Here is a 230,686-nt window from a genome sequence, read left to right as displayed (position 1 = left end):
TCTCAAATTTATAAGGCAGGAGGGATAATATGAGCCAGAAAACATCAAGCTGCGTGCGTGAAGCTGTAGAAAATATTGAAGACCTGCAACACGCTGTTGAAGAGGATTGCCCGACAAGCTGCCATTCAAAGCTTTTGTCGCCAACTCATTCGCTGGGCGACACGGTGCCTTTTGCAATATTTACATCAAAATCAAAGCCTTTAGTCGCCTTCGGTAATGTCGGCGAACTCGATAACGGCCCTTGCTTTAATACAGTATTTTTCAGAGTGGAAAAAGTTCATGACAGCTGCGCAACACTGTCATTATTAATCGCATTTGACGAACACAAACACATTTTGGACTTCACCGATACAGATACGGTTTGTGAAGTGTTCCGACTTGAAAAAACGAACTACTGCATTGAAGTGGACTTAGACTGCTTCTGCGCAATCAACTGCTTAAATCCTCGATTAATCAATCGCACGCATCATCATCATCATTAATGATAATGCTGAAAAGCTTGCAGGCCTGCAGGCTTTTCTCTATGTAAAAAAGCTGTCCGGGAAGATCTGCCGGGCAGCTTTTTTCATTTCATTAAAAACCGAGCGGATGCAAAGAGGTGATTTCATCAATCGACAGCTCAGTCGGCGCGCCGTTTCCAGTCGTTCGAAGCAGGACGGAATCATTTCTTCTTCCGACAATCACACCCCTGTACGTTCTTCCATTGGCTTCAATCAGACAGAGTGCTCTCGGCATGTTATGAGGCAGCTTTGTTAAAAAATCAATTTTTTCATGGATTGTCATCTTGCTCATTGGCTTTTTCACTTTTCTTGCAGGCGGTGCTTTTTCCTCCGCTTTGGCAGCATTATGGACAGCTTCCGGTTCTTTTTCAGGCTTCCGGGCCTCAAGTTCAGGTGCAGGCTCTTCCTTTTTTTCTGCTTTCGGAGGCTCGTGTTCGACGGTTTCTTCAACAGCCTGCGGCTCTGCTTTCTGTTCCTGCTGGTTCTTTGTGTTCTTTGTGTTCTCTGGCTCTCTGACCTCTTGTGTTTGCTGACTCACTGGCTCAGCTTCAGGCTTTTGCTCTGCTTGCTGGACATCCTTTGCCACAACTTCCTCCGGCTGTTTCTCCTGGTAGGCCGGCTTTTCCTCTGCTTTTGGCGGAGCGGGTTTGCTGGCCTTTTTTTTGATGACAATCTCCTGCATGGATGACCTTGTTGTTTCTGCATAATCCGGCTGAACAATATACATGAGCGGTTTTTTATCCGCGTTTCTTTTCTTATTAGACATCTTCATCCCTCCGATTGTGTCATATTCTATCTATATGACAGAAAGCTGAAAATCAGAAGAAATAAAAAAGCAATCCCTGTTCGGGATTGCTTGACATAGATCCTGCTTAGCGGGCAGTGATATGGAAACCTGAATCAACGTGAAGATTTTCACCTGTAATGCCTCGGGACATATCACTGAATAAGAACGCAGCTGTATCGCCCACTTCTTCAGGTGTTGTCGTGCGGCGAAGCGGCGCACGCTCTTCGATGTCTTTTAAGATAGAGTTGAAATCACTGATGCCTTTAGCAGATAATGTTCTGATCGGCCCTGCAGAAATGCTGTTAACGCGGATATTTTCTTTTCCTAAGTCAGCAGCTAAGTATTTCACACTTGCATCAAGAGAAGCTTTCGCTACACCCATGACGTTGTAGTTTGGCATCACAAGCTCGCCGCCAAGGTAAGTCAAAGTGACAATGCTTCCGCCTTCAGTCATCATCGGACGTGCCGCTTTGACAACAGCTGTCAGAGAGTATGAGCTGATGTTATGAGCCAAAAGGAAACCGTCACGATTTGTGTTTAAGTATTCACCGACAAGTTCTTCTTTATTGGCAAACGCGATACAATGCGCGATACCGTGGATCACACCGACCTGCTCCTTAATGCTTGCGAAGCAAGTTTCGATTTCCGCGTCGTTTGTTACGTCGCAAGGAAGGATAATGGAATCATTGCGTTCTAACGTTCCCGCAAGCTCGTGAACAGATTTCTCAAGGCGTTCTCCTGCGTATGTGAAAATCAAACGTGCGCCTGCTTCATGTAAAGAGCGCGCAATTCCCCACGCGATACTGCGTTTATTGGCTACTCCCATCACAACAATGTTGCGGCCTTCGAGTGAAAAATTCATATGTATAAAGCCTCCTATATTTAATAAAGACATAGTATTAGTACCTGATCTTAAATTCCTATCCTATCATATCATAACCTTGTCCAGATGAAAAGCGCTACCATAAACAAACGTGAAAGAGACCACCATCAGCTGGTGATCTCATCGGCTAGTTTTTAAGCTGTTTCGTTTAAAGGCGAAATGGTTTGTTGGCCCGTGGCCCGATCCGATGCCGAGCGTATTTTCCACTGCTTCGCGGACAAAGTTGGCCGCAACCTCGAATGCCTGATGGATGCTGTCTCCCTTAGCAGTTTGAGCTGTCAAAGCCGCAGCAAAGGTACAGCCTGTGCCATGCGTATGCTTCGTATCGATATAAGGATGGCTGATTTGCATAAACATGTTTCCATCAAAAAGAAGGTCAGTAATGTGATTGTCCTCAGGCTGGTGCCCGCCTTTGATAATCACATGCTGCGCACCCATCTTTACGAGCTGCTCCGCAGCTTTTTTTCGGTCATCCAGCGAACGGATTGTCATTCCTGTCAGCGTTTCTGCTTCCGGAACATTCGGCGTAATCGCGTAACTTCTCGGAATGAGCAGCTCCTTTAAGGTAGCAACTGATTCGTCGTGCAGCAAGGATGCACCGCCCTTTGCGATCATAACCGGATCAACAATCACACGGTTAAACCCGTACTCGTCAATTTTTCTCGCCACTTCTTCAATCATTTCAGCATTCCAGAGCATTCCCGTTTTTACGGCGTCCGGCCTCAAATCCTCAGCAACAGCATCAATTTGCTGTCTCAGCGCCTCTACAGTCAGCGGATGCACCCCATGGACGCCAAGCGTATTTTGGGCGGTTACCGCCGTAATCGCAGACATTCCGAAAACATCAAGCTCCTGAAAGGTTTTAATATCGGCCTGTATCCCTGCGCCGCCGCCTGAATCAGAGCCGGCGATTGTCAATGCTTTATCTATACTCATTACATTACACTCCTTTTATTACCCGATCCATTTATGATAAATGGATTTTGCCCGGGCAATATCATTCGTTCCATGGATCAATGCTCTGCCATCCCTGAACAGCACCATTTTCATATCATCCGAGCGGCAGGAAATTAAATACGGATTCGCGGCTACTTCAAGCCCGGCCTGTCTCAGCTGGCCGGCTAGCACTTCAAGGTTCGCTTCTTTTGTAAGGGATGATCTGATTTGCACCGTATTCCTGCCGCACAATACAGCCGCTTTTGTTTGGTTCTCATATGACAAAAACGGAAAATCTTTCGTGCCGCAGCTTGGGCATGCGTCATGTTTGAGACCCGCCGCTCTCACCTCTGACCGTTCGTTTTTCCACAAGTCAAAGGAGCGCAGCACTGGCTCGCACTCCTCTCCCGTCAGCAGCTTCAGCGCGTCTGTCACCTGAAAGACCGCTACCTGCAAAACAGCCGGACTGATAATGCCGGCTGTGTCACATGTCGCTCCGCCAATCGGAAGTGTATCAAGCAAGCAATGCAAGCAGGGGGTCAATCCCGGCACTACGGTAAAGGTGAGGCCATAGCTCCCTACACAGGCACCGTAAAGAAAAGGAATCCCTTCTTTGACCGCAGCATCGTTTACGATTAGGCGGGTTTCAAAATTATCAGCCGCATCCACAATGATCGAAGCGCCCTTAATCAACTCGAAGATATTTTCCGCTGTCACATCCATGACAAGGCCAGTCACATCGACCTCGCTGTTAATCGAACGGAGACGATGCTCAGCAGCGGCCGCTTTTGGCATTTCTTTTTTGACATCATCTTCTGTATACAGCTGCTGGCGCTGCAGGTTGCTCCATTCAACGTAATCTCTGTCGGCAATTTTCACAGAGCCGACTCCCGCCCTGACCAGCATTTCAGCACTCGCTGTTCCAAGCGCGCCGGCGCCGATGATCACGGCGCGCGCTTCTTTCAATTTCTTCTGGCCGGCTGGGCCGATCGGAGCAAACAGCTCCTGTCTGGAGTACCTGTCCGTCATACCGGAAGACCTTCTCCCGGACTGCTTGCCGTTCCGTATTGCTTAAGCGGAATGCGGCCCGCCTCAAAAGAGAGGCGCCCTGCTTCCACCGCGAGCTTCATGGCATGCGCCATTTTCACAGGATCATTCGCGCCTGATACAGCTGTATTGAGGAGTACGCCATCCGCTCCAAGCTCCATTGCGTATGCTGCATCTTTAGGCGATCCGATTCCGGCGTCCACGATGACAGGCACCTTCGCCTGTTCAATAATAAATGACAGATTCAACGGGTTTAAGATTCCTTGTCCCGATCCAATCGGGGAGGCACCCGGCATGATGGCATGAACGCCAAGCTCCTCCAGTTTTCTCGCAAGCACAACATCATCCGACGTGTACGGGAGCACAATAAATCCTTCTTCAAGAAGCTGTTCAGACGCTTTTAATGTCTCAACGGGATCAGGCAGCAAGGAACGGCTGCATCCGATGACTTCGACTTTAATCATGTCACAAAGTCCTGACGCTTTCGCCAGCTTTGCAATCCGGACCGCTTCTTCAGCGGTGCTGGCGCCCGCTGTATTCGGCAAAAGCGTATATTTGGATAAATCAAGCTGTTCCAGAAAATTCGGCTGAGACGCTTCAAAGATGTTCATTCTCCGCACAGCAAATGTTAAAATATCAGACTCGGAAACGGCCACCGCTTCCTTTTGGATGTCAAACGATGGGTATTTCCCCGTACCCAGCAGCAATCTTGATTGAAATGATTTCCCGCCAATTGTTAACATGCTCATCCGCCTCCTACAAAATGGACAATTTCAATGATATCGCGATCACAAAGCTCAACCTCGTGATAATGTTCTTTGCCGATAATTTCTTTATTTCTTTCAACGATAACGATTTTATTTTCAAGCTGATAAGACGCCAGCAGGTCTTGAATTGTACCTGTATCTTTTTCCCACTTCACGTCTTTACCGTTCAGCTGTAGCATCATATCTGAACCGCCTCCTTGCGATCAATTCGGAATGCGTGCAGCCAGTCTTGATTGACCTCTTTATTCATCATGATATCACTGATCAAAGCGCCCGTTGCCGGAGCAAGCAGAATCCCATTTCTGAAATGGCCCGCCGCAAATAAAATACGGCTGTCCTCAGGGTGTCTGCCGATGTACGGCTTCCCATCCTTTGTTCCCGGCCGCAGTCCTGCCCAAAAACGATCCACCTTCATATTCTGAATGGCCGGCAGCATCGTTTTTGCTTTTCTCATAACAGATTCCAATCCGCCAAGATCCGGTGTTTCACTCCAGTCACCCGGCTTCATTGTCGCGCCGACAACCAGTCTGCCGCTTTTTCTCGGGACGATATAGCAATGGTCATGGTAAAGTGTTTTTGTCAGCGGTATATCATCATTCCAAACAGAAAGGCACTCCCCTTTTACAGGGAAAAATGAATTGTTCAGCCCGAGCTGTTTAAAAAACATTCCGCTCCACACTCCGCTGGCAACCGCGACATGATCCGCCCACACATTACCATTCGGCGTCTCGATGGACAGCGCTTCCCCGTCACGTTCGACATGCAGGACAGGAGTATGCTCAAAAATCTCCGCCCCAAGCGCTTTCGCTGCTTTCGCATATGCCTTGCAAACGAAATAAGGCTCAACATGCACATCATCCTGGATAAAGGCTGCCCCGAAAATGTCACCAGACGTATATGGCTCTGTATCTAAAACTTCTTCTTTTGTATGCCAGCTGACAGAATCCAAGTCATCCATCTTCCTCAGCCGCAGCACATCTTCTTCAGAAAACGCAAGCTTAAACATACCGCCGTTATGCTGCCTGATATCGATACCGGATAATGTGTAAAGCTCTTCCCGAAGACCTTTGTACAGACGCTGGCTGTGCATGGCAAAGTCAAAAAACGCGTCACGTTCCTCGCACTCGGCATGGGCGCCCAGCATTCCGGCAGCGGCATTTGTTGTTCTGCCACCCATTGTTCCACTTTCAAACAATGCGACGTTTTTGTTTTCCTTTGCTAAATGATAAGCAATCGCGGAACCGATAATTCCGCCTCCAATGACAACTGCATCATAATGCCTTTTCATAGCGCATCTCCTTTAGCTTACGGGAATATCGTCTGGCAGCTTCCAAAGGGTCAGCGGAAGAAAAAATCCCCGACATGACTGCAATGCCATCTGCTCCTGCTTGTTTTACGGCTCTTAATCTGTCCGGCGTCATTCCTCCGATTGCAATAACCGGGACAGAAATCCGCTGTGCGATATCTGACAGCAATGACACACCTCTGCCTTCAAGACCCTTTTTACAATCCGTTTCAAACACATGGCCGAACAGCACGTAGTCTGCGTCTTCCTTTTCTGCTTGAACCGCTTCCTCCAGTGAGTGCACCGACCGCCCGATATGCAGGTGAGGAAATCTGGCTCTGACCTGCTTCGGCGAAAAGCTGCTGCTTGGCAGCTGCACGCGATGAATTGTAGAAAAAAGCGCAATATCCACCCGTCCGTTCATGACCAGTTTTCGTTTATCAACACCGCCTTCAGAAATAAGCTCAAGCAGTTTCAAAATATCTGCCGCCGATTTTGAGCGTTCCCGAATGTGAATAAAATCAACTTCATTCTGAATAGCTATAATTGCTCTCGCTAACTCTTCAAGCGGCTTGCAGTCATCAGTTATGGCGTGAAGCTCCACATTCCTCCACCTCTTTTATGCCGCTGTCAGACCAGCCTTCTTTTCGATAGGCCATTCCCCAAAATTGATACTCATAGAAGCTGGAGATGACAAAATTCTCTTTCATCTTGGCGCGCACTTCCTCCGTGCTGTTTTCCGCCAGCTCATCAAACCGGTTGATTTGCTCTTCGACCTGCTGTCTGAACCAGTCACCGCCGTATGTGCCAATCCACTTTTGATAAATCGGATGTCCCGGGTCACAATGCAGCAATTTCTCACCAACCTCGTAATAAAGCCAGTAGCATGGAAGCAGAGCCGCTAAAATCTCAGCAAAATTTCCGCTCAAAACTGAACGATACATATGGGATGTATAAGAATACGCCGTAGGAGACGGCTTAAACGCCTTACGTTCTTCCTCACTGATTTCCAACAGCTCCGTAAATTCGCGATGAAGCGCCATTTCCGCCTCATATGTACCTTGGGCGTGGCTTGCCATCCGTCCCGTTGTATAAAGGTCCTTCGCATAAGCGGCGCCAAACGATTGCACCTTCGCAAAATGCGTTAAATAATAAGAATCCTGAAGCACGTAGTATTTAAAACGGTCAATCGGAAGCGTTCCGTCACCGATTCCCTGAACGAATGGATGGACAAAGCTCCCCTCCCACCATTCTGCTGCTGCACTGCGACATTCTTCTGAAAACTTCACACGTCATTCCCCCTGTCTGATAAATAAAAAAACCACTTTCCCGCAAGGAAAAGTGGTTTGGAATTGGCATAGTAAAATAACACAAATACCGCTCCACTTCCCTACGCAGGTCTGAACCTGTTCAAGTTATGAGGGTCTAAAAGTCACACTTTTATCTCAGCCCTTTTAAAGGACACCCCTAGTGGTTATACGAATACATATTGAATTGTTCTGCACCTCTATATTAACACGAATCCCTATTTGGTCAAGATTTATCCTTCCAATGTTTTCTTAAGTTCCGTTACGTACCCCCGAGATCCGGTAACAATTAGGCGGTCTCCCAGTTTCATCCTTGTATCCCCATGAGGAACGATGCTGTCCACACCTCTGAAAATCCTGACAAAGATGACGTCCCCTGTTATAGGGAATTCCCGTAAAATCACACCGTCGTATATGCTGTTTTCCATATTAATTTGATACAGCGAAGACTCCTGGTTCGTGAGCAGCCTCATGACTCCAGGCGCTTCTATTAGTGCGCGAAGCAGTGTTTTTGTTGACAGCAGAATAGAAAAGATGCTGATTCCCTGCTCCTTCAGAGCTGCTTCATTCTCCGGTGATCCGACGCTGGCAATGACTCTTTCTGTGCCTTTTTCCTTTGCAAGTAACGCAATGTCCGCATTCATGTCTTCATTCCCAGTTGCAACAACGAGAATATCCGTATCAAAAATGCCGAGTGATTCAAGCGTCTCGTGTTCATAGTCAGAGATCGTTTCGACGGTAAATACTGATTCTGACAGTTTTTCCTCTGCATTCTCTTGATAGACGTGTACAACACGCACATCATACTCTTCCTCCGGCAGTTCAAGAGTAACAGGCAATGTCATTTGGTTTGCACCGATAAACGTAATCGTCTTTTTCTCCTCCGGCTGCTCCTCCCGTTTATACAATTTTTTAAAGAAGACCGGCGAAAAAATACTTGCAATGACGGCTACTAACGTCAGCGCTCCTGACATATTTGCGCTGATCACGTGAAGCTGCTGGCCGATTGTCGCAGCGGCAATCACAAGCGAAAGCGTTGATGTCAGCAGGAAACCAGACGCCAAAACGGTTCGGTTATCATACCACTTCTTCAAGTACAGGACAGGAATGATTTTGCTCACTAACAGCGCCAGAAGCAGGAGCGGAATCATGATCAAAATTTTCGGATCTTGGAAAAGGGTCCAAATATCCAGCTTCACACCGACCATTACAAAGAAAATTGGAATTAAGAAGCCGTAGCCAAATGAATCCAGCTGTTGAACAAGTTCTTTGTTTGGCGAAAGAAGGGAAACGAGAACCCCCGCTAAGAAAGCGCCGAGAATATTTTCTGCCCCAAGTGATTCAGACAGGGCAACGAGTACAATAATTAACGTAAAAATCGCACGTGTTCCGATCTGGATCGTCCCTTTTGACATGGATTGAACAAAAGAACGGTGTTTGAAGACCCTGCCGAAAAAGTAAAGCACCACTCCGGCTGCAAACAGGATCATAAGGAGCCACATGTTTCCGCTGTCCTCTCCGTATAAAGAAGAAAAAACAGCAAGAAGAATCATCGTAGCCAAATCGGCAATAACAGCTATGAGCAAAATAATCTGCCCGATATTTGAATTCATGATCCGTTCCTCTTTTAACGTTGGAACGACAACGCCTAATGAAATTGTTGAGATAATAAGCGTCATTAAAAATGCATTTGTGATAAATCCTGCCAAGACGAACCCATAAGACAGCAGCAATGATAAAATAAAAATACCGCCAAAGATAATAGATGCTGCAGCAAACGTATTAGGCGCTTCTTTGCCGTTCGGCATAAGCAGCTTTTTCTTTCCTTTCTCAAACGATGAAAAATCAATTTCAAGCCCGCTTAAAAACATTAAAAAGATAAATCCGAGCATAGAAAGCGTCTGAAGCCATGTGTCACCCTCCACAACTAAATTAAGACCGCTTTTTCCTATAATCAATCCCATAATGATTTCAGCAACGACAACCGGGATGCTGAGTTTAAACCGATGCAAAAGGATGGGTGTCAAAAATGCAACGATAAGTACTACAACTAAAGATGCGACAGATGTATGCGCCATAATCAAAACCTCCTTTTTAGATCAGGGTTATGAAAGTTCTTAATCAAAGAACAAAACCTCATTTTTAAAAAACATAACGCGATTTTAACAAGGGTGATGATGAAAAATAAAGTAATAAGGTCTTAATCCTGTTTAGAAAATGATTCTTCTATAATTTGCACATAAAAGCTTGTGATGACTCACAGCACTTTGCATCATAATAAATAAAATCATTGGTAAGGAGGATTCCGCATGGCTTACGACATAATCAGCGATATTCATGGCTGCTATGACGAAATGACTGCATTAATCCAAAAGCTTGGCTATACGATCAAAAATGGAGTACCTGTCCACGAGGAAGGCAGGGTGCTTGTTTTTGCCGGAGATTTAACTGACAGAGGACCCAAATCGATAGAGGTCATCCGCTTTGTAGCGGGCGCTTACGAAAAAGGCGCTGTACGATATGTTCCGGGAAATCATTGCAATAAGCTGTACCGCTACTTAAAAGGAAATCCGGTAAAAGTGATGCATGGTCTCGAAACAACAGCGGCAGAGCTTGACGAACTTTCTAAAGAAGAAAGAAAAGCAGTTAGCGAACAGTTTATGAAGCTGTACGAAACGGCACCGCTTTACGACATCTTACATAACGGGGAATTAGTTGTCGCCCATGCTGGCATAAAGGCTGACGATATCGGCAAACATACCCGCAGGGTGAAAGACTTTGTGCTTTACGGTGATGTGACGGGTGAAACGTATCCGGACGGCAGACCCGTCAGACGTGATTGGGCGGCAGCCTATAACGGCAAGGCTTGGGTGGTATACGGCCACACACCTGTGAAAGAGCCACGGAAGGTCAACCGCACCATCAACATTGATACAGGCTGCGTGTTCGGAAATAAATTGACAGGCTTTCGCTTTCCAGAAATAGAAACCGTCTCCGTCCCAAGCTCTCTGCCTTATGACGAATCAAGATTTCGTCCCATATAAAAAAGGAGAGAATCAATGATTCTCTCCTTTTATCAGTTCTTTCATATCTTGAGGAATTGAAGCGTGAAACGTCATGTTCTCCTGTGTTAGCGGATGGATAAATGAAAGCTGCTCGCTGTGCAGGGCCTGGCGGCCAATTTCCCGTCTCGTTCCGCCGTACAGTGTATCGCCGCACAGCGGATGCCCGAGATAGCTCATATGAACACGAATTTGGTGGGTCCGTCCAGTCTCAAGATGCAATGTCACCGAGGTCTTGTCGTCATTTGCGCATGTGACATAAAAATGAGTAACCGCCTTCTGGCCGTCCGATGTTACCGTCCGTTCAATAATACTGTCAGGATGTCTGCCAATCGGGGCATCGACTGTTCCCTTCTCCCGTGTCATCCGCCCGTGGACCACTGCCGCATACCGGCGTTTCACAAGCCCGTTTTTTTGCGCTGACGATAAAATGGAGTGGGCAAAGCGATGCTTGGCAACAAGCATGACACCTGATGTATCCCGGTCAAGTCGGGTGACAAGATGAACTGTCGCCCGCACTCCGTTTTTTTGATAGTGATGGATAATTCCATTGGCAATGCTGCCGGATGGGTGTTCTCTCGAAGGGATAGATGACACATACGGCTGCTTGTTTATTACAAGCACATGTTCATCCTCATACAGGATATCGAGAGGAACAGGCTCTGCCAATAACGTCTCGCTCACCTGTTCCTCAGGAAACTTGACGACAAGAAGATCTCCCTCTCTCAAAACGTATTTGACCGTCACATGCTCACCGTTGATAAGCAGGTCTCCACCGCCAAACTTGATATCGGTCAGCAGACGTTTTGAAATTCCCAGTTCACCGGCATATTCTTTTAGTGTCATCCCGTCTTCAGCGGAAGTAATGTTCTTTCTGATAAAAAAATGCTCCACGATACGTCCTCTTTCTATTCACCTTTGCCGATAAACGAATCTTGGACTCTTTTCCAAAATGGAAACGGACGGAATCTCGCAAACCTCACATTTTCGGATGCAACTTGGCAGCGGATCGACTTTACATCCTTATGAAGAAGGGTTAAATGGTCAATTGTCACTTGAAAGTCAACTTCGTTTCTCGGCTTAATCATGCAATCATGATGGGAAGGGAGAAGCAGCGGCGATCCAACCGTCCGAAATACGCGGTTATTAATAGAAGCCATTTCCGCAAGCTGGATCGCTCTGATAGACGGATGGATAATCGCTCCGCCCAGCGCCTTATTGTAGGCTGTGCTGCCAGATGGCGTTGACAGGCAGAGGCCGTCACCCCGGAAGGTTTCAAAGAGCTGTCCCTTGATTTCCACATCAGCTACAAGGCTTCCTTCTATGCTTTTAATCGTGCATTCATTCAATGCTAAATATCTTTCTTCACGCTCGTTTTCGTGATAGGTCACAATCACTTCGAGAAGCGGATATTCGACTGTATGATACGGCGTTTTCGCAATCGCGAGAACAAGTTTTTCAATTTCATGAGGAACCCAGTCGGCATAAAACCCCAGATGACCCGTGTGAACGCCGACAAAAGCTGTTTTGTCTAAGCGGTCGCTGTATCTGTGAAAAGCGTACAAAAGCGTTCCGTCGCCTCCGACTGAAATGACGATTTCCGGTTCATTTTCATCCAGTTCCATATCAAAATCCAATAAATACGCCTGTATTTTGCTTTTCAGCGTATCAGAAACTTGATCTCCTTTTGATGATACGGCAAATTTCATGCTTTTCTTCCCCTTTACCTATTGTTGCTCGCTTCCTTTTTTCTTTCTTGAAAAGGCAGCTTGAGCTTCTTGTACTTCACCCCTGATCTCCGACATCTCTTCATCAAGCCGGGAAGCCGCTTCAGAAGCACGCTGAAGCCTTAATTTTACTTTTTCAGGAATGTTTCCGCTGTATTTATAATTCAATGAATGCTCAATGGTCGCCCAAAAATTCATCGCCAGTGTACGGATCTGTATTTCGACAAGAACATGCTTTTCTCCGGATACCGTCTGTAAGGGATACAGCACGACAAGATGATATGACCGGTACCCGCTCTCTTTATGTTCCGCAATATAATCCCTCTGATCCACAACGGTGAAATCTTTTCTGGCAAACAGCATGTCTTTTACGATTTGGATGTCATCGACAAATTGGCACATGATTCTAAGGCCTGCGATATCCTGTATGGTTTCGATCTCATGTAACGGTATGCTTTTCCGTCTCGCTTTTTCTAGTATGCTCGCCACAGGTTTGACGCGCCCGGTCACAAATTCGATCGGAGAATGGTCATCCTCATATTCATATAGTGTGCGGATCCCCTTGAGCTTCACTTTCAACTCTTCGACAGCCTGGCGGTACGGCACTAAAAAACGCTCCCATTGTTTGTCATCCATCATACATCCCCCAATTCCGAACCAGTTTCTATAAAAACACGCGTTTCACTTTTTCTTCCATTTCTCCGTAGTTTGCATTATCTTTAATATTTTCTAACAGATACTCCAGTTCCTCATGCAGGCCTGCCAGTTCAATGGTTTCGCCCCCGGCCTCTAAAACAACCGGGACTCTTTGTTCATGGGCCTGCTTCAGTTCCGGCCATACATGTTCCTTTATAATGACATATTCAAAAGAATCAGCTAATTCAAGTATGTATACAAAAGCAAAGTGGTCAGAATCAACAAGCATTTGACCTGACGGCTTGCGTTCCGCTTCGTTTCCTTCTGTCTCACAGGCAAGGCGAAGCTGATCATCCGATAATGTTGCGTTCAAAATTTCGATTCTGTTTTGCATAATGCTCTCCTTTTTAAACAAAGTACAGATTCATTTTATCATATCAAGCTGGATATTGATAAACCTAACATCTAAAGAGATAATAGTAAAAATAAGATTTACAGGGCGGAAAGGAAGAGCATCATGACACAAGAAATTGAAATAGAGTTTAAAAACATGCTGACCAAACAAGAATTTGAAACGATAACAGCCACACTCCAGCTGACAGAAAAAGATTTTACAGATCAAAAGAATCATTATTTTGACACAGATAGCTTTGCGCTGAAACAAAAACACGCTGCGCTTCGAATCCGCAGAAAAAACGGAGAGTATGTCTTGACGCTAAAAGAACCGGCAGATGTAGGGCTTCTGGAAACGCATCAACAGCTTTCAGAGGTATCAGACCTTGCCAGCTTTTCAGTTCCCGAAGGCCCTGTGAAGGACCAGCTGCACAAGCTTCAAATCGATACAGACGCCATTCAATACTTTGGATCTCTAGCAACAAACCGCGCGGAAAAAGAAACAGAAAAAGGCTTAATAGTTTTAGACCACAGCCGATATTTAAATAAAGAGGACTATGAAATTGAATTTGAGGCGGCAGACTGGCATGAGGGCAAACAAGCCTTTGAGAAGCTGCTTCAGCAATTCAGCATTCCTCAGCGTGAAACCAAAAATAAAATTCTGCGTTTTTATGAAGAAAAACGAAAGTCTATATAAGGTGGAATGACATCGTGAATGTAACGAATTGGGCAGCTTTACTTCAGCTTCAAGCATTACAGTCTATATCTAATGCACGCAGCACAGGCACTCAAAATGATGCGGAAAGCCCGCTCTCAAGCTTCAGCTCTTTGCTCAGCCAATATACAAACGGTCTGACGACTCAGCAACCAACAGCATCTTCTGTAACATCAAGCCCGCTCAGCCTGCTGAACGGCGCTTCTTCAACAGCGCCGTCACTGCTTTCAGCTAATGGGCTTAACTCATATACGAATAGCAATTCAGGTTATATCACAAAAGCGGCAGAAAGCACCGAAACAGCTGCTGCAGATTCACCTTCAAACAAACATGAAGCAAAACAGATCAGCTCGGGAGACTTCTCCATTGACAGTGCTATAAAAAAGGCAGCTGACAAGTATGGCGTCGATGAAAAACTAATCCGTGCCGTCATCAAACAGGAATCAGGTTTTAATGCAAAAGCGGTCAGCGGGGCAGGTGCGATGGGCCTCATGCAGCTCATGCCGTCAACAGCAAGCTCACTTGGCGTTTCTAATCCACTGGATCCGCAGCAAAATGTGGAGGGCGGAACGAAGTATTTAAAACAAATGCTGAACAAATACGACGGCAATGTGTCTATGGCATTAGCGGCTTACAACGCCGGACCGGGAAATGTTGACCGATACGGAGGTATTCCCCCTTTCCAAGAAACGCAAAACTATGTAAAAAAAATAACTTCAGCTTATTACGCGTAACCAGAGCGGCTTCTGCCCTCTGGTTTTTTTGCGAAGTGAAATCTTACGCATTCCTGATTTTTATGTGATATGATATGAAATACAAACCCTGGCTTACAGCCGAATCTTTTGATCAAACGCATAAAAGGCAGTTTGTTTGTAGAAATGATGCCTTGTTGCTAAAATAAATCTAGATGAAATATTGAAATACAGAAAATTACTTTTTGCAATAGGATTTATGATTCCTATTAGCCATATTTAAAGGAGTAGTCAACATGGGACAATCGTTTAACGCACCTTATGAAGCGATTGGAGAGGAACTTCTATCGCAACTTGTTGATACTTTTTATGAGCGTGTCGCGTCTCATCCTTTGCTGAAGCCAATTTTTCCGAGCGATTTAACAGAAACCGCCAGGAAACAGAAGCAATTTTTGACTCAGTATTTAGGCGGGCCTCCGCTTTATACTGAGGAACACGGCCACCCCATGCTCAGAGCAAGGCATCTTCCCTTTCCAATTACAAACGAGAGAGCTGATGCGTGGCTCAGCTGTATGAAGGACGCAATGGACCATGTAGGGCTGGAGGGCGATATTCGCGAGTTTTTGTTTGGCCGGCTGGAATTGACAGCAAGGCATATGGTGAATCAAACGGAAGCGGAGGATCGATCATCTTGACAAACTATCAGCATGAGCAATACTTCGCCCATTGCCACGGCCATCCAAAAAAACCGCTTGAAATCTACATGTTTGTAGACCCTTTATGTCCTGAATGCTGGTCCTTAGAGCCCGTCATTAAAAAGCTGAAAATCAGATACGGACGCTTTTTCACCTTACGCATTATCGCTTCCGCAAGCCTTACCGCGTTAAATAAGAAACGGAAAAAGCACCTTCTCGCAGAAGCATGGGAAAAGATCGCGAGCCGTTCCGGCATGTCGTGTGACGGCAATGTCTGGTTCGAGCAAGATCAGCCGCTTTCATCGCCTTATATGGCTGCTCTCGCTTTTAAAGCAGCCGAACTGCAAGGAAGAAAAGCCGGCATGGAATTTCTCAGAAATATGCAGGAGAGTCTGTTTGTTTCAAAGAAAAATATTACGGATGAAAACGTGCTTTTGGAAATCGCGGAACAAACGAGTCTCGATCTTGAAGAATTCAAAAACGATCTTCATTCTCAAAGCGCGGTCAAGGCGCTTCAATGTGACATGAGAATTGCCGCTGAGATGGATGTTTCCGTCAATCCGACGCTGACGTTTTTCAATACACAGCATGAGGACGAAGGACTTAAAGTACCCGGCAGCTATTCATATGATGTATATGAAGAAATCTTATTTGAGATGCTTGGCGACGAACCGAAGCCGTCGGAAACACCGCCTCTGGAATGTTTTATTGAATATTTCCGCTTCGTTGCCTCCAAGGAAATAGCTCTTGTTTATGACCTGAGCCTTGAAGAGGTAGAAAAGGAAATGAAAAAATTGGCGTTTGCTAAAAAGGTTGCCAAAGTGGAAGCCAAACACGGAATGTTTTGGAAGTCTCTCAGCACTTATTCTGATGAATATCAATCATGCGAAAAATAGCCGCAGGCGTGTATATGCTTGAGGCTGTTTTTTTACGCCGGAATCAAACATACGTTCTGTTCATAACACTAAAGAAACCGCGCCGGGATAAGCGCGGTTTCATATGTCTTAACGACAACAAAGGGGATGGGAGAAATTTTTCACGGTCAAACAAAGGGGTAATGTTTGTTTGTGATCAATTTCACATCCTTATGATAACAAAAGATGTCGACTGTTGACAAGCTCTATGCTTAATGTTCATATTTTTGTCACAAAACATAACGAAGTATATTTACTCATATCCTAATAAGGAAAAAGGACGAGGGGGACCGCCATGATGTATACTGTGATCTCAATTGTGTGCATTGCCGTTTTTTTCTGTTTGAATATATTAGGCATGATGCATATGCTGCCGCTTTATATTACCTCTCCTCTGCTGTTTTTGTCTATTTTGTTTACCCTCTACCGCCTGAACCATCGGAAAACCTTTAAAGGGTTTTAAAAAAGCCTGTGCGTCATTTTTGCACAGGCTTTTTTTTTTAAGACTGCTTGACTTTCATCAGCAGCTCTTCCATTTCATCAAGTTTTTCTTCAAACATTTTGCACGCAGCTTCGATCGGCTCTGGAGATGTCATATCAACGCCCGCTTTTTTCAGGACATCAATCGGGTATTGTGAGCTTCCCGCTTTCAGGAAGTCAATATAACGGTCAACCGCCGGCTTTCCTTCTTTCAAAATCTGGCTGCTTAACGCCTGGGCAGCGCTGTACCCTGTCGCATACTGATACACATAGTAATTGTAATAGAAATGCGGAATCCGTGACCATTCAAGGCCGATTTCCTTATCAATCACCATGCCGTCTCCGAAATACTTTTTATTCAGATCGTAATAGACATTTGTCAAAAGCTCAGGTGTAAGCGGCTCCCCTTCTTGCGCCTTTGTATGGATCAGATGTTCAAATTCAGCAAACATCGTTTGTCTAAAGACCGTACCTCTAAAGCCTTCAAGCATATGGTTGAGAATATATAAGCGCTGTTTTTCATCATCTAAATTGTTTAGCAGGTATTCTCCAAGAAGCGCTTCGTTTGTCGTAGACGCAACTTCCGCGACAAAGATACTGTAATTGCCGTATGGGTATGGCTGATGCTTTCTCGTATAGTAGCTGTGTACGGAATGTCCAAACTCGTGCACGAGCGTAAAGAGATTATTGACGTTATCATGCCAGTTCATCAAGATATACGGATTCGTGCCGTAAGCTCCTGATGAATAAGCGCCATTGCGTTTTCCTTTATTTTCATAAACGTCGACCCAGCGGTTTTCCAGCCCTTCCTTCAAGATGGAAGCGTATTCTTCCCCTAAAGGTGCTAGACCTTTCAGCATGTAATCTTTGGCTTCCTCGTACGTGACCTTCATCCCCGCATCCTTCACAAGCGGTGTATACAGATCATAGATATGCACTTCGTCAAGCTCAAGCACTTTCTTTCTCAGCGCGATATAGCGGTGCAGGAGCGGCAAATGCTTATTAATCGTTTTGACGAGGTTGTCGTACACTTCCTCAGGAATACTGTTGTTAGAAAGCGCAGCTTCACGCGCTGACTTGTATTTTTTCACTCTCGCGTAGAAGTTGTCCTTTTTCACAGTGCCGCTTAGCGTCGTGGCCATTGTATTTTTATATTGACCATATGTTTTATATACTGCGTCAAAGGCATTTTTGCGGACTTCACGGTTTTCACTTTCTAAGAAATTTATAAAGTTGCCGTGCGTGATCTGTTTTTCATTCCCCTCTTCATCTTTAATGGACGGGAATGTAATCTCGGCGTTATTTAACACGCTGAACGTATTGGAAGATGAGCCGAGCACATCAGAAGCTTCAGCAAGCAGCGCCTCTTCCTTTTCGCTCAGTACATGCGGGCGTTCCTTTGTAATCTCCTCAATTGCATGGGAGTACAGTTTCAGTTCTTCCTTTTCAAGAATAAACTGCTGCAGTTTATCTTCTTCTATGGATAAAATTTCCGGAACCAAATAAGCTGTCGCGCTTGCGGCTTGTGTATACAGGTTCCCCGCCTTGTCATTCAGCCCCTGGTAAAAAGAGTTCCCGGTATCTTGGTCAGAGCGCATATGCGCATATGTGTACAGCCTGCCCAGCCGCTCCATCACTTTATCTTGGAACGTAAGAGCCTCGTATAAATGATCGGCTGAATCTGCCAGCTTTCCTTTATACTTAGATAAATTCGGAATTAATTCTTTTACAGCTTGAAATTCTTTATTCCAGGCCTCATCATTAGGAAAAATATCCTCAAGTCTCCATGTGTCTTCTGCCTTTACCTCACTTCTGTCAGGCAGTTGGTTTGCTTTTTTTTCCTCAGCCATGGTGATCCCCCTCGTTTTCTTTGATTCAAGCCAATTGAAAAAACCGCTGTTTCTCAATAAACTTGTGTTGTGAATATCTTCCGGTTTTTCACTGCCTTTTGTCAAATCATATGCAGTAATGAAGAGAACGAATGTCAAAAAAGCAGTAAAAACGCGAAAAACCTTTCCTTTTGTGCCTTTCACAGCCAGCCCACCACCTTTGTCTTAGGGTGAGCAAAATGAGACAAACTCATTCTATAAAACAGCTGCGGTCTCTTTCTATGAGATCCTGTAAAGAGCGTAAGCCTTCTGCAGGCTGGTTCAGCACATATACTTCTTTCTGAGTCTCCCTTAAAAATCCCTTCTTGCACAAAAAATCAATGTACTGTTTCACCACATCAGAAAGACAATCTTTGCTGCATTCGTACCTGAGCGAAATGTTCTTTTTATGAATGTGCAGTTTGCATTGCTGTAAAACGGCTGAAAAGCGAATTGGCACGCGTTTATATCCTAGATCCGTAATAAACAGATATAGAAACCCCTGCCACACAAAAACCGGGCTTTTAAAAACAGCTCCTTTTATAACAGGAACAAACACTTCCGTCGGAAGAAAAGAAAGGGGTGTCTGCCGCTTTTCATAAAACAGCAGCCTGAGGCGGTTTGTTTCCTTGGAGATAAACCGATGGGGTTTATGGCGAAAACGGTGAATCGCTTTCGTCCAGCTGGAATATCGAAATGAAGGTGTCGGTTCAGTGAAAAAAAGATCGTACGCAGCAGCCCGATGGATAGGGATCGTTTGAACGGAGGAATACGAATGGTTTGTGTAAAATGGAATGATGTGGCTGAGCCGGCAGAAAGAACGTGTTTCCGGGCAATAACATATTAGTTCCCTGGATGGACTTGCATTGATAAACTGCCAATGAAATGCAGAAAGCTGATAAAAGGATGGGGCCGCGCGTTGTATGCGGCTGTATCCCACAATCCACTGCGGGATGATTCCTGCTTGTTTGAAGCCTTCCGTCCGCTTTTGAAAAACATCTGAAGAAAGAGTGGCACATTGATACTCAACAGCAAGCATGCGTCCCTTGATCTTTGCCATGATATCCGGTCTTTGATTGATGTTCTTGATATACGGTTCTAATATCGGCGAAGCCTGTTGCGTTTTCAGCCATACGTACAGCTGTCTTTTTCCCTCTAAGTGGTAGGCGCTTTCCGGTTCTATGTCTATCGAGCAAGACTTGTTCTGTTTATGGGCGAAATGCGGCGCCTTTTGGAGTCCGAGCTTCACATCAAGCTCTCCTCCGCATACCGGGCAGAAGAATCGTCTCCACTTTAATTTCTGGCTTTGCCGAGCGCCTAGAAGGTGAAACATTTGGCCGTCTTCAGTCACAGCACTAAACAATTGTCATCTCTCCTTTCCAGATAAGATATATTTTCTGGAAAAGATGATCAACTCCTGTTCGCTGTATTTTCCGCATGTATGTATGTTTTTGATTTCGCGTCTCAAAAATGGCATTTCATCGCATAAAAAAAACCGATTTCCGGAAAGAAATCGGTTTGCTATGATGCAAAGTGTTTTTTTATCGTTTCTAGAGCATGCTCTGAAATAATCAGCTTGCCGTACTCTTCAAGACGGTGTATGCTGATTGAGGATTCATTTGCGTACTCTAACAGGATGCTTAGCTGATTTTCAACCTCTTCATCAGTCATATTGCAAAAATCTACATATAAATAATATCGGTTCTCAAACGAATATAAAGTCGTTTTGCTTCCGTTAACGTTCAATTTAGATAGAGAAATAACATCCTCAAAATCGCCAAACCGCAAGACAAATTGAAGCTTTTGCTCCTTCTCTTCCTGATTGACGGCTTGCTCTTCTTTCTGGAAATCATCCAGCAAGGCGTCAAGATCCTCAGATGCTGGTTCTTGCTTTTTATCCTCAGGAATCGGCAGTTCGAGCTTTTGTCCGTCTTTGGAAAGCTGGGCTTTTGTGACGATGATTTCTAATCCTTTGTCCAGTGCCTGAACTTGAATCCAAAGAGGGCCTTCCACAGCAAATTCCTCTTCCTCATGAACTTCATCCATGACTTCCCAGAAAAGTTCTTCACTTCGCTCACGGTTATACCAAATTTCTTCTCTGTCAAAACCGCGATCTTCAATATCTCCGTAAGACATATAAAATTTTACTGTATGCTCGTTAATTCTTTCAATTTCCATTTGCCAACCTTCCCTTCTATATAAGATGTTGAAGGGACATCTAAGCTCCCGATTAATAGTACTTTACTACACTTTACCCATTCCGTCCACATCTTAACCTTGATGCAAGGCCAGTGTGAATTCCTTTGTATTTCTATTTTATGATAAAACAGTCACAAAAGAAATAAAAATGCACCTTCACCTAAAAAACGGCATATCTGCGGCTCATATCATAAAATACGACCTGTCTCATATAGTAGTAGTACAAGCAATGGAACGAAAGCGAGGTGCCGATTCATGGAGCATGACTATCTGATTTCTCTGCTTGTTATTGTTGGGATCGACCTGATCCTTGGCGGAGATAATGCGGTCGTTATTGCCATGGCCAGCAGAAATTTACCGGACAAGCAAAGACAGCAAGCCATTATTCTCGGAACATTTATCGCCGTTGCCATGAGAATCGGATTAACAAGCGCAGCGGTATACCTTTTGAACATTCCGTTCTTGCAGTGCGCTGGCGGAATTTTCCTGCTGTATTTAGGATATCAGCTGCTGATTGAGAAAAAAGACACGCAGCATATCAAAAGCAGCACCTCCCTGTGGAGGGCGATACGGACGATTGTGCTTGCAGATCTCTTTATGTCGCTGGACAACGTTATAGCAGTTGCGGGAGCGTCACACGGTGAGTTTTCTCTCGTGGTCATAGGTTTGTGTGTATCGGTGCCGGTTATTATTTGGGGCAGCAAACTCATCCACATCGCACTTGAGAAAATACCGCTTCTGATTTACGCGGGAAGCGGTCTGCTTGCTTATACTGGCGGAGAAATGATTGTCAGGGACAAAAAGCTGTCTTTTTTTATGGCGCAGCACGGTGCGGTCGAAACGCTCCTCCCCATTTTAACGGTTGCATTTGTCATCCTTGCGAGTATTTACTATCAGCAGGTTGAAAAATAAAAGAAGGCTGATGATCAGCCTTCTTTCAGCGTGTAGACAAACCTTCGCATTCGTTGTCAGGCCTGCGCGTCGGTGCTCACGAATAAACATATTCGTTGTGCTCCAATGCTCGGCCTTCCTAGACTTCAAAGGTTTTCAATCACGCTTCCTGAAAAGATGACAAAATCCTAAAACATAAAACCGTTTTAGGATTTTGTCAACACTCTAAAAAAGAAGGCTGATGACTCAGCCTTCTTTTGATGATACGATCTATTAGTTTGCCAAACGCTGTGCTTCTCTTAATTGGAAAGAGCGGACTTTTCTTGGCAAGAAACGTCTGATTTCGTCTTCGTTGTATCCGACCTGCAAACGTTTTTCGTCGATGATGATCGGACGGCGAAGCAAACCTGGGTGCTCGTTGATCAAGCGGTACAAATCTTGCAGCGGCATAGATTCAACGTTCACATTTAGTTTTTGGAATACTTTTGAACGGGTTGAGATGATTTCATCTGTTCCGTCCTCAGTCATTCGAAGAATTTGTTTTATTTCATCAATTGATAAAGGTTCAGAGAAAATGTTTCTTTCTTCAAATGGGATATCGTGCTCCTCAAGCCACGCTCTCGCCTTTCTGCATGAAGTACAGCTTGGTGATGTGTATAGTGTAACCATTCATCTTCACTCCTCTAATTAGTAGGATGAACATCTATTTTATTCTTAAATTGAAATTACTCTAAAAAAGGAATCTTTATAGGTATTATACTATAAAAAAGTAAGTGTGAACAGTATCCTAAGAAAAAAATGTGTCAATCCAGCAAATTTTTAATTTTAATGATATGTTCTAATTCTCAATTAGCTTAACTGATCGAAAATATTTTTTTGTTTTTCTTCATCAATGAGTTTCAGGACCTCGTCTGTTTTTTCGTACGATTCCCCGTACCATTTCTCCTCTTTATAAGTATGAATGTTTTCATATGTCTGTTTCATGGCTTCAAGAATTTCTTCTTCTGATTCTGTTTTTGGTGACCAGTACAGAATCTCCATCTTGTTTACTTCATTCGTAGCCAATGACCGGCGCCGGTACCCAATTGACTGAGCATGTTTGAAATGCTCTCTTTGATAAAACCTCAGGCGTTTTTCTGTATCAGTATCATCTTCATCCACAGGCTCCACCTCGAGCAATATAGGCTTATTTTTCTTTTTCAGCTTCGCGATCAATTTGCCGCCAAGCCCCTGCCCTCTTGCATCCTTAGACACATACAGATAATCAACGAAGATAAAAGAATCGAATTCCGCAAACATTAAGATGTGATGTTTGCCTTCATCTTTATGATAAATATCGCTCCGCTCTTTTAGAAGAGCTTCCATATGCGCTTTTGATTTCATTTCTTCAATTGGAAAGTACTCGCTAAGCTTTTCATACCAGTTCATTGATTTGCTCCTTATGAGTTCATTGTCTTCATACTTTTAGATATACCCCATTTCTTCTTGTTTAAACAGCCTTACATCTATAAAGACGTACGAACTTCCGCCATGGTTTCATTTTTTTTCAGCAAAAAACGGAGCCAGATGCTCCGTTCATATTTTGAAGTGTTTGTAAAAAGCTCTCATTAAGCACGGCTTTCCTGCTTGTAATGAAGCAGACGGGGCTGCGCTAGTGCAATAAAAAACGTCATGATATACAATACAGCTGACGCGATAAAAGCTGTTTGCGCACCAGCCGCATCAGCCACGAGCCCCATAATGGAGTAGGTGACGCCTGACCAAGGAGCCAAAATCGCATTTTTGGCAGCTATGATCCCGATACGCTTCTGCTCGGGAATGACCTCCTGCAGCATGGTTTCCTGGCAAATATCACGCACCTGATAAAAAGGCCCCATTACAGCACAAGCAAGAGCGCATAAAAACGGAATTGGGGAAAATGAGAACAAAAGGGTCAGCACCGACATCACAAGTGAGCAGAAAATAATCGAATAGCCCATGTTCCGCTCAAAAAAAGCAGAAAAACGAATGGCAACCACACTGCCGACAATGGCACCTATAAAATAAGAAGCGTTAAACATCCCCCACCACACCTCTGTTTCATGCAATACAGCCGCAGTAAATGCGAGAAGAATCGCGGACGACCAAACAGAACCTGCCAGAGCTTCTATCATGTCCATTAGAGTAATGTCTCTTACAATAGGGATGATCATTAAATCCTTCCATATACTTCTGGCAGATGCTCCTTCAGCTGTTCCTTCAGCCGCTTCTTCATTTATATGAAGCACACTGATGGAAGCACCTGAAAGAACAAACAAGCAAATGGCTGCACCGACAACGAGTTCAAAAGGTACGGCATACGTCAAAAGACCTCCAAGGCCCCAGCCTGCTGTTAGAAACAATTGATTCGAGAGGGAGATCACACCATTCGCTTTCACATATTGCTCTTTTGGAACGATAATCGGCAGCAGCGCAAATCTTGCCGGCTGAAAAAAGGCGCCCGCAAATGAAAAACAGAACACAAACAGCAGCGTTACCCAAAAGAAAACCTGTCCGTTACGACTAACGCTAAAAGCCATCAGTAATGTAAAGACCGCTCTCAGCAGATTTGCACCCGCAAGCACCTTTTTAAATCCGAGATCGCGAAGCACTGGGGAGATGCAAAAGCTTGCTGCTATACTTGCAAACGACATGAACGATAAAACAAGACCTGCCAAAAAGACGGAGTCGGTCATTTGATAGACCCTTACCATTAAAACGATTGTGACAAGGACTCCTGCTAAAGATTGAAGAGATTGAGACAGCAGCAGCGCAAAGACATTTTGTTATGCAAAAATTGAATCGTATTTCGCCTCCGCTTTTTCCTTCAATTGTAAATGTTATCACTCTCACTTTCTATGATTACGAAAAAAATCCTTCAAGAGAAATCTCTTAAAGGATTTATGATTCATGAATAAGCTTTAAATTCTGCCTCCGTGCACATCACAAAATGTCCAGGTTTGACTTCACGGAATTCCATCGTCTCCCCATCTTTTAACTGATGGATGGACGGATCGTATTTTTGGCGGACGCGATTTCTCTCATAGTCCGGATCAGGAAGCGGAATCGCTGAAAGCAATGACTTTGTATATGGGTGAAGCGGATTTTCATAAAGCTCATCTGCCGGCGCAAGCTCAACCAGTTTCCCGAAATACATGACTCCAATGCGGTCGCTGATGTATTTGACCATCGATAAATCGTGGGCAATAAACAGGTATGTGAGCCCTTTTTCTTTTTGCAGTTCTTTCATTAAATTTACGACCTGCGCTTGAATGGATACATCCAAAGCGGAAATTGGCTCATCCGCGATAATGAATTCCGGATCAACAGCAAGAGCTCTGGCAATCCCGATTCTTTGACGCTGGCCGCCGGAAAACTCATGCGGATAGCGGTTCGCGTGTTCCTTGTTTAAACCGACTGTTTCCAAGAGCTCATGGACCCGCTGCATCCGCTCTTTTTTCGTTTTTGCCAGCTTATGAATATCGAGGCCCTCGGCAATAATATCAGCAACTGTCATTCTTGGATTCAGGGATGCATAAGGATCTTGGAAAATCATCTGCATTTTGCGGTTGAATTCCAGCAGCTTTTTCCGCGATTTTTTCCCATGCACATTTTCGCCGTTGAACAGCACCTCACCATCGGTCGCTTCGTACAGCCGAATAATGCTTCGGCCAGTTGTCGATTTACCGCAGCCAGACTCACCAACCAGCCCTAATGTTTCACCTTTATAGATATCAAATGACAAATCGTCTACAGCCTTAACCGTTCCTTTTGGCGTGATAAAGTGCTGTTTTAAATGTTTGATTTCTAATAGTTTCTCAGTCATTTCATTCACCTTCTCTCACTAAGACAGGTTTTTCATACGTATTTGCCAGTTTACGCATTTTCGCTTTTACCGCTTCAGGCGGCTCTACCTTTGGCGCGTCAGGATGAAGCAGCCATGATTTGACATAATGAGTATCGGACACTTTAAACATTGGCGGCTCCTGTTCAAAATCGATTTTCATCGCATAAGAGCTCCGCAGCGCAAAAGCATCTCCTTTTGGCGGGTTTGTCAAATCAGGCGGCGTGCCAGGGATTGCAGTCAGCTGTTCCTCTCCTGAACTTTCCAGTGTCGGCATAGATGCAAGAAGCCCCCACGTATACGGGTGTCTCGGATCGTAGAAAATCTCGTCTACTGTACCGGTTTCTACAATCTGTCCAGCGTACATGACAGCGACCCGGTCAGCAACGTTAGCCACGACACCAAGATCGTGTGTGATAAAGATGATGGACGTATCAATTTTCTTTTGCAGATCCTTCATCAATTCCAGAATTTGCGCTTGAATCGTTACATCAAGAGCAGTGGTCGGCTCATCGGCGATCAGAAGCTTCGGATTCGCCGCAAGCGCCATAGCAATGACAACCCGTTGTCTCATTCCGCCTGAAAATTCGTGCGGAAATTGGTTGACCCGCTTTTCCGGCATCGGGATACCGACTAACTCCAACAGTTCAACCGCGCGTTTTTTCGCCGCTTCCTTTGAGATTTTCTCGTGTTTAAAAAGCACTTCCGTAATTTGTTTGCCGACCTTCATCGTCGGATTTAAAGAAGTCATCGGATCCTGGAATATCATCCCGATCTCTTTTCCCCGGACATTTTGCATTTCTTTTTCGGACAGCGGCACCAGATCCTTTCCTTCAAACAAGATCTCACCGCGTTTGAAATAACCCGGAGGCATTGGAATCAGCTTCATGATCGCTTGAGAGGTCACACTTTTTCCGGAACCTGATTCTCCGACGATGGCCAGCGTTTCCCCTTTATCCAGATGGAAATTCACTCCGCGGATCGCCTGAACCTCTCCGCCATATGTTTTAAATGAAATCGCTAAATCTTTTACTTCTAATAGGCGTGTCACCCGTATCACTCCCTTATTTACGTAACTTAGGATCCAATGCGTCTCTTAATCCGTCGCCGACAACGTTAAAGCCAAACATCGTAATGCAGATGAAACCGGCAGGGAAGAATAAACGCCACGGATAATAGGTCAATGCAGGCAATCCGTCAGAAGCCATCGTTCCCCAGCTTGCCAGCGGAGCCGGAACACCAAGTCCCAAATAGCTTAAAAAGGCTTCTGTGAAAATTGCAGTCGGAACTGTCAATGTCATCGTGACCAAAATGGAACCCATTGCGTTTGGCACGATATGTTTAAACAGCAGACGAGATGTTTTCGCACCAAGTGTCTGTGAAGCAAGCACATACTCCTGATTCTTCAGCTGCAGCACTTGTCCACGCACGATTCTGGCCATGTTAATCCAGCCCGTAATCGTCATGGCAATAATAATCGTAAATAGCCCTTTCGGAAGAACAACCATCAGTAAGATGACCATTAATAATGAAGGAACTGCCCAAAGGATATCAGCGATACGCATCATAACTTCATCCGTTCTGCCTCCGCGGAAGCCTGAAATGCTTCCCCAAATGACGCCGATCAGCAAATCAAGAACAGCGGCTGCAACACCGATAAAGATTGAGATTCGCGCACCTACCCATGTACGGACGAAAATATCCCGTCCAAGATCATCTGTACCGAACCAGTGATCTTTTGAAGGCGGCTTATCCGCATTTAAGAGATTAGTAGTTGAATAATCGTACCTTGAGAACATCGGCGCAAAAATGGCCATAAGGATAATGAGCACAATAATGATAAGCCCGACCATTGCAAGCTTATTGCTGCGGAAGCGAAGCATCGCATCTTTCCAGAGGGAAAGGCTCTTTTTACTTATTTTTTCTGCATCGCCGGAATTCGCTGCGGCTGGTTCAAACAGGTTTTTTGGAATGTTCTGCATGGCCTAGGCTCCTTTCTTTGCTTTGGAGAGCTTGATTCTTGGATCAATAATGCCGTATAGCACGTCTACAATTAATACACACAATAGCAAGATGACACTGAAGAATACCGTTACACCCATAATGACTGTATAATCACGGTTTGTAATACTGTTTACGAAGTGTGCACCAAGTCCCGGGATCCCAAAAATCGTTTCAATGATAAAGCTTCCCGTTAAGACCTGCGCGGCCATCGGGCCCATGTATGTAACGACTGGCAAAAGCGCGTTTCGGATGGCGTGCCGCACTGTAACTGCTGGACGGGACAGCCCTTTTGCTTTCGCTGTGCGAATATAATCACTGTTTAACACTTCGATCATGCTTGAACGGGAAAGTCTGGCAATAAACGCCATCGGCATGGAAGCAAGTGCGATTGAAGGCAAAAAGGTGTATGCCCAGGACTCCCACCCCGCGACTGGAAACAGCCCAAGCTTCATGGAGAACACATATTGCAGAACAGCTGCCATGATAAAGCTCGGAACCGAAATGCCAAATATTGTTAAAATCGCGACGGTATAATCCTGCCACTTATTATGGTAAAGGGCTGCAATGACCCCAAACAATACACCTAACGCTAAAGCGAGGAGAATAGCTTCTGCTCCAAGAGTGAATGAAACGGGGAAACCTGAACTGATCAGGTCGTTAACACTCTGACCTTTATATTTAAATGACGGTCCGAAATCCCACATTGCAACTGATTTTAAATAACTGACGTATTGTACAAACAGCGGCTTGTCCAAGCCGTAATGTGCATTTAAGTTTGCTTCAATTTCAGGCGGAAGCTTTTTCTCACCTGAAAATGGCCCGCCCGGTGCTGCTTGCATTAAGAAGAATGTCACAGTAACAATCACAAATAATGTGATAACCATATAGACTAAGCGTCTTCCGATATATTTTAGCAAGGGGGAACACCTCCATGTTTTTTACATTTTTATACTCCATCAGTAAGAAAGGTATATGGGGCTTTTTTCCCCATATACCTTGAGGTCTTTTATTTTCAGACGAAGCCTTATTTAAAATATGCGTTTCTGAAATAAACCTCACCAGTACCTGGCATGATAACACCTTTTAGGTTTTCATCCTGTACCCAAGTATCAGTATAGAAATAGATTGGGGCAACTGGCATTTCATCAATGAAAATACCTTCTGCTTTTTTCAGCAGCTCTGCACGTTTTGTTTTATCTGTTTCGGTTTGTGACTGGTTCAGAAGCTTTTTGAATTCTGGATTTTCCCAGCCAGTATCGTTATTTCCTCCGTCTTTATCACGGAACAATTCAAGGAAGTTGATAGGATCGTTGAAGTCGCCCAGCCAGCCCATACGGCCGATTTGATAATCTTGGCTATGGAGCTTATCAATATATACATTCCATTCTGAGTTATCAAGCTCTACATTCACGCCTAAATTTTTCTTCCACATTTCTTGTACGGCTTGAGCGATTTTCGCATGTGCATCATCAGTGTTATAAGACAATTTGATTTTCGGCAGGTCAGATGCCTTGCTTAAGCCCATTTCTTTCAGGCCTTTTTCAAGGTATTCTTTTGCCGTTTTGATATCGTTGTCTTTGAAGTAGCCTTCTTTGTTATCCTCAAATCCCTTCATTGTCGGCGGGACCGCAGCCATTGCCGGGATTTGCTCTCCTTGTGTAACGTTTTTAACAATCGATTGACGGTCAATAGAATATGTTAAAGCCTTACGGATATTTACGTTGTCTAACGGCTTAGCTTCAGTGTTGAATTTGTACCAATACACACCTGCGATCGGCTCAACATGTAAAGAACCGTCTTTTTTCAGGGTAGGCAGAGATTCTGTCGGAAGCTGTCCGAGCGGCATACCGGCCCAATCAAGTTCGCCAGCTTGGAATTTTTTCAGTTCTGTATTGTTATTGTTGATCATAACCATATCGATTTTCTTTAGTTTGACTTTGTCTCTATCCCAATACTGGTCATTTTTTTCGAGAGTAATAGAACCGCTGTGTTTCCATGCTGTCATTTTGAACGGCCCGTTTGATACATAATCATCTCCGGCATTTGTGTTCCACTTTTTATTTTTTTCTGCAATTTTCTTGTTGATTGGCATATACGTATAGAACGCAGTTAATTCGGTGAAATATGGAGTCGGGTTATTTAATTCAACCTTTAGCGTTTTGTCATTTACAGCTTTTACTGCCACATCATCAAGGCTGCCTTTGCCGGTATTCGCCGCTTCAGCACCTTTTATGTAGTAGAGCTGGTAAGCGTATTGTGATTCGTTATTAGGATCAAGTGCCCATTTCCAAGCATATTCAAAATCTTGTGCTGTTACAGGGTCACCATTAGACCATTTCACGCCATCACGAATTGTAAATGTATATGTCTTTCCGTCTTTGCTCGTTTCAATTTTAGAAGCCATGCCTTCTTCAGGCTCACCATCTGCATTGATGCGTGTCAATCCTTCAAAAGTCTGACGGATGACACCGCCTGATACTGAATCATTTGCCAATCCCGGATGTAAGGAGAACGGCTCAGTTTTAATATTAATGTTAAGTGTCGTCTTTCCTTTACTGTCCTTTTTCCCTTCACCGTTTGATCCGCTGCCGCCAAAGCCGCATGCGCTCAGCACGAGAGTGAAAATGAGCATCAACGTGACAATCGACCAACGCTTTTTCATTATCGCAAACCCCCTAATAATAATTTTTTCAGCTCCTTACGGCTAAATCCTCAGAAATATCAGACAAATGAACCTGAGTTTCCATAACTTTTATTCTGTTCCGTCTTTTCTGATTATTTTTGTAAAAAAGCTGTAACAATAGAGTGAACAAGTTCATTATAATGAAACAAATAATTTATTGCAATATTATTTTATCAATTTAAAATATTTGAACTTCGTTAGTTTTTCTTCCACGAACATAATATCCTTCTACCATTTAAAGCATAAATTGATTAAAAACTATTTTATAAGTTTTCTCTCCATATTGCTTTTTACATATAATATCTAGCTGTTTTCACGGTGATAACAGTTATCATTTAGGGGTTTTACAGCATCAGTGGTGTTTATATCTTTTACAATGTTGCTGGAAAAAAGAATGTTTTTTTATGATGACAATTGGTTATAATTGATTTATAATGAAGCAATCAAAAGAAAAGCGTGCTATGAAAAAGAGTAGTACACATTTCTCCCGTTTGAAGAGAGTCTGCGGTGCTGGGAGCAGATAACGGGCAATGTGGAATGGACTTTGGAGCAGCTGACCGAAACCGAAAAAGTAGGCTCAGCCGGAGCAGTCTCCGTTACAAACGTCAGAGTGATTCCATTTTAATGGAATAATCAGGGTGGTACCACGGTTCATTCGTCCCTTTTTTATAGGGGAAGAATGAGCCTTTTTTATTATGTTTTAAGAAATGAGGTTGATGTTTTCATGAAACAAACGATTTTTTCAGGCATTCAGCCAAGCGGCTCCGTTACGCTTGGCAACTATATCGGTGCAATGAAGCAGTTTGTCGAACTGCAGCATGATTATAACAGCTATTTTTGCATTGTGGATCAGCATGCAATAACCGTGCCTCAAGACCGGCTTCAGCTAAGAAAGAATATCCGCAGTCTGGCGGCGCTTTACTTAGCTGTCGGTCTTGATCCAGAAAAAGCAACATTGTTTATTCAGTCAGAGGTTCCCGCGCATGCACAGGCCGGTTGGATGATGCAGTGTGTAGCATATATCGGCGAGCTTGAGCGGATGACACAATTTAAAGACAAGTCCAAAGGCAATGAAGCTGTCGTCTCCGGCCTGTTAACATACCCGCCGTTGATGGCCGCTGATATTCTGCTGTATGGAACGGATCTTGTGCCTGTCGGCGAGGATCAAAAGCAGCACCTTGAGCTGACGCGGAATCTCGCAGAACGCTTCAACAAAAAATATAACGACATCTTTACGGTTCCGGAAGTGAAAATTCCAAAAGTCGGGGCACGCATCATGTCTCTGAATGATCCGCTGAAGAAAATGAGCAAATCCGATCCGAACCAAAAAGCTTTTATTACATTGCTGGATGAACCGAAGCTTCTTGAAAAGAAAATCAAAAGCGCTGTGACAGATTCTGAAGGCATTGTAAAATTTGACAAAGAAAACAAACCGGGCGTTTCCAACCTTCTTACGATTTATTCAATCCTCGGCAATACAACAATTGAAGAGCTTGAAGCAAAGTACGAAGGGAAAGGCTACGGCGAATTTAAAGGTGATTTGGCAGAAGTCGTGGTTAACGCATTAAAACCGATCCAGGACCGCTATCATGAACTGATTGAATCTGATGAATTAGACCGGATTCTTGATGAAGGTGCGGAACGGGCGAACCGGACGGCAAACAAAATGCTGAAAAAAATGGAGAACGCCATGGGTCTGGGCCGAAAAAGACGCTAATCAAAAAACCGCTCTATGCAAAGAGCGGTTTTTTTCAGTTTACCTTTGATTCATTTTCCATTTCCCATAGCTTTTCGAAAAAAGGCTGTCCTTTTATCAGGTTTTCGCAAAATGCCAGATGCTTGTCCGACCAGCCTTCAATGGTTTCGTTATACAGCATGTCCCAAATCTCTTCAAAGCTCATCCGTTTGATTTGTTCATACATATGCGGGTTCCACTCTGTGTACCAGTAGCCGATTTCAGCGCGGTTTTTCAGCCCTTTTAATTGGTCTAGCGCCATAAACATCAGCTGCTTGATTTGCCGTTCTTTTCTTGTCAGCCCTCTGACGTGTTCCGGTGCTAATGATAAAATGTGATATTCTTTAGAGGATTCCAGCTTCTTTGGCTCAAATTCATATGTTTCAGGCTCTACATCTTTTACCATTTCATAAACGAGCTGCTCCTGCCGCGGGATCAGACGGCTTTTTCTGACAGGGATCGTATAGCCGATCGTATCGACAGCCAAAATGCCGATTCCGTCTGTTACAACAAAACAATACTCAAGCTTTGTCCGCTCATGATTTTTCCGAATGTACGATTTCTGATGTACGTCTTCAAGCAAACCTTTCGGAAGCTCAGACAAATCGTTTTCTATGTAATGAAACAGTACTGACGGCACCCTTAACAGCGGCACCTGATCCAAAAGCTCAACCGTATCTTCCTTGCGCCATTCGTGAAAGTGGCATACATTGTAGCCATTTTCTTCCCCTTCAAACCAATTGACCCACACATCATGAAGAAATAACATCTCTAACCCCTCACTTTTATAAAAACTGTTGTCCACAGTATAGGCAAGGGACAGAGAAATTATTCCAAAGAGATTGAGGAAATCTGGAATCGCTGGGTTTATGTAAAAATCACAAAAAGCAGATCTCTTTGTATATTTTCTGACAAAAGGAGATCTGCTTTTCTTCTGTTTTCGTTATATTTCATAGCGAATATTAATCTCATTTTTATTTAATATTTTTTGGATCCAGCGCATCCCGCAGGCCATCACCGACAAAGTTGAAACATAAAACGGTGATTAATATTAATAGCCCGGGAAATAACGGGTACCACCATGCTTGAATCATCACTGTGAAATTCTGTGCGTCTTGAAGCATGTTTCCCCAGCTTGCAATTGGCGGCTGGATTCCGAACCCCAAGTAGCTTAATGCTGATTCAGCGAGAATGACAGATCCTACTTTCAGCGTCGCCGAGACGATAATCGGCCCTAATGCATTTGGCAGGATATGAGAAAAAATAATTTTGTTCGTCTTTGTCCCAATTGTTTTAGCGGCGAGAACATATTCTCTTGAACGAAGCGACAAGAATTCTCCTCTTACTAACCGTGCCGTCGTGGTCCAGCCTGTAAGACAGAAAATTAAAATCAGTTTGTCCACACCTGGCTTGAAGATGGTGACCAGTGTGATCAGTAAGAAAATATCAGGTATGGATAATACAATGTCGACCAGACGCATAATGATTGCATCGACTATTCCTCTGAAATATCCAGCTAACGCCCCTAAAACTGTTCCGATCAAAATCGAACCGACTACAGATGCAAAACCAACCAATAAAGAGACACGTGCTCCATACAAGATCCGGCTGAAAATATCACGGCCGAATTTATCCGTTCCCATCAGATGTTCAAGGCCCGGTGCCTTATATTTATCAAGCAGGCTTTGTTGCTCTTGGGGATAAGGCGCAATAAAAGGAGCAAAAACAGCTGACATAATAATAATTAAAAGAATAACTGCACCTAGAATGGCCAGTTTGTTTTTCGAGAATTTTTCCCAGAATATCTTGGTCATCGTCTCTGGTTTTTTCGAAATATTTTCTTTCAGCCTGATCTCCGGCGAGGGAGTTGTTTGCAGCTCTGACATCTCTGTTTCCCCCCTTTTAATATTCGATCCGCGGATCAACAATCGCGTAAAGGATGTCTGCAATGAGGTTTCCGACAACGACAAGAACTGCCGAGATCACAGTCATTGCCATGATAACCGGATAATCGCGCTGGAATGCTGAATCGACAAACAGCTTTCCTAACCCCGGCCAAGTGAAAATCTGCTCTACGACAACCGCTCCGCCGATAAAGGAGGGAATCATTAAACCGAAAATCGTAATAACAGGCAATAATGCATTCCGCAAGCCGTGCTTAAACAATACTCGATTCTCTTTGAAACCTTTTGATCTGGCAGTCCGAATATAATCTTGGTTTAAAACATCAAGCATATTGGATCTTGTATATCTCGTTAAGCCTGCCATATCAGCTGTCGCCAGTACAAAAGCGGGTAAAAGCAAATGATGAATCCGGTCTAAATAACTAAAATCCGCGTTAAGCGTTGCGACGCCCCCGGTCGGGAACCAGCCTAGATTCACGGCAAACACCATGATTAAAATCAGTCCGAACCAAAAATTCGGGATCGCCAAACCGATAAATGAAGTAAATGTAATGCCGTAGTCCAGTTTGGAATAAGGTTTTTTTGCAGAAATCACTCCGAATGGGATGGAGATAATCAGCGCCAAAATCGTTGACACCAGCATCAAGAGGAGTGTGTTAGGCAGCCGCGCTAAAATTAGTTCTGAAACAGGCGTCCCTTTTCTGATGATGGACGTGCCGAAATCACCTTGAACCATATTGCCGAGCCATTTTAAATATTGAACGTACTCAGGATCGTTAAGGCCATATTTTTCAATAAATTGCGCCCTATCTGCCTGGCTGATCGTAGGGTCCATCATAAGCGTCATCGGATCACCTGGAGCGGCTTTCATAATAACGAAAGACAAAATTGTAATTCCCAATAGAATAGGAATCGAAGATAGCGTTCTTCGAATGATATATGTAACCATATTCTTGTCCCCTTCGTTGTTCTATTTCAAAATCAAAGGGGAAGGAAACGCGCTCCCTCCCCTGCAAGGGAGATTATTGGGCAAGCCACCATTTTTCAATTTGGTACAGCTCGCGTTTCGGATGATACACATACCCTTCTAAATTAGCCGGCATCGCCATATGGTTGTTCGGATAATAAAGGAAGGTATACGGCTGATCTTCAGCAAGCTTTTGGTAGATCTTTTCATAGGCTTTAGAGTATTCCTTGCGGTCACTGATTGATTTTGCATCCTTCAAAAGCTTATCAACCTCTGGATTTTTGTACCACATGTTATTTAAACCTTTTTCAGACTGGCTTGAATGGAAGATATCGTAATGATCCGGGAATGTGGACAGACTCCAGCCTAACACCATTGCGTCATAGTCCCAATTAGGGGCACTTGTCTGCTCAACTAACGCACTCCATTCAACGATTTGCGGCGTTACTTTAATACCGACTTTTTTGAGCTGCTCTTGAACAACAACAGCAATATCCTCACGCACTTTATTTCCTTGGTTTGTTTTCAGTGTAAACTCAAACTTTTTACCGTCTTTATCTAAGATGCCGTCACCATCAGTATCTTCCCAGCCGGCTTCTTTCAACATCTTCTTCGCTTTTTTCACGTTGTATTTAAATTTAGGCACTTCTACGTTTTTCGGATAGTTCCAAGAAGCCGGGCTTTCAGGGATGTAAGCGACCTCTGCGTCTCCGTCCAATACGGTTTGCACCATTGTTTCACGGTCTAAAGCTGTCGTAAGCGCCTGACGTACTTTTTTATCTTTAAAGAGCTCGTTTTTCTCATTCCAGCCGATATATGAGTAGCTCAGCGCCAAGTCTGTTACCACCTTGACATTATTAAACGATTCAGCTGTCTTATAGTCAGTTGACGGCACGTTAAAGAAATCGATATCGCCCGCTTGAAGCTGGGCAACCGCTGCATTGGCGTCAGGAATGATTTTATACGTGACACTGTCTAAATACGGACGGCCGTCATAATAGTCATCATTGGCAACAAGCTTCACGTATTGGCCATCTTTCCATTCTTTAAATTTGAAAGGCCCGGAGCCAATTGGATTTTTCCTGTTAAATTCATTATCCTCAAGCTCTGCAACCGGTACATCTTTTAAAATGTGCTCCGGCAGAATGCCGTAGCTGTCTAGCGTATTGTTATAGAAGTTAGGGTCTTTGTATTTGAGGGTAAATAGAACCTCGTAGTCTCCCTTTTTCTCTACCGATTTCAGCATTTCAAAGTTAGAGCCGCGCTCTCCTTTGTAATCCTTGTTCAATGGAATGTTGTACGTAAAGACCACATCATCGGCAGTAAGCTCTTCTCCGTCATGGAACTTAACGCCTTTTTTGATTTTCACGTCATATTTCAGACCGCCATCCAGCTCTTTCACACTTTCTGCCAGTGACATTTTGACATTTAAGTTTTCATCTGTTTTCGTTAAAAAGCTGTAAATCATTTGTTCAATATCTGTACTCGATTCATCAGTTGAATATAACGAGTTGAAAAGGGTTGGCGCTCCGATTGAACCCACAACCAAATCCCCGCCTTGCTGAGGTTTTCCGTTTGATTTTTTCTCGCTGCTGCTGCTTGATTTCGATCCAGAGCAGGCCGATAAAAAGATGGCCAGAACCATCAATACACTTAGCATCATTAGTGCGGTTTTCCGTCTTTTCATTAGATATTCCCCCTTTTGAAATGTTCGTTCCTCTAGGCTGTTGTTTATGTAGTGTGCATACCCCCTCTCAAAGCTGTGCGTTCAACATTAGCTATAAAGGTGACAAGCCACAAAATGGCTGGGAGCAGCTTCTTTGAATTCTGGTATTTGTTCCTTGCATATTGGCTTTGCAACAGGACATCTTGTGTGGAAAACGCAGCCTTTTGGCGGATTGGCCGGACTCGGCAGTTCTCCCTTCAGGACGATGCGTTCACGTTTGACAGATCCTTTTCTTCTTGTAACCGGAACGGATGATAAAAGAGCTTGAGTGTATGGGTGAAGCGGATTGTCGTAAAGCTCATGCTTTCCGGTCAATTCCATCATTTTGCCAAGATACATCACTCCTACTCTGTCGCTGATATGGCGGACGACACTTAGATCATGAGAGATAAATAGATAAGTCAGGTTGAATTCTTCCTGCAATTCTTCCATTAAGTTGATAACTTGAGCCTGAATGGATACATCAAGTGCGGAAACCGGCTCATCTGCAATGATCAGCTCTGGATTCAAAGTAAGCGCTCTGGCGATGCCGATCCGCTGACGCTGGCCGCCGGAAAATTCATGCGGATAACGGCCGGCAAACGACGGGTGAAGGCCTACTCTCGCAAGCAGTTCTTCGACTTTTTCGTTCCGTTCACGCATCGTATACATGTGGTGCGTGTTAAACGGCTCCTTAATGATAGAACGCAGCGTCTTCCTTGGATTCAAAGAGGCAAATGGATCTTGGAAGACCATTTGAATATTTTTACGGACACTTTTCCGCAGCTTCTCCTCTGACAGATTGGATATATCCTGCCCCTTAAAAAGGATTTGACCTTCTGTCGGTTTGTACAGCCTGATCATCGTCCTGCCGGCAGTCGATTTTCCGCAGCCCGACTCTCCAACGATTCCGAGTGTTTCTCCTTTTTTTAATGTAAATGAAACACCGTCCACCGCTTTAACATCACCGACTTTTCTTTGAAAAAAGCCTGAGCGGATCGGGAAGTATTTTTTTACGTTACGAAGCTCTAAAATTGTTTCTTGATTGTCTGCTGTCATGATTGTTCGGCACCCTCTTCCTCATATAAAAAGCATCTCACCGTTCTTCCGCTTTTGTGTGTCAAAAGCGAAGGCTGATTTGCCCAGCATTTATCCATGGCTTTCGGACACCTTGGGGCAAAACGGCACCCCGGCGGCAGATTATCTGGAGTCGGCACACTGCCTTTAATGGCATTTAATTTATCAATCTCTCCATCTATGACGGGAATCGACGTAAGCAGGCCTTCTGTATAAGGATGAAGCGGCTCTAAAAATAAGTCGTCAACGGTGGCGTTTTCTACGACTTGTCCGCAGTACATGACAATCACTCTATCAGCTGCTTCCGACACGACACCTAAATCGTGTGTGATGAGAAGAATCGACGTGTTGAACTTCTGGCAGAGATCTTTCATGAGCTCCAAAACTTGGGCTTGTATTGTCACATCCAGTGCTGTCGTCGGTTCATCGGCAATGAGCAGTTTAGGATTACAGCTGAGTGCGATGGCAATCATCACCCTTTGCCTCATTCCGCCGGACAGCCGGTGCGGGTACTCCTTCATCATTTGCTCGGCCCGGGAGAAACCGACCATTTCCAAGAGTTCAACAGCTTTTTGGCGAGCTTCTTTTTTCTTCATGTTTTTATGGTAAATCAGCACTTCGGTAATTTGTTCTCCGATTGTTAACACCGGATTAAGGGAGGTCATTGGTTCCTGAAAGATCATGGATACTTCGTTTCCGCGGATTTTGCAATAGTCGTTTTCAGTGTATGAGGTGAGGTCTTTGTCTTCGAGTTTAATAGAGCCATCCATGATTTTTCCGCCTGAACTTTGGACAAGGCCCATAATTGATAAAGAAGTAATGCTTTTTCCGGAGCCCGATTCACCTACAAGTGCGACGGTTTCGCCTTTGCTGATGTGAAAATCGACTCCGTCAACCGCAGGGATCGGCTCCTTTTTCCTGAAAAAATAAGTCTTCAAATTATTCACTTCTAAAAGTGTGCTCATGCTAGCTCCCCTTCCCCCTCTTGTTGTCAAACGTTTTCAAGAGAAAGTAATCCCTTTATTCAGAAATAATAAATAATATTGAATTATCGAAAAATTTTATAGTTGTATATTATTACAATCATTTTGCAAAATCAAGAATTTTTTAGGATAAATGTAATATTATTAACAAAATTCCATTATTTTATTCTTTTAAAGCGTTGCATTCAAAAAGGTTTCGGCAGGAATGGACAGCCCGTCTGCCGTGCTTGCTTTGTTGGCCGTTAAATATTTTTTTACAATATTGAATCCGACTGCGTATCCAAGCATTTTAGGCTGATATCCTTTGCCAAATAACAGCTGTGAGAACAATCGATTGTCCCGTTTGATTTCCTGGTGGGGCGCAATCTTTTTGTCGTATAAAGCTTGCAGCTGCTCCGGAGTATACCAAGACGTCCATTCAGCCGTTTGACTTCGGCCGAACCTCTCATAAACAGCATATTCCGCTAACCCTTCCATGATGATTGTATCAAGTAATGTGACATCCTTTTCCTCTTTTGTCAGATGATCTAACCGGCAAACATGATGATATTCATGTGTCATCAGAGCAGATACCGATGCAAAATCTAAATTTGACGAGAGAAAGAGGAACATCTTGTCTTGAAAGGCGAGTCCTGATTTTGATCCGAATTCTAAACGAATTCTCTTGTTTCGTTCATCAACCGGCAGCGTGACAATCGGTACATCAGGACCATGCCATTTGTTTTTAAGGTACTGTTCTTCCTTTTGAATATGCTCGTAAAAACCTTTTTCTTTCAGCTTGGAAGCAGTCTGAATGCCCTCTTTTATGTTTTTAAACATCCCATGATGCTGAAGGTGGCCCAGAATGCCTTTCCAGTTCTGTTTCTCCGCACCTGAAAAAAGCGGGACAATGTAATGGGCCAAATCATCTATTGAAGCAGCCTTCCCAAGCCAGCTATATGTTTGTTCCACACTCATGTGATCGCCTCCTCTTTTTATCCTATGCGCACAAAAAAAACCGGCTACCCTTTAGGGGCAGCCGGTTTGGCGTGATTATGCTTGGTATTTCTTAAAGATTAGTGTTGCATTGTGTCCGCCGAATCCCAATGAGTTGCTGAGAACATAATTGAGATCCTGTCTGCGGGCTTCATCAGGCACATAATCTAAATCGCATTCTTCGTCAGGCGTTTGAATATTGATTGTCGGCGGAATCATACCTTCCTTAATGGCAAGCACAGAGAAAATCGCTTCAATACCGCCAGCTGCTCCTAAGAGGTGGCCTGTCATCGATTTTGTAGAGCTTACCGCAAGTTTATGCGCATGCTCGCCGAAAACGGTTTTAATCGCCATTGTTTCGTATTTGTCATTGTAATATGTGCTTGTTCCGTGAGCATTGATATAATCAATTTCTTCAGGCGCTATACCCGCATCTTTAATGGCTTCTTGCATCGCTCTCGCTCCGCCTTCACCGTCTTGTGCCGGCGCTGTGATATGGTAAGCGTCTCCTGTTGAGCCGTAGCCGACAATTTCTCCGTAAATCTTAGCGCCGCGGGCCAGGGCATGCTCAAGCTCTTCAAGAACGATAATCCCTGCACCTTCACCCATGACAAAGCCATCACGGTTTTTATCGAATGGGCGGCTCGCTGTTTTCGGATCTGGATTAGTAGACAACGCTTTGTTGGCACTGAAGCCTGCGAATGACATTCTTGTCAGCGGCGCTTCTGTTCCGCCTGTGACCATAACGTCTGCATCGCCGCGTTGAATAACTTTAAACGCGTCACCGATAGAGTTCGTTCCCGTTGCACATGCTGTAACCGTACAAGAGTTAACCCCTTTTGCTCCTAATGCAATAGAAATCTGGCCTGTCGCCATATCAGGAATCATCATTGGCACGAAAAACGGGCTTACCCGTCTTGGTCCTTTTGTTAAGAAGATTTCAAATTGAGACTCTAGTGTTTCGAGTCCTCCGATACCGGAGCCTACCCAAACACCGACTCTTGGCGCAATCTCATCGGTAATGTTAAGATCAGCGTCTTCAACCGCCATTTTTGCAGCTACAACCGCATATTGTGTAAAACGGTCCATTTTTCTAGCTTCTTTTTTATCCATATAATCTTCAACATTGAAGTCTTTCAATTCAGCAGCTACTTTTGCCGGATATTCTTCAGCATCAACACGAGTGATCGGACCGATTCCGGACACACCGTTGATTGCGTTATTCCAACTTGTATCGACATCGTTGCCAAGCGGAGACAATGCTCCGAGTCCTGTAACAACTACTCTTTTTTTACTCATCTTGTGTGCACCTCTCACCTTTTTTTATCGGCCCCAGCGTATTGCAATGGCGCCCCAAGTTAATCCTCCGCCGAATCCTACCATGACGACCACATCGCCATCTTTGATTTTACCGGCTTCCAATTCTTCTACGAGAGAAATCGGAATGGATGCGGCAGAAGTATTTCCATATTTATGAACGGTTTTAGACATCTTTTCGACAGGAAGCTCCAAACGCTCACGTGCAGCTTCCATGATGCGGATGTTCGCCTGATGCGGAATCAAAAAGTCGACATCTTCTTTTGAGAGTCCGGCTTTTTCGATGACATTGACACATGATTCTCCCATTTGGCGAACTGCAAATTTAAAAACTTCTCGTCCATTCATGATTGTATGCCGTTTTTCATTGAGATACAAGTGCTGACCGCCTGTGCCGTCCGCTCCAAGTTCAAATGAAAGGATCCCTCTGTCATCACTGACTGGTCCGACTACCGCAGCGCCAGCTCCATCACCAAACAGAACGGCTGTGTTGCGATCTTCCCAGTCTGTAATGCTTGAGAGCTTTTCTACACCGACAACAAGAACATGTTTGAACGTTCCGGATTCAATAAATTGTTTACCGGTGACAACCCCGTACATAAAGCCCGCACAAGCCGCGCTGATATCCATAGCGCACGCTTTCTTCGCGCCGAGCTGTTCTTGAATCATACAAGAAACCGTAGGAAATGACTGATCAGGTGTAACTGTTGCAACCAGGATCATATCCAGGTCCTCAGCTGCAACTTCAGCTTGTTCCAGCGCCTTTTTCGCTGCTGCAACAGCCATATGTGATGAATACACATCATCTGCGGCAATTCTTCTTTCTTCTATTCCTGTTCTAGTACGAATCCACTCATCAGAAGTTTCAACCATTTTTTCAAGATCATGATTTGTTAAAACCTTCTCAGGGATATAACGTCCAACTCCAAGTATTCCAGCTTTCATAAGGGAAGACTCCTTTATATAGTTAATTTAGAAGATCAATCAGGTTGTGATCAATTATTAGTATCAGGTACTAATTCTATCCTATTTTTTTTCACATGGCAATATATTCGTCTAAACTATCAGTTCACCTTACTCATACAGTATGGTATATGGAAAAGGAGGCGTATACAGGTGGATATATTTTCAAAGATGATGTTCGGCGATAACGCAAAGCAAAACCCTGAGAAGGAAGAAGTGGAGGAGGAAGTTTCCCGGACAAACGAAGAAGAGACGATTGATTATATGTATATTATGAACCAAATCGGTTCGATTATGAACTCTCTCGATCAAATCAAGCCCGCTCTCAAGGAGCTCGCGCCTATGGTTTCCGCTATTAAAAAGAAAATCAAGTGAAAAGCCACTTTCGAAAAAGTGGCTTTTTTTTATTCGGTTTCAGATTTCGCGTCAGACTTGCCAAGCTCATAAGCTTCAGCCATTACCGTTGTAAATAGATTCATAAACGGCTGTATGGCCTCCATTGACAGCTCAATGCCTGATCTTTCAAGCTGTTCTTTCGCTTCAGGCAGATATTTCATGGCAATTTGCAAGAACTCAAGTGATTTTTCGTGCTGCATGTGACGTCACTCCATTACTCGTTTTTTGGCAGTTCGCCTGTTTTGTTGTACGTTTTGATCAGCTTGGCGATTCTTTGCTGAAAGTCTTTATCGACAAGCGGGCTGAATGTTCCCATGTCAACAACCCCCGTTTTAAGATCGTAGTAATGATCGCCGCCTTCAAGGGTGCCTTTGTTGAATTGCTCAGCAATGATTTCATAGGCCTTGTCCACATTTTGCACCGTGCTGGTTAATACGGTATTTTCGCCCAGATCCGACTGATCTGTGACATAGCCGATGGCATAAAGGCCATCTTTTTTGATTTGCTGAATGACAGGAACATTATACCCGTCCCCGGCGGGATACACAACATCCGCGCCTTCGTTCTTCATTTTCTGATAAAGCTTTACTGCTGTCGTATCATCATCCCAATGATCCGTATATTTTGTGTTTACTTCTATATCCGGATTTTCATATTTGGCTCCTTTGATAAAACCGTCAACCTCCGGCTGCCACGTAAAGGAAGCAATCACGCCGACCTGATTCGTTTTCGACATATGGGCAGCTGTCATTCCCCCAAAAAAGCCCATTGCTTCGCCGCTGAAATGGACACTTGTTACATTATCAGCTTTCGCTTTCGCATTAGAAATGACGAATTCCATATCTGGATAATCTTCGCTGACCAAGTTAAACACCTCTGCATATTCACTCCCATGGCCATAGAGAAGATTAACGCCCCGCTTATGAAAATCTTCAATCGCATTTATAATATCTTCATCTGTTTTAACGCCTTCTTTATAGTAAACGTCCACATTGTATTTTGATTGTATATTCAGTAATCCTTTATACCCTTTTGTGCCCCATACGAGGTCATTAATCGTATCAGGAAAGAGCATGCCGACCTTCTCAATTTTTCCTTTAAACGGAGTTTGTCCACAACCGCTTAATAAAAGGAGGACAGAAAAGATCATGACAAGCCTTGTGATCAAGTCATGTTCAACTCCTTTTGACAAGCTATAACATGTATCATTTATATACGTTTATTGTATCTAGAAAACTCGAAACATGGAAGGTATTTCTTAATATTTGTCGAAAATTGATGAAAATTGTCTTTTCCACTCGGAAATTTTTGCTTTTGCTTCTTCTTTTGAGGTTTTTTCTGTGACTTGCAAATCAAAAAACTGATTTTTGCTATCTCGGCTTGGTTCTAGCAAGAATCCCAGAAGCTCATCAGCCACATCGTCTGTATAATAGCCGTCTTCCTCGGTTTCTTCTTTCCAGGGCCCATACATTTTCGGCAGGATCACCGTTTTTTCTGCCCCCGTCTTTTCACGTTTTTCCCATTCGTTTCGGTCTTGTTCATATACTAATATATAGGGAGAATCAAATTGGTCTAAAGGCAAAACGCTGCCGAACTGGATACAAATTGTATCATATTTTTGATCTTCAATGTGTTCAAGCTGGCGAAAGAGTCCATTTCTCCCAAGCCACATGAGTCTTTCTTCTAAGTACATTTGTCTCATTTCATCTTCTGTTTCCGCCAGAATGACATCCACATGTATGCCTTCATCCATCATTCGCTCGCATAATGAAAGGCCGAAAAATTCGTCCGCACCTACAATCAGCGTTGATTCCATTGCATCTGCCGCCCTTCCGGTTTTTCATTTCCCAAAGCAAAACAGCCTCCGCAAAAGAGAAGGCTGTTGTTATTGTATTCTTTATAACTCTTTTTCATGACTGTGAAAGAATTTGCAGATTGATGCATAAATTCTGCTTGGATGCTCAAATAAGTGAAATGTCATATCGACCGGTGAACCTTGCTTTTGCTGTTTTTCCTTGAATACTTCGGCATGTACGCTATACGGATATGGAGCTCCGGTCATACGCTGCCATATATGAACCGGCACGCCGCTCGGATAGCTTTCAATTGTTTTGTAACGGAGCACTTCCGCTTCTTTTTCAGAAATTCCGTAGCTTTCCGATACTTCTTTTAAAAATTGCTTATAGAAAAATTTATTTTCTTTCTCCGATTCATAATGTGCCTGAAGATCGAGACAAGGATTCAACATTGCGGCTGAGCGGATATGATCCGGGGAAAAACGAAGCAGTTCATCGGCCACGAGAGCACCCATTCCTTCTGCTAAAATATGAATCTTCGGATTGAGGATTTCCTGCTTCAGCACGGAATGTATCAGCTGTTTGGCATAGGTGACCGCTTTTTCCGCACCCCAATGCCTTCCGAACAGATTGCTGTTAAAAAGGGTATATCCTTCATTCCTCAGCATGTTCAAAAGCTGATTTCTGCCGTAATGCTGAAGCCAAAAGCTTGAATCTTTCCCGACAAAGTGGGTTCTGTCCCCCAAGATAAAGATGCCGAAGCCGTTCGGGCGATAGGGCAGATGAATGACATTATGCTCCGTTCCCAATCGAAAGTACCTTTCCGTTATTCCCATCGCTTGCCCGCCTCCTTTCACACTTCATCTCACGCTATCTTATGTAAAAAGAAAAGAAACGAATAAGGTAAAGTCCTAGCCTTTTACAGTTTTGGCTAATATACTGATTGACGTTTTTTATATTTTACCATTAAAGTGTGACGAATCAGACTCTTTTGTTACCTCACTTTCTGCTAAAATTGGATTCCCCCTTCGCTTTTTGTATGGTATGATAACTTTTAGAATAGAATGAGAAGGACGAGGTGGAAACGTGCGATATATTATTGCCTTTATTTGGACGTTCCTTTTATCACATATGGCATGCTACTTGATTGCCAGCATGAACAGCGCTGCGTATAATTTCAAAACATCATCTGTTATTGCTGTTGTACTGTATGTCTTAATCATGGTTTTAGCCGAAATCATGCCTATGAACAAAAATGCAAGCCAGCATTAAAAGCCAAAAACCCAAAACATTTATTGTTTTGGGTTTTTTCTTGATCACGGCTTTCTTTTATAGGTCCACAGCCGATTATGATTTGATGTTTCGGGGAACATTTCCCCTGCTGACAGATGGATTTTTTGAGGGTTTTTAACCATGCTTCCCGTCTCGCCAATTTCTACGTAGACACCGTTATTAGGCGCTTTCTGCCCGGGCCGGAATTGATGCTGCTGTCCCATAGTTTTTCCTCCTTTTCCTTTTTGCTGTAGTATGTGCCTAAGCGGCTGTGAATATGTTGCGATCAAAAAAACTGCTGAGTCTCACTCAGCAGTTTTTTGATTATTCCCCTTTGTATAAAATGGCCTTCAGCAGTGCTTTTTGCACATGGAGACGGTTTTCAGCCTGCTGGAATACGGCAGAATTCGGACCGTCAATAATCTCCGCAGTCACTTCTTCCTCACGGTGTGCAGGGAGGCAATGTAAAAATGTATAGTCGGGTTTGGCATGGCTGACCAGTGCCGCATTCACCTGATAAGGCGCAAAGATAGCAAGACGCTCTTGCTCTTCAGCTTCCTGCCCCATGCTTGTAAACACATCAGAATAAATCACGTCCGCATCTTTTACAGCTTCAATCGGATCAGCTGTGAGCGTGATAGAAGCGCCCGATTGAAGTGCAGCTGTTTTCGCCGCTTCAACTGCTTCATCTAACACTTCGTAGCCCTTTGGCGAAGCGATCGAGATATCGCAGCCCATTTTGGCGCAGCCAATCATTAATGAGTGCGCCACGTTATTTCCATCACCGATGTACGCGACTTTCACGCCTTTAAGCTTCCCTTTCTTTTCCTTAATCGTCAAGAGATCTGCCAGCGCCTGGCACGGATGGTATTTATCCGTAAGCCCGTTGATGACCGGAATGTCAGCTTCTTTGGCAAGCTCCTCCACCTTTTCATGTTCAAAGGTCCGAATCATGATGGCATCCACATAGCCTGACAGCACTCTAGCCGTATCAGCAACAGTCTCACCGCGCCCCAGCTGCAGATCTTTCTGGCTTAAGAAGAGGGCGCTCCCGCCCAGCTGCGCCATGCCGGCTTCAAATGAAACACGGGTCCGTGTTGATGATTTCTCAAAAATCATCGCCAAGGTTTTGCCTTGAAAAATAGGCTGGATTTTGTTTTGTTTCAGCTCACCGGCTTCAGCAAGCAAGGCATTTATATCCTGTTCACTAAGATCCTTTAACGTTAATAAATCTTTTCCGTATAAACTGGTTTGCGTCACTGTGTGCATGATGCCACTTCCTTTTTATAGAGATCTTTGAGAGATACGGGCTGCGGATGGCCTGAAGCGCTTTGTAAAAACGCACGCACGGTTTCTTCTTCTGTAAAGACGGGGATGCCATGCGTCATGGCTTCCAAACGTTCTTTGCGTGCTTCTTCAGAGCCGCTCAAATTGATGTGGAGCGCTTTTCCTTCCTGTTCCATCCATGAGGCAAATGTCCCTTCATGAACGGTAAAACCGGCTTTATCCGCTAACTCCTTCACATCTTCCGGGCCGTTTTGCAAATAAATGCTTCCTTTTTGATTCCAGACACGTGTATAAATTTTTTTTAAGGCGCTGTCGGCATCGTATGCAACACACATGCCTTCTCCCGTTGATTTCATCTCCGGCCCAAGCTTGACATCCACATCTTGAATCGCATGAGAAGAAAAAACAGGGAACTTCACGGCAACCCCATGATGATTTTGTACTGCAGGGTTTACATCTTTTAAAGATGCCCCTGCCAGCAGACGTGTGGCGAGCGGGATCATAGGAACACCCATTACTTTGCTGACAACAGGAACCGTGCGGCTCGCTCTCGGGTTCACTTCAAGAACGAGAATATTTCCATTGTCGATCACAAATTGAATGTTCATGATGCCTTTAAATGAAAGCTTTTGGGCAATTTTTTGTGCGGCATCTTTTATGCCCTGCTGCAGCCCGCTTGTGATGGACGGTCCCGGAAGGATGGCAAAGCTGTCTCCCGAATGGACACCTGCCCGTTCAATATGCTCGGTATATGTCGGGATAAAGACATCTTCACCGTCGGAAATCAAATCAATTTCGACTTCCTTTCCTGACACGTACTGATCAATTAAAATCGGGTACGGCATGCTGTCCTCACCGTTCAGCAGCTGAGAAAGCTGGGCTTGCGAATCAACAATGATCATGCCCATTCCGCCGATGACATAAGATGGGCGGATTAGCACCGGATAGCCGATCTCATCAGCTTTTGCAGCGGCCTCTTCTTTTGTATATGCGATTTCTCCTTTCGCGTGGTTCAATCCAAGCTCATCAAGAAGCTGATAGAATTGATCCCGATCCTCTAACACGTCGAGCGTTTTAAACGACGTGCCGAGCAGGGTAATGCCGGCTTTTTCAAGTGCTTCAGCAGCATTGATCGCGGTTTGGCCGCCGAATTGCACGATTGCAAAATCAATGTTTTCCTGCTCCGCCACGTTTAAAATGTGCTCCGTTGTCATCGGTTCAAAATACAGGCGATCTGCAATTTCATAATCGGTGCTGACCGTTTCCGGATTATTGTTGATCATGATGGTTTCAAACCCAAGCTCTTGCAGTGTCAGCACGCCATGAACAGCACTGTAATCAAATTCAACGCCTTGCCCGATCCGAATCGGGCCTGATCCGATAATCAGCGCGCGTTTTTTCTCTTTGCGGCTGATATCCCCATCGGTCTCTCCGAAATATGTGGAGTAGAAATAGTTTGTTTTCGCATCGAACTCAGCCGCGCACGTATCTACAATTTTGAAGGAAGGCGTAATGCCCATTTCCTTGCGAAGCGAACGCACTTCGTCTTCTGTTTTGCCGATCAGAGAGGCAATCGTTGCGTCTGAAAATCCCTTTTCTTTTGCTTTTTTCAATAATTCAAAAGAGAGATCATTGCTCTCTTCCATCATGCGGTTTTCCAGTTTGATGATGTTGTGAAAGGCATGAAGGAAAAACGGATCAATTTTTGTTTTCGCATGAATGTCATCAATTGTCACACTGCGGCTCAACAGCTCCATGACAACGAAAAATCTGCGGTCGTCCGGAGTGACTGCCAACTCCCAAAGCGCTTCAATCGACAAACCGCTGAGCTCTGGAAGGTGTGTACCGACATTTTTCAGCTCAAGGGATGCTGCCGCTTTTTGTATCGCCGCTTCTAAATTCCGTTCAATCGCCATTACTTCACCGGTGGCTTTCATTTTTGTGCCAAGCTTGCGGTCTGCGTTTTTGAATTTATCAAACGGCCAGCGCGGAAATTTGACGATCACATAGTCCAACGCAGGTTCAAAACTTGCGTAAGTAGAGCCTGTGAGCGGATTTTTCAGCTCATCAAGGGTATATCCGACTGCCAGTTTTGCAGCCATCTTCGCAATCGGATAACCGGTTGCTTTAGATGCGAGAGCAGATGACCGGCTTACACGCGGATTGACTTCAATGACGTAATATTGCTTGCTAAATGGATCAAGCGCGAATTGAATGTTACAGCCGCCTACGACATCAAGTGCTGAGATGATCGTCAGGCTTGCCGTCCGCAGCATTTGATAGTCTTCATCCGTCAATGTTTGTGACGGCGCCACAACGATGGAGTCACCTGTATGCACACCGACCGGATCGATGTTTTCCATGTTGCACACGGTAATGCATGTGTTATTGCTGTCACGCATAACTTCGTATTCGATTTCTTTAAAGCCGGCAATGCTTTTTTCCACAAGGCATTGATTGATCGGGCTTGCTAGTAGCGCCTGCTTGATCATGGCTGTAAACGCTTCTTTATCTGGAGCGATTCCTCCGCCCTTTCCGCCTAATGTGTAAGCAGGTCTGATAATGACAGGAAAACCGATGGATTCCGCAAAACGGAGGGCGTCGGCCTCGTTATCAACAATTTCGCTCTCCGGCACGGGCTGGTTCAATTCGTTCATTAACGAACGGAATTTTTCCCGGTCTTCACCTTTTTGTATCGTTTCAACGGATGTGCCGAGCAGTTTGACGCCATGCTCTTTTAAAACACCCGTTTCTTCAAGCTCCACCGCTAAATTCAACGCGGTCTGCCCGCCTAAATTGGCAAGAAGCCCATCAGGCTGTTCTTTCTTAATGATGGCTGTCAGACTTTCTGCTGTCAGCGGCTCAAAATAAATTTCATCAGCGAAGGCTTCATCGGTCATAATTGTCGCCGGATTGTTGTTGACGAGAATCACACGATAGCCTTCCTCCTTCAACGCGATGCACCCTTGAGTGCCTGAATAATCAAATTCCGCTGCCTGCCCGATGATGATCGGGCCTGAGCCGATTACTAATATGCTTGAAATACTGGTGTCTTTAGGCATGCGCGATTTCTCTCCTTGCTGGTATCACATTCTTTAAATAATCATCAAAAATCCATTCGCTTTCCGCCGGTCCAGGATGGGCTTCCGGGTGGAATTGAACACTCATGACAGGCAGTTTTTTATGGGAAAGCCCTTCAACTGACGTATCATTGACATGTTGAAACCTGATTGTGAGCTCTTCTTCATTTATGGACTGTTCATCAACCACATAGCTGTGATTTTGGCTTGTCATGAAGACACGTTTCGTTTCACGGTCGATGACCGGATGATTTGCGCCTCTGTGTCCGAATGGCAGCTTGAATGTATTCCCTCCGAACACGAGCGCGATCAGCTGATGGCCGAGACAGATGCCGAGAGTCGGATAACGGCTGACGATGGTTTTGATCTTTCCTAAATACGGCTGAATGACTTTCGGGTCTCCAGGTCCGTTCGATAACACAATGCCGTCAGGCTTTATATCGTATACAGCTTCCATTTGCTGATACGGCACCACAGTGACCTTGCAGCCTCGTTTGACAAGTGATGACGCGATGGACTTTTTATAGCCGAAATCGATGAGGGCGATATGTTTATGTCCGTCGCCGAATGTGCTGATTTCCTGTGCGGAAGCCTGTTCTGCCACGTTCTCAGGCTGAAGGGCGATCTCAGCTGCTTCTTTAGAGGCTGTGACAGTCGCACCCATTGTTCCGTTTGAACGGATTTTTTTCACGACAGCCCTCGTATCAACATGGGTCAATAGCGGAATGTTCCATTTCTGTAAATACTCCTTGAGGCTGTATACCGCTTCATGATGAGAAAAATGGTCACACGCCTCGTAGACAACCGCAGCTTTCACTTGCGGTTTCTTGCTTTCAAAATCCTTTTCATTAATGCCGTAGTTGCCAATCAGCGGGTAGGTAAATACGATAATCTGTCCTTTATATGATGGATCTGTCAGCACTTCCTGGTAGCCTGTCATTCCTGTAAAAAAAACAGCTTCTCCCGTACAGCTTTCATGACCGTCCAGCTCGCCGCTGAACGATGTTCCATCTTCTAACACTAAATAACCTTCCATCTAACAGCCCACCTCTTGATGAATAATTAATTATAAAAATGAATTTTTATACCATTATATCGAAAAAAATTACTGGTTTACAGCGGAATGATGAGCGATTGCCTGTTTCAGCTTGCTAACGGCTTCAGCTATTTCATCCTTTGTCACTGTGAGCGGCGGCAGCAGCCGTATGACGTTCGGGCCGGCCGGCAAAACAAGCAAGCCTAATGTCTGCAATTCAGTAATGATGTCAGCAACAGGGCCATCACACTCAATTCCAAGCATTAATCCTTTACCGCGGATTTGTTTGACAAACGGGCTCTTTAGCTCAGCCTTGAGCAGTTCTTTTAAAAATGCCCCTTTGTCAGCAGCCTCTTGCAGGAAGTCAGGCTGGAATACAATTTGCAATGTGGCATTTACAGCAGCCATCGCCAGCATATTTCCTCCGAAAGTTGTTCCGTGAGAACCAGGGGTAAACGCTTCTCCAAGCTGTTTTTTGCCGATGACAGCACCGACTGGAAAGCCGTTTCCCAATCCTTTTGCGATTGTGATGATATCCGGCGAGAGCCCGAAGTGCTCGTATGCGAAGCCCTTTCCCGTCCGTCCGATGCCGGTCTGGATTTCATCAACGATCAGAAGGGCTTGCTTTTCATTACAAAACGACTGTACGGCTGTTAAAAATTCTGCGTTAGCCGGATTGACTCCGCCTTCTCCCTGCACTGTCTCAAGCATCACCGCGGCTATGCCGTCTTCCTCTCCGAGAGCCTCAAAAGCGGAAGGATCGTTGTATGGCAGGTAGTGAAAGCCTTCCAGCATCGGGCCGAATCCTGTTTTGATTTTATCCTGTCCGGTCGCAGCCATCCCTGCATACGTGCGGCCATGGAACGACTGAAGGAAAGTGATGATTTTCGTTTTTCCAGTTGCTTTTCGGGCGAGCTTTATCGCGCCTTCATTCGCTTCCGCACCGCTGTTGCAGAAAAAGACGAGATCTCCTGCACTGTGCGCTGCCAGCTTTTGTGCCGCTTGCTCCTGGAGACTGTTTTGAAATAGGTTGGATACGTGCCATACGCTGTCGAGCTGTGTTTTGACTGCTTCTGTAACTGTTTCATGGCAGTGGCCTAGATTAGATACCGCAATCCCTTGGATGAAATCAAGGTAGGTTTTGCCGTTTTGATCCTCAACGTACGTTCCCTTTGCTTTTTTGATGTCAATATCCCAGCGTCCGTAGGTTTGAAACAAGCTGCTCATGAAACAGCCTCCTTTGCTTTAACAATTTTTGTTCCTTGAAAGGTTTGTTCTGCGAAGAATGATCCTTTACCGTTTACGATCATGACTTCAGACACCTGATCTGATAAAGCTGACAAGGCTGAATTCACCTTCGGAATCATTCCCCCTGTGATCACTTCCTGTTTGATCAGCATTTGTACCTCCTCAGGGGTCAGAACGTCGAGACGCTGCTTTTCTTTCATGATCCCATCGACATCAGTGACGAACATCAGCTTATCAGCTTCAAGCGCTCCGGCGACTGCGGAAGCAGCCAGATCGGCATTCACATTCAGCGTCTTGCAGTCACTCGTCATAGACAGGGGTGCAATAACAGGAATGATGCCCTTTTCCATCAGCGCGTTCACCATCGATACATCGACCTTTTTAATTTCGCCGACTTCCCCGTATGTTTCCGGATCAAGATAATCCGCCTCCAAAAGACCGCCGTCTTTACCAGAGATGCCTGCGGCTCGCAGTCCGTGTTTGGCAAGCTCGGCAACGAAAAATTTATTAACAGAGCCGGATAAAACCATTTCAGCCACTTCCAGCACCGGCTTCGTTGTTTTCCGCTGTCCTCCCGAAAACTCTGTTTTGATATTTAACCGTTTCAGCATATTTGTGATTTCCGGGCCGCCGCCGTGAACGATCGCCAGATTCCATCCTGACGCCATCAATTCTTTCAGGTTATGAAAAAATTCCACCGACAGCTCACGGATGACACTTCCCCCGCATTTAAAAACGATTGTTTTCTTCATTGTGCTCCCCTTTATTACGTGCGATAGCTCGCGTTAATTTTGATATAGTCATAGGTCAGGTCACAGCCCCACGCTCTTCCGTTTCCGTCACCTTCGTCCATCTTGATGACAATGGTGATTTCATCTCCTTCAAGGTATTCCTTGGCAAGAGATTCAGAGAATGGCTGAGGTTCGTTATGCTTAAACAGGCATTGGCCTCCAAGATATACCTCTACTTCTTCTGCCGTCACCTGAGCTGCGCTGTGCCCGATGGCGCCGATGATGCGCCCCCAGTTGGCATCTGTTCCGTAGACCGCCGTTTTCACGAGACTTGAGCCGACAATTTTTTTGGCAATCACGTTTGCGTCAAGATTGTTTTTCGCCCCCTGTACTTGGGCTTCGATTAGTTTTGTCGCGCCTTCTCCGTCTCTGGCAATCTCTTTAGCCAAATCCTCGCAAGTAAGCAAGAGTGCTTTTTTAAAGATCGGCCATTCTGGATGATCTTCCATCAGGCACTCGTTTTCCGCGCATCCGTTTGCCATGACCAAGACCATATCGTTCGTGGATGTTTCACCGTCAACTGTGATTTGGTTAAATGAAACGTCAGTGATTTCGCGAAGCGCCTTTTGCAGCGCTTTTTCTTCGATTGCTGCATCAGTTGTGACAAACCCCAGCATCGTGGCCATGTTCGGATGAATCATTCCCGAACCTTTAGCTGCCCCGCCGATCGTGACTGTTTTGCCGCCGATGGTCAGCTCATAGCACGTCTGCTTGATCACTGTATCGGTTGTTAATATCGCTTCCTCAAAATCTCCTGATCCCGCAGGTGTTTGTTTCAGCAGCTCGATGCCTGCCTGAATTTTTTCCATGTCTAAATGTTCGCCGATGACGCCCGTTGATGAAACAGCGACAAGCTCCGGCTCAATGCCGAGCTGTGAAGCAAGGCTCTCCCGCATTGCATATGCGTCCTTTATACCCTGTTCTCCCGTGCAGGCATTGGCAATGGCGCTGTTGACGATGACGGCTTTCAATGCTGCCCCATGCTTTAAGCTGTCTTGTGTGACTTTAATCGGAGCGGCCTGAAAGTGGCTTTGGGTATAAACCGCTGCACTTACGGCCGGTGTCTCGCTGATAATAACGCCGAGGTCTTTTTTTGAGTAGCGCAGGCCGCAATGCACGCCCTTTGCCTGAAACCCTTTTGGCGAGGATACATCACCTGTTACTTTTACAATTTGATCTTCACTTAACTGAATCATGGTTCGATTCTCTCCCGTTCTATGGATATATTGGCGTCATGGTGAGTCCAGTCTCTTCATTCCAGCCATTCATCAAATTAAAGTTTTGCACAGCCTGACCGGCGGCACCCTTCATTAAATTATCGATTACCGAAACGATTGTGACTCTGTTCGTTCTCTCGTCGAGGGTAACGGCGATATCACAGAAATTACTGCCGTACACTTCCTTCGTTTGCGGATACTGCTCTTTTGGCCTTACTCTCACAAAATATGAATCTTGGTAAAATTCCGAATATAAATCATGCAGGTCATCTGCCGATAGACCAGAGGTTAATTGTGTATATATCGTCGCCATGATGCCTCTTGTCATCGGAACCAAATGAGCCGAAAATGTAATAGGCCCGAGCCCTGGCTGCCATTCTTGCAGCGCCTGTTCAATTTCCGGCGTATGCTGATGTTCATTGACTTTATAAATTTTAAAATTGTCGTTCAGCTCAGAAAAATGAGTTCCCATGGATGCTTTTCTTCCCGCTCCGGAAACACCAGTCTTTGCGTCAACGATAACGAAAGATTCATTGAGCAGTTTCTTTTGAGCCAATGGCGCGAGGCCAAGCAAAACAGCAGTTGGAAAACACCCCGGATTGGCGATGAGTTTCGCCTGTTGAATTTGCTTTTGATTCAGTTCTGCCAGACCGTATACCGCCTCATGAATCACTTCCTTCGGCGCCGCAGTCCGTTTATACCACTTTTCATATTCAGCAGGCTCTTGTATCCTCAGATCACCTGACAGATCAATAACTGGAATTCCCGCATCTGCCAGCTGCGGAGTCAATTCACTTGATACTCCGGGCGGTGCGGCAAGAAACATGATATCTATTTCGTGTTTGATCGTATTCATATCAATCGGCTTCAGCTTCTGATCAGCTAAGCCAGTTAGATGAGGATAAACCTCACTATAGACATTCCCTTCTCCGCTGGATGAATAAAGTATACATTCCTCTGCATGTGGGTGATGTGAGAGAATCCTGACAAGTTCGGTGCCGCCATATCCTGTAGCGCCTACAATTCCTATTTTCAAAACAAGTTCACCTTCTTGGTCTTTGTGAAATTATTTAACATTATAACATGAATAAAAATTAATTCAATCGTATATTTAATATTTTTATTCATTTATAAATTTTCTGTTCAATAAAAAATCCATTCGAAAAAAACGACACTGTTTCATCAGAAAACGTTGATCTGCCGCCTTATTTCAGCCACGTAAAAAAACAGGCTGACCGCGTCAGCCTGTTTTCATCATCATCAATCCGCTCAAAAAATAAAGAATAGAGCTTGCATAAAAAATCATTTGCACTGTGAAAAAGTCGGCGAGAAAGCCGCCGAGCATAATGGCTGCTGCTGAAAAGACAGCTGTCCAAAAGTGGTAATTCCCAATCTTCTTTCCGCGCTCTCCGCCGTCTGTAAAATCGGCGATCAGCACTTTTTCTCCGTGCTTTTGCATCGCTCCAAAGAGCCCTAACAGCACTTGGACGATATACATTTGAACGACGCTTCCAATATGCGGGACATACAAAAGCAGCACGGCCATGCCCCAAGAGTTTGCAAGCAGAAAATAGCGGCTGTCGAGCCTTTCAGACAGCCGTCCGAGCAGCGGATAAATGAGCGCTCCGCTCAGCCCGAACAATCCGTAGGAAAAACCGAACTGCGTGTAGCTTGAACCGATGTTTTTCACAAACAGGATATAAAATGGAAAGATTAAGCTGCTTGCGAAGAACACGCTGCTTTGTGATAATGTCAGCCATTTTAATTTGTTTTTCCCCATTATTTATACCTCTGATAAAAGTAATTCATAAAGCGCTCATCCGGGTCATACGTTCGTTTTTTCTGAAAAAACGATTCGCTTTTCGGATATGCCTGTCTCATTTGCGCTTTTGTCTGGTAAGTCATATACGGCAAATAATAGCTGCCGCCGTGCTTGATGGCAACGTCTGTCATGCGCCTGATAATCCGGGCAGTGTCTGCCTGGCCTTCTTTTGAAAAGCCCTCATTTATCAAAAGCACGAGTGAAAACATATCATTCTTCGCATAGGAAAGCTCGGCTTTTTCATTTTTCTGTACGTAGCGGATCGTAATGTTCAGCAGATTTAAGTCCTCGGCCGACAGCGTTTGTCTCAGGTCATCAATATATGACGTATACTCCTTCACCGGCACAAAGTATTCTTGCAGAACATCTGTGTTGTCATTGCTTTCATATTCGAGAAATTTTGATTCTGACCGCATGACGTTATTGCGTGAGACCTTTGTGCCGTTTTGGCTCTGAAAATAGGATTGCTGCGTGTTCCACAGCCAATTTCTTCCCCATTCATATCGTCTTGACAAGCCGAGTGCAAACTTTGTTACCCCCGTATACTCGTCTTCTTTGAGATCACTGTATGATGATAGCTGATCCTGATGATCAGCCAATTCATAATTCGTTACATACATGTCTTCCAGAAATCCTTTTTTCGCTGTTGAAATTCGCGCCAGATGCATTCGTACATCCGGATTTCCTTTTACGTGCTTTGTAAAATAGTCTGAGTATACACTGTAATTCATTTTTTCAGTCTGCATGACATACAGCTCATCATCCGTCAGCTCAAGCGTTACATCAAGAATCACGCCAAAAAGGCCGTACCCTCCAATGACTGCTGTAAACAAATCATCTTCTGGAGTAACGGTAACGATCGTTCCGTCAGCTTTTAAAAGCCGAAATGATTTGACTGTATCAATCAGCGAGCCGTAGCGGATATCACGTCCGTGGGCATTGGCGCTGAGAGATCCTCCAATTGTAAAAATGTTTTGTGACTGCATGACTTTTATCGCGAGTCCGTATGGATTCACGTATTTCTGAATGTCATTCCATGTCGCCCCGCTTTGCACTCTGATGGTTTTCTGCTCTAAATCGAGGGACAGGATTTTATTGTAACCTGTCATGTCGAGAACGATGCCGTCCTCATAATATGTATGGCCGCCCATGGAGTGCTGGGCCCCGGCGATCGAGATTTTTATGTTTTTTCGATTTGCTTCTTTGACCGTGTCAATCAGCGTCTCCTCTTCCTGCCCTTTCACTGTCTGCTTAATTTTCACAGGCATCAGGCGGCTGACATCCGTCATCTCGCTTGTGTCTGTTTTTTGATCTGAGTGCACAGAGTACGCAAACAGGGCCGCATACGCGCCTGTACAAAGCGCGAATGCAAGCAATTTCTTTTTCATGGCGCTCTCCCTGCTGTTTTTATGATCATTATACCATGTCTGCGCCCTCATTTTTCCAGATTATCTTCTTGCCCGTTTTTCGGCACGCCGGTCGGCGACGATAAAGCAGGCGTGAATCGCACCCGGCAGCCAAAAGATACAGGTCAATATGAGATTCAGCAATGCCTGAAACGGTTTTCCCGAAAACAAAACAGCGAGCGGCGGGCATAGGACAGCAAGCAGGTACATCATTTTACCTCACTCCTTTCAGTTGTAAAAAAGGACAGCCTCACAGTAAGGCTGTCCTCTTTTGTTTTGTTTTATTGAATGCCAAGCGCGATTTTCGCGTATCTGGACATTTTGTCTCTTGTCCAAGGCGGATTCCACACAATGTGAACCTCCGTCTCTTTTACTTCAGGAATGTCCGCTAACGCTTTTTTCACTTCATCAACGATAATCGGCGCTAACGGGCAGCCCATTGATGTCAGTGTCATCGTAACGTGCGTTAAGCCGTCTTCATCCATATCAACATCATATACCAAACCAAGGTTCACGATATCAACGCCAAGCTCAGGATCGACAACCTGTTCCAGGGCGCCCATGATGTTTTCTTTTAATGCTTCTTCCACGTTCCCTCACTCCTTTTTTCTACAGTATAACGTAAATACAGCCTTTGTTCACACCTTTGTGCTTTATAAGTGCGTATCAAACCATTCAATCGTTTTTAACACAGCTGTCCGCGGGACTTTATGGTCAGCGTGTTCATCTCCGATAAATTGGAGGCGTTCCGGCTGTTCGCTGTAATGGGATTTGATCGTGTCATAAAATTTCCGGGTCGGCGCGTAAGGCACGACTTTATCTTTTGCGCCGTGCCAAAATAGTAGCGGGCGCTGGCGCAGTCTCTCCGGCTGAAGGCTGAGATCCCGCAATTCGAGACGTTTCATCAGCTCCTCTACTTTTTCTTCCGGCACATCGATATCAATGCCCTGAGATTGAATATGGTCAATCTGCTGCTGAAACAGTTCTACATAATTCGGGCTTCCCATCAGGCTGACGCCGGCTTTTATCCAATCATAAGCAGTCAATGCGCCAAGCGTTGTGATACCTCCCATTGATGTGCCTGCGAGGCCGATGCGGCCGCTGTCTATCAGGCCCTCTTTTTCAAAGTGGGTTTTGAGTACGCCGATCTCTTCAATCTCGTTGAGGACGATGTCCCAAAAATGGCCGGCCAGCTCTTCAACTGCCATTTCTTCTCCCCGTTCACCATGGTGCAGAGCCTCCGGCAGAACGGCTCTAAAGCCCTTCTCCGCAAGCAGATAAGCAATATGAAGGTTGTGTTCCTTCGCGCTTGTAAAACCATGTATAAAGATCACGAGAGGAACAGCGCGGTGCCTGTTCTCTTCCTTTACAATATGTAAAAACGGAATACCGGAAACGGTTTGATTTTCAATTTGAATCACAATGTGCCCCTCCTTAGGATAACCATAATCATAAGTGTAACATGTAGACAATAAAGATGGTAAAAAGCTACACTGTAATTAAGGCAAAACAAGCAAATTCTAAGGTTAAAGGAGCTTTTCATGGAGACAAAACCCTATTTAATCGCATTAGATTTAGATGGAACGTTATTAAAGGATGATAAAACCATATCGGAAAACACCCTTCGGACGATACAGCGCCTAAAAGATGACGGGCATTATGTCTGCATCTCAACGGGCCGTCCGTACCGTTCAAGTTCCATGTACTACCAGCAGATGGAGCTGACAACGCCGATTGTCAATTTTAACGGGGCGTTTGTCCATCATCCGCAGGACGACAGCTGGGGACGGTATCATACCTCGCTGCCGCTTGATGTTGTCAAACAGTTAGTGGATATCAGTGAGAACTACAACGTACATAACGTGCTTGCTGAAATCATTGACGACGTGTACTTTCATTACCATGATGAGCAACTGATTGATGCCTTTAACATGAACACAACGAATGTCACGGTGGGAGACTTGCGGGAAAACCTCGGTGAGGATGTTACGTCCGTGCTCATTCATGCAAAAGAAGAAGATGTGCCGGCCATACGCTCCTATTTATCAGATGTGCATGCCGAAGTGATTGATCATAGAAGATGGGCCGCACCGTGGCACGTCATTGAAATTATTAAAAGCGGCATGAACAAAGCGGTCGGCCTGCAGAAAATCAGTGATTATTACGGTGTGCCGAGGGAGCGGATCATTGCTTTCGGAGATGAGGATAACGATTTGGAAATGCTTGAATTCGCAGGCTGCGGCGTTGCGATGGGAAATGGAATTGACGAGGTCAAGCAGATTGCCAACCGAACAACGGCTACAAATGAAGAGGACGGCGTGGCAAGATTTTTGAAAGAATATTTCTCACTTTAAAGACCAGCTTGTATTAATTTTTCCCACTCATAAACCTTACTTCGCCCCACCATACTATTGAAGACGACTCATCTCGTCAAAGTATGGAAGGGGGCAGTCTCAAAATGGGTAAACGAAGCAAATCCAGAAGGTTTATTCACCAGGGTAAAGACTCCATCGGGCTACACGCCGCAAGATTTCCATATCGGTCTACTTTAGAAGAAGCTCACCAGCATGCCGCCGCACGAGACTCGGCTGAAAGGCAGTATGAATATTAAATGAGAAATGAACTGTTCCAGCAGGCAAAATCATTTGTTCAACAGGCTGTCATGGTGACAAACGGTTTTGAGGAAGGCGATCAGGAGCAAGCAATTCTGAGAGCCAAAAACGCCGTATCTTCTGCGTATGCCAACTCGACAGATGCGGAACGTCACCAGCTCCATCAATTTCAGGATCAACTGGACAAACTGCAATAAAAAAAGGCTATGGCGAATCGCCATAGCCTCTTATTTGACTTCAAACTGCTGAACGGCTTGAACCTGCTTGAGATTCTCTGCTCTGCCCTTAAATGTCACCTTCACCTCGTAGGTTCCCGGCTCAGGGACTTCCTTCCACACATCAGAGAAATCATATGTTTCTCCAGGTTCTAGTGTCAGGTTTTGAAAAGCTTGCGTAAACATTTTGTCTTTCGAATAACGGTATCTTTCTTTGTGCTCAGAATCATACACGACAAGTTCAAATTTTTGTCCTGTGCTGAATTGAAACTCGACAGCACGTTCGCTTTGGTTCTTCAGCGACATGTTAAACTTGATTTGTTCAGGCTCCTGAATTGCGTCAACAGATAAAACAACCTCTTGATTCTCCATTCCGCCTGATACCTCCTTATCGGGTTCTGTCTGCTCATCTTTCCCGCAGCCTATCAAAAGCAGCACGGGCAGGAGCATCACAAGCAGCCGTTTCACGAATTCCACCTGCTTTCGTCAGTCTTTTCTAAAGAATCCAAAAATCCCTGTCGTTTGAACAATGTTCGTAAATGCTTTCGGATCAACTTCTTTGACGATCTTCTCTAAATCGTACAATTCGTACCTTGTGATGACGATAATCATCATTTCTTTCTGTTCGTTCGTAAAAGCTCCTTTGGCCGGAACAGTTGTGATGCCGCGCACCATTTTTCCGTAAATGGCTTCTTTGATTTCGTCCGCTTTTTTCGTCACGATCATCGCCGTGAGCTTCATATGGCGGGTGTGAATGGCGTCGATCACCCTAGTTGTCACATACAGTGTTACCAGGGTATATAATGCTTTCTCCCAACCTTGCAATAATCCTGCCGTCAAGATGATAATCCCATTCAGAATGAAGAAATACGTGCCGACGGGTTTATCCTTCCACTTTGCAAGCACCATGGCGACGATATCGAGCCCACCTGTAGAAGCGCCGTATTTTAATGTTAAGCCGATACCGACCGCTGAAATGACGCCGCCGAACACCGCGTTCAGCAAAATATCATGTGACAGGCTTGTTTCCGGCAGGATCCCCATAAACACAGTAGTGAGTGCGACACTTAAAATGCTGTACACCGTAAACGATTTGCCGACTTTCAGCCACCCTAAAATACCGACCGGAATGTTTAAGAGGAACAAGAGCGTTCCCGTCGATATGTAAAAGGGGGCATATTGAACAATGACGCTTGATAAAAGCTGGGCGACACCCGTAAATCCGCTGGCATATACATCTGCCGGAATCAAAAATAAGTTCAGCCCGGCCGCATTGAGTAAAGCGCCGATGATGACGATGAGTAATTTTTTTGTTTGATCTAGTACCATGGCATGTTCCTCCGCTCTTTCTTCTTTATATGTTTTCCCTTAAAACAAATATTTGAACACGATTTTGGCAAATTAATATGATATAGTTGGCTTAACTCTTATGATAACGAGCGATAACGGAAAGAAGGGAAGCAATATGACAGTTCATCTCATCGCTGACAGCGCCGCCGATCTGCCACGTTCTTATTTTGAAGAAAACAACATCGGCTTTATTCCGCTCAGAGTTTCTCTCGGCGATAAAGAATACGAAGATGCAGTCACGATTGATGCGGATCAAATATTTGAAGCGATGCAAAATGGAGAAACGCCTAAGACGTCCCAAGCCTCACCGCAAACGATTAAAAATGTGTTTTTGCAATATGCCGAAACAGGTGATCCCGCTCTTTACATTGCCTTTTCCTCAGGCCTCTCCGGCACGTATCAGACAGCTGTGATGATGGCCAATGAAGTGAAGGAGGAATTCCCCGATTTCGATTTACGGGTCATTGATTCCAAATGTGCTTCATTAGGATACGGCCTGGCTGTCCGGCATGCTGCCGATCTCTGTATCAACGGGAATACAATACAAGAAATTGAAACGTCTGTAAAGAACTTTTGCAACCAGCTTGAGCACATTTTTACTGTTGATGATTTAACGTATCTCGCAAGAGGCGGCCGAATCTCCAAAACGTCCGCTTTTGTCGGCGGCCTGCTGAATATTAAACCGCTGCTTCAGATGGAAGACGGCAAGCTTGTGCCTCTGGAAAAAATCCGCGGACAGAAAAAACTTTTCAAACGAATCATCGAACTAATGAAAGAACGCGGTGATGATTGGGGCAATCAAACCGTGGGGATCAGCTACGCTGCGAACGAAGAAAAAGCCATTGTCATGAAAGATTTGATTGAAGATGAATTCAAGCCGAAAGAGATCATCATGCATCCAATCGGTTCTACGATCGGCTCGCACGCCGGCCCCGGCACATTAGCCGTATTCTTTTTAAGAAAATGAGCAAACAAAAACCTCCAGACATTTGATATATGCTGGAGGTTTTATATTAATTTTTTATTTACATAAATGATAACTCCAGCTCCATATGCTAAAATCATTGGCGGAATCAGCTGATCTTGTCCTTGGAATGAGATAAAACCGTTTAAAAGAATAAAGATCCCTGAATTTAGAAAAAAGTATCCCGCAATTTTAGCCAGACGGTCTTTTTCACGTATCCGAGACTCACCGAAACCGGACAATATCCATGTTTGCTTTTTTATTCCGGCCATATAAGCAACCCAAAAGAAAAGCATCGCAATCAGGATCAATAAAAAATCGATGCGAATTTCCACGAACTCTCCCCCTGTCTTTTAACTAACCAAACACTCTGTCTCCCCTAATGATACGTAACAGAATTTTATTTGTGAAGTTCTTATATAAAAAATAGAAGGCCTGTGCGGCCTTCTATTTTTTCTCGTATGTCCACTCGTCCTGCTGATATACTTTTCCGTTCTTCATCAAATGGCCTAGCGCGCGTTTAAAGGCGGCTTTACTCATGTTAAAACGTTCTCTGATATCGTCAGGCTGGCTTTTGTCGCCGTACGGCATAGCGCCGTTTCTTGTTCTCATATACGTTAGAATGTACTCGGCATCTACAGACAATGCGTCCTGTTTTCTCGGAAGCAGCGACATGTTGACTGAACCGTCTTCTTTGACTTGAATCACCCGTCCCGTAATTCTTGAACCGAGTCTTGGCTCCTCTTTTCTCTCTGACGGATGGATAAAACCGCGGATACCGTCATCCGTGATGATGAATGAACCCGTTGCGATTAATCTGTAAACCGTACCTGTCAGCTCTTTATTCATCAGATCTTCTGAGGCGTCGGTAAACAGTTCGCTGATGATATCTTCCGGCGCTGGTTTCGCAAACATGCGTCCTCGGTTTGTCACCTTCAGCATACAGTAAAGCTTATCCCCTTTTTGCGGCCAGACATCCTCGTATGGCGGCAAATGCTCAGTTGCAACTAGCGCGTCTTTAGATAAGCCGACATCAACGAAAACGCCCATATCTTCCACTGTATCCACCACTTCGACCCAGCCGTACTCATCAGCGCTGATGACCGGAATTTTCATCGTGGCCGCAAGTCTCTCCTGCTGATCGACGTATATAAAAACCTCTACTTCGTCTCTGTCCTCGATATCCTCAGTTATTTCACTGTTATGTAAGAGAATCGTGTCTTCTCCGTCGGTTAAAAAGTAACCGAAGTCAGTTTGGTGATCTATACTCAAGGTTAATTGCTGCCCTGGTCTCATGCTATCGTCCTTCCTGTTCCGCTTTATTTTTCTGCGGATTCTGTTAACATTTTTTCCAATCATCACAAATTGATTCTTTGATCTGTTGGAAGTTTCTCTTTATTCTACTATAATCAACACATAAGTTAAATGTTATGGAGGTTTTCATATGGCAAAAGAAAGCTCATTTGATATTGTATCCAAGGTGGAATTGCCCGAAGTGCAAAATGCGATCCAAATCGCACTCAAAGAAATCAGCACACGCTACGACTTTAAAGGAAGCAAAAGCGACATTTCTTTAGATAAAGAGGAGCTTGTCCTCGTTTCTGATGACGAATTTAAATTAAGCCAGCTGAAAGATGTACTGGTCAGTAAATTAATTAAACGAAATGTGCCGACAAAAAACATTGATTACGGCAAGGTTGAAAGCGCGTCAGGCGGAACGGTGCGCCAGCGTGCAAAACTTGTTCAAGGCATTGACAAGGAAAACGCAAAAAAAATCAATACAATTATCAAAAACTCCGGACTGAAAGTAAAGTCTCAAGTGCAGGATGACCAAGTGCGCATCACCGGAAAAAACAAGGATGACCTGCAGCAGATTATCACAGCAGTGAGAGGCGCAGATCTGCCAATTGACGTTCAATTTATAAATTTCAGATAAATTTTCTGAATCCTATTGATTATTGTCTTTATTTTCGGTAAATTTGGAGAAAGGGAAAACGCTAACCACCTTTTGGCACTTCCTGAACACGAAAACTTCATATCCGTTCTTATCAAGAGAAGCAGAGGGACTGGCCCGACGAAGCTTCAGCAACCGGTGTAATGGCGATAAGCCATGACCAAGGTGCTAAATCCAGCAAGCTCGAACAGCTTGGAAGATAAGAAGAGACAAAATCACTGACAAAGTCTTCTTCTTAAGAGGACTTTTTTTATTTCTCTTTTTTCCTTGCTGAATGTGAATAAAGGAGGCAGACAATGGGACTTTTAGAAGATTTGCAAACACAAGTGTTAATCGGCGACGGCGCAATGGGGACGCTCCTCTACTCCTATGGCATTGACAGGTGCTTTGAGGAGCTCAATATTTCAAAGCCGGAAGAAATTCAGCGCATACATAAAGCATACGTTGAGGCAGGAGCCAACATCATTCAAACAAATACGTACGGGGCCAATTATATTAAATTATCCAGACACGGCCTTGAGGATGACATCAAAAAAATGAATCAAGAGGCAGTAAAAATCGCACGGGCTTCCGCAGGCGATGCGTACGTTCTGGGGACGATGGGAGGCATCCGCACATTTAATAAAAATGCGTACAGCCTTGACGAAATCAAACGCAGCTTTCGCGAGCAGCTGTACCTGCTGCTGCATGAAGATCCGGATGGATTGCTGTTAGAAACGTATTATGATTTGGAAGAAGCCCGTGAAGTGCTGAAAATCGCGCGCAAAGAGACTGGCCTTCCGATTATGTTAAATGTCTCCATGCATGAGCAAGGCGTACTGCAGGACGGAACGCCGCTTTCTGAAGCATTGCGATCGATCGCGGATCTCGGAGCTGATATCGTCGGCATTAACTGCCGGCTCGGCCCTTATCATATGATTGAAGCGCTCAGCGAAGTGCCGATTTTTGATGACGTGTTCTTATCAGTTTATCCGAACAGCAGTCTTCCCTCGCTTGAAGAAGGCCGGCTCGTCTATGAAACAGACGACACGTATTTTCAAAACAGCGCGTCAGAATTCCGTAAGCAAGGCGCACGGATTATCGGAGGCTGCTGCGGCACCACGCCAAATCACATCCGGGCGATGGCGGAAGCGGTTGGCGGGCTTGCTCCGATTACAGAAAAAGAAGTCAAAACCCGGGCGAAGGAATTCGTTTCTGTTCAGCACGAGCGGACAGAGCCCGGCTTGAATGAGATCGCGGCGGAAAAACGCTCCATTATCGTAGAGCTGGATCCGCCGAAAAAATTGAGTTTTGACAAATTTCTGTCCGCCGCTGCTGAATTAAAAGAAGCGGGAATCGATGCCCTAACGCTCGCTGACAATTCCCTAGCGACCCCGCGGATCAGCAATGTTGCCTGCGGCGCCCTTGTGAAGCAGCAGCTTGATATGCGCTCTCTTGTCCATATTACGTGCCGTGACCGAAATATTATCGGCTTGCAGTCACACTTAATGGGTCTTGATACGTTAGGGCTGAATGACGTGCTGGCCATCACGGGCGACCCTTCTAAAATCGGGGATTTTCCGGGTGCCACGTCTGTTTATGATTTAACATCCTTTGATTTAATCAGGCTGATCAAACAGTTCAATGAAGGGCTGTCCCTGTCTGGAAAGCCGCTTGGCAAGAAAACGAATTTCTCAGTCGCAGCCGCATTTAATCCTAACGTCCGCCACCTGGATAAAGCGGTAAAACGGCTGGAGAAAAAAATAGATTGCGGCGCCGATTATTTTGTTTCACAGCCTGTCTATTCCGAACAGCAGCTTGTCGATATCCATAACGAAACAAAGCATCTGCAGACGCCGATCTATATCGGAATTATGCCGCTTACTAGCAGCCGGAATGCTGAATTCATCCACAATGAAATTCCGGGCATTAAGCTGTCTGACTCTATTCGGGAAACAATGGCCCTCGCCGGTGAAGACAAAGAGAAGCAAAAAGCGGAGGGCCTTGCAATTGCACGCTCTCTGTTGGATACGGCATGCGAGCTGTTTAACGGCATCTATTTGATTACGCCTTTTCTCAGATCTGACTTAACTGCTGAGCTCACTTCTTATATCCAGCAAAAAGATGAGCAGCGACAAAATATCTATTTGCATTAATTCCGATAAGACTGCCTGAATCAATCGGGCGGTCTTTTTTAATAGGATTCGTGTTACGATATAGAAAATCGGTATATGAGGAGGAACATCATGCTCGAAGTCAAAACCATTTCCGCGGAAGATACATACGAAATCCGGCATCGTATCCTGCGTCCCCATCAATCCATCGAACAATGCAAATATGAACAAGATCATGCAGAAGGCGCTTTTCATCTCGGCGCGTTTTATGAAGGAACGCTGATCAGCATCGCTTCTTTTTTCCCTCAAAAACAGCCATTAATAACGGCCTCCTCCGCATATCGGCTGAGAGGCATGGCAACACTTGAAGGATATCGCGATCAAAAAGCCGGAAGCACGCTGATCAAATACGCGGAGCAAAAACTGGCAGATAGAGGCGTACAGGCGGTCTGGTGTAACGCAAGACACCATGTCAAAGGCTACTACGCAAAGCTCGGCTGGGAGGAACTAGGCTTACCGTTTGAGATTCCCGGCATTGGCACTCATATTGTGATGTACAAAACACTCGGAACAGGCAGGTGATCTTATGGACGTAATGGATGAGCTGATTGAGCTTCATGAAGAGCATGCATCCGGTCTATTGCGGCTTTGCAGGCAAGCCGGGTGGCCGGATTATGGCGAACAAGAGCTGACACTTCTTGTCCAACAAGGACGCTTTTTCGGTTATCAAAATGTCCGCGGAGACATCATCTCTTGCATCGGCTTGTTTTTGTTTGGCCGTCTTGCTTCTATTGGACTCGTCATCGTGGACAAAGAATACAAACGGCTCGGTCTAGGGCGGCGGATGGTAAACGCGTGTATCAGCCAAACGGATGAAAGCACCGCCATCAGGCTTTGTGCTACAAAAGAAGGTTTGCTGCTTTATGAAAAAGCAGGTTTTCATTCGGCTGGTTCAGTCCGAAAGTACAGCTGTCACAGTTTTCGACCGATCGAAACGCAAAATCGCCTTGATGCTGAACTGTCACCCTTTAGAGAACAAGACTTTCAAGAATTAGCTGCGGCCGATCTGACAGCCTTTGGCGGAGATCGATCAAACCTTTTGCAGCAGCTTATTCCTACCTCAGAGGAATGCGTCATCGCCAGAAACAATGAGGGACATCTGGTTGGCTACGGCCTATCTGTACAGACACCTGCCAATCTGAAATTCGGCCCCATCATCGCCCCATCATCAGACGTTGCTGCACGAATCATCAACAGGCTGGCCGCAGGCAAACAAGGTCCGATGCGCATCGATATACCAGCAGAACACACATCTTTTCATGACAGGCTGTTAGAGATGGGATTTCATTCAGACGCAGAGCTTCCGCTTATGCTTTACCAGAAAAAGATGTTTCCGGACCAAAATGGACACTTATATGCGTTGATTTCACAGGCGCTCGGTTAACCCTCCTTTTTCCCGAACAGGTATTTTCTGTTCGGTTTTTTGCTGTCTAAACGTTGAATAAACGAAGCTATCAGGGACATTCTAAGCAGAAGAAAAGGAGTGTGCTCTGAGATGGAATCATCAAAACAAAATAACGGAATGACGATTGTCGCAATCGGTTCAATCCCGTTAATATTAACACTTGGAAACTCAATGCTTATTCCGATTTTGCCAAAAATGAAATCTGAACTTCATTTATCACAATTTCAAGTCAGTCTCGTGATCACAGTATTTTCCTTGATTGCGGCGTTTGCGATTCCGATTGTCGGTTATCTCGCTGACCGATTCTCAAGGAAAGTCATCATTATCCCTTGCTTAATTTTGTATGGTGCCGGCGGCTTGTTAGCCGGGTTTGCGGCAGGTTTTTTTGACAATGCGTACCCTTGGGTCATGGCAGGACGGGCGCTTCAGGGAATCGGGGCAGCCGGGACCGGCCCGATCGCCATGGCACTGACGGGGGATCTGTTTAAAGGCGCCCAGGAAAGCAAGGTACTCGGTCTCGTTGAAGCTTCAAACGGCATGGGGAAAGTGCTTTCACCGATCATAGGCTCGCTTATCGCCCTGCTTGTCTGGTATGGCGCGTTTTTTGCCTTCCCGGTATTTTGTATCATTTCGATCGTGCTGACTTGGATTTTTATTAAAGAAAAGAAAAAGGAAAAAGAACCGCCCCCGATCGGAAAATATGCAAAAGGGCTGTTAAGTGTTTTTAAACATGAAGGCAGATGGCTGTTTACCGCTTATTTAGCCGGAGCGACCTGTTTGTTTACTTTGTTCGGCATCCTGTTTTATCTATCAGATGTCTTGGAGAAAACATACGACACCGACGGCGTCAAAAAAGGCTTGATTTTGGCGATTCCGCTTTTGGTCATGTGTGTGACGTCTTATACAACCGGAAGCAAAATCGGGCAAAAGCAATCGTTAATGAAAAAGCTGATCGTTCTTGGATTGGCGTTCATGACGGTGTCTTACGCTACACTATCATTCATTGAGAATCTGGTCCTTTTCATCAGTGTTCTCGTACTGAGCAGCATCGGTTCAGGACTTGTTCTGCCTTGTGTGAACAGCTTTATTACCGGGGCTGTCGGCAAAGAAAGACGGGGATTTGTGACCTCGCTGTACGGATCGGTGCGTTTCTTAGGGGTGGCGATTGGGCCTCCGATCTTCGGCCGCTTAATGCAATGGTCCAGACCCGGCATGTTTTTGAGTATTGCGGGATTGACACTTGTTGTCGGTATTCTCGTGATTTTGCTGATTCATGTGAATCAAAATAAAGAAGAAACAAAAGAAAAAGAAGATCCTAAAATGGCTGGCAATCGGCTTCAGCCAGTCGAGGAAAGGTAGTATCCAGTTTGAAAATCGAACGGGTTGAGACCTTTCCGCTTTTGTACCGATTAGAAAAGCCGTACGGAGACGCAAACGGATTTAAACGGTATCGCACTTGCTATCTCATCAGAGTTGTCACCGAAAGCGGGATTGACGGCTGGGGAGAATGCGTTGATTGGCTCCCTGCTCTCCATATCGGTTTTACCAAACGGATCATTCCCTATCTTTTAGGAAAACAGGCCGGCAGCCGCCTGCCATTAGTGCGCACGATTCAAAAATGGCACCAGCGCGCGGCCTCCGCTGTAAGCATGGCGCTAACAGAAATCGCGGCCAAAGCTGCCGATTGTTCTATTTGCGAACTATGGGGCGGGCGGTACAGAGAAGAGATCCCTGTATACGCCTCATTCCAATCATATTCAGACCATCCGCAATGGATCAGCCGGTCGGTTTCCAATGTAGAAGCCCAATTAAAAAAGGGCTTTAAGCAAATCAAAGTCAAAATCGGCGGGACTTCATTCGAGGAAGATGTCCGGCACATCAATGCGCTGCAGCATACGGCCGGCAGCTCCATTACGATGATTCTGGACGCCAACCAAAGCTACGATGCCGCTACAGCTTATAAATGGGAACGATATTTCTCAGCATGGACAAATATCGGCTGGTTTGAGGAGCCTTTGCCCTTTGATCAGCCGCAGGATTACGCTTTGCTGCGCAGCCGTTTATCTGTTCCTGTTGCCGGTGGAGAAAACATGAAAAGCGCGGCAAAATTCGCCCCTCTCCTTTCACAGCGCTGCTTGGATATTATTCAGCCCGATGTTATGCATGTCAACGGGATCGATGAGTTTCGGGACTGCCTCCAGCTCGCGCGTTATTTTGGCGTCAGAGCGTCCGCCCATGCATATGACGGATCGCTTTCACGCCTCTATGCCTTATTTTCGCAAGCCTGTCTGCCGCCGTGGTCTAAAATGGAGAAAGATCAAATTGAACCGATCGAGTGGGACGTCATGGAGAATCCGTTTACAGACCTCGTCAGCCTTCAGCTTTCAAAAGGAATGGTTCACATTCCGAAAGGAAAAGGCATTGGAACAGAAATCAATATGGAGATTGTTAAACGCTACAAGTGGGATGGTTCAGCATATTAAGCTGAGCCATTTCTTTATTTGCAGACATAAATGATGGACAGCCTCATAAAATGGAAACAGCGGACAAGTCTTTTCATAAAGGAGCAAATGACTTAATGGCTGAACTGCTGATGAAAGTAAAACTCACGTTTATGATTGTCGTAGGCGGCGTACTACAGGGACTCGGCATGTCCTTATTTTTATTTCCGCATGATATTCCGACAGGCGGGGCAGCAGGTATTGCGGTGCTATTGCATTATCTGTTTGAAATTCCCCATGGGTTTTCAGTGTGGGCTGTGAATGTATCGATGCTTTTTACCGCCTTAAAATGGCTGGAGATGAGAACATTCACCGGCACCCTCGCTTCGATTACCGTCACCTCTGTCTCGGTATTAATCTTTGATGCGGTTTTTCCGGATATCACATCAAACCTGTGGCTTGATCTTGCAAGCGGCGCTGTGTTATTGGGACTCGGCATCGGGCTTTTATACAAATATAAAATTTCAAACGGAGGATTCGGGGCTCTTGCTCTGATGATTTCCATCTACCGCGGCGGGAATCCCGGTACAATCCTGCTGATCATGAATTGCATCATTTTTATGGTGACTGCGTCTATTATTGCCTGGGGCATTGTCATTCAAGCCCTGATATGCCAAGTCATATCGACAAGAGTCATCGACTTCATCTATAACATCCGTCTGACTTCACTCCCCTATCTCACGCCTATGTACCGCCATAAAAAATAATAGGCAGAGGCTCTCTATAAGGCGAGAGCCCCGAAGCCGCGGTTTTACAAATAAAAGGTATCGGATCTTAGCCCTAAGCGCAGCGTCTCTAACGCGATCGCATCATGAAATGGGATATTGGCCAAATTCACATTCGGCCCGATCTTTTGAATAAACCCTTGCTGGAGCGTTTTGTTCGGCGCTTCAAAAATCAGCCGAGTGATATCAATATCCGAGGAAATGATATCATCAACGATTTGAAACCGGACATCGCCGCTGCTGGAACAGATCCCTCCTGTCCCGCTTTCCCTTGCCTCCGTAATCACTTTTTCCGCGCCCGCTTCCATATCCTCAATGATATACTCAAGCCATTCCTCAGAGCTTTGCCGGCTTGCCAATTCAGCATCCTTGCTGCCCACCTCGCTAAGCACAAGAAATTCATCAGAAAAATCGGCAATGTAAGCCGCTTTCTCTTTATTCGTCATCGGAAGCGTGCCGTTTGAAATCTCAATATATTCACAGCCGAAATAGGTGCAGTACCGATGAAATTCATTCACTTTTTTCTGGCTTACATACTTCTCAAACAATGTACCGCCAAAGAAAAATTTAATGTCATGCTCTTTCAGCGTGCTGATTTTTTCTTCAAGATCTTTCGTAAGTAATGATGTGCCCCAGCCGAATTTCACAAAATCAATATAGTCGGACGCTCCGGCTATTACATCTTTGAAAAATTGCAAGGGATATCCGTTATCGATTAAAATGGTCTGCCCGGTTTCTCTCGGCTTGCTTGTTCTCACTGGCAATTCTAGTGAAAAATCATTCATATTATGACCCTCTCTATCGTTGGAACTTCTCTTTCTTGTTTCACTTTCATCACGAAATCGCCTGTTAGTTCTTTTGTACAGTACGTGATATCTTCCGGATCAAACAATGGCTGGCTGCGGTCAAAAAATTTCTCCGCAACAGAAGAGCGTTTTATTCTTTCAATCGACTCCGCAGCGGTTACCGCATTTGTCCCTTCGATGATGCCTTTCATATACTCCGCACATGCCATGTCGTCATCACCTGACGGGTGGGAAGCAACAATGTTCATGACACAATCCTTTGCGGCGAGAGTTTTCACATGCTCTGCCGTTGTTCTGGCGTTGGAAAACCCAGTTACAAACAGATGCTTGGCGTTCAGGGCCCCTAACGCCGCTGTGACGCCGTTTGTTGTTTTCTGGATCAGGCACTTATCCGCCATATCCTGTTCCGCCATGCGTTTTGGAGAATTATCCAAATCAAATCCGCTGATACCGACCCCCTTTTCCTCTCCCGTCAATACGTATTCCGGATAAGTGTCTTTCAGCGCAAAGGCTTCCTCTGCTGTTCCGACCAATAAAATCTCTTTCGCCCCGCCGATAAACGCATAATGGGCGACCGTAAAGGCTCTGATGACATCAATGACGATGTTAATATCCGCCGGGGCAGGCGAATGATGATTCCCCTGATAAATGGTAATCGGCATAATACCTCTCCTTGGGCATAAAACCAGTTTGCTTAAAAGCATATTCAGCTGGTCTCTTAATGGTTCCGTTCCTCATTTTAGGCGGGTGCCGCACCTAAAAACCCTGAACCTTTATGCAAAAAATGAATAGTCTGCCTATAACTCGATCAAATAGATAAAAAAACAGACAGATGCAAACGGGGGGAAAACGTTGAACGAACAAATCATCACATATGACACATGGAACCACACGCTGTCCAAACAGATAACGGATCAATTGATCGATGAGCTTGATGTGTTGAAATGGGCTTACCGAACATACGGGGAAAAGATTGTGTACGCGTGCAGCTTTGGCGCAGAAGGAATGGTGCTTCTCGACCTCATATCAAAGATCAACAAAAACGCGCACATCATCTTTTTGGATACAGGGCTGCATTTCCAAGAAACATATGAGCTGATCGAGACCGTCAAAGAGCGATATCCGGGATTGACAATCCAGTTACTCGAACCCGAGCTGAGCTTAAAAGAACAGGAGACACAATACGGCGGTGAGCTGTGGAAGCATAACCCGAATCTATGCTGCCAATTGCGGAAAATCGAGCCGCTGAAAAAACACCTGTCCGGCATGACAGCTTGGATTTCAGGGCTGCGCAGGGAGCAGTCGCCTACGAGAAAGCATATTCAATACGTGAATCTGGATCAGAAATTTAAGCTCATCAAAATTTGCCCGCTCATCCACTGGACATGGAATGACGTTTGGACGTACATCCGCCTGCACAATTTGCCTTATAACAAACTGCACGATCAACATTACCCGAGCATAGGCTGTGAAATGTGTACATTGCCTTCCTCGGACCCGGACGATGAGAGGGCGGGAAGATGGGCCGGACGGGAGAAAACAGAATGCGGCCTGCATCAAGAATAATGTCCGGCATGCCCATGCTTTGGGAATGAAATGATGTTGAGTCGCTGCCTTGACGTTTTAATCAGCGCACAAAAGAAAACAAAGGAAACGTAAAAATGGAGGTTGAACACGTTGAATGGAAGCGAGCCCCATGGAGGGGTGTTAATCAACCGCTGCGATCCCGCATGCCATTTTGAAGGGTGCACGTGCGAAGCGGAGCTGGATCAGCTTGCACTGAGCGACCTGGAGCTTATCGCGATCGGCGGCTACAGCCCGTTAACTGGTTTTTTGGGAGAAAAAGATTATTATTCTGTTGTAAAAGAGATGAGGCTGGCAAACGGCTTGCCGTGGAGCCTGCCGATTACGCTGCCTGTCGGAGAAGAAACAGCAAACAAACTGTCTTCCGGAGATCGCGTCAAGCTTGTGAAAGACGGCGTCACCTACGGCATGATGACAGTCACTGATATCTACCAGCCTGATAAAACACAAGAATCACTGTCTGTATTTAAAACAAACGATCCTGCCCACCCAGGCGTGAAAAAGTTGTTGGCGCGTCCGGATTACTATATCGGAGGGCCTATCGTTGTCAGCCGCCTTCCCGACAAATCCTTCGAACAGTTTTACGCAGCGCCCGCAGAAACACGAGCGGCCTTTAAAAAGCTCGGCTGGAAAACGATTGTCGGTTTTCAAACCAGAAACCCTGTTCACAGAGCGCATGAATACATTCAAAAAACAGCGTTAGAAACGGTCGACGGTCTGCTGCTGCACCCGCTTGTCGGAGAAACGAAGTCAGATGATATCCCGAGTGATATCAGAATGGAAAGCTACCAGGTTTTGCTTGATCACTATTATCCAAAGGATCGTGTCATGTTATCGGTTTTCCCTGCCGCCATGCGGTATGCAGGTCCGCGGGAAGCGATTTTCCATGCGCTCATCCGCAAAAATTACGGCTGCACCCATTTCATTGTAGGCCGTGATCACGCGGGTGTCGGCAGCTATTATGGAACGTACGACGCGCAACATATTTTTCAATCATTCACAGAGGAGGAGCTGGGCATCAAACCGCTGTTTTTCGAGCACAGCTTTTACTGCCGAAAATGCGGAAACATGGGCACCTCGAAAACATGTCCGCACAGCCAAAGAGACCACATCCACTTATCCGGCACAAAAGTGAGAGAGCTTCTCCGCAACGGCAAAAAGCCTCCTAAAGAATTCAGCCGGCCTGAGGTCGCAAACGTTCTGATCAAGGGTCTTCAGCAACAGCCCGTTGCCATCCAGATCCAGCATAACAGCGGGGGATTGCAATGACTCACAATCCAAACATCATTTGGCACCCTGCTGCAATCACAAAGTCTGACAGACAGACCTTAAACGGACACAAAAGCTGCGTTCTCTGGTTTACCGGTCTGTCCGGCTCAGGAAAATCGGTGCTTGCCAATGCCGTTGATGAAAAACTGTACCGAATGGGCATTCAGAGTTATGTGCTCGACGGCGATAATATCCGCCACGGCTTAAACAAAGATCTTGGTTTTCAGACTGAAGACAGGATTGAAAACATCCGCCGGATCGGAGAAGTGGCGAAGCTGTTTGTCGAGAGCGGTCAAATCATTTTAACAGCGTTTATTTCTCCATTCAGAGAGGACCGGGACATGGTCAGAGCACTCTTTCCTGAAGGAGAATTCTTCGAAATGTATGTAAAGTGCCCGCTGCATGTTTGTGAACAGCGCGATCCGAAGGGACTTTATAAAAAAGCGCGAAACGGAGAAATCAAACATTTCACCGGGATCGATTCTCCGTACGAATCGCCGCTTTCACCCGATTTCATCATTGAATCAGACCAGATATCTATTTCCGACGGAGCTGATTTGATCATTACTGAACTGCAAAGCAAAGGAATCATATAAAAAACCCGATCAATATCGGGTTTTTTCTTATGATTTGGCAAACTGCGCAATCAAACTGTTGATCTTCTCTTTTTCTTCAAAAAAAGCTCCGTGCCCGCTGTTTACAAACGGAACCAATTCCGACTGTTTGATGCCGCGCTTCAATTCTTTGGCAAAATCAAACGGCGCAATTTTATCCTTTCTCCCATGCAGGATCAGCGTCGGCACCTTGATTGAGGCAAGCTCCTTTCTGAGATCCTCATCTCTTAATGCGATACCCGAGTGGATCGTCCCATAGGAGGAGGCCTCCAGCATCAGATTGAGAAACCACTGCCTGAACTCTGGTGACACTTTTTCCTCAAAAAACTGCTGCCCTAAATCAGCCAGTGTTTTTGGCCGATCCGTTTTGAATTGTTCAATCATATCGTCAATATCCTGCTTCCTCATACCGTACGGATAACCCGGGCGTTTTGTGAATGCGGGTGCCGCTGCAGACAATAAAATCAGCTTATCAATATCGGCTCCGTCATGCCTTGCCAAATAACGGATTGCAATTGCGCCGCCCATCGAAAAACCGGCAAGAACCGCATTCTCAAGCTGCAGCGTATAAATGACTGCCTTCACATCATCGGCCATCGTGTCATAATCATAGCCTTCCCACGGGCGGTCCGACTGCCCATATCCCCGTAAATCAATGCCAATGAAACGAAATCCTCTTTTCGGAAGCTCATTCATTTGATATTCAAACATCTTATGATTCAACGGCCACCCGTGTAAAAAGATGATCGGCCTTCCATGTCCGATATCCTCTACAAACAGTGTCACATGCTCCTCGGTTTTGACGTAATGCCCCATTCCGCACTCCTCCTGTTCCCTTTTCTTTCCCGGCCTGTATACGCCTTGACGTACAGGAAGCTTTCCATTTATGCTAACAAAACAAGCGGGCTGCTATACCAAGAAAAGGTTCTTCACGATTTACTATATGTATCAATTTCCATAACGATCTATTAAATTGATCCCGGAGGCTTCTGGTTTTCGGGCAGCAAAGGATGTCATCGCATGAATAAAATAGTGATTCAAAAACCGCACATACCGGAAAACCTGCAAACTGCAGATTTTCATGAAACCGTAACTCAGGATGATGTAGTCAGTATGCATTTGTTTGAAGATTGTACAATCTGCGGCGAAGAAATGGAAAGACTTTGTGTGGAAAAAACGATATTCAGAAATGTCGTATTTATCGATGTGTCTTTCCGGCATATTGAACTGACCGATGTGATCTTTGAAAAATGTGATTTGTCAAACGCCGATTTCAGCGGGGCTGTCATTCACAGAACTTCCGTTAAGCAATCAAAGATGGTTGGAATGAATGTGGCGGAATCAACGCTGCGGAATGTTTCATTCGAGGAGTGCCATGGACATTTCAGTTCATTTTCGTACTCAAATATGAGACAAGTTCGATTTGATCACTGTGCCCTTATGCAAAGTGAGTGCAGCAATATGACGCTCCAGCAAACACACTTTGACGGGTGCGAACTGGAAGGCGCCAGCTTTTTTGGCACGTCCCTTCAAAACATGGACCTCAGCACCTGCCGTTTTGAACAGCTTCATGTCTCCCTCGACAAATTGAAAGGCTGCAAAATTGCGCCGGAGCACGCGATTGCTTTCGCCAGGGCGCTGGGGGCTGTCATTATATAACAAACGCTTACATCAGGCGGCGGGCTGTATCGGCTGCCGCTTTAATGCCTGTTTCCAAATCCGTAAGAGACGCATAGGAATACGACAGCCTGATGCTGTTTCGATCTTCGCCGTCATAAATGGAACCGGGATTCACCAGCACCTGCTGTTTCAGCAACTCATGAAAGAAACGGCTGACAGGCAGGGTTTTGTGAAATGTCACCCAAATATAAAAGCCTCCGGCGGGAATGCGCCACGCCGCGATGTCTCCGGCATACTGCTTAAGAAAATGAATTGCCGCGTCTCTCCTTTGTTTTAGCACCCTTCGTATCCATGTCAGATGCTCTTCATAATACCCCTGTGACAGCCATTCGGCGGCAGCCCACTGGGACAGGCCGCTCGATCCGTAGTCTGTCTGCATTTTAATGTCCGCCAGCCTTTCAATGACTGGCTCCGGTCCGGCTAGCCAGCCGATTCGAAGGCCGGGGCTAACCGTTTTTGAAAAAGTGCCCAGATACAGAATATTGCCCTCATGATCCATTGCTTTTAAGGGGTGCGGCGGTTTTTCTTCAAACCACAAATCACCGTACGCATCATCCTCAATGATCGGCAGTTGCTCTTTTTTTGACAGGTCGATGATCTCTTTCCGTCGCTGCTCTGACATGACAGTGCCTGTCGGATTATGGAACGACGGAATGGTGTAAAGCAGCTGTCCTCCATATTGTTTTCGAAAAGAAGAGACAAGCCCCGCTTTGATTCCTTCCTCATCCAAAGGAAAGCCGCGAAGCCGCATCCCCGCTGATTGAAACACATGTAAAGATTGAAGATAGGACGGCTTTTCGGTCAAAATGACAGAACCTCGTTTTAAAAGCCCGACCGAGATGAGCTGAAGTGCCTGAAGTGCGCCGGACACTATTAAAATCGCTGACGGTGATACATGGATCTGCTTGCCTTTTAAATAGTCCGCCACCGCCTCCCTCAGCTTAAGATTTCCTTTCGGCTGCTCGTATCCTAAAGACAGGGCGTGCGGATTCATCTGCTGTAACATCCGGCGCATTGTGTCTTCCGGAAGCAGATCTGGTGAAAGCTCTCCTGTGCCTAATCTGATGATATCCGCTCTTGGTTCGTTTTGGTTAATCTCCTGAATGATAGAAGAATTTGGGTGATGAATACCGGAACGGACGTAATTGCTCCAATCGAGCGGAGGCTCAGCCGCCAGCACGCTCCAAGTACTGTTTACAACCTTCGTTCCGCCTCCTCTTCTCCCCTCTAACAGGCCTTGAGACGTGAGTTCATCAATGGCTGCTGTTACTGTGCTGCGATTGACTTGAAACATGTCGGCCAGCGTTCTCTGTGAATGGATTTTCGTCCCCACAGCCCACTCTCCGTGAAGAATTTTGTCTTTCATGTATTGTTCAATCTGCCGATGCAGCGGAATATCCGAATCCCGGCTTGGCTGCCATTGCGACATAGTCATGCCCCCTTATTTTACATTATACATTTGGCTGGTTCTAAACCCAACCAAATGGCCGGAGACATGATAGAAAATCTCCCTTATGATTGAAAAAAAAGATGTAAAGGGAGTTTTTTCAGCATGAATGCAATTATTCACGGAGTTGTGCTTGCCTTTGGCTTAATTTTGCCGCTGGGAGCGCAGAATGTATTTATTTTTCAGCAAGGAGCGTGGCAAAGGCATATTTGGCAGGCATTCCCCGCCATCATCAGCGCTTCTGTCTGCGATACCCTGCTAATTGTTTTAGCTGTTGCAGGGGTATCTGTCATCGTGCAGCAGCTGCCTGTGTTTGAGACAGTCATGATGGCAGGCGGATTTTTATTTCTCCTCTATATGGGCTGGGTGACTTGGAACAGCCGTCCGAAAGCAAACCAAAATGAGAAAAATACGTTCACAGCTAAAAAACAAGCTGCGTTTGCGGCCGCCGTTTCTCTTTTAAACCCACACGCTATTCTGGACACGATCGGCGTCATCGGCACGAGCTCACTCCAATATTCTGGGCTTGAAAAATGGCTCTTTATGGCCGCCTGCATCGCTGTCTCTTGGTGTTGGTTTATCAGTCTTGCGATAGCGGGCCGGCTGTTTCAGACGATAGATACGAGCGGCAGGCTTATGCTGATCGTAAACAAATGCTCTGCAGTGGTGATGTGGACAGCAGCAGGATATTTCGGGGTATCGCTCTTCAGCAATTGAAGGAATAACAATTAAAACAGCGAATGTCTTAGAAAAGGAGGCAATGCTGATGACTGATGCAAAACAGTTTTATGACTACCATTCCTGGGCGAACAAGCGCATATTTAACCATATCGAAAACCTGCCGGAGGAAACCGCTTATCAAGAAGTAAAGAGCGTATTCCCTTCTGTCAGCCACGTGCTGCTTCATATGTGCAGGGCTGACTATATTTGGCTGAACGTTCTTTCGGAAGTTGCCTACCAAGAGATCATAGACAGCGTAGGCAAATTCGAGTCCGCGCAAGGTGATATGACAGCGATTAAACAGCATGCTTTCGAGTTGGAAGCACAGTATCATGATTTCTTCAGCCGCCAGATGGACTTGGAACAGACCTTCTCAATGAAACATCCGAAACTCGGTACACTGGAGACAACTTATGCAGACATCATCCTGCATGTCGTCAATCACGGCACTTATCACAGAGGGAACGTGACCGCAATGCTGAGGCAGCTTGGCCATACAGGTATACCTACTGATTATATGTACTATTTATATGAAAAGAGCGAAAGCAAGGGCTAAACTGTCCTTGCTTTTTTGATATGAACGATTTGCGGGAGAAGCCTCAAACGCAACATGATAACGCTTACATACCGGTGTAAGCACGCTTCACATCCAGCTGTACGGGCCTGCCGCTTCGATATGAATTGGTCGCGGCGATGCCGACTTCTAGATTGATCGTCGCATCGACATCTGTCACAATCGGTGTTTTTCCATTCCGGACACACTCAGCAAAATGCTGCAGCTCTAAGCAGTAGGCTTCATGAAAACGAGTTTGAAAGTCTGGGATAATATCATAGCTGCTCCCTTTTGCCGACAGGATGGTCACATGTTGATTCCTCAATGTCCCTATGAAAATACTGCCCTCTGTTCCGATAATTTCCGCCCGGATGTCATGTCCGTATGGAGAGGTTCTGCTTGCCTCGACATCCCCCGCAGCGCCGGAATCAAATTCGATATACGTCAGCGCCTGATCCACATCGCCGTACTGCTCCATAAACGGGTTGTTCAGGATCCTGCCGTGTCCCGAAACAGAAGTGATCTCCGCTCCGAGCAAATAACGGGCAATGTCATAGTCATGGATGGAGCAGTCAATAAAAATTCCGCCGCTGTGTTTGATAAACTCTGCGGGAGGCGCTCCCTGGTCACGCGTAAAACCTTTATAATAGATGGGTTTGCCGATTTCCCCAGCGTCGATCCGCCGTTTGGCATCTGCGTATGCGGGATCAAATCGCCTCATAAAGCCGACCTGGCAAATGACACCTGTCTCTTTCACTTTTTCAGAGACTGTTTTTGATTCCTCAAGGCTTAAGGTCAGCGGTTTTTCAACGAAGATCTGCTTGCCGTTTTCCGCTGCTTTGATGATTATATCGCCATGTGTGCTTGTCGGCGTTACGATGATAACAGCGTCAATGCCAGGATCTTCTAACATCTCATACGGGTCCTCTGACCATTTTTCGATACCGAATTCTCTGGCAACCTGCTCCGCTCTCCCTTTCAACGGATCACCGACACTGACCAGCTTTGCCTCCGGAACACTGGTGACGAGATTTTTCGCATGATAATAACCGAGCCTTCCTAATCCTAATACTGCACACCTTACTTGATGTTTCACGTCCCATCCTCTCCTTTATGTCATTCTAGGATCGCTCAAGAAAGCGCTTTCTCACAACTGCTAAAAAACAGCGGTTCAATCCGCTTCCACATATTGCGCAAGCGCTTTCTCAAAAGATGGTTTCATTTTACACTGCCTGTTGTTTACACGCAATATGTTTTTTTGCTTCAGCTGTCAAAATGAAAAGAACCCGCTCATTAGCGGGCTTATGTTTTGAGTGGTGATGTAGAATGTCTGACCACGAGCTCAGGCGGCAGCACGATTTTTTGTTTTGTCTTTCGTCCTTCGATTGCTTCTGCCAGCAGTTCGATGACACTCCGTCCCATATCTTTGATCGGCTGGGCCACGGTGGTCAGGGGCGGGGCCGCCATTTCTGCAAGTATCGTGTTATCAAAACCGATGATGGAAAGGTCGTCCGGCACTTTTATGCCTCTTATTCTCGCAGCTTGTATAGCGGCGCAGGCCAATACGTCGTTGAAGGCAAAAATAGCCGTTGGGGTGTTCCTGTCCAGCAATTTTCCCGCTTCTTCCTTGCCGCTTTCCAAAGAAAATCGTGTCGGGACGATAAGCGATTCATCGACAGGCACGCCCGCTTCCTCCATCGCCTGACGGAAGCCTTTGATTCTGTTTTTTTCACCCGTTGTTGACCCGTCCCCAACAATGCAGGCGATGTTCGTGTGGCCGAGTGACAGTAGATGCTTGGCAGCCTCATACCCGCCGCGAACATCATCCATGACAACAATATCCATCGGAAGCAGCGGCTTATCCTGAGAAATCATGGCGAGCGGAATTTGTTCGCTGGCGATTTCCTCCAAAGCAGACATGCTGTCATGATTCTCAATGCCAGTCGCAAAAATAATCCCGTCCACTTTTTTCTGCTTCAGCATCGAAAAATACTTTGTTTCTTTTTTCGGATCGTAATCGGTACTGCAAATCATCATTTGAAAACCGAGCTCATCCGCCCTTTCCTCAATGCTTTTGGCAAGTTCGCCGTAAAACGGATTTGAAATATCAGGCGCCACAAGTGCGATCATATTCGTTCGTTTTCCTGTTAACGCCGCAGCGTGGACATTGGGCGTGTACGCCATTTCCTTCATGATATTCATCACCTTCTGCCGCGTTTTGCCGCTGATTCTGCCCGTATTGTTAATCACGCGCGACACAGTGGTGATCGAGACTCCTGCCGCCCTTGCCACATCGTAGATTGTTGTTTTCATGTTCATCCCTCGTCTGGTTATTGAACTTTCCGGCTGACAATTTTCCGGTATTCAATTGGTGAAATGCCCTCTATCTGCTTAAAGAGTTTCGAAAAGTATGTCGGGTCTTCCATTCCGATCGTTTCCGCAATGACACCCATTTTATCATTTGTAGAGGATAAAAGACGCTTCGCTTCTGTCATTCTCACCCGGTTCGTGTATTGTGCCGGCGTGACGCCTAGCACCTGCTGCATGCAGCGGCTCACATAATCCTGATGATAGTGAAGGGCGAGCGACAGATCCTTGATTGTCGTCTTTTCCTTATAATGCTCCTGTAAGTACCGAGCCGCCTCCCAGGCTACCCGCTCTTTCGCAGACGGTATTTGAAACGCCTCTTTTTGAAGATGCAGCATCAGCTCCTCAAATAAGATTTGCTTTCTAAGCGGCAAATCGGAGTTTTCCGCGGAGTAATCTATCAGCCTTTCAAACTGCTGCGCCATAAACTGCGGGCGCTGCACCTTGCCTTTTCTCGGCAAAGCCAGTCCGTAGCGGGCCGGCTCCTCGAAGCTCCCTTTTTCCTTCTGAAGCTCAGACCAATTGCTGCCTCCCTTTGCCGTAAATTCATACCGATGTTCATTAAAGTGAAGCCAATAATAGTAGGTTGCTTCATCACTGCCCTTCGTCCCGTAATGTTCAAGACCGGGAGAAAGCAGGATATACTCGCCGCCTTCAACAGAGAACGATTTTTCATTTTCTGTTATATATAACGTTCCCTGTTTGACATATATCAGATCAAACACGGAGAATACACGTTTCACATGGGTTTCTCCCTTTTTAAAAACCCCTTCTCCGGCTGCGATAAATACCGGAAAAGGCGGGACTGTAAACAGGATGCGAGGCATTTTGATCATCCTCCTTTTTAAGTCGGATTTTTGCAAGAAGTATCGTTTCTCTCCCTTTTTATTATAAGGAAATGGAGGTACACTTTAAAACGTTGATTTTATTTACGAAAGGGGTTAGACACAATGAAACAAGCTGTCTTCAAATCAACTGCTTTGAAAAAACCCGCTGACAAATCGTTCTCATTATTTTCACTTACTTGGCCGATCTTTATTGAGGTCTCATTATATATGTTTATGGGTAATGCCGATACACTGATGCTCAGCCAATACTCAGATAACAGCGTGGCAGCAGTCGGCGTCAGCAACCAGATTTTGAATTTAATTATCGTGATGTTCAGCTTTATCGCAACAGGAACGACCGTTATCATTTCACAATTTTTAGGGTCACGGCAAAAGAAAGAAGCCATGGAAGTCGCTTATGTATCAATCGGCGCCAACTTCTTCATCAGCCTTGCCATCAGCGCCATAATCTTTTTCGCGGCTGTCCCTCTGCTTCATATGATGGGATTGACAAGTGACCTGATGCCTGATGCAAAAGTCTTTTTACAAGTTGTCGGAGGTCTGTCCTTTATACAGGCTTTAATCATGACATTCAGCGCGATCTTAAAAAGCTATGGCTACACAAAGGATACAATGTTTGTCACAATCGGCATGAACATTTTAAACATTGCCGGAAACTTTGTTGTTATTTTCGGTCTGTTCGGCTTTCCTGTTCTCGGTGTTGCCGGTGTGGCGATATCTACATCTATCGCCCGCGTCATCGGATTAATCGCGATGATTATTATAGTCAACAAACGCATTCAGCTGAAGATGTCGCTGAAAAAAGTCTTTCATATGCATAAAGAGCATTTGCGCAAGCTGCTGAAAATCGGCATCCCTTCTGCAGGAGAACAGCTTTCATACAACTTGTCGCAAATGATTGTCACGTATTTTATCGCCATCATGGGCGCGCAGGCTTTGACAACAAAAGTGTATACGCAAAATATTACGATGTTTATTTTGCTGTTCGGCACTGCGATCAGCCAAGGCACGCAAATTTTAATCGGCCGTTATATTGGCGGTAAACAATTTGATGCTGCTTATGAGCGCTGCATGAAGAGCTTATATTGGGCACTTGGAATTGCTGCGGCTACATCGGTTTTGATGACGATTTTTTCAAAAGACCTGATCGGCATCTTTACACAAAGCCCTGACATTATTGCGACTGCGAGCCTTTTGATTGCCATGACGATTATCCTTGAACCGGGCCGCTCGTTTAATGTCATTATCATTAACTCCCTGCGTGCCGCGGGGGATGCGAAATTCCCGGTTTACATGGCAATGATTTCGATGTGGGGCATCGGCCTCCCGCTTGCCTATCTATTCGGCATCCACCTCGGGTTCGGTCTTGCCGGCATTTGGATTTCCTTTATCGCGGACGAATGGGTCCGGGGAATCTTAATGTACAGAAGATGGCGCTCCCGTATCTGGATTCAAAAAGGAATGGCGTAACACCCGGCTCAAGGCCGGGTGTTTTTTATATGTCAGACAGAATCCGCTTCACTTCGTTCTCTGTGACATCGTATTGATGTTGAAATACATCGTGCTGCTCCGCCCGGATTTTTTCTAAAACAGCTCGATACAATTGAAGAGCGGCTTTCACCGTTTTTTGCGAATACTGCGGAAATAGCGGCAAGGCATCCTGACACTCCTCAAGGTAGGCTTCCGCTTCAAAAGCGATATACTCCCATGTCATGGTGAACGCCTTATTCACGACGCCCTTCTGAAGATCGTCCTCTGTATATCCAAATTGCTGCATCACCTGCCGAGGGATGCGGCTTTTTTGCTGGTGGCCCGTGCCGATATCTCTCAGAAGCCGAACCAGCTGAATCGCTAAACCGAGAGAACCTGCTGCATGTGTAAGCTGTTCCCGATGCCGGCGCGCCATGATCGGGAGCAGCATTAATCCGGCCGCGCCGCCCGTCTGGTATGCGTGCATGAGCAGTTCATCGAGGCTTTCGCAAGGTGTATCTTCCGCCTTCTGTGCGGCAATGAACTCACGGAATGGCGCGCTGTCCAATGTAAAGGTCTGATAAGCATGGCTGAACGCCTTCCACAAAAAATGATTCCCGTTATATGTCCCGGAAAAAACCTGTTCCGCCTCAGCTTCGATGGCAGATAACGCCTTCTCTTCCGCACCGGCCGCCGTATGGCAAAACGCCATAACCGCCCAAGCTGCCTGTCTTTGCTTCAGCGGAAGAAACGAGAATGCTTTGTAACAGGCTGGTTCGCGGGCGCTGACGATCTGCCCGCACTGCTGATAGGCTTCTTTTATCTCTTTCATTTCTTTTCACTCCTATGTATCACTGCTTCTTCAAGTCTATTATGTTTTTTCCCAATTGTATATGAAGAAAAAGCCGATTCCTCTACATGGAATCGGCTTTTTCTTTATCCCTCATCAATATCAATGCGATACGCTTCAAACCATGTATGAATTTGAGCAAGGTGGGCGATCAGCTGGGGCCCCTTCATGAGCTGCCCGAACCACGGAACCTTGAAGGAAGAGCCTTCCGTTTCTAAAAGCTGATCCAATTGCTTTCTGTCAAGCAGGGTATGAAGCACGGAGTCCTTTTGGCTTCTGATCGTGTTCAGCCATTCGCTGACGCCTTTTGTATATTCCGGGTGGTGTGTTTTCGGATATGGGCTTTTTTTGCGATAGAGAATGTCGTCAGGCAAAATACCCTCGAGCGCTTTGCGCAAAATGCCTTTTTCCCGGCTGTCATGCATTTTCATTTCCCATGGGATATTCCAAACATATTCCACGAGCCGGTGATCGGCGAACGGTACCCGCACTTCAAGGCTCGCCCCCATGCTCATGCGGTCCTTCCGATCCAAAAGGTTCGTCATAAACCAAAGCATATTTAAATAGAACAGTTGTCTTCTTGCTTTGTCCACACCCTTTTCTCCGTCTAATAAAGGCGTTTCCGCCAAGGTTTCTTCGTATTTGGCATTTACGTATTCTTTGAGATTCAATTTTTTCTGCCATGAATCAGAAAGCAGCTTGATCCGCTCTTCTGTCGACCTCATCCATGGAAAGCCTGACTCAACGTCTGCCATATGGAACCACGGGTACCCGCCGAAAATCTCATCCGCGCACTCTCCCGACAGGCTGACGACAAAGTCCTTTTTGATTTCCCGGCAAAACCACAACAGAGACGAGTCGACATCAGCCATACCAGGCAAATCTTTGACCAGCACGGCTTCCTCCAAATGATCGACGAGATCTTTTTGGCTGATAACGCATTTGTGATGCGTCGTGCCGAAGGCCTCTGTCATTTTTTCAATCCATGGTCCATCATCATTCGGCTGAAAAGCGCTCGCTTGAAAAAATTTATCGTTCTCTTCGTAATCAATCGAATAAGTATGAAGCGGTGCTTTACCTTGCTTTTCAAAATGGCCTGCCGCAATCGCTGTAATGGCGCTTGAGTCCAGTCCGCCTGATAAGAACGTACAAACTGGCACATCCGACACAAGCTGCCGTGTCACCGCGTCCTGAAACAATGATCTGACATTGGCAACCGTGTCATCAAAGCTATCCGTATGTTTTTCGCTTTCAACATTCCAATAACGCCAAATATTCAGCCCGTCTTTAGAAAACGTCAGCGCGTGAGCCGGCCGGACTTCTTTTATGCCTTTAAATACGCCAGTACCCGGAGTTCTGGACGGCCCAAGCCCGAAAATTTCAGAAAGTCCTGTTCTGTCCACTTGCGCTTTTATATCAGGGTGTGCGAGGATCGCTTTGATCTCTGACCCGAAGAGAAAAGAAGATCCTTGCTTCGTGTAAAAAAACGGCTTCACGCCGAGACGGTCTCTCGCGGCAAACAGCAGATCACGCTTTTCATCCCACACAGCAAAAGCGAATATGCCATTGAGATGGTCTACACAGTCTTCCTGCCATTCAATGTAGCTGTGCAGCAGCACCTCGGTATCTGACGTCCGCTCGAACTGATGGCCCCGCGCCCGCAATTCTTTGCGCAGATCTTCCGTGTTATACAGCTCGCCATTGTAAATAATGGTGTACGTATCTCCTTTATAGTTGCATGCCATCGGCTGGCGTCCGCCCTCAATATCGACAACCGCAAGCCTTTTATGTCCAAATAAAACATGGTGCTCCCCCCAAACGTTAGAATCATCAGGCCCCCGTTTGGAAAGAGTGTCTGTCATTCTGTTTATCGTTTGTTTTTCCTGGACGAGCTGCTTTTTAAAATCGACCCAACCCGTAATTCCACACATGTGATATCAGCTCCAATCCCGTTTCTTTCATAACAATTTCGTTTCTTTCAGCACCTTAGTAAGTTTATGCATCTATAGGCAGATAGTTGATTTGTCCACAAAAGAGTTGTATGGGACAGGCTTGAATTGGAAAGAAAGGAGAGGAAAGAAGCAAAAGGAGACAGCATGCATGAAACGGAAACAATTATTATATAAAGAGGAGCGAAAATGGGAATACGGCACCATCCTCATTGAAGATGGCATCTGCTTAATCGAAAACGAGGAAGGCGATATACTGCTGGCGGACAGTCTCGATCACAGCCCAATCTGGATTCATCATAATGGAAAGTGGGAGCAGGCCGGCTTTCAGGATCAATTGGTTCTGACATGCGGTGAAGAAAACATCTCCCTTTCAGGCGGAGAACGCATCCGCTATGAAAAATCAGTCAAGCGGCCGCTCATGGCGCTTTTGGATTCGCTTGATGACGAAACCTTTCTCGCATTTTTACAGCACTTGCACAGCTTTGGCTTATCGGTATTCGATTGCGTGTTTTCTTATAATAAAGGAGTCTTTTCGAATACATCGGAGGAGCAGGGCGTTTCTTTTTATCACTTTTCAAACGACACCGCCCAGTGTGCGATGCAGCATCACTATAGCAGCGAAGGGACAGGAGACCGGTTCGAATGGACGGCTTCAAATGGAAAGCGATCCATTATGTATTCAGCAGTCCAGCGGGGGCACAAATAAAAAAAATCCTATCGTAACGATAGGATTCTCAGATTGTTAACAAAACCCTAAAACGGTTCGTTTTAGGGTTTTGCCATCTTTTCAGCGTGATTGAAAACCCTAGAAGTCTAGGAAGGACAAGCATCGGAATAGACCTCCGCAGGATGCGGTGACAGCGGTGTTCGAGCAGGACGCTCTAGCTTTTAGCCGCTGATCTTTTTTAGTTGAGCACCGAAGGGCAGGCCTGGCAACGAATGCGAGGGTTTGTCGACACGCTGAGCGGTGCAGGGAGCACCGCTTTTTGATTACTTTTCAACAACAACTTTTACATCCTTGCTTTCTTTTTTGTCTGTATCGGCAGCCGTGACGTACAGTACCGTTCCGGCTTTTTGTTTTTTAATTTTCACCGTGAACGTTCCTTTCGCGTCAGCTTTGGCAGAAGCAATGACTTTCTTTGATTTGTTTTTCACTCTGATCATTGCCTTGCTGTTCGCCTTTCCTTTCACTGCCGTATCTTTCGTTTTCACTGCGTTTACTTTCGGTGTGCCGGAAGGTTTTCCTTTGACGACGACAACTTTATACGAGGTTTTCGCATCGCCTTTTGTCGCTTTGACATACAGGACTTGATCTTGTTTTTGAGTCGGGATGTTGACCTTGAACGCATTGTCTTTTCCGGCTTTGGCGCTGCCGAGTTTTTTCTTGCCGTTCATCACTTCGATAAGTGTGCCTTCCTTCGCGCTTCCTCTGACGGCTGTTTGCGTGCTTTCCAGCTTGTTGACTTTGAGCTGTAGATCAACTGCGCTGACAGCCTTCATGACATTCAGCCGTCCGTGGCCTGAATGCCAGTCTATTCCAGGTGTCTTCGGAATGTCAATCGGGTCGCCATAATCATCATACAATTCTTCTTCTTCGCCATCGACGCTTTCAAACGAAATATCATCTGCCGTCTTTTTCAAAATATCCTCTGCTTCTGTTCTTTTCAGCTTAGGGTTTTGAGCAAACAGCAATCCTGCAGCAGCGGCAGCATACGGCGTCGCCATAGATGTTCCGCTCATGTACGTGACATTTCCGTTCGGCACTAAACTCGGGATATCAGATCCTGGAGCAGAGATGTCCAAACCTTTTCCATAGTTAGAGAAATCAGCGGTCATATCCATGCGGTTCGTTGCTCCGACTGACATCGCATATTTAGAAGAAGCGGGATAAGATAAGGAATTGGCTCCGTCATTTCCGCTGGCTGCGGCAATCAGGACATTTTTGTCAGCAGCGTATTTCAAAGCAAATTCAAGCACGCGGCTGTAGCCTCCGCCTAAACTTAAATTAATCACCTTTGCTCCTTTGTCAGCAGCATATTTGATGCCGAGGGCAATTTGTTCAGTATCTCCGTAGCCTGTGGAATCAAGCACTTTTACCGGGATAATTTTCGCTTTGGCATTCAAACCAGTCATAGAATAGCCGTTATCGCTTTGGGCGGCAATAATGCCGGCGACGTGTGTCCCATGCCCCTGATCATCCATTGCGTTATTATTCCGCCCGACAAAATTACGACCGAGATCGGTTCTTACTTTTCCTTTTAAATCAGCAAGCGTGCTGTCCACACCAGTGTCTACTACTGCAATCAATGTATCATTCAGCTTGCGTTTAGACAGCAATGTGCTGGCAGGCTCGTATTTCACATCCGCGTTTTTGACACCGCCGTTTTCACCGTTATTTTTAAGCGGCCATTGGTAAGGGTATTGAATATCGTTTGACAGGCTTTTGTATTCCTGCACAGGTTCCGCAAACTCTACGTTAGACATCTTGGATAATGTCGCAGCAGCGCTTTTGACCCGTTTTGCGCTTGCCGTATATGTGCCGTTCTGTTTCTCGTCTTTTGGAAGCTCAAATGAATACAGATTGTCAAACAGTTTCTTTGCCTTTTTCACATTGGAAATGTCTTTTTTCGATTGCGCACTTGCAGAAAAGCCCTTCATTTCATTATGTACGGAAGAGAGGCTTTTGTTGTTTTTCACCTTGAAAATGACCTTTGTAGTCTGAACTTCGCTTTTTGCCGCAATCTTATTTTCTGTTAAAATTGCTCCTGCTGTTTTGCCTTGCAGCTGCTTGATATTTAATTGTTCCGCCTGTTTCTTTATCTCCTCTTTAAGGAAAGACGGGACTGATTGTAAAGCTTTCTCGTAAAGCCGATTGATCGCTTTTTGATCCTTTTCAGTAATCTTATATGAAGAAGACGCTCCGTTTTCTGATACATCATCAAACAGTGGCTTTAATGTCACAAGATCCTGATAGATTTCATTTCTCGCTGTTTTATTGAGTGCTACCTTTGCCACGATAAACGGCGCCGCTTTGTAGTAAAGGCTTGTCAGTTCTTTGCCTTCTGCTGTTTGGCTCAGCTGCTCATCACGAATCGCTCTCAACTTATCCAGGATGCCTTTACCTGATTTCTTCTGATCGACACTCATTTCAACCGGACAAGCTTCTTCTTGTTCTAAATCTGACGGCTGCTTTTTGGTGCCTTTATACCCAATCGAATACTTGGCTTCCGCAGCTGCTTCTGCCGTTCCGCCGTCCTCTGGTTCTTCTTCTCCGAGGTATTCAACTTTTACATAGTAAGGGCCGCTCCACGCGTATGGAAAAATGATTTCACTTTTTCCATCCTCCGCCGTGTAAGAACGGTACATCTCAAACGTTTCATCTTTAAGCGCTTTTTCCTTACTTGGATATAGAGATACATTCAGTACTGAATCACTCTTTACGGTCAGTGCCATATGTGAGTTTTTCTGAATATCCGTTTTTCCCGGGGTCACTTTGTACCATTTTACCTGTTCCGGTTCCTTCATGGTGCCTGTCTGTTCTTTGCCGTTTTCCAGAGCCGCTGCCTGATCGATCGCACCGGCCGCTGCCGCTTTGGTTCCCGGAGAAAAAAGGCTGAAGATCAGTGCAAAAATGAGCACTGCCGCCACAAACGAGCTAAATTTTCTGCGTTTCATGATATCCCTCCTGTAAAATAATGAATCTTCTTGAAGGTATCATAATTTCATAGGACGAGATACCGCTTACAGGGAATTTTAAGGTTATTTTAAATGATTTGGAATATAAGGGAGGAAATACCCAAAAACCCGACTCCATCTTAGGGCCGGGTTCATGCTCTTTCTATTAAAACAATTGAAAACCGATTGGCAAATGCAGACCGAGCAGCACTGTCAGCACGAGGACAATGATGAAGCCGATCCATAGGCCTCCGGTTGATTTTTCTTTTTTCTTGCGGATGAGAAGCATTTCCATTAGGCCGATGGTGATAATGCCAAGAATCATTTTCCCGCCGTATTCTCCGTTCCAGTTGGCGAAACGGACAAACAGCTCAGCTCCTGTCAAAATAATAAGGATATAGAATAACCGCAGAATCATATGAGTGATTTTTGCGCCCTTCGCACTTCCTGACGAATACAGCGAGTAGCTGACGAAAAGCAGAATCAGCGCTACCACCCATGTCGTAATATGTAGATGTGTCATACAGGTTCCCCCCTATCAGATAAATTACCCCACTTATAGTACCATGAACTTATCCTCTGTCACAAAGATGAATCTCAGAAAAAACGGGCGGGTCCGTGTCCGCCCTCCTGTTTGGTTCAGCCGATTTGGTTTGACAGCGTTCCGATCGGGTCAATCGTAATGTCGATTTTGTCACCTGACCGCAAGAATATTGGCGGAGTAAAACCCTTTCCGACACCCGATGGCGTACCGGTGGCAATGATGTCTCCCGCTTCAAGCGTCATCCCCTTTGAGAGGGTTTCAATTAATTCCGGAATGGAAAAGATCATATCGCTCGTCGAACCGGATTGGCGGAGCTCGCCGTTGACTCTTGTTTCAACCTTGAGGCGCTCAGGCTCCTGAATCGATGATTTATGTACAAGGACAGGCCCCATCGGACATGTTGTATCCAGGCTTTTTCCGATAAAAAACTGCTTATGTCTTTTTTGCAGATCACGCGCCGTGATATCATTCACAATCGTATATCCGAAAATATGGTCATATGCATCTTCTTTTGATATGCGGGTGCCGCTTTTTCCAATGACGACAGCAAGTTCTCCTTCATAATCAAGCTGAGAGGTGACCTCTTCATGGCTGTTTACGATATCACCCTGGCCTGTAACCGTTACCGGCGATTTGGTAAATACCATCGGATGCTCAGGAATATCAGCCTCGCTTCCCATTTCAATCGCGTGATCCCTGTAGTTTTTGCCGATGCAGATGATATTTTTTGACGGCTTAGGAATGGGTGCATGGAGCTTCACCTCAGATAATGAATACATAAATGACCCCAGCTCATCATTCGGTTTCTTTGCCCACTCTGCCAGCTGCCTTGCATGCGCAACAAATTTATCCCCTTCTGCGATACATTCAATCAGCGATCCCGGAATCGTCTCAAGTTCAAACAGTTTTTTTTCAGCCTTTTGCAAATCCATAATTTTCTCATCATCAATGATCAGGCCGACAAACATTCGGTTGTAAAGTTCCCCTGTCGCAAATTTCATGTTATTCCTCCATCATCTTTTAAATCAGAATGCTCCTTCATGTATTCTCTGTCGAATGCTGAAATCCCTTTTTCTCATATCTGTTTTCATTTCGTTTCAGGACGAGCTTCCTGCACATATCATACAAATGTCGTTTTGAGGAGGAGGAAAGAATATGGAGAGCGTACATTTATTTTTTCATCGGCAGCAGCTGAATCGTAAAGGTACTGCCAAAGGGCTTCTGGTGACAAACAGATCAGTTTCTCCCATTCTTCTCACACAGCGTGATAAGGCGGAAAAGGCATCCTATGAAATCAGCTGGGAAAAGTCCCTGCTTGGTGAAAGCACACTTTTTTTGAATGCGGAACTGGATGATCCATCCCTGATGCGGCGCAGGCTCGCTTATTGTTTTTTTAACCAGATCGGTGTTCCTGCTCCCGCTGCCTCGTACAGCTTTCTGACCATCAATGGCGAGCCAGAAGGCATTTATTTGAACATCAAGAACGATCAGCTAGCCGATAGAACAAGTTACCGAGTGAAGACTGCCGACCCAAGGGTTCCGCTGTCTGTTTTTAAAAATGACTCTTCCGCGTTCTTACATGAATTTCTTACCCTGATCCGCACCGCCGGAGATGATGAATTGGCTGAACGAATCAAAATGTATCTGGATGTCAAACTGTTTTTTTTGTGGCTGATCGGCAGCGCCTGCACCAATCAAGGCTTTTATTACACATTTTGTTTAAACGAATCCGGCCAACTTCACGTTTCCCCGCTAGAGACCAGATCGCTTGCCGCACACGGAAGGTCTGACGAAGATCCTTTGCTGACAAACGGACGGACGCTTTCGTCAAGGCTTCTTTCCATTCCCGCCTTCCGGTCTCAATATCACACGTTAATGCAAAACGTGCTGAACCGGTCGTTTACCATTGAACGATTGTCTCCTTTCATCAGCGAATGGCATCTTGACATTTGTCAAAAAGCTGATGATGATCCTTTCATAAAAAAAAGCCCCTTGCAATTCGAAAAGGAGCAAACAAACATACTTAGAGAAATTGAGGAACGGCAGGACTTTTTGCAAATACACTTAGCTAGACTATAGTCCTTTCTTCTATTAAAAAAGACCGAAGCAAAAATTGTCGCTTTTTTAGTCAAATTGACGAAAGGCAACCTTTTCAGTGAAAATAGGTTATACTAACGATATCCTATGTTTATCAAAATAAATTCTAGAATTGGAGATAGCGTAATGAACAGTAAAATTGAAGAAATGAGAATCATACTAATTGAAACAGCACAAAAATACGGCATGAATTCAAAGGAAACGATTCAATGCAGCCAAAAGCTAGATAGCCTGCTGAACACCCGAATTAAAGAAGAAATGATTTTTTGGGGATATCCTGAAAATTCCCGTATGTAAATCATTATCTATAACAATTTGAATACACCACATGTAACTCCGCTTTTTGCTCAGCACTTCTGGGATATACCTCAGGGCGAGAATGTGCCCGCCCAAAAATCGGATACCGCAGCACGACTTACTCCAAAAAGCATTTCTACACGCAAAAACACCAAAGAAACTGAAACAAAAATCACGCAGGCGGATAGCGGCACCCATCGCCGCATTTCCGCTGTATACAATACCCGCTTTTAAAATGTTTAAACATGACGGCCGAAAAATGAGACCGCTTCCATTCAAAGCCGATATGTCCCCTTTAAATTTCTCTCACACATATGTGCGTTTGTCATAAGCTATCGTGAATAGCCCAATTACAATCAAATTATATTTTTACTTTACCTTCCTTTTTTCAATTTTTCAACAAAGGATGTGCTCGTATGCCGGCCATTGTCGGAGCGTTTAAAATTAATGCGATTGGTACGAGCGGAGTCATTCACATCGGGGATTGTATAACGATTTCACCTCAGGCAGAGGTCAGAACGTTTGCCGGTGCGGGCAGCTTTAATACCGGCGACAGCCTCAAGGTGATGAATTACCAAAACGCGACCAAAGTGTATGACAACGATGCAGTTGATCAGCCGATCGTAGGGAATGCGTAGAAGGGGTGTGCTTCATGAACTTTTATATTAATCAAACTATTCAAATTAACTATCTCCGGCTGGAATCAATCAGCAACTCCTCCATTCTGCAAATCGGAAGCGCCGGGTCAATCAAGTCTCTGTCAAACTTGTATAATACGGGCAGCTATGTCGAAGCCGCGCCAGAGGTAACCGCTTTGGGGCAGCCAATCGAATTACAGGAGCCCGATACAGGTCCATTGGTTCCCCTCCAGCCTCCTGGCCGTTAATCTTCTGAAAGAGGTGAAAGAACATGTATGATCAATCTGTTTCCTCTTACTTGCAAAATTTGAATTCTTTTGTTCAGCAGCAGGCGCTTCATGTTCAGCAGCTCGAACGGCAGCTGAAAGAGATTCAAACTGAAATGAATACGATGAAACAGCGGCCGGCCACTACCATTGAGCGTGTGGAGTATAAATTTGATCAGCTGAAAATCGAAAGGCTTGACGGGACTTTGAATATCGGCTTAAATCCGACAGACCCGAACAGCGTCCAAAATTTTGAAGTCAGCCAAACGGCACCTGAAATCGGGATGTTGCAGCAGGAAGAGAGCGCCCAGCTCATGCAGCAGATCCGCCAGAATGTCGATATGTACTTAACCGAGGAAATCCCAGATGTTTTGGAGCAGCTTGAAAACCAATATAACAGCAGGCTTGACGATACAAACAGGCATCACGTCATTGAAGACATCAGAAAACAAATGGATAGCCGGATTCACTATTATATGTCCCATATCAAAAAAGAAGAAAATACTCCGCCTGCACAATATGCGGAACATATCGCTGAGCATGTGAAGCGGGACGTAATCCGTGCAGTAGAACATTTTCTGGAACATATCCCTACCGAAATGAAAGGAGATGAGCAAGCGTGATCTTTACAGTCATCAATCGCAACCTGGAAGTCGGGGATATCCGGATGAACGGTGTGTCCAGCTCCTCTGTTTTTCACATCGGAGACACTGAATCCATCTATCTGTCTTCTATTTTCGATACACCGCCTGAATCTCTTATTATCGGGCCGTTTGCTCCGCTGCCGTCGAATAATGTTTAAGCGTATATCCCGTATCAGACTGATTAAATTCAACTCTCTTGGAATAGCAAGTGTGTTTCAAGTTGGCGATACAAACGAAATCGATATGAGTGTAAAAGTATTAGCTGTTCAGCGCTCGCTGGCTGTGTTTTACAGTAATGAAGGCTCATTTAACAGAAAGGAGTACCCGATCTTTCAGCAGCAGGCAGTGAAGCCGATTCCCGAAACAGGTGTACACAGCGCGTTTTGCCACGAGGTGCCGATTATTCATGTCCGCAGCATCAAAATTCAAGGGGTCTCATCTTCTTCTGTTTTTCATGCGGGAGCATCTTCACTTGTCCGAGGCGACGCGAGAATCAAACATATCAGGCAGATTCAGTCTCCGCGCTCACAATCGCCCGACAAGAGCATATAATAAACAGAGACTTCGATAAAGGGTGTCGTTTATGCCAGCAATTGTCGGGCCTATAGCTATCAATTCCATATCGGGCGGAGTCGTAAACTTTGGTGATTCCTTTTACCTTTCTCCGAAAAGCTCTTCAAAATCTGCGCTCGGTTCGGGAGCAGGAAACACGGGAGATTTCCTTCTATTAAACAATGCAATCAACGCGACAAATTATATAGACCCCGATGTCAGCGATCAGGATATGGTTGGAAACGGATAAAAGCAGCCGCTCTGCAAGGAGAGGGCTGCTTTTTAGTCATTTTTTCTTTTTTCGTTCATTTGATTTCTTTGTTTTGGTCAGTTTCTCAGGCGGCTGTTTTCTGATCCATTTGACAAACCGTGCAAGCTGCGGATCGCTTCGGAGTTCATCTATTCCGTTTAAGCGAACGGCAAGCTCTTGATTGGTATATAAAGCATGAATCTGTTTATGGCAAGGAATACAGAGCATCGCTGTCGGAAGAAACGTTCCGCCTTCCTCTTTCGGTGTGAGGTGGTGCTCTGTCAGCTGGACATTGCTCCGGCCGCACAGTTCACATATTCCGGCAGTCTGTTTTGCCATATCCGCTCCTCCCTTACATCAACTCAAGTGATACCCGTGTACCGCGGCCGCTCGGTTCTGCCGGATGGACGATCAGCTTTTTCGGAAGCCGCGCCCGCAGTTCCTGCACATGGCTGATGACACCGACAGACAGATTGTCTGACTGCAGTTTTTCCAAGGCTGTTACAACCGTATCAAGCAGATCTTGATCCAAGGTGCCGAATCCTTCATCTAAGAAAAAGAACTGGAGCGGGTATTCCCCGCGAAGCTGGATCTGCGCAGACAGCGCAAGAGCAAGAGAAAGCGAGGTGAGGAAGGTCTCTCCCCCAGACAAGCTGGATACCGGGCGTTTGACGCCTCCATTCGCGTCATCCCGCATCACGAATCCGCCTTCTGAATCCACTTCGATGGCATAGCGCTGTCTCGTCAGCATGCCAAGTCTTGCCGAGGCGTCCCGCGCAACGCTTTCAAGCTGCTCTTCAGCTAAAAATTCAACGAAGGTATTGCCTTTAAACACAGCTTGCAGCTTGTCCAGCCTGTCGATATGCGTCTGCCATTTCTTCAGTTCAGCTTCAATTTCGTTAAACCGTTTATGATGGTCGCGAATGACGGCCAGCGCTTTCGCTGCTGCGCCTTTTTCCTCTATAGCAGCGCCAAATGCGTCCTCAGCTTCTTGTAATGCCGTAACGGTTTCGCTCCATTCACTCTCTGATAAGGCTCTGCCGGCAAGTATCTCTGCAACTCGTTTTAAGTTTGCAGCATTTTGCTTCAGTTTATCCACAAACTGGTCTATGACGGTTTTCATCTTTTCAAGCTCATCGGCCGGGATGAGACTTTGCTCCACCTCTTCAGTCCGGGTAAAGCGGGTGCTTTTCGCATACTCAAGCCAAGCAGCTTCCGCTTTCTCCAATCTGTCCTTCGCCTCTTGAAGGGTGAACTCGCTTGCTGAAGCGCGGCTTTTTGCCTGATTGAGCATGGTTTGGGCGCTTTGCAGTTCTTCATATAGAGATTGCTCTTTTTCCTTTAACAGCTTTAGATCCTGCTGGACAGAGCGGAGTTTGGTGTGTATCGAATTTCCTTTTGCGTAATCTCCGAGTTCGTGCTCATAATCAGCTATCACACTCTTGATGCGTTCAGCCGCATAATGAAGCTCCAGCTTTTCCCGTTCAAGCTGGTGTCCCGATTCCCGCAGCTTTTCCTTTTGTGCTTCATGCTCAGTAAGAAACGCAATGCTGCGCTCAATCCGTTTTTCGCATTCTTCTGCAGCCCGGTCCTTTTCTTCAATGGCTTGCTGCCATTTTTCCGCTTCATTCACAGACTGATCCTGAAACGCTTCTTTAAACATTTTCAAACGGCTTTCCATCGAGGACTGAAGCTCGACGATGATGCTTTCAATCCGGTCAGCCTCTCTTTTTTCAAAACCGATTTTTTCATTAAGCTGATCGGCCTTTTTTATAGACTCCTGATAGGCGCTGATCATTTGTGCCATCCTTGTTTTAGCAGAAAGAATATCCTGTTTGATCCGTTTCCATTCAATTTTGGCAGTATCGAATGCCTCATGCACCGGCTGATTATCGTAAGAAGCTGCCACTTCAAGGCTCGGTGCTTGAATCGTTTGCAAAAACGGACACTGTTCGATAAAGCGCGCGGATTGTTCTTCAAGCGTGATTTTGGCTGAAAGAATCTCCTGACTGAGAGCTGCCGCTTCCGTCAATAACATATCCGTCTGTTTGATGTTCTCTTCAAGATTGCTGTCGAGCTCATATGTTTCATGTACTGAGGCAGACGGATCATGATGGGTTGAACCGCAGACCGGGCAAGGCTTTCCGGCGGTCAGCTTTTCAGCTAACTCTTTTGTCAGCAGTGCCACCCTTGCTTTTTCACGCTGCGAGTGAAGCGTTTGCTGTCTCTTTTTAGCCTGCTCAGTCAAACGTGTTAATGAACGTTCCGTCTCGCACACCATATGGTATACAGTTTGTACAGCCTCATATGCCTGAATAATGTTGCTTTTTTCCGCTTCCGTCTTTTGAACGAGTGTACTCTTCTCCTCATTCATCTTCTGCAGCACGAGGTTCAATGCGTCACTACGTTTTTTCTCTTTCGTGATTTGCTCCTCAGTCTGTCTGATGCGCAATGCCATTTCTGCGGCCTGCTGGCAGCTTTTTCGCTCATCGGAAGTCACCTGCAGGGATTTGAGCTGTTGCTTCAATTCCGTCTGTCTGTTTGACCCTCGTGTCAGACGGTCTGTTACAGTCTCCAATTCATTCATGACAGATTGAAGGGCCTCTTCTTTCTGCTGGAGTTCAGCCTTTTTGCGCTCTTCCTCTTGCTTGGCCTCACTCAGTTTGATTTCGATCTCCTGCAAGCGGGAAAGCTGTTCCTGCTTAGTTAAAAGTTCAGGCTCTTTCTCGCTTTTATGCTGGCGCCACGCTTCATACTCTTCATGTTTTTGTTGAAAGAAAGCAGTCCGGTCTGCTAAATCCTTTTGGGCAAGCATTTGTTCCTTTGCAGCTTTCTCCTCATGCTGGATCGCTTCTGCGTACCGGTCCGCATAGGGCTTCAGAGCGGCGGCTGTTTCTGCTTCCAGCATGCGCGTTTGCATTCTGTCTACGTGCGGCTGTTCCTCTTCGAGACGTTTTTTCTCTTCTTCATAAGCGGCTTTTTCCTTTTGGACATTCCAAATCTCTTGGTGCTCTGTAAACCGCTCTTTTGCCTGATCACGATTCTTCCTCATCTCTTCCAGCCGTGCTTCTGCTTGTTCGAGAGCCTTTTCCGCCTGCTCAACTGCTTCTGAGCTCGCCTCTCCGAGACCTGACTGTTCAGCAAGCATTTCATTTTTTCTCGCATTGGCTTCCTGCGCCTGCCGTCTCAGCTTTTTGACAAGCCGGTCTCCGTACTGCTCCAAATTAAACAAACGCTGAAGCATATGCCTGCGCTCCGCCCCTTTTAAAGACAGAAATTCAGCAAATTTCCCTTGCGGCAGGACCACCGCTCTCGTAAAGTCGTCGATCGTCAGCCCCAAGAGCTCCTCCACTCTTTTATTCACTTCACTGGCTTTATCAGCCAGCACCGTATGTTCGTCCTTGATTTCAATAAAGCGGCAAAGTGCGGTTTTTACCTTCATTTCATCCGTTCTCTTAAACACGCGCTCGACTTTGTAAGAGATTTGATGATCCGTCTGAAGCGCAAAGGTAAAGGAAACAGACAGCGTATCTTCCGCATGGTTTAAGATCCCGTGCGTATTATTCGCCGCCCGCTCCACCTTTCCGTATAAAGCAAGCGTCATTGCGTCGAGAATAGAGGATTTACCGCTTCCTGTCGGGCCGAAAATGCCGAAAACACCGGCACCGGAAAGGCCGTCAAAATCTATCGTCTGCTCCTCTCTAAAGCTGTGGAGCCCCTTAATGCTTAAGGCGATCGGCTTCATTTCGCATCCTCCTCTTCAACGCCTGATGCAAGCTCTAAAAACAGCTTCACCATTTCTTCATCTGGCACCGCGCCACCAGTTTGTTTTTCATAAAATTTCTTAAAGCGGTCCTCGATCGACACATGCTTAACCTCGATCCGTTCCCGTTCTTTGTTCTGTTCTTCAAAAACCGGCCTGATATGGATAAAGCCCGGGTGCGCCTTTCGCAACCTGTGAATTTCTTCAAGTGACAGCTGGTCCGAGACACGGATTTCAAGGTCAATCCAGGCATTCTGATCCCTGCCTTCATCCAGCCAGCTGTACACCTCGCTTAAGCCATTTGCGGCTTTCCACTTCACAAGTGGCTTGCCGCTTGATAATAACACCTCACGCCAGGAGGCCTCTTCCCCCGGCTTAGCGTCTACGATCGTCACTGATTTGGCATAGCCCGCTTCAGAAAAACTGTAGGCGAGCGGAGATCCCGAATAACGTGCAAGCGTCCGCGCCCGCTTGATCGTTTGCGGACGATGCAAATGGCCGAGCGCCACATAAGCGGCATCCGCCGGCAGGCTTTCAGCAGCCACCGTATAAGCGCCGCCGACTTCAATCGGCCGCTCTGAATCCGTTTGGTTTCCGCCTGCGACATAAATATGGCTGGCGGCAATCTTCACTGCATCTTTGCGGAACCGGCTTGTCAAATGCTCAAACGCCTGTCTGATTTTCACATCATAATGATCGCGAAGCAGCTTTTCATCAAATGTATCGGAAAGCACTTCATTTAACCGCGCTTCAGATGGGTACGCCAGCGCTCCGACCGCCAAAAGCTCCCCTGCTGAAGGCACTTCAATATGGAGCGGTTCTGTTGTTGGATAGCCGATTAAATAAATGCCGCTTTCATGTGTCAGCGGTGAAGCGGCGGACAAACGGTCAGGATTATCATGGTTTCCGGCAATGACAACAATCGGGCGCTTCCCTCTGTCGCTAAGCGCAGACAGGCTTTCATAAAACAGCTGCTCGGCTAAAGCCGGCGGGTTCACGGTGTCAAACGCGTCTCCCGCCATTACAATGGCATCGACCTGCTCTTCCTTTACAATCGTATTCAGTTCATCAAGCACATCGGCCTGTTCACTCAGCCTGCTTCTTCCTTCTAGCGTTTTTCCAAGATGCCAGTCAGCCGTATGTAAAATCCGCAAATGCTATCACCTCTCTTTTGTATAGAAAACGAGATCCGCTCCGTCTGAAATCCCGGAGCTTACGGATCTCGCTATAATGTCAGAATGTGCCCTCCGTCAAAGAAATAAAGCGCACATCCCTTTACCTTTGTTTTTGCAATTTGCTCAACTGCCTTCGTGTACAGCTGAATTTGCGTTTCATATCGTTTCTTCAAGATAGGGGCCGCTCCTTCAAAGCCGTGCCGGAATTTGCCCTCAATCCGGTCTGATTTATAGTCCAAGAGATATAAGCCGTCCTCAGTTTCATAGAGACAATCTATGATTCCCTGCACTAAAAGCGGTTCATCCGCCTCCTGTGCATCTGGATAGATCTCCTTGGCCGGAAGCGCTAAACTGAATGGCACTTCCCGATCCTTCCATTTAGCGCCGATCAGCTGTCCGCCGATTTCTGTATGGAAAAAATGCACGATTTCTTCTATATCAATAGCGGCTTTTTGTTCTTCAGTGAGCAGTTCTTTTTCATAAAGCTTTTGAACCGTCTGCTCCGCTTCTTCTATCGTCGGTACATGTGTCAGCGGGATATGCTGCATAACCGTATGCATGGCCGTCCCTTTCTCCGCTGCTGTCAGGCCTTTTTTCATCATAAAAGCGGGCCGCCTGTACAGAATGCTTCCTTCAGCAGGTTTAACGGGGGCCTGGCCGCTGTATTCATCCTCGTACTCTCTTTTTCTCTTGATCTCAGAAACCGACTGCTTTGTGCGAATTTGTGTGACCTCGTAATGCGGATATGTCCAGTTCAGCTGCTCGCGGGCTTTTTCATCAAATGCAAACGAGCCAGGAACTGGTTCACCTTTGCGGATCGCTTCTAAGCGCTCGCTTTTTTCTTCCATTCTTTCTTCCAAATCATCATCCAGCAAATCATAGGAATGAATCATTCGAACGGCAAAACGAGCCGGATGTCCTGATATATCAGCATGCGCTGCTGCACCGTTTTCAGCCAAAACCTCCATATCTCTGTGTCTGGCAAGAGCCGGCCCGATGAAATCTAAATAGGTTTTCGCCTGATAGCGGTCAAATTCCGGAAGAAGCCAGTCAGTTTGGGACGCGGATGCCTGCCATTTTGCGAGCTGTTTCTGATGATCCTTGCACGAACCAATCAGAAACAGTTTTTCTTTCGCTCTCGTTAATGCAACATAGAGAACACGCAATTCCTCTGACAGCAGCTCCCTGCGCATTTTTTTCTTCATCGCAATGAGCGGAAGCGTCGGGTAACTGATGCGCAATTGCGGATGAATATACTTCGAACCAAATCCAAGCTCCTTGTCCAGCAGGTACGATTTGTTCAAGTCCATCATGTTAAAATTCCGGCCGAGACCTGCTGCAAACACGACGGGAAATTCGAGCCCCTTGCTGCTGTGGATCGTCATTAAGCGGACAACATCCTCCTGCTCGCTGAGCGCTCTCGCCGTTCCAAGATCATCGCCCCGCTCCTGCATGCGTTCGATAAACCGCAGGAAACGGAACAGTCCGCGAAATGCCGTCGATTCATATTGGCGCGCCCGGTCATAGAGAACACGCAAATTGGCCTGGCGCTGTTTTCCGCCCGGCATCCCGCCGACATAATCCATATATTTCGTGTCTCGGTACACTTCCCAAATCAGCTCAGATACAGAGTGGTTTTTCGAAAACGCGCGCCATTTTTGCAGATGGCCGTAGAATGTTTGCAGCTTCTGATAAAGCTCATCGTTCCGGTCGCCAGCAGCCAAGTAGTCTTTCATCGCTTCATAGTACGGCGCTTTTGTATTTTCAAGCCGGATCAAAGACAGCTCGTTTTCATCTGCCCCGACAATCGGTGAGCGCAGAACAGAGGCAAGCGGTATATCCTGATACGGGTTATCGATCACTTTCAGCACGGAAAGCGCAACGGCGACTTCGACCGCTTCAAAATAACCTGACGTTAAATTGGCGTAAACCGGTATGCCCTGTGCTCTCAGCTCCTCCATGATTTGCGGCGCCCACGGCATGGAGCGTAGCAAAATCACGATATCGCGGTATTGAATATTGCGGTGTGTTTTCGTTTTTCCGTCATACACCTTAAATGGCGATGAAATCAGCTTGCGAATTTCCTTGGCGATCGCTTTCGCCTCGAACTGCACCGTTTCCAGCTCTTCTGCTTCCTCGCCTGCATCCGTCTCTTCTGTGTTGTCGATCAGCAGCAGCTCCGTTTCCGTCTCATCATTATCCGGATACGCCGCACCAAGCTTCAGCTCAGCCTGCTCGTCATAATCGACCTCACCGATTTTGCCGCCCATCAGCTGTTTAAATAGAAAGTTTGTGCTATCTAAAATATCAGCCCGGCTTCGGAAATTCTTATTCAAGTCGATTTTCCGACCCGTGCCTTCTCCGCTCTCTGTAAACCGTTTGTATTTGGAGAGGAAAAGAAGCGGCTCCGCAAGCCTGAATCGATAAATCGACTGTTTGACATCTCCTACCATAAACAGGTTACCGGTCTCCTCCGGCCCGCTTGTGACGAGCTGCAGGATCGATTCCTGCACTAAATTGGTATCCTGATATTCGTCAACGAGCACCTCATGAAACTGTTCCTGATAAAATCTTGCCGCCTCGCTCGGCTCACGTTCACCTTTGTCATTCTCAGCTGTCAAAATGGATAAACAGTAATGCTCCAAATCAGAAAAATCAATGATTGATTTTTCCTGTTTCGCGGCTTCGAACCGTTTTCCGTAGCTGATAACAAGCTGTACGAGCGTTTCAATGACAGGCTTCATATCGGCCAAGCTTTTCAAATGCTGTTCAGGACTTCTCGTGAAGTAATCGGATTTAAGCTTTTCAAGCAGTTTTTTTGCACCGTTTCTCAAATCCGTCGCTTCTTCAAGGAGCGCAGGATCAAACTCGTCCCCTTTTACTGCTTTCGCGCGCTTAAAAGAGACTGCGGGCACACGCCTATATAGTTCATTGAAATCGTCCTGATACTGAATCAGTTCATCAATCTGCGCAAGATCATCAAGAAAGGTGTCAGCGCGCGGGGCGGGGCCGCCCGGCGCTTTTGTCAGCTCCAGCGCGCGCTGCAGATTCTCCTTCGCTCCGTTAAGCACCATTGCAATATCCTCTTTGACATATTGATAAAACGGAAGCTCCTCGATGGCACTCTTTTCCGATACATCATACAAATGAACAAAGCTTTCCAGCCATGCCTCCGGGTTTGGGTTTGAACGGGAATACTCGTACACCTGTTTGACGAGAAATTGCAGGTCCAGATCGTGCCGGTCTGTCGTATAGCGGTCAACAAGCTCAAAAAATGCCTTTTCGCCCTTTGCGTATTCGTCTTCAAACAGCTCGTCCAACACCTCATCCCCAAGCAGCTCGCCTTCTGTCTGATCAGCAATCCGAAAGCCCGGATCAAGATCGATCAAGTAGTAATATTTCTTCAGCACTTGCAGGCAAAAGGAATGGAGTGTCGAAATGCTGGCCCGGTTTAAAAGAGACAGCTGGCGTCTGATATGCAGCGAGCCAGGGCGTTTTACAAGCTCTTTTTCCAAGGCATCTGCGATCCGGTGTTTCATCTCTGCCGCTGAGGCGTTTGTAAATGTCACAACGAGAAGGCGGTCTACATCAATCGGGTTTTCTTCCGCGGTGATTTTCCGTATCATTCGTTCAACGAGAACAGCGGTTTTACCCGAGCCCGCCGCCGCTGCCACGAGAATATCCTGGCCGGTTGAAACAATGGCATTCCATTGGTCATCTGTCCATGTGCTGTCTGCCGGTTTAGGAATGTTCATTGCCATCCGCCTCCTTTTTTATCCACTCAAGTATCGTCTTGTCCTTTTCAGCCTTTAGCGAGCGATACTCGTTCTCTTCTAATGATTCATCAAATTGGCATACTGATTTGAACGCACAGTATGTGCATGGCGTCTTGTTCTTCATTTTATACGGCTCAATCGATACGCGTCCGTCGGTGATTTGTTCGCCTGCTTCTTGGAAGGTTCGGCGCACATGCTTCGTCAACAATTCAAATTCCTTTTCGCCGACTGCCGCTGAGTCTGATCTGAGAGAGCCGTCTTTTTTCAAGCCCGCGTTGATGATATTTGATCGTCCCTCTTGAAGGGTTGTATCCATGAGGCGAACAGCTTCCTGATCGCCGAGAAGCAGGCCCTTCATTTTAAATTTCTTAAAGATCTCCTGTTCAATCTCGTCAAGCCCAAGCGGGAGATTAGATTGAATCATTGGGTCATGAATATGGAAATACAGCACTCCGGCCGGTGTCGCTCTCATGCCAAGCCAGTCTGCTGAATGAGTAATCGATAAATCAAGGTACGTCAGCATTTGAAGCGCCAGCCCGTAATATACTTCCGCTAAGTCAAGGCCTTTGTCGCTTGATTTATAATCGACAATCCTTAGGAGCAGGCCTTTTGAGCTTTCCGCTTTATCAACACGGTCAATTCGCCCGACGAGTTCCATCGTGCAGCCGTTTTTCAGCTTAAAGGTCAGCGGCGGAAGCGGCCCTTTTCCTCCAAAGCCCAGTTCAAGCCCGATCGGCACAAATCCGCTCGCTTTCGCGTGCTCGCTTAAAATGCCGGACACGCGTGTCACAATTTTTTGCAGTTTTTCCTTCACATAATAATGCCGGTTTGAGCTGAGCAAAATCTCCTTTTGCAGTTTCGGTGCCAGCCGCTCTACTGCATCATAGGAAAACAGCTCGCACTGCTCTTTCGTTAAATCGCGCCAATCCATTTTTTGCTCGCGCAGCCGGTCTGAAATCAGCTTTAAGCTGGAATGAAACAGCTGGCCGATATCCGGTGCTTCGAGCTTGAAAAATTGCCGTTCCTTCAGATTGAGCCCGTGCGATGCAAAATGGGAGAACGGGCACGCATTAAAGGTTTCCATTCTCGATACACTGCCCTGAATGCGTTCACCATAGAGCTGTCTCGATACGCTGCGTTCAAGCTGCTTTACTTCATTCCGGAAAAACAGGCTTGAGAACAGCTTTTTCGATTGCAGTCTGTCCGGATCACTCATCAGCACATTGTACGTGCTCCACCAGACGTCGCTGATGTCGTATTCCCTAGTCCATAATCTGAGCTGGCTCGCGGTAAAGGACTGTGCCACGCTTTTATTGACGACATACATAAGCTGTTCCTCATCGCTGACCTGTTCAGGTTCACTTGTCAACAGACGCTCCTTATGCTGCGGAAACAGTTCTTCCAGCCGCTTAACGATAATCGACGGCAAAAGCGTTTTTCCTTCCGCATCGGCAATCGGATACGATACGTAAAGCCGGTCAGACGGACTGGAAAACGCCATATAGATGAGGAAATGCTCATCAAGCAGACGCTCCCGCCCGCCTGAGGAAAGCTCAACCCCAATCGTTTTCAGCCATTCCCGGTCATCGTCCGACAGCACTCCGTTTTCATCAGGGCGTGCCGGCAGAACGCCGTCGTTTGCCCCCAGCACAAAGGTGCAAGAGGTGCCATACATTCTGGATAAATCCATATTGCCGACAAACACTTGGTCTAGGGCAGGCGGAATTAAAGAAAATGTAAGCGACTCCGCGCCGGCTTCCATCATTTGCTGAAACAAATCAAGAGAAATCTCATCATCCCCCATCATTTCAACAAACTCCTCAAGCAGCTGAATGACCGCATCCCACGCCTGCTGATGCTGCTGTGCTTCAATGATTCTGCCGTCTTCCTCAGCACGCTGTCTTTCCTGATCCAGCTTCAGCGGCACATCCGTCTCTTCTAGATAGCGGTAGAGCGCCTCCGCCTTCTCCTGAACCGTCTTTGCTTTTTTCATTCTTTTCTGGAGCCGAAAAAGCGGCGGAACAATCCAGTCGCGTGTGTCATTCAGCATGTTTTCCATTTCGATTTCCTGATCGGTTTGCGCAAAATCATCATCCAATGACACAAAACGTCTGTAATGGAAACGGTCGCCCTTTGTCCAGCGATCGCCTTTGATACCGTAGGCGATACAGTAATTTTCAAGCTGATCGACCTGTTCTCTCACCTTAGTCTTCGGCTCGTTAAGCGGGAATAGCAGTTCGGTTTTCACACAGCGAAACACTGCTTCATAACGCCAATTCCCTTTCAGAACATCAATGCTCGACCTGATAAATTCGATTAACGGATGGTTCAGCATAGAAGCTTTTCCATCAATGAAATAAGGAATCTCGTAATCTGCGAAAACTTCCTTCACCATATCCTTGTAATCTTCCGGCTGGCGCGCAAGAATCGCTACATCCTTATAGCGATAGCCCTTCTCTCTGACAAGAGTGTGAATTTCCCGGGCAATGCCTTCCAGCTCAGCTCGTCTGTTTGTGGCCTGCATTACAGTAAAGGCCTCTTGTTTTTCTGCGTACGGGATAGCCGGACGCGCTTCATACTGCGCCTCTAGATGCGCCAGTTCTGGCGTCTGCATATGCCGCTCAGTTCCGTTTAGCTCTTTATAGGTAATATCCAGATTCAGTTCCTTGGCCTTCTGATGCAGGCGGTAATAGGTTTTTCCCGTCATTCTGAACAATTCCAGTTCATGCGGCTCCCGCTCATATGACGGCTTGTCCGCTGTCAGCGAAAACGTGATATGCTCTGCATGAACCATAAGCTGCTCCAACACCCTGAATTCCTGAGGTGTAAACTGGTAAAAGCCGTCCACATAGATATGCGCGCCTTTTACATCCTCCGACAGCTGAATGTGCTCTGCCAGCAATGTCAAATAATCCTCAGAGTGAAGATATTGATCTGCAAGGCTTTTTTCCATTTGCTGATACAGAATCGATAAATCATGAAGCTTTTCAGATAAAACACGTTCTCCGCGATACTCGGAAGCCGTTCCGCTTTCCGCCATCCGGCGGATATCTTCCGGTTCCAAACAGTAACGCTTAAACTCTGCCAGCATCCGTTCAACCTGTGCGGTAAACCCGCTTTTATCACTTGCTTTTTGATAGACTTTAAACTCCTGTTTATGCTCCTCAATGAGCTTCCGAAGGAGCATCTGTACGCCTGTGCTCGTAAGAAACGGCCTGCTCATTCCTCCCGTATGCTGGAGGACGCGCCAGGCCAATCGTGAAAAGCTGAACACTTGAGCACGTATCATTCCGCCCATATCAGGCGTTTTAGCAAGCTCGTATTCCATTAAAAACGTCATTTGATCCGGGACTAGAAAAATGATCGGTTTCCCGAATGGAGCCCGGCGCAGTTCATCCTGAATGCTGTCGATGATCAGCTTCGTTTTTCCACTCCCGGACCTGCCTACTAAAAACTCTGCTCCCAATTAGAAGACCCCTCTCTTTTTATCTCTATATATTTTATCGAATGTTGACGAAAATGACCAATCTGATCTATTGGTAAAAACGGCCTTTTCGCATATAAAAAGCTGAATTTCTCCGCACATGTCTTCCTGACCTACATATACTTCTACAGAAGCCCAATTCCTAAGAATGGAGTTGAACCCTTTTGCATTACAGCTACTACCCCTATCCGGCGCCATACCGGGAAGATCCTGTTTTGATTCGGAATTTGAAAAAGGCCATTGACGGAGAATTCAGCGCGATTCAATGCTATCGCAAACTTGCCGAACTTACCTACCGCGATGAAGTCAGAAAGCAGATTGAAGAAATCAGGCGTGACGAAATGCGCCACCTCCGTGAACTTTCCACACTGTACGGTGCCATTACCGGCAAACACATCATGCCGAAACAGACGGAGGAATGCCCAGACACTTTCACGAGAGGGCTTGACGCAGCTTTTAAAGATGAACAAGAAACTGTCGACTTTTACTTACGTGCGGCCGAGGAAACTTCAAACTTAAAAGCGAAAGGCATCTTTACGCGCGCCGCACGGGACGAACAAAATCACGCTGTCTGGTTTCTATACTATCTGATGGAACGTTAATATACCCCTCACACAAAAAAACACACTCACCTTTTTTTCAAAAGCAGCCGGGAAACATAAAACATACACTGCCACACAGGGGGAATCAGTTATGGAGCAATATTCAGAAGCTTGTATTGAGGCTTGTAATCATTGTTTTACAAGATGCCTGGAAGAAAGCGTGCATCACGATCTCAGCGGCTGTATCCGGCTCGATAGGGAATGCGCGGATATTTGTGCGCTGGCGGTCAAAGCCACGCAAACGGACAGCCCGTTCATGAAAGAAATTTGCGTACTTTGCGCCGATATTTGTGAAGCGTGCGGCACTGAATGTGAAAAGCACGAGCACGAGCACGATCATTGCCAAGCATGTGCGAAGTCCTGCTTTACCTGCGCTGAACAATGCCGCAGCATGGCAGGTCATAAAAGACGGAGAGGGTTCAAAAAAAGGAACCCTCTTTTTTATTTGGACAGCCACACGGAGTACAAATCAATCCACCCCTCTTCATCAAGCATCAGGCCTTTCACATTCTCGCCTGATGTCACCTGCAGCACATTTTGATACAGCGGAATCGCATTGAACTCCTGTATAAGCTGGCAGTCAATGTCCTGCAGCATAAGGACTCTCGAACTGCGGTCAGACATTGAAAATATTCGTTCTGTCATTCCTGAACAAATCCGTTCCAGCTTTTCAGATAGATGCTGACACAAAAAACTGTTCTCCGACAACAGCAAATGCAGAAAACCAAACTCACTGTCTTGATAAAACGTCGCACTGTCATGAATGATATCTGCCATTTGCACGATTTCCGGCCGGCGCAGATCAGCGGAATCACAGAATTGAAGTGTAATCCTGATGCCATGTTGGGCGCAAACATTTTGAATCCACTCGGCATCCTCACAATGATCCGTCTCCGAAAAGGTACAAAGCACCAGCGGCTCTCCCTCGTACCCGCTCTGCTTCAGCAATTCAAAAGGTGAAACGTCTCCCCAATCAAAAGGATTCGGATGCAAAAAAGACGTAACCGGGGTTCTGCGGTGCCCGCCCGCTTCACGAACGAGCCGTTTAGAGGAAATCAGCAGGCGGAGCGCTTTTCTAAAGCTTCGATGCTGAAGAGGCCCCTTCTTTTTCAGATTGAGCGACAAATACTGAACATGCCTTTCATCAAAAACAGTTTGCTGCTCAGGACATGCTTGTTTTTCTTGAATGGTAAAACCGTTTACCTCTCCGGCTTGTTCAGAAAAAACAAACTCAACGCGATCCAAAAAGGGCCGTCCCTTGAAGTAGCGCTCATTGGCTTTAAGCACAAGCATCTGACCGCATTGCCGATTGACCCGAAAAGGCCCTGTGCCATTGATCCCGCCGCCCTGTTCTGCCGGCAGAATGGACAGCCGTTCATCACAAAGAACATACGGCAAAAGCTCATTCGGCTTATCGAGTATGAGTTCCACACAATAAGGCCCATTTTCTAAGATTTGTTTCACTCCGTGTAACAGCCATTTATATGGGTTGTCAGCCTGTGTCAAAAAACGCTGAAACGTAAACGCAACATCCCGCGCTGTCAGCAACTGTCCATTATGAAAAGACACACCCTTTCGAAGAAAGAATTTCCATCGTTTTTTCCCGTCCTCTTCCCATCCATGAATCAAATGAGGCTTCGGCTCCTGCAAAACTGGATCAAACGTGAGCAATGTATCAAATATCTGTTTAACGAAATGCCCCTCAGACCGCAAAAAGATGCGGCACGGGTCCAAACTGCTGACAGATTCAGGTGCGATGAACAGCCGGAGCACATCCTCTTCTCCATCCCGGCCGGTCTCTGTCACAAAACCGAATACCTCAGAAAACCACATATCATATTCGTTTTGAAGCCCCCGAAACGAGGATTGATACAGCTGAAGCAACTCCTTTGCCTTTTTAAGCTTTCCAGCCATTGTATATTCCTTGGCAGTTTGAAGAAGCAGTTCCTCAGGCTGGCGAAGAAACGCGATTTTGGATTTACGACCGCGCCCCGCCCCACTTTCCCGGATGATCCAATTCTTGTTCTCCAGCTTATGTAATATAAGCTTTGCATTTCTTTCTGTACAAAATAAACAGTCAGCCATTTCAGTGAGAGTCATTTCATTCATTTGCCCATATGGAGCACGCCCTGTTTTTACAAGTGCCATATAGTGCTCAATCAGCTTCAATCCCCGCACCTCCTGACAAAAGGGGAATCTTTTTCTGTTATTTTCTTCACTTTTTGGGCCGCCGCCCCTTCTATACACTACTACTATATCAAACAGCGAAAGGCGGCGATCACATATTGAGCGGCTTTCAATCTATTAAATTAAGATATACCACTCCAGTTTGGCTCCGCTTTATCGGAGAAATGCTGACAAGCCTGACGGGTGCAATGATGGCCCCTTTTATGGTGCTGTATCTGCATGAACAATTAAATGGCAGTGTCATGATTCCCATGCTGATCATCAGTCTTCAGCCATTTGCTGATATTTTCCTTACACTCGTTGCAGGACGGGTAACGGACCAGCTAGGGCGGCGCACAGCGATTCTGATCGCATTGCTTCTGCAATCAGCGGCCATGACGGGGTTTGTGTTTGCCGAGCATTCATATTTTTTCGCCATTCTCTACGTCATGAATGGCATCGGGAGATCGTTGTACATACCTGCTTCCCGCGCCCAAATCGCTGAAAGCACGCCGGAAAGCAGACGTTCAGAAGTGTTTGCAGTCATCAATGCGATCTATTCGGCGGGCCTGACAGCAGGACCGCTAGTGGGAATGCTGCTGTACAATTATAACCCCGTGTGGATATTCGCTTTAGATGCCGCGGCATTGTTTGCCTACTTTCTGATCGCTGCACTGAAACTGCCAGAAACAAAGCCGTTAAAGACAGCTGTTACACCGGAAATGTCCACGAGCTTTACGGTATACAGACCTGTACTGCTTCTTTTGCTGCTTTCTCTCCCCATCAGCATGTTATACGCGCAAACAGAAACAACTTACAGGCTGTTCAGCAAAAACATGTTTTCTGATTATCTATCCATTTTGACCATCTACTCGGCGGCAAAAGCTTTATTCAGCTTTGTTCTCCAAGTTCCTCTTGTAAAAGGGACAGAAAAGCTTTCAATGAAAATGATCCTTTTCATTACTTATATCTGCTACTCTCTTGCGGCTGCCGGCTTTGCATACTCAACCTCTCTGACCATGCTTTTAGTGACGGCAGCCGTGATGACGGTTGGCGAAAGCATCGGATTAACTCACATCCAAACCTTCATATCGAGATTGGCACCGCCCCATCTGCTCGGCCGGTTTTATGCGGTATACGGCCTGCATTGGGATATATCCCGCTCAATCGGACCTCTGGCAGGCGGGCTGATCTTGACATCGTTTGGCGGAGAAGTGATTTTCTACGCCCTTGCCGTGTGTTTGCTGACAGCTGGTTTATGCCTGACCTACACAATAGAGAAGCTCGAACACAAGGTCATAAGAAAAGCGAATGGCAAATAGAAAATAATTCATAATTTCTTTATCAACGAAAATATACTATAGTAATAATACATTCACTACGTGAACAATTGGAGTGTTACGTGAAAAGGAAGAAGGGTTTTACATTGAAGAAAGACAAAAATCTCCTCAAAGATCTATGGTTTATCGCAATCAGCGCAGCCGGGGGGTTTATTCTTTCATTAACCGGAATATCGATCGGATGGATGATCGGAACGCTGATTGTCGCCTGCTGCCTCGCCATGATACGGCCAGCATGGCTGATGATGGCGCCAGACCAAAAAGGAATTGACCGCCGATGGCTCGCCCTCGGGCAGATGATTCTCGGCATCGAATTGGGCCAAAAGCTGAATTTATCCGTTCTCTCTGTCCTTAAAGACCATTGGTTTTCAGTCGGCGTTATGCTGATATTGTCTATACTACTTGCTATGCTGTCAGGATATGTGCTTTGGCGTTTCAGCAAAACGGATATGATGACAAGCTTTGTCGGCACCGCTCCCGGCGGGCTGTCCGCCATGCCGAGTATCGCGCAGGAAGTCGGGGCCAACACCGCCATTGTCAGCCTTGTTCAAATGATGCGGGTGCTGCTCGTAGTGCTCTCCATTCCATTTTTAGTCATTCTGATCTATACAAAACAAGATCGTTCCGCAAGTGCCGCAGCAGAAACGCTTTCCTCGGCAACGGCAGATTTTAGGCTCGCTCCCGTTTTGTGGACTGCTGTTTTGATTCTCGCTGCCTGGGGAGCTTGCAAAGCAGCGAAATTTTTAAAATTTCCGGCTCCTTGGCTGCTTGGCAGCATGCTCGGTGTAGCACTTGTACATGTTGGGGGAGCTGCGGTGACAGGGCACGACATGACGGCATGGTGGCCGGCACAAGCTAACCATGTATCACAAGTATTTCTTGGGGCTACGATTGGCTCTAAGATGTACAAAAGCATGTTTGCCGGCGTCACCCGCACTCTCATCGTCGGGTTTGTCTCGTCCGTCGGTTTAATCGCAGCTATGTTTTTGAGCGCCGTGATTGTTTCCAAGCTGACAGGAATCTCGCTCATCACTTCTGTTCTGGCATTTGCGCCCGGCGGCATTGCAGAAATGGCGACGACGTCTGTTACCTTGCATGCCGATTCCACCTTTGTCGTTGCGGTTCAGGTCATACGCGTCATCCTCGTCATTGCCCTCTTGCCGCCATTTTATCGTCTGCTTCACCATCTTCATGGTGAAAAAAAAGGCAAAGAGAGCTCCGTCAGCGGCAGTAACGCCTAATTGGAAAAACAATCCTTCCATGGTACACTGACAGCAGATGGGGAAGGAGTGATCTTTTGCTGCGCAATAATCCCGAGAAAGCAATGCACTTATATTATGGAATATGCTTAGGAATCTGGCTGATTTATAATTTGTTGACATCGGGTTCTCCTGGACTGCCGCTTATGATTTTAGCCGGAGGAAATCTGATTTACGTTACAATCTTGAAAAAGAAAGAAGAAACGTGAAAAACACGCACCTTAGTGCGTGTTTTTTATTTAAAAACGTTGTGAAGACCGTCCCCCATTTCTTCTGATGACGGATACCATTTTGTCACCAGATCCCGAAACAGCCGTTCCGCAAAAAGAATCTCTTCCTCTGTATACCGATCAAAAAATGACAGAAAACGCTGTTCGACCTTCTGGTGATAATATTTGTGCAAACTGTGCAGTTTTTTCCCGGCCGGGGTCAATCGGAAGTAGACCTCCTTTTTGTTATCGCTGAGCTGTGTTCTGTGAAGGAAACCAGCGCCGAGCAATTTTGTGCTGATGCGCGATACAGTTGCTTTTGTCGTATTCATTTTTTCTGCAATAGACGTGACATTGATTGGTTCATTGTCCCCAACACAGGAAAGAACATGAATTTCTGTCATCGATAATTGAGATTTACTCTCGTGCTCGGCATCGAGCTTCTTCAATTCGTCAGCCAAAAAGGCTTTAATGAGCCCCTCCCATTTCTCCTGCTGATGAATGAGCTCCGCATATAATTCAAAAAGATTGCGCTTCGTATGATCTGTATTCATCGTTTTTTTCATCCTTTTTCATTCGATTGTTTCTTCTATCATACCGTTTTGTTACAGATGAAACAATCGAATTGAGCTACACCCGGCTGGTAACGGAAAACCAGCGGCTGATCCCTGATTGAATCACCTCACCACAATCAGGCTCCGATACATCCACTGCCCAGGCAACATGTCCATCAGGGCGAATCAAAATCGTATGCACGTCCAGCAACTTTTCATTCTGTTCTGCAATTGAAGCGTTTACCGTACGTAAGCCTTTTAATCGGCTATGCACATCAGCTTCTTGTACCAATGACAGCAAAACGAATGTCCCGTTTTGGAGAAAGCTGTACAGCCGTTCCAAACTGCCGTCAGAAAGAATCAGGTCCATGTCAGGAAGCCTTGACCCGTTCAAACGATGCGGCGGCATGTTAGGATCAGCTTCATACCTGACATCAAGCGCAGAAATTTGGCCTGCTACATATCGATTCACGTCAGGGAAGGCGAGCAGTTCCGACATCATACTTCGCAAATGGAGGCCTGCTTGAGTAAAATCAAACAGCTTTGTTTGTGCCTCCGTGTTCCTCAGGAGCCCTTCAGCAGCCGGGTGCCGTTCCTCATGGTAGCTGTCCAAAAGCCATGAAGGCGCAGCCCCCTTGACGGCCGCCGCCAGCTTCCACCCAAGGTTCATTGCATCCTGAAGGCCGACATTCAGCCCTTGGCCGCCGGCTGGAAAATGAATATGCGCCGCATCCCCTGCAAGAAAGACTCTGCCATCCCGATACCGTTTCGCTTGGCGCGCGGCGTTCCCGAACCGCGACATCCACGAAGGCTCGGTTAAGCCAAAATCAGTCCCGCAAATTCGTACGAGGTCAGCTTTCAGCTCCTCCTCAGTGACAGGCGCATCTTTCGGCGTCTGGGTGCGATAAGGGCTGATCACGACGACACGGTATCGGCCCGGAGAAAGCGGGACGATCATGAAACCGCCCTCTTTCGTACAAAGGGACAGCACTCCTGACGGCGGCGGAGAAAGGAGCGCCACATCTCCAAGCGCAGCGGTGACGGTGCTGTCTGTTCCCGGAAACTCAATTCCAGCCTGTTTCCGGACGGTACTTCCTGCTCCATCGGCACCAATGACAAACATACTTTTGATCGTCCGCACACTGCCGTCCTGATCCTTAAAAATTGTTTGCGCCTCTGTCTCGTTTTGCGTAACCGCCAGTGCCTCCGCCCCTCGAAACACCTCTGCCCCCAAGCTTCGTGCATGTTCCTCAAGCAGCTTTTCTGTTTTGGACTGCGGAAGCAAAAGCGTGTAAGGACAGTCCGTATCCAAGCCTGTAAAATCAAGACGGGTATCCAGCATCGAAAAGTGCCCGGAAGGTATCTTGCTTCCCTTGGATACGAAACGTTCCAATAGCCCCCTCATCTCAAGAAGCTCCAGTGTGCGGGGATGCAGCGTCAACGCCTTGGAATGCGGAACAGGCTTTTGAAGCCGCTCAATCACACATGTTTTCACCCCGGCCATCGCAAGCTCGGAAGCCAACATAAATCCGACCGGCCCTCCCCCTATAATCACTGCTTCAACATTCATCTAAATCACTCCTTTTGTTTCATATGAAACTAATATAAACCATTGAAAACAAACGAAAATACAAAACATTTATTATTTTTGTTACACACGTAACAATATTGATTATAACTTCTTACAAATTTTTCTTCAACACTTTTTTCCAAGCCAGCACAAAAAAGACGCCTCTTCAATTGGCGTCTTTTTATTCAGCATCGGAGATAACACCGACAATATTTTTTTCTCTTATCGGACCAAAGTGACGGCTGTCGAAGCTGTATATGCGATTATCTCCAACGACAAAATATTGTCCTTTCGGTACCTTGCTTGTACCTGTCACATCTTTCAAGGTAAAATCTCCCGTTACATGGCTTCCGGCAGAAACAGATTTCAAATGCTTCAAAAATGGCTCAGCCACCTGCTTTCCGTTCACATACAGCTGATCATCTTTATATTTGATCGTTTCACCGGGCAAGCCGATTACCCGTTTAATCAGCACTTTCTGATCGGGGCCTTTAAAAAGGACAATATCAAAACGATGGATGGTTTTAAATCGATGTGAAAATTTATTGACCAACAGTTCGTTTCCTTCCTGAAAGGTCGGGTTCATACTGACGCCTTCTACCTTGTAATCAATAAAGACGGCATTTTTAACCTGAATGACGAGAACGACGGACACTACACCGGCAAGAAACCAAAACCGTTTTTTCATGTTACTGTCTCCCTCCATCATGCTCACGCTGACTGGCTCTCACATGCAGGTACCGCTCTACCTTTTTGCCGATATACCATAAGATCGTGATCACCAATACAGCAATGACCGTTCGAATTGGCTGTGTAATCAGCGCGTGCAGATCATATCCGATGAAGCTGATCATAAAAATCATGACAAGCTTCCCCGAGGCTGCCGCCAAAATAAACGGCCGCGTTCCGATCCTCGACAAACCGGCAACAACATTCACCGCGGCTGACGGTGTAAACGGAAAACAAAGCAGAAGAAACACAGGACCAAAGCCATGCCTTTCCACCCATAACATCAGCTTTCTGACCGACGGGTGACTGCGGATAAAACCAAGCAATCTTCGCTGTCCGTATTGGCGGACAATCAAAAATACGAGTATAGATCCAGCAGTTGATCCAGCCCAAGACAGGATGAATCCTTCCCACAGTCCAAACGAGTTCGTATTTGCCACCACAAACACGATCAGCGGCAAAAACGGGAGAAATGCTTCAATTAAAGGCAGCAGCACAGCAATAAAAGGACCGAAAGCCCTATAGCTTTGAAATAATTCAGTTAAGTGTTCTTGTGTCAAATAGGATAAAAAATGCTCCAACATTTATACTCCTTACCGGGTTTGTCTATCCTTATTCTACACATTATCAGCAGAAAACTAAAAAGTTTTGGCGAATTTTTCTGTCTTGAAACATTTCACCAGCCGATATAGAATACACAGAGAACAAACGTTCCCGTTAGAAAGAAGGAATCAGCATGCCGAATCTGCAGGAGGAAATATACGAATTAATTGAACGGGCTCTCTTTTTGCCCATGGCCATTACGATTTTAAATCGTGATCTTGCCGGTATTGAACAAAGCACATTAAAATTGAAGCATCCTTATAAACAGCTTATCAGCGAATCATTAAAAATAGCACAAAAGGATTTGATGGAGGTCAGAAAAGAGCTGAGGAAAAGAAAAGTTGCGATCCACGAGGCGGAACGCGATGAGGCCTTTACGCTTTATGTATTTGTGATCGATGGTTATGAAGAAAAACACCGCTATTTTAATCCGCGAATTCGGGAGCAGGTCAGCGAATTATTAACGTTCTATTTATTTGCCCCGGACAGGCCATGAGTCTTTTGAATCATTCTGTACTCTCCCGAGACTGCCCGGTCCCTCTTCGGGCAATTCCAGCAATAAATTTCAGACAATTCACACTATACAAACAAAATGAATTTATTTATAATTCGAACCACAGCCTTTTCACCCCAAAAAACGACATATGCTTCCATATCTGCGACATTATTTTCAGTACGCTTTAGGCTTGCCCACACCAATCCTAAAAGAGAAGGAGGATTCTATGAAACTGATTCACATTCTCGCCGCTTTGCCCTTTATTGGAATCTTACTCGGCATCCCTTTTGCAAATAAAGTGACTCCCTATGTGTTCGGCATGCCGTTTATTCTTGCCTATATCGTGATGTGGGCCCTTTTGACTTCTGTGTTGATGGCGATTGTGTATGTCCTTGACAACGAAAATAAAAAGGAGGAAGCAGAATGAACGCAGCTCTCATCATCATTTTCGGCGTCTTGCTCCTGAGCATTTTTCTTGGCATACGCGCCCAAAAAGGAAAAGACATGAACCTTGAGCAGTGGACTGTCGGAGGCCGCGGCTTCGGAACCTTGTTCGTGTTCTTATTGATGGCAGGCGAAATTTATACCACATTTACGTTTCTCGGCGGAAGCGGATGGGCCTACGGGAAAGGCGGTCCGGCTTTTTACATCATCGCCTACGGCTGTCTGGCTTACATCCTTTCTTATTGGCTCCTGCCGGCGGTTTGGACGTACGCAAAACAGCATAAGCTGATGTCGCAGTCTGATTTTTTCACCAAAAAATATAACAGCCCGCTGCTTGGCGTTTTCGTTTCACTGGTCGGCATCGCCGCTCTCATTCCGTATCTTGTGCTGCAGCTGAAAGGCCTCGGGCTGATTGTATCGGAAACATCGTATGGCAAAATCTCTCCGACTGCCGCCATCTGGATCGGCGCCATTTCGATCACGGTTTACGTTATGGTATCCGGCATTCACGGATCTGCCTGGATATCAGTTGTAAAAGACATTATGATTTTGGTTGTCGTTCTGTTTTTAGGAGTGTATTTGCCAATACATTATTACGGCGGATTTCAAAACATGTTTCAACAGATTGAAACGGCGAAGCCGGGCTTCCTTACGCTTCCCGAAACGGGACAAAGTACGGCGTGGTTTAGTTCAACCGTGCTCTTGACAGCACTTGGGTTTTACATGTGGCCTCATACGTTTTCCGCTTCGTATTCAGCCGAAAACCCAAAAGTCTTTCGTAAAAATGCTATTATCATGCCTTTATACCAGCTGGTCTTGCTTTTTGTCCTTTTCGTCGGCTTTGCGGCTATCCTGCAAGTTCCTGATCTAAAGGGGGCAGACGCGGATCTATCGCTTTTAAGGCTGTCTCTGCAAACATTTGACCCTTGGTTTGTCGGGATTATAGGCGCTGCCGGGCTGCTGACGGCGCTTGTGCCGGGGTCTATGATCTTAATGTCCGCCTCCACGCTGTTTGCAAAGAATGTGTATAAAGTGTTCGCGCCCCGCACGACAGAACAGCAAGTATCGGCGCTGGCTAAGTTTTTAGTGCCGGTGATCGCGCTGATTTCGGTGTACTTTACTTTGAAAGGCGGGAATACCATCGTTACGCTGCTATTGATGGGCTACAGCCTTGTCACACAACTGTTCCCTGCCCTGCTGTTCAGCCTGTTCAAGCATAATATGGTGACGAAGCAAGGAGCCTTCGCCGGGATCATTACAGGCGTCGGAGCGGTTTCTTATATTACATTGACGGAAACGACGATCGGCACTTTATTTCCGGCGCTGCCGCAAGCAGCAAAAGACTTAAATGTCGGCATAGTCGCCCTGCTTTTAAATATCACGGTCATGGTAGCTGTAAGCTTTGCGACAAGAAAAACGAAAAGCGCTGCGGCTGATCAGGCGGCGTAATAATAAAAAAGCAATCTGGCCATCAGATTGCTTTTCTTGTTTAACGTTCGCAGGCGATATAATCTTTATCGCGGTCTTTCTTTTTATTGGCATCATAAAGCGCCTTAGAGACGTAAGGCTTGTACTTTGTTTTTCCGCCTTTATTTTTCACCTTCGACGTGCGGGCCACCCCGCCTTTGTATACTTTGTTTAACTCCTTGCAGTTCTTATAGACCTTCACCTTTGTTTTGGCTTCCGCCACATGGTCAGCTCCGTATGAAAAACCGAAAACGAGACCGAGTGACAGCAAAACCGCCGCCGCTTTTTTCATGACGATATACTCCCCCTATATCCAATATTTAGTTGTTTTATAGCTGGATTTTATCATAATTCATACAGTCTTATTTTACAAGATAAATATGGAAGAAGGTTGGTTTTTCTTGTCTTTCAGCGTTCAATCTGCCAAAACATGTTTTTCTCCATATGCTCAGGGGTACACATACGAATGTACACCAAACAGAAAAGGAGCGTTGATGATGTCTGATTCAAATCTTAGCAATCCTTTAACAGCATTTTTTCACGATGAATTTCCTGAACAATATCAAGAACCACCCGGCCTGCAGAAGAACATGAAGCCTGTGCCGGATTGCGGAGAAAAAAGCTACAAAGGATCAGGCAAGCTGACTGGACGAAAAGCGCTTGTCACCGGCGGCGATTCCGGTATCGGCCGCGCTGCCGCGATTGCTTACGCCCGGGAAGGTGCCGATGTAGCCATTAACTACCTGCCTGCGGAACAGCCTGATGCTGAAGAAGTGAAAGAACTGATAGAAGCAGAAGGGCGAAAAGCAGTGCTGATCCCCGGAGACTTGAGCGACGAATCCTTTTGCCAGGATTTAGTCAAACAAGCCCATCAGGAACTCGGCGGACTGGATGTGTTGGCGCTGGTTGCCGGCAAACAGCAAGCAGTCGAAAACATCGAAGATCTGCCTACTGAACAAATCTATAAAACATTTGAAGTGAACGTCTTTTCCCTTTATTGGGTTGTAAAAGCAGCGCTTCCGTTATTGCCGGAGGGCGCATCAATTATTACCACCACCTCAGTTGAAGGCTACAATCCAAGCCCGATGCTGTTAGATTACGCAGCAACGAAAAACGCCATTATCGGCTTTACTGTCGGACTGGGAAAACAGCTGGCTTCAAAAGGCATCAGAGTGAATTCAGTTGCGCCTGGGCCAATTTGGACGCCGCTCCAGATTTCCGGAGGACAACCGACGGAAAACATACCGAAATTCGGCCAAGGCACACCGCCATCACCGCTAAACCGCGCTGGACAGCCAGTTGAATTGGCAGATGTTTATGTATTCTTAGCTTCAGAGAATTCAAGCTATGTAACATCTCAGGTATATGGCATCACCGGCGGAATTCCGACAGCCTAAAGCAGGAGAAGGAGCTGTCCTGTTTGGTCAGCTCCTTTCTTTTTTTCTAATACCGCTCCCCGAGCTCACGTAAAATAAAATCATAAATCATCTTCGTCCGCTCTTCCTTCGGATACAGCATAAATTCCTGCCGTTTTGGCACGCGGTGTTCGATTCTGTCTTGGAATTTGGTTCTTAGCCATGCTGTTCGGTAAACCTGGTTCTCGAACGAATTGCAGGAGATCGGCAGCTCCATTGTTTTCCCGTTCGAAAACGTCACTTCCGTATCGTCGAATTCAGTCGGTTTGAATTCTTTCACATGCACATGGGAAATCCAGCCGCATTGGGGTCTTGTCGAAGAAAGTGTAGGGAATAAAAAGATTTGATTCGAAGGGTCCACCATGATCGGCGGTTTGTGAGAAATTTTTGTCACTTCATAAGTTCCAGCTTTTCTTCCCGCATAGCTTGATCCAAAAAACCGGCAGCTTCTGTCGACAATTTGCAGCGGCTTCATGCTGACGTAAAACACGCAGTCTTTTTCAATAATTTTGGAACAAATTTTGCCGTCGATTTCTTCTGGCAGCACGGCAATTGTTGCGCCGTTTACTTCATACGTTTCTAAAGGTGCGTCAGTTTTCTGACTCATATTATGGCCTCCATCCTTTTTCTGCAAAATTTATACTAATAATCTATCATCTGTTTTTATAAAACGACAGGTTTTTTTAAAAAATATGCTAAAATCATCTTTTAATGATATTTATCGGTACTAAATTACTAGTAATAAAGTGATTTTACATTCATATGAACTTCCGGTTTACGGCATTTTGCAGGATATGTCGATAGATTGCCAAGTATTAGTTGTCTAAAAATTATAAAAATTTATTGATTTTTTCGACCGTTATCCATATACTATAAAAAAGGCATTGGGGGGATTCTTTATGAAAGAGAAAAAATCGTACACTGAGCTCATGAAGTCCCGCAACACGCAAAAAACAAATGAATTTGATGTCACAATGATGGATGTCTACATTCAAATGGTGCTCGATGAATCCTTGTATAAGCGTCGGCTTGCCATGCTGACGGACCAAATCAACAAAGCCTTGGACGAAAAAGATAAAGATGCGTTTCTTACGCTCTCTAAAGAATATGCAACGCTCAAGCAGAGCGAATAAGCCAATCCTCAAGGATTGGCTTTTTATTACCCATTTACAATTGTTCCGCCGTTGACGTGAATCGTCTGGCCTGTGACATAGGTGGAATCGTCGCTGGCAAGGTATAGATAGCTTGGCGCCACTTCCACCGGCTGTCCCGGGCGTTCCATCGGCACGTCTGAACCAAACACTTCTACATCCTTTGCGGAAAAGCTGGCCGGGATAAGCGGTGTCCATATGGGGCCCGGCGCTACTGCATTGACCCTTATGCCCTGCTGAACAAGCGACTGGGAAAGTGACCTTGTAAACGTAACGATCGCACCTTTTGTCGCTGAATAATCGATCAGCGTTTTATTGCCTTTATAGGCGGTAATTGATGCAGTATTAATGATAGAGCTACCCTTTTTTAAATGCGGCAGCACAGCCTTTGTTAAGTAAAACATGGAGAAAATGTTCGTTTGGAAGGTTCTGATCAGCTGGTGGCTTGTGATTTTTTCGATGCTGGGCTGGACATGCTGCTCAGCTGCATTGTTAACCAATATATCAATCGACGGAAACGATTGGCTTGCCTGCATGACCACATCATTGCAAAACGCTTCCTCCCCGATATCTCCTGCAATCAGCAGGCATTTTACTCCTTCCTTTTCTACATACCGCTTTGTCTCCTCGGCGTCCTGATGCTCATTCAAATACACAATGACCACATTAGCCCCTTCTTTTGCGAATAACACCGATACAGCGCGTCCGATTCCGCTGTCTCCTCCAGTAATAATAGCGGTTTTGCCCTCTAATTTCTTTGCTTTCTTCGGCTTATCAAAAACCGGACGGGGATCCATGAGATATTCAAAACCCGGCTGCTGGTTCTGGTGCTGGGGCGGCAATGTTTTCTTTTTTTGATTCGCCAATGAAATCACTCCTTTTCAACCCTATTATGTTATGAACAATCCCTGCTTCCTATGTATGAAAAGAAAGAATATGGAAAAATTAAGAATAAATCTGATTGGAGGTATCATGGCTTGGCTAATCCATATTTTGCAAAGGAAGCACCTGAAACATACTGGAAAACATCAACTGACCTGCCTTCTTTTCCGGCGCTTCAAGAGGATACTGAATGTGACGTCACCATTATCGGAGGCGGGATTACGGGAATCACAACGGCGTATGAACTCACGAAGAGAGGCTTCCGTGTCGTATTGATTGAAGCAAATCAGGTTCTCAACGGCACCACTGCCCATACAACTGCTAAAATTACCGCACAGCATGACATGATATACGATGAATTTATCCGCAATTTTGGTTTGAATCACGCAAGGCTTTATTATGAAGCAAATCAAAACGCAATTGATTACATAAAAGGAATAGTAGATGAACATCAAATTGATTGCGAATGGATCGAACAGGACGCTTATCTTTACACAGCAAACGAAAACGCTGTGCAAAAAATCCGCACTGAACATGAGGCATACACAAAGCTTGGCATTGAAAGAGACCTGATCAAGGATCTTCCAATCCCCTTAGGTTCTAAGCTGGCGCTTGTCATGAAGAATCAAGCCCAATTTCATCCGCTGCAATACTTAAAAGCGCTTCTGGAGCAGATTGTTCAAAAAGGCGGACGGATTTATGAAGAGACCGTCGCGCTTGATATCAAAAAAGGAGAAAGGCCTGAAGTGGTAACCAAAAGCCGGCACGCCATTAAGAGCCGCTTCATCATATGCTGTTCCCACTTCCCTTTTTATGACGGAGGCGGATTATATGCTACAAGAATGTACTCTGACAGATCTTATGTCCTCGCCGTCAAGCCGAAGACAGAGTATCCCGAGGGCATGTATTTGAGTATTGATCAGCCGTCAGTGGCGCTCCGCTATACCATCGTAGGCGGTGAAAAACTGATTCTCTTTAGCGGAGTAAGCCATAAAACAGGCCAAGGAAAAGACATGTCGACACATTATGAAACACTGAGACAGCTGGCCGAAAGCACCATTGGCATCGAAAGCATTCCATATTATTGGTCCACCCAGGATCTTGTAACCATCGACAAAATTCCGTTTATCGGGCCGATGTCGGAAAATGAGGACAATATTCTTGTAGCGACCGGGTTCAAAAAATGGGGCATGACGTCATCAGGAGTTGCGGCCACTCTATTGTCAGATATTGTAGAGAAAAAAGATAATCCATACGAAAGCATTTTCACACCGTCCCGTTTCCATCTGAATCCCGGGGTACAGAAAGTGATTTCTTACAATGCTGATGTCGCCAAGCATTTCATTAAAGGAAAGCTTGAAAAGCCTAACGTCCAGTTTGAAGACATTGCGCCAGGTGAAGGGAAAGCCGTCACTGTGAACGGCAAACGCGCGGGGGCTTTTCGGGATGAACAAGGCTGCCTCCATCTCGTTGATACAACGTGCACCCATTTAGGCTGCGAGGTTGAGTGGAACGACGGCGAGCATACATGGGATTGTCCGTGCCACGGATCGCGCTTTAAGCCAACCGGCGAAGTGGTGGAGGGCCCAGCCATCAAACCATTAAAACAAATAGATCTCGATTAAACCGTTCATTTTAATGAACGGTTTTTTAAATATTTTTCATCTGCATCTTCATTCATGTTTCCCTTAGCCGATAAAAAAGAAAAAGGCTTAAAAAGCCAAAAAGTGAAAATTATATTTTTCCCAAGGGGGATCATTGTATTGTTATTTAAAAAAGATAAAAAACAAGAAACAGCTTACTTTTCTGATTCAAACGGACAGCAAAAAAACCGCATTCAGCTCACAAACACATATGCAGATGTCAAAAAACAGCTCAAAATGGTCAGACTAGGAGATGCCGAGCTTTACGTGTTAGAGCAGCTTCAGCCATTAATTCAAGAAAATATCGTATACATCGTCGATGCGTTTTATAAAAACCTTGACCATGAAAGCTCATTGATGGATATCATTAATGACCATAGCTCAGTTGACCGCTTAAAACAAACGTTAAAACGGCATATTCAGGAAATGTTTGCAGGCGTTATCGATGATGAATTCATTGAAAAGCGAAACAGAATCGCCTCCATTCATTTAAGAATCGGCCTCCTGCCAAAATGGTACATGGGCGCGTTTCAAGAACTGCTTTTGTCAATGATTAACATTTACGAAACATCCATTACAAATCACCAAGAATTGCTGAAAGCCATCAAAGCGACAACTAAAATTTTGAACTTAGAACAGCAGCTTGTCCTTGAAGCGTTTCAAAGCGAGTACAACCAGGCCCGCGATGAACAAGAGGAAAAGAAAAACCTTCTTCATCAGAAAATTCAAGAAACCTCTGGGTCGATTGCAAACCTGTTTTCAGAAACGAGCAGATCTGTTCAAGAGCTTGTGGACAAATCTGAAGGCATTTCCGAAGCATCCAAAGCCGGCACAGTGACATCCAGCACTGTTGAAGAAAAGTCGATCGGCGGGAAAAAAGAGCTTGAAATCCAGCAAAAACAGATGAATAAAATTGACACAAGCCTTGTCCAAATCGAAAAAGAAATGGTCAAGCTGGATGAAATCGCACAGCAAATTGAAAAAATCTTCGGCATCGTCACAGGCATTGCTGAGCAGACAAACCTTCTCTCGCTCAATGCTTCTATTGAATCTGCCCGCGCCGGCGAACACGGCAAAGGCTTCGCCGTAGTGGCAAACGAAGTGCGGAAGCTTTCTGAGGATACGAAAAAAACCGTCTCTACCGTGTCTGAGCTTGTGAACAATACGAATACACAAATCAACATCGTATCAAAGCATATCAAAGACGTGAATGGGCTAGTCAGCGAGAGTAAAGAAAAAATGACGCAAATTAACCGCTTATTCGATGAAATCGTCCACAGCATGAAGGTCAGCAAAGAGCAATCAGGCAAAATCGACGTCGATTTGCAGGCCTTTCTTGGAGGTCTTCAGGAAGTCAGCCGCGCTGTTTCTCACGTGGCCGCATCTGTTGATTCACTTGTCATCCTGACAGAAGAATAAACATCAAAAACCGGTCTGCCAAGCAGCCGGTTTTTTCACGCCTATATTGTTAACTTAAATTAAAAATAAGTTGACATAGTAACAGCCTGCATTTATTGTATAACCATATTTTATTACTGTTTGGAGGATTTCACATGCTGAGATTAATAGACATGATGCATATTGCCATTTTCACCGCGCTGATGGCCGTGCTGGGTTTTATGCCCCCTCTCTTCTTATCCTTTACACCCGTTCCGATTACATTGCAAACGCTTGGTGTCATGCTGGCAGGCAGCATCCTCAAGCCTAAGCCTGCTTTCTTAAGCCAGCTTGTCTTTTTGCTGCTTGTCGCCTTCGGTGCGCCGCTTTTGCCTGGCGGACGAGGCGGATTTGGCGTTTTTTTTGGACCGAGCGCAGGCTTTTTAATCGCTTATCCCTTCGCCTCATGGCTGATCAGTTTAGCTGTTTGCAGACTGCGTAAGGTGACGCCACTGCGTCTTTTTTTCACCCATATTGTATTCGGCATCATCTTTATTTACCTGCTAGGTATACCAGTACAAGCTTTTATGATGCATATTGATTTGTCACAGGCCGCCTTCATGAGCCTTGCGTATGTGCCTGGTGATTTGATAAAGGCGGCTGTATCTGCGTTTCTGGCGATAAAAATCACCCAAGCCTTGTCTCTTTCTGATACGATGTTTACGAAAGGAGGCTGATTCCATGACAATTACTCATACCTATTCATCTATTGCCGAAAGATCACCAGGCCGTGTGGCGATCCAAACTGAATCGGAGCAAATCACATACCGGGTTTGGGCTCAACTAGTCTCTCAAACCGCAAACTGGCTGCGGTCGCAGTCAAACATGCCAAACCGTGTGGCGATCCTGCTCCCGAACAGCCTGGCGTTTTTACAGCTGTTTGCCGGGGCTGCAGCGGCGGGGTGCACGGCAGTTCCCATCGACACACGCTGGAGCGCGGCTGAATGCAAGGAGCGGCTGTCCATAAGTAATGCGGATCTTGTGGTTACTTCAGCCTTTTTCAAAAACAAACTGATAGATAACAAGGCACCTGTTGTTTTGCTGGATAACTGTATGGCAGATATTTCTGAGGCATCCGCTGAAGCCGTGCCTATCATTGATCCAGAGCACCCTTTTTATATGGGATTTACGTCTGGCTCGACAGGAAAACCGAAGGCCTTCACGCGATCTCACCGTTCATGGATGGAGAGCTTTACGTGTACGGAAACAGATTTTTCGATTTCATCAGATGACACAGTATTGATTCTAGGAACATTAATGTCCTCTCACTTCCTATATGGGGCTGTCAGCACCTTGTTTCTCGGGGGAACCGTTTGCTTGATGAAAAAATTCTACCCTGCTCAAGCGAAGGAATGGCTGAACCGTAAATCTGTCAGCGTTCTCTATACCGTACCGACGATGACAGACGCCCTCACCCGGGTTAAGGCCTTTCCCAACAATCCCGTCAAAATCATTTCATCAGGTGCAGACTGGCCGGCAGAATCCAAAAAGAGGCTGGCCGCTACATGGCCTCATCTCAAGCTATATGATTTTTACGGTACATCAGAGCTTAGCTTTGTGACATATTCCTCACCGGAAGACAGCAAACGGAAGCCGCATTCAGCCGGCCGGCCGTTTCACAACGTCCACATTGAAATCCGCAATGCAGCCGGGGAACGCTGCCAGCCCGGGGAAATCGGAAAAATATTTGTCAAAAGCCCAATGGGGTTTTCCGGCTATGTCAACGGCAGCGCACCAGATGAATCCGGCTGGATGACAGTGGATGATATGGGCTGTGTCGATGAGGATGGCTTTCTATACATATCAGGAAGAGAAAACGGGATGATCGTATACGGAGGATTAAATATTTTCCCGGAAGAAATTGAACGTGTGCTTCTCTCCAGTCCAGAGGTTGAAAACGCGGCTGTCGTTGGAATCCCGGACGAGTATTGGGGAGAAATCGCTGTAGCTGTCATTCACGGAAACACTGATGCCAGAAAACTGAAAGCCTGGTGCAAACAGAAACTAGCATCCTACAAAATCCCGAAAAAATGGGTGTTTACTGACTCCTTGCCAGAAACGAGCAGCGGAAAAATTGCCCGTTCCATCGTAAGGAAATGGCTAGAAGAGGGTGCAGTGTAGTTTGAATGCGGTTATTGTTGATGCAAAACGAACGATCTTTGGAAAACAAAACGGGCTGCTGAAGCCATTTCTCCCGGAGGATTTGGCGGCTCCCATCATCAGCTGTCTCAGCCGAAAGCTAGGGGGTCAAATTCATGAAGTGATTCTCGGAAACGCGACCGGCAGAGGCGGCAATCTCGCCAGGCTGTCAGCTCTGCAAGCCGGACTGCCTTTATCGGTTCCAGGGATGACGATTGACAGACAGTGTGGCTCCGGTCTTGAAGCTGTGCGCTATGCCTGCACTCTCATTCAAGCGGGAGCCGGCACGATATATATCCGGGCGGCTCAGAAAGCAGCAGTCAATCGCCTTTTTCAGAACGGGCCCGCTTTTCTCCAGATACAATCGGTGATCCCGACATGGGCATCGCAGCGGAATATACGGCAGCACGCTTCTCCATCAGCAGAAAAAAGCAGGATGAATACGCGCTGCTCAGCCATCAACGCAGCAGAAACGCACATGATAAAGGATTTTACCGTCAAGAAATCGTTCCTCTCGGAGAATTAGAGAGGGACGAAGCATTTCTGAAAAGGCGGCCGATAGAAGCGATTATTTCCCGTGCAAAACCGGTTTTCGACACGAGTTCCGGAACGGTTACAGCAGCCAACAGCAGCGGCATATCAGACGGAGCGGCCGCTCTTCTTGTGATGGAAGAAGAAAAAGCGGCATCACTCGGCTATAAGCCTGTGCTTCGGTTTATCGGCAGCGCCGTCAGCGGGATTCACCCGAACTATCCGCCCGCGGCACCGGTTGATGCAATCCGGAAGCTCTTAACTGCACATGATGTAACACCTGATAATATCGATTTATATGAGATCAATGAAGCCTTTGCCGTCAAAATTTGTGTCTGCTCGCAAGAACTCGGCATCCCCTTTTCAAAAATCAATGTACGCGGCGGCGCGTTAGCTCTCGGCCATCCGTACGGCGCATCAGGTGCAGCTCTGGTAACCAGATTGTTTTATGAAGCGCAAAGACGGACAGACTGTCAATATGCCGTTGCTGCTATCGGGAGCGCCGGCGGAATCGGACTGGCTTTATTATTTGAAGTTCTTGCATAGGCGTTTTCATAGGATGCGTGCTTTTGATTTAGTATAATAGCGATATGACTAAAGTCAGAAAGGGGATTTTATGACAGCCGTTTGCTTAGTAAGACATGGAGAAACCGATTGGAACCTGCAGCAAAAATGCCAAGGCAAAACCGATATTCCGCTGAACGCGACAGGTGAACGCCAAGCAAGAGAAACCGGAGAATATGTAAAGGATTTCTCTTGGGATATTATTGTGACCAGCCCGCTGAAAAGAGCAAAAAGAACCGCGGAAATCATTAATGAATATCTGCATCTTCCGATTGTCGAGATGGATGATTTTAAGGAACGCGATTACGGCGATGCGGAGGGCATGCTGCTGGAAGAACGGACCAAGCGCTATCCGGATAAAAACTATCCGAATATGGAAACGCTGGAAGAACTCACTGACAGGCTGATGGGCGGTTTGGTCAAAGTGAATCAGGCGTATCCAAACCAGAAGGTGCTGATCGTCGCGCACGGCGCAGCGATTCATGCATTGCTGACGGAGATTTCCGGCGGGGACCCAGAGCTTCAAAGCACGCGCCTCGTCAACGCCTGCCTCAGCAACATTGAATTTGCAGAAGAGAAATGGCGGATTAAAGACTATAATATTAACAGCCACTTATCCGGCTTTATCAAATAAGAAAAAGACAGGCATTCGCCTGTCTTTTCTTCTATTTCTTATCAGCCGGCATCTCTTTCTGAAGCTCATCCAAAATGGCATTGGCCCCGTCCACACTGCGGCGCAGAGACCATACCGCGCGGTCCACGTGGTACACATGTCCGTTTTTCACTGCCTTCAGCTTCTTCCAAAGCACATTCTTTTCAATAGGGCGTTTGCCGTCCGCGTCGATCTCATCTGTTTTTCCTGTCATCAGGATGATCACATCTGGATCTGTTTTCAGCAGCTGCTCAAGTGTCATTTTCATGTTCACTGAGTCGCCGCCATTGCTTGATTCGCTGTTACTTGACGTGCTGATCGCGTATCGATAGCCAACCTGTGTTAAAAGTCTTGATGTAAAGAAATTTTCATCTCTCGCCTTAATCGTATCATTTGTATTTCCGATCAAAAGGACGGACTGGCTGTTAGCGCTGATTTTCCGCTTTGTCTCGCTAAGCTTTTCTTCATGTGCTGTCAGCTTTTTCTCCATTTCCTTCTCCTTGCCGACTGCTTTTGCAATCGTAAGTGAAGCATCAATTGTATCCTGATAATCAGCATTTAAATTATCAAGCGCGATCGTCGGCGCGATTTTTTTCAGCTGATCGTATACCTTCTTATGCCGGGTTGTGTCGGCAATAATTAAATCAGGTTTTAATGAAGCGATTTTTTCCATGCTTGGCTGTGAACGAGTACCGACAGATGTGTAGCCGTCAATTTTCTTCAGCACATCCTTGTTGATCAGCTGCTTCGCTTTATTGTCATCGGCAACCCCGACAGGCGTAATGCCGAGATCAAGCAGTGTGTCGATAAAACCAAGCTCAAGAACAACAACCCGCTTCGGATGCTCAGGCACATTTGTCTTTCCTAAATCATGTGTTACCTCCACTTTATTTTCTTTGCTGTTTTGATTGCCGCTTGAAGACGAGCAGGCAGCCGTTAAGACAGAAAGAAGTAAAACTGTAAGAATAATCAGTGTTTTTTTCATGCGTTCCAGTCTCTCCTGTATGTAGTTTCTAAGGTTAAGATGTCCAAGAGATAGTATAACACGGAATGAGAATCATTATCACTAATTATTTTTTAAATGAGAAGAGAAAGTTCAGCTTACAAGAACATCTTGTTTCTCTCTGTTTAAAACGGCCATGCTTTAAGTGATACGGAAGCTTTGGATGAACTTCTGGCTGATGACCTTATTTTTGTTAACCACATCGGTCAAATGCTGACGATATTAAAACACATCGGTCAGGTAATACAGCAGCTTAACATTATGTATATAAAAAAGCTTGCAGAAAAACCTAGATTTCTCTGCAAGCTGATCCTGTTAAAGCTTTACAATGACTCTTCCTTGAATCCGATTTTGCAAAATATCGTTTAACGCAGCCGGCGCTTCTGCCAATGATACTTCCCTGTCCACGATAGTCAGCAGCTGATCAGGCTTGAGATCAGAAGACATGCGCTCCCAAACAGCGGCTCTGACATCCATCGGACAGTACACTGAATCAATTCCGAGCAGACTGACCCCGCGAAGAATAAACGGATACACTGTTGCAGGAACCTCTCCCCCGCCCGTTAAGCCGCTCACCGCGACAGCTCCGCCATATTGGATTTTGCTTAAAAGCGAGGCAAGCTGTTTTCCGCCGACAGGATCAACCGCTCCCTGCCATTGCTGCTTGGACAGCGCCTTAAGCTTTCCGTCATAGACCTCTTCTCTGCTGATCACTTCGCTTGCACCGATCTGCTTCAAGTAATCAGCCGCATCCCGGTTTCCGGTGCTTGCCACCACATCATAGCCCCGCTTGTTCAGCATCGAGACCGCAATTCCGCCGACACCGCCGGTTGCTCCTGTGACAAGCACGCTCCCTTTTTCCGGAGACAGGCCGTTCTGTTCAAGCCGATGTACCGATAACGCCGCAGTAAACCCCGCCGTTCCGTACGCCATCGCTTCTTTTAAAGTAAGATTCGATGGCAGAGGCACCAGCCAGTCACCAGGCACTGAAGCATATTCACTTAATCCGCCATCGCGGGAGACACCGAGCTCATAGCTTGTCGCGATCACCTCATCACCCTCGGCAAAGCGCGGATCATTGGAAGAGACAACCGTACCCGCAGCATCAATGCCTAAAATAAGCGGATACTCTCTGACGATATTGCCGCCTGCTTTTCCGGCCAGACCATCTTTATAATTGATGCCGGAATAAGCAATTTTAATCAGGACACCGTCTTTCGGCAAATCCTCTGTTGACATGGTTTTCACATGGACTGAAACATCTTCGGCATTTTTCTCTGCCAGCAATGCTTGAAATAACGTTGACATTCGGCACACTCCTTTTCGTTTATATCGTAACCGAAGAACGTTCAAAAAACCAAATCATCAAGCTTCAATTTTACTTCGCCGGCACATTGAGACGATAATGGACAAAAGCAGTTTCCTCTTCATAGCCGTTTTTCTCATATAAGCTCCTTGCCGTCTTGTTGTGGTGTTCCGTCTGAAGCGATAAACGGTTTGCTCCGTTTTCCGCAGCAAAATCCTTTGCAGCAGACAGCAGCTGCCCGCCGGCTCCCTTTGCCCGCGCATGAGGAGCGACGAATAAGTCATTTAATATGTAGATTCTTTTCATAGACACAGAAGAAAACGTTGGATAGAGCTGGGTAAAACCTATGAATTCTCCGTTTTTTTCTGCTATCAAAATAATAGACTCGTCATTTTCCAGACGTGCTTTCAAAAAAACCTCTGCCCCTTTCAGATCGGACGCCTGCTTATAAAACTCCCGATACTGGTTAAACAGAGGCGCAATGGCTTCTGCATCTGATGTCTTTGCTAGGCGAATGTTCATCTCATTTCTTCCTCCCTCTCTATAATCGTTTTATTTTAGTCCTAATAGAATTTTCTGTAAAGTTTATTTGTTAGAATACTTTTATCAGCATGCATAGAAAAAATATCACGATAATATCCATTGATCTCACGGAAACACATGCAGGTCATTTGAAGGATTTTTTTCGACAGGAATTTGCCGGGGCTCAGGAGCATTTAACCTGAAAAAGCATGACATTTCAGCATAATGAACATTTACTCATGTCTATTTTCGTTCTTTTCTGTATAAAAATAGTTATTTCGAGTTCCTACAGAAATAGCGAGAGATGATATACCTAAATAGAGATGAAATCATCGCGAAAAAATGGGTCTACTAAAATATTATTCCATCTATTACAATAAATTTACAGAATAGTCTTTTAAGTAAGTCTACTCTGAATTCTTTTAAAGGAGAGGGTAAAGAGTGAGAAACAAAAAATTGTGGATCAGCTTGTTGTTTGCGTTAACGTTAATCTTTACGATGGCGTTCAGCAACATGTCTGCGCAGGCTGCCGGAAAAAACAGTACAGAAAAGAAGTACATTGTCGGATTTAAACAGACAATGAGTGCGATGAGTTCCGCTAAGAAAAAGGATGTTATTTCTGAGAAAGGCGGAAAAGTTCAAAAGCAGTTTAAGTATGTTAACGCAGCCACAGCTACATTGGATGAAAAAGCTGTAAAAGAATTAAAACAAGATCCTAGCGTTGCATATGTGGAAGAAGATCATATTGCACATGAATATGCGCAATCTGTTCCTTACGGCATTTCTCAAATTAAAGCGCCAGCTCTTCACTCTCAAGGCTACACAGGCTCTAACGTAAAAGTGGCTGTTATCGACAGCGGAATTGACTCTTCTCATCCTGACTTAAACGTCAGAGGCGGAGCAAGCTTTGTACCTTCTGAAACAAACCCATACCAGGACGGCAGTTCTCACGGCACGCATGTAGCTGGTACGATTGCCGCTCTTAATAACTCAATCGGTGTTCTCGGCGTAGCGCCAAACGCATCGTTATATGCAGTAAAAGTTCTCGATTCAACAGGAAGCGGCCAATACAGCTGGATTATTAACGGCATTGAGTGGGCCATTTCCAACAAGATGGACGTTATCAATATGAGCCTTGGCGGACCTTCTGGTTCTACAGCGCTGAAAACAGTAGTTGATAAAGCCGTTTCCAACGGTATCGTCGTTGCAGCTGCAGCTGGAAACGAAGGCACGTCCGGCAGCTCAAGCACAGTCGGCTATCCTGCAAAATATCCTTCTACCATTGCGGTAGGTGCGGTAAACAGCAGCAACCAAAGAGCTTCATTCTCAAGCGTAGGTTCTGAGCTTGATGTGATGGCTCCTGGCGTATCCATCCAAAGCACACTTCCTGGAGGCACTTACGGCGCTTACAACGGAACGTCTATGGCGACTCCGCACGTTGCCGGAGCAGCAGCGTTAATTCTTTCTAAGCACCCGACTTGGACAAACGCGCAAGTCCGTGATCGTTTAGAAAGCACTACAACATACCTTGGAAGCTCTTTCTACTATGGAAAAGGCTTAATCAATGTAGAGGCAGCTGCACAATAATATAAAAAAGAAGCAGGTTCCTCCATACCTGCTTCTTTTTTATTTGTCAGCATCCTGATGTTCTGGCGCATTCTCTTCATTTTCCGCGTGTTGTATCCGTTCCATGATCGAAGGGTGGCTGCCTCTGAATATCTTTACAAGCACCGGAGGATCAACCTGGCTCAGTCCCGTCACAGCCAAATCCTGAAACGTTTTGACAGCGGCTTCTCTGTTCTCCGTCAGCTCGATCCCATACTGGTCAGCCTGATTCTCCTGATAACGAGAGACAGCATTAGAAAAAGGCGTGACCGCAAAACTCAAAACAGACACCAACAGCAACAACAGCGGCAGTGCTGCCAGGTCATGCCGCCCCTCCAAATGAAACATGCTGCGGGTAAAGCGGACCGTTCGCTTGTAAAGCTTATCAATGACATAAAATCCGGCGAGCGACACAAACAAATAGCCAGCCAGTCCGATATAGACGTGTTTCATGACATAATGGCCCATTTCGTGGCCCATAATAAAGAGAATTTCTGAGTCGTCAAGCTTGTTCAGCGTCGTATCCCACAATACAATCCGTTTGTTCGCTCCGATTCCTGTGACATAGGCATTAAGCGCATTTGTTTTTTCGGACATGTTCACTTCATATACATGATCAGCCGGAATATCGGCTTCTTCTGCCAGCTCTAAAATTTTGCTTTCAAGCTCTTTGTTTTTCAAAGGGTAAAAATCATTGTATAAAGGATCGATAATGACTGGCTGAATAAAAAACAGAAACAGCGAAAACGGCACAGTTAACAGCCAAGCATATAACCACCATTTTTTTTCATGCCTTTTGATCAGCCAATAAAACACGAGAACGCAAAGCGTAAAGATCGGAAAGCTGATCCAAAAGTCTATGACCTGATCCTTAGCCCAGCTGGCCGCTGTCTGTGTAGAAATGTTGTATTCAAGCGATACTTGATAGCCTATCCAATCTAAAGGCAGCGTCACTAACGTTGTGATCAGCGAAAGCACAAACACAAAGCCAATGATCTGCAAAAACCGAAAGGGCACGGCTGCTTCCATCCATTTTTTGATCTTCTTTGAAACGCCGCTGACCAGCAACACAAAAAACAGAAACCAATCAAGAGGAATCCCAATAAAAAATAAAAAATTCTTTACATTCGAATACTGCTCGGCCACTGTCAATTCAGACGGCTTCATGAAAGAAGCCGGGTCAGCCTGCGTCCCTTTAACGGCCTCCGGTACTGCGGAATCACCAGACAGGAAAAAATACCAATAAAAAAACAGCCCATACAGCACGTAAGCAAGCCCTGCTGCCGCAATCCACCTGCGCATAACGCCTCACTCCTCACATCAACCCGTTACTTCTATTGTAATCATAAATTCAAATTCTTAGAACCAGGCTGTGCATTCGTACTTTTCCATCCTTTTAGGCATGGAAACCCTGATCGCTGGGAAAACTAACAATGTTTGGAGTGATGCAAATGAAAAAAATAGTGGCAGCCATCGTGGTTATCGGTCTTGTGTTTCTTGCATTTTTCTATCTTTACAGCCGGTCAGGCGATGTATATCAATCGGTAGACGCGGATTTGATCACGCTGTCTTCAAGCGGCCAGGAAGATATCGAGATTGAAAAAAGGCAGCACGTCAAAGATATGCTGGACATTATGAATCAGGGAAAACAGCTGAAGACAGAAAAAACATCAACCCCTGATTACGAAGGGACAATCAAATTTCATAAAGACCGGTACGACTCATTCAGACTATGGATTGACGGCAGCCAGCAAGCCGTTTATTTGAAGGACGGGACATACTACAAATTAAGTAAAAGTGATACAAAGGCGCTGCTAAACATTATTAAAAAAGAAGCAAAGGATTGAAATGAAAAAGCGAAGCTCGCCGCTTCGCTTTTTCGTATTATTGAGGCAAAATATCTCTCAGCGCCCGTCTGAGCATTTTCCCCGTCGCATTTTTCGGAATGTCGTCAAGAAACGTAATGGCGGCAGGCCGTTTGTATTTTGCCAGATGTTTTTCACAGTGCTGCATGATGTCCGATTCTGTTACGCCAGATCGTTTAGGTACAATATATCCCTTTACCGCTTCACCGCTTTGGGCGTCCGGCACACCGATAACAACTGCCTCCTTGACATCCGGGTGGCTGTACAGCACTTCCTCCACCTCGCGCGGATAGACGTTGTATCCTCCTACAATGATCATGTCTTTTTTCCGGTCAACAATGTAAAAATAGCCGTCCTCATCTCGTCTTGCCAAGTCCCCCGTATAAAGCCATCCGTCTTTTAACGCATGCTTTGTTTCCGCCGGCATTTTATAATAGCCCTTCATCACATTGGGGCCTTTCACGATCAATTCGCCGACCTGGTGATCGGGCAGCTCACGCCCGAGCGGATCTACGACCTTGTTTTCGACATGCAATATACTTGTCCCGATAGAGCCCGGCTTTCTGCCCCTGTCAAACGGGTTAAAACACGTGACTGGTGATGCTTCTGAAAGCCCGTAGCCTTCCAAAATGGTCACGCCAAATTTTTCTTCAAACGCGGTCAGCAGCGCGACTGGCATGGCCGCGCCTCCCGAAATGCACAGCCGAATGGAAGAAAAGTCATCTTTCTTTCCGTTTTCATGCTGAAACAAGTAATTATACATCGTAGGCACACCGGCAAAAATGGTCGCCTGCCGCTGCTTAACAAGCTGAAAAACAGATGCCGGGCTGAATTGAGGTTCAATCAAGACAGTTGCTCCGCTCATCAGCGGGGCATTCATGCAGACGGTTAAACAAAACACGTGAAACATGGGAAGAGCACAGACCACATTGTCATTCTCATCCATTCCCAAATAGCCGGCGACGTCGTTGGCATTGCTGTACAAATTTTGATGGGTCAGCATCGCGCCTTTCGGTTTTCCGGTTGTTCCTGACGTATACAAAATGACTGCGGTATCATCAGAGACAATCTCCGGGCTTTGTTTAGCGGCAGATGTCGGACGCAATATTTTTGCAAACGTTGTCATTTTCATCCTGACCTCTGGGTCTGAAGCTTCTGGCTCGGCATCTCCCGTCTGGCATAAAATGACGAGCTCAACCTTCGGAAGCGATTCATGCATGCTCTCATAAAGCGGCAAAAGCTGATCAACGCCCACGACCGCCTTTACATCGCCATTTGTCAGCATATAACCGATTTCTGTGGGCGTGTACAACGGGTTGATGGGCACAACCACAATCCCAGCCTTTAGCGCACCAAAAAACGCGATGATAAAATCGGGCGAATTGCCAAGCAGCAAAGCTAGATGGTCCCCTTTCTCCATACCGGCTTCCTGAAGTCCGTCCGCAAATCGCTGAATGTGTTCATTCAGCTCCTGATACGTTATCATGTGATCCTTAAACCTGCATGCGATGCTGTCGGGCTTCTCAGATGCTGTCTCTTCCAATTTTGAAACGAGATTCATTCTCCCACCCCTTAAAGTGAATGAACAGTCATTCATTAATGAAGATAAGCTTTCCCTTTCATTATAGAGAAACAGAAAAAAACACTCAAGAGCAAAAAGCCCTGAGTGTCAGTACTGTTATAGTTTCTTTAATGCTTCGGCAATCGGTGTGTCTCCTTCTGTCAGATCAAAGGCCCGATTTTCCGTATTGGTTTCATCTAAAGAGGCAATGACCGTTTTCGCAACGTCATCCCGGGAAATATCCCCCCGCGCCAGGTCCTCCGCTGCTGAAACAGTACCCGTTCCAGGCTCATTGCGAAGGCCTCCCGGACGGATAATCGTATAAGTTAAACCGCTAGCTTCCAGAATTTTATCAGCATAATGTTTGGCTACATAATAAGGTTTAAGTGATTCATTCCAATTTTCACGGTTGTGGGCTTGCAGGGCGCTAACCATAACAAACCGTTTAATGCCCGCGATATCCGCAGCTTCCATTGCTTTTGCCGCTCCGTCTAGATCAACCAGCAGCGTTTTATCATAACCTGTGCTGCCGCCGGAACCCGCTGTGAAAATGATCGCGTCGCAACCTTTTGCCGCGGCAGCGATTTCTTCCGGGCTGCCCTCCAGATTCGCAAGCACAGCTTCTGCACCGGCAGCTTCGAGAGACGCTTTCTGTTCTTCTTTTCTGATCATCGCTCTGACGGAATGATCAGGATTGTCTCGGAATAAAGAAACGAGTCTTTGTCCAATTTGTCCGTTCGCTCCGATTAAAAACACTTTCATGTGAATCCCTCCTGCCTCCATTATTTCAAAACCACAACCGCTCTTTCAAACAATGTGTTTTGCCTTAATAAATCAGATCAAGGAAATCCTCTTTCGTAATGTTCCCAAAGTAATGCTTAAGATTCACACCGTCCAGCACATCAGCGATGACACTGCGTTCATATTGTTTTCCGACCAGCAGGTTTTCAATTTCAGATACATCACCGGCTCCGAAGAAATCTCCGAAGATTTTGCAGTCCTCAATTTTGCCTTTCTTGACTTCCAGACGCAAGTCTATCGATCCGATCGGATAGCGTTTGGAGTGATTGAGGTTAAATTTCGGTGAACGGCCATAGTTCCAATCCCAATTCTGATAGCGCTCTTTCGAAATCTGATGAATGACCTCCCAATCTTTTTCTGTCAGCTTATACTCCGGCACGTTTTGAATATCATTTGTATTAAAAATATGGCGAAGCAAATGACTGCGGAATTGTTCTGTCGACATTTTATCATCGAGAAACTCACTGATATTTGCCACTCGGCTTCTGATCGATTTGATGCCTTTTGATTCAATTTTATCCTTTTTCACTTTTAATGCAGACACAACATGATCAATGGCTGAATCAAACATGAGAGTGCCGTGGCTGAAAATTCGTCCTTTTGTTGCAAACTGGGCGTTTCCGGATATTTTCCGGCCATCTACTACAATGTCGTTCCGGCCGCTCAATTCTGCGTCTACTCCTAGCTGGCGTAAAGCCTGGATCACCGGCTCAGTGAACTTTTTGAAGTTATGAAAGCTGTCCCCGTCATCCTTTGTGATAAAGCTGAAGTTCAAGTTCCCCAGATCATGATACACAGCGCCTCCGCCTGATAAACGGCGGACAACGATAATCCCGTTTTCCTCTACATATTTTGTATTGATTTCTTCTATTGTATTTTGGTTTTTCCCAATGATAATAGACGGCTGATTCACATAAAAGAGCAAATACGGCTGTTTTGGGTCTAAATGCTTTACACAGTACTCCTCGATAGCAAGATTGATCCGCGGATCATTGATATTTTGATTGTCAATAAATAACATGGTGCTCCTCCTTTATCCTTCCCACACAAAACCTGATTTCGCAATATTCACTTCGCCGTTAAAAACGGTTTTCGCTTCTTTGCGAAGATTGTCATGCACGCCGAAATGCGGCAAATGTGTCAGCAGCAGTTCTCCCGCTCCCGCTTCTTTTGCAATTCGCCCGGCTTCCAGGCTGTTCATATGGCCTGCGCTTGTCCCGTCTTGGTCAGCATAAAAATTGCATTCTGAGATCAATAAATCGGCATTTTCCGAAAATGGAATAAATGAATCCTGATAGCTGGAATCAGCAGTATATACGACAGTATGGCTGCCGTCAGTAATCCGCATGGCATAGCATGTCACCGGGTGAATCGTTTTTAAAAAGGTGATCGTAAACGGACCGGCAGTCAGCGGCTGATCCGGCTGGTAGGCAATCCCTTTCGTATGTGTTTTATATGTAAGCTTTTGAAACTGTTCTATATCAGCATCATGTCCGTAAATCGGAAGCGAATGCTCTCCTTTGCCGAGAAACGAACCGACTTGCTTGGCAAATTGCAACGGCCCGATGTCAGCGATATGGTCATGGTGATAATGAGACAGAACCACCGCATCCAGCTTCTCCGCCGGCACATATCTGAACAGCTTAGATAATACGGCACTGCCGCAATCAACAAGCAAAGAGTAATCACCTGACTGAAATAAATAGCCCGACGTCGCTTCATTTGCCGCCGGAAAACCGCCATAGCATCCGATAACTGTAACTTTCATAATGTCCTCCTATCTTTTCAAGAAAATTGATCCTCCTTCAATATACCCATTTTTCTTAAAAAAAGCATGTTTTAAACATTGTATCAAAACAGTTGTTGATTTTTACAATCTGTTATATTACAATGAAGACACTACAAAGGGGAAAGAGGGATTGGTTATGCTGGGGAAAATCACAGAATTTTTTAGAAACCTGCCTTCGAAAAAGTGCGCGGAATGCGGAAAAAAGATAGAAGAGCAGCATGAATGTTATGGAAATATATGCAATGACTGTATAAAAGTAAACGATTTGTAAAAGAGCGAAAATCCCGCGCAGCACGCGCGGGATTTTCTTTATTTTTCCACACTTCTTTATTTTGAAATAATAATTAGGTTAGGTCAAAGCTCACCCGTTTTTAGATAATTCTGGTGATTTCAATCACATTTTAGAAAATTCTTTATTTTCTAAATATAATTTACTATAGACGAATTCATTTCATATCTATTATAATTTGATCTAATAGTGAGATTAAATATATGTCTATTCATGATATATGTTGATACTTTGTTTTTTGGGAGGTAATCTATGAAAAGAATTAAGTTTGGATTAGCCACACAAATATTCGTTGGACTTATTCTAGGTGTCATTGTTGGCGTTATTTGGTACGGCAACCCAGCATTGCCTACTTACCTGCAGCCAATCGGGGATCTCTTTTTACGCTTAATCAAAATGATAGTGATTCCTATTGTTGTCTCCAGCTTAATCATCGGTGTAGCCGGTGCAGGAAATGGAAAGCAAGTCGGTAAATTAGGCTTCAGAACAATTCTGTACTTCGAGATCATTACGACTTTTGCTATCATTCTCGGACTAGCCCTTGCAAACATCTTCCATCCGGGTACAGGAGTTAATATACACGAAGCCCAAAAATCAGACATTAGTCAATATGTTGAAACTGAAAAAGAGCAAAGCAATAAATCAGTGGCGGAAACGTTCCTGCATATTGTGCCGACAAACTTCTTCCAGTCCTTGGTTGAAGGGGATCTTCTTGCCATCATCTGTTTTACAGTTCTATTTGCATTGGGGATTTCCGCAATCGGAGAAAGAGGCAAGCCTGTATTAGCCTTTTTTGAAGGCGTATCCCATGCCATGTTCCACGTTGTAAACCTTGTGATGAAAGTGGCGCCATTCGGCGTTTTCGCGCTTATCGGAGTCACTGTGTCTAAATTCGGACTCAGTTCTCTTCTCTCTCTCGGAAAGCTCGTCGGATTGGTGTATGTCGCACTTGCTTTCTTCTTAATTGTTGTATTTGGAATTGTTGCAAAAATTGCCGGCATCAACATTTTCAAATTCCTTGCTTACATGAAGGATGAAATTTTACTGGCGTTCAGTACGTCCAGCTCAGAAACAGTTCTTCCGCGCATCATGGAAAAAATGGAGAAAATCGGCTGCCCGAAAGGCATTGTTTCATTTGTTATTCCGATCGGATATACGTTTAACTTAGACGGTTCCGTTCTCTATCAATCTATTGCCGCACTGTTTTTGGCACAGGTATACGGCATTGATTTGACACTTTGGCACCAAATTACACTTGTGCTCGTCCTTATGGTGACATCTAAAGGGATGGCTGCCGTGCCTGGCACTTCTTTTGTCGTCTTGCTTGCGACACTTGGCACTATCGGCGTTCCGGCTGAAGGACTTGCCTTTATTGCCGGTGTAGACCGCATCATGGACATGGCACGTACAGTTGTCAACCTGACTGGTAACGCGCTTGCTGCCGTTGTGATGTCTAAATGGGAAGGCCTGTTTAATCCTGCGAAAGCTGAGACGGTCATGTCTCAAGCAAAAGCAGACCAAAACGCAACCATTTCCGGTTAATGAAAAGCCTGCGGGGTTCTTGCCCCGCAGGCTTTTTTAATCTTTAATAAGCTCAAACAGCTCTGTAATCAAAACAGTATCCTCATACAGCTCCAGTTCACCGTTTTTGATCAGTTCCGCCCATGCCATCCGATGGTCTTCCTGAAATTCTTCAATTCGGTCTCCATTGCCCTCTCCTTTGACTAACCTCATATCAGGCGCTCCAAAGGTCGTTTCAAACACATCTGTCACCTTTATATTGCATCTCGGATTGTCATGTTTATCATAAACGGTAACAAGCTGCCCCGCCGTTTGATACACTTCTCTCAATTCATCTTTTGAATATAATGATTTCGGGGCGCACGTGGCTGTTTTTTCTCCGGCGAGGATTTGCTGAATCAGCTGTTCTCCCAAGCCGTCATCACCTTCCCATCCGAAAGTGCTTTTCAGCTTATAAATCTTCATTCGTCTTCTCCCTTATACCATCGGCGACTGTACATAATAGTACAGAAGCTTAGCTGTATGGCGAAGGGATGATTTATGAGTGCGTTCAAATGCATGCGAAGCGTCAATTCCCGGCCCGATCAGGCCATGTACAATATCATGCCCGGATTTGATTGCTGCTGACGCATCCGACCCGTAGTACGGATAAATATCAAGTTTATAGTCGATATGATGCTTCTCAGCTAAATTGGCTAAATGCTTTCTCAGCTGATAATGATACGGCCCGCTCGCATCCTTCACACAGATTGATACTGAATATTCATCTGTCGCCTGCCCGTCACCGATAGCTCCCATATCAACCGCCAAATATTCAACTGTTTCAGGAGGAATATTTGAATTCCCGCCGTATCCGATTTCTTCATTATTCGAAATGAGAAAATGAGTTGTATACGGCAATTCAATTTCTTCTGTTTGAATTTGATGAATTAGGCGGAGCAATAAGGCGACGCTTGCTTTGTCATCCAAATGGCGCGATTTAATAAATCCGCTTGATGTAATCTCGACACGGGGATCAAACGACACAAAATCTCCGACGCCAATGCCAAGCTCTTCCGTATCTTTCCGGCAGTGAACAGGTTCATCAAGGCGGATCTCCATATTCTCTTGATTCCGCTCCGCTTTGCCCGCGTCTTTGTATACGTGCACAGACGTTTGATGCATTAAAATTGTGCCTGTATACGTTTTTCCCGAGGCGGTTTCAATTTGGCAGTACTCCCCCTCAATCGAGTTGTAGCGGAACCCGCCGATCAAATCGATTTTCAGCCGGCCGTCAGCTTTAATCTCCTTTACCATAGCGCCGAGGGTGTCAACGTGCGCCGTCAGCATGCGGTGCCGGGATGTGTCGCGTCCGGGAAGTGTTGCAATTAAGCCGCCCTTATGGTTCCGAACCGTTTCTACCTTCCATTCATTTAAAAGGCTATCAATATAATTGATCACCTCATATGTATTTCCTGTCGGGCTTGGGATCGAAACAAGCTCTTTAATGAGCTCCATCGTTTTACGTACGGACGTCATAGGATATTCCTCCTTTTATTTTTCTATATAAAATATACTCTTTTCCCGAGGGACCCGTCCAATCTTTTCCTATCAATCTCTCATATGCTGTAGAGAGCATGGGAAGAGGAGGGATATCTATGTGCTGTCGTCATTCACATGAACGGAAACATCATTGTCACGATTGGTTTGATGAGTTTTGGTTCTTTGACGAGTGGTTCGATAAGGATTTCCACGACCATTGCAAGAAAAAGAAAGAATGCCATGACCCTTGCGAGAAGAAGAAGAAAAAGAAAAACCATTGTTTCTCTTGTAAAAAACACAGACACTCTTGCTGTCATTGCTAAGGGCTGAATCAGAAATATTCTGATGACCCATGCTTATCGAATATTTCCATTCACATTTTTCCAAGCAGGCTTTACTGCTGCTTGGACTTTTTTATTGAAACAGGCTTTTTGCTTTTACAATCCAATAGACTGATATGGCAGCTATTAAAGCAACAATGATTTCAACAGCTGCAGCATGTTCTATTATTCTTTTTTGGTATAAAACCGCCGGTACATTAAAGATCGCATGTAAAAGAATAGAATACAGCAAAAAAAGCGGCCGGCGGCTTTTAACCGCATACAGGATAAGCAGCGACAGCCCGATTTGGACGGCAATCGCACTGATTCTTTCTATTCCGCCCAGCAGCCATTCATACGAAGGGGTATGCAGCAGCTGCTCCTGAATCGGCAGAAGTGCCTGTTTGATGTCTTCATTGATCAGAAACTGTTCAAACGTTCCGCTATTGATCGCAAATGCGTATACAATAAGTGAAATGGAGGACAAGCCTGTAATCAGGATGGCTTCAAGCCCCCCATGGCCTGCTCCGAAAGCCAGGCCATCCGCCCAAGCATGATGGCGCTTCAAAAAAATTCTCATCATGATATATCGTCCGCACTCCTCAAAAATCCCGGCCATCAAGCAGCCGTAAATGCCATACCACAATGGATTTTGCATGGCCTCTTTCGTTATGTCATTCACTTGCAGTACATAAACATGAACGCCGCCCTCCAACAGCTGAGCAAAGACAAAAAACGTGAGAGCGCCAATAAAAAACACCTTTAACGAGGCGCCATACTTTCGTTTAAACCATACTATCAGTCCGACCGGCAACAAAAATGCAATAGCCCCGGATACCGCCATAAAGACTACTGCTTCTTGACTGACCATTTACCAGCCTCCTTTTTCTATTCCTAGATTCCCTATTTCACATTTTCTCTTTTTTTATGAAAAATCCTTCTTTTTAGTACCAGATGCTAATATCTAGTGTTATAATTTGGTCACAAGGAGTGGTTCATATGTCAAAAGCAAAAATTACGGCTATCGGCACCTATGCGCCTAGCAGGCGCTTAACCAATGCTGATTTAGAAAAAATTGTTGATACGTCAGATGAATGGATTGTTCAGCGCACAGGTATGAGAGAACGCCGGATTGCGGATGAACAGCAGTTCACCTCTGATTTATGCATCGAAGCGGTGAAGGATCTTAAGAGCCGTTATGAAGGGACACTTAATGATGTCGATATGATCCTCGTTGCCACAACAACATCCGATTATGCCTTCCCGAGTACGGCATGCCGTGTGCAGGAATTTTTCGGGTGGGAAAGCACCGGCGCACTGGATATTAATGCGACGTGCGCCGGACTGACATACGGTCTTCATTTGGCAAATGGATTGATCACATCCGGCCTTCATCAAAAAATTCTCGTCATCGCCGGAGAGACACTGTCAAAAGTAACGGATTATACCGATCGAACGACATGCGTTCTGTTTGGCGACGCTGCGGGTGCGCTGTTGGTAGAACGAGATGAAGAGACGCCTGGATTTCTTGCGTCTGTCCAAGGAACAAACGGGAACAGCGGAGATATTTTGTACCGTGCCGGGCTTCGGAATGAACTAAACGGGGTGCAGCTTGCTGGTTCCGGTAAAATGGTCCAAAACGGCCGCGAGGTGTATAAATGGGCAGCGAGAACCGTTCCGCGCGAATTTGAACGCCTTTTACGTCAAGCGGATCTGACAAGCGGAGAGCTTGATTGGTTTGTGCCTCACAGCGCCAACTTGCGCATGATCGAGTCGATTTGTGAAAAAACACCGTTCCCGATTGAAAAAACGCTCACCAGTGTTGAATACTATGGAAACACGTCTTCTGTTTCGATTGTTTTGGCGCTGGATCTCGCAGTGAAAGCCGGGAAGCTGAAAAAAGATCAAACCGTGATGCTTTTCGGATTTGGCGGCGGATTAACCTATACAGGGTTGCTTGTCAAATGGGGAATGTAACAAAAAAAGAACTTGTTTCATAGGAAACAAGTTCTTTTTTATTATGAAGCCGGCTGTTCTTCTGAAGTATCTTCCTTCCGGCTTAAAATCGTAAAGTAAGTAATGCTCAGCAAAATCATAACGAGGGCGATGCCGATTAATACGCCGGCCATCTGCCACATGTAGCCAAAATCCCCGTTTGAAATGACCGCTCTGAATCCGTTAATGCTGTAGGTCATCGGCAATGCGCCATGGATAACTTGATAGAAATTCGGAAGCAATTCTAACGGGAAGGTTCCTCCGCTGGCACCGAGCTGCAGCACTAAAATAATGACTGCGATAAATCGTCCCGGGTTGCCCATCGTTGTCGCCAAAAATTGAATCATCGCTAGGAAAGCGAGACTCGTAATGATCGTAAACACGTAAAATCTCCACGTGCTCTCAACCTCGAGACCAATTCCGAGAAGCAGAACCGTCGCCACAATCAGCGATTGAATAATTCCAACGAGCATCATGACATTGAATTTGCTGAAGAACCACTCAAAACCGTTTCTCGGACGTCCTGACGCTTCCTTCAGCGGGAAGACAACCGTCAGCATGATGCCGCCGACATACAAGCCCATTGACAGGATATAAGGTGTCAGCCCTGTTCCGTAGTTAGGAACAGAATGAATGGCATCATCTTTAGTTTTAACCGGATCGGCAAACATGCCGTATGTTTGATCGTCAGCGTCGATATCTCCTGTTTGATCTGCCGCATCCTTCAGCTTATTAGACAGCTCTCCTGTTCCGTCCAATAGCTTGCCTAAACCTGTATCAAGTGATGCAGATCCGTCTGCGAGTTTTGATGACCCGCTTTGGATTTGTTTAGACCCTTCTAACAGTTTCAGCAATCCGCCAGATACTTGACTGCTTCCTGTCACCAATTGCTCTGAGCCGGCTTTTGCTTTTGCGAATTGTTTATTATATTCACCGATACCCGCTGTCAGTTTATTTTGGTTTTCTGTCAGCTGCTGTGAACCATTGTATATCTTCTCAGTTCCATCGGTTAATTTGTCAATCGCATCTTGAGTGGCTTTAGCGCCGTTATAAAGCTTAGATGTAGCTTCCGGCATTGCTTTCAGCTGTGCGACCTGCGCTTTCACGTCTTGAAGAGAGCTTTTTATCGTTGCAATATCAGGCAGCTGATCAGCTGTAGGAAGCTGGCTTAAGATTTGATCAAAATCAGGCGCATCAACTTGCGGAAGCTTTTTCTCAACAGAGTTGATCAGCTGGCTTTTTTGCTCCGCTGTTAAGAAATCACTTGAGTTAATGAGATTTTTAAATGCCTGGTCACGGTTTTTTAAGCTGTTTTCAAAGTCAGTCAGCTGTTTTTGGAATTCCTTCATCGCAGTTTCTGACTTTTCCAGGTTGTTCACAGCTGTTTCAAGCTTCGTTAAATCGAGCGCATTTATGATTTTTTCCGCTTTTGCTGCTTTCTCAGAACCTTCTTGGGCTTTACTGTTGAGCTGATCCAGCCCGTTTGTCAGATTAGGCAAGCCCTGCTGCACTTTTTGAAGGCCGGCAAGAAGTTCATTCAGTTTGCCTGTCAGCTCGCCTGATCCTGCCGCAAGCTTTCCTGAGTTTTCATAAATCGTATTGCTGCTGTCCTGGAATTTTCCGAGCGAGCTGTCAAGCGATTGGATGCCGCTTGTCACCTGAGCCGCTCCATCCGCAAGCTGCGCCGTTTTGTCACTGATAGTGGCAGTGCTTTCCTTCAGCTTCTCCAGGTTTTCTTTCAGCTGGGCGCTTCCGTTTTTCGCATCTTTTGTGCCGTCATCGATTTTTTTCGCTCCGCTGCTTGCGTCGCTCAAACCTTTGGCGATATCTTTAAAGTTATCAAAAATGACTTTCGTATATTGCTCGGTCACTTCTTTAGAAACAGAGGCTTTTAGTTTATCAATCGCTTTTTCACCGATCGTAGCCCCTACATAGTTCGAACCGGCATTCGTATGGTATTTCAGATCCAGCTTTTTCGGATTTTTGTCCAATACAGTGCTGGCATTCTTAGAAAAATCCTCTGGAATCTCGACAACTAAATAGTATTTTTGATTTAATAAGTCCTTTAACGATTGGTCGAGATCACTGGAAAAATGCCAATCAAAGTTATTATTATCCTTTAATTCTTTGACCAGATCATCACCGATTTGAAGTTTTTCTCCTTCATACGTTGCTCCTTTGTCTTGGTTGACGACAACGACAGGCAGCTGGTCAACAGTGCCGTATGGGTCCCAATAAGCCTTTAAGAACACGCCGCTGTAAATAAGCGGGACAAACAAAATGGCAATGATGGGTATTAATAATTTTTTACTCGTTACGATGTCTTTCCACTGACTTCGTATTGTGTTCATCCTGATGCCTCCATTCTAAAACTGACTCATCATGAAAAATGGTCATTTTCTTGCAAAGAGAAAGGATTATCTAGTTGGCTGACAATCCTTTGACAACATACAATTCAAGCAGTTCCGCAATCGTCTCTTTATCGAGCGGGGGATGCTGTTTTTCCCAATCAAAAATGAGCGCGATATAAAGCTTCAACATCACAAAAGCTGTCAGTTCAGGATCGCACGGCTTGATTGCACCGTTCTTGATTCCGTCTTCAATCTTATTTTTGATATAAGACAGAATGCCTCGCTCCATTTTTTGGATCACTTCCTGAACTGCCATTGTACCAATCTCAGCATTTTCTTGGAAAATTTTAATCGTCAGCTGATGTGTTTTCCTGAACTCAAGAATGGCAAACAGCGCCCTGTGCACATTTTCATGGAACGGAAGGTTCGGCTCCATCGCTTCGTCCGCTTTTTGCTTCATTTCCTTCAATAAAGTAGTGAAAATCTCGTCAAACAGCTCTTCTTTGTTTTTGAAAAAAGTATAAATGGTTCCCTTCCCCACGTTCGCAAGCTTCGCCACAAGATCCATTGTCGTCGCTTTATACCCGAACTGAGTAAAAGACTTTGTGGCTGCCGCCAAAATGAGCTTTTTTCGATCTATTGACATTGTATTCACCTCGAAACTGACCGTTTGAACATTTTAGTCATTAAGTACATATGCAAATGTATCATAACCTGCTGTTCAATTCAATCATTTCTTTACGCAATATTGCCATTGCACAACAAAAAACCTCCGCTATGGCGGAGGTTTTTAGCTGAATAAATAGGTAAGCGCGTCAGACACGGCTGCTTTTCCTTGGTCGATGCAGTCGGGAATTCCAACACCTTCAAAAGAAGCGCCTGTCACGTAGACACCCGGATATGCGGAGGTCAGTGCTTCGCGCAGCTCTTTGATGCGCTGCTTATGGCCGACATGGTACTGCGGCATGCTTTCATGCCAGCGGGTGACACAGGTCATTTCCGGCTCCCCGTTTATGTTCATGACTTTCTTTAAGTCTTCTAACACAATGTTGATAATGTCGTTATCCGAGAGATCGACAATCGATTCGTCTCCGGCTTTTCCAACATATGCCCGAAGCAGTGTTTTGCCTTCAGGTGCTGCATGCGGCCATTTTTTATTCGTCCACGTACAGGCTGTGATGGCGAAATCACTGTTTCTTGAGATAACAAAGCCCGTCCCCTCATGCTCCATTTGGACGGCGCCTTCAGGGAAGCCCAAAGCGACATTTGCCACGGATGTGGAGTGCATATTTTTCAAATGAGAAATGACCGGAAGCTCAGGAAGCATTCCTGCAGCCGCTTTATGCGGGGCAGTCACAATCACTGATTCAGCATCAAGTGTGACGCCGTTATCCAGATCAAGCGAGTAGCCAGTGCCGCCGCGGCTGATCTTGGTCACTTTGGTCCCTTTGTATACCTTCGTCAGCTTTAATTGCTTTTCGATCTCTTCGACAAGGGTCTGCAAACCGGTTGAAAGGGTCTGGAACTGCCCTTGCTTTTTAGCCGTCAGCTGCTGGCCGGAGCCTTGAGGCCTTGTTTTTTTCATGCCGAGAATCAGGCTTCTGTGCTTTTGTTCCGTCTGGTAAAATTGCGGAAAAGTCGACATTAGACTGAGCTTGTCAATGTCGCCAGCGTAGATGCCTGATAAAAGCGGCTCGATTAAATTCTCAACCACTTCATCTCCGACACGTCTGCGGAAAAATTCTCCCAATGACTGGTCGTCTTTTGACTTGCTTGCAGGCAGGATGAAATCCATAGCGGCCCTTGCCTTCCCAGACACAGAAAACAGACCGGTTGAAACAAACGGCGCAATTTTAGTCGGTATCCCCATCACGGCTCCCTTAGGCATTGGATGCAGGGTGCGATTTACAAGCACATAGGATTGTCCTGTCGCATTGTTGACAAGCAAATGCTCAAGGCCTACATCTTTGACAAGCTGCGGAGCGCTTGTCTTCCGTTCCAGAAATGAGTCAGGCCCTCTTTCGATGGTATAGCCGTCTTTCTTGACAGTCTGGATTTTCCCGCCGACTCTCGGACTTGCCTCAACAAGCGTCAGCTCAAGCGGCAGATTTTTTTCTTTGATTTCTTTTTCCATATAGAAGGCGGCGGCTAAACCGGTAATGCCGCCGCCGATGATGACTACATGTTTTTTAGCGTCACTCATGTTCATCGCCTTCTTTAACGTCCTAATTTTTTTAATACAACTGTTGCTAATGCATCAATAAATTCCGGCTTTGCATTCGGCATTTCCGGGCGGTAGTAGCTTGCACCGATATCGTCAGTGACCACTTTGCATTCATAATCATTATCATAAAGCACTTCTAAATGATCCGCTACAAATCCGACAGGGACATATACGAATGCCTGATAGCCTTTTTGTTCGAATAAATCACGTGTTAAATCCTGTACATCAGGTCCCAGCCAAGGATCAGGCGTATTTCCTTCGCTTTGCCAGCCGACAGCATATTCGGAAACGCCTGCGCCTTCAGCAATCAATTTCGCTGATTCATGAAGCTGGTCCGGGTATGGGTCTCCAAATTCTTTGATTTTTTCCGGCAGACTGTGTGCGGATACGATGAGCATCGCGTTTTCTCTTTCACCTTCAGGCATTGACGCATATGTTTCCTTCACTCGGTCAACCCAGTATTTCACGAATTTCGGTTCATTGTACCAGCTTTCAACAGACGTAATCGTTAAGCCGCCAAGTTTTTCAGCCTCTTCTTTAGCACGCTTGTTGTAGGACTGCACGCTGAACGTGGAGAAATGCGGTGCCAGCACGATGCTGACCGCTTCTGTAATGCCGTCCTTATGCATCTCTGCTACAGCATCTTCAATAAATGGCTCGATATGCTTCAGCCCGATATACGCTTTAAACGTAATCTCGTCCTGAAACTCATTTAAGTGCTGTTCAAGCTTGTGCGCTTGCTCTTCTGTGATTTTGGCAAGCGGTGAAATGCCGCCAATTGCTTCGTATCTGTCTTTCAAATCTTGAAGCATTTCAGGTTCAGGCTTTCTGCCTCTTCTGATATGTGTATAATAACGTTCGATATCTTCTTCTTTATAAGGCGTGCCGTACGCCATAACGAGAAGCCCCATTTTCTTTCTACTCACTGTTTACACCCTCTTTAATGAACTGATACAAACATTTTGACAGGTTATCATTAAGATAACCAAAAGATATGCTTAGGAATATTGACCCATTTTTTTGTTTTGTGAATATTTATGGACAAATGCTGTCAGTTTTTTCAAAACCTCAGGACTGACGTCAGGAAATACCCCGTGTCCAAGGTTGAAAATGAAGCTGTCCGATTTCATGCCCTGATCCAGTATTTCCGTCGTTTTCTTCTCAATGACTTCCCATGGCGCAAGCAAAATGGACGGGTCCAGGTTGCCCTGCACTGTTTTAGTGATGCCTTTTGATCTGGCTTCATCTATGCTGAGTCTCCAATCGAGCCCGACAACATCAAGAGGTAGGTCATGCCAGTCACCTGCCAGATGGCTTGCACCGACGCCAAACATGATCAGCGGCACATTTTCCTCCGCAAGCTCTGAAAAGATCCGGTTCATCACGGGTTTGATGTATGTTCTGTAATCTGCCTGATTCAGCGCACCGACCCACGAATCAAAGATTTGAATCGCTTTTGCGCCTGCCTTAATCTGCGCTTTCACATATACAATGATCATGTCGGCAAGCTTGGACATCAGCAGATTCCATGCATCCGGCATGCTGTACATGAAGGCTTTTGTTTTATTGTAGTTTTTCGACGGACCGCCTTCGATCATATAACTGGCCAGCGTAAAAGGCGCCCCTGAGAAACCGATGAGCGGGACGTTGAGCTGCTCATTGACAAGCAGTTTAATCGTCTCAAGCACGTACGGCACGTCCTGTTCCGGATCAATCTGGCCGAGTTTTTCAATGTCCGCCAGAGACCGGATCGGCTGGTCAATCACAGGCCCGATTCCGTTTTTGATTTCAACATCCACACCGATTGACGGCAGCGGAGTCATGATATCTTTATAAAGGATTGCAGCATCGACTCCGTATTGCTCAACCGGCAGTCTGGTGACATACGCACAAAGCTCCGGCTGATGTGTAATGTCAAACAATCCGTACTTTTCCTTCAGCTTACGGTATTCCGGCTGTGATCGCCCTGCTTGTCTCATATACCATACAGGCGTGTGATCCGCTTTTTCTCCCCGTGCAGCTTTTAAAAACGTCTCGTTAAACGTTTCTCGTTTACTCATCTGATTTCCACCTTTCATACTGCAACCATACGTTCGTATTTCTTGACTTATTACACTATACCTTGTTTTAGGCAAATGGTATAGAAGTGAGGCTCAAAGTTCAAAAAATCGCCGAATTCCATTAAGAGGAAAACAATTTAGGCTGAACGTAATCGGTTCCATCCCCTTCTCTCTTTGTCTGTGTATTATAAGGCACAATTTTATAAGAAGCGCCTGAAAACAAGTTGGCATAAGGGATTTCATAGCTTCCCTTTCCTTCAACTGAATCAAGAAGCGTCTCCTTGCCATCCTTATTTACATAAATTCTGTATACGGCCCGATCATCCTCTTGAGCATCCCATTTTAATTCAATGGTAAAGAGCCCCGCAGCTTTAAATGTGTAATCTGCTTTCAGCGTTTTGACTGGCTCCAGTTCAATCGGGCTTTCCAGTTCTTTGACGTTTTTAGGCTTCGTAAACACAGAACCGGTTTCTCCAGCCTGTGTCAAAATATCCTTAAACAGTCTCGTCGGATACGCGCTGCCGCCTTTTAAATAATGACTTTGATCCGTTTTGTCATAGCCCATCCAGACCGCCCCGGTTATTTTCGGCGTATAGCCTGCAAACCAGGCGTCCTTTGTGGCGCCAGACACTCCTGTATAAGATGTAGAACCAGTTTTCCCCGCCAGATCGCCGTGATAGGTGCCGGAGGTTGCCGTTCCCTTTTTGACCACCTGCTGCAACATTCTCGTCATATTCCAGGACGTTTGCTTGCTGAATACCCGCTTTCCTTCTTCTTTATGATCGGCTATTGTTTCTCCGTCTTCATCCTTTATGCTGGTAATAAAGTACGGTTCAGTATACGTTCCATTCGCGGCAAATGTATGAAATGCCCCGGCAAGCTGGAGTGGTGAAACGCCTTTTTCCAAGCCGCCTAGAGCGAGAGCAAGCCCTTCATCAGGGATATCAATACCGTTTGCTTGCAAATAAGACTTTCCTGTTTCGACGCCGATCTCATTCAGCGTCCAGACAGCCGGCGCGTTTTTGCTGTACGTAATGGCATCAGACATGGTCACTTCGCCCTCATACTGGCTGTCATAGTTTTTCGGCGTATAATCTCCGTAGGATTGCAGCTCATCCTTCAATAGAGAGTAGGGCTTAAATTTCTTTTCCTGCATCGCCGGTCCGTATACTGCAAGCGGCTTAAATGTGGAACCCGGCTGTCGGGCAGCTGTGACACGGTTATACCCTTTGGATGTGTAATCTCTTCCGCCGATCGCCGCTTCCACACCGCCTGTCTTGTTATTGATAAAGACCGCGCTTCCTTCGGCATTCTGGTCTGTTCCGGGATAATAGCTTCCTTGTTTCATCACCTGATAAGCGGTCTTCTGCAGCTTCGAATCAAGCGGCACCTTGATCGTGTATCCGCCTTGAAGGAGCTGTTCTCCGGAAATCGAGTACTTGTTCTCCGCCTCTTCAATCACAAGATCAATATAGCTGTCAAACCAAGGTGTTTCCGACTGTTTCTTCACGTTCAGCCCGAGCGTCCTCCCCTGCGCGCTGACAGCCTCTTTCGCACTGATGTAGCCTTGGTCATTCATCATGCCGAGAATCGTATCACGCCGCTCCTTACTTTTATCAGGATGCAAAACAGGAGAATACGTAGAAGGCGCCTTCGGAATAGCGGCCAAAACCGCGCCTTCGGATACAGTTAAATCTTTTACTTCTTTATTAAAATAATAGTGGGACGCCGCTTGTATGCCGTAGACTCCATGCCCGAAGTAAAGCTGGTTCAAATACATTTCCAGCAGCTTGTCCTTGCTGTAATCCCGTTCAAGATTGATCGCAATGATCACTTCTTTTGTTTTTCTTAAAAACGTTTTGTCATGGGTCAGAAAAATATTTTTGGCAAGCTGCTGGGTGATCGTGCTTCCGCCTTCCACCTTTCCGCCTGCTAAGATATCGCGGTATATTGCCCTTCCGACAGATTTTGCATCAATGCCGTGATGCTCATAGAACCTTTTATCCTCAACAGCGATAAACGCTTCTCTGACCTGCTTCGGAATCTCATTGATCGAGACAGGCTCACGATTTTCTGTATACAGGCTTGCAACCTCATCTCCGTTTTGATCCACAATTTTTGAAGATGCATGAAGAATGAGCTTCTTTTCATCTATGACATAATGTCCGAGAAAAATAATTGAAATATATCCTATTAAAGCGAGAAAAGCAGTTAACACTAAAATAATGATGGGTATAAATAGTTTCTTTTTCTTTATCTTAAACATGAACTCACCTCGCCTTTCTAAAGGTAGTATGGGAAAAATTGTTTGGAATTATGTTCGAAGCACTCGCCAATAGAAACTTATACCATTGTTTTGATATACTAGCAAGCAGGAGGTGGCTGATATGAAGGTTTATATTACATATGGGACAGCCGATTTTTTAAAAACGATCGTAAAGAAGCATCCTTCGGAAAATATCCTTTTGATGCAGGGGCAGGAAAACGCGATTTTGATCCACGAAACAAGCGGAGATACGGTTTTCCAGTCACCCCACGCTTATGAAGTGATTGACCAAGTCGGTGAGTTGAAGCATCCCGGTTTTGCAGTATTGAACAATATTGCCGTTACTCAAGAAGGACGTCCGCTGTTTGAAAACAGATTTAAAAACAGAGCGGGAAAGGTCGAAAACGAGCCCGGTTTTGAAGCGATTCGTGTGCTTCGTCCGCTTGACAGTGACACCTATGTCATTCTCACCTTGTGGGAAACGGAAAGAGCCTTTCAAGATTGGCAGCAGTCTGATTCATACAAAGAAGCCCACAAAAAACGCGGCACGTCTGCCGGAATTGACACAACGTCGATCTTCTCACGGCCTTCGTATGTCACCACATATTTCGCTGTTGAATAGCTGCCGGCATGTCCGGCAGCTTATTTAATGGGAGGAAAGCAAAATGATGTATACCTGCCCAGCCTGCGGGTTTAAGGGATTGACGGAGCCGGCATATGATAGGCTTGGTAATCGTGTTGCGGTTTCCAGTTCGGATATGATGATTACGAGATGCAGCGCGAGGATGGTTCATATTTAGAACGATCGGAAAGCATCATTGCCTATAGAAAAAACGGGATTGCTGGTGGAGGCATCATTTTTTCTCCTGAATGCTTCCCAACACATCAGCAAAAATCAAAAAAGTGCTAAAGCATAATTGAACTGAACAGCTGCAAAATATCAATGTCCATCTTCCATCATAACCCAGCCTTCCGTCCCGGCACCTTCCGCCCGCCTATGAATAATCTGTAGGAAGCGGAAGGAGTGATCGATGATGGAAGTCGGGATTTTGTCTGTCCATGTTCTGTATGTGTTTTTTATCGGAGCGATTATCCTATTTATGCTGCTGCGGAAAGACACAACCTTTATTTCCTTACTCGGCATTTTTATGATATCGCTTTGGGCCAGCCATTCACTTTCAGCTTCTGTCAGCAGTTTATTCCACAGCTTTATCTACGCGGCCGGCGAACTGCTGCCCACGATTTTCATCATTTGTTTTATCGTTTCGATGAGTGATTTGTTAACAAAAACAGGGATAAATGAAGCGATGATTTCTCCCTTTGCAAGCCTTGTGAAAGGTCCTGTGACTGCCTACTGGCTGATTGGCGGCCTGATGTTTGCCATTTCTCTCTTCTTCTGGCCTTCTCCGGGTGTCGCTTTGATCGGCGCCGTCCTGCTCCCGGCAGCCGCCCGCGTCGGTTTGCCGCCCATTGCCGCAGCCATGGCCATGAACTTATTCGGACACGGCTTTGCTCTGTCAGGAGACTTTGTCATTCAGGCAGCACCAAAGCTGACAGCGGATGCAGCGGGCATTCCAGTCGGTGATGTCATCTCAGCGAGTATTCCCCTTGTGCTGATTATGGGCGTGACCACCACAACCGCAGCATTTATTATGATTCAGCGAGAACGCAAAAAACAGCTGGGTGCAGCTTCTTTTTCCCCCGTACATTCTGGCGAACAAGACACCTCGCTGTACTTGCCAAAACGCCTGCGGTCCATACTGGCTTTTTTGATTCCTTTTGTCTTTATTGTGGATATCGCCTGCATGCTCTTGTTTAACCTACAGGGAAATGATGCGACCGCGTTAATTGGCGGGTCTGCAATCTGCATCCTCCTGATCGTTCATTTTCTCGTGTATAAGCAAAAAGGGCTTGAAAAAATCACCGGTTATTTTATTGATGGATTCCAGTTCGGCTTTAAGGTTTTCGGTCCCGTCATCCCGATTGCCGCTTTCTTTTATCTTGGCGACTCAGGCTATGAAAACATACTAGGCACTTCACTCCCTAAAGGTTCCCACGGAATTGTCAATGATCTCGGCATTGCTTTATCCCACATGATGCCCATGTCAAAGGAGCTTGCCGCTGCTGCTTTAACTGCCGCCGGTGCCATAACCGGCCTGGATGGATCAGGGTTTTCAGGCATTTCTCTCGCCGGCTCTATCGCCAAGCTCTTTTCGTCCGCTCTTCATACTGATCCCGCCGTTCTGACCGCACTCGGCCAAATATCTGCCATCTGGGTGGGCGGCGGAACACTGGTCCCATGGGCGCTGATTCCCGCCGCTGCCATTTGTAAAGTTGATCCTTTTGAGCTTGCCAGAAAAAACTTCATTCCCGTCTCAATTGGCCTTATCGTGACAACCATCGCTGCCATGATTTTGCTTTAAAACGCGCTGAGTTGAAATATTCAGACTTTTTCTATACAATCATGGAAAAGCATAGAAAAGGGGGAAGCGGCCTTGTCCATATCCACATTGCAGAAAGAGATTAACAAACAGCTCGACAGCTGTTTTGAAGAAATGGTCGAGATCAGGCGCCACTTTCATATGTATCCCGAGCTTTCGTTTCAAGAAGAAAAAACCGCCGCATTTATTGCTTCCTATTATGAATCGTTAGGAGTCCCGATCCGCACGAACGTCGGCGGCAGAGGGGTTTTAGCATATATAGAAGGAAGCGAACCAGGCCCTACTGTCGCTTTGCGGGCCGACTTTGACGCTCTCCCCATTCAAGATGAAAAAGATGTTCCTTACGCCTCCAAAGTGCCAGGTGTCATGCACGCATGCGGCCATGACGGCCATACGGCAGCTCTTCTCGCTGTGGCGAAGGTCCTTCACCAAAACAGACATGAGCTGAAGGGAACATTTGTGATGATCCACCAGCATGCGGAAGAATATTATCCGGGAGGCGCAAAGCCAATGATTGATGACGGCTGTCTCGAAAACGCGGATGTGATATTCGGCACGCATCTTTGGGCGACTGAACCGCTCGGAACCATTCTCTGCCGCCCCGGCGCCGTGATGGCGGCGGCGGACCGATTCACGATAAAAATCCTCGGGAAGGGCGGCCACGGCGCTCACCCGCATGATACAAAAGACGCCGTCCTGATCGGCTCGCAAATCGTTTCCTCTTTACAGCACATTGTCAGCCGCAAAGTCAACCCGATTCAATCCGCCGTCATTTCGACAGGCTCTTTCATCGCCAACAACCCGTTTAATGTCATTGCAGACCAAGCGGCACTCATCGGCACAGCACGTTCTTTTGACGAAAATGTCCGCAGCATGCTGGAGAAGGAAATTGAAGCAGTTGTAAAAGGCGTGTGCACCATGCACGGCGCGTCCTATGAGTATAACTATGAATGGGGCTATCCGGCGGTTGTGAATCATCCTGCAGAAACGAGCCACTTGGTCAGCGTCGCAAAGAACACTGAGGGCGTTCAGCAGGTCATTGACGGTGAACCGCAAATGGGCGGCGAGGATTTTGCTTACTACTTACAAAATGTCAAAGGCACCTTTTTCTTTACAGGTGCCGCTCCTGAACAGCCAGAGCGCGTCTACTCCCATCACCATCCGAAATTTGATATCAATGAAAAAGCGATGCTGACTGCAGCCAAGGTACTTGCGGGCGCGGCGATCACCTATCATCAGCTATAAAAAAACAGCCGGAGTGTTCATTCTCCGGCTGTTTCCTTTCCTATTCTCAGATGAAAAACGTGTCTTGCCGTCTCCCCAAGCTGAGCAAGCAGCTTATAATTGGCAATGCCGCCGACCGCCGCTCCTACTCCGGGCAAAAGCTGCAAAAGCTTCACGACGTCGATATAATCGCGATATTCCTGCTGGAACACTCTCCAGTCGATACTCTTTTTCTCCGTCTCCCAATTGTCGACGACGGAAAAAAGCGATTTTCGGCAGTCATCACTCGAAAACGCAAGCTGAAACACAAGCAGCAAAAACATTCTTTCTTGTGCATCCTTCACATCAAAGCCATAAATTGAGGATAAGGTAAATAAACACTTCATCTTAATCGAAAGCAGCAGCGGGAAATCGGCAATGCCTAAAAAAATGCCGCCCGCTCCGGTGCCCACTCCCTCAGCAGCTGCCACCTTCTGATAAGAAGCAATCGTTTTTTTCGCCAGTTCGTTTTTTTCACCGAGCGAAAGTGCACTTGTATCCTTCTTATAGGTTATGATATTGGAGCCGGCCATCGTCGCTTCCACCATTTTTTTCACGCTCTCAGTGACGACCGTATGGATTTTTTCGGGAATCCGCTCATTCACCTTCGTTTGCACACGCTTCGAAAAACGTTCAAACATGGAATCCTTCCGCAAAAAATGCATTTTCCATTGAAGGGCTTCCTGCATCAGCAGATGATTGTCTGTCATTTGACTACCCCTTTTTTAGCTCACAGCTTTCCATGTTTTTTCAGTCTTGTTGTCATATAAGACGGCAGAACAACAAAAATCAGAACGGAAGAACCGATCAGCGCATAAAGAAAACCTGTCAATCCCGCAGCATAGGCAGATGCAGCAGATATCAGCAGCGCTTGAACGGTAAGTGCAGTTTTTAATAGAGAGAAATAGCTTTTCAGCTTCGTTTCTTTTTTCACAGGATAAAGCTCTTGAAGCGCCAGATGATCAAAGTGGCCAAACAGCGGCAGAAGCTGAATGCCTGTTATGAAAATGGTAAACACAGTCAAAACCCCTGCTATGAGCGGGCTTGCCGACACATACATAATGATCAGCGCGAAAATGACCGTTAATCTGACGAGAATCCCCAAATAATCACTTGAACGCAAAAAGGCGCGGGTGAACATGTAGGCAAACGTTTTCCGCTGTTCAAACGGCACAAGCCGCAGCAAAAAGTCGAGATACGCCCTGCGTTTCGCTTGCTTTCGCAAATGCGGCACATCAGTGAACAGGTTGGCAATCCGATAGAAACGCTGCTTGCGTCTCAATTCGGACTCAATATGGCTCTCCCATTTAAACGTTTTGCGTTTTGCTGAGGAAGACATATACAGATAAAGAGCAGCCATAATGACATAGACCACAACCGCATACATATAAACAGATTGGAAAACAAAATAAAGAACGAGCGTATTCGCCGCAAAGCGAATGATCACATCCATCCGTTTCATGCTTCGGTCGTTCTGGAAGGTCGTACGCCATTCCATCACCTGATTCCACGCTTTCAGCAGCAAAAGCTGGACGAAGACTGCCGCATACGATACAAGCGAAGCCCCCGGTGCGACAGCGAAATATAGCGGCATTGCAACAATGCTCAATGCAATCAGCGGAAACAGCTGAGACACATAGCTGTAGACAAACGCCTGCTTCAAGTAAGGCTCCATTTTTGCTTCAAGCGGCAATAAGAAGACAAGGTCAGCCTCCTTCAAAAGCGTCCGCACATAAGAGCTTGTCAACACGAGTGAAAACAGCACGGCCATTACCCAGAAGGACGGAAAGTGAGCGGGAATGTCCCGTATCCATTTGCTGTACCAGCTTGCAGCGCCCGCGAGAAAAAAGATCAAAACAATGACAAGGTGATCGTTGAGCATATATTTCATGTATGTTCTTGTTTCTTTGATATGCTCCTGCAGCCGCGACTGCCAAATATCAAGCATATTATTCATGGCCAGCGTCTTCCTTTGTGAGCTCAAGATACAAATCGTCCAGCGCCGCGTCCTTCATTCCAAACTGCTCTCTGAGCTCAGACAGCGTGCCTCGCGCGCGCACCTCGCCGTTATGTAAAATAATAAACGAATCACAATAGCGTTCTGCCGTTGCCAAAATGTGCGTTGACATCAGCACGCTCGCTCCGCCTTTTTTCGCTTCATTCATACGCTCAAGCAGCGCGTTAATCGCAAGCGGATCAAGCCCTAGAAAAGGCTCATCAATAATATATAGTGCGGGCTCTGCCAAAAATGCGCACATGATCATAACCTTCTGTTTCATTCCTTTAGAAAAATGAGCCGGAAACCACTTCAGCCTCTTTTCCATTCGGAATTCCTTTAAAAGCGCCGGCAGCCTTTTCTCCATCGTTTCTTTTGACAGGCCGTATGCCATGGCTGTTAATTCAAGATGCTCCATCAGCGTCAGCTCTTCATATAAAACAGGTGTTTCAGGTATATAGGTGAATTGTGAACGGTAGCCTTCCGGGTCCTCAGCAAAGGTTTTTCCATTTAATTCGATTGAACCTTTATGCGGGTCCATCAGCCCGATGATATGTCTGATTGTTGTACTTTTACCAGCACCGTTCAGCCCGATTAAGCCGACAATTTGATTCGGTTCGAGGGTGAATGATACGTTTTTTAAAACCGGATTCCTTGTATATCCGCCGGTTAAGTCTTTTACCGATAGCAGAGACATAATTTCTCCCCTTATATTGTTTTTCTTCATAGTACCAAAAACAAGGCCTGAATTGAAACAATTCCCTTTTAACAAATGATGAATTTGCTGTTATAAGAAGACAGGCTTCTGGACATCATAATGGTCGTAGAGGAAAAGCATATCAACTGAAAAATGAGGTGTTTGTCAAAGACGTCTTAGATACAGTTGGATAGAAAATAAACATGTCCAATGCTCAAACCTTTTCTCTTCACTGAATTGATGAATTCTTCATCTATGAAGCAAATTGTCAAATGAGGTGTTTATCGCAGGAATCGTTAGGCATTAAACAAGTCTTCATTTTATTGACAAATGAGGTGCTTACCAAAGGCATATCACATTTTCTTTATATAAGCTCTTCCTCTGCATTCAGGGTGAACGCTCGCCGTTCATCCTGTTTTCTATTTTCTGCATTTCTGTGGTACGATGAGTGTATACATACTAAACAATTTCATAAGGAGGAACCCTCATGCATTGTGCAGAAAATTGTATCTTTTGTAAAATCATCGCCGGCGACATCCCATCCGCAAAGGTGTATGAAGATGAGCATGTATTGGCCTTTCTTGATATCAGCCAAGTGACAAAGGGTCATACGCTTGTCATTCCGAAAACACATATCGAAAATGTGTATGAATTTACGGATGAATTAGCAAAACAATATTTTCACGCCGTTCCGAAAATCGCCCGCGCTATTCGGGATGAATTTGAACCGATCGGCTTAAATACGCTGAACAATAACGGCGAAAAAGCAGGACAATCTGTTTTCCATTATCATATGCATATTATCCCGCGCTACGGAAAAGGAGATGGATTCGGAGCGGTTTGGAAAACACATGCTGATGATTACAAACCAGAGGATCTGCAGAACATCTCTTCCTCTATCGCAAAACGCCTAACCTCATCATAAGATGGGGTTATTTTATTTGTGAACATTTCGCAAACATCCGTCAATTTCTTTTGATTATTCTAATTTTTTATCAAAAAACTGAATTTTTGTGATAGGATAATTGTATTATTTTATACATTAACGTGGAAAACAGGGAGAGATCATGATGGAACGTACAACGAATTTTAACGCAGGTCCTGCAGCGCTGCCATTGGAAGTTCTGCAAAAAGCACAGAAAGAATTTATTGATTTTAACGAATCCGGCATGTCTGTTATGGAGCTTTCCCACCGCAGCAAAGAGTATGAAGCGGTGCACCAAAAAGCGAAAAACCTTTTAGTTGAACTGATGGGCATCCCGGAAGATTACGATATTTTGTTTCTTCAAGGCGGGGCAAGCCTTCAATTCTCAATGCTTCCAATGAACTTTTTAACACCTGAAAAAACCGCGCATTTTGTGATGACCGGCGCATGGTCTGAAAAAGCACTGGCAGAAACGAAACTGTTCGGAAATACGTCTGTCACTGCCACAAGTGAAGCAGACAATTATAGCTTTATTCCGGAGGTTGACCTTTCGAATGTAAAAGACGGTGCATATTTACATATCACGTCCAACAATACGATTTTCGGCACACAGTGGCAGGAATTCCCGAATTCCCCAATTCCGCTCGTCGCTGACATGTCCAGCGATATTTTGAGCAGAAAAATCGATGTGTCCAAGTTTGACGTGATATACGGAGGCGCCCAAAAGAACCTCGGCCCTTCCGGTGTGACAGTTGTCATCATGAAAAAAACTTGGCTGCAAAATGAAAATGCGAACGTTCCAAAAATCTTAAAATATTCAACGCATGTCAAAGCGGATTCACTCTACAACACTCCGCCGACATTTGCGATTTATATGCTGAGCCTTGTTCTGGAATGGCTGAAGGAGAACGGCGGTGTGGACGCTGCTGAACAGCGCAATGAACAAAAAGCTCAGGTTCTCTACAGCTGTATTGATGAAAGCAACGGATTCTATAAAGGGCATGCCAGAAAGGACAGCCGCTCACGCATGAATGTTACCTTCACGCTTCGTGATGACGAATTAACAAAAACATTCGTTCAGGAAGCAAAAGCAGCAAAAATGATCGGGCTTGGCGGACACCGTTCAGTAGGAGGCTGCCGCGCTTCTATTTATAACGCGGTGTCTCTCGAAGACTGTGAAAAATTAGCTGCGTTCATGAAGAAATTCCAGCAGAAAAATGAGTAAAAAGTCTGGCTATGCAAACCGTTCGTTTGGTATACTGTTTGCATATCACATTCTTTAAGCCTTCGCAATAAATGACGAGCATATTATTGGAGGGCAAAAAGCTTAGCAGAGGAGAGCATAGATATGAAAACGAAAGAGTTAGTCATTATGGCTCTGTTTGCCGCAATCGGCGCAGCGCTTCATTCCATTATTCCGCCTTTTTTAGGCGGCATGAAACCAGATATGATGCTGATCATGATGTTCATGGGCATCCTTCTGTTCCCGCGGGTGCAAAACGTACTCGTCATCGGGATTGTGACCGGAATCATTTCCGCGCTTACAACCGCATTTCCAGCCGGACAGATCCCTAACATCATCGATAAACCCGTGTCAGCGTTTCTGTTCTTCATCATATTCCTTTTATTCAGAAGGAGCCAGAAAACAGGTGCAGCCGCTGTGCTGACTGCGATCGGGACCATCTTATCGGGAATTGTATTTTTATCGTCAGCTTTATTGATTGTCGGTTTGCCTGGCGGTTTTGCCGCATTGTTCGCAGCAGTTGTTCTGCCGGCAACTGTGCTGAACACAATTGCAATGATTATTATTTATCCAATTGTCCAAACCATTTTAAGACGTTCGAGCTTTATGGAAGCTGCTAAATAATTGTCACACAAAACCTCTTCCGCTTCCGGGAGAGGTTTTTTCGAACAGAGAGCCCGCAGCATGTCAGCATGTTTTAAGAGAAGAGTTTTGTGAAAAAGATAAGACATAGTGTAAAGGCGGTTCCGGTTGAACAAACAAGCGCTTTCTGCCGGATGACCTTTTTGGGCGGATAAGAAGCAGCCTGGCTGAGAAGTCTGATATAGTAAACAGCGCCTGAAGCGAAGGCAAGGGTGATGCAGGATAACACGATCATAAAGACAGACAACCTTCTCCCTCCTTTTCACTTAAAAAATATGCTAAAATAGAGCAAGCTATGTATAGAAGTTCAGGCTTTCAACAAAAATGAAAAATGCTGAATGAATCCTATTTTCAAGAAAAAGACGGGGTGATTGTAATGGCGGACGGACGTTCTCTATTAACAGGACTATTCGTAGGCGGCATCATCGGAGGAGCAGCAGTTCTTCTTTCTGCACCTTCCTCAGGAAAGCAGCTGCGTGAAAAAATGAAAACCAATTATGATTCTTTCGAGGAAACGATCAAACGCTTGAAATCAGACGGGCTTGCGTTAAAAGACCAGCTGATCAAAGCGGCAAAAGAAAGCACAGATGTCATTAAAGACGTGAGCGGAGAGCTCCAAACGTCAATTAAAAAATGGCAGGAAGAGATTAAGCCTCACCAGCAAGATCTGCAAAAAGAAATCGCTGATATTGAAGAAAAAATCAGACAGCTGGAGAAAACCTTACAAAACTAATATCCTATTCTAAAGAAAAAAATGCAGGCCAAAATTGGACCTGCATTTTTTTTTGCCGAAAAAGCCTCTCACCGCAATGGATTGTGAATTTATTAAAAAATTCTTACATTTTCATCTTTATTAATCTTTATTTTATTGGCATAATAGAGAAAAAGAAAAAGAGAAGCAGGTGACGTAATGAATCGAGTGGAACCGCCCTATGATGTGAAAGAAGCTCTTGTCTTCACCCAGAAAATGGCTCAGCTTAGCAAGGCTCTTTGGAAATCGATCGAGAAGGATTGGCAGCAATGGCTCAAACCGTATGACCTGAATATTAATGAGCATCATATTTTATGGATTGCGTATCAATTGAATGGAGCCTCCATTTCTGAAATCGCGAAATTCGGGGTCATGCATGTATCGACCGCATTCAACTTTTCTAAAAAGCTGGAAGAACGAGGATATTTAAGGTTCTCCAAACGGCTGAATGATAAACGGAACACATACGTCCAATTGACTGAGGAAGGCACTGAGGTATTCTGGAGCTTGCTTGAGGAATTTGATCCGACTCGCAACGCGGTTTTTAAAGGGTCGCAGCCTCTGTATCATTTATTCGGAAAATTCCCTGAAGTGGCTGAATTGATGTGTATGATACGCCATATCTACGGCGATGATTTTATGGAAATTTTCGAAACGTCACTCACCAATATTGACAATGACTTTGAAAGCGTAAACGGAAAACTGAAGAAAAAAGCAAAGGACAGTGCGGCGGATGAACCGGCAGAAGAGCTCGAACCTGTAAACAGTTAATCAAAGTGCTTCATGATGTCAATAAAGACTTCCATCAGCTCTTGATAAAGCCCCTGCTCGTACAGGGCAAAAATCGTTTCATGAACATCTAATTTTTCATTCAGCTGTCCAGCAAAAAGCGCAAGGAGCTTATCGAAGGTTACAAATCCTTGCGCTTTTTGTGTTGCCAGCTCTTCTGACAATTCTTCGCATATCCTCATAACCTCTTCCCCTTCTTCCCTGCTCAGCCCTTTATCAATGAGAAGCGCATAGAAGGGGTACCTGTCCATATCTACTGTTTTCACCAATAATTGTATGTAATATTCTAATCGCTTAATGCGATGATCCATCGAATCCATCCACACCACTTCTTTCTATCTTTAATCTTATTTTAGCTGATTATTCACTGAGAAGAAAGTTCTAACCCCATATTTCGCGCTGTTTGTTTGCTTGTTTCAAAAAAATACCTGCCGGATGATATTTTTTCTTAAAAAAGCATTGATTTTTTCTCTTGGGAGGAGTAAATTATTTTGAGATTCTATTCAAGATGTATGGAAGGATGACTTTGATGAATTGCTGGAAGACCATAAATCTCATGAAGGATTATGGTGCCGTTCGCATAATATTAACTGCTGTATGTTTTATGATTTTGGTTTTTATATCTACCTTTTTAGCATTTGAGCTGCTGCGGCCTGGCACAAGCTTAAGCGATGAATATGTACCTTTATTCGGCGGTTTGCTCGTCGTTATTTTATTTGTACATAAAGTCATCCATGTCCTGCCAATCATCTGCAAAAAAAGAAAAATAGAAAAAAAGTTTTATATACTGCGCATGCGCACATGGAAACGAATACCAAAAACGACAATGCTGATTTCACTCGTAAGCCCGTTCTTGCTGATTACGCCTGTATTGTTTTACGCCGCGCTGGCTTTTCCGAATCACGCCCATTATTTCTGCATGATTTCGGGCATTCATGCCGGCTACTGTCTGCCTGATTTCCTGCTGGCCCTCAAGCTGATAAAAGCACCGAAAGCCGCTTTTATTGATCAGGAAGCAGACGGCTTGGATATTCTTGTTGAAAAGTAGCCAAACCTTGGCGCTAGCGGCGATTTTTCAATTTGCATTCTATCTTTTTTAATAAATATTTGGTAATGTAATATGGGACAGTTCAGAGAGAGGGGGAATCTCCCATCATTTTATTCTATTTTATCGTGGCTGCCGTGTTTATTTTATATTTCATAAACAGGCTCACCAATACATTATGCCTTGTCAGAGAGATTCCTGAAGAGCGGCAAGATAAGGTATTCCGATTTATTAATGTATCTATATTAATTTTACTGATCTCTTCGTTTGTGGAGATCTCCTTTACAGTGTAAATACGAAAAAAAGCATAGCTGAATCAGCAGCTATGCTTTTTTATTTTGATTAGTACAGCCAAGAAGCGCCGATGATAATCAATAAAATAAATAAAACAACCAATAAAGCGAATCCGCCTGCAAATACTTCACCCATCTTAAAAAGCACCTCCTGTAAAAAACTTTATTTACCAATTACATGTTATGCAATTCATGTTTAAAACGATTAGGCGCTAGTGAAAGTAAAGGATCGCTTATCGTGCAAGCGATCCCCCGGGCTGCTTAGTAGATGTAAGCTGCACCTACGATGATAAGCAAAATGAACAGTACTACGAGCAACGCGAATCCGTTAGAGTATCCTCCGCTCATGTTACATACCTCCTTTTCTTGATCAATATATAAGTATGTCGTCAGCAAAAGTTTGACTAGACGAATGCCCTTTATTTAAAATCTTTTTACAGAAAGCCACAATATGTTATGATACGCATAGGTAATTTAATTTGGAATGATTAGGAGTGTTTGAAAACAATGAAGAAAATTGCAATAGCAGCTATCACTGCTACAAGCATCCTCACTCTCAGTGCTTGCAGCAGCGGCGACAAAGAAGTCATCGCAAAAACAGACGCAGGCGATGTAACAAAAGGCGAGCTCTACACAAACATGAAGAAAACAGCTGGTGCAAGCGTCCTGACACAGCTGGTGCAAGAAAAAGTATTAGACAAGAAATATAAAGTGACAGATAAAGAAATTGACAACAAGCTGAAAGAATACAAAACACAGCTTGGCGATCAATATACTGCTCTCGAAGAGCAATATGGCAAGGATTACCTTAAAGAGCAAGTAAAATATGAATTGCTCACGCAAAAGGCAGCTAAAGATAACATCAAAGTAACAGATGCCGATACCAAAGAGTACTGGGAAGGCTTAAAAGACAAAATCCGTGCAAGCCACATCCTTGTCGCTGATAAAAAGACAGCTGAAGAAGTAGAGAAAAAGCTGAAAAAAGGCGAGAAATTTGAAGACCTTGCGAAAGAATACTCTACAGACAGCTCTGCTTCACAAGGCGGGGATCTTGGCTGGTTCGCAAAAGACGGTATGGTTGCTGAATTCAGTAAAGCTGCATTCAAATTAAAAACAGGTGAAGTCAGCGATCCCGTCAAATCACAATACGGTTACCATATCATTAAAAAGACTGAAGAACGCGGCAAATACGATGATATGAAAAAAGAACTGAAATCTGAAGTACTTGAACAAAAACTAAATGACAGCAATGCCGTTCAGGAAGCTGTCCAAAAAGTTATGAAGAAAGCTGACATCGAAGTAAAAGATAAAGACCTGAAAGACACATTTAATACGTCTTCATCAAGCAGCAACTCTTCTTCATCTTCAAGCACTTCTAAATAATAAAAAAAGCTGTGCAGGCTCATTGAGCTGCACAGCTTTTTTATGCGATGGAATGGTTGTGATTTTCTTCTTCATGCTGTTGAGAACTGCGCCGTTCTCTCTCCTTTTCCATCCTCTCCATATAAATCTGCCCTTCTTTTTCAATAAAGGACTGGTCTACTTTTTCTTCCTCTTTGGCTGCTGCCACAATTTTATATGCACTGAAAATGATGCCTACAATACAAAGGTACACCCACCATGGAAAAAATAACACGGGCTCCTCCCCCTTTTTGCATAGATTCTTTATTCTTAACCATATGCGGGAATGAGACGAGTTATGAGCGGCAAAAGCGCATAAAAAGGACTGACCTGAATGTTTCAGCATCAGTCCTTTTTGATTATTTATGAAAAGTCGGTTTGTAAAAGGAACGGTTTTCCAGTGCAAATACACGTTCAGTGTACTCGCCCGGCTTCACGCGCTCAAGTGCTCTGTCCATCATATTCATTTTCGCATCCAGGTTGTCTATATAGTGTAAAATTTCTGCTTCTTTCACCATCGGCGGTTTTGGGCTGCCCCATTCTGCTTTGCCGTGGTGACTCAAAATCAAGTGCTGAAGAATTAACACCTCTTCAGAATCGATTTGAAGCTCCTCTGCAGCTTTTGAAAGCTCTGTAACCATAATCGAAATATGGCCGAGTAGATTGCCTTCGACCGTATACGAAGTTGAAACAGGGCCGGACAGCTCTTTCACTTTTCCGAGATCATGCAGGATAACGCCGGCATAAAGCAGATCGCGGTCAAGAGACGGATATAAATCTGCAATCGATTTCGCCAAATTCAGCATAGATACAACATGATACGCTAAACCTGAGACAAACTCATGATGGTTTTTCGTAGCTGCCGGATAATCCATAAATTCAGTTTCGTGTTTTTTGACTAAAAACCTTGTGATCCGCTGGATGTTCGGATTTTTCATTTCAAATATATATTGAGTGATGGTATCCATCATTTCATTTTTCGGAATCGGTGCGGTTTCTAAAAAATCATCAATATTGACATTTTCATGCTCGCTCACCGGTCTGATATTTCTCAGCTTCAGCTGGGTGCGCCCGCGGTAATGGTGGACATCCCCCACGACCTTCACAATCGTCTGCGGTGCATAGGTCACTTCATCACTTTGCTTGGCATCCCACAGCTTCGCTTCAATATCACCTGACTGGTCTTGCAGCATCAGCGTTAAAAACGGTTTCCCATTGCTCGCAATCCCTTTCGTCGAGGATTTAATCAATAGATATTGGTCCACCTGTTCGCCAACCTCATGTAGCATAATCCCTTTAGCCATTCTATTAAAGCTCCCTCCGTATCTTACATAATATCAGTATATCACATACCGATTTACAGCTATAGAACCTCTTTTATGACACCAAATGGATGATTTGGCTGCTTTGAAATGCATCTTTTACATGGTCATGGCATGTAAAATACAAAATCTGCCTTCCGCCTTCAGATAAATCATTTAGAACGTCTAATACACGTTTGAGTCTTTCCTGATCAAAATGAACAAAGCTGTCGTCAAGCTGGAACGGAAGCCTAGATCCATCCTGACGCGTAACAGCCAGAGCAAACCGGATCGCTGTATACAGCTGTTCACACGTCCCCTGTGACAGCTCTTCCGCATGATAGACAGTTCCATCACAATGCATGACCATAATGGAATCATCCGTTTCAGAAAAATATATCGTCTTGTAGCTTCCGTCAGTCAATGGACGGAAAAATTCTCCTGCCGTCTCCAGAAGGCGCGGAAGCTCGACTTTTTTATGACGTTCCAATTTGTTTCGGATCACCTGTTTGATTATTTGGAGCGAAGCCCATTTTTTAGCGGTTTCTTTGACACGCTCTTTTTGCATTTCCAATTGCAGCTTGAGATCAGAGACCAATCCCGAAGCCTCTAGTTGTTCCTGTTTCACGAAGAGCAATGCGATTTGGCTGCGAAGCTGTTGGATCTCCTCAGCCAGCCGCTCTTTTCTTTCATTCTCAACTAATTGCTTGTTTTTCAATTCAGAAAGCGTATTGGAATCCGCCAGTTTAAGCTCCTCTGGCTGTCCGCCTTCAAGCTGTGCGTTTATGTGATGAAGCTTGTTCTCCGTATCCTTCAATTGCCTGTTGATGTCGGCTATGGCGCAAAACTCATTTCTGTCTTTTGCAGCCACCGCGGAAAATAGCTGTTCTATCTGTGCCTGAAAATACTGTATTTCTTGCTCCAGCTCCAGCAGCTGATCCTTTATATAATAAATATCTGTTTCGATAGCCTTTTTTTGCTTCGCGATTTCTTTTTCACGTTCAACGTTTTTCCGCAGTGTATGAAGGGCGTCTGGGATGGAAATGTTCTGACTCTCATTCGCAGGATAAAGCATGCTGACGCGTTCTTCAAATGTGCGCCGGTGCTTTTTCAGCCTCCCTGCTTCAATTGTCAGCTCATGCTTTTTCTTCACTTCTTTTTTGACATCCTTCATCAAGCTGTATGCATCAAGCAAAAAAGTCGGATCTTCCTTGAATCCGAGCTCCTTCATAAAATGCTCGACCTGTGTAAAGGACGGGGCCATATCGGCTTCCCACTGTTCAAACTGCTGGATGACTCTTTCATATGCTGCCTCTTTTTGCTGGAGCACTGCCCGATGTGTGATGAAATGCTGTTTATTGCGGTCATCCTCCCATAACGCTTCTCTAAGCGCTTCGGCTTCTGCCGGTGAAATGTTTATCATTGGCTGTCTCATCTCCCGGCTGTTTCCGGAAGACGGTGTTTTTTTTCCAGAAGCAAGCCAATACACAATAAGGGCAGCGCCGATACTAATGGCGGGAATCCATTGCTGCAGCAGCAGAAAGAGAACGATGAACAGCATACCAGCTGCAATAACAGTCTTTTTCTGTTTAGCCTGCTGCCTTTCAAAAAACTTCAGCTGTTCTCTCAGCTTCGCTTGCTCCTGATGTTGCCCCTGTGCTTCATCATATGCTTTCAGAGCCGCTTCTTTATCTTTTCTTTCGCTGATTTCAAAGATGGCGGACGAAGCGGCATGAACGGCCTTTTCTGCGTCTTCCAGCTCTTGCCGGGCAAGTTCAAACGTCTCATCAAGCTGCCTTTTTCTGTCTCGTGCCTGTACGTATTGCTGCACCGCCTGCTGGAGCTGCCATTCATAGTCATATGACGTGTTCATATTCAACAGCTCATTTTCATCCGTTTTATTGAGCTGTTCCAGCCCTGCCGCTGCTTGTGCGGACGACTGGCGCAGCTGTGCCTGAATGGCGGCGAGCTGTTCCCCATAGGATTGGTACATATGAAACGCTGCCGAAAGCTCTTGTATCAGCGTTTCCTTTGCCAATATTTCTTTATCGGGATTAAGTTTTTGCATCTGTTTGTCCAGCTCCGCCATCTTCACCCGAAGCGCCTCCAGCTGTGCGGATTTCGGGTGAAGGTGGGATTCATATTTTTCCAGCTGATGCAGTCCGTCTGCCTGAAATTGTCCCGCCTGTTCCGGGTATTGTGCTATCGCCTGTTCCAGCGCCGCTTTTTCATTTAGCAGCGGCCTCAGCTCAATCGCTCCCTCAATCGTTCGGATATGTCCTGCCGCCTCTTTCAATTCGGTTTCTGCGGCTGCAAGGCGGGCTTCGAGCGTTCTTTTTTCCTCAAGAAGCTGATGATAGCCCGCTTCCTCTGCTTCAGCCTGTTTCAGCTTCGCTCCCATCTGCTTAAGCGTTTCCAGCTCCTGATTCAATTGAGGGTTTCGCCCGTTTGGTTTATAGAGCCTTTCGCTTTCCTTTGTCAGCCGTGAATCAAGCTTAGATACGGCTTCAGCGCCAAATAAACTGGAAAACAGCAAAAATTCCCCTATCTTGTCCCGATTAAAGGAGTGAATTTCCTGCAGCCCGAATACATCAAACGAATAAATGGCTTTGTACAATGCCCTGTCTGTACCCTGGAACAACTGCTTTAAAAAATCTCCTTTCTTCACTTCGCCCTTTTCTGTGTACACTCTTAGCTTTTCGGCAGTCCCTTTCGTCCGTTCGATTTTCACAGCCCCATACTCAGGGTGTTCAGCTTCAAGAACACCGCCATAGACACCGCCTGTTTTCGGTTCATATTTCTTCGTTTTCGGAAAACCAAACAGCATGCTTTCAATAAATGACATCATCGTCGTTTTTCCTGCCTCATTTAATCCGTAGATTAATTGGACAGGCGAGGCGGAGAAGTGAAAGGTCCGATTCGAAAATTTCCCGTATTGGTAGATATGTAAAGATTTAATTCGCAAAGCTTTCACCGCCTCATGTTCCAAGCACCTTAAGCTGTCTTTTCAATAAAATCTGTGCCTGCTCTTTTATTTCCTGTAACTCTTCTTGGCTAAACCGGTCCGCGTGCCTTCTGTACACAGGATGCCGCTCAAGCCCTTCCAGTACGTCTGACAGATCGCAGCGATCAATGTCTGTAAATAAACCGCCAAAAAAAGGATCAAGGTTTGTAAGGTTTGCTTCATTTTCTGTCTCATCGTCCAATGAAAGCGGCCAAACGAAGTGTTCCTCCTCCGCCTCTTGCTCCTGAAAGGCTTCGAGAAGCTCATCTAAGGTGCCTTTCGGCGCTTCCAGCAGCCATTCCGGCGCCCGCCCTTGTAATACAAGTCTTACACAAACAGGGCTCCCCTTTATCCGCAGCTTCGAAAACGCGTCCTCAACCATTTTGATAAGGGCGGTCATATTCTTTGCCTCCGTCACATCAACTGCCGCTTTTTCCCACAGGATGTCATGCGCTTTCTGAAATTCGTAAGATATATCTCCATTTGTCACACGAACGAGATAATAGCCTTTATCTCCCGTCTCCTTCATATGGCGCGCTTGCGTGTTTCCCGGATAGATGACTGCCGGGTGCTCGGCGGAAAGAACCTGGCGTTTATGTATATGGCCAAGCGCCCAATAATCCATTCCGCTTTTCACGAGATCGTCATGCGTAAACGGGCAATACGGATCGTGTCCTTCAGATCCTGATAGCGTGCCATGGAGCATACCGATATGAAGCGGCGCGTCAGTCGACCTCCGATAGCGGGCGGCTTGGTTTTCCGTCACTGCTCTGGCCTGATAGCTGAAGCCGTAAATGCTCGCTATGCGTTTGCCTTCCTTATAAAACGATTTTTCTTCAGGAACAGCGGACGAAAAAATATGGACATTCTCAGGCCATTCAATCGGCGTCCACTCCCCGCCAAGATGATCGTGGTTCCCAAAGATCACATAAACTGAAATCCCGCACTCTCTGAGTCTTTCAAATTGCTTTTTTAAAAAAAGCTGGGCCTTTAAACTTCGATTCGCTTCGTCAAACAGGTCCCCCGCCAGCAAAATGAAATCAACGTTTTCTCTCACTGCGGCATCTATCATATGTTTCACGCTTGCAAACGTGCTTTCTTTGATCCGGGCAAAAATCGGTTCCGGCAGATGCGATATCCCGTAAAACGGGCTGTCGAGATGTAGATCTGCCGCATGAATAAAGGTTAGATCAGTCAACATTCTGCTCCTTTCCAGGATGAAGTACCCTTATTTTAGCACCGAATTCTTGCGAATGCACGTTCTGTCAATAAAGAAACAGCCTGAGGAACCTCAGGCTGTTTTTCAATCAGTTTTTCGCTAAACGAAGCGCTTGTTTGATCGCTTTAAATGCGCTTGAATTGCCGTAAATCAACACACCGCCTTTGTAAATTCTGGCGCCGATGACTGCTAGTATAACAATGGTGAGCAGTGTGATTCCGATACCGGCAGCCGCCTGCCAGAACGGAATATCAAGCATACCGACGCGCAAGAACATAATCATTGGCGTAAAAAATGGAATAAACGAGGTTACTGTAATAAATCCTGCATCAGGTGCATTCAAGCCGAACATCGCGATCATAAAACCGGCGACAACCAATAGCGTCATCGGTGTGATCGTTTGCTGCACGTCCTCTATTCTGCTGACGACACTGCCGAGAAACGCAGCCAGTGTCGCGTATAAAAAGTAGCCGAGCAAAAAGAAAATCACAGCATAGATGACAGTGGTAGCGGAAACGTCGGTTAGATTAAGGAATCCGCCGATAGGTGAAGCTGTTTCGTTCGTTTTGTTCAGCATCAGCGACAAAGAGCCGGCTCCTATAATGACAGCAAGCTGCGTGATCCCAACAAGCCCGATGCCAAGCAGCTTAGCAAACATCTGCTGGATCGGCGGCATGCTTGAGATCAGGATTTCCATGACACGCGAAGATTTTTCGGTTGCAACCTCCATCGCAATCATGCTGGCATACATAATCACAGAGAAATAAATGACGAACAGCAGAATGTAAACAAGCCCTACCGTCTGGCCAAGCTCTTCCTCAGACTTCGCCCCCTCTTTCAGCGCCTCCTGCCCGACAGTAACGGGCGCATAAAGGCTGCTGATCGTTTCCTGCGAAACACCGAGCTCTGCCGTTCCGACAGCCGTTTTGGTTTGCGTCAGCGCCTGCTGCAGCGTTTGGTACGTGCTTTCATCAGAAATCGTTAACGCTTTATATGTTCCTGAAATGGTCCCTTTTTCATCTCGTTTGATGATGAGCATGCCATCGAGCGTTTCATCTTTGACTTGCTTTGTGACCTCGTCAGCGGATTGCTTCGACTGCTTCACATCAAGATCACCGTTTGTATCCACCGCTTTCAGCTGCTTCGAAAAAATCGGATATAATTCGTTTGTTTCATCAACAACGGCGATTTTTTCTTTCACATCATCACCTTGAAACGAAGAAATGATCGACTCCAGATTCGTTACAACTAATACAAGCAGTACCGTGATGACAGTCGAAATAATAAAGGATTTTGCCCTAATCTTATTTTTGTATGTATGAGAAAGCATGATCCAAAATTTATTCATAGACGGCCCCCACCTTTTCTATAAAAATATCATGCAGTGACGGCTCTTCAAGCTCAAACTTTCTGATAAACCCTTTTCCTTGGAGCATAGCAAAGATCTCTTGAGAAATGTCTTCATTAGCGATCTGCAGCTTGACGCCGCCAGCCGTTTCCTTCCATTGGAGAATGCCTTCATGAGACTGCAAAAAACGCAGATCGTCATCAGAGTGAATGGTGACATTCTTTTTCCCGAAGGAACGTTTTATCTCCTTCAACTTGCCTTGCACAACCGGCTTTCCTTTCTGCAGTATGCAAAGGTTCTCACATAGCTCCTCAACATGTTCCATCCGATGGCTAGAAAATAAAATAGAAACGCCGCTGTTTTTCAAAGAAATCACAGCATCTTTTAACAGCTCAACATTGACAGGGTCCAGGCCGCTGAATGGTTCATCTAGGATCAGCAGCTCCGGCTTATGCAAAACAGCCGAAATGAATTGGATTTTCTGCTGATTTCCCTTCGAAAGCTCTTCCACCTTCTTATTCTCGTAATCTGTTATATTGAAGCGTTCAAGCCATGTCCCGAGCTCTTTTACAGCCTCCCGCTTCTCCATTCCTTTTAATCTGGCAAGATAGACGAGCTGATCCTTTACCTTCATTTTCGGATAAAGGCCCCGCTCTTCCGGCAAATAACCGATTTTGTTGCTCATACTATAATTCACAGGACTGCCCTTCCAGCTGATTGAGCCCTCCGTAATGCTTAATAAACCAAGGATCATGCGAAACGTCGTCGTTTTTCCCGCTCCGTTTGCGCCTAAAAGACCGAACATTTGCTGTTCCGGAATGTCTAAGTCCAATCCGTCAACGGCTTTAAAATCTCCAAATCTCTTCGTTACGTGATCAATTGTAAGCACCGAATCTCCTCCTTCCCTGACCCATTATATACTAATTTTGGATGAAACATAATAAAGGATTTTGATTTCCTTTTTAGAATATAAATGAAGAAGACTATAAACCTTGAAAATGGAGGAGAAACCTGATGGCTGATTATTTCCTTACAGCTTTTGATCCTTCGGGGAAAACACTGGTAAATGAGAGATTCGAGGCAGAAAATGAAGAAACGGCAAAAACGCATGGTGAAGCTCTGTTAAAAGAAAAAGAGCTTCACAGCCATACCCATCGTTTAGTCAATGCAGCCGGAAAGCTGATTTTGTTTCACAGATGATCAGCTTTCCGGCTGATCTGTTACGCTTGGAACTTCGGCTCCCGTTTTTCTAAAAAGGCACGGATTCCTTCTTGGTGATCCTTGGTCCTTCTCATTTTCTCTTGGGCGCTGCGCTCAAGAGAAAGCACCTTTTTCAGTTCTTCAAACTGAAGGCTTTGAAAGATGGCTTTCGTTTCGATCATCGCCAAAAGAGGTGAGGCCAAAAGGGTTTCGATAAAGGGTCTTGCGCCTTCCGCAGGGTCTCCAGCAAATGTCCCATCCAAGAGACCCATATCGGCGGCTTCCCTGGCGGAAAGTTTTTTCCCGCTCCAAATCAGCTTTATCGCCTTCGCTTCCCCAATTCTTTTCTTCAGCAAATAATGCCCCCCCCCGTCCGGAACAAGCCCAATGCCGATAAAATTCATCGCGAGAACGGCGTTTTTTTCCGCGAGCACAATGTCAGCGCACAGCGCCAAACTCAGGCCCAGTCCCGCAGCAGCACCGTGAATAGCTGCAATTGTTACTTTCTTCATCTGATATAACGTCAGAGTGACAGCCTCAATCGTATCCATTAGCTGTTTAAATTGATCAGGGTCATGCTCTGATGTCATCATCCGGATATCTCCACCGGCCGAAAAGCCTTTCCCGGTTCCTCTCAGGAGAACGATGAGCGCCTCGCTTGCAGCCGCCTTTTCAACCGCCTCCTTCAGTTCAGACAGCATCTGTTCATTCAGGGCGTGATGGGCATCAGGGCGATTCAGGATAATTTCTGCAACGACTCCATTCCGTTCATATTGAATAAACTCCATATGAAGCACCTCCATGTATGCGCTTGCTTTTTTCTTTCTCATATACATTCCCTGCCATCCTCAAATAAACCTTTTTATTTTTCAGGGTCAATAGATACCGAAAAATGCATATTGTTTGAGTGGAAACATAAAGTTTTATATAGTGAAAGAGAGGATATCAGGATGAGAGAGGAGGAAAGGAAGCATGGATAAATTGCTGATCATTTTTCTGTTAAGTTTATTTATGGTGTACTTTCCCCCTTCGGATGTGGTTCTGCCTTCCCAGCTTGAAGCAAGCACTGACAGCTATGTGCCTATGTCCTCATATCCGCAGGAAGCACAATCAGCCAAGATTCCGTCGCCGAGCAGCCTGTACCCCGCAGAACTGATCAAAGAGTACAGTCCGCTGGCGCAATCTGTCAGGCAGCTGTCTGTCAAGCCCCTTGACGAACCGCTGATGAACAGGCTGGAAAAGGTTTGTGCCGTCCCTGTAAAATACCAGTCTAATTACCTCCGAATATAAATGCTCAAGCTTTATTTGTAACTCACCCCATTTGGCCAACACTACATTCGGAGGGATTTCATTGAATATTAAAGAAAACGATCTGCCGGGCATCGGCAAAAAATTTGAAATTGAAACGAGAAGTCACGAAAAAATGACGATTATCATTCATGATGACGGAAGAAGAGAGATTTACCGGTTTAATGACCGAGACCCGGATGAACTTCTTTCCAATATCTCATTGGATGATTCTGAAGCAAGGCAAATTGCCGCTATTCTAGGTGGCATGGTCTATAAACCGCAAGCGCTTGAGTCCATTGAAATGGCCTTCAGCGATCTCATTATTGAATGGTTTAAGGTTGAAAAAGCCGCCAAATCGATCGGGCGCACACTCGGGGAACTTGATGTACGCCAGAATTACGACGTCACTGTGATCGCTATCATCAAGCACAATCAGGAAAAGCTTTTAAATCCTGGAGCCGATTCGGTTATTGAAGAAAATGACACACTTGTCCTCTCAGGTGAAAGAAAGCATCTGAAGAAACTAATTCACGATTTTCTTTCTGGAGAGGGCGTGTGAGCGGCCGATGGATCATCTTGTATTTGAAGTCGGGACTGCGCTAGTTCTTGTGGCGATTGCCAGTGTAATCGCCAATAAAATTAAATTTTCGATTATTCCGTTTCTGATTGTGCTGGGCATGCTGGTTGGACCGCACGCGCCGAAAGCGGGGATTATTGACCTGACATTTATAGAAAGCAGTGAAATCATCGAGTTTTTTGGGCGGATGGGCGTACTGTTCCTCCTCTTTTATCTCGGACTCGAATTCTCAGTCGGAAAGTTGATTAAATCCGGAAAATCAATCGCGATCGGCGGAACGATTTATATCTTGATTAATTTCAGCCTCGGGCTGCTTTACGGGTTTATCACCGGGTTTTCCTTTCTGGAAGTCCTCGTCCTCGCAGGGGTCATCACAATCTCGTCAAGTGCGATTGTCGCAAAAGTGCTCGTTGATTTAAAAAGAACCGCCAATCCGGAAACCGAGCTGATTCTCGGCATCATTATGTTTGAGGATATTTTCCTTGCCGTGTATTTGTCCGTTGTTTCCGGCCTTGTGTTAGGTGATGCGACATCCGTCGGGAGTGCGCTCTTGTCCATTTTGATCGCCTTCGGTTATATGCTGCTGTTTTTTATCGCAGCCAGAAAGCTCCCGCCGCTGTTGAATAAACTGTTGGACATTCGCTCAAACGAAGTGTTTATTATCGTCATTTTCGCCGCACTCTTTTTTATCGCCGGGTTTTCAGAGACGATCCATGTAGCGGAAGCGATCGGGGCGCTGCTGCTCGGTTTGGTTTTTTCAGAAACAGAGCATTCCGATAGGATTGAGCATCTTGTCGTTCCGTTTCGCGACTTCTTCGGCGCAATGTTCTTTTTCAGCTTCGGCCTCAGCATTGATCCGTTTTCACTCGGTGAAGCGGTTTGGCTTGCGTTGGGAGCAGTGATTCTGACCATTCTCGGAAACTTTATTGCCGGAATGGTGGCAGGGCGACGCGCAGGGCTTTCTCATAAGGCTTCATCGAATATCGGACTGACGATCGTATCACGGGGGGAGTTTTCGATTATCGTTGCGAACCTTGGGATAGCCGGAGGCCTGTCAGCCACATTAAAGCCGTTTGCCGCATTATACGTCCTCATTCTGGCGATTTTGGGACCGCTTTTAACAAAGGAATCAAAACGAATTTACCGCTTGCTGAACAAGATATTTAAATGGAAGCCTGATGTTCAGCCTGCAAGAAAACAAGGGTAAAAAAAGCAGCACTGTGATCAGTGCTGCTTTGTCGTTTTCTCAAAAATCTGCTCTAAATATTTAATTTTTTCGTCCGTGTAATGCTCAAAGCGCTCGTTGTACGATTTCGGATCTTTCGGATTGGCAAAGTGCGTGATTTTCCCCGTATCCCGATCAATAAATTTACTTGCAGCGCCGCAGCCAATGCCGATAATCGTCTGCACCTCTTCCATAATCATGATGTTGTAGATGCTTTCTTGTCCCGGCAAAGAGTATCCGACGTTTTCAAGGTTTCCAAGAATATTTTTCTGGCGGTATAAATAATAAGGCACGTACCCATGCTCTTTCGTCCAAACCACCGCGTCATCCATCATTTGAGAAACCTCTTCCCTGCCGGCAACTTTGTACTTATGCTTGTTTCTCGTCATTTCTGACGCCCGTTTAAAGGAAAGCGTATGAACGGTAAGGGATTCCGGCATCAGCTTTTCCGTTTCTGAAAGGCTGTGTCTAAACTCCTTCACACCTTCCCCAGGCAAACCGATAATCAGGTCCATGTTGATATTATTCATGCCGTGCCGACGTGACAGATGATATTTCTCAATGGTCTCTTCAACCGTATGATGCCGCCCGATCGCCTTTAGCGTTTCATTTTCATAGGATTGCGGATTGATGCTGATCCGGTCAATATCATATTTGTTTAAAACGGCGAGCTTTTCTTCAGTAATCGTGTCAGGGCGGCCGGCCTCCACCGTAATCTCACGAATGTTTTTCACATCCGGGAAGGAGCGGACCATTTCTTCATACAGAAGATCCATTTCTTCCGCTGTAATGCTTGTTGGTGTCCCGCCGCCAAAGTAAATGGTTGTAACCTTGACATCATGCTTCTTAAGCCACTCGCCTATTTTCTGCATTTCGTAATGCAGCCCCCATAAGAATGAGCCGACTCTGCCCGCCTGCCCTTGGATAGCGTACGCAGGGAATGTGCAATATGCGCACTTTGTCGGGCAGAACGGAATGCCGATATAAATACTGACTTCATCCTTTACTTGGTACAAATCCGGCACTGCCGCCAGCTGCCGGTCAACAATCTCCTGCATTAGCTCGATTTTCTCATCATGAATTAAATAGTCTTTTTTCAATTCAGCATGCGCTTGCTCCTTCGGCATTCCGCTTTGCAGCTTTTTGTGAAGCAGCTTTGTGGGCCGGATCCCTGTCAAGATTCCCCACTTTTGCGTGATGCCCGTATGCGCCTGAAGAAGATTGAGATACACATAAGAAATCGTGTTTTTCACTTGCTTAAAAGCTTCTTTTTCATTCATGTCGGGAGAAAAAGATTTTGTATGCTGTTCCTTTATGCCAGTTTCCATCACTTCTCCCGAAACCGTCACATGCTCATCCGTTTGTGAGCACTTTAAAGAAATAACAAAATCTGCGGGCTCCTCTCCACCGTACACAAGCTCGCACTCTTCATAAAACAAATTTGCAATATTTTGCAGAGGCCGATGCAGGCGGTCATCATGTATGCCTTCTATTTTTATTTGCAACTTCATCACCTAATTTATCAGATTCAAAACTTTCTTTAGTGTACAGAAATAAATCGCTAAAATCAATCCGGCAAAAAGCCGCCGCACCTGTCAGGGCGCGAGCGGCTTTTTTTACACACGTTTCATGTGGAACTTATCAAGAAATCCTTTTCGCTGCTGCATTCGGAAATATTCCTTCATCATGTAAGCAACACCTTGCTCGTCATTGGACCTTGTGACCCAATCGGCCTTTCTCTTGATCTCCGGAGCGGCGTTCCCCATCGCTACCCCAAGACCGGCAAGTTCAATCATCGGGAGGTCGTCATACTGATGCCCGATGGCCACAACATCATCCATAGTTAGGCCCAACTCTGATGCGACAAGGGCCAGGCCAGTTTCCTTCGAGACACCTTTAGGGACGATATTCAGCTTCTCATCGTTTACATGAATAACATCAACTGCTGGGAAGGCTTTCGTAATCGTTTCTGTAATGTCATGCTGAATGTCGTGCTCTGTGTACACCTCGATGACAGGTGCACTCACCGGCTCATCCATGAGAAGATCGCTTAAAGATTCAACGAACTGGACTGGATAAAAGATCGGATCAGACGGATGAATGAGTGCTTTCCCCAATAAATTTGAATTCACCTTTTTCTTGTTTCCAATGGAATACTTCTCGTGAAGAAGCCGAATATTGCATTGATAGCTCTCCAGCACTTGAACAATGTTAAAGGTGTGATCGTCAGAAATTCTCTTTTCAAAAAACGGGGCGTCTATTTTCTCAGCGATGTATGCCCCGCTGTGGGTGATCAGCTTAGCATCAAGCTTAAGTGATTTCGCTATTTTCTGTGCTGAACGAAAATGGCGATTGGTCACGAGAGTAACGTAAATCCCTTTTTTCTTTACATATTCAATCGCGTCCTTCGTTGCCTGATGAATCTTCCCGTTCGACCGTAGCAGCGCTCCATCTATATTTAAGGCAAGCAATTGTTTTGACACAGAGATGTCCCCCTCCTTGATGACTGTACTTGTGTATAGGATATGACCCTGTCTCTGTGTTTAGAACAACCTTTTCTGGAAAGCAAAAAAGCCTGGCTCAGCAGACTTTATGTATGGCATGATGATAGGATACGATCGAAGCAGCCATTCTCCCTAATATCGTTATTTCGATTTACGAAAAATCATGTATCAGGAACCCCTTGTTTGACCGATGATGCGCTCCGAACACTTACTCTCTGTTGCTTATCCCCTCTATATAACGGCATGATATGCGACCGTATCCAATTGAAATCAGGTAAGTGTAGGCGCTTTCAATGCCATTATCTCAGTTTTTCTTGCTGATGACAAGGGTTTTTTTAACTAAAAAAAGTATCCAAATGATGTATACTAAGGTAGGATTTGTTGTTAATTTTTGGAACAATCTTCTTGATACAGAACATACATTCTCATATAATATAAATAATAAACGAAAGAGCGGTGATCAGGTGGCTGATTTAAAAGAAATATACAATGAAAAACTGATATCTCAATTGATACATCATATAAAGGCATCTTGTCCTGATTTTAACCAAGACAGATTCGAGGAACAATTGCTGCAGGAAGACTGGCCTGAACTCGCTTTAAAAGAGCGGATGCGCCGCATTACAGCTTCCTTATACGAAACACTGCCAAAACATTACGGTGAAGCGCTCGCAATTTTACGGGATGCAGCCCCTCATTTTAAAGGACTCGGCGGAATTCTATTCCCTGATTATGTGGAACAGTACGGGTTAGCGCATTGGGAAGAATCAATAGAGGCATTGGAATACTTTACGCAATATTCTACCTCAGAATTTGCTGTGAGGCCTTTTTTGCTTTTAGATCAAGAAAAAATGATTGCACAATTGCTTAAATGGACCGAGCATGAAAATGAATACGTGAGAAGGCTTGCGAGCGAAGGAAGCAGACCCCGCCTGCCATGGGGAAAATCGATACCCGCTTTGAAATCAGACCCTTCCCCCGTTCTGCCGATCCTTGAGAAGCTGATGCAGGACGAGTCCTTGTATGTAAGGAAAAGCGTGGCCAACAACCTTAATGATATATCAAAAACGCATCCTCATTTGCTGACAAAAGTCGCAGATCAATGGTATGGAACACATCCCTATTCCGATTGGATCATCAAACACGCCTATCGGACCTTATTAAAAAAGGGTGATAAACAGGCCTTAACGCTTTTTGGTTATGAAAGTGCTGATTCAATACAATTACATGATTTAACATGTCAATCCCGCCGTATAACCATTGGCGAAAGCCTTGAATTTTCTTTCTATATTCATTCAGACAGGGATCAAAAAGTAAGAATTGAGTACGCAATTGATTATGTAAAAGCAAGAGGTCAGCGTCATCAAAAAGTATTTAAAATAACAGAAACAAACATCAGAAAAAACGAAACGAAGCCATACACAAGAACTCAATCCTTTAAGGATCTAACTACCAGAAAACATTACAAAGGAATTCATACATTATCAGTGATCATCAATGGAGAGGTAAAAGGTTCATTAGATTTCCAAGTTTGCTGAGAATAAAAAATCCCTTCTTTTCCAAGAAGGGATTTTACTGTTTAGCCTTCGACACTGCCGTAAAGCTCTTCTAAAGGCTTCATAATGATTTTGTTCAATTCGCCGATCAGCACGCTCATGCGCTGCTCCGCTTCCATCAGCTGAGAAATTTTTTCGTGCTGCTGTACAAGCGCAACTGTTTTTTGAGCCTGAGTCACTTCTTCTTGTGTAATTTCTTCTCCTGCCATTTGTTTTTGCTGGAGTCTAAGCTGCACATCACGGAAATTTTCGAACATGCGCTTCGCTGATTCATCTGCGTTTACTTCATCGTAAAGGTTTTTTAAACGGGTGAACTCTTCGCTCCCGCGTAATGCATTTTCCAGATCATACGCTACATCATAAAAATTAACAGCCATTGTGAATAGCTCCTTTCATCATTGCCGTTTAGACATACCACTCCACTATAACAGACTATGGAGCTCCTTTCATTAATCAAGAACCATTTCTTCTTAAAAAAGGGTGACAAACAACGCTTGAACTGCGCCTATGATTCCGCCGAGTAGGCCTCCCAAATAGGTAATCATTTTAAATTCTTTTTTTGAAATGGACAGCACCATTTCTTCGAGCCGCTGCACCGGGAACTGATCCACCTGCTCCTTGACGATTTCCTCAAGACGCATCCGTTTTAAGACACTTTCAAGATTAGCCGAAATCCCCTCAAGTAATTTGTCTAACAGTGCCGGCAGCATTTGCCCGGTCAGTTCAGATTCATAGCGGACGGTTAGCGTGCCAACCGTATTGTCGAAGAAAGGAGCAGTCGAAAATGTTTGCAGCACTCTTCGCTTCAAGCTGAAAATAAGCGCTTTCGCATTCCATTTTTCGTCTGCTTCATTAAACGTATACTCCCTCAGCTTGCCCCATTCGTTTTTCAAGAGATCAGAAAGCAGTTTATTTGTTTCCTCATTCCGCAAAAACTTCAGCAGTTCCGGCAGCACGCGGTCCGCAAGGCTTGTATTCCCCAGAAACATTTGTACCATGCTGCCAAGCATGCCGCGTTCTTTTAAAAAGCCATCAATCATATTGCCAAGACGGACTTTTCCTTCATCACTTTCAAAATAATTGACACTGCGTGACAATATATATTCGGAAATCATCGGAATCTTTTCCTCAAGCTTTTCCTGCACTTCCAAAGGCACCAGGTCTTTTAACGATTGGTGCTCGTATTGGCGGAAAAGCTCATTCAGCTTATCATCCGTCCAGCGGCTGATCCATGCGTCTGCCGCTTCATCAGGACGCTTCACCCCGGCTTTTTCAAGCGCTTCTTTTACTGTCATTTCAGAAAGTGACAGCTTTTGAATCAGCTGTTCCCCGGCTTGAAGAGCCTGCGTTTTGGCTGCATCAGAGACGAGCCTCTTTTTAATGCCCTCAGGGGTTAAGAGATGATTGACTACCATCAGTCCCATTTGTTTTGCAAGTTCATCCCGTCGTCTCGGAATCAGCCCGGGGGTAAAAGGGACTCGTTTCCCAAATAAATAGTATGCCTTATAGGGCCTAAATAGCATTTGAATTGCTAAATGATTGGTCACCGCGCCAATAGCAGCGCCGATCACGATCATAAAAATAAAGGTTCCTGCAATACCCATTCCTATTCATCTTCCTCCATCTGTGCTTCAGCTTTTTTTCTTATAGATGATGTACCTATTCGTATTATAGAGGCTCATGCAATCACTTAGCAAACCAGGAGACAAATTCCTGTTGTCAGAAAATCAGCTTGTTCTTTTGGAATAGGGCAAGGTGAAGAATCGTAATCTGTAAAGTAGAATACCGTCAGCTGCGTTCGTCTTGAATGTATTTAGCGTAAAGTTGCTGACACCCGCCAGCAGCTTTTGAATAAAAGGGGGAGTCTCACCATGATAACACTCGGTTTTATGTCCTTATCCCGCCAGCATGAAGCGGACTATTCCGCAGAGCTGGCCAAAAGAGCACCCGAATTTGGCATACGTTTCATCCGGTTTACACCGTTTGATATTTCTCCTGACACATTGCGTGTCAAAGCATCGGTTTATCATTCGGCCAGCAGCACATGGAACGAAACTGAAATGGCGATTCCAGATTATATTTACGACCGCTGTTTTTACGGCAAGGATTCACAATCCCAAAAAGCAAAACCAATCGTTGAGTGGCTCAAAAAATACCCAAAAACGGAATTCATCGGCCGGGGCCTTCCCGATAAGTGGACCGTCCTTCATGACTTGCAGCAGCATGCTGTGATCAACCCTTATATTCCGGAAACGATGAAGGTGAGCCGCTATGAACAAATTCACTCCTTCTTATCCAAAGAAAAGGCCTGCATCTTAAAACCGGCGTTCGGCGCAGGAGGCAGAGGCGTGATTCTTTTGGAGCTGGGCAAGAAAAACATAACCGCTACGTATCACATCGGAAAGGATAAGCAGACAAAAACCTTTTCCAACCAAGCTTCTTTTAAAACATGGTGCAAAAAAGTGCTTCAGCATCAATATTTGCTTCAGCCTTATTTAAATATTCAAGATAAGGAACAATACCCGTGTGATATTCGCCTGTTCATGGAAAAAAACGAAGCAGGTGAATGGAATACAGTCGGAAAGGCAGTGAGACGCGGATACAAACACGGGCTGCTGGCCAACTTGTCTGGAGGATCTGATGCGCTCACATTTGATTCTTGGTTTGAAGATATACCGAAAAAACAGCAAGTGGTCTTACTTGATGACGTGTTCTCGATTACCCAGTCGGTTCCGTATTATCTTGACGAGCGCTATGGGCCGCTGTTTGAACTCGGCCTCGATATATGCCTTGCGAAGGACGGGAGAATTTGGATTCTGGATATCAATTCCAAACCAGGCAGAAAGTCAATCCTGCGTGTCTCTCCCGAGCAAAAAGAACAGCTGTACACTTGTCCCCTAAAGCGCTGCCAAAATCTATTTTCTGAGCAAAGCCAGAAAGGAGTTCTTCCGCGTGAATCGTAAACGGTTTTTGATCGGCATAGACAAAAACAGTGAAAACACCCTGTTTCTTCCTTCTTCGCTGAAGCGAGACGGACTTTTGCATGCCGCGTTCGGGACGAAGGTTGTCAGATGCCACATTTCTTACAGACAGCATCTGGACCAAACCGTGCTTCTCTCTGAAAATCTGTTTCATGAGCTTTTGCTTCCTCACCGAAGCAGGGCTGACATTCTGATTCATGATCATACGGTGCATATCGGGCCGTTAATCGGCATTTTCACGGCGGGGTTTACCGTATCTCTTGAGCGCCCTTTTAAGGATCGTTCCCTCTTTTTTTCTAAGCTCGTCACGTTACATGAGCAAGCCGGAGGCTACTGCTTCGTTTTTGGCGCGCACCAAATCAATTGGGAGGAAGGCACGATTGAGGGGCTCCTCTACAGGGAAAACGGCTGGGAGAAAAAGATCGTTCCATTGCCGAACGTTGTTTATGACCGTTTGCCAAACCGAAAAATTGAAGATTCGCTTCTCTTGCAGCATACAAAAAAGAGACTGATCGATGAATATCAAATTCCATGGTTTAATAAAACGTTTTTCAATAAATGGAGCGTTCATCAATTGCTCGAAAAAGATCCAAGAACAGCCCCTTTTTTGCCGAAATCCGAGCTAACACCATCTGTGGAGCGGATTGATGAGCTCTGTGATGCATACAAAAAAGTCTATATCAAACCGGCAAACGGAGCACTCGGCACCGGCATTTATCAGCTGACAAAAACAGACGACGGCCTGACGGTGAAACATACGAATGACGCCAAAACGTTTTCTTCAATCGATTATTCAGATGCCGCCGCATTTTTGGCAGAATTTCAAAAACAGCATGACCCGTCAGACTTTCTCATTCAGCAAGGTGTTGATTTAATCGAATTTCAAGGCAAACCAGCCGATTTCCGTGTCCATACGAATAAAAACAGAAAAGGGAAATGGACGGTGACAGCAATAGCCGTAAAAATTTCCGGAGAAAACAGCATTACAACACATCTTTCTAATGGCGGAATTGTAAAAACACTTGCAGAAGTATACGATGACCCCGCCGAAAGAATTGAGGTCATTAAAAAGCTTTCTGCTGCGGCACTGACGGCAAGCCATGTGCTTCACGATCATATCGAGGGGTTTATCGGGGAGATCGGTTTCGACTTTGGCATTGATCAGAACGGTAAAGTGTGGATGTTTGAAGCCAATTCACGTCCGGGCCGCAGTATTTTTTCTCATCCCAATTTGCATCATGTTGATTCTCTGACAAAAAGAAGAAGCTTTGAATACGCGTCATATCTATCCGAGAAGGCGATCACCTCCCATAATGCGCTGTGGCCTTCGTAATCTGTCCGCTTTTTTTGATAAAGCGGGCTTATTTTTGTTGAAATCCGGGACAAATTGCATCACAAAGACCTCTTCAATGATGTTCTGAAACAGTGCTACAATGAACATAATTCTTCGTATTCAGGTCAATTGATATCAATTTTAAGGAGCGTGGCCGTAATGATTTCTCATTTCAGCTGGAAACCTTTGTTCCAAAAAGAAAAGCTGCCCGGATGGAGAATTTCGTTTTATTATAAAGGAACCCATTATGAAGGCATCTATCACAAAAGCGGTGAGATTGAATGGGGAAATTTATATCCCGCCCGCGCTGACGAGCCTGCTCTTGCAAACGAAATTCATGAACTGATGCTTTTTCATATTTATGACTAGCTTAGCCTAAGCGGCTAAGCTTTTTTATATCTTCTCAAGATTTACCACTCAATTCTTTGCATGCGTTCCCGGCCAATTTAACATAATACTAGTAACAAGCCGGCAAGCATTGGGTTACGCCGAAGGGCAGTGACACCCGAGACGGGTCCACGGACTGGTGCAACTCCAGTTAACCCAACCATACTAAACAAAAAGGAGATTTTACACATGGCTAACCAAAACTCTTCAAATGACTTACTAGTTCCTGGCGCAGCTCAGGCTATCGATCAAATGAAACTTGAAATTGCTTCCGAATTCGGTGTTAACCTTGGAGCGGATACAACTTCCCGCGCTAACGGTTCTGTCGGAGGAGAAATCACAAAACGTTTAGTATCTTTCGCTCAGCAGCAAATGGGCGGCAGAGTTCAATAACAACTCAATATATGGCTATAGAGGGCGCGGTTTCCGCGCTCTCTTTATATTTGTCACCCTTTTTTCCTACTCCACATATCCTAGAAAAAAAGGGAGGGAATAAGGATGGCATTCATCGCCTTTGTGAATTGGGAGCTGGTTCAGTTCGTAAGTATTTCCATGATTCATGAATATGTTTCCCATCGTTCTGTCTATTTGTACAGGTATTCTTTCCCGCGCTGTTCAAACTGAGAACATCCTTTTATAATGAGTGGCGAGGAGGTTTTTTGATGAAAATCGCTTTATTTGGAGCCAGCGGCCGCGTTGGACAAGCCTTTTTAAAAAAAGCTGCCGCAGATGAACAATTTGACATTTACGCTCTGGTCAGATCTCAACATGCTGAACTTCCCCTTCAAAAAGACCGAATCGTCATGGGGAACGCGCGCCGCCGGGAAGATGTAACAAAAGTTGTGAAGGATGCTGAAATCGTGATTAGCTGTCTCGGCACAGATGGTGATGATACCCTATCCGCAGCTATGACAAATATACTCGCCATTATGAGGGAACAGCATATCAAAAGACTGATTACGATCGGTACCGCAGGCATTCTTGATTCCCGGTATGAACCGGGAAAGTACCGGTTTGAAACAAATGAATCGAAGCGAAAGCTCACCCGCGCAGCTAGGGAGCATGCAAAAGTATACGAAATGCTAAAAGATTCCTCGTTAGACTGGACAATCATCTGTCCCACTTACCTCCCGGAGGGACCTGCAACTGGTGTTTATCGTACAGAGCGTGACGTTTTGCCGGAGGGCGGCACGAGCATTTCGGTCGGCGATACTGCTGATTTTCTATATCGTGAGCTTGTTACAGGAGAATATGTCGGATACCGTGCCGGACTGGCTTATTAACTACATAAAAAACCCAAAACATGATTGTTTTGGGTTTTTGAGCGTTATGCAATGGAATGTTTCTGGCCCTTTTGCAGCTCATACATTTGATAATATTGGCCTTTGATTGCCATCAATTCCTCATGGTCCCCTCGTTCAACAATTTCTCCTTTATCGAGGACCAAAATCTGATCCGCGTTTCTGATTGTTGAAAGCCGGTGAGCGATGACGAAGGTGGTGCGTCCTTGTTTGACGATATCAAGCGCCTTCTGGATTACGGCCTCTGTCTCTGTATCAATGTGCGCCGTTGCTTCATCTAAAATCAAAATGGCGGGATCGAACGCCAAAGCTCTTGCGAAAGAAATTAACTGCCGCTCTCCAGAGGATAGTGTGCTCCCTTTTTCAATCACGGGTTCATTAATGCCTTTCGGAAGCTTTTCCAGAAGCGGCTCGGCACCGACTTGCCGCAAAGCTTTTTTGATATCTTCTTCGGTCATTCTTTCGTCATCCAGATTGACGTTAGATCCGATTGTGCCCGAAAATAAGTACGGATCCTGAAGCACAATGCCCATATGGGATCTGAGTTCCTGTCTTGACATGTTGTAAATGCTTTTTCCATCAATCAGAACATCCCCTTTTTGCGCATCATAAAAACGAAACAGGAGATTCAAAATCGAGCTTTTTCCTGATCCGGTATGGCCGACGAGCGCTATGGTTTCGCCTTTTTGCGCGGTAAAGGAAATATGTTTTAATACCTCTTCACCATCATCTTGATAAGCAAATGACACATCACGAAATTCAACCCGCCCCAGCGCGCGCTCCTTCGCCGGTTCACCCGCTTCTTCCGTATTCTTTTCTTCAAGCAGTTCGAACACGCGCCCGGCAGAAACCCGTGCCAGCTCCAGCTTTGAAAACTGATTGACGATGCCTGTAATCGGCTGAAATAACCGGTTTAAATAATCGACAAACGCGTACAGCACACCGACGGAAACAATTCCGGCCGCATTCAGGCTGACACCGCCAAAATGCCAGATCAGACTGACAAACGCAAGGTTCCGGATCACATTGACAAGGTTATGGGACATTAAGGAGTTTAAATTCAGCATCCTGTTTTGAAAATAAAAATGAGATTCATTTAATTCCTCAAATTCTCTCATCGTTTCCTTTTGATGACGGAAAGCCTGAATTATCGTCATGCCTTGAATGGATTCATTCATTTTAGCGTTAATGTCACTGTTGATTGAGCGGATTTTTTGATTGTAATAAGACGCGTATTTTCGGTATATGACCGACCACACCCAGATAATCGGCACAATTGCCAGACACACAAACGCGAGCTTAACATCCAGCAGAAACAAAGCCGTGAATATCCCGAGCATATAGATTCCGCTTGTCACAAATGTTGACAGCACTGTGACATATAAATCCCTAATGGCCTCCGTATCATTGGTAATCCGCGCAACCACTTTCCCGGCCGGAAGGTTGTCAAAGTAGCGAATCGGCATTTTCTGAATATGCGAAAACACGTCCTGCCTCATCTTTTGAATAATCTGATTGGCGCTCATCTGCAGCAAATAATGCTGTCCGTATTGAAAGAAAACCGAAAAGACAAGCAAGCCCCCATAAAGGCAGATTAGAAACACCATTCCCTTTATTTCCGGCTGATAGAACTGGAAAAGTTCCTGCTTTGTCAGCTTTTCGGCAGCAAATGTCCGGCTCTTGTCTCCATTTGTGATCGTCAGCTTCCCGTCAGAAACCGTTCTGTTCCCGTCAAAGCTGACAGCCTGATCCACAAAATAGAACGCCATTCCCACTTGATAAATATGCGCTTCTTTCTCTTGAGAAACAGGGCCCTGGATACGGTCTTCTCTGACATAAGATGTACCGTGAAACTGAACGGCGTTTTTATCTTTTTCCGACGCTTCATACCATGTTTTTTCGATGCCGAGGATATGGTCGTCAATCATTTTTTTGCCGATAAACGGCCCGGTCAGTTCTGCCCCGACGGCGACAGCAAGCAATAGGACGGCAATGATCAGCAATTTTCGATAAAGGAGTGCGTATCTCCATAACGTTTTTCCTGTTTTCATGCACCCGCTCCCCCTTCTTCCGCAGTGAACAGCTGCTGTCTTTCATATTGTTCGCGGTACCACCCATTATTGGCCATTAGTTCTTGATGCGTGCCTCTTTCAGCAATCACACCGCCGTCCATCACAAGGATCAGGTCAGCATGCTCTACCGCTGATAATCGGTGCGTCAAAATGAATGTTGTTTTTCCTTTGCGGTTTTCTCTGATATTCCTGATAATTGCAGCCTCTGTTTTGGCGTCTACTGCAGAAAGCGAATCATCCAGGATCAATATCTCCGGATTCGCCATAAGTGCTCTCGCAATCGAAATTCTTTGTTTTTGCCCGCCGGACAGTGCCACGCCTTTTTCACCAACCATCGTCCCCAAACCAGTTGGAAGCATATGTAAATCTTTTTCAAAATGTGCTTCGGCAATGGCTTGCTTAACTTCTTCATCACTTGCATCCTGTTTTCCATACAAAATATTTTCTTTTACCGTCCGTGAAAACAGCAAATGATCCTGAGGCACATATCCGATCCACCCGCGGAGCTGGTCAAGCGGGATCTGCTGAATCGGCACGCCTGAGAATGTGATACTCCCTTCACCGGCAGGATACTGGCGCAAAAGCTGCTTAATAATCGTCGTTTTTCCGCTCCCGGTTTTACCGGCAATCCCGACAGTCTGCCCTTTTCGTACCGTAAACGAAATATCTTGAATATTGCCGCTTGTTGAGCTTGGATATGTAAAGCTGACATGGTTGAAATTGATATCCCCAGGCTCTTTAAGATCAGCAGGCTGCTTTGGGTCCATCACGTCCGGCTCATAAGAAAGGGTTTCATTTACCCGGTCTAATGATGCATTGCCCCGCTGCATCACATTAATGAGTTCACCGATTGCAAACATCGGCCAAATCATCATGCCGAGATAAACGTTAAAGGACACAAGCTCACCCAGCGTCAGCTCGTTCCGGAACACCAGAAACGCTCCATAGCCGAGCCCGATCAGATAGCTGGCGCCGACAAGCAGCTTCACCGTCGGCTCAAACAATGAATCAATAAAAGCCACTTTCATATTTTTCTGATAAACATCTGCGGTCATATCATTAAACCGGCGGACATCATTTGTTTCCTGTACATACGCGCGAATCACCCGCACGCCCGAAACGGATTCAAGCACCCTGTCATTCAGCGCCCCGAACGCATTTTGGGCCTCCGTAAACCGCTCATGAATTTTACTTCCGTATAGACTGATCGCAATCGCCATAATAGGAAGCGGGATAATGGCGGCTAAGGTCAGCTTCCAGCTGATCAGAAACCCCATCGTCAAAAAGATCGTCATCATAAACATCGTAGAATCGACTAATGTCAAGATGCCAAACCCCGTCGTTAAACTGACCGCCTGAAGATCATTCGTCCCTCGTGCCATCAAATCGCCTGTCCGGTTTTTTTCATAAAACGGCGGCGACATGGCCAGCAGATGCCCCATCAGCTTCGTACGGAGAATTTTCTCCATCACATTCGCTCCGCCGAACAGCTGGTGCATCCAAAAATAAGACATGATATACACGACCGCCGTCAGCACAAAAAAGATACCGATATAAAACAGCAGCCCCTCCGCAGTAAACGCCCCTGATTTCATATCATCTATGGCGTTCCCCAAGAGCTTAGGCGGAAACATTTCAATGACATTGACTCCCAATAAAAGCACAATTGCAATCGTATAGCGCAGCCAGTACGCTTTAAAAAACCAGCCTAGCTTTTTCAATACTGAAAACATCGATCCCCATCTCCTTTATCTCATCAGCCGCCTTCTATTTTTTCCTTGCTGCTTTTTTCGTTTAATTTGACATGAGCTGCCCTCGTCTCTGTATTTGTCTTCACATCCCATACACCTGTCTTTCCTTAGATTTTGTATATAAAAAAGGCATGAAGCGTCAGCTCCATGCCTTTTTTAACCAATATGATATGCACAGCGCTCTTCAGCGCGCGGCTAGACTTAAAAAAACCGTTCGATCAAACAGAACATAGGGGTTGCCGCGCCAATATGAAATTGTTTTGGAAACACGCAAATTCCTTGGCATAGCAAACCCTCCTTCCATTGATTTCATCTTTTTTTCATCATATAAACAAAACCTTTTTTTGTCAATCATTACTTGAATAGGAAAAGGGTTAATTGTACCCGAATCCGGGTATTGTGTTGTAAGACGCTTTTGAAAGGGTGAGAATGATGTTTCATGCTGACCGTATCATCGTTGCGTTTGACGGAAGTGAAAATAGTAAAAAAGCACTGCAGACAGCCATCGATCTTGCTACAACAGTAAATGCTGCCATTACCGTCGCCCATTCACATGATATGAAAGACAATCAGACCATCATCGACCCGCCGAGGCCCGCAGCAGGGGCAAGCTATATTGGCGGAGGCATGACAAGTGTTCCTGATCCGCTGATATCAGACGTTGCACCATCTGAGCCAATGATCTATGAAGACCGTACGGAAGAAGTCATCGCCGAAGCCAGAATGATGCTGAATGACCAACAGACAGATGGAGATATTGATATATTAGAAGGCGATCCGGCTGAATCAATTATCGAGCATGCAAACCGTATTTCTGCCGATTTGATCGTAACCGGAAGCAGAGACCAAAACAGGCTGAAAAAGCTCATATTCGGAAGTGTAAGTGAAAAGCTTTCAGCGAAATCGGATATACCCGTCCTGATTGTAAAGTGAGCACGCCCCGTGCTCGCTTTTTTAAATTCATAATTGTGAAAAAACATAGATTTTCGTTTTTTTCTGTTATAATGCTTTCGTGCCCAAAAGCACAAAAGCATTAAAGATGAATTATGGGGTGTTATTTTGGATTCTCAAAGAAAGCTGACGTTTCCGTTAGCCGTCGGTTTATTTATATTAATGTTAGGAATCATTATTTCTTGCTTATTCTTGTTTCATACAGAACCGCATATTCCGCTGTTTCTATGTGTTGTCATGCTTTCGGCTGCCGGTTTATGGTTTGGTTTTTCCTGGAAGTCATTAGAAAAAGGGATTACAGATGGGATCAAGAACGGCGTACAGCCGATTATCGTTCTGGCGCTGATCGGTATCTTAATCGGCGCTTGGATGTACAGCGGCGCAATACCGTCCGTGACAGTTTATGTCCTGTCATTTATTGAACCCAGCCACCTCCTTTTGACTGCTTTGTTTTCTTGCATGATCATCAGTACGCTTGTCGGCTCAAGTTTGACAACAGTGAGCACGATTGGGGTCGCGCTGATCGGAGTGGCGAGTGCGGCCGGCGTTCCGCTTGAATGGACAGCAGGCGCGGTCATATGCGGCGCATGCTTTGGTGATAAAATGTCGCCGATGTCGGACACAACCAATTTTGCCGCCGGCATAGGCGAAATACCAATCTTTGAACACATTCGCCATATGATGGGCACTACTATTCCGGCTTTGCTCATTACTGTCGTGCTGTTTTACTTTCTCGGTTTATCTGTGTCAGCGGACACGGCTTCAACCGATGATATTCAACATGTCATAACCGGAATCAATGATGCCGCAAACGTAACGCCGTGGGCGCTTCTTTCTCCACTCTTAGTCGTCTTGCTGGCGGTTAAGCGTGTGCCCGTGATTCCCGTGCTGACTGCTGGAATTATTTCCTCGGGAATTTTGACTGCTATATTTGTGCCTGACAGCAGCCTGCAGGCGTTTATGACAGCTTTGCAAAATGGCACGTCGTTCGAAACTGACAATGAGGCCGCCGCTAAAATTATCAACAGAGGCGGACTGCAATCCATGATGGGCTCAGTCTCGCTCATTATGATTGCTTTTGCACTCGGCGGATTGATGGAGAAAATCGGATTGATTTCCGCGCTATTGGAGGGTGTCATGAAAGGCATCCGTTCAAAAGGCCAACTGATTGCGGCAACTGTCTGTTCAAGCATCGGCATCAATCTGGCAACCGGTGAACAGTATCTTTCAATATTAATACCGGGACAATCATTTAAAGCCTTATACGACAAACAAAACATCCAGCGAAAATTTCTTTCCAGATCCTTAGAGGACGGCGGGACATTAATTAATCCGTTGATCCCTTGGGGAGTATGCGGTGCTTTTATGACGAGCGCACTTGGTGTTCCCGTCATAGAATATATCCCGTTTACGTTCTTCCTCTATATATCACCGATGATCTCCATTTTGGTTGGATTTATTAAAAAATAAAAAGAGCTCCGCTTGCAAAGCGGGCTCTTTTTTTATGCTTCATTATGAAATACTTGCAGCCTGCTGAATGCTTTCTTGAAAAGCAGCCTGAAGCTGTTTTGTCACCGGTCCGGGTTCACCGCTTCCGACCGATTCTCCATCGAGCGTCACGACCGGAATAATCTCTGCCGTTGTTGATGAAATAAAGATCTCTTCCGCCTGTCTCAGTTCTTCCTCACTGACAGGCTTCTCTTCAAGCTCGATCCCGTTCTTTTTAATAAGCCCTAAAATATTCATTCGTGTAATTCCATTGAGAATGAGCCGATTAGCCGGATGCGTTCGCACCGTCCCATTGATAACAGCATAAACGTTAGAGGATGTACCTTCCGTAACAGTGCCGTCTCTTAGTAAAATAGTTTCAAAGGCTCCCGCTTCATAGGCTTTTTGCTTGGTCATAACATTATACAGTAAATTCAGACTTTTAATGTCGCATCTCAGCCAGCGGAGATCCTCATCTGTAATGGCTGCCACTCCGTATGCCTGCTCTTGCTCCGGTTTTTTCACACTAAAAGTGTAAGCAGTAGTCTGCGGTTCAAGTCCAGCTTCATATTGATGTTTTCGAGGCGCCACACCTCTTGTTGTCTGAATGTATACCGCTCCTTCACTGATCGCATTCTCCTGTACAAGCTTTTGCAGGTCCCACTCTAAATCTTCTATACTGAACGGCAGTGACATTCCGATTTCAGCCGCACTTCTGAAAAAACGCTCCGCATGCTCGCGCAAGCCGAACAATACCCCTTTGTACACCCTGATAACCTCATAGATACCGTCACCAAACTGATAACCGCGATCTTCCAAATCAACCGAAGCTTCGCTGCGTTCGGTCAGCTGGCCGTTGACTAAAACCTTCATAATAACCCTCCCTTTTCGAGATTTCCCTGATGTTTTTCTAGCTGTCATTGTCACTTATTCTACCATATTGGACGAGCTGAAAAACAGAAAGATCCAAGAGATCTATAGCGGGAAGGAGTTTATTTTTTCCTTAAAATCTGACATTTCGACACATTTTCTATGTTCTTTCCCGATTTATTCCTGTATACTTGACTGGTAATACATAGGTTGTAAACATATGGCATCTTCATAAGCTGCCTGCTGTACAGCGGTATGTAGAGATTTTATGCCAATGGAGAGATTGTTATGCGACAAACGAGAGGAGACGCTTCTCCTTCTGCAGTTTCGCTTGCTTTTAAATTTGCAAGTTTAGCAGTTTTATGTGTGCTGCTTTTGCTTATGGTGATTCTGGGGTATTCCAACAGCTCATCGAAAGCAAAGGAAGTCACTGTCACAACAAACGGCCAGCTTCGCAATGAGAAGGAAAGCCTGAAGCTGAAAAACGACTCCCCCGATCTGCTGATAAAACATCTGCAGACAAAACAGAACATGGGAGATAAGACGGTTTACTTAACCTTCGATGATGGCCCGTCAGCCTATACAACCCGCTTGCTCGACGCACTGAAACGCGCTGATGTAAAAGCGACATTTTTTATGCTGTCACCGCGGATGAACGAATTCAAACAAGCGGTGAAAAGGGCAGAAAAGGAAGGCCACACACTCGGTTTACACGGCGTCACCCATAATAACAAATTATTCTATCAAACACCGACATCCCCGTTAAAAGAAATGCAGGAGGCGCGTGACACGCTTAAAGACATAACAGGATATAAAACCGATCTTGTCAGAACGCCATACGGGAGCAAGCCGTCACTGACCGCTTCACAAATCCGCAATCTTGAGAAAGACGGTTTTGTGTACTGGGATTGGACGATTGACAGCCTGGACTGGAAATACCGGAATTCAAAATATGTGACGGCAGTATTACAACAGCTTGAGAATATGGAACACAGCCACTCAAGCAGGCCGTATGTCATTCTCATGCATGATCTTCCAGCTACCGTAAACGCGCTGCCGGCATTAATCGATAAACTCAAAGAAAAAGGCTATTCCTTCGGAGTATTAGAGGACACCATGGTTCCTGTTCATGAATAAAAAAGTGAGGCGCACGCATATGGGTGGCCTCACTTTTTTATGTCCAAACTTCGGGCAAACTCTCCAATTTTTTGATGGATGACCATGTCAAACAAGCTGTCACAATACGTCGGCTCGAGGTTAATGATGACTTTCTTCATGCCGGGAATCCGGCTTGCGTCCTCAGGCACAAATCTCGCCGGAGCAACTTCGAGAGACGTGCCGATGACCAATAAAAGATCTGCTTGATCTAACTTTTCATAAAGGGTGTCAAAGTGCAGGACGGCATCACCAAAGAGAACAACATCGGTTTTTAATACCGTTCCGCAAATATCATCATCTTTTCCGACCGCCGTGCACTCCGGCACCTCTCTCTCCAGCAAATGAGGGAGCTCATATCGGACGCCGCATGCCGGACAAGCTGCTGTCTGGATAGAGCCATGCAGTTCATACACATGCCTGTTCCCGGCTTTTTTATGAAGGCCGTCAATGTTTTGCGTGAAAATATCGACTTGCTTCCCTTGCTTCTCCAGCTCAGCTAAAAGCAAGTGCCCTTCATTCGGTTCAAAGCTGCCACTCATCTTCATCTGGAACAATTCTTTGAATTTAGGCCAAAACAGACGCGGATGGTTTAAAAAGTAATCAAGACTCATCGCTTCCATTCTTGAGGCATCCTCCGTCCAAATGCCCCCGGCTGAACGAAAGTCGGGAATCCCTGATTCTGTGCTCATCCCAGCTCCGGTCAGCACGACAATTCGCTGCGCTTCATTTAGAATATTTCTGAATGCTTCCAACTCAACACCGCCTTTTTTCTATTATTTTACCACGAAAAAAACTCCGCCTCTGTAGACGGAGTCTTTCCCTTTTTAAGCTCGTTCCTTTTCCTCTTTATTTAAATTGACTTGGAACGGATCGTTTTGGTGCTTTTGCTTAACAAAAACCATTTGGCCGGGGTATGCAAACTCAACACCTTCTGCGGCTAGAATTTCAATAATTTTATAGTTGATATCCTCTCTAACATCAAGATTTTCAGCCCAAATCGTTGTTTTTGTATAGAAGTTGAAAAATAAATTGTAGTAGCTGTCGGCAAACGTATCAAAGTTGACCATGATCGTTTCATTATCAACGCCCTCATGTTCCAAAAGCATGGTTCTGAGAGAACGAATGGAGCGTTCAAGGTTCTCAATCGGCGTAGCGTAGGATACATGGATGGAAAACGTGATCTGGCGTTTGGTCATTCTCGTCCAGTTCGTGATTGCTTCCATCGACAGCGTAGAGTTCGGCACCGTTACAAGCGCCCCCTGTGCTGTTCTGAATCTCGTGCTCCTGAAGGTTATATCTTCTACTGATCCGGTTACTGTCGACGTCTCCACCCAGTCACCGATGGTAAACGGTTTTTCAGTAATAATAATGATGCCGCCGAAGAAGTTGCTGATGGTATCCTTCGCTGCAAGCGCAAAAGCAAGTCCGCCAAGACCTAGGCCCGCCACAAATCCGTTGACATCATAATTAAATTCCTGAGCGATCACACTGACACTGAGCGCAATGATGACAAAACGGAGCAATTTGGATAAAAACGGCGCCAGAATGTCATCCATGTCCAGTTCGAAGCGCTGATTCACCTTATGGAAGATAAACGACGATGCTGCGGTCAAATTACAAAGCCCCCAGCACAAGAGCGCAACAATCAGTGATCGGTATATTTTGCTGATGATCGGCATTTGTTCGTCTAAAAACGGTGAATACCGTATTGCTAAAAACAGCCCTAAGGCAACAAAAAACCACCTGGCCGGCTTTTCAAACGCAAGAACGACCTGTTTGAAAATTTCTGTTTTCCGCCGATTCGTTAAATTAAAAAGCAACTGAAAGAAATATCTTGTAAACAGTTTTCTCAGTATAAGAAACACCAGCAAAATCGCCAAGCTGATGCCGATTTGTATGATTTTATCAAGCGTAAAATATTGCTGCAGATAATCTGGCATGACAGTCTCCCTTCTATTTAAATCGAATGTTTATTATACTAAAAGATTCGTAAAGATGCTCTTCTAAATGTCTTTTTGCAGCACAAAACCCCGGCGAACGCCGGGGCCATTTCTCAATTCATCTATTCAGCCAGATACACTAGGGACAGTCACTTACTTTTTTTCGTTTGTGTCTGATCAAGGAGAGTTGCTTTTTGCATTTCAGCATCCGTTTCGGCTTTAATTCTTTCCTCCACTCTGATTCTCCCTTTTCCCATGATCTCGCCTCCTTTTTTGCTATTATAAAGTAACAGAATGTTTTGTGAATATGTCGAAAGACCTAATTTCCTGCCGAAATATGTTCTGAAACGCTGAGTGTCTTTTTTTAGTTATACGCACTCATCAGCCCGGACCATTCCGAGATGGCAGAAAAAATTCACCAGTTTGTATCGCCGCGCATATATGGATTTGATACAATAACAGAAATGCCCATACGAGGAGCTGACTTAGCTTGTACACCATTGCCCATCGAGGAGCATCAGGTTACGCTCCGGAAAATACGTTTGCCGCATTTGACCTTGCGGCGAAAATGAATGCAGATATGATCGAACTGGATGTCCAGCTTACAAAAGACAGGCAGATTGTTGTGATACACGATGACAGGGTTGACCGAACAACAAACGGCTCGGGTTTTGTTAAGGAATTTACACTGGAGGAATTGCAGAAGCTCGATGCAGGAAGCTGGTACAGCCCCAATTTTAAGGGAGAGCGTATTCCAACCTTAGAAGCGGTGCTCAAACGCTACCACAAAAAAATCGGCCTTTTAATTGAATTAAAAGGCCATCCATCTCAAGTCGGAATTGAAGAAGAAGTGGGACAGCTGTTAGGGCAATTTTCTTTTTCTATCAACAATATTGTCCAATCCTTTCAATTCCGCTCCGTCCAGAGGTTCCGCGAGCTTTATCCATCGATTCCGACAGCAGTCATTACAAGGCCCAACTTTGGCATGCTGTCCAGAAATCAGCTGAAGGCCTGCCAATCTATCGCAAACTATGTCAATATAAAATACACACGACTCAATCGGCTGATGATCGCTTCCGCCCATAAAAATGGCTTAAAAGTATTTGCATGGACTGTCAAGAATCCAAAGGTAGCAGCAAAATTACAAGCCATGGGTGTGGACGGCATCGTAACAGACTACCCGGATTTCATCAAAAAGGATGGCAAACATGAAAATATATAGCGCGGTTTTTATCGGAGGCGCGCTTGGCGCCTGCCTCCGATACGGATTAAACATGTGGATACACACCGATCAGTTTCCGGCAGCAACCTTGCTGGAAAATGCGGCTGGAAGCCTTCTATTAGGCATTCTGACCGGTTTTTTTATGGTCAGGGCAAAACGGCCTCTGCTGTCGGCTTTTTTAGGCACCGGATTTTGCGGCGGCTTCACGACAATGTCCACGTTTTCTAAAGAAACGGTGCTGCTTTTGCAATCACAATCTTCACTGGCTGTTTTGTATATGGCAGTCTCATCGATATCAGGAATCGCTCTTGCACTGATTGGTGTTCTGGCGGGCCAGCGCATAGTAAGCATTCGGCAAAGAAAGGGGCTGCAGGAAAAATGACACTAGCGGGTATCTTCATAGCGGGCGGGCTTGGCGCGATCCTGCGCTTCTGGCTTGGCAATGTCATAACCGCCAAAGCCAAAGGTTTCATCCTGCCCATCGGCATAGTAACAGTCAATATTCTCGGAGCTCTCGGGCTTGGAATATTTATAGGGTTTCACGTTACAAATGCTTCGGCCTCCCTCATCATCGGCACGGGATTTTTTGGCGCCTTTACGACCTTTTCCACTTTCAGCGTTGAAAGTGTACAGCTCCTGCTGGCCAAACGCGTAATGGAAAGCATCCTGTACATCGCTCTGACGCTTTGCGGGTCGCTTTTGGCATTTTGGTGCGGCTGGACAATCACAACGTAAAAAAACCTTGAGCTTATTTCTCGCTCAAGGTTGCACTGTTCAGCATCACAGGCTCGGGCATCGGCAGCGTGTGGTGCGCCGTAATCCCGGTTGTGCTGCCAGCTTCTTCTTTTATATCGATTTGTTTAATTAATCGGCCGTCCATCTTCAGCACCTTTATCGTATACGAACCGATACGGATGGATTCACCAGCCTCAATATCGATGTTTTCTTTTAATATCAGCCCGCCGATCGTATCGACGTCCTCTTGAATCGATGCACCAAGAAGGCTGTTCACCTGATCGATCCGAACCTTTCCATCCATCACATAATGGCGGTCGCCAAGCTTTTGGATCACCGGCTGTTCATCTTCATCAAATTCATCTCTGATCTCGCCGACAATTTCCTCAAGAATATCCTCTGTCGTCACAAGTCCCGAGGTTCCTCCGTATTCATCAGACAATATGGCCATATGAATGCGTTCGCGCTGCATTTTAATCAGCAAATCATGAACCGGGATGGTTTCAATCACTTCGATTACGGGCCGCACATACGGGTGGATTGTCATCTTCATTCGTTCCTCTTCTGTCATAAACAGCAAATCAGAAAACAAATGCTTCGTATTAACCAATCCGATGACACTGTCTTTGTCCCCGTCTGTGACAGGCCAGCGCGTATATTTTTCCTTCAGCATGACTTCTAGCATCTCGGCCATCGTCATCTCTGTTGACACAGCGGCCATTTCCTTCCGCGGTATCATAATTTCTTTAGCGATCCGATTATCAAATTCGAAAATTTTATTCACATATTTATATTCAGACGGATTAATCTCTCCGTTTTTTAAACTCTCAGACAACAGCATTCTGAGTTCTTCCTCAGAATGGGAACCATCATGTTCTGACGCAGGCTTTAAACCGAACATCCCGCATAAAAGCCGCGCCGATCCATTGAGGATCCAAATAAACGGAAACAGGAGCAAATAGAATAAACGCAAAGGACCCGCTATCAGCAAAGTCAGCTGTTCAGCCTTTTGAATTGCGACCGTTTTCGGGGCCAGCTCACCTACAACAACGTGCAGGAATGTAATCAAGCCGTACGCGACCGCAAATGAGATCGCATGAGAAACCGATTCCGGCAGATCGAGCGGTTCAAACAATGGATGCAGCAGCCGTTCAAATGCCGGCTCCCCCAACACGCCGAGCCCGATTGATGTCAATGTAATGCCCAGCTGGGATGCGGATAAATATTCATCCAAATCTGTAATGACACGCTTTGCGAGTATTGCCCGTTTGTTTCCTTCCGTTATAAGCTGATCAATTCTGGATCTCCTTACTCTAACAATCGCAAACTCGCTTGCAACGAAAAACGCGGTTAAAGCAATGAGCACACCAATTAAAATCAGACTGTCAATATCGTCCATTTAACCTTATCCCCTTCATGAAAGGATAAGGAGTCACCTCCTGATATAATCATTTTTCCTTAACATTGAGGTACGCGGTGTATTGTTGCCTAAGCAGTGGGCCCCATCATACCACCTCCAAGTCAAAGTGATTATAAATTGTATATTTTATTGTAACACAACTCATTCCAAAAATGATTTTTAATTTTTAGACTTTTATTATAGGGAAAGCCTTAATTGCTTGCACTGCTTCTGCTTGTCAATTCTGCTGACTGCCTGGATTGGAGGAGTAAGGATTTTGTGAAGATAAAAAAGAAAACAGCATGGAAAACTGTTTTCTCTATCTTTGCCTTCTTAAGCAAAATCTTTATATAAAGAAATGAAAATATCCCGTGAGTTTTTAATCTGCTCGATCGGCACGCTGAAGGATAAACGGAAGTGCCCTTTCATTCCAAAACCGCTGCTCGGCACAATTAATAATTTGTACTTTTGGGCGGCATGCACGCAAAATGCGACTTCATCTTCAATTGGCGATTTCGGAAAAACGAAGAAGCCGCCCTTCGGCATTTCAAATTCAAAACCGGCTTCCTTTAAAATGCTGACCATTAAATCCCTGCGCTCTTTATAAGCGCTTGCGTCTACTCTTACATCATCCATTCTTGCCACAGCCCGCTGCATCATGACAGGCGCATTCACAAATCCAAGCGTTCGATTACAATACACAAAAGCGTTGATCAAAAGACCGGCATCCGGCATCTTGCTGTCCAAACCGATATACCCGAGCCGCTCCCCGGCTATGCCGAGATCCTTACTGAATGAGCTCGCCAAAATCACACGATGATACGATTGAAACGGATTTGCCAGCTCTTCATCATAGATTAATTGACTGTATGGTTCATCAAACAGAACATAAATCGTCTGGCCGCTCTTCTCTTCTATTTCTTTTAATAAAGCGCCTAAATCATCTATATTTTTCTGGCTGAGAACGGTACCTGTCGGGTTATGAGGTGTATTGAGGATCAGCCCTTTCGTCTTTGGAGTGATCGATTGCCTTACCGCTTCAATATCGATCTCAAACCGGGACGTCAACGGGCAGCTGACAGCCTTCCCCCCGTAGTTCTCAATATACAATTTATACTCGGCAAAATAAGGTGCGAGAATAATGACCTCTTCTCCCGGGTTTACGATACTTTTTAGCGCGACATTCAATGCGCCGCCCGCACCCACCGTCATGACGACGCGTTCCGCCGAGAACTCCGCTTCAAAACGGGACGCCAGAAATTGCGCGACTTTTTCTCTCGCCGCCGGAAGTCCTTGGTTTTGTATGTATCCGTGATTGCCTTTTTCAGCTTCCTCTATTAACGCTCTCTTAAAAGCTTCAGGCGGTTCGACAATCGGGTTGCCGAGTGAAAAATCAAATACCTGGTCATCCCCGAACTCTTTCTTCAGCCTTGCGCCTTCATCAAACAGCTTGCGAATCCATGATCCTTTATTTAAGTTTTCTTCAATTTCCCGGGATAACCCAGCCAATCTCATCTGTCCCTTCCGTATATAAAAGTTTGAAAATTCTATCTTTCTATGTTACTTCAATGAGATGATGAATTCCACTACTTCCAGTTACCGTCTGGAAAAAACAATAAACTTGTGCAAGACACCGTTCATATATTAAACTATTCTCATAACTATAACGTGATGGTTGGGAGGGATATAGATGGGGCTGAGACTTATCGCATCAGTGAACTAGCGGCACTTGCCGGAGTAACGAAACGAACAGTTGATTATTATACGAATCTCGGTCTGCTTACGCCGGCCAGATCCTGTTCGAATTACCGTTACTACGACGAAATTGCACTCAAACGGCTTATATTTATTGTAGATTGTAAGAAGCAGCGATTGGCCCTGTCCGATATTAAAGATCGACTGGAGAACCAGTTTCCCTCTTCAGCTAAACTTGATGATGAAATTGGAAATCTGGCATTAGAAATTGATCATATGAATCAAAACATCTCCGGAATCTTGCATCGGTTTGAACGGCTGAAGCCCGAGGAGCGCGACAGGCTGAAAAGCAAACTCCCGCCCGAAAAGCTCGCCGTGTTCCAATCATTTATGCTGCTGTTAAGTTAAAACCATTTTATCTAACAGGAGGTGTTACCTTCATTCTCATTGCTAGAATGAAGGTTCTAATTGGACATAGTGAATTTGATTTTTGTCGCTGTTTTAATCGCCCTGACGGCATTTTTCGTGGCATCTGAGTTTGCCATTATCAGAATCAGAGGCTCACGGATTGATCAGCTGATCGCGGAAGGAAATAAAGCAGCAATAGCCGTAAAAAAAGTGACCACGCATCTTGATGAATATTTATCTGCGTGTCAGCTCGGAATTACATTGACTTCCATCGGATTAGGGGTTTTAGGTGAATCAACGATTGAAGGGCTGCTTCACCCGCTTTTCGTACAATTGAACGTTCCAGGTTCCCTTTCACATGTCATATCGTTTATTTTTGCGTATGCCATTATTACGTTCCTGCACGTTGTTGTCGGAGAACTTGCACCTAAGACAGTCGCTATCCAAAAGGCGGAATCAGTGTCTATGCTGTTTGCGAAACCGCTGATTTGGTTTTACCGCATTATGTTCCCGTTCATTTGGCTTTTGAACAATTCCGCACGGTTATTGACAAAAGCATTTGGCCTGGAGACCGTTTCAGAAAACGAACTCGCTCACTCTGAAGAAGAGCTGCGAATCATTCTGTCTGAAAGCTATAAAAGCGGTGAAATTAACCAGTCAGAGTTTAAATATGTGAATAAAATCTTTGAATTTGACGACAGGCTCGCGAAAGAAATTATGATTCCGCGGACCGAAATTGTCAGCCTTCCGCATGATATCAAGATTTCTGAAATGATGGATATCATTCAGATTGAAAAATATACCCGCTACCCTGTAGAAGAGGGCGATAAGGATAACATTATCGGTGTTATTAATATTAAAGAAGTACTGACCGCCTGCATCAGCGGCGAGGTATCTGTTGATTCTACCATTTCTCAATTCGTCAACCCGATCATTCATGTCATTGAATCTGCGCCGATCCAAGATCTGCTTGTCAAAATGCAAAAAGAACGGGTCCACATGGCCATCCTGTCTGATGAATACGGCGGGACTGCCGGGCTCGTGACGGTTGAAGACATTATCGAAGAAATCGTCGGCGAAATCCGCGATGAATTTGATATTGATGAAATTAACGAAATCCGCAAAATCGGCGAAGGCCATTATATTCTTGACGGAAAAGTGTTGATCGACCAAGTAAACGATCTGCTCGGCATTCATTTAGAGAACGAAGAAGTCGATACGATCGGCGGCTGGTTCCTTACCCAAAAATACGATGTTGAAAAAGACGATTCTATCATCGAAGAAGGCTGCGAATTTATCATCAATGAAATCGACGGCCACCACGTCGCTTATATTGAAGTCAAAAAGCTTGCGGCAGAAGAGCTGGTCGAAGCTGGGGAACCAAGAGAAGCATAATATAAAAAGACACCTTTTACTGAGGTGTCTTTTTATTATGTTTTATTTTAACCTCCCTATTCTCCTCCTATGAAAACTGCTGCTAATAAAACGCTAATCCTCGGGAATTCTAATCAGGGGACTGGATCTCATTTTAAAAGCGAGAAAAAGGAGTGACATCATGAAAGTAGTGGTAACTGGAGCAGCAGGCAAAATAGGACGGTGGGCCGTAAGAACAATACTGGAGGCCGGCCATGATGTAACAGCGTCAGATCGATTATTAAGAGAGGAATCAGCATCGAAAAAATTTATTCAAGCAGATTTGCGGGATTATGGCCAGGTATGTCAGCTTATTATGGGCTGTGATGCTGTGGTTCACCTCGGGAATATTCCGACCGATGTCAGGAATACCTCTCAGGCGATATTTGAAAATAATATGCTTGTCAATTTTAATGTCCTGGAAGCCTGTAAAGATTTTAAAATCCCTAAGCTGGTATGGGCTTCAAGTGAGACGGTGCTGGGATATCCGTTTGTCCCGAAAGAGCTCAGCTACCTTCCTGTAGACGAGGAGCACCCGACGATCGTGAAATCATCGTATGCCATGGCAAAACGGCTGACTGAAATTCTCTCAGATATGTATTCAAAGCTAACCAAAACACAAATCGTCACTCTTCGTTTTGCGAATATATATGAGCCCGATGAGTACGAAAAAATACCCGGGATGCACTGGAACGAGCAGCAAAAAGAGATTCAAAAGAAAAATGCATGGGCGTATTGTGATGTCAGAGATGCTGCACACGCTTGCCTGCTTGCAGTCGAAAAAAATAATCTCGGAAACGATGTCTTCCATATTACTGCGCCGGACACCATCATGAAAGAACCGAGTGAAGATTTGGTTAAGCGGTTTTTCCCGGATGTCTCTTTAAAAAGAGATATAAAAGGATATGAAACGCTGATGGCAATCGATAAAGCGAAAAAGATCCTTGGTTATGAACCGCGTTATACATGGCGTTCTGTATTAAACAATGACGGCTCACTTAAAGCACTGCCAGAGGATCAGCTTTCATTATCCAAAATATAAAACAAAAAAGCAGCAGATGTTCAATGAACTTCTGCTGCTTTTTTTATATCATAATCATCTAAATTGATGTCTACATCCATTTTGAGAGCCAGCTTTGCCAGCTGCAGCCCCATATAGGGCCCCATTGTCAAACCTGACGATCCAAGGCCATTTGCTGCTATGATCCCGTCCCAGCCGGGAAGGGGTCCGATTACCGGCACATCCCCTGGTGTAAAGGGGCGTAAACCGACTCTTGCTTCTTGAAAGGTGCTGTTTGCTAAACCAGGAGCCATTTCTAAACCTTTGTTCAACAATTCCTGCAGCCCGCCGGCCGTTATCCGTACATCATGTCCTTCTATGTCATCTTCACGAGTTGCTCCGATGGCTATTCTCTTGTCAGCATAAGCTAACAGATATTCCTTAGAAGGCGGCATCACAGCCGGCCAGCTGTCCATATCGTTTGCGGCCGGAACCTGTACATATACGATTTGCGCTTTTTGCACGCTTACTTTGAAGCGAATGCCTAAAGGCTCCAGCAATTGGCCTGCCCATACACCAGCACAAACAATCACCTCATCAGCAGTATAACGTTCATCACCGACGGTTACGCCTGTCACTCGTTTTGAATGATATTGAATTTTGGCGTCGCCTGTTAAAAAAACGGCGCCCATTCTTTGAGCAGAACGCACTAATGCATCTCTCAGCACTTCGCCATCCACTCGGGCAGCACCGCTTATATGAATGGAATGGTACCGTTTATCCAATAGCGGAAACATACCCGCTGTTTTTATTTCAGAAAGAAAGGAAATCTCACCGATTTCCGGGGCATCTTGTTTACGTTCCTGCACCCGTTTTTCAATATTCTCTATCTTTTCTTTCTCCTGATGGATACTAAGAGCACCAACAGGAGCATAACCCGTTTCTTTCTCGCCTTCTTTTCTAAGCTCCTCTATGAAACTGGGGTAAAAGTGTGCTCCTGCCTTTGCCATTCTGTACCACGCCTGATTTTGCCTGGGTGACAGCCATGGACAAATAATGCCCTTCGCCGCATAGGTGGCCTGTCCCTTATCCTTCCGATCTATAACAAGGACCTCGGCCCCCATTTTGGCTAACTGATATGCAGTTGACGCTCCCAGAATTCCAGCTCCTACCACGATAATTTTTTTCATTTTCCGTAACCTTTCCCAATAGTCAATTCCTCAATTAGTATAGCTAATTGCCGAGGAACTTATAAACAATCGGAAAATCAGTGAGTAGAAATACTGATGGTTTATAGCTGCTCAAGCTTCTTTTCAAGCTCTTTAATGCTGTTATTCAAAGCCTCTGTCATTGCTGCAAGTCTTTCTTTTGACGGCAGGTGGGCAAAATCAGCCTGCTGAAGTGGCTCACCGATAATTAGCTTCATTTTTCCTTTTTTGAACAATTCCTTTCCGCTTGAAGGCCCTTTATAAGCAGCGGGAACGAGCGGAGCTTTCCCCATTTGCGCAATCGTCACCGCGCCTCTTTTTAAAGGCACGTCCTCAGAGGTTCTTGTTCCGCTTGGGAAGATACCGACGATCTCTCCTTCTTTCAGCAGCTTAATCGGTGTTTTAATACTGCTTGGCCCGGGATTTTCCCGATCTACCGGAAAGGCATGAATTTTTTGCAGAAATGAACCGATCCATTTATTTTGAAAAAGCTCTTTTTTCGCCATGTAGTGTATTTGATAAGGAAGAATCCCGACTCCGAGTGTGATCACATCAACCCAGCCGGAGTGTGTACACGCGATGACAAAACCTGAATCGGCCGGAAGGTTTTCTTTGTTATACACCTTCACTCCTCCGCGAAGAGAAAGAATAACTTTTAAAGCATTTGCACAAAACTTATACATATCGCACTTCCTTTGTCGTAATCAATGATTCTTACTGTTACTTATTATAACAACATTTTTTATTACCTGGTACTAATTTTTATGATTTCTCTGGTTAAAACGACAAAAAGCTGAGGATGTGCCCTCAGCTTTTGTTATACTTCCTCTCTTGTCGGCGGTGCCATAAACTCCGGTCCGACCGGGTCTGATATCGTATTTTCTAATATGGTATTGATGTCTTTATGATCTTCACTGCTCAGCGTCCAATCTGTAATCTCTGATACCGCTTCAACCTGCTCAGGCTTTCTTGCTCCCCAAAGAGCGATATCTGCTCCAGGCTGATCTAATATCCATCTGACAGCCAAATGAATTACTGATTTACCATAACGTGTTTCCGCCAGTTCATCCAATTGTTTGACAGCGGAAAGATACTCTTTAAAGCGGGGCTTTTGGAATTTCGGATCGTGATTTCGCAGATCGTCGCCCTCAAATGTATACGCTTCGGTCATTTTTCCTGTTAACAGCCCTCTGCATAAACTGCCGTATAATAACGTTGTGATCTGTTTGTCTTTCGCATAAGGAAGAACATCCTCTTCGATTTCTCTTTCAAACAGATTATATGGAGGCTGTATCGTATGAAGCGGTGCGGCAGCGCGAAATGTATCCATTTGCTCAACTGAAAAATTACTGACGCCAATCGCCCGGATTTTCCCCGCATCATACAATTCCTTCATTACTTCCGCCGTTTCTTCAATTGGCACAAGCGGATCAGGCCAATGCACCTGATAAAGATCAATATAATCCGTTTGAAGCCGCTTCAAAGAATTCTCGACTTCCTCTATGATTCTCGCTCTGTTCGCATGGCGGAACAGCTGGTTGTTCTTCCAGTCCAGAGCCGTTTTCGTTGCGAGAATCACCTGATCTCTTTTGCCGTGCTCCTTGATCGCCTTGCCGACGATTTCCTCGGACTGTCCGAAGCCGTAAGCCGGCGCGGTGTCAATCAGTGTGATCCCCTGATCAAGAGCGGCGCGGATTGTTTTGATGGATGTTTTTTCGTCAGTGCCTCCCCACATCGTTCCGCCAATCGCCCATGTACCGAGGCCGATTCTGGAGGCTTTGATTCCTGTATCTGCTATACGGGTATTTTCCATTGTGCCACTCCTTCACTTTTTCACTATCTTTTCCCCGCTGGCAAAAATGTTAAACATTTCTCGGTACTATCTTTTGCGGCCATTTTTGGTTACTATATAGGAATGGTGTTTGATTAGGTATAAAAAAGCCGTTTGCACGTAATGTGCAACTTTAAACCTTTCTTATGCGTGTATAAGATAGAGGGGAGAAAAGGCAGTGACGATCGATGAAATTTACCAAATGTACATGAATGATGTTTACAGGTTCCTGCTCTCCATGACAAAAGACAAGCATCTTGCCGAAGACTTGCTGCAGGAAACCTTTATGCGGGCATACATACACATTCACTCCTATGATCACAGCAAAGTAAAACCCTGGCTTTTTCAAGTGGCGCGAAACGCCTTCATTGATTACGTCAGAAAGCATAAGAAAGAAGTCACCATTTCTGATGACTTAATCGGAAGCCTCTTTCAAAATGCTGTTCAGAGCCCTGCCCATCAGGTAGAGATAAAGGAAGTGCTGACTGGTTATATGTCCGAGCTCCCCGATAATTATCGGGAGGCCTTAACGCTATATTATTTAAAAGAGTTAAATTACAAAGAAGCATCCCATATTATGAATATTTCAGAGGCGAATTTTAAAAGTGTTTTATTTCGCGCCAGACAGCGGCTGAAAGCACTTTATAATAGAGGTGTTAATGATGAATGAAGAATTTAAAAAGCGTTTTGATCAATATAAAAATGGGGAAATGAGCGACCAGGAAATGACAGCATTTGAGGAAGAACTTGAGAAGCTCGAAGTGTATCAGGAACTGATTGACAGCGAGCTAGAGGACATCAACGATTGGGATGTCAGCATTAGTCCTGAAAAACAAAAAGCGATTTTAGCCTACGGAAAACGCAAGTCTTATTTGCGAATTTCTGTGCTTGCCGTCATTTCGACATTAATGATTTTGCCGCTCTGTACGCTGGGTAGCTACCTCTATTACGGAATGGGAGGAAAACACAGCACCGGCAATGAGCTTATGGAAACCGCCGCAGTCACTGTGGCCCTGACCATGCCGAATGTTCTTGTTGATACATCCGGACTGAAAAGCCAAGTGAAGCTGTTTGGCATGAATACGGAATTCCCGCTGCAAAAGCAGATCGGCACGAAGACGGCTGCCGTAGGGAATGAACGGGTTGAAATGTTTTATGATAAAGTGAAAGCGCCGGCCGTTAACTACTATGACTTAGAAGTGAACAAAACAGGCCATTACTTTACACACCCATCAAATGCGTCAGAACAAACAACCGCAAAAGCGGAAAAAACGTTAAAGACATTGCCTGAAGGAACGGTATCCGAGGTCTATCTTTCATATGACCGTGCATACCCGACAAAAGAGGTGTATAACAAGTTCAAAGGCTACGATGTGAGCTTTTTGTGGAATGCAATTGAAACAGAGAAAAATACAAATAAGACAGTGTACACAGAACCTCTTGGCTATCCTGGGAAGGATTCAAAGTTCTTGGCTGCACTTAATTCAAAAGGCAAGTCAAATGGCGATCAGTTTATCAACGCCCTGAAATTCATGTCCAAGCACGAAAAATGGGCGCAGGTCATTTCAAAACGAAAAGACCTGAATGTGGATAATCGATTGGATTATGTAGAGAAAAACGGTGTCAATGTATACGGTTCGGTCGTTACAGGGCCGACCAAGGAAATCCAGCGCATGCTGAAAAACAAATCTGTAAAATCAGCGAATGTCGGCGAGGTGGAATTATGGAACTGGTAAGAATTTTTAAAGAACACAATGTATTCGGCTGGATCTCTGTCGGGACAGCGATTCTGTCCCTGCTCTTGCTGAATTTGGCGATTATCAGCAACGTCACATTTTATTCCTATCAAATGCTTCCGTTCGCCATGGCTGCCGTTCCGTTTGGCATTATTGAACTCTTCATCAAGAGAGGGCGGACAGGTCCTGGCTTGCTCGGCGTCATCCTGAATCTCTTTGTGATCATTTGTGTGTATACCATTGTATCTGTTGATACCAATTTACAGTTTGGCTTTTAAAAGAAAGACGCCTGAAGAGGCGTCTTTTTTCATTGCATCGGCTTTCGAAACAAGTAGCTTTCTATAGTAAAACCCATTTTGTCTGTATAAAATCGGTGAGCGTCTTTACGCTGAAGGCCAGATGAAAGACTGACAAAGCTTAATCCGGCTTTTTTCGCCCAGTCTGTGGCATAATCCAAAAGCATTTTGCCGTATCCCTTTGATCGGCAAGGCGCGGTTGTCACAAGATCCGCAATCCATAAGTGCTCCCCTTTATGAATGGAAACCCTCGGCAGCGCGCCGCATAGCGCCCTGATTGTTGTACCCTCATATAAGGCAAACAGCATATACGATTCTTTCTGCACGCAGGCTTCAAGTCTTTGTAAATACGTCTCTTCATTCAGTTCTGTTCTCAATTCACTCATTATCGGATACGACTCGGCCCATTCTTCTTTCGTGGTTAATTGTTTCATATGAATCATCTTCTCAATCCCCTTTCCATTCGTTACAATGATCATAGCGAATAAATGGCATTCACCAAATAGCCAATATCAGAAAAATTGACCATGCCAGATACAAAGGAGATATGAGATGGATATCACGCCTTTTCTTGATAAAAAAAGCAAAACACCGCTGTATGAGCAGCTTTATACCTTTTTCAAACAAGAAATTTCACATGCGCGAATACCGAAGGGAACAAAACTTCCGTCAAAGCGCAGGCTCTCCGGCTTGCTCGGTGTCAGTACGGCAACAATCGAACGTGCTTACGAGCAATTAACTGCTGAAGGCTATGTCAAAAGCAAGCCAAAAATCGGCTGGTACGCGGCGGAAGTAGAAGCAGACTTCCCGACAGCTCCTGACCATTTTCAGCAGTCTATGCAAAAGGTCTTACATGTAAAGAACACACCTGCTATTGACTTTCATCAGGGCAATGTTGATCATGACCTCTTTCCCTTTAACGCCTGGAGAAAAAGTATGGCAAAAAGTCTGGATCGCTATTCCGGATCGTTCCATACCTCTGGCGATCCACAAGGAGAACCTGAACTCAGGCAGATGATTGCCCGTTTTGTCAGGCTGTCACGAGGAGTACATTGCGAGCCAGAGCAGATCATCATCGGCGCAGGAACTACCGTGCTTCTGCAGATTCTTTGCCTTACGCTTGTGCCAGGAACAAAAATCGGTTTTGAAGAACCGGGTTTTCACCGGTCGAGAAGGATGTTTGAAGCAAATCGAATGAATGTCATTCCGATTTGTTCTGATAAAGAAGGCGTCCTGCCGGGTGAGCTTAAACGCCAAAATCCGTATCTGGTGTATACGACTCCTTCGCATCAGTTTCCGCTCGGGACCATTATGACGATAACCCGCAGACAGGAGCTGCTGGCGTGGGCGAAAGAAGCAAACTCGTTCATTATAGAGGATGATTACGATGGAGAATTTCGCTACAGCGGCCAGCCCATTCCGTCTTTGCAGGGTCTTGATCCGAATGGCAGAGTCATATACCTGGGCACTTTTTCAAAGTCACTGCTGCCTTCCTTGCGGCTCAGCTACATGATCCTCCCCCCTGCACTCGTGGAACCGGTCAGAAAAAACGCTCAGTTAATGAAGCAAACCGTCTCTTCCCACTCGCAAATGGCACTGGCAGACTTCATCGAAAGCGGAGAGTGGCAAAAGCACGTAAATAGAATGAGAGCCTTATACCGAAAAAAACATGCTGTCCTGTTAGAGGCCATACGCTCTGAACTAGGAAACACCGTTGAGATTCTCGGTAAAAACTCCGGGCTTCACATCCTGCTGCGGCTTTTGTTTTCAGTAAGTGAAGAAGAAGCGATTAAAGCTGCCGCCGACAACGGCGTAACCATCTATCCCGTATCCCCCTCATATAAAGGACAGCCGCCATTTGTTTCTGTCTTAATCGGTTATGGCGGTTTGTCAGAAGAGGACATCAGGCTTGGTATCCAAAAACTGAAAACAGCATGGGCTAAGTTGATATCGTCTAATTAAATAAGAAAACAGGCTCCGGAAACGGAGCCTGTTTTTTAAAATGATAAAATCCCGATTAAATTTAAGAATACAATAATAATGGCTAATGGCACGATAAAACGAAGCAAATAAAACCAAGTGTAAAAGAATGCTTTACCTGCATTTGATCCGTTTCTCATTTCCTCCCAGAGCTCGCGCTTCGAAATTTTGAGCGGGATAAAAAGAGAAATTAACAGAGCGCCTGATGGCATCAAAACATTGCTGACGGTAAAATCAGCAATATCAAAAAACGTTTTACCAAATATGTGCACATCGCTCAATACGCCATAAGACAAGCAGCAAGGGATTCCGACCAAGAAGATTAAAAGCCCGCTCGTCCATGACAGTTTTTTTCTCTTCTTTTCGTTCCCTTTTCCGATTGTGGCGACAATAATTTCAACCATCGAAAACGCTGAGGTTAAGGCTGCAAATAAAAACGCAACGAGAAAGCCGATAAAAAATAACGTGCCGAACGGAAGCTGTTCAAAAACGGCCGGAAGCACTGTAAACAGCAGTGTTGGACCTTCATTTGGCTGAAAGCCGAATGAAAAAACCGCCGGAAAAATGGCCAAGCCCGCCAAGAGTGTCACAATGATATTCATCACGACAATGGAGGCTGCCGAACGAGGGACATTTTGTGTTTTCGGCAAGTAAGAGCTGTAAGTCACCATTACCGAAACACCCAGTGTTAACGTAAAGAAGGCCTGTCCCAGCGCGAATAATATCGATTCTGGAGTCAGATCGCCGAAATGAGGCACAAGCAAAAATTTCACGCCTTCCATCGCACCATTAAGTGTGAGAGACCGAAGAACGAGAAGAATAAACAATATAAACAAAATCGGCATGATCACCGCACTGACCCGTTCAATCCCTTTTTGAACCCCTCTGGCCACTACCAAGACAGTCAGCACCATAAAAACAAACTGAGCCGCGATCGTCTGCACCGGATTTTGGATAATAGAAGCAAAAAGGGTGCCATACTGTGCTTGAGAAAGTCCGGACAGTGAACCAGATGCTGTCTTCACGATATACAGCAAAATCCATCCTCCGATTACACTGTAAAACGACAGTACTAAGAAACATGCTGCTACGCCGACCCACCCTGTTAGAAACCAAGCTGTTCGCGGCGCTTCTTTTTTATATGCATCAATGGCATTCGTCTGGTTCCGTCTTCCAAAAATAAATTCCCCCACTAAAAGCGGATAGCCTAAGAGGATGGTAAATAACACAAAGATAAGAAAAAAGGCTCCTCCTCCATTAGTCCCCGCTACATAAGGGAATTTCCAAATCGCGCCCAAGCCGATGGCCGAGCCGGCGGCTGCCATGACGAAACCGATTTTCGAAGCCCATTGGACTGGTTTTTGCTCAGACAATAAACGTCACTTCCTTTCCAGCCTATATTATCTCTTATTTTTGTCTTCATTTCTATATATTCATGATCAAGAATATAAAAGAGAGCGGTCTGAATCACCGCTCTCTTTATTGAAAGATTATTGATTTAATTTTGAATGCTTTCTTGAATACAGGAAATAGATTGCCAAGCCGATTAACAGCCACACTAAGAAGCGGACAATCGTCACCCATCCAAGATTTAAAATAAGGAACAGGCAGAACAGAATCGCCAGGCCGGGGATCACTGGAACCCCCGGACATTTAAAAGCTCTCGGAAGATCCGGCTGTTTCTTTCTCAAAACGATAACTGCCACAGAAATCAGCACAAACGCTGAAAGCGTCCCGATGTTTACCAGTTTTGCAAGTTCATCCAGCGGAACAAGCGAGCCGAGAAGCGCCGACATTGTTCCGAAAAACCAAGTGGCCACATATGGTGTTTTGTGCTTTGGATGTACCTTAGAAAGTGAGCCCGGCACAAGACCGTCACGTGACATGGCAAACATGACGCGTGTCTGTCCATAAAGCATCACGAGCATAACTGTCGTCATCCCTAAAACAGCGCCAATATCAATAATGCCTGCCACCCAATTTTGCCCTGCGCTTTGAAGAACGAGAGAAACCGGATGATCCACACCCGCAAACTGAGCAAATGGGATAACCCCTGTCATGATCGCTGATACGGTGACATATAAAATCGTGCAAACCAATAAAGAGAATATAATGCCTTTAGGCAGATCCTTCGCAGGATTTTTCGTCTCTTCCGCTGCAGAGGATACAGCGTCAAATCCGATAAAAGCAAAGAATACGAGCGCCGCTGCACTGAATACGCCGCCAAAGCCCATCGGCATAAACGGCTGCCAGTTATGCGGCTTCACGTAAACGGCTGCCACTGCGATAAACAGCAGAACGACCAGCACTTTCAAGATAACCATGATGTTGTTGACTCTTTTTGATTCTTTAATTCCTAAATAAAGCAAAAACGTTATCGCCATTACAATCACGAATGCAGGCAGATTAAAAATGGTAAAGGTGCCTTTCACCGCGCCCGGTGCCGCTGTTAAAGCAACCGGAAGATGAATGCCAAGCCCTGATAAAAATGATTGGAAATAACCAGACCAGCCGACTGACACTGCACTTACCGCCAGCATGTATTCTAAAATTAAATCCCACCCGATAATAAAGGCCATAAGCTCTCCCAATGTCGCATATGTGAATGTATACACCGAACCTGAAACAGGCACGCTTGAAGCAAATTCTGCGTAAGACAGGGCGGCGAATAGACAAGCCAGCGCCGCCACAACAAATGAAACGGTCAGGCCGGGACCGGCCGTGACTGCACCTGTTCCCGTCAGCACAAAAATCCCTGTGCCAATAATAGCTCCGATTCCAAGCAATGTTAAATCGAATGCCCCTAATTCTCTTTTTAAAGATTTTTCACCGCTCGTCGCAGCGATTAAATCCTGAATGCTTTTCTTCCTAAATACGCTCCCTTTCATTCCCCTTCAACTCCTAGACTAATTCTCTATTTTTATATATTTTATTTGAATTTTCTGAATTCATGAACGATAATGGGCATTTTTCTTTTTTTCTACTCTATTTGTACCGGTCGTGAATCATTCCTTTCTCCTACTCAATATTATATATAAAATCACAAAAATGAAAACGAAATTGTTAGAAAAATCGACAAATTTTTTATTTTTAAATTTCTCGTCGTAAAAAAACCAGCCATCAGGCTGGTTTCTCGTTGATTATGTTGAAATAAAACGGCCGCCATTCACATGAATGGTCTGCCCTGTCATATAAGAAGATTCGTCAGACGCCAGCAGGACATAAGCGCCTGCATGCTCAACCGGCTGTCCCGGTCTTCCCATTGGGGTATCCAAACCGTGCTGTTTCACTTTTTCCTCAGGGAATGTCGCCGGAATAAGAGGTGTCCAAATCGGGCCAGGCGCCACCGCATTCACTCTGATGCCTTTATCCGCAAGCGACATCGCCATGGACCTCGTAAAGGAGACAATTGCACCTTTTGTGCTGGAGTAATCAATTAACGCCGTATTCCCTTCATAAGCGGTAATGGAAGTCGTATTAATAATTGCACTCCCCTCTTTCAAGTGAGGCAAAGCTTTCTTCGTCATATGAAACATGGAAAAAATGTTTGTGCGAAATGTTTTTTCAAGCTGTTCTGTTGAAATGTTGAGAATGCTGTCCTGCGGATGTTGTTCAGCAGCGTTGTTCACCAAGATATCAAGTTTGCCAAAATGGTCTACTGTTTGCTGTACAGCTTGTTCACAATGGTTCTCGTCCCCGACATCTCCCGGGATAAGCAGGCAGCGGACATGTTCCTTTTCGATCCGTTTACGCGTTTCCTCAGCGTCCGAATGCTCGTCTAAGTAGAGAATGGAGACATCAGCCCCTTCTTTAGCAAACGCAATAGCGGCTGCTCTCCCTATTCCGCTGTCGCCCCCGGTAATGATGGCGACTTTTCCTTTCAGCTTTCCGCTTCCTTGATAATCCTCGTTCTCTGACAGAGGCAGCGGATTCATTTCTGACTCAATGCCCGGCTGTCTGTCCTGATGCTGCGGCGCTTGCCCTTCCGTTTGTCTGTCCATTGGGTTCATATTCATCACTCCTAGACATGTGGTTGATACTGAACGTTACCACGCCATAGAAGCGAATAAACGGCAAAATATGTTATGAAAGAACTTCTTCAGGAATGACGCCTGTATATTTCGCCGATGGACGGAAAATCATGTTGTTTTCTGCCTGTTCGAGCACATGGGCGCACCATCCTACCATTCTGCTTGCTGAAAAGGTCGGTGTAAACAATTCATCATCAAAATCGATCGCCTTCATGACAGCCGCCGCATAAAATTCAACATTTGTATACAGCTTGCGTCCCGGTTTGTAGATTTCAAGCAAACGAATCGCTTCTGCTTCTACATGCAGCGCAAGATCAAGGTCGCGGTCATTGCCGGCCACCTCTTCTGCTTTCTGTCGCAAAGCTTCTGCCCGTGGGTCCTTCGTCTTGTACACCCTATGGCCGAATCCCATCAGGCGCTCTCCTTTTTCGAGTTTTTCTTTCAGATATGCTTCAGCATTTTCTTTTTCTCCAATGTCTTCAAGCATTTTTGTCACCGCAGAAGGAGCGCCTCCGTGCAGCGGGCCTTTCATCGTGCCGAGAGCAGCAGTGACGGCAGATACTAAATCACTCTCTGTAGATAATGTGACCCGTGCCGAAAAAGTGGATGCGTTCATGCCGTGCTCCATGGCCAGAATCATATATGTTTCAAGCGCTTTCTTTTTTGCCTCTGAAGGCTGTTCACCTGTGAGCATATAATAGTAGTTTTCGACATGTCCGTACTGGGAAGATGGCGCAATTGATTGTTCACCGCGCGTCCATCGTTTTCTGTACGCTATGATGGAAGGCGTGATTGCAATCAGCCGAATCGCTTCTTCTGTTTTAGGATGGAATGTGTACGCATTTTCTCCCAATGCGGATACAACCGTTCTCAGCACCGACATGTCGTCCATGTTGTTTGGCAGTGACTGAATCAAGCGCTCGATGTGTTCCGGCAGATGCCGCTCCGCAGCCAGCTTATCTTCAAATGTCTGCAATTCTTCAGATGTCGGCAGTTTTCCAAATAAAATCAAATAAGCGGCTTCTTCAAAGCTGTGATTCAAAGCAATGTCTTTTGCATGATGGCCTCGGTAAATCAGACGGCCTTTTTCGCCATCAATATGGCTGATAGATGTTTCCACACATGTAATTCCCTTTAATCCGTAATGTACCATTTGTATTCCCCCTATCCTTTTCTGTTATTATAGTAAATATAATATTTAAAAAATAATGAATATTTTAAAGGGAATTAATTAAAAATATTAATCAGAGGGAGAATAGAAATGGACTTCAAATGGCTTCACACCTTTGTGACCGCTGCGAAATATGAAAACTTCCGAAAAACAGCGGAAACGCTTTTTTTATCTCAACCCACTGTGACCGTACATATCAAGCAATTAGAAAAAGAAATCAGCTGCAAGCTGTTCGAGCGAAAAGGAAGGCAGATCCAGCTGACTGATGAAGGCAGAGCTTATTTGCCGTATGCGCTCCGGCTTCTTGATGATTACGAAAACAGCATGGCAGAGCTTCACAGAGTGAGACAAGGCTACTCTCAAACCTTACAGCTCGCGGTTTCTCCGCTTATCGCAGATACTGTGCTCCCTTCTGTCATGAAGCGGTACACAGCGATGAATACGGAAACAGAAATGGCAGTTACGATTTTCGAATCAGCAGAAATCGCGTCACTGATTAAAGCCGGCGAAGCAGATATCGGACTGAGCTGTTTAAAGGTGCAGTCTTCCTCTTTAACCTGCCACTGTTTATTTCAAGATCCTGTTGTCCTTGTTGCTCCGCCCGATCAGCGTTTCATAGATGACAAAGAAATTGATGCCAAAGAGGTGCTTGAGCAGTACCTGCTTTTGACCCACAATCACCCTGATTACTGGGACGACTTGCTCCATCAAGTCAGAGTGACATTTCCATTTGTGAGAACAATGAAAGTCACACAAACACATATAACGAAACGGTTTATCAAGGAAGGACTCGGCGTTTCATTTCTGCCCTTATCCACAGTAAAGCGTGAATTGGCAGAAAAACAGATGATCAGAATCCCTTATCAATCAGTGCAGCTGCCCTATGCCGGCGCTTACGCAATTGCCCTTTATGAAAATAAGAAAGAAAAAAAATTTTTGGATTTTCTATCACATTTTCATTTTTAGGAGCAACCAAAACGAATGTGCTTCGTCTAATGAAAAAAACCCGTTCCAATGAACGGGTTTCCTATTAAAATTAGAATCTTTTCGCACCGAGGTAACGAGGCTTCCAGTAGCTGTTGTCCAGGCTGCTGATTTGTACGCCGTCAGACCCTGCATGAACGAAACTGTTGTTTCCGATATAAATTCCCATATGAGAAGGGCCGGATTTATATGTTGTGAAGAAGACAAAATCTCCGACAGACGGGTTGGAAATGCTCTTCATAGAACTCCAGTATCCCGCAGTGCTTGTTCTGCCCACACTTGTTTGTTTATTCAGCACGTACCAGATGAATCCGCTGCAGTCAAAGCCGGAAGTTGTCGTTCCGCCCCATTTGTATGGCGTTCCGATTAACGCTTTTGCATCAGAAACCAGCTTGCTCACATTAAGTGATGTAGCAGATGATGCTTTGCTGCTTGAAGATGAAGAAGAGCCGGAAGAAACATTTTTTGAGCTTGAGCTTGTGCTTGTTCCTTTTACTTTCAACACTTGGTTAACGTAGATTACATCTGATTTTAAGCCGTTTAAGCTTTTTAATTTGCTAACTGTAGTGCCGTATTGATTTGCGATTTTAGACAGACTATCCCCGCGTTTCACTTTATAAGTTGAAGTTGAACCTGAAGATGTTGATACGCTTGATGAACTAGAGCTGCTTGAACTTGTTGAACCTTTCAGTTTCAGAACTTGTCCGATACGAAGTAAGTCTGATTTTAAGCCATTCAGTTTTTTCAGTTCATTGACTGTCATGCCGTATTTTTTAGAAATTTTCCAAAGGCTGTCCCCGCTCTTTACTGTGTATGTAGAAGAAGATGAAGAACTGCTGCTTTTTGAACTTGTAGATTTGCCGTTAATCGATAAAGTCTGCCCTACATAAATGATGTCTGAACGAAGGTTGTTTTCTGATTTAATTTTACTGATCGTAGTGTCATATTTTCTTGAAAGATCCCATAGCGTGTCGCCTTTTTTCACCTTGATGCTTTGTGCAGATGCCGCTCCTGCAAATAATGTCGATCCTAAAACAACTGCTGTCGTCGCTGTAATGATTTGCTTTTTCATATTTTCCTCCCCAAATTTTATATCTATATATGTATCTCTTTTTTTTAATTAATCTTATTGTTTTCTATTATAAGGATAGATTCCCAACAGAAATAGTCTTGACTTCATGCGACAAATTTCTTAATTATTCGTTCTTAAAAAAAGTTTTTAAGGGTATTAAATATTTCATTTTCGTTTCAAAGGTGACAAAAAACGAGTGCTTTTGTCATGTTTTATGGGAGGTTTTTCAACATAAAGGAAATAAATGAGAACCTTTCGGGGTCAACTTACTTATGGAAGAATGTGTGATAAAGAATATACGTGGAAAGCTGCGGTCATCCGCAGTTTTTTTATTTAAACAAACATATCATGCAAGGGCAAAGAGGTAAAGATTTTTCTGAAAAATGAATGCTTTACATCAAATAAGGCAAGATAACGAAACAGCGTTTTTATATTTCCTTACAATGATTTACTTAATGTTTACACGATCAATAGCCGCATTTAACAATATTTCCCTAACATGATAAACAGAATACATTTAAAGGAGGCATGCAAAGAATGAATTTGTTTCAAAACATGAAATCAAAACTTTTGCCACTCGCCGCTGTTTCTGTCCTTACAGCTGGGATTTTTGCCGGAGCCGAGGTGCAGAAAACCGAAACGGCAAGCGCTAAAAAACAAGACAAAGCCGAAATCAGAAATGTCATTGTGATGATCGGTGACGGCATGGGGACTCCTTACATAAACGCCTACCGTTCCCTGAAAAATAACGGTGAAACACCGAATAACCCGAAACTAACTGAGTTTGACCGGAACCTGACAGGCATGATGATGACGCATCCGGATGACCCTGACTATAATATTACAGATTCAGCAGCAGCCGGAACAGCATTAGCGACAGGCGTTAAGACTTATAACAATGCAATTGGCGTTGATAAAAACGGAAAAAAAGTAAAATCAGTGCTTGAAGAGGCCAAACAGCAAGGCAAGTCAACAGGTCTTGTCGCAACGTCTGAAATTAACCACGCCACTCCAGCCGCATATGGCGCCCACAATGAATCACGGAAAAACATGGACCAAATTGCCAACAGCTATATGGATGACAAAATAAAAGGCAAGCAAAAAATAGACGTTTTACTTGGTGGCGGAAAATTGTATTTTAACCGCAAAGATAGAAATTTGACGAAGGAATTCAAACAAGCCGGCTACAGCTATGTGACAACAAAACAAGCACTGAAGAAAAATAAAGATCAGCAGGTGCTCGGGCTTTTTGCAGACGGAGGGCTTGCTAAAGCGCTCGACCGTGACAGCAAAACACCATCTCTCAAAGACATGACGGTTTCAGCAATTGACCGCCTGAACCAAAATAAAAAAGGATTTTTCTTGATGGTCGAAGGCAGCCAAATTGACTGGGCAGCCCATGACAATGATACAGTAGGAGCCATGAGCGAGGTTAAAGATTTTGAACAGGCCTATAAAGCCGCGATTGATTTTGCGAAAAAAGATAAACATACGCTTGTCATTGCAACTGCTGACCATACAACCGGCGGCTTTGCCATTGGCGCAAACGGCGAAAAGAATTGGCACGCGGAGCCGATTCTCTCCGCGAAAAAAACACCTGAATTTATGGCCAAAAAAATCAATGAAGGCAAACCGGCCAAAGATGTGCTCGCCCGCTATACAAATCTGAAATTCACATCAGAAGAAATCAAAAGTGTTGAAGCCGCTGCACAGGCTGACAAAAGCAAAGGCGCCTACAAAGCCATCATCAAGATTTTTAACACACGCTCTAACAGCGGCTGGACGAGTACCGATCATACCGGCGAAGAAGTGCCATTATACGCGTACGGCCCCGGAAAAGAAAAATTCCGCGGACTGATTAACAATACAGATCAGGCAAACATCATATTTAAAATTTTGAAAACAGGAAAATAAAGAGGATGCAGAACGCTGCATCCTCTTTTTTTATAAATACCTGCGGTGAACACCTTTTCCGTCGTACGAAAACATGACTTCCTTATCCTCAAGTACAGACTCGATGTGTACGCTTCTCCCCCAAAGCTGAAATAAATAAGGGAGCACTTTCTCCAAATACTTTAAATCCAGCTCAATGCCCTCATACCAATGCTTAATGTAGAGCTCGTTATTTTTCATGTAATCGCCGTCGTTTACTGTCAAATATGGAAACCCGCCGTTTACCCGCATGCTCACGAGCTGGTCGCGTACCGATTTCCATTCTTTATCGACGATTTTATAATCTCTGCCCTGTTTTTGAAACAAGTAAAGATCCTCGCGCATAACTAAGTCTTTTGTTAAATAATTGCGGATGAAAGAGATATCAGATTCAATTTCCCTGACCTCAAACATTTTCTCGCGGCCTGAGTCAGGCTTCACGCCCATTTTTTTCATTTCTTCCGTCGGATTGTTGTACCGCTCCTCAATGTCTTCAAATATTTTCAGCCCTAAATAATAAGGATTAATGCCTGTTTTGGACGGCTGAACGACACCTGCATTCAGCTTGGCGAACTCTATCGCTTCATCAGAGGTTAAATCAAGCTCACGTATAATTCGCTGGTGCCAATAGGAAGCCCAGCCCTCATTCATAATCTTTGTTTCCAGCTGAGGCCAGAAATAAAGCATTTCCTCTCTCATCATCGTTAAAATATCACGCTGCCACGGCTCCAGCTCCCGGGAATGCTCCTCGATAAAAAGCAGAATATCTTTTTCCGGTCGCGGCGGGAAAGGTTTTTTCGATTTTTTCACTTGTTTTTTCGGTTTCTTTTCATCCAAAGACCATAAATCATCATAAGGCGTTGCTGCCTCTTCCATCTCCTCTTCCTCATCATCCACACTCCATAGGAGCTTCGGACGGACCAAAGACGGATCGATATGCTCCTGAATCGAAAGGATCGCGTCTAAAAAAGCTTCTACTTCCTTTATCCCGTGAACCTGTTCATAGTGTTTAATCCGCTCGGCCGTTGCCGCCATGCTTTCCACCATATCGCGCTTCGTGTTTTGGAATCTGCAGTTGTTTTTAAAGAAATCGCAATGGGCGAGAACGTGAGCGACAATTAATTTATTTTGGATCAGTGAGTTGCTGTCCAGCAAAAAAGCGTAGCATGGATCTGAATTAATGACCAGCTCATAAATCTTGCTTAATCCAAGATCATAATGCAGCTTCATTTTGTGAAACTGCTTGCCGAAGCTCCAGTGGCTGAATCTTGTCGGCATCCCGTACGCGCCGAATGTATAAATAATTTCAGCCGGGCAGATTTCATATCTCATCGGGTAGAAATCAAGGCCGAATCCTTTTGCAACTTCGGTAATTTCCTCAATTGCCCGCTGTAATCCCTTCTTCTCCTCCGCGTTCAACCGAATCCCCCCCTACTTGGACTTATCTATAATGTATGAGCCCGCCTGACAAAAGATGATAGCCTCACATGGGCAAGAAAAAATTCGACCGGCACATTCAGCTGTTTGCCGATTGTGGCAGTGGGTAAAAACACACCATATTACGAAAAAAAGGAGCGATACCAATTGAATGTAGCAGACATGCTTTCTTCTTATCTCAGTAAGCTTCCAAACGTAATCATTGCTTTACTCGTCTTATTAATCGGATGGGCTATCGCTAAAATTATTGAAAAAGCGGTTTACAAAGGGCTCAGAAAAACAAAAATCGACGACAAGCTCTTTGCTGGGAAAAAGCCATCACGCTATTCCTCCGAAAAAGTCATAAGCAAGATCGTTTATTTTATCGCATTGATTATCGTCTTTATTTTATTCTTTAACATTTTGCACCTGACAACAGTAGCATCACCGTTTGTCAGCATGCTTTCCGCAATTGCAGCAGCCATCCCAAGCGTGCTGAAGGCCGGACTCATTCTGCTGTTAGGGTGGGCTGCAGCCTCTGTATTGAGCTTCCTTGTTAAAAAAATCGGGATGAAGCTGAACACGAGTGACAAGCTGCGCAAGTGGAATTTGGTGTCTGAAGGAAAAGATATTCATCAGGCAGTCAATGCCGCTTCACAAATTGTTTTTTATCTCGTGCTGCTTGTTTTTCTGCCCGGGGTTTTATCTTCTTTAAAAATCAGCGGCATTTCAGGTCCGTTTACAAATATGATGGAAAGCGTGCTCGCTTTTCTCCCGAAATTATTTGCCGCCGCGCTTATCGTCTTAATCGGCTGGCTTGTTGCCCGTCTTGTACGTGACATCATTACGAATTTCCTTGCAAGCATCGGCACGGAGAGATTTGCAGCACGTATGGGTTTATCTATTTACTTAAAAGATACAAGCCTTTCTGCAGTCATCGGAACAATCGCTTATGTGCTGATTTTAATACCGGTCGTCATTTCAGCGCTTGACCAGCTGGATGTCGCCGGCATTTCGAAACCGGCTGTCTCTATGCTAAACACCATTTTAAACATGCTTCCGAACATCATCATAGCCATCGTACTTGTTTTAGCGGGTATATGGGCAGGAAAATGGGTAAACACCATGGTGACCGGACTGCTCCATCGCGCAGGCTTTGATTCTGTGTTAGGAAAAATGGGCATGGAAACAGGAACGCCTGCGAAGCTGTCCCTGTCTCAAGTTGTTGGTATGATTGCGCAAATCATTGTCATTCTGCTGTTTACAGCCGAAGCGCTGCAAATTGTTCAGCTGCACTTCCTCGTAGAGATTGCGACTGGCATCATTGCGTATCTGCCGAATGTTCTTGTCGCTGTATTCATTCTCGGCATCGGCCTTTACGCCGGAGAATTGGTGCGAAAAGTGCTCGCAAGCATGATCAAAGGCCAGGAATTCAAGTCTTTAGCGGCGATTGCTAAATATACGATTATTGCACTTGCTTTCTTTATGGCCCTGGACCAGCTTGGTGTCGCTGCCACAATCGTCAATTCCGCGTTCATCATCGTGCTTAGCGGCTTCGCACTCGCTTTCGGTTTATCCTTCGGCCTTGGCGGAAAGGATTTTGCATCACGTTATCTGTCTACATTTGAACGCAAAATGCAAAACACCGAAATTGATAAGAACCGCAAAAACCAAAATCCGCCGAATAACATGTAATAAAAAACGTGTACCCAGCAGGGTGCACGTTTTTTATGGAAAATTCCTTTTTTTTCATTTTTCAATCGATTATGATAAGATATAGAAAATGTCTTATTACGAGGTCTTATTATGAAGTTAACAAATTATACAGATTATTCATTAAGAGTGTTGATTTTTCTGGCTGCAGAACGTCCCGGAGAACTTTCAAATATAAAACAGATTGCCGAAACGTATGCTATTTCAAAAAATCATCTCATGAAAGTGATATACAGGCTCGGCCAGCTCGGCTACGTAGAAACAATACGCGGACGAGGCGGCGGTATACGCTTAGGCATGAACCCGGAAGACATCAACATCGGTGAGGTTGTCAGAAAAACGGAAGACGATTTTAATATTGTGGAATGTTTTGATGTGAACAAGAATCTCTGCGTTATTTCCCCAGTATGCGGTTTAAAACATGTGCTTAATGAAGCGCTTATGGCCTATCTTGCGGTTTTGGACAACTACACACTGCGCGACCTTGTTAAAAACAAAGAAGACATTATGAAGCTTTTAAGATTGAAGGAATAGATTGATTCCTTCTTTTTTATGCCCTTTTTCCCCCTTTTTGTTAAGAAAATTTGGCTGTTTTTAAAAAAAGGCAAAACGATGGGACGTATCTGCCGATATAAAAAAGAAACAGCATATTCAAAATCATTGGGGGAAAAAAGGAGAGCTCAGATGAAAAAGAAATTAGCAGCAGGTCTGACAGCATCTGCGATTGTCAGTACAACTTTAGCAGTGACACCAGCTGAAGCAGCAACGATTAAGGTCAAAAGCGGAGATTCGTTATGGAAACTGGCCCAAAACTACAACTCAAGTGTGGCGGCTATCACATCCGCCAACCATCTATCGACTACTGTTCTGTCGATCGGCCAGACGCTTACGATTCCGGGCAGCAATTCCGGCACTTCATCTACTTCAAGCTCAACAACCAAGAAGAGCGGAAGTTCTGTTTACACAGTGAAAAGCGGAGATTCACTTTGGCTGATCGCAAATGAGTATAAAATGACGGTGCAGGAACTGAAAAAATTAAATGGACTAAGCAGCGACATGATTCGTGCGGGCCAGAAATTAAAGGTGGCCGGTACGGTTTCTTCAAACTCCAGCTCTAGTTCCAGTACAAAAAGCAGTTCTAATAAGAGCTCAAGCTCTTCATCTTCTACCGGAACATACAAGGTGCAGCTTGGAGATTCGCTTTGGAAAATTGCAAACAAAGTTAATATGTCCGTCGCTGAATTGAAGGTCTTGAACAACTTAAAATCAGATACCATTTATGTGAATCAAGTGTTGAAAACAAAATCAAGCGGCTCTAAAACGTCTTCCAAAGACACTTCATCCAACTCCAATTCGAGCCAAACTTCAGGAACAAAGAATTATACTGTAAAAAGCGGAGATTCACTTTGGAAAATTGCAAACAACTATAACTTAACTGTTCAGCAAATCCGAAACAGCAACAATCTAAAATCAGACGTGCTGTACGTCGGACAAGTGCTGAAGCTGACAGGTCAAGCATCTTCAGGCACTTCATCTCCATCGTCTTCTTCGTCAAATGCTAGCTCAAGCACGACGACTACATACACGGTGAAAAGCGGCGATTCCTTATGGGTGATTGCTCAAAAGTTTAATGTAACAGCTCAGCAGATTCGGGAGAAAAACAATTTAAAAACGGATGTCTTGCAGGTTGGCCAAAAGCTGGTCATTACCGGAAAAGCTTCATCTTCATCGTCTTCTTCATCCGGTTCTTCAAGCAACACGAGCTCAACAAGCGCAAAGATTAACACAATGATTGCCGCCGCTAAAGAGCAGCTTGGGGTTCCGTATCGCTGGGGGGGCACGACACCGGCCGGGTTTGACTGCAGCGGATTCATTTACTATGCCCTGAACAAAGTCACATCCGTATCTAGGTTAACGGCAGCTGGATATTGGAACACAATGAAATCTGTCAGCCAGCCTGCTGTCGGAGACTTCGTTTTCTTTACAACATATAAAGCCGGCCCTTCCCACGTCGGAATTTATCTTGGAAACGGGGAATTCATTAATGCCAACGATTCCGGTGTTGTCATTTCCAGTATGAACAACTCTTACTGGAAACAGCGCTATCTTGGTGCAAAACGATATTTCTAAAAATAGAAACTGTATGGCCTGAGCGGCTGTACAGTTTTTTTAGAGCCTAAAGACATTGATGCTGATCATATGCTTTGTAACCGGATGAAAATAGACTTCGGCCCGAACAGAAAAGGTATCATCTTTCTGTCTGACCGTCACCCGAAAAACATCTTTCGTCTGCTCATCATTCACCTCGGTCCGCCCCATATAAGCGTAATCAGAAAATGAAGCACCCTTATATTCATCCTGAATTTTACTCCAGGCGAGCTGTTCCCACTTTTGAACGGACTCGTCTGTGTCCGTTGAATGCCCTTTTGCAGCCATTGACACGATGATCAATCCGCAAAAAAGAAGCGCAATGGTATACGGCAGAGATTTCATGTTTTCAGTCTCCTGTACCCAGATTATGTTCTCTCATAGGTTTTCCAAAAGAGACAGCTTCATTCAAGCATTTTGATTTTATGTCTCCCTCATATTGCTACCCCTGTACTGCCGCAGACGCCAAGTTTTGCCCCGTCAATAACATGGAATGCGGCATAAACTAATCACGAACTTCTCACACAAGAAAGGAGAAGCGATTCATGGATTATGCCGATTACGATAAAGCGTTGTATTACACCCATCGTTCTCAATGGGATAATTTATTAATTTTAATGGTGCGTACAGAGGATGATTTGTTATCAAAACGAATCGAGCATTTTCTGCATGCCTATCATTTTGAACAGGATTACGCCGTTCTTGAAAAGATGCTGTATTCCCTTCTCCGTTATATTGATCATGCCACAGAACTAACTTACGAAGATCAATTAGCCTTGCTCACATAAACAAATCCCGGCGTTCAGACGCCGGGATTTCCTGCTTTTGCGAACATGCTAAGTTCTTCGACAAGCTCCTTTATGCTGACCTTTATATTTTCCATCACTGCAGCATTTTCAACATCAATGTGCACCGGATCAAGCACGAGCTGCTTCGGAATGACATTGGCGTAAACACCCCGCATTACAGTTCTCATATTGTTCAGCGCGTTG

Annotated in this window: 227 protein-coding genes, 10 pseudogenes, 2 riboswitches and 1 other annotated feature (1 of these 240 running past the window's edge); of the genes and pseudogenes, 100 read left to right on the top strand and 137 right to left on the bottom strand. The window is 45.2% G+C overall.

Annotated features, from left to right (window positions below; all coding sequences use genetic code 11):
* Positions 1-29: 29 nt before the first annotated feature.
* Positions 30-482 carry a spore coat protein CotZ gene (cotZ, locus tag AC4CV5_RS06930; protein WP_222142608.1) on the top strand — a complete coding sequence of 151 codons (453 nt, stop codon included), beginning with the start codon at positions 30-32 and terminating at the stop codon, positions 480-482.
* 91 nt (positions 483-573) lie between these two features.
* On the opposite strand, the gene cotO is transcribed toward cotZ, so the two are convergent.
* From cotO to AC4CV5_RS06880, 10 genes are all read right to left on the bottom strand, one after another.
* Positions 574-1,272: a spore coat protein CotO gene (cotO, locus tag AC4CV5_RS06925; RefSeq protein ID WP_166853612.1), complete on the bottom strand. Its 699-nt coding sequence runs from the start codon at positions 1,270-1,272 to the stop codon at positions 574-576.
* A gap of 100 nt (positions 1,273-1,372) precedes the next feature.
* Positions 1,373-2,149 carry an enoyl-ACP reductase FabI gene (gene fabI, locus AC4CV5_RS06920; protein WP_003224643.1) on the bottom strand — a complete coding sequence of 259 codons (777 nt, stop codon included), beginning with the start codon at positions 2,147-2,149 and terminating at the stop codon, positions 1,373-1,375.
* Between the two features lie 141 nt (positions 2,150-2,290).
* Entirely contained in the window at positions 2,291-3,106 is an 816-nt protein-coding gene (gene thiD / locus AC4CV5_RS06915) for a bifunctional hydroxymethylpyrimidine kinase/phosphomethylpyrimidine kinase (protein WP_222142607.1), read from the bottom strand.
* Between the two features lie 18 nt (positions 3,107-3,124).
* Positions 3,125-4,135 (bottom strand): thiazole biosynthesis adenylyltransferase ThiF, encoded by a 1,011-nt coding sequence (gene thiF, locus AC4CV5_RS06910; protein ID WP_166853615.1) that lies wholly within the window; start codon positions 4,133-4,135, stop codon positions 3,125-3,127.
* Positions 4,132-4,902, bottom strand: a complete 771-nt coding sequence (thiG, locus tag AC4CV5_RS06905) for a thiazole synthase (RefSeq protein ID WP_490922314.1) — start codon at positions 4,900-4,902, stop codon at positions 4,132-4,134. Before thiG ends, thiF begins: the two co-directional genes overlap by 4 nt.
* Complete coding sequence (thiS, locus tag AC4CV5_RS06900; RefSeq protein ID WP_490922707.1) at positions 4,899-5,099, bottom strand: sulfur carrier protein ThiS; 201 nt, start codon at positions 5,097-5,099, stop codon at positions 4,899-4,901. The genes thiG and thiS overlap by 4 nt, the downstream gene beginning before the upstream one ends.
* Positions 5,099-6,208, bottom strand: coding sequence for a glycine oxidase ThiO (gene thiO / locus AC4CV5_RS06895; RefSeq protein ID WP_490922312.1), 1,110 nt, complete (start codon positions 6,206-6,208; stop codon positions 5,099-5,101). The genes thiS and thiO overlap by 1 nt, the downstream gene beginning before the upstream one ends.
* Positions 6,192-6,809, bottom strand: a complete 618-nt coding sequence (gene tenI / locus AC4CV5_RS06890) for a thiazole tautomerase TenI (RefSeq protein WP_248602610.1) — start codon at positions 6,807-6,809, stop codon at positions 6,192-6,194. Before tenI ends, thiO begins: the two co-directional genes overlap by 17 nt.
* Positions 6,787-7,494, bottom strand: coding sequence for a thiaminase II (tenA, locus tag AC4CV5_RS06885; protein ID WP_222142606.1), 708 nt, complete (start codon positions 7,492-7,494; stop codon positions 6,787-6,789). Before tenA ends, tenI begins: the two co-directional genes overlap by 23 nt.
* A gap of 81 nt (positions 7,495-7,575) precedes the next feature.
* Positions 7,576-7,684, bottom strand: a riboswitch (TPP riboswitch).
* Between the two features lie 61 nt (positions 7,685-7,745).
* Entirely contained in the window at positions 7,746-9,590 is a 1,845-nt protein-coding gene (locus AC4CV5_RS06880) for a monovalent cation:proton antiporter family protein (protein WP_166853620.1), read from the bottom strand.
* Between the two features lie 231 nt (positions 9,591-9,821).
* On the opposite strand from AC4CV5_RS06880, the gene prpE reads away from it, so the two are divergent.
* The gene (gene prpE, locus AC4CV5_RS06875; protein WP_166853621.1) at positions 9,822-10,556 is read left to right on the top strand and encodes a bis(5'-nucleosyl)-tetraphosphatase PrpE; all 735 of its coding nucleotides are present in this window, start codon (positions 9,822-9,824) and stop codon (positions 10,554-10,556) included.
* 12 nt (positions 10,557-10,568) lie between these two features.
* Here prpE and AC4CV5_RS06870 read toward each other — a convergent pair whose 3' ends face one another.
* Genes AC4CV5_RS06870 through AC4CV5_RS06855 form a run of 4 tightly spaced genes read right to left on the bottom strand, consistent with a single transcriptional unit; the run spans position 10,569 to position 13,331 of the window.
* The gene (locus AC4CV5_RS06870) at positions 10,569-11,468 is read right to left on the bottom strand and encodes an RluA family pseudouridine synthase (protein ID WP_326220847.1); all 900 of its coding nucleotides are present in this window, start codon (positions 11,466-11,468) and stop codon (positions 10,569-10,571) included.
* Positions 11,469-11,482: 14 nt separating this feature from the next.
* Complete coding sequence (locus AC4CV5_RS06865) at positions 11,483-12,283, bottom strand: NAD kinase (protein WP_003224622.1); 801 nt, start codon at positions 12,281-12,283, stop codon at positions 11,483-11,485.
* An 18-nt stretch (positions 12,284-12,301) separates the two neighbouring features.
* Complete coding sequence (gene yjbM, locus AC4CV5_RS06860) at positions 12,302-12,937, bottom strand: GTP diphosphokinase (RefSeq protein WP_019713982.1); 636 nt, start codon at positions 12,935-12,937, stop codon at positions 12,302-12,304.
* A 28-nt stretch (positions 12,938-12,965) separates the two neighbouring features.
* Positions 12,966-13,331, bottom strand: a complete 366-nt coding sequence (locus tag AC4CV5_RS06855) for a UPF0738 family protein (RefSeq protein ID WP_326220850.1) — start codon at positions 13,329-13,331, stop codon at positions 12,966-12,968.
* A 123-nt stretch (positions 13,332-13,454) separates the two neighbouring features.
* Between AC4CV5_RS06855 and AC4CV5_RS06850 the strand changes: the two genes are divergently transcribed.
* The 5 genes from AC4CV5_RS06850 to AC4CV5_RS06830 all read left to right on the top strand — a co-directional run bounded on the left by AC4CV5_RS06850 (position 13,455) and on the right by AC4CV5_RS06830 (position 16,809).
* Positions 13,455-14,027, top strand: coding sequence for a CYTH domain-containing protein (locus AC4CV5_RS06850; protein WP_490922311.1), 573 nt, complete (start codon positions 13,455-13,457; stop codon positions 14,025-14,027).
* A 14-nt stretch (positions 14,028-14,041) separates the two neighbouring features.
* Positions 14,042-14,779 (top strand): bifunctional muramidase/murein lytic transglycosylase, encoded by a 738-nt coding sequence (gene cwlQ, locus AC4CV5_RS06845; protein WP_248602606.1) that lies wholly within the window; start codon positions 14,042-14,044, stop codon positions 14,777-14,779.
* Between the two features lie 254 nt (positions 14,780-15,033).
* On the top strand, positions 15,034-15,432 hold the full coding sequence (locus AC4CV5_RS06840; RefSeq protein ID WP_003224612.1) for a globin domain-containing protein: 399 nt from the start codon (positions 15,034-15,036) through the stop codon (positions 15,430-15,432).
* Complete coding sequence (gene spxH / locus AC4CV5_RS06835) at positions 15,429-16,328, top strand: protease adaptor protein SpxH (protein ID WP_166853625.1); 900 nt, start codon at positions 15,429-15,431, stop codon at positions 16,326-16,328. Before AC4CV5_RS06840 ends, spxH begins: the two co-directional genes overlap by 4 nt.
* 313 nt (positions 16,329-16,641) lie before the next feature.
* On the top strand, positions 16,642-16,809 hold the full coding sequence (locus AC4CV5_RS06830) for a hypothetical protein (RefSeq protein WP_019713977.1): 168 nt from the start codon (positions 16,642-16,644) through the stop codon (positions 16,807-16,809).
* Positions 16,810-16,846: 37 nt separating this feature from the next.
* On the opposite strand, the gene pepF is transcribed toward AC4CV5_RS06830, so the two are convergent.
* Both pepF and coiA read right to left on the bottom strand, forming a co-directional pair.
* Positions 16,847-18,676 carry an oligoendopeptidase F gene (gene pepF, locus AC4CV5_RS06825; RefSeq protein ID WP_166854689.1) on the bottom strand — a complete coding sequence of 610 codons (1,830 nt, stop codon included), beginning with the start codon at positions 18,674-18,676 and terminating at the stop codon, positions 16,847-16,849.
* 229 nt (positions 18,677-18,905) lie between these two features.
* The gene (gene coiA, locus AC4CV5_RS06820) at positions 18,906-20,027 is read right to left on the bottom strand and encodes a competence protein CoiA (RefSeq protein WP_490922706.1); all 1,122 of its coding nucleotides are present in this window, start codon (positions 20,025-20,027) and stop codon (positions 18,906-18,908) included.
* Positions 20,028-20,100: 73 nt separating this feature from the next.
* Here coiA and AC4CV5_RS06815 point away from each other — a divergent pair.
* Positions 20,101-20,221: pseudogene (locus tag AC4CV5_RS06815) on the top strand (hypothetical protein).
* On the opposite strand, the gene mecA reads toward AC4CV5_RS06815, so the two are convergent.
* The gene (mecA, locus tag AC4CV5_RS06810; protein ID WP_003239278.1) at positions 20,216-20,872 is read right to left on the bottom strand and encodes an adaptor protein MecA; all 657 of its coding nucleotides are present in this window, start codon (positions 20,870-20,872) and stop codon (positions 20,216-20,218) included. The pseudogene AC4CV5_RS06815 and the gene mecA overlap by 6 nt on opposite strands.
* Positions 20,839-20,964 (bottom strand): hypothetical protein, encoded by a 126-nt coding sequence (locus tag AC4CV5_RS06805; protein WP_120698858.1) that lies wholly within the window; start codon positions 20,962-20,964, stop codon positions 20,839-20,841. The genes mecA and AC4CV5_RS06805 overlap by 34 nt, the downstream gene beginning before the upstream one ends.
* Before the next feature lie 184 nt (positions 20,965-21,148).
* Between AC4CV5_RS06805 and AC4CV5_RS06800 the strand changes: the two genes are divergently transcribed.
* The gene (locus AC4CV5_RS06800) at positions 21,149-21,805 is read left to right on the top strand and encodes a TerC family protein (protein ID WP_166853627.1); all 657 of its coding nucleotides are present in this window, start codon (positions 21,149-21,151) and stop codon (positions 21,803-21,805) included.
* A 252-nt stretch (positions 21,806-22,057) separates the two neighbouring features.
* Here the strand turns inward: AC4CV5_RS06800 and spx are convergent, their stop codons facing one another.
* From spx to oppA, 8 genes and pseudogenes are all read right to left on the bottom strand, one after another.
* Positions 22,058-22,453 carry a transcriptional regulator Spx gene (gene spx, locus AC4CV5_RS06795; protein WP_003239281.1) on the bottom strand — a complete coding sequence of 132 codons (396 nt, stop codon included), beginning with the start codon at positions 22,451-22,453 and terminating at the stop codon, positions 22,058-22,060.
* A 180-nt stretch (positions 22,454-22,633) separates the two neighbouring features.
* Positions 22,634-23,212: a GNAT family N-acetyltransferase gene (locus tag AC4CV5_RS06790; RefSeq protein ID WP_490922308.1), complete on the bottom strand. Its 579-nt coding sequence runs from the start codon at positions 23,210-23,212 to the stop codon at positions 22,634-22,636.
* A gap of 179 nt (positions 23,213-23,391) precedes the next feature.
* Positions 23,392-24,605, bottom strand: a pseudogene (locus AC4CV5_RS06785) (MFS transporter).
* A 105-nt stretch (positions 24,606-24,710) separates the two neighbouring features.
* Entirely contained in the window at positions 24,711-25,628 is a 918-nt protein-coding gene (oppF, locus tag AC4CV5_RS06780; protein WP_166853628.1) for an oligopeptide ABC transporter ATP-binding protein OppF, read from the bottom strand.
* 1 nt (position 25,629) lies between these two features.
* Positions 25,630-26,706 carry an oligopeptide ABC transporter ATP-binding protein OppD gene (gene oppD / locus AC4CV5_RS06775; RefSeq protein ID WP_072182805.1) on the bottom strand — a complete coding sequence of 359 codons (1,077 nt, stop codon included), beginning with the start codon at positions 26,704-26,706 and terminating at the stop codon, positions 25,630-25,632.
* A gap of 4 nt (positions 26,707-26,710) precedes the next feature.
* Positions 26,711-27,628, bottom strand: coding sequence for an oligopeptide ABC transporter permease OppC (gene oppC / locus AC4CV5_RS06770; protein WP_166853629.1), 918 nt, complete (start codon positions 27,626-27,628; stop codon positions 26,711-26,713).
* 3 nt (positions 27,629-27,631) lie between these two features.
* Positions 27,632-28,567, bottom strand: coding sequence for an oligopeptide ABC transporter permease OppB (oppB, locus tag AC4CV5_RS06765; protein ID WP_222142600.1), 936 nt, complete (start codon positions 28,565-28,567; stop codon positions 27,632-27,634).
* A gap of 107 nt (positions 28,568-28,674) precedes the next feature.
* Positions 28,675-30,312: an oligopeptide ABC transporter substrate-binding protein OppA gene (gene oppA, locus AC4CV5_RS06760; protein WP_166853630.1), complete on the bottom strand. Its 1,638-nt coding sequence runs from the start codon at positions 30,310-30,312 to the stop codon at positions 28,675-28,677.
* Positions 30,313-30,785: 473 nt separating this feature from the next.
* Positions 30,786-30,999, top strand: a binding site (T-box leader).
* A gap of 58 nt (positions 31,000-31,057) precedes the next feature.
* On the opposite strand from oppA, the gene trpS reads away from it, so the two are divergent.
* Entirely contained in the window at positions 31,058-32,050 is a 993-nt protein-coding gene (gene trpS, locus AC4CV5_RS06755) for a tryptophan--tRNA ligase (RefSeq protein WP_166853631.1), read from the top strand.
* A gap of 34 nt (positions 32,051-32,084) precedes the next feature.
* Here the strand turns inward: trpS and AC4CV5_RS06750 are convergent, their stop codons facing one another.
* The 9 genes from AC4CV5_RS06750 to fabH all read right to left on the bottom strand — a co-directional run bounded on the left by AC4CV5_RS06750 (position 32,085) and on the right by fabH (position 41,941).
* Positions 32,085-32,837 (bottom strand): YjbA family protein, encoded by a 753-nt coding sequence (locus AC4CV5_RS06750; protein ID WP_003239298.1) that lies wholly within the window; start codon positions 32,835-32,837, stop codon positions 32,085-32,087.
* A gap of 205 nt (positions 32,838-33,042) precedes the next feature.
* A complete protein-coding gene (gene appC / locus AC4CV5_RS06745; protein WP_166853632.1) occupies positions 33,043-33,954 on the bottom strand; it encodes an oligopeptide ABC transporter permease AppC in 912 nt (303 codons plus the stop codon).
* Positions 33,955-33,970: 16 nt separating this feature from the next.
* The gene (locus AC4CV5_RS06740) at positions 33,971-34,921 is read right to left on the bottom strand and encodes an ABC transporter permease (RefSeq protein ID WP_166853633.1); all 951 of its coding nucleotides are present in this window, start codon (positions 34,919-34,921) and stop codon (positions 33,971-33,973) included.
* Between the two features lie 73 nt (positions 34,922-34,994).
* Positions 34,995-36,626: a peptide-binding protein gene (locus AC4CV5_RS06735; RefSeq protein ID WP_166853634.1), complete on the bottom strand. Its 1,632-nt coding sequence runs from the start codon at positions 36,624-36,626 to the stop codon at positions 34,995-34,997.
* Between the two features lie 87 nt (positions 36,627-36,713).
* Positions 36,714-37,703, bottom strand: coding sequence for an oligopeptide ABC transporter ATP-binding protein AppF (gene appF / locus AC4CV5_RS06730; protein WP_222142596.1), 990 nt, complete (start codon positions 37,701-37,703; stop codon positions 36,714-36,716).
* On the bottom strand, positions 37,700-38,686 hold the full coding sequence (gene appD, locus AC4CV5_RS06725) for an oligopeptide ABC transporter ATP-binding protein AppD (RefSeq protein WP_490922307.1): 987 nt from the start codon (positions 38,684-38,686) through the stop codon (positions 37,700-37,702). The genes appF and appD overlap by 4 nt, the downstream gene beginning before the upstream one ends.
* Before the next feature lie 189 nt (positions 38,687-38,875).
* Positions 38,876-39,661 (bottom strand): DUF2268 domain-containing putative Zn-dependent protease, encoded by a 786-nt coding sequence (locus AC4CV5_RS06720; protein ID WP_490922306.1) that lies wholly within the window; start codon positions 39,659-39,661, stop codon positions 38,876-38,878.
* A 75-nt stretch (positions 39,662-39,736) separates the two neighbouring features.
* On the bottom strand, positions 39,737-40,978 hold the full coding sequence (gene fabF, locus AC4CV5_RS06715; RefSeq protein WP_166853638.1) for a beta-ketoacyl-ACP synthase II: 1,242 nt from the start codon (positions 40,976-40,978) through the stop codon (positions 39,737-39,739).
* 24 nt (positions 40,979-41,002) lie between these two features.
* Positions 41,003-41,941, bottom strand: coding sequence for a beta-ketoacyl-ACP synthase III (gene fabH / locus AC4CV5_RS06710; protein WP_490922305.1), 939 nt, complete (start codon positions 41,939-41,941; stop codon positions 41,003-41,005).
* A 165-nt stretch (positions 41,942-42,106) separates the two neighbouring features.
* Here fabH and yjzB point away from each other — a divergent pair, with 165 nt between their 5' ends.
* Positions 42,107-42,334 (top strand): spore coat protein YjzB, encoded by a 228-nt coding sequence (gene yjzB, locus AC4CV5_RS06705; protein ID WP_072183380.1) that lies wholly within the window; start codon positions 42,107-42,109, stop codon positions 42,332-42,334.
* 29 nt (positions 42,335-42,363) lie between these two features.
* Here yjzB and comZ read toward each other — a convergent pair whose 3' ends face one another.
* The 4 genes from comZ to AC4CV5_RS06685 all read right to left on the bottom strand — a co-directional run bounded on the left by comZ (position 42,364) and on the right by AC4CV5_RS06685 (position 44,987).
* Complete coding sequence (gene comZ / locus AC4CV5_RS06700) at positions 42,364-42,555, bottom strand: ComG operon transcriptional repressor ComZ (protein WP_490922304.1); 192 nt, start codon at positions 42,553-42,555, stop codon at positions 42,364-42,366.
* Positions 42,556-42,569: 14 nt separating this feature from the next.
* A complete protein-coding gene (med, locus tag AC4CV5_RS06695) occupies positions 42,570-43,523 on the bottom strand; it encodes a transcriptional regulator Med (RefSeq protein ID WP_222142591.1) in 954 nt (317 codons plus the stop codon).
* Positions 43,524-43,613: 90 nt separating this feature from the next.
* Entirely contained in the window at positions 43,614-44,171 is a 558-nt protein-coding gene (locus tag AC4CV5_RS06690; RefSeq protein WP_166853641.1) for a hypothetical protein, read from the bottom strand.
* A gap of 81 nt (positions 44,172-44,252) precedes the next feature.
* Positions 44,253-44,987, bottom strand: a complete 735-nt coding sequence (locus AC4CV5_RS06685; RefSeq protein WP_248602604.1) for a hypothetical protein — start codon at positions 44,985-44,987, stop codon at positions 44,253-44,255.
* A 250-nt stretch (positions 44,988-45,237) separates the two neighbouring features.
* Here AC4CV5_RS06685 and AC4CV5_RS06680 point away from each other — a divergent pair, with 250 nt between their 5' ends.
* Positions 45,238-45,423: a YjzD family protein gene (locus AC4CV5_RS06680; RefSeq protein ID WP_003224551.1), complete on the top strand. Its 186-nt coding sequence runs from the start codon at positions 45,238-45,240 to the stop codon at positions 45,421-45,423.
* Between the two features lie 44 nt (positions 45,424-45,467).
* Here the strand turns inward: AC4CV5_RS06680 and AC4CV5_RS06675 are convergent, their stop codons facing one another.
* The 13 genes from AC4CV5_RS06675 to AC4CV5_RS06615 form a co-directional block, all read right to left on the bottom strand.
* The gene (locus AC4CV5_RS06675) at positions 45,468-45,647 is read right to left on the bottom strand and encodes a YjzC family protein (protein ID WP_003224549.1); all 180 of its coding nucleotides are present in this window, start codon (positions 45,645-45,647) and stop codon (positions 45,468-45,470) included.
* A gap of 100 nt (positions 45,648-45,747) precedes the next feature.
* Positions 45,748-46,692, bottom strand: a complete 945-nt coding sequence (gene argF / locus AC4CV5_RS06670) for an ornithine carbamoyltransferase (protein WP_166853643.1) — start codon at positions 46,690-46,692, stop codon at positions 45,748-45,750.
* Positions 46,680-49,772 carry a carbamoyl-phosphate synthase (glutamine-hydrolyzing) large subunit gene (gene carB / locus AC4CV5_RS06665; protein WP_166853644.1) on the bottom strand — a complete coding sequence of 1,031 codons (3,093 nt, stop codon included), beginning with the start codon at positions 49,770-49,772 and terminating at the stop codon, positions 46,680-46,682. The genes argF and carB overlap by 13 nt, the downstream gene beginning before the upstream one ends.
* The gene (locus AC4CV5_RS06660; RefSeq protein WP_166853645.1) at positions 49,765-50,826 is read right to left on the bottom strand and encodes a carbamoyl phosphate synthase small subunit; all 1,062 of its coding nucleotides are present in this window, start codon (positions 50,824-50,826) and stop codon (positions 49,765-49,767) included. Before AC4CV5_RS06660 ends, carB begins: the two co-directional genes overlap by 8 nt.
* A gap of 69 nt (positions 50,827-50,895) precedes the next feature.
* Positions 50,896-52,053 (bottom strand): acetylornithine transaminase, encoded by a 1,158-nt coding sequence (gene argD, locus AC4CV5_RS06655; protein WP_490922303.1) that lies wholly within the window; start codon positions 52,051-52,053, stop codon positions 50,896-50,898.
* Complete coding sequence (gene argB, locus AC4CV5_RS06650; protein ID WP_166853647.1) at positions 52,050-52,826, bottom strand: acetylglutamate kinase; 777 nt, start codon at positions 52,824-52,826, stop codon at positions 52,050-52,052. Before argB ends, argD begins: the two co-directional genes overlap by 4 nt.
* A 14-nt stretch (positions 52,827-52,840) precedes the next feature.
* Positions 52,841-54,061: a bifunctional ornithine acetyltransferase/N-acetylglutamate synthase gene (gene argJ, locus AC4CV5_RS06645; protein ID WP_222142586.1), complete on the bottom strand. Its 1,221-nt coding sequence runs from the start codon at positions 54,059-54,061 to the stop codon at positions 52,841-52,843.
* A 19-nt stretch (positions 54,062-54,080) separates the two neighbouring features.
* The gene (argC, locus tag AC4CV5_RS06640) at positions 54,081-55,118 is read right to left on the bottom strand and encodes an N-acetyl-gamma-glutamyl-phosphate reductase (RefSeq protein ID WP_490922302.1); all 1,038 of its coding nucleotides are present in this window, start codon (positions 55,116-55,118) and stop codon (positions 54,081-54,083) included.
* Positions 55,119-55,322: 204 nt separating this feature from the next.
* Positions 55,323-55,862, bottom strand: coding sequence for an MFS transporter (locus tag AC4CV5_RS06635; protein WP_217501490.1), 540 nt, complete (start codon positions 55,860-55,862; stop codon positions 55,323-55,325).
* Positions 55,862-57,292, bottom strand: a complete 1,431-nt coding sequence (locus tag AC4CV5_RS06630; protein WP_222142585.1) for an FAD-binding oxidoreductase — start codon at positions 57,290-57,292, stop codon at positions 55,862-55,864. The genes AC4CV5_RS06635 and AC4CV5_RS06630 overlap by 1 nt, the downstream gene beginning before the upstream one ends.
* A 60-nt stretch (positions 57,293-57,352) precedes the next feature.
* The gene (locus tag AC4CV5_RS06625; RefSeq protein WP_003232996.1) at positions 57,353-57,523 is read right to left on the bottom strand and encodes a YqaE/Pmp3 family membrane protein; all 171 of its coding nucleotides are present in this window, start codon (positions 57,521-57,523) and stop codon (positions 57,353-57,355) included.
* A 68-nt stretch (positions 57,524-57,591) separates the two neighbouring features.
* Positions 57,592-57,900 carry a metal-sulfur cluster assembly factor gene (locus AC4CV5_RS06620; protein ID WP_003224525.1) on the bottom strand — a complete coding sequence of 103 codons (309 nt, stop codon included), beginning with the start codon at positions 57,898-57,900 and terminating at the stop codon, positions 57,592-57,594.
* A 63-nt stretch (positions 57,901-57,963) separates the two neighbouring features.
* Positions 57,964-58,731, bottom strand: a complete 768-nt coding sequence (locus AC4CV5_RS06615) for a prolyl oligopeptidase family serine peptidase (RefSeq protein ID WP_166853651.1) — start codon at positions 58,729-58,731, stop codon at positions 57,964-57,966.
* A gap of 120 nt (positions 58,732-58,851) precedes the next feature.
* Here AC4CV5_RS06615 and yitU point away from each other — a divergent pair, with 120 nt between their 5' ends.
* Both yitU and AC4CV5_RS06605 read left to right on the top strand, forming a co-directional pair.
* Positions 58,852-59,664, top strand: a complete 813-nt coding sequence (yitU, locus tag AC4CV5_RS06610) for a 5-amino-6-(5-phospho-D-ribitylamino)uracil phosphatase YitU (protein WP_222142584.1) — start codon at positions 58,852-58,854, stop codon at positions 59,662-59,664.
* 257 nt (positions 59,665-59,921) lie between these two features.
* On the top strand, positions 59,922-60,119 hold the full coding sequence (locus AC4CV5_RS06605) for a DUF3813 domain-containing protein (protein WP_162101973.1): 198 nt from the start codon (positions 59,922-59,924) through the stop codon (positions 60,117-60,119).
* Between the two features lie 30 nt (positions 60,120-60,149).
* Here the strand turns inward: AC4CV5_RS06605 and AC4CV5_RS06600 are convergent, their stop codons facing one another.
* Both AC4CV5_RS06600 and AC4CV5_RS06595 read right to left on the bottom strand, forming a co-directional pair.
* Positions 60,150-60,605, bottom strand: coding sequence for a BsuPI-related putative proteinase inhibitor (locus tag AC4CV5_RS06600; RefSeq protein ID WP_069149352.1), 456 nt, complete (start codon positions 60,603-60,605; stop codon positions 60,150-60,152).
* An 18-nt stretch (positions 60,606-60,623) separates the two neighbouring features.
* Positions 60,624-61,466 carry a YitT family protein gene (locus tag AC4CV5_RS06595; RefSeq protein WP_003224514.1) on the bottom strand — a complete coding sequence of 281 codons (843 nt, stop codon included), beginning with the start codon at positions 61,464-61,466 and terminating at the stop codon, positions 60,624-60,626.
* A gap of 136 nt (positions 61,467-61,602) precedes the next feature.
* Here AC4CV5_RS06595 and AC4CV5_RS06590 point away from each other — a divergent pair, with 136 nt between their 5' ends.
* Positions 61,603-62,454, top strand: coding sequence for a DegV family protein (locus tag AC4CV5_RS06590; RefSeq protein WP_222142583.1), 852 nt, complete (start codon positions 61,603-61,605; stop codon positions 62,452-62,454).
* Positions 62,455-62,495: 41 nt separating this feature from the next.
* Here the strand turns inward: AC4CV5_RS06590 and AC4CV5_RS06585 are convergent, their stop codons facing one another.
* Together AC4CV5_RS06585 and AC4CV5_RS06580 are read right to left on the bottom strand one after the other, a co-directional pair.
* Positions 62,496-62,786, bottom strand: coding sequence for a DUF3784 domain-containing protein (locus AC4CV5_RS06585; RefSeq protein WP_222142582.1), 291 nt, complete (start codon positions 62,784-62,786; stop codon positions 62,496-62,498).
* A 112-nt stretch (positions 62,787-62,898) separates the two neighbouring features.
* Positions 62,899-63,797: pseudogene (locus tag AC4CV5_RS06580) on the bottom strand (CvfB family protein).
* Between the two features lie 98 nt (positions 63,798-63,895).
* On the opposite strand from AC4CV5_RS06580, the gene AC4CV5_RS06575 reads away from it, so the two are divergent.
* The 7 genes from AC4CV5_RS06575 to AC4CV5_RS06545 all read left to right on the top strand — a co-directional run bounded on the left by AC4CV5_RS06575 (position 63,896) and on the right by AC4CV5_RS06545 (position 71,171).
* Positions 63,896-64,387 (top strand): YajQ family cyclic di-GMP-binding protein, encoded by a 492-nt coding sequence (locus tag AC4CV5_RS06575; protein ID WP_490922300.1) that lies wholly within the window; start codon positions 63,896-63,898, stop codon positions 64,385-64,387.
* Positions 64,388-64,493: 106 nt separating this feature from the next.
* Positions 64,494-64,611: riboswitch (SAM riboswitch) on the top strand.
* 90 nt (positions 64,612-64,701) lie between these two features.
* Positions 64,702-66,540 (top strand): bifunctional homocysteine S-methyltransferase/methylenetetrahydrofolate reductase, encoded by a 1,839-nt coding sequence (locus tag AC4CV5_RS06570; RefSeq protein ID WP_326220900.1) that lies wholly within the window; start codon positions 64,702-64,704, stop codon positions 66,538-66,540.
* A 90-nt stretch (positions 66,541-66,630) separates the two neighbouring features.
* On the top strand, positions 66,631-67,080 hold the full coding sequence (locus tag AC4CV5_RS06565) for a GNAT family N-acetyltransferase (RefSeq protein WP_490922299.1): 450 nt from the start codon (positions 66,631-66,633) through the stop codon (positions 67,078-67,080).
* Positions 67,081-67,084: 4 nt separating this feature from the next.
* Positions 67,085-67,942 carry a GNAT family N-acetyltransferase gene (locus AC4CV5_RS06560; protein ID WP_490922298.1) on the top strand — a complete coding sequence of 286 codons (858 nt, stop codon included), beginning with the start codon at positions 67,085-67,087 and terminating at the stop codon, positions 67,940-67,942.
* Positions 67,943-68,053: 111 nt separating this feature from the next.
* Positions 68,054-69,322, top strand: a complete 1,269-nt coding sequence (locus tag AC4CV5_RS06555) for an MFS transporter (RefSeq protein WP_490922297.1) — start codon at positions 68,054-68,056, stop codon at positions 69,320-69,322.
* Between the two features lie 8 nt (positions 69,323-69,330).
* Positions 69,331-70,446, top strand: a complete 1,116-nt coding sequence (locus AC4CV5_RS06550) for a mandelate racemase/muconate lactonizing enzyme family protein (RefSeq protein ID WP_248602597.1) — start codon at positions 69,331-69,333, stop codon at positions 70,444-70,446.
* A gap of 95 nt (positions 70,447-70,541) precedes the next feature.
* Positions 70,542-71,171, top strand: coding sequence for a YitT family protein (locus AC4CV5_RS06545; protein ID WP_166853663.1), 630 nt, complete (start codon positions 70,542-70,544; stop codon positions 71,169-71,171).
* Between the two features lie 44 nt (positions 71,172-71,215).
* Here AC4CV5_RS06545 and AC4CV5_RS06540 read toward each other — a convergent pair whose 3' ends face one another.
* Both AC4CV5_RS06540 and AC4CV5_RS06535 read right to left on the bottom strand, forming a co-directional pair.
* Positions 71,216-71,974, bottom strand: coding sequence for a phosphosulfolactate synthase (locus AC4CV5_RS06540; RefSeq protein WP_166853664.1), 759 nt, complete (start codon positions 71,972-71,974; stop codon positions 71,216-71,218).
* Positions 71,971-72,657, bottom strand: coding sequence for a 2-phosphosulfolactate phosphatase (locus tag AC4CV5_RS06535; protein ID WP_490922296.1), 687 nt, complete (start codon positions 72,655-72,657; stop codon positions 71,971-71,973). Before AC4CV5_RS06535 ends, AC4CV5_RS06540 begins: the two co-directional genes overlap by 4 nt.
* Positions 72,658-72,847: 190 nt before the next feature.
* Between AC4CV5_RS06535 and AC4CV5_RS06530 the strand changes: the two genes are divergently transcribed.
* The 3 genes from AC4CV5_RS06530 (at position 72,848) to cysC (ending at position 75,444) form a co-directional block, all read left to right on the top strand.
* Positions 72,848-73,561: a phosphoadenylyl-sulfate reductase gene (locus tag AC4CV5_RS06530; protein WP_166853666.1), complete on the top strand. Its 714-nt coding sequence runs from the start codon at positions 72,848-72,850 to the stop codon at positions 73,559-73,561.
* Between the two features lie 111 nt (positions 73,562-73,672).
* Entirely contained in the window at positions 73,673-74,848 is a 1,176-nt protein-coding gene (gene sat / locus AC4CV5_RS06525) for a sulfate adenylyltransferase (protein ID WP_166853667.1), read from the top strand.
* Complete coding sequence (cysC, locus tag AC4CV5_RS06520) at positions 74,845-75,444, top strand: adenylyl-sulfate kinase (protein ID WP_166853668.1); 600 nt, start codon at positions 74,845-74,847, stop codon at positions 75,442-75,444. The genes sat and cysC overlap by 4 nt, the downstream gene beginning before the upstream one ends.
* A 27-nt stretch (positions 75,445-75,471) precedes the next feature.
* Here cysC and AC4CV5_RS06515 read toward each other — a convergent pair whose 3' ends face one another.
* Positions 75,472-76,278, bottom strand: a complete 807-nt coding sequence (locus AC4CV5_RS06515; protein WP_166853669.1) for an alpha/beta fold hydrolase — start codon at positions 76,276-76,278, stop codon at positions 75,472-75,474.
* A gap of 204 nt (positions 76,279-76,482) precedes the next feature.
* On the opposite strand from AC4CV5_RS06515, the gene AC4CV5_RS06510 reads away from it, so the two are divergent.
* Positions 76,483-77,121 (top strand): pentapeptide repeat-containing protein, encoded by a 639-nt coding sequence (locus AC4CV5_RS06510; RefSeq protein ID WP_166853670.1) that lies wholly within the window; start codon positions 76,483-76,485, stop codon positions 77,119-77,121.
* A gap of 7 nt (positions 77,122-77,128) precedes the next feature.
* On the opposite strand, the gene AC4CV5_RS06505 is transcribed toward AC4CV5_RS06510, so the two are convergent.
* Positions 77,129-78,577 (bottom strand): aminotransferase-like domain-containing protein, encoded by a 1,449-nt coding sequence (locus AC4CV5_RS06505; RefSeq protein WP_490922294.1) that lies wholly within the window; start codon positions 78,575-78,577, stop codon positions 77,129-77,131.
* A gap of 79 nt (positions 78,578-78,656) precedes the next feature.
* Between AC4CV5_RS06505 and AC4CV5_RS06500 the strand changes: the two are divergent.
* Positions 78,657-79,306: pseudogene (locus AC4CV5_RS06500) on the top strand (LysE/ArgO family amino acid transporter).
* 49 nt (positions 79,307-79,355) lie between these two features.
* Positions 79,356-79,865 carry a DinB family protein gene (locus AC4CV5_RS06495; RefSeq protein WP_166853673.1) on the top strand — a complete coding sequence of 170 codons (510 nt, stop codon included), beginning with the start codon at positions 79,356-79,358 and terminating at the stop codon, positions 79,863-79,865.
* Positions 79,866-79,929: 64 nt separating this feature from the next.
* Here the strand turns inward: AC4CV5_RS06495 and iolX are convergent, their stop codons facing one another.
* From iolX to AC4CV5_RS06480, 3 genes are all read right to left on the bottom strand, one after another.
* Positions 79,930-80,958: a scyllo-inositol 2-dehydrogenase gene (gene iolX, locus AC4CV5_RS06490; protein WP_490922292.1), complete on the bottom strand. Its 1,029-nt coding sequence runs from the start codon at positions 80,956-80,958 to the stop codon at positions 79,930-79,932.
* A 206-nt stretch (positions 80,959-81,164) separates the two neighbouring features.
* Positions 81,165-82,175 carry a transcriptional regulator DegA gene (degA, locus tag AC4CV5_RS06485; protein WP_166853675.1) on the bottom strand — a complete coding sequence of 337 codons (1,011 nt, stop codon included), beginning with the start codon at positions 82,173-82,175 and terminating at the stop codon, positions 81,165-81,167.
* Positions 82,176-82,192: 17 nt separating this feature from the next.
* Complete coding sequence (locus AC4CV5_RS06480; RefSeq protein ID WP_490922705.1) at positions 82,193-83,056, bottom strand: AraC family transcriptional regulator; 864 nt, start codon at positions 83,054-83,056, stop codon at positions 82,193-82,195.
* Positions 83,057-83,179: 123 nt separating this feature from the next.
* On the opposite strand from AC4CV5_RS06480, the gene AC4CV5_RS06475 reads away from it, so the two are divergent.
* A complete protein-coding gene (locus tag AC4CV5_RS06475; protein WP_166853676.1) occupies positions 83,180-84,547 on the top strand; it encodes an MATE family efflux transporter in 1,368 nt (455 codons plus the stop codon).
* A gap of 25 nt (positions 84,548-84,572) precedes the next feature.
* Here the strand turns inward: AC4CV5_RS06475 and AC4CV5_RS06470 are convergent.
* Positions 84,573-85,402: pseudogene (locus AC4CV5_RS06470) on the bottom strand (phytoene/squalene synthase family protein).
* Positions 85,403-85,483: 81 nt separating this feature from the next.
* Complete coding sequence (gene asnB / locus AC4CV5_RS06465; RefSeq protein WP_490922291.1) at positions 85,484-87,328, bottom strand: asparagine synthase (glutamine-hydrolyzing); 1,845 nt, start codon at positions 87,326-87,328, stop codon at positions 85,484-85,486.
* A 169-nt stretch (positions 87,329-87,497) separates the two neighbouring features.
* On the opposite strand from asnB, the gene AC4CV5_RS06460 reads away from it, so the two are divergent.
* Positions 87,498-88,055: a DUF2777 domain-containing protein gene (locus AC4CV5_RS06460; protein WP_166853679.1), complete on the top strand. Its 558-nt coding sequence runs from the start codon at positions 87,498-87,500 to the stop codon at positions 88,053-88,055.
* A 284-nt stretch (positions 88,056-88,339) separates the two neighbouring features.
* Here the strand turns inward: AC4CV5_RS06460 and wprA are convergent, their stop codons facing one another.
* The 3 genes from wprA to AC4CV5_RS06445 all read right to left on the bottom strand — a co-directional run bounded on the left by wprA (position 88,340) and on the right by AC4CV5_RS06445 (position 92,569).
* Positions 88,340-91,024, bottom strand: a complete 2,685-nt coding sequence (gene wprA / locus AC4CV5_RS06455) for a cell wall-associated protease WprA (protein ID WP_490922290.1) — start codon at positions 91,022-91,024, stop codon at positions 88,340-88,342.
* Positions 91,025-91,190: 166 nt separating this feature from the next.
* Complete coding sequence (locus AC4CV5_RS06450) at positions 91,191-91,547, bottom strand: YisL family protein (protein ID WP_166853681.1); 357 nt, start codon at positions 91,545-91,547, stop codon at positions 91,191-91,193.
* Between the two features lie 116 nt (positions 91,548-91,663).
* Positions 91,664-92,569, bottom strand: coding sequence for a fumarylacetoacetate hydrolase family protein (locus AC4CV5_RS06445; protein WP_166853682.1), 906 nt, complete (start codon positions 92,567-92,569; stop codon positions 91,664-91,666).
* Positions 92,570-92,723: 154 nt separating this feature from the next.
* On the opposite strand from AC4CV5_RS06445, the gene AC4CV5_RS06440 reads away from it, so the two are divergent.
* From AC4CV5_RS06440 to AC4CV5_RS06405, 8 genes are all read left to right on the top strand, one after another.
* Positions 92,724-93,647: a CotH kinase family protein gene (locus AC4CV5_RS06440; protein WP_326220919.1), complete on the top strand. Its 924-nt coding sequence runs from the start codon at positions 92,724-92,726 to the stop codon at positions 93,645-93,647.
* 144 nt (positions 93,648-93,791) lie between these two features.
* Positions 93,792-93,962, top strand: a complete 171-nt coding sequence (locus tag AC4CV5_RS06435; protein WP_166853684.1) for an aspartyl-phosphate phosphatase Spo0E family protein — start codon at positions 93,792-93,794, stop codon at positions 93,960-93,962.
* A gap of 416 nt (positions 93,963-94,378) precedes the next feature.
* Positions 94,379-94,600, top strand: a complete 222-nt coding sequence (locus AC4CV5_RS06430) for a spore germination protein (protein ID WP_166853685.1) — start codon at positions 94,379-94,381, stop codon at positions 94,598-94,600.
* Positions 94,601-94,614: 14 nt separating this feature from the next.
* Entirely contained in the window at positions 94,615-94,848 is a 234-nt protein-coding gene (locus tag AC4CV5_RS06425) for a spore germination protein GerPB (protein ID WP_490922289.1), read from the top strand.
* A gap of 23 nt (positions 94,849-94,871) precedes the next feature.
* On the top strand, positions 94,872-95,489 hold the full coding sequence (locus tag AC4CV5_RS06420; RefSeq protein WP_166853687.1) for a spore germination protein GerPC: 618 nt from the start codon (positions 94,872-94,874) through the stop codon (positions 95,487-95,489).
* Complete coding sequence (gene gerPD, locus AC4CV5_RS06415) at positions 95,486-95,668, top strand: spore germination protein GerPD (protein WP_166853688.1); 183 nt, start codon at positions 95,486-95,488, stop codon at positions 95,666-95,668. Before AC4CV5_RS06420 ends, gerPD begins: the two co-directional genes overlap by 4 nt.
* Positions 95,661-96,062, top strand: a complete 402-nt coding sequence (locus AC4CV5_RS06410) for a spore germination protein GerPE (protein WP_166853689.1) — start codon at positions 95,661-95,663, stop codon at positions 96,060-96,062. The genes gerPD and AC4CV5_RS06410 overlap by 8 nt, the downstream gene beginning before the upstream one ends.
* Positions 96,063-96,093: 31 nt before the next feature.
* Positions 96,094-96,312: a spore germination protein gene (locus tag AC4CV5_RS06405; RefSeq protein ID WP_003239412.1), complete on the top strand. Its 219-nt coding sequence runs from the start codon at positions 96,094-96,096 to the stop codon at positions 96,310-96,312.
* Between the two features lie 36 nt (positions 96,313-96,348).
* Here the strand turns inward: AC4CV5_RS06405 and hlpB are convergent, their stop codons facing one another.
* The 5 genes from hlpB to addB all read right to left on the bottom strand — a co-directional run bounded on the left by hlpB (position 96,349) and on the right by addB (position 108,492).
* Positions 96,349-96,651, bottom strand: coding sequence for an HNH nuclease-like protein HlpB (gene hlpB / locus AC4CV5_RS06400; RefSeq protein ID WP_166853690.1), 303 nt, complete (start codon positions 96,649-96,651; stop codon positions 96,349-96,351).
* A gap of 13 nt (positions 96,652-96,664) precedes the next feature.
* Positions 96,665-100,057, bottom strand: coding sequence for an exonuclease subunit SbcC (gene sbcC, locus AC4CV5_RS06395; protein WP_490922287.1), 3,393 nt, complete (start codon positions 100,055-100,057; stop codon positions 96,665-96,667).
* Complete coding sequence (gene sbcD / locus AC4CV5_RS06390; protein ID WP_166853692.1) at positions 100,054-101,229, bottom strand: exonuclease subunit SbcD; 1,176 nt, start codon at positions 101,227-101,229, stop codon at positions 100,054-100,056. Before sbcD ends, sbcC begins: the two co-directional genes overlap by 4 nt.
* Before the next feature lie 71 nt (positions 101,230-101,300).
* Positions 101,301-105,005: a helicase-exonuclease AddAB subunit AddA gene (gene addA, locus AC4CV5_RS06385; protein ID WP_166853693.1), complete on the bottom strand. Its 3,705-nt coding sequence runs from the start codon at positions 105,003-105,005 to the stop codon at positions 101,301-101,303.
* Entirely contained in the window at positions 104,992-108,492 is a 3,501-nt protein-coding gene (addB, locus tag AC4CV5_RS06380) for a helicase-exonuclease AddAB subunit AddB (RefSeq protein WP_490922286.1), read from the bottom strand. The genes addA and addB overlap by 14 nt, the downstream gene beginning before the upstream one ends.
* 182 nt (positions 108,493-108,674) lie before the next feature.
* Here addB and AC4CV5_RS06375 point away from each other — a divergent pair, with 182 nt between their 5' ends.
* Positions 108,675-109,112, top strand: a complete 438-nt coding sequence (locus AC4CV5_RS06375) for a ferritin family protein (RefSeq protein WP_166853695.1) — start codon at positions 108,675-108,677, stop codon at positions 109,110-109,112.
* A gap of 91 nt (positions 109,113-109,203) precedes the next feature.
* Positions 109,204-109,509, top strand: a pseudogene (locus tag AC4CV5_RS06370) (four-helix bundle copper-binding protein); the annotation flags it as partial.
* A 44-nt stretch (positions 109,510-109,553) separates the two neighbouring features.
* On the opposite strand, the gene AC4CV5_RS06365 reads toward AC4CV5_RS06370, so the two are convergent.
* Positions 109,554-111,281, bottom strand: coding sequence for an SgrR family transcriptional regulator (locus AC4CV5_RS06365; protein ID WP_490922284.1), 1,728 nt, complete (start codon positions 111,279-111,281; stop codon positions 109,554-109,556).
* A 113-nt stretch (positions 111,282-111,394) separates the two neighbouring features.
* Here AC4CV5_RS06365 and AC4CV5_RS06360 point away from each other — a divergent pair, with 113 nt between their 5' ends.
* Both AC4CV5_RS06360 and AC4CV5_RS06355 read left to right on the top strand, forming a co-directional pair.
* Positions 111,395-112,600, top strand: coding sequence for an MDR family MFS transporter (locus tag AC4CV5_RS06360; RefSeq protein ID WP_490922704.1), 1,206 nt, complete (start codon positions 111,395-111,397; stop codon positions 112,598-112,600).
* A 104-nt stretch (positions 112,601-112,704) separates the two neighbouring features.
* Positions 112,705-113,859 (top strand): AbrB family transcriptional regulator, encoded by a 1,155-nt coding sequence (locus AC4CV5_RS06355; protein ID WP_490922283.1) that lies wholly within the window; start codon positions 112,705-112,707, stop codon positions 113,857-113,859.
* 253 nt (positions 113,860-114,112) lie between these two features.
* Here AC4CV5_RS06355 and AC4CV5_RS06350 read toward each other — a convergent pair whose 3' ends face one another.
* From AC4CV5_RS06350 to AC4CV5_RS06335, 4 genes are all read right to left on the bottom strand, one after another.
* Complete coding sequence (locus AC4CV5_RS06350; protein WP_166853698.1) at positions 114,113-114,640, bottom strand: MarR family transcriptional regulator; 528 nt, start codon at positions 114,638-114,640, stop codon at positions 114,113-114,115.
* 76 nt (positions 114,641-114,716) lie between these two features.
* The gene (locus tag AC4CV5_RS06345; protein ID WP_490922282.1) at positions 114,717-116,210 is read right to left on the bottom strand and encodes a monooxygenase; all 1,494 of its coding nucleotides are present in this window, start codon (positions 116,208-116,210) and stop codon (positions 114,717-114,719) included.
* A 181-nt stretch (positions 116,211-116,391) separates the two neighbouring features.
* Entirely contained in the window at positions 116,392-116,898 is a 507-nt protein-coding gene (gene lepB, locus AC4CV5_RS06340; RefSeq protein ID WP_166853700.1) for a signal peptidase I, read from the bottom strand.
* Position 116,899: 1 nt separating this feature from the next.
* Positions 116,900-117,523 carry a TVP38/TMEM64 family protein gene (locus AC4CV5_RS06335; RefSeq protein ID WP_490922281.1) on the bottom strand — a complete coding sequence of 208 codons (624 nt, stop codon included), beginning with the start codon at positions 117,521-117,523 and terminating at the stop codon, positions 116,900-116,902.
* 152 nt (positions 117,524-117,675) lie between these two features.
* Here AC4CV5_RS06335 and AC4CV5_RS06330 point away from each other — a divergent pair, with 152 nt between their 5' ends.
* The 3 genes from AC4CV5_RS06330 to AC4CV5_RS06320 all read left to right on the top strand — a co-directional run bounded on the left by AC4CV5_RS06330 (position 117,676) and on the right by AC4CV5_RS06320 (position 119,931).
* Complete coding sequence (locus AC4CV5_RS06330) at positions 117,676-118,038, top strand: YhjD family protein (protein WP_326220946.1); 363 nt, start codon at positions 117,676-117,678, stop codon at positions 118,036-118,038.
* A 226-nt stretch (positions 118,039-118,264) separates the two neighbouring features.
* Positions 118,265-118,465: a DUF3311 domain-containing protein gene (locus AC4CV5_RS06325; protein WP_166853703.1), complete on the top strand. Its 201-nt coding sequence runs from the start codon at positions 118,265-118,267 to the stop codon at positions 118,463-118,465.
* The gene (locus AC4CV5_RS06320) at positions 118,462-119,931 is read left to right on the top strand and encodes a sodium:solute symporter family protein (protein ID WP_166853704.1); all 1,470 of its coding nucleotides are present in this window, start codon (positions 118,462-118,464) and stop codon (positions 119,929-119,931) included. The genes AC4CV5_RS06325 and AC4CV5_RS06320 overlap by 4 nt, the downstream gene beginning before the upstream one ends.
* A gap of 40 nt (positions 119,932-119,971) precedes the next feature.
* Here the strand turns inward: AC4CV5_RS06320 and AC4CV5_RS06315 are convergent, their stop codons facing one another.
* The gene (locus tag AC4CV5_RS06315; RefSeq protein ID WP_019713871.1) at positions 119,972-120,241 is read right to left on the bottom strand and encodes an excalibur calcium-binding domain-containing protein; all 270 of its coding nucleotides are present in this window, start codon (positions 120,239-120,241) and stop codon (positions 119,972-119,974) included.
* Positions 120,242-120,446: 205 nt separating this feature from the next.
* Between AC4CV5_RS06315 and AC4CV5_RS06310 the strand changes: the two genes are divergently transcribed.
* Positions 120,447-121,346, top strand: coding sequence for an SDR family oxidoreductase (locus AC4CV5_RS06310; protein WP_166854694.1), 900 nt, complete (start codon positions 120,447-120,449; stop codon positions 121,344-121,346).
* Positions 121,347-121,392: 46 nt separating this feature from the next.
* Here AC4CV5_RS06310 and comK read toward each other — a convergent pair whose 3' ends face one another.
* The gene (comK, locus tag AC4CV5_RS06305; RefSeq protein WP_166853705.1) at positions 121,393-121,971 is read right to left on the bottom strand and encodes a competence transcription factor ComK; all 579 of its coding nucleotides are present in this window, start codon (positions 121,969-121,971) and stop codon (positions 121,393-121,395) included.
* A gap of 292 nt (positions 121,972-122,263) precedes the next feature.
* Between comK and AC4CV5_RS06300 the strand changes: the two genes are divergently transcribed.
* Positions 122,264-122,497, top strand: a complete 234-nt coding sequence (locus AC4CV5_RS06300; RefSeq protein WP_166853706.1) for an IDEAL domain-containing protein — start codon at positions 122,264-122,266, stop codon at positions 122,495-122,497.
* 26 nt (positions 122,498-122,523) lie between these two features.
* Here the strand turns inward: AC4CV5_RS06300 and AC4CV5_RS06295 are convergent, their stop codons facing one another.
* Positions 122,524-123,381: an SDR family oxidoreductase gene (locus tag AC4CV5_RS06295; protein WP_326220954.1), complete on the bottom strand. Its 858-nt coding sequence runs from the start codon at positions 123,379-123,381 to the stop codon at positions 122,524-122,526.
* Positions 123,382-123,492: 111 nt separating this feature from the next.
* Between AC4CV5_RS06295 and AC4CV5_RS06290 the strand changes: the two genes are divergently transcribed.
* From AC4CV5_RS06290 to phoE, 7 genes and pseudogenes are all read left to right on the top strand, one after another.
* A complete protein-coding gene (locus AC4CV5_RS06290) occupies positions 123,493-125,022 on the top strand; it encodes an FAD-dependent oxidoreductase (protein WP_326220956.1) in 1,530 nt (509 codons plus the stop codon).
* A gap of 54 nt (positions 125,023-125,076) precedes the next feature.
* Positions 125,077-125,703 (top strand): annotated as a pseudogene (locus tag AC4CV5_RS06285) (protoglobin domain-containing protein); the annotation flags it as partial.
* Between the two features lie 240 nt (positions 125,704-125,943).
* Positions 125,944-126,459: a methyl-accepting chemotaxis protein gene (locus AC4CV5_RS06280; RefSeq protein WP_371864110.1), complete on the top strand. Its 516-nt coding sequence runs from the start codon at positions 125,944-125,946 to the stop codon at positions 126,457-126,459.
* A gap of 134 nt (positions 126,460-126,593) precedes the next feature.
* Positions 126,594-127,154 carry a biotin transporter BioY gene (locus AC4CV5_RS06275; RefSeq protein WP_166853710.1) on the top strand — a complete coding sequence of 187 codons (561 nt, stop codon included), beginning with the start codon at positions 126,594-126,596 and terminating at the stop codon, positions 127,152-127,154.
* Positions 127,155-127,158: 4 nt separating this feature from the next.
* The gene (locus AC4CV5_RS06270; RefSeq protein ID WP_490922278.1) at positions 127,159-128,598 is read left to right on the top strand and encodes an acyl-CoA synthetase; all 1,440 of its coding nucleotides are present in this window, start codon (positions 127,159-127,161) and stop codon (positions 128,596-128,598) included.
* A 1-nt stretch (position 128,599) separates the two neighbouring features.
* Positions 128,600-129,693: pseudogene (locus AC4CV5_RS06265) on the top strand (acetyl-CoA C-acyltransferase).
* Between the two features lie 70 nt (positions 129,694-129,763).
* The gene (gene phoE / locus AC4CV5_RS06260) at positions 129,764-130,345 is read left to right on the top strand and encodes a phosphatase PhoE (protein ID WP_474215324.1); all 582 of its coding nucleotides are present in this window, start codon (positions 129,764-129,766) and stop codon (positions 130,343-130,345) included.
* A 31-nt stretch (positions 130,346-130,376) separates the two neighbouring features.
* Here phoE and AC4CV5_RS06255 read toward each other — a convergent pair whose 3' ends face one another.
* The 3 genes from AC4CV5_RS06255 to AC4CV5_RS06245 all read right to left on the bottom strand — a co-directional run bounded on the left by AC4CV5_RS06255 (position 130,377) and on the right by AC4CV5_RS06245 (position 133,194).
* Positions 130,377-131,348: an ABC transporter substrate-binding protein gene (locus AC4CV5_RS06255; RefSeq protein ID WP_222142549.1), complete on the bottom strand. Its 972-nt coding sequence runs from the start codon at positions 131,346-131,348 to the stop codon at positions 130,377-130,379.
* 333 nt (positions 131,349-131,681) lie between these two features.
* Positions 131,682-132,674 (bottom strand): NADPH:quinone oxidoreductase family protein, encoded by a 993-nt coding sequence (locus tag AC4CV5_RS06250; RefSeq protein ID WP_222142548.1) that lies wholly within the window; start codon positions 132,672-132,674, stop codon positions 131,682-131,684.
* A 70-nt stretch (positions 132,675-132,744) separates the two neighbouring features.
* The gene (locus AC4CV5_RS06245; RefSeq protein WP_373923892.1) at positions 132,745-133,194 is read right to left on the bottom strand and encodes a GNAT family N-acetyltransferase; all 450 of its coding nucleotides are present in this window, start codon (positions 133,192-133,194) and stop codon (positions 132,745-132,747) included.
* Positions 133,195-133,635: 441 nt separating this feature from the next.
* Here AC4CV5_RS06245 and aprE point away from each other — a divergent pair, with 441 nt between their 5' ends.
* Entirely contained in the window at positions 133,636-134,781 is a 1,146-nt protein-coding gene (gene aprE / locus AC4CV5_RS06240; RefSeq protein ID WP_166853717.1) for a subtilisin AprE, read from the top strand.
* Between the two features lie 39 nt (positions 134,782-134,820).
* Here the strand turns inward: aprE and AC4CV5_RS06235 are convergent, their stop codons facing one another.
* A complete protein-coding gene (locus AC4CV5_RS06235; protein ID WP_166853718.1) occupies positions 134,821-136,101 on the bottom strand; it encodes a M48 family metallopeptidase in 1,281 nt (426 codons plus the stop codon).
* A gap of 149 nt (positions 136,102-136,250) precedes the next feature.
* On the opposite strand from AC4CV5_RS06235, the gene AC4CV5_RS06230 reads away from it, so the two are divergent.
* On the top strand, positions 136,251-136,646 hold the full coding sequence (locus AC4CV5_RS06230; protein WP_166853719.1) for a YhfM domain-containing protein: 396 nt from the start codon (positions 136,251-136,253) through the stop codon (positions 136,644-136,646).
* Positions 136,647-136,683: 37 nt separating this feature from the next.
* Here AC4CV5_RS06230 and lcfB read toward each other — a convergent pair whose 3' ends face one another.
* From lcfB to AC4CV5_RS06210, 4 genes are all read right to left on the bottom strand, one after another.
* On the bottom strand, positions 136,684-138,225 hold the full coding sequence (gene lcfB, locus AC4CV5_RS06225) for a long-chain-fatty-acid--CoA ligase LcfB (protein WP_326220966.1): 1,542 nt from the start codon (positions 138,223-138,225) through the stop codon (positions 136,684-136,686).
* Between the two features lie 117 nt (positions 138,226-138,342).
* Entirely contained in the window at positions 138,343-138,987 is a 645-nt protein-coding gene (locus tag AC4CV5_RS06220; protein WP_490922276.1) for an SDR family oxidoreductase, read from the bottom strand.
* Positions 138,988-139,051: 64 nt separating this feature from the next.
* Positions 139,052-140,047 (bottom strand): lipoate--protein ligase, encoded by a 996-nt coding sequence (gene lplA / locus AC4CV5_RS06215; RefSeq protein ID WP_490922275.1) that lies wholly within the window; start codon positions 140,045-140,047, stop codon positions 139,052-139,054.
* Between the two features lie 12 nt (positions 140,048-140,059).
* Entirely contained in the window at positions 140,060-140,794 is a 735-nt protein-coding gene (locus AC4CV5_RS06210) for an MBL fold metallo-hydrolase (RefSeq protein ID WP_490922274.1), read from the bottom strand.
* 157 nt (positions 140,795-140,951) lie between these two features.
* On the opposite strand from AC4CV5_RS06210, the gene yhfH reads away from it, so the two are divergent.
* Together yhfH and gltT are read left to right on the top strand one after the other, a co-directional pair.
* On the top strand, positions 140,952-141,086 hold the full coding sequence (gene yhfH / locus AC4CV5_RS06205; protein ID WP_003244802.1) for a protein YhfH: 135 nt from the start codon (positions 140,952-140,954) through the stop codon (positions 141,084-141,086).
* Between the two features lie 270 nt (positions 141,087-141,356).
* Entirely contained in the window at positions 141,357-142,646 is a 1,290-nt protein-coding gene (gene gltT / locus AC4CV5_RS06200) for a glutamate/proton symporter GltT (RefSeq protein WP_014113257.1), read from the top strand.
* A 36-nt stretch (positions 142,647-142,682) separates the two neighbouring features.
* Here gltT and AC4CV5_RS06195 read toward each other — a convergent pair whose 3' ends face one another.
* The 3 genes from AC4CV5_RS06195 to AC4CV5_RS06185 form a co-directional block, all read right to left on the bottom strand.
* Positions 142,683-143,090, bottom strand: coding sequence for an ASCH domain-containing protein (locus tag AC4CV5_RS06195; RefSeq protein ID WP_166853724.1), 408 nt, complete (start codon positions 143,088-143,090; stop codon positions 142,683-142,685).
* Positions 143,091-143,102: 12 nt separating this feature from the next.
* Complete coding sequence (locus tag AC4CV5_RS06190; RefSeq protein WP_166853725.1) at positions 143,103-144,143, bottom strand: M42 family metallopeptidase; 1,041 nt, start codon at positions 144,141-144,143, stop codon at positions 143,103-143,105.
* Positions 144,144-144,560: 417 nt separating this feature from the next.
* On the bottom strand, positions 144,561-145,337 hold the full coding sequence (locus AC4CV5_RS06185; RefSeq protein WP_166853726.1) for a YhfC family intramembrane metalloprotease: 777 nt from the start codon (positions 145,335-145,337) through the stop codon (positions 144,561-144,563).
* 128 nt (positions 145,338-145,465) lie between these two features.
* Between AC4CV5_RS06185 and fabHB the strand changes: the two genes are divergently transcribed.
* Positions 145,466-146,443: a beta-ketoacyl-ACP synthase III FabHB gene (fabHB, locus tag AC4CV5_RS06180; protein WP_166853727.1), complete on the top strand. Its 978-nt coding sequence runs from the start codon at positions 145,466-145,468 to the stop codon at positions 146,441-146,443.
* 41 nt (positions 146,444-146,484) lie between these two features.
* Here the strand turns inward: fabHB and AC4CV5_RS06175 are convergent, their stop codons facing one another.
* The 6 genes from AC4CV5_RS06175 to AC4CV5_RS06150 all read right to left on the bottom strand — a co-directional run bounded on the left by AC4CV5_RS06175 (position 146,485) and on the right by AC4CV5_RS06150 (position 155,362).
* Positions 146,485-148,812 carry a YhgE/Pip family protein gene (locus AC4CV5_RS06175; RefSeq protein ID WP_490922272.1) on the bottom strand — a complete coding sequence of 776 codons (2,328 nt, stop codon included), beginning with the start codon at positions 148,810-148,812 and terminating at the stop codon, positions 146,485-146,487.
* A gap of 70 nt (positions 148,813-148,882) precedes the next feature.
* On the bottom strand, positions 148,883-149,458 hold the full coding sequence (locus AC4CV5_RS06170; RefSeq protein ID WP_222142536.1) for a TetR/AcrR family transcriptional regulator: 576 nt from the start codon (positions 149,456-149,458) through the stop codon (positions 148,883-148,885).
* A gap of 144 nt (positions 149,459-149,602) precedes the next feature.
* A complete protein-coding gene (hemY, locus tag AC4CV5_RS06165) occupies positions 149,603-151,015 on the bottom strand; it encodes a protoporphyrinogen oxidase (RefSeq protein WP_166853729.1) in 1,413 nt (470 codons plus the stop codon).
* A gap of 14 nt (positions 151,016-151,029) precedes the next feature.
* Positions 151,030-151,962, bottom strand: a complete 933-nt coding sequence (gene hemH / locus AC4CV5_RS06160) for a ferrochelatase (RefSeq protein ID WP_490922270.1) — start codon at positions 151,960-151,962, stop codon at positions 151,030-151,032.
* A 72-nt stretch (positions 151,963-152,034) separates the two neighbouring features.
* Positions 152,035-153,096, bottom strand: coding sequence for a uroporphyrinogen decarboxylase (hemE, locus tag AC4CV5_RS06155; protein ID WP_003224305.1), 1,062 nt, complete (start codon positions 153,094-153,096; stop codon positions 152,035-152,037).
* Positions 153,097-153,217: 121 nt separating this feature from the next.
* Positions 153,218-155,362 (bottom strand): transglycosylase domain-containing protein, encoded by a 2,145-nt coding sequence (locus AC4CV5_RS06150; RefSeq protein WP_222142532.1) that lies wholly within the window; start codon positions 155,360-155,362, stop codon positions 153,218-153,220.
* A 121-nt stretch (positions 155,363-155,483) separates the two neighbouring features.
* On the opposite strand from AC4CV5_RS06150, the gene hmoB reads away from it, so the two are divergent.
* The 3 genes from hmoB (at position 155,484) to sndC (ending at position 159,048) form a co-directional block, all read left to right on the top strand.
* Positions 155,484-155,984, top strand: coding sequence for a heme-degrading oxygenase HmoB (gene hmoB, locus AC4CV5_RS06145; RefSeq protein WP_373923905.1), 501 nt, complete (start codon positions 155,484-155,486; stop codon positions 155,982-155,984).
* 409 nt (positions 155,985-156,393) lie between these two features.
* On the top strand, positions 156,394-157,785 hold the full coding sequence (locus AC4CV5_RS06140) for a hypothetical protein (protein WP_490922269.1): 1,392 nt from the start codon (positions 156,394-156,396) through the stop codon (positions 157,783-157,785).
* A 72-nt stretch (positions 157,786-157,857) separates the two neighbouring features.
* The gene (gene sndC / locus AC4CV5_RS06135; protein ID WP_222142530.1) at positions 157,858-159,048 is read left to right on the top strand and encodes an N-acetyl amino acid acetylase SndC; all 1,191 of its coding nucleotides are present in this window, start codon (positions 157,858-157,860) and stop codon (positions 159,046-159,048) included.
* 17 nt (positions 159,049-159,065) lie between these two features.
* Here the strand turns inward: sndC and AC4CV5_RS06130 are convergent, their stop codons facing one another.
* Genes AC4CV5_RS06130 through ecsA form a run of 3 tightly spaced genes read right to left on the bottom strand, consistent with a single transcriptional unit; the run spans position 159,066 to position 161,759 of the window.
* Positions 159,066-159,776 carry an EcsC family protein gene (locus AC4CV5_RS06130; protein WP_222142529.1) on the bottom strand — a complete coding sequence of 237 codons (711 nt, stop codon included), beginning with the start codon at positions 159,774-159,776 and terminating at the stop codon, positions 159,066-159,068.
* A gap of 20 nt (positions 159,777-159,796) precedes the next feature.
* Positions 159,797-161,023: an ABC transporter permease EcsB gene (gene ecsB, locus AC4CV5_RS06125; protein WP_490922266.1), complete on the bottom strand. Its 1,227-nt coding sequence runs from the start codon at positions 161,021-161,023 to the stop codon at positions 159,797-159,799.
* Positions 161,016-161,759 (bottom strand): ABC transporter ATP-binding protein EcsA, encoded by a 744-nt coding sequence (gene ecsA, locus AC4CV5_RS06120; RefSeq protein WP_003239493.1) that lies wholly within the window; start codon positions 161,757-161,759, stop codon positions 161,016-161,018. Before ecsA ends, ecsB begins: the two co-directional genes overlap by 8 nt.
* 487 nt (positions 161,760-162,246) lie before the next feature.
* Here ecsA and AC4CV5_RS06115 point away from each other — a divergent pair, with 487 nt between their 5' ends.
* From AC4CV5_RS06115 to trpP, 3 genes are all read left to right on the top strand, one after another.
* Positions 162,247-162,684, top strand: coding sequence for an HIT family protein (locus AC4CV5_RS06115; protein ID WP_166853739.1), 438 nt, complete (start codon positions 162,247-162,249; stop codon positions 162,682-162,684).
* A 145-nt stretch (positions 162,685-162,829) separates the two neighbouring features.
* On the top strand, positions 162,830-163,909 hold the full coding sequence (gene serC / locus AC4CV5_RS06110) for a 3-phosphoserine/phosphohydroxythreonine transaminase (protein WP_222142932.1): 1,080 nt from the start codon (positions 162,830-162,832) through the stop codon (positions 163,907-163,909).
* A gap of 123 nt (positions 163,910-164,032) precedes the next feature.
* The gene (gene trpP, locus AC4CV5_RS06105) at positions 164,033-164,551 is read left to right on the top strand and encodes a tryptophan transporter TrpP (protein WP_166853741.1); all 519 of its coding nucleotides are present in this window, start codon (positions 164,033-164,035) and stop codon (positions 164,549-164,551) included.
* A gap of 73 nt (positions 164,552-164,624) precedes the next feature.
* Here trpP and yhzF read toward each other — a convergent pair whose 3' ends face one another.
* Positions 164,625-164,816, bottom strand: a complete 192-nt coding sequence (gene yhzF, locus AC4CV5_RS06100) for a membrane protein YhzF (protein WP_166853742.1) — start codon at positions 164,814-164,816, stop codon at positions 164,625-164,627.
* 129 nt (positions 164,817-164,945) lie between these two features.
* On the opposite strand from yhzF, the gene AC4CV5_RS06095 reads away from it, so the two are divergent.
* Both AC4CV5_RS06095 and AC4CV5_RS06090 read left to right on the top strand, forming a co-directional pair.
* A complete protein-coding gene (locus AC4CV5_RS06095) occupies positions 164,946-165,302 on the top strand; it encodes a YtxH domain-containing protein (RefSeq protein ID WP_003224279.1) in 357 nt (118 codons plus the stop codon).
* 177 nt (positions 165,303-165,479) lie between these two features.
* The gene (locus AC4CV5_RS06090) at positions 165,480-166,091 is read left to right on the top strand and encodes an HTH-type transcriptional regulator Hpr (RefSeq protein ID WP_222142525.1); all 612 of its coding nucleotides are present in this window, start codon (positions 165,480-165,482) and stop codon (positions 166,089-166,091) included.
* On the opposite strand, the gene AC4CV5_RS06085 is transcribed toward AC4CV5_RS06090, so the two are convergent.
* Complete coding sequence (locus AC4CV5_RS06085) at positions 166,088-166,429, bottom strand: YhaI family protein (protein WP_166853744.1); 342 nt, start codon at positions 166,427-166,429, stop codon at positions 166,088-166,090. The two genes, AC4CV5_RS06090 and AC4CV5_RS06085, sit on opposite strands and share 4 nt — an antisense overlap.
* A gap of 209 nt (positions 166,430-166,638) precedes the next feature.
* On the opposite strand from AC4CV5_RS06085, the gene AC4CV5_RS06080 reads away from it, so the two are divergent.
* Positions 166,639-167,157 (top strand): DUF3267 domain-containing protein, encoded by a 519-nt coding sequence (locus tag AC4CV5_RS06080; protein ID WP_019713826.1) that lies wholly within the window; start codon positions 166,639-166,641, stop codon positions 167,155-167,157.
* 107 nt (positions 167,158-167,264) lie between these two features.
* Positions 167,265-167,447, top strand: coding sequence for a hypothetical protein (locus tag AC4CV5_RS06075; RefSeq protein ID WP_024571667.1), 183 nt, complete (start codon positions 167,265-167,267; stop codon positions 167,445-167,447).
* Positions 167,448-167,496: 49 nt separating this feature from the next.
* Here the strand turns inward: AC4CV5_RS06075 and yhzE2 are convergent, their stop codons facing one another.
* Positions 167,497-167,583, bottom strand: a complete 87-nt coding sequence (gene yhzE2 / locus AC4CV5_RS06070; protein ID WP_003155248.1) for a sporulation protein YhzE2 — start codon at positions 167,581-167,583, stop codon at positions 167,497-167,499.
* 125 nt (positions 167,584-167,708) lie between these two features.
* Positions 167,709-167,795 carry a sporulation protein YhzE1 gene (yhzE1, locus tag AC4CV5_RS06065; protein WP_003327753.1) on the bottom strand — a complete coding sequence of 29 codons (87 nt, stop codon included), beginning with the start codon at positions 167,793-167,795 and terminating at the stop codon, positions 167,709-167,711.
* 159 nt (positions 167,796-167,954) lie between these two features.
* Between yhzE1 and prsA the strand changes: the two genes are divergently transcribed.
* Positions 167,955-168,830 (top strand): peptidylprolyl isomerase PrsA, encoded by an 876-nt coding sequence (gene prsA / locus AC4CV5_RS06060; RefSeq protein WP_166853746.1) that lies wholly within the window; start codon positions 167,955-167,957, stop codon positions 168,828-168,830.
* 40 nt (positions 168,831-168,870) lie between these two features.
* Here the strand turns inward: prsA and yhaL are convergent, their stop codons facing one another.
* From yhaL to AC4CV5_RS06030, 6 genes are all read right to left on the bottom strand, one after another.
* On the bottom strand, positions 168,871-169,083 hold the full coding sequence (yhaL, locus tag AC4CV5_RS06055; RefSeq protein ID WP_166853747.1) for a sporulation protein YhaL: 213 nt from the start codon (positions 169,081-169,083) through the stop codon (positions 168,871-168,873).
* 124 nt (positions 169,084-169,207) lie between these two features.
* Positions 169,208-170,152 (bottom strand): 3'-5' exoribonuclease YhaM, encoded by a 945-nt coding sequence (yhaM, locus tag AC4CV5_RS06050; protein ID WP_166853748.1) that lies wholly within the window; start codon positions 170,150-170,152, stop codon positions 169,208-169,210.
* A gap of 73 nt (positions 170,153-170,225) precedes the next feature.
* The gene (locus tag AC4CV5_RS06045) at positions 170,226-173,123 is read right to left on the bottom strand and encodes an ATP-binding protein (protein WP_490922262.1); all 2,898 of its coding nucleotides are present in this window, start codon (positions 173,121-173,123) and stop codon (positions 170,226-170,228) included.
* A 4-nt stretch (positions 173,124-173,127) separates the two neighbouring features.
* Positions 173,128-174,354 (bottom strand): metallophosphoesterase family protein, encoded by a 1,227-nt coding sequence (locus AC4CV5_RS06040; RefSeq protein WP_326220994.1) that lies wholly within the window; start codon positions 174,352-174,354, stop codon positions 173,128-173,130.
* Between the two features lie 106 nt (positions 174,355-174,460).
* Positions 174,461-175,720, bottom strand: coding sequence for an ABC transporter permease (locus AC4CV5_RS06035; RefSeq protein WP_166853751.1), 1,260 nt, complete (start codon positions 175,718-175,720; stop codon positions 174,461-174,463).
* Positions 175,713-176,609 (bottom strand): ABC transporter ATP-binding protein, encoded by an 897-nt coding sequence (locus tag AC4CV5_RS06030; protein WP_490922261.1) that lies wholly within the window; start codon positions 176,607-176,609, stop codon positions 175,713-175,715. Before AC4CV5_RS06030 ends, AC4CV5_RS06035 begins: the two co-directional genes overlap by 8 nt.
* Before the next feature lie 125 nt (positions 176,610-176,734).
* Between AC4CV5_RS06030 and AC4CV5_RS06025 the strand changes: the two genes are divergently transcribed.
* Positions 176,735-176,920, top strand: coding sequence for a YhzD family protein (locus tag AC4CV5_RS06025; RefSeq protein WP_003239513.1), 186 nt, complete (start codon positions 176,735-176,737; stop codon positions 176,918-176,920).
* A 20-nt stretch (positions 176,921-176,940) separates the two neighbouring features.
* On the opposite strand, the gene AC4CV5_RS06020 is transcribed toward AC4CV5_RS06025, so the two are convergent.
* The gene (locus AC4CV5_RS06020; protein ID WP_490922700.1) at positions 176,941-177,708 is read right to left on the bottom strand and encodes an enoyl-CoA hydratase; all 768 of its coding nucleotides are present in this window, start codon (positions 177,706-177,708) and stop codon (positions 176,941-176,943) included.
* 162 nt (positions 177,709-177,870) lie between these two features.
* Here AC4CV5_RS06020 and AC4CV5_RS06015 point away from each other — a divergent pair.
* The 3 genes and pseudogenes from AC4CV5_RS06015 to khtU all read left to right on the top strand — a co-directional run bounded on the left by AC4CV5_RS06015 (position 177,871) and on the right by khtU (position 179,994).
* Positions 177,871-178,210 (top strand): annotated as a pseudogene (locus AC4CV5_RS06015) (hypothetical protein).
* Positions 178,211-178,271: 61 nt separating this feature from the next.
* Complete coding sequence (khtT, locus tag AC4CV5_RS06010; protein ID WP_166853754.1) at positions 178,272-178,769, top strand: K(+)/H(+) antiporter subunit KhtT; 498 nt, start codon at positions 178,272-178,274, stop codon at positions 178,767-178,769.
* Between the two features lie 7 nt (positions 178,770-178,776).
* The gene (gene khtU, locus AC4CV5_RS06005; RefSeq protein WP_166853755.1) at positions 178,777-179,994 is read left to right on the top strand and encodes a K(+)/H(+) antiporter subunit KhtU; all 1,218 of its coding nucleotides are present in this window, start codon (positions 178,777-178,779) and stop codon (positions 179,992-179,994) included.
* 17 nt (positions 179,995-180,011) lie between these two features.
* On the opposite strand, the gene AC4CV5_RS06000 is transcribed toward khtU, so the two are convergent.
* A complete protein-coding gene (locus AC4CV5_RS06000; protein WP_326221128.1) occupies positions 180,012-181,517 on the bottom strand; it encodes a coproporphyrinogen III oxidase in 1,506 nt (501 codons plus the stop codon).
* Positions 181,518-181,628: 111 nt separating this feature from the next.
* Positions 181,629-182,495, bottom strand: a complete 867-nt coding sequence (locus AC4CV5_RS05995; protein WP_166853757.1) for a Cof-type HAD-IIB family hydrolase — start codon at positions 182,493-182,495, stop codon at positions 181,629-181,631.
* Between the two features lie 485 nt (positions 182,496-182,980).
* On the opposite strand from AC4CV5_RS05995, the gene AC4CV5_RS05990 reads away from it, so the two are divergent.
* Positions 182,981-184,054, top strand: a complete 1,074-nt coding sequence (locus AC4CV5_RS05990; protein WP_490922259.1) for a DNA alkylation repair protein — start codon at positions 182,981-182,983, stop codon at positions 184,052-184,054.
* A gap of 41 nt (positions 184,055-184,095) precedes the next feature.
* Here AC4CV5_RS05990 and AC4CV5_RS05985 read toward each other — a convergent pair whose 3' ends face one another.
* Positions 184,096-184,449 carry a YlbF/YmcA family competence regulator gene (locus AC4CV5_RS05985; protein ID WP_166853759.1) on the bottom strand — a complete coding sequence of 118 codons (354 nt, stop codon included), beginning with the start codon at positions 184,447-184,449 and terminating at the stop codon, positions 184,096-184,098.
* Between the two features lie 93 nt (positions 184,450-184,542).
* Positions 184,543-185,676, bottom strand: coding sequence for a DUF445 domain-containing protein (locus tag AC4CV5_RS05980; protein WP_248602580.1), 1,134 nt, complete (start codon positions 185,674-185,676; stop codon positions 184,543-184,545).
* Between the two features lie 267 nt (positions 185,677-185,943).
* On the opposite strand from AC4CV5_RS05980, the gene spaC reads away from it, so the two are divergent.
* The 6 genes from spaC to AC4CV5_RS05950 all read left to right on the top strand — a co-directional run bounded on the left by spaC (position 185,944) and on the right by AC4CV5_RS05950 (position 190,056).
* On the top strand, positions 185,944-187,035 hold the full coding sequence (gene spaC / locus AC4CV5_RS05975) for a spore coat associated protein SpaC (protein ID WP_166853761.1): 1,092 nt from the start codon (positions 185,944-185,946) through the stop codon (positions 187,033-187,035).
* Complete coding sequence (yheD, locus tag AC4CV5_RS05970) at positions 187,025-188,386, top strand: spore coat associated protein YheD (RefSeq protein WP_222142517.1); 1,362 nt, start codon at positions 187,025-187,027, stop codon at positions 188,384-188,386. The genes spaC and yheD overlap by 11 nt, the downstream gene beginning before the upstream one ends.
* Positions 188,387-188,536: 150 nt before the next feature.
* Entirely contained in the window at positions 188,537-188,755 is a 219-nt protein-coding gene (locus AC4CV5_RS05965; RefSeq protein ID WP_166853763.1) for a YheE family protein, read from the top strand.
* Between the two features lie 207 nt (positions 188,756-188,962).
* Positions 188,963-189,166 (top strand): beta type acid-soluble spore protein SspB, encoded by a 204-nt coding sequence (gene sspB, locus AC4CV5_RS05960; RefSeq protein ID WP_003233287.1) that lies wholly within the window; start codon positions 188,963-188,965, stop codon positions 189,164-189,166.
* A 105-nt stretch (positions 189,167-189,271) separates the two neighbouring features.
* Positions 189,272-189,397, top strand: coding sequence for a hypothetical protein (locus tag AC4CV5_RS05955; protein WP_014113213.1), 126 nt, complete (start codon positions 189,272-189,274; stop codon positions 189,395-189,397).
* A gap of 38 nt (positions 189,398-189,435) precedes the next feature.
* A complete protein-coding gene (locus tag AC4CV5_RS05950) occupies positions 189,436-190,056 on the top strand; it encodes an NAD(P)-dependent oxidoreductase (RefSeq protein WP_166853765.1) in 621 nt (206 codons plus the stop codon).
* Positions 190,057-190,100: 44 nt separating this feature from the next.
* On the opposite strand, the gene bmrD is transcribed toward AC4CV5_RS05950, so the two are convergent.
* The 3 genes and pseudogenes from bmrD to AC4CV5_RS05935 all read right to left on the bottom strand — a co-directional run bounded on the left by bmrD (position 190,101) and on the right by AC4CV5_RS05935 (position 194,167).
* Complete coding sequence (gene bmrD / locus AC4CV5_RS05945; protein WP_166853766.1) at positions 190,101-192,125, bottom strand: multidrug resistance ABC transporter ATP-binding protein/permease BmrD; 2,025 nt, start codon at positions 192,123-192,125, stop codon at positions 190,101-190,103.
* The gene (bmrC, locus tag AC4CV5_RS05940; protein ID WP_490922258.1) at positions 192,122-193,879 is read right to left on the bottom strand and encodes a multidrug ABC transporter ATP-binding protein BmrC; all 1,758 of its coding nucleotides are present in this window, start codon (positions 193,877-193,879) and stop codon (positions 192,122-192,124) included. The genes bmrD and bmrC overlap by 4 nt, the downstream gene beginning before the upstream one ends.
* A 125-nt stretch (positions 193,880-194,004) precedes the next feature.
* Positions 194,005-194,167: pseudogene (locus AC4CV5_RS05935) on the bottom strand (hypothetical protein).
* Between the two features lie 162 nt (positions 194,168-194,329).
* Here AC4CV5_RS05935 and AC4CV5_RS05930 point away from each other — a divergent pair.
* Both AC4CV5_RS05930 and nhaC read left to right on the top strand, forming a co-directional pair.
* Positions 194,330-194,830, top strand: a complete 501-nt coding sequence (locus AC4CV5_RS05930) for a universal stress protein (RefSeq protein ID WP_166854696.1) — start codon at positions 194,330-194,332, stop codon at positions 194,828-194,830.
* A 126-nt stretch (positions 194,831-194,956) separates the two neighbouring features.
* The gene (gene nhaC, locus AC4CV5_RS05925) at positions 194,957-196,318 is read left to right on the top strand and encodes a Na+/H+ antiporter NhaC (protein ID WP_490922257.1); all 1,362 of its coding nucleotides are present in this window, start codon (positions 194,957-194,959) and stop codon (positions 196,316-196,318) included.
* Between the two features lie 42 nt (positions 196,319-196,360).
* On the opposite strand, the gene dat is transcribed toward nhaC, so the two are convergent.
* Positions 196,361-197,209, bottom strand: coding sequence for a D-amino-acid transaminase (gene dat, locus AC4CV5_RS05920; protein WP_326221007.1), 849 nt, complete (start codon positions 197,207-197,209; stop codon positions 196,361-196,363).
* Between the two features lie 285 nt (positions 197,210-197,494).
* Between dat and AC4CV5_RS05915 the strand changes: the two genes are divergently transcribed.
* Positions 197,495-198,343, top strand: coding sequence for a polysaccharide deacetylase family protein (locus AC4CV5_RS05915; protein ID WP_490922256.1), 849 nt, complete (start codon positions 197,495-197,497; stop codon positions 198,341-198,343).
* A 29-nt stretch (positions 198,344-198,372) separates the two neighbouring features.
* Here AC4CV5_RS05915 and AC4CV5_RS05910 read toward each other — a convergent pair whose 3' ends face one another.
* From AC4CV5_RS05910 to AC4CV5_RS05900, 3 genes are all read right to left on the bottom strand, one after another.
* Entirely contained in the window at positions 198,373-199,116 is a 744-nt protein-coding gene (locus AC4CV5_RS05910; RefSeq protein WP_222142514.1) for an NAD-dependent protein deacylase, read from the bottom strand.
* A 72-nt stretch (positions 199,117-199,188) separates the two neighbouring features.
* Entirely contained in the window at positions 199,189-200,304 is a 1,116-nt protein-coding gene (gene mscY / locus AC4CV5_RS05905; protein ID WP_166853772.1) for a small-conductance mechanosensitive channel protein MscY, read from the bottom strand.
* Between the two features lie 149 nt (positions 200,305-200,453).
* Positions 200,454-200,561 (bottom strand): YhdX family protein, encoded by a 108-nt coding sequence (locus AC4CV5_RS05900; RefSeq protein WP_003224203.1) that lies wholly within the window; start codon positions 200,559-200,561, stop codon positions 200,454-200,456.
* Between the two features lie 233 nt (positions 200,562-200,794).
* Between AC4CV5_RS05900 and AC4CV5_RS05895 the strand changes: the two genes are divergently transcribed.
* From AC4CV5_RS05895 to crcB, 3 genes are read left to right on the top strand one after another with little or no spacing between them, the layout of a single operon-like run.
* Entirely contained in the window at positions 200,795-201,526 is a 732-nt protein-coding gene (locus AC4CV5_RS05895) for a glycerophosphodiester phosphodiesterase (protein ID WP_222142513.1), read from the top strand.
* Entirely contained in the window at positions 201,513-201,908 is a 396-nt protein-coding gene (locus tag AC4CV5_RS05890; RefSeq protein WP_222142512.1) for a fluoride efflux transporter FluC, read from the top strand. The genes AC4CV5_RS05895 and AC4CV5_RS05890 overlap by 14 nt, the downstream gene beginning before the upstream one ends.
* On the top strand, positions 201,905-202,261 hold the full coding sequence (gene crcB, locus AC4CV5_RS05885) for a fluoride efflux transporter CrcB (protein WP_222142511.1): 357 nt from the start codon (positions 201,905-201,907) through the stop codon (positions 202,259-202,261). Before AC4CV5_RS05890 ends, crcB begins: the two co-directional genes overlap by 4 nt.
* A gap of 13 nt (positions 202,262-202,274) precedes the next feature.
* On the opposite strand, the gene AC4CV5_RS05880 is transcribed toward crcB, so the two are convergent.
* Entirely contained in the window at positions 202,275-203,660 is a 1,386-nt protein-coding gene (locus tag AC4CV5_RS05880) for a hemolysin family protein (RefSeq protein WP_222142510.1), read from the bottom strand.
* 333 nt (positions 203,661-203,993) lie between these two features.
* A complete protein-coding gene (locus AC4CV5_RS05875) occupies positions 203,994-205,175 on the bottom strand; it encodes a pyridoxal phosphate-dependent aminotransferase (protein WP_490922255.1) in 1,182 nt (393 codons plus the stop codon).
* 156 nt (positions 205,176-205,331) lie between these two features.
* Here AC4CV5_RS05875 and cueR point away from each other — a divergent pair, with 156 nt between their 5' ends.
* The 3 genes from cueR (at position 205,332) to AC4CV5_RS05860 (ending at position 208,218) form a co-directional block, all read left to right on the top strand.
* Positions 205,332-205,763, top strand: coding sequence for a Cu(I)-responsive transcriptional regulator (cueR, locus tag AC4CV5_RS05870; protein ID WP_166854697.1), 432 nt, complete (start codon positions 205,332-205,334; stop codon positions 205,761-205,763).
* Between the two features lie 60 nt (positions 205,764-205,823).
* Complete coding sequence (locus AC4CV5_RS05865; RefSeq protein WP_166853778.1) at positions 205,824-207,158, top strand: hemolysin family protein; 1,335 nt, start codon at positions 205,824-205,826, stop codon at positions 207,156-207,158.
* Between the two features lie 160 nt (positions 207,159-207,318).
* The gene (locus tag AC4CV5_RS05860; protein WP_003224186.1) at positions 207,319-208,218 is read left to right on the top strand and encodes an NAD-dependent epimerase/dehydratase family protein; all 900 of its coding nucleotides are present in this window, start codon (positions 207,319-207,321) and stop codon (positions 208,216-208,218) included.
* Between the two features lie 20 nt (positions 208,219-208,238).
* On the opposite strand, the gene AC4CV5_RS05855 is transcribed toward AC4CV5_RS05860, so the two are convergent.
* The 3 genes from AC4CV5_RS05855 to AC4CV5_RS05845 form a co-directional block, all read right to left on the bottom strand.
* Positions 208,239-209,366, bottom strand: a complete 1,128-nt coding sequence (locus AC4CV5_RS05855) for an NAD(P)/FAD-dependent oxidoreductase (RefSeq protein ID WP_222142507.1) — start codon at positions 209,364-209,366, stop codon at positions 208,239-208,241.
* A 101-nt stretch (positions 209,367-209,467) separates the two neighbouring features.
* Complete coding sequence (locus tag AC4CV5_RS05850) at positions 209,468-210,067, bottom strand: 1-acylglycerol-3-phosphate O-acyltransferase (RefSeq protein WP_003224182.1); 600 nt, start codon at positions 210,065-210,067, stop codon at positions 209,468-209,470.
* A 134-nt stretch (positions 210,068-210,201) separates the two neighbouring features.
* Positions 210,202-211,197: an aldo/keto reductase gene (locus tag AC4CV5_RS05845; RefSeq protein ID WP_490922254.1), complete on the bottom strand. Its 996-nt coding sequence runs from the start codon at positions 211,195-211,197 to the stop codon at positions 210,202-210,204.
* Between the two features lie 196 nt (positions 211,198-211,393).
* Here AC4CV5_RS05845 and sigM point away from each other — a divergent pair, with 196 nt between their 5' ends.
* Genes sigM through AC4CV5_RS05830 form a run of 3 tightly spaced genes read left to right on the top strand, consistent with a single transcriptional unit; the run spans position 211,394 to position 213,229 of the window.
* Complete coding sequence (gene sigM / locus AC4CV5_RS05840; protein WP_003224177.1) at positions 211,394-211,885, top strand: RNA polymerase sigma factor SigM; 492 nt, start codon at positions 211,394-211,396, stop codon at positions 211,883-211,885.
* Positions 211,875-212,951 carry an anti-sigma factor gene (locus AC4CV5_RS05835; protein WP_490922253.1) on the top strand — a complete coding sequence of 359 codons (1,077 nt, stop codon included), beginning with the start codon at positions 211,875-211,877 and terminating at the stop codon, positions 212,949-212,951. The genes sigM and AC4CV5_RS05835 overlap by 11 nt, the downstream gene beginning before the upstream one ends.
* Complete coding sequence (locus AC4CV5_RS05830) at positions 212,939-213,229, top strand: anti-sigma factor (RefSeq protein ID WP_166853783.1); 291 nt, start codon at positions 212,939-212,941, stop codon at positions 213,227-213,229. Before AC4CV5_RS05835 ends, AC4CV5_RS05830 begins: the two co-directional genes overlap by 13 nt.
* Positions 213,230-213,258: 29 nt before the next feature.
* Here the strand turns inward: AC4CV5_RS05830 and AC4CV5_RS05825 are convergent, their stop codons facing one another.
* Positions 213,259-213,690 (bottom strand): GNAT family N-acetyltransferase, encoded by a 432-nt coding sequence (locus tag AC4CV5_RS05825; protein WP_166853784.1) that lies wholly within the window; start codon positions 213,688-213,690, stop codon positions 213,259-213,261.
* A gap of 109 nt (positions 213,691-213,799) precedes the next feature.
* On the opposite strand from AC4CV5_RS05825, the gene pdxR reads away from it, so the two are divergent.
* Positions 213,800-215,209: a MocR-like pyridoxine biosynthesis transcription factor PdxR gene (gene pdxR, locus AC4CV5_RS05820; RefSeq protein ID WP_166853785.1), complete on the top strand. Its 1,410-nt coding sequence runs from the start codon at positions 213,800-213,802 to the stop codon at positions 215,207-215,209.
* A 35-nt stretch (positions 215,210-215,244) separates the two neighbouring features.
* On the opposite strand, the gene AC4CV5_RS05815 is transcribed toward pdxR, so the two are convergent.
* The 4 genes from AC4CV5_RS05815 to citA form a co-directional block, all read right to left on the bottom strand.
* Positions 215,245-216,600, bottom strand: coding sequence for a sodium-dependent transporter (locus tag AC4CV5_RS05815; RefSeq protein ID WP_166853786.1), 1,356 nt, complete (start codon positions 216,598-216,600; stop codon positions 215,245-215,247).
* Between the two features lie 117 nt (positions 216,601-216,717).
* On the bottom strand, positions 216,718-218,115 hold the full coding sequence (gene bcaP, locus AC4CV5_RS05810; RefSeq protein ID WP_166853787.1) for a branched-chain amino acid transporter BcaP: 1,398 nt from the start codon (positions 218,113-218,115) through the stop codon (positions 216,718-216,720).
* Positions 218,116-218,367: 252 nt separating this feature from the next.
* Positions 218,368-219,237 carry an SDR family oxidoreductase gene (locus AC4CV5_RS05805; RefSeq protein ID WP_490922250.1) on the bottom strand — a complete coding sequence of 290 codons (870 nt, stop codon included), beginning with the start codon at positions 219,235-219,237 and terminating at the stop codon, positions 218,368-218,370.
* A 73-nt stretch (positions 219,238-219,310) separates the two neighbouring features.
* Entirely contained in the window at positions 219,311-220,411 is a 1,101-nt protein-coding gene (citA, locus tag AC4CV5_RS05800; RefSeq protein WP_222142503.1) for a citrate synthase/methylcitrate synthase, read from the bottom strand.
* Between the two features lie 108 nt (positions 220,412-220,519).
* On the opposite strand from citA, the gene citR reads away from it, so the two are divergent.
* Positions 220,520-221,395: a transcriptional regulator CitR gene (citR, locus tag AC4CV5_RS05795; RefSeq protein WP_166853790.1), complete on the top strand. Its 876-nt coding sequence runs from the start codon at positions 220,520-220,522 to the stop codon at positions 221,393-221,395.
* A 70-nt stretch (positions 221,396-221,465) separates the two neighbouring features.
* On the opposite strand, the gene lytE is transcribed toward citR, so the two are convergent.
* Positions 221,466-222,485 (bottom strand): peptidoglycan endopeptidase LytE, encoded by a 1,020-nt coding sequence (gene lytE / locus AC4CV5_RS05790; protein WP_166853791.1) that lies wholly within the window; start codon positions 222,483-222,485, stop codon positions 221,466-221,468.
* 528 nt (positions 222,486-223,013) lie between these two features.
* On the opposite strand from lytE, the gene phoA reads away from it, so the two are divergent.
* Positions 223,014-224,399, top strand: a complete 1,386-nt coding sequence (gene phoA / locus AC4CV5_RS05785) for an alkaline phosphatase PhoA (protein WP_490922249.1) — start codon at positions 223,014-223,016, stop codon at positions 224,397-224,399.
* A gap of 30 nt (positions 224,400-224,429) precedes the next feature.
* On the opposite strand, the gene spoVR is transcribed toward phoA, so the two are convergent.
* Positions 224,430-225,836, bottom strand: coding sequence for a stage V sporulation protein SpoVR (spoVR, locus tag AC4CV5_RS05780; RefSeq protein WP_248602572.1), 1,407 nt, complete (start codon positions 225,834-225,836; stop codon positions 224,430-224,432).
* 165 nt (positions 225,837-226,001) lie between these two features.
* On the opposite strand from spoVR, the gene AC4CV5_RS05775 reads away from it, so the two are divergent.
* From AC4CV5_RS05775 to lytF, 3 genes are all read left to right on the top strand, one after another.
* A complete protein-coding gene (locus AC4CV5_RS05775) occupies positions 226,002-227,528 on the top strand; it encodes a mechanosensitive ion channel (RefSeq protein WP_166853794.1) in 1,527 nt (508 codons plus the stop codon).
* A 111-nt stretch (positions 227,529-227,639) separates the two neighbouring features.
* Positions 227,640-228,080, top strand: coding sequence for a nitric oxide-sensing transcriptional repressor NsrR (gene nsrR / locus AC4CV5_RS05770; RefSeq protein ID WP_222142499.1), 441 nt, complete (start codon positions 227,640-227,642; stop codon positions 228,078-228,080).
* 150 nt (positions 228,081-228,230) lie between these two features.
* A complete protein-coding gene (lytF, locus tag AC4CV5_RS05765; RefSeq protein ID WP_490922247.1) occupies positions 228,231-229,676 on the top strand; it encodes a peptidoglycan endopeptidase LytF in 1,446 nt (481 codons plus the stop codon).
* Positions 229,677-229,715: 39 nt separating this feature from the next.
* Here lytF and AC4CV5_RS05760 read toward each other — a convergent pair whose 3' ends face one another.
* Positions 229,716-230,039 carry a YqzG/YhdC family protein gene (locus tag AC4CV5_RS05760; protein WP_222142497.1) on the bottom strand — a complete coding sequence of 108 codons (324 nt, stop codon included), beginning with the start codon at positions 230,037-230,039 and terminating at the stop codon, positions 229,716-229,718.
* A gap of 200 nt (positions 230,040-230,239) precedes the next feature.
* On the opposite strand from AC4CV5_RS05760, the gene AC4CV5_RS05755 reads away from it, so the two are divergent.
* Complete coding sequence (locus AC4CV5_RS05755) at positions 230,240-230,482, top strand: YhdB family protein (protein WP_003224139.1); 243 nt, start codon at positions 230,240-230,242, stop codon at positions 230,480-230,482.
* A gap of 14 nt (positions 230,483-230,496) precedes the next feature.
* On the opposite strand, the gene yhdA is transcribed toward AC4CV5_RS05755, so the two are convergent.
* Positions 230,497-230,686 carry the 3' end of an FMN-dependent NADPH-azoreductase gene (yhdA, locus tag AC4CV5_RS05750; protein ID WP_490922245.1) on the bottom strand. The gene runs 335 nt beyond the window's last position, so 190 of the gene's 525 nt are visible here — the last part of the coding sequence; its start codon lies off the right edge, out of view; it ends in the stop codon at positions 230,497-230,499.

It is taken from the genome of Bacillus sp. NS1 (assembly GCF_058248265.1).
The sequence above is the reverse complement of the archived record's forward strand: the minus strand, read 5'-3'. Positions and strand labels throughout refer to the sequence as shown.

Bases quoted from the DNA above. Each gene is read 5' to 3' on its own strand.
- cotZ (WP_222142608.1), top strand. From the start codon at position 30: ATGAGCCAGAAAACATCAAGCTGCGTGCGTGAAGCTGTAGAAAATATT.
- cotO (WP_166853612.1), bottom strand. From the start codon at position 1,272: ATGAAGATGTCTAATAAGAAAAGAAACGCGGATAAAAAACCGCTCATG.
- fabI (WP_003224643.1), bottom strand. From the start codon at position 2,149: ATGAATTTTTCACTCGAAGGCCGCAACATTGTTGTGATGGGAGTAGCC.
- thiD (WP_222142607.1), bottom strand. From the start codon at position 3,106: ATGAGTATAGATAAAGCATTGACAATCGCCGGCTCTGATTCAGGCGGC.
- thiF (WP_166853615.1), bottom strand. From the start codon at position 4,135: ATGACGGACAGGTACTCCAGACAGGAGCTGTTTGCTCCGATCGGCCCA.
- thiG (WP_490922314.1), bottom strand. From the start codon at position 4,902: ATGAGCATGTTAACAATTGGCGGGAAATCATTTCAATCAAGATTGCTG.
- thiS (WP_490922707.1), bottom strand. From the start codon at position 5,099: ATGCTACAGCTGAACGGTAAAGACGTGAAGTGGGAAAAAGATACAGGT.
- thiO (WP_490922312.1), bottom strand. From the start codon at position 6,208: ATGAAAAGGCATTATGATGCAGTTGTCATTGGAGGCGGAATTATCGGT.
- AC4CV5_RS06880 (WP_166853620.1), bottom strand. From the start codon at position 9,590: ATGGCGCATACATCTGTCGCATCTTTAGTTGTAGTACTTATCGTTGCA.
- prpE (WP_166853621.1), top strand. From the start codon at position 9,822: ATGGCTTACGACATAATCAGCGATATTCATGGCTGCTATGACGAAATG.
- AC4CV5_RS06865 (WP_003224622.1), bottom strand. From the start codon at position 12,283: ATGAAATTTGCCGTATCATCAAAAGGAGATCAAGTTTCTGATACGCTG.
- yjbM (WP_019713982.1), bottom strand. From the start codon at position 12,937: ATGGATGACAAACAATGGGAGCGTTTTTTAGTGCCGTACCGCCAGGCT.
- AC4CV5_RS06855 (WP_326220850.1), bottom strand. From the start codon at position 13,331: ATGCAAAACAGAATCGAAATTTTGAACGCAACATTATCGGATGATCAG.
- AC4CV5_RS06850 (WP_490922311.1), top strand. From the start codon at position 13,455: ATGACACAAGAAATTGAAATAGAGTTTAAAAACATGCTGACCAAACAA.
- AC4CV5_RS06840 (WP_003224612.1), top strand. From the start codon at position 15,034: ATGGGACAATCGTTTAACGCACCTTATGAAGCGATTGGAGAGGAACTT.
- AC4CV5_RS06830 (WP_019713977.1), top strand. From the start codon at position 16,642: ATGATGTATACTGTGATCTCAATTGTGTGCATTGCCGTTTTTTTCTGT.
- pepF (WP_166854689.1), bottom strand. From the start codon at position 18,676: ATGGCTGAGGAAAAAAAAGCAAACCAACTGCCTGACAGAAGTGAGGTA.
- coiA (WP_490922706.1), bottom strand. From the start codon at position 20,027: ATGTTTCACCTTCTAGGCGCTCGGCAAAGCCAGAAATTAAAGTGGAGA.
- mecA (WP_003239278.1), bottom strand. From the start codon at position 20,872: ATGGAAATTGAAAGAATTAACGAGCATACAGTAAAATTTTATATGTCT.
- AC4CV5_RS06805 (WP_120698858.1), bottom strand. From the start codon at position 20,964: ATGTGGACGGAATGGGTAAAGTGTAGTAAAGTACTATTAATCGGGAGC.
- AC4CV5_RS06800 (WP_166853627.1), top strand. From the start codon at position 21,149: ATGGAGCATGACTATCTGATTTCTCTGCTTGTTATTGTTGGGATCGAC.
- spx (WP_003239281.1), bottom strand. From the start codon at position 22,453: ATGGTTACACTATACACATCACCAAGCTGTACTTCATGCAGAAAGGCG.
- AC4CV5_RS06790 (WP_490922308.1), bottom strand. From the start codon at position 23,212: ATGAACTGGTATGAAAAGCTTAGCGAGTACTTTCCAATTGAAGAAATG.
- oppF (WP_166853628.1), bottom strand. From the start codon at position 25,628: ATGACTGAGAAACTATTAGAAATCAAACATTTAAAACAGCACTTTATC.
- oppC (WP_166853629.1), bottom strand. From the start codon at position 27,628: ATGCAGAACATTCCAAAAAACCTGTTTGAACCAGCCGCAGCGAATTCC.
- oppA (WP_166853630.1), bottom strand. From the start codon at position 30,312: ATGAAAAAGCGTTGGTCGATTGTCACGTTGATGCTCATTTTCACTCTC.
- trpS (WP_166853631.1), top strand. From the start codon at position 31,058: ATGAAACAAACGATTTTTTCAGGCATTCAGCCAAGCGGCTCCGTTACG.
- AC4CV5_RS06750 (WP_003239298.1), bottom strand. From the start codon at position 32,837: ATGTTATTTCTTCATGATGTGTGGGTCAATTGGTTTGAAGGGGAAGAA.
- appC (WP_166853632.1), bottom strand. From the start codon at position 33,954: ATGTCAGAGCTGCAAACAACTCCCTCGCCGGAGATCAGGCTGAAAGAA.
- AC4CV5_RS06740 (WP_166853633.1), bottom strand. From the start codon at position 34,921: ATGGTTACATATATCATTCGAAGAACGCTATCTTCGATTCCTATTCTA.
- AC4CV5_RS06735 (WP_166853634.1), bottom strand. From the start codon at position 36,626: ATGAAAAGACGGAAAACCGCACTAATGATGCTAAGTGTATTGATGGTT.
- appF (WP_222142596.1), bottom strand. From the start codon at position 37,703: ATGACAGCAGACAATCAAGAAACAATTTTAGAGCTTCGTAACGTAAAA.
- appD (WP_490922307.1), bottom strand. From the start codon at position 38,686: ATGAGCACACTTTTAGAAGTGAATAATTTGAAGACTTATTTTTTCAGG.
- AC4CV5_RS06720 (WP_490922306.1), bottom strand. From the start codon at position 39,661: ATGAGTGTGGAACAAACATATAGCTGGCTTGGGAAGGCTGCTTCAATA.
- fabF (WP_166853638.1), bottom strand. From the start codon at position 40,978: ATGAGTAAAAAAAGAGTAGTTGTTACAGGACTCGGAGCATTGTCTCCG.
- fabH (WP_490922305.1), bottom strand. From the start codon at position 41,941: ATGAAAGCTGGAATACTTGGAGTTGGACGTTATATCCCTGAGAAGGTT.
- comZ (WP_490922304.1), bottom strand. From the start codon at position 42,555: ATGCAGCACGAAAAATCACTTGAGTTCTTGCAAATTGCCATGAAATAT.
- AC4CV5_RS06690 (WP_166853641.1), bottom strand. From the start codon at position 44,171: ATGGAATCAACGCTGATTGTAGGTGCGGACGAATTTTTCGGCCTTTCA.
- AC4CV5_RS06685 (WP_248602604.1), bottom strand. From the start codon at position 44,987: ATGGGAATAACGGAAAGGTACTTTCGATTGGGAACGGAGCATAATGTC.
- AC4CV5_RS06675 (WP_003224549.1), bottom strand. From the start codon at position 45,647: ATGGGACAGCAGCATCAATTCCGGCCCGGGCAGAAAGCGCCTAATAAC.
- argF (WP_166853643.1), bottom strand. From the start codon at position 46,692: ATGCACACAGTGACGCAAACCAGTTTATACGGAAAAGATTTATTAACG.
- carB (WP_166853644.1), bottom strand. From the start codon at position 49,772: ATGCCTAAAGACACCAGTATTTCAAGCATATTAGTAATCGGCTCAGGC.
- AC4CV5_RS06660 (WP_166853645.1), bottom strand. From the start codon at position 50,826: ATGGAAGGTTATTTAGTGTTAGAAGATGGAACATCGTTCAGCGGCGAG.
- argD (WP_490922303.1), bottom strand. From the start codon at position 52,053: ATGAGCAGCTTGTTTCAAACCTACGGACGCTGGGATATTGACATCAAA.
- argB (WP_166853647.1), bottom strand. From the start codon at position 52,826: ATGAAGAAAACAATCGTTTTTAAATGCGGGGGAAGTGTCATCCGTGAG.
- argJ (WP_222142586.1), bottom strand. From the start codon at position 54,061: ATGATTCAGTTAAGTGAAGATCAAATTGTAAAAGTAACAGGTGATGTA.
- AC4CV5_RS06635 (WP_217501490.1), bottom strand. From the start codon at position 55,862: ATGGGGAAAAACAAATTAAAATGGCTGACATTATCACAAAGCAGCGTG.
- AC4CV5_RS06630 (WP_222142585.1), bottom strand. From the start codon at position 57,292: ATGAAAAAGAAATTGCTTGCATTCGCGCTTTGTACAGGCGCGTATGCG.
- AC4CV5_RS06625 (WP_003232996.1), bottom strand. From the start codon at position 57,523: ATGATGTACCTGCTTGCTGTCCTATGCCCGCCGCTCGCTGTTTTGTTT.
- yitU (WP_222142584.1), top strand. From the start codon at position 58,852: ATGGAGACAAAACCCTATTTAATCGCATTAGATTTAGATGGAACGTTA.
- AC4CV5_RS06605 (WP_162101973.1), top strand. From the start codon at position 59,922: ATGAGAAATGAACTGTTCCAGCAGGCAAAATCATTTGTTCAACAGGCT.
- AC4CV5_RS06595 (WP_003224514.1), bottom strand. From the start codon at position 61,466: ATGGTACTAGATCAAACAAAAAAATTACTCATCGTCATCATCGGCGCT.
- AC4CV5_RS06590 (WP_222142583.1), top strand. From the start codon at position 61,603: ATGACAGTTCATCTCATCGCTGACAGCGCCGCCGATCTGCCACGTTCT.
- AC4CV5_RS06575 (WP_490922300.1), top strand. From the start codon at position 63,896: ATGGCAAAAGAAAGCTCATTTGATATTGTATCCAAGGTGGAATTGCCC.
- AC4CV5_RS06570 (WP_326220900.1), top strand. From the start codon at position 64,702: ATGGGACTTTTAGAAGATTTGCAAACACAAGTGTTAATCGGCGACGGC.
- AC4CV5_RS06565 (WP_490922299.1), top strand. From the start codon at position 66,631: ATGCTCGAAGTCAAAACCATTTCCGCGGAAGATACATACGAAATCCGG.
- AC4CV5_RS06560 (WP_490922298.1), top strand. From the start codon at position 67,085: ATGGACGTAATGGATGAGCTGATTGAGCTTCATGAAGAGCATGCATCC.
- AC4CV5_RS06555 (WP_490922297.1), top strand. From the start codon at position 68,054: ATGGAATCATCAAAACAAAATAACGGAATGACGATTGTCGCAATCGGT.
- AC4CV5_RS06545 (WP_166853663.1), top strand. From the start codon at position 70,542: ATGGCTGAACTGCTGATGAAAGTAAAACTCACGTTTATGATTGTCGTA.
- AC4CV5_RS06540 (WP_166853664.1), bottom strand. From the start codon at position 71,974: ATGAATGATTTTTCACTAGAATTGCCAGTGAGAACAAGCAAGCCGAGA.
- AC4CV5_RS06535 (WP_490922296.1), bottom strand. From the start codon at position 72,657: ATGCCGATTACCATTTATCAGGGGAATCATCATTCGCCTGCCCCGGCG.
- cysC (WP_166853668.1), top strand. From the start codon at position 74,845: ATGACTCACAATCCAAACATCATTTGGCACCCTGCTGCAATCACAAAG.
- AC4CV5_RS06515 (WP_166853669.1), bottom strand. From the start codon at position 76,278: ATGGGGCATTACGTCAAAACCGAGGAGCATGTGACACTGTTTGTAGAG.
- AC4CV5_RS06510 (WP_166853670.1), top strand. From the start codon at position 76,483: ATGAATAAAATAGTGATTCAAAAACCGCACATACCGGAAAACCTGCAA.
- AC4CV5_RS06505 (WP_490922294.1), bottom strand. From the start codon at position 78,577: ATGACTATGTCGCAATGGCAGCCAAGCCGGGATTCGGATATTCCGCTG.
- AC4CV5_RS06495 (WP_166853673.1), top strand. From the start codon at position 79,356: ATGACTGATGCAAAACAGTTTTATGACTACCATTCCTGGGCGAACAAG.
- degA (WP_166853675.1), bottom strand. From the start codon at position 82,175: ATGAAAACAACAATCTACGATGTGGCAAGGGCGGCAGGAGTCTCGATC.
- AC4CV5_RS06480 (WP_490922705.1), bottom strand. From the start codon at position 83,056: ATGCCTCGCATCCTGTTTACAGTCCCGCCTTTTCCGGTATTTATCGCA.
- AC4CV5_RS06475 (WP_166853676.1), top strand. From the start codon at position 83,180: ATGAAACAAGCTGTCTTCAAATCAACTGCTTTGAAAAAACCCGCTGAC.
- asnB (WP_490922291.1), bottom strand. From the start codon at position 87,328: ATGTGTGGAATTACGGGTTGGGTCGATTTTAAAAAGCAGCTCGTCCAG.
- AC4CV5_RS06460 (WP_166853679.1), top strand. From the start codon at position 87,498: ATGAAACGGAAACAATTATTATATAAAGAGGAGCGAAAATGGGAATAC.
- wprA (WP_490922290.1), bottom strand. From the start codon at position 91,024: ATGAAACGCAGAAAATTTAGCTCGTTTGTGGCGGCAGTGCTCATTTTT.
- AC4CV5_RS06450 (WP_166853681.1), bottom strand. From the start codon at position 91,547: ATGACACATCTACATATTACGACATGGGTGGTAGCGCTGATTCTGCTT.
- AC4CV5_RS06445 (WP_166853682.1), bottom strand. From the start codon at position 92,569: ATGAAATTTGCGACAGGGGAACTTTACAACCGAATGTTTGTCGGCCTG.
- AC4CV5_RS06440 (WP_326220919.1), top strand. From the start codon at position 92,724: ATGGAGAGCGTACATTTATTTTTTCATCGGCAGCAGCTGAATCGTAAA.
- AC4CV5_RS06435 (WP_166853684.1), top strand. From the start codon at position 93,792: ATGAACAGTAAAATTGAAGAAATGAGAATCATACTAATTGAAACAGCA.
- AC4CV5_RS06430 (WP_166853685.1), top strand. From the start codon at position 94,379: ATGCCGGCCATTGTCGGAGCGTTTAAAATTAATGCGATTGGTACGAGC.
- AC4CV5_RS06425 (WP_490922289.1), top strand. From the start codon at position 94,615: ATGAACTTTTATATTAATCAAACTATTCAAATTAACTATCTCCGGCTG.
- AC4CV5_RS06420 (WP_166853687.1), top strand. From the start codon at position 94,872: ATGTATGATCAATCTGTTTCCTCTTACTTGCAAAATTTGAATTCTTTT.
- AC4CV5_RS06410 (WP_166853689.1), top strand. From the start codon at position 95,661: ATGTTTAAGCGTATATCCCGTATCAGACTGATTAAATTCAACTCTCTT.
- AC4CV5_RS06405 (WP_003239412.1), top strand. From the start codon at position 96,094: ATGCCAGCAATTGTCGGGCCTATAGCTATCAATTCCATATCGGGCGGA.
- hlpB (WP_166853690.1), bottom strand. From the start codon at position 96,651: ATGGCAAAACAGACTGCCGGAATATGTGAACTGTGCGGCCGGAGCAAT.
- sbcC (WP_490922287.1), bottom strand. From the start codon at position 100,057: ATGAAGCCGATCGCCTTAAGCATTAAGGGGCTCCACAGCTTTAGAGAG.
- addA (WP_166853693.1), bottom strand. From the start codon at position 105,005: ATGAACATTCCTAAACCGGCAGACAGCACATGGACAGATGACCAATGG.
- AC4CV5_RS06350 (WP_166853698.1), bottom strand. From the start codon at position 114,640: ATGAATACAGATCATACGAAGCGCAATCTTTTTGAATTATATGCGGAG.
- AC4CV5_RS06345 (WP_490922282.1), bottom strand. From the start codon at position 116,210: ATGAATGTTGAAGCAGTGATTATAGGGGGAGGGCCGGTCGGATTTATG.
- lepB (WP_166853700.1), bottom strand. From the start codon at position 116,898: ATGAAAAAACGGTTTTGGTTTCTTGCCGGTGTAGTGTCCGTCGTTCTC.
- AC4CV5_RS06335 (WP_490922281.1), bottom strand. From the start codon at position 117,523: ATGTTGGAGCATTTTTTATCCTATTTGACACAAGAACACTTAACTGAA.
- AC4CV5_RS06330 (WP_326220946.1), top strand. From the start codon at position 117,676: ATGCCGAATCTGCAGGAGGAAATATACGAATTAATTGAACGGGCTCTC.
- AC4CV5_RS06325 (WP_166853703.1), top strand. From the start codon at position 118,265: ATGAAACTGATTCACATTCTCGCCGCTTTGCCCTTTATTGGAATCTTA.
- AC4CV5_RS06320 (WP_166853704.1), top strand. From the start codon at position 118,462: ATGAACGCAGCTCTCATCATCATTTTCGGCGTCTTGCTCCTGAGCATT.
- AC4CV5_RS06315 (WP_019713871.1), bottom strand. From the start codon at position 120,241: ATGAAAAAAGCGGCGGCGGTTTTGCTGTCACTCGGTCTCGTTTTCGGT.
- AC4CV5_RS06310 (WP_166854694.1), top strand. From the start codon at position 120,447: ATGTCTGATTCAAATCTTAGCAATCCTTTAACAGCATTTTTTCACGAT.
- comK (WP_166853705.1), bottom strand. From the start codon at position 121,971: ATGAGTCAGAAAACTGACGCACCTTTAGAAACGTATGAAGTAAACGGC.
- AC4CV5_RS06300 (WP_166853706.1), top strand. From the start codon at position 122,264: ATGAAAGAGAAAAAATCGTACACTGAGCTCATGAAGTCCCGCAACACG.
- AC4CV5_RS06280 (WP_371864110.1), top strand. From the start codon at position 125,944: ATGAATAAAATTGACACAAGCCTTGTCCAAATCGAAAAAGAAATGGTC.
- AC4CV5_RS06275 (WP_166853710.1), top strand. From the start codon at position 126,594: ATGCTGAGATTAATAGACATGATGCATATTGCCATTTTCACCGCGCTG.
- AC4CV5_RS06270 (WP_490922278.1), top strand. From the start codon at position 127,159: ATGACAATTACTCATACCTATTCATCTATTGCCGAAAGATCACCAGGC.
- phoE (WP_474215324.1), top strand. From the start codon at position 129,764: ATGACAGCCGTTTGCTTAGTAAGACATGGAGAAACCGATTGGAACCTG.
- AC4CV5_RS06255 (WP_222142549.1), bottom strand. From the start codon at position 131,348: ATGAAAAAAACACTGATTATTCTTACAGTTTTACTTCTTTCTGTCTTA.
- AC4CV5_RS06250 (WP_222142548.1), bottom strand. From the start codon at position 132,674: ATGTCAACGTTATTTCAAGCATTGCTGGCAGAGAAAAATGCCGAAGAT.
- AC4CV5_RS06245 (WP_373923892.1), bottom strand. From the start codon at position 133,194: ATGAACATTCGCCTAGCAAAGACATCAGATGCAGAAGCCATTGCGCCT.
- AC4CV5_RS06235 (WP_166853718.1), bottom strand. From the start codon at position 136,101: ATGCGCAGGTGGATTGCGGCAGCAGGGCTTGCTTACGTGCTGTATGGG.
- AC4CV5_RS06230 (WP_166853719.1), top strand. From the start codon at position 136,251: ATGAAAAAAATAGTGGCAGCCATCGTGGTTATCGGTCTTGTGTTTCTT.
- lcfB (WP_326220966.1), bottom strand. From the start codon at position 138,225: ATGAATCTCGTTTCAAAATTGGAAGAGACAGCATCTGAGAAGCCCGAC.
- AC4CV5_RS06220 (WP_490922276.1), bottom strand. From the start codon at position 138,987: ATGAAAGTGTTTTTAATCGGAGCGAACGGACAAATTGGACAAAGACTC.
- lplA (WP_490922275.1), bottom strand. From the start codon at position 140,047: ATGTTATTTATTGACAATCAAAATATCAATGATCCGCGGATCAATCTT.
- AC4CV5_RS06210 (WP_490922274.1), bottom strand. From the start codon at position 140,794: ATGAAAGTTACAGTTATCGGATGCTATGGCGGTTTTCCGGCGGCAAAT.
- yhfH (WP_003244802.1), top strand. From the start codon at position 140,952: ATGCTGGGGAAAATCACAGAATTTTTTAGAAACCTGCCTTCGAAAAAG.
- gltT (WP_014113257.1), top strand. From the start codon at position 141,357: ATGAAAAGAATTAAGTTTGGATTAGCCACACAAATATTCGTTGGACTT.
- AC4CV5_RS06195 (WP_166853724.1), bottom strand. From the start codon at position 143,090: ATGAAGATTTATAAGCTGAAAAGCACTTTCGGATGGGAAGGTGATGAC.
- AC4CV5_RS06190 (WP_166853725.1), bottom strand. From the start codon at position 144,143: ATGACGTCCGTACGTAAAACGATGGAGCTCATTAAAGAGCTTGTTTCG.
- AC4CV5_RS06185 (WP_166853726.1), bottom strand. From the start codon at position 145,337: ATGGTCAGTCAAGAAGCAGTAGTCTTTATGGCGGTATCCGGGGCTATT.
- fabHB (WP_166853727.1), top strand. From the start codon at position 145,466: ATGTCAAAAGCAAAAATTACGGCTATCGGCACCTATGCGCCTAGCAGG.
- AC4CV5_RS06175 (WP_490922272.1), bottom strand. From the start codon at position 148,812: ATGAACACAATACGAAGTCAGTGGAAAGACATCGTAACGAGTAAAAAA.
- AC4CV5_RS06170 (WP_222142536.1), bottom strand. From the start codon at position 149,458: ATGTCAATAGATCGAAAAAAGCTCATTTTGGCGGCAGCCACAAAGTCT.
- hemY (WP_166853729.1), bottom strand. From the start codon at position 151,015: ATGAGTGACGCTAAAAAACATGTAGTCATCATCGGCGGCGGCATTACC.
- hemE (WP_003224305.1), bottom strand. From the start codon at position 153,096: ATGAGTAAACGAGAAACGTTTAACGAGACGTTTTTAAAAGCTGCACGG.
- AC4CV5_RS06150 (WP_222142532.1), bottom strand. From the start codon at position 155,362: ATGTTTAAGATAAAGAAAAAGAAACTATTTATACCCATCATTATTTTA.
- hmoB (WP_373923905.1), top strand. From the start codon at position 155,484: ATGAAGGTTTATATTACATATGGGACAGCCGATTTTTTAAAAACGATC.
- AC4CV5_RS06140 (WP_490922269.1), top strand. From the start codon at position 156,394: ATGATGGAAGTCGGGATTTTGTCTGTCCATGTTCTGTATGTGTTTTTT.
- AC4CV5_RS06130 (WP_222142529.1), bottom strand. From the start codon at position 159,776: ATGACAGACAATCATCTGCTGATGCAGGAAGCCCTTCAATGGAAAATG.
- ecsB (WP_490922266.1), bottom strand. From the start codon at position 161,023: ATGAATAATATGCTTGATATTTGGCAGTCGCGGCTGCAGGAGCATATC.
- ecsA (WP_003239493.1), bottom strand. From the start codon at position 161,759: ATGTCTCTGCTATCGGTAAAAGACTTAACCGGCGGATATACAAGGAAT.
- AC4CV5_RS06115 (WP_166853739.1), top strand. From the start codon at position 162,247: ATGCATTGTGCAGAAAATTGTATCTTTTGTAAAATCATCGCCGGCGAC.
- serC (WP_222142932.1), top strand. From the start codon at position 162,830: ATGGAACGTACAACGAATTTTAACGCAGGTCCTGCAGCGCTGCCATTG.
- trpP (WP_166853741.1), top strand. From the start codon at position 164,033: ATGAAAACGAAAGAGTTAGTCATTATGGCTCTGTTTGCCGCAATCGGC.
- AC4CV5_RS06095 (WP_003224279.1), top strand. From the start codon at position 164,946: ATGGCGGACGGACGTTCTCTATTAACAGGACTATTCGTAGGCGGCATC.
- AC4CV5_RS06090 (WP_222142525.1), top strand. From the start codon at position 165,480: ATGAATCGAGTGGAACCGCCCTATGATGTGAAAGAAGCTCTTGTCTTC.
- AC4CV5_RS06085 (WP_166853744.1), bottom strand. From the start codon at position 166,429: ATGGATTCGATGGATCATCGCATTAAGCGATTAGAATATTACATACAA.
- AC4CV5_RS06080 (WP_019713826.1), top strand. From the start codon at position 166,639: ATGAATTGCTGGAAGACCATAAATCTCATGAAGGATTATGGTGCCGTT.
- yhzE2 (WP_003155248.1), bottom strand. From the start codon at position 167,583: ATGGGTGAAGTATTTGCAGGCGGATTCGCTTTATTGGTTGTTTTATTT.
- yhzE1 (WP_003327753.1), bottom strand. From the start codon at position 167,795: ATGAGCGGAGGATACTCTAACGGATTCGCGTTGCTCGTAGTACTGTTC.
- prsA (WP_166853746.1), top strand. From the start codon at position 167,955: ATGAAGAAAATTGCAATAGCAGCTATCACTGCTACAAGCATCCTCACT.
- yhaM (WP_166853748.1), bottom strand. From the start codon at position 170,152: ATGGCTAAAGGGATTATGCTACATGAGGTTGGCGAACAGGTGGACCAA.
- AC4CV5_RS06040 (WP_326220994.1), bottom strand. From the start codon at position 174,354: ATGTTGACTGATCTAACCTTTATTCATGCGGCAGATCTACATCTCGAC.
- AC4CV5_RS06035 (WP_166853751.1), bottom strand. From the start codon at position 175,720: ATGAATAAATTTTGGATCATGCTTTCTCATACATACAAAAATAAGATT.
- AC4CV5_RS06025 (WP_003239513.1), top strand. From the start codon at position 176,735: ATGGCTGATTATTTCCTTACAGCTTTTGATCCTTCGGGGAAAACACTG.
- AC4CV5_RS06020 (WP_490922700.1), bottom strand. From the start codon at position 177,708: ATGGAGTTTATTCAATATGAACGGAATGGAGTCGTTGCAGAAATTATC.
- khtU (WP_166853755.1), top strand. From the start codon at position 178,777: ATGGATCATCTTGTATTTGAAGTCGGGACTGCGCTAGTTCTTGTGGCG.
- AC4CV5_RS05985 (WP_166853759.1), bottom strand. From the start codon at position 184,449: ATGGCTGTTAATTTTTATGATGTAGCGTATGATCTGGAAAATGCATTA.
- AC4CV5_RS05980 (WP_248602580.1), bottom strand. From the start codon at position 185,676: ATGGGTATTGCAGGAACCTTTATTTTTATGATCGTGATCGGCGCTGCT.
- spaC (WP_166853761.1), top strand. From the start codon at position 185,944: ATGATAACACTCGGTTTTATGTCCTTATCCCGCCAGCATGAAGCGGAC.
- sspB (WP_003233287.1), top strand. From the start codon at position 188,963: ATGGCTAACCAAAACTCTTCAAATGACTTACTAGTTCCTGGCGCAGCT.
- AC4CV5_RS05955 (WP_014113213.1), top strand. From the start codon at position 189,272: ATGGCATTCATCGCCTTTGTGAATTGGGAGCTGGTTCAGTTCGTAAGT.
- AC4CV5_RS05950 (WP_166853765.1), top strand. From the start codon at position 189,436: ATGAAAATCGCTTTATTTGGAGCCAGCGGCCGCGTTGGACAAGCCTTT.
- bmrD (WP_166853766.1), bottom strand. From the start codon at position 192,125: ATGAAAACAGGAAAAACGTTATGGAGATACGCACTCCTTTATCGAAAA.
- bmrC (WP_490922258.1), bottom strand. From the start codon at position 193,879: ATGTTTTCAGTATTGAAAAAGCTAGGCTGGTTTTTTAAAGCGTACTGG.
- AC4CV5_RS05930 (WP_166854696.1), top strand. From the start codon at position 194,330: ATGTTTCATGCTGACCGTATCATCGTTGCGTTTGACGGAAGTGAAAAT.
- dat (WP_326221007.1), bottom strand. From the start codon at position 197,209: ATGAAGGTTTTAGTCAACGGCCAGCTGACCGAACGCAGCGAAGCTTCG.
- AC4CV5_RS05915 (WP_490922256.1), top strand. From the start codon at position 197,495: ATGCGACAAACGAGAGGAGACGCTTCTCCTTCTGCAGTTTCGCTTGCT.
- mscY (WP_166853772.1), bottom strand. From the start codon at position 200,304: ATGCCAGATTATCTGCAGCAATATTTTACGCTTGATAAAATCATACAA.
- AC4CV5_RS05900 (WP_003224203.1), bottom strand. From the start codon at position 200,561: ATGGGAAAAGGGAGAATCAGAGTGGAGGAAAGAATTAAAGCCGAAACG.
- AC4CV5_RS05890 (WP_222142512.1), top strand. From the start codon at position 201,513: ATGAAAATATATAGCGCGGTTTTTATCGGAGGCGCGCTTGGCGCCTGC.
- crcB (WP_222142511.1), top strand. From the start codon at position 201,905: ATGACACTAGCGGGTATCTTCATAGCGGGCGGGCTTGGCGCGATCCTG.
- AC4CV5_RS05880 (WP_222142510.1), bottom strand. From the start codon at position 203,660: ATGGACGATATTGACAGTCTGATTTTAATTGGTGTGCTCATTGCTTTA.
- AC4CV5_RS05875 (WP_490922255.1), bottom strand. From the start codon at position 205,175: ATGAGATTGGCTGGGTTATCCCGGGAAATTGAAGAAAACTTAAATAAA.
- cueR (WP_166854697.1), top strand. From the start codon at position 205,332: ATGGTTGGGAGGGATATAGATGGGGCTGAGACTTATCGCATCAGTGAA.
- AC4CV5_RS05860 (WP_003224186.1), top strand. From the start codon at position 207,319: ATGAAAGTAGTGGTAACTGGAGCAGCAGGCAAAATAGGACGGTGGGCC.
- AC4CV5_RS05855 (WP_222142507.1), bottom strand. From the start codon at position 209,366: ATGAAAAAAATTATCGTGGTAGGAGCTGGAATTCTGGGAGCGTCAACT.
- AC4CV5_RS05850 (WP_003224182.1), bottom strand. From the start codon at position 210,067: ATGTATAAGTTTTGTGCAAATGCTTTAAAAGTTATTCTTTCTCTTCGC.
- AC4CV5_RS05845 (WP_490922254.1), bottom strand. From the start codon at position 211,197: ATGGAAAATACCCGTATAGCAGATACAGGAATCAAAGCCTCCAGAATC.
- AC4CV5_RS05835 (WP_490922253.1), top strand. From the start codon at position 211,875: ATGATGAATGAAGAATTTAAAAAGCGTTTTGATCAATATAAAAATGGG.
- AC4CV5_RS05830 (WP_166853783.1), top strand. From the start codon at position 212,939: ATGGAACTGGTAAGAATTTTTAAAGAACACAATGTATTCGGCTGGATC.
- AC4CV5_RS05825 (WP_166853784.1), bottom strand. From the start codon at position 213,690: ATGATTCATATGAAACAATTAACCACGAAAGAAGAATGGGCCGAGTCG.
- pdxR (WP_166853785.1), top strand. From the start codon at position 213,800: ATGGATATCACGCCTTTTCTTGATAAAAAAAGCAAAACACCGCTGTAT.
- bcaP (WP_166853787.1), bottom strand. From the start codon at position 218,115: ATGAAAGGGAGCGTATTTAGGAAGAAAAGCATTCAGGATTTAATCGCT.
- AC4CV5_RS05805 (WP_490922250.1), bottom strand. From the start codon at position 219,237: ATGAACCCAATGGACAGACAAACGGAAGGGCAAGCGCCGCAGCATCAG.
- citA (WP_222142503.1), bottom strand. From the start codon at position 220,411: ATGGTACATTACGGATTAAAGGGAATTACATGTGTGGAAACATCTATC.
- citR (WP_166853790.1), top strand. From the start codon at position 220,520: ATGGACTTCAAATGGCTTCACACCTTTGTGACCGCTGCGAAATATGAA.
- lytE (WP_166853791.1), bottom strand. From the start codon at position 222,485: ATGAAAAAGCAAATCATTACAGCGACGACAGCAGTTGTTTTAGGATCG.
- phoA (WP_490922249.1), top strand. From the start codon at position 223,014: ATGCAAAGAATGAATTTGTTTCAAAACATGAAATCAAAACTTTTGCCA.
- nsrR (WP_222142499.1), top strand. From the start codon at position 227,640: ATGAAGTTAACAAATTATACAGATTATTCATTAAGAGTGTTGATTTTT.
- lytF (WP_490922247.1), top strand. From the start codon at position 228,231: ATGAAAAAGAAATTAGCAGCAGGTCTGACAGCATCTGCGATTGTCAGT.
- AC4CV5_RS05760 (WP_222142497.1), bottom strand. From the start codon at position 230,039: ATGAAATCTCTGCCGTATACCATTGCGCTTCTTTTTTGCGGATTGATC.
- AC4CV5_RS05755 (WP_003224139.1), top strand. From the start codon at position 230,240: ATGGATTATGCCGATTACGATAAAGCGTTGTATTACACCCATCGTTCT.